Source organism: Tardiphaga sp. 841_E9_N1_2 (genome assembly GCF_051811065.1).
Classification (GTDB): domain Bacteria; phylum Pseudomonadota; class Alphaproteobacteria; order Rhizobiales; family Xanthobacteraceae; genus Tardiphaga; species Tardiphaga robiniae.
Genome location: NZ_JBPWQC010000001.1, coordinates 911,613 through 1,135,893, shown reverse-complemented (window position 1 = coordinate 1,135,893; position 224,281 = coordinate 911,613). Strand labels below are relative to the sequence as shown.

220 protein-coding genes, 4 tRNA genes, 3 pseudogenes and 1 riboswitch (2 of these 228 only partly in view) are annotated in these 224,281 nt (G+C 61.2%); of the genes and pseudogenes, 75 read left to right on the top strand and 152 right to left on the bottom strand.

Translation table 11 applies throughout. The features are described from left to right. Positions 1 to 297, bottom strand: partial view of an AAA family ATPase gene (locus AB8A50_RS05345; RefSeq protein ID WP_439077088.1) — the beginning only. It extends 528 nt beyond the left edge of the window; the window shows 297 of its 825 coding nt (coding positions 1-297); the start codon lies at positions 295 to 297; the stop codon falls past the left edge of the window. Positions 298 to 525: 228 nt separating this feature from the next. On the opposite strand from AB8A50_RS05345, the gene AB8A50_RS05340 reads away from it, so the two are divergent. After that, positions 526 to 1,323, top strand: a complete 798-nt coding sequence (locus AB8A50_RS05340; RefSeq protein WP_089264455.1) for a class I SAM-dependent methyltransferase — start codon at positions 526 to 528, stop codon at positions 1,321 to 1,323. A 375-nt stretch (positions 1,324 to 1,698) separates the two neighbouring features. Here the strand turns inward: AB8A50_RS05340 and AB8A50_RS05335 are convergent, their stop codons facing one another. Further along, the gene (locus AB8A50_RS05335; RefSeq protein ID WP_439077087.1) at positions 1,699 to 2,205 is read right to left on the bottom strand and encodes a single-stranded DNA-binding protein; all 507 of its coding nucleotides are present in this window, start codon (positions 2,203 to 2,205) and stop codon (positions 1,699 to 1,701) included. Between the two features lie 464 nt (positions 2,206 to 2,669). On the opposite strand from AB8A50_RS05335, the gene AB8A50_RS05330 reads away from it, so the two are divergent. The 4 genes from AB8A50_RS05330 to AB8A50_RS05315 all read left to right on the top strand — a co-directional run bounded on the left by AB8A50_RS05330 (position 2,670) and on the right by AB8A50_RS05315 (position 9,104). Next, the gene (locus tag AB8A50_RS05330; RefSeq protein ID WP_120289875.1) at positions 2,670 to 3,401 is read left to right on the top strand and encodes an outer membrane protein; all 732 of its coding nucleotides are present in this window, start codon (positions 2,670 to 2,672) and stop codon (positions 3,399 to 3,401) included. A 249-nt stretch (positions 3,402 to 3,650) separates the two neighbouring features. Continuing rightward, a complete protein-coding gene (locus AB8A50_RS05325; RefSeq protein ID WP_439063814.1) occupies positions 3,651 to 4,409 on the top strand; it encodes an outer membrane protein in 759 nt (252 codons plus the stop codon). Positions 4,410 to 4,739: 330 nt separating this feature from the next. Next, the gene (gene uvrA / locus AB8A50_RS05320; RefSeq protein WP_439077086.1) at positions 4,740 to 7,718 is read left to right on the top strand and encodes an excinuclease ABC subunit UvrA; all 2,979 of its coding nucleotides are present in this window, start codon (positions 4,740 to 4,742) and stop codon (positions 7,716 to 7,718) included. A gap of 6 nt (positions 7,719 to 7,724) precedes the next feature. After that, the gene (locus AB8A50_RS05315) at positions 7,725 to 9,104 is read left to right on the top strand and encodes an AlbA family DNA-binding domain-containing protein (RefSeq protein ID WP_439077085.1); all 1,380 of its coding nucleotides are present in this window, start codon (positions 7,725 to 7,727) and stop codon (positions 9,102 to 9,104) included. A 95-nt stretch (positions 9,105 to 9,199) separates the two neighbouring features. Here AB8A50_RS05315 and AB8A50_RS05310 read toward each other — a convergent pair whose 3' ends face one another. Then, positions 9,200 to 9,340: a hypothetical protein gene (locus tag AB8A50_RS05310; protein WP_165826921.1), complete on the bottom strand. Its 141-nt coding sequence runs from the start codon at positions 9,338 to 9,340 to the stop codon at positions 9,200 to 9,202. 228 nt (positions 9,341 to 9,568) lie between these two features. On the opposite strand from AB8A50_RS05310, the gene AB8A50_RS05305 reads away from it, so the two are divergent. Further along, a complete protein-coding gene (locus tag AB8A50_RS05305) occupies positions 9,569 to 10,204 on the top strand; it encodes an HAD-IA family hydrolase (protein ID WP_089264461.1) in 636 nt (211 codons plus the stop codon). 67 nt (positions 10,205 to 10,271) lie between these two features. Here the strand turns inward: AB8A50_RS05305 and AB8A50_RS05300 are convergent, their stop codons facing one another. Next, positions 10,272 to 10,676 (bottom strand): SPW repeat domain-containing protein, encoded by a 405-nt coding sequence (locus AB8A50_RS05300; protein WP_089264717.1) that lies wholly within the window; start codon positions 10,674 to 10,676, stop codon positions 10,272 to 10,274. Between the two features lie 283 nt (positions 10,677 to 10,959). Between AB8A50_RS05300 and AB8A50_RS05295 the strand changes: the two genes are divergently transcribed. Beyond that, positions 10,960 to 11,241: a GNAT family N-acetyltransferase gene (locus AB8A50_RS05295; RefSeq protein WP_439077084.1), complete on the top strand. Its 282-nt coding sequence runs from the start codon at positions 10,960 to 10,962 to the stop codon at positions 11,239 to 11,241. After that, positions 11,238 to 11,510 carry a GNAT family N-acetyltransferase gene (locus tag AB8A50_RS05290; protein WP_439077083.1) on the top strand — a complete coding sequence of 91 codons (273 nt, stop codon included), beginning with the start codon at positions 11,238 to 11,240 and terminating at the stop codon, positions 11,508 to 11,510. Before AB8A50_RS05295 ends, AB8A50_RS05290 begins: the two co-directional genes overlap by 4 nt. A 149-nt stretch (positions 11,511 to 11,659) precedes the next feature. Here AB8A50_RS05290 and AB8A50_RS05285 read toward each other — a convergent pair whose 3' ends face one another. Further along, positions 11,660 to 12,451 carry a fumarylacetoacetate hydrolase family protein gene (locus tag AB8A50_RS05285; RefSeq protein WP_439077082.1) on the bottom strand — a complete coding sequence of 264 codons (792 nt, stop codon included), beginning with the start codon at positions 12,449 to 12,451 and terminating at the stop codon, positions 11,660 to 11,662. A 118-nt stretch (positions 12,452 to 12,569) separates the two neighbouring features. Then, a complete protein-coding gene (locus tag AB8A50_RS05280) occupies positions 12,570 to 12,944 on the bottom strand; it encodes a DUF3597 domain-containing protein (RefSeq protein WP_089264465.1) in 375 nt (124 codons plus the stop codon). A 541-nt stretch (positions 12,945 to 13,485) separates the two neighbouring features. On the opposite strand from AB8A50_RS05280, the gene AB8A50_RS05275 reads away from it, so the two are divergent. Beyond that, entirely contained in the window at positions 13,486 to 14,298 is an 813-nt protein-coding gene (locus AB8A50_RS05275; RefSeq protein ID WP_184516344.1) for a lytic murein transglycosylase, read from the top strand. 61 nt (positions 14,299 to 14,359) lie between these two features. Here the strand turns inward: AB8A50_RS05275 and AB8A50_RS05270 are convergent, their stop codons facing one another. Further along, positions 14,360 to 14,620 carry a hypothetical protein gene (locus AB8A50_RS05270; protein WP_439077081.1) on the bottom strand — a complete coding sequence of 87 codons (261 nt, stop codon included), beginning with the start codon at positions 14,618 to 14,620 and terminating at the stop codon, positions 14,360 to 14,362. A gap of 745 nt (positions 14,621 to 15,365) precedes the next feature. On the opposite strand from AB8A50_RS05270, the gene AB8A50_RS05265 reads away from it, so the two are divergent. The 3 genes from AB8A50_RS05265 to AB8A50_RS05255 all read left to right on the top strand — a co-directional run bounded on the left by AB8A50_RS05265 (position 15,366) and on the right by AB8A50_RS05255 (position 18,286). After that, positions 15,366 to 15,518 (top strand): DUF1127 domain-containing protein, encoded by a 153-nt coding sequence (locus AB8A50_RS05265; protein ID WP_081421766.1) that lies wholly within the window; start codon positions 15,366 to 15,368, stop codon positions 15,516 to 15,518. A gap of 200 nt (positions 15,519 to 15,718) precedes the next feature. After that, complete coding sequence (gene trmFO, locus AB8A50_RS05260; RefSeq protein WP_439077080.1) at positions 15,719 to 17,152, top strand: methylenetetrahydrofolate--tRNA-(uracil(54)-C(5))-methyltransferase (FADH(2)-oxidizing) TrmFO; 1,434 nt, start codon at positions 15,719 to 15,721, stop codon at positions 17,150 to 17,152. A 30-nt stretch (positions 17,153 to 17,182) separates the two neighbouring features. Beyond that, the gene (locus tag AB8A50_RS05255; protein WP_439077079.1) at positions 17,183 to 18,286 is read left to right on the top strand and encodes a serine/threonine protein kinase; all 1,104 of its coding nucleotides are present in this window, start codon (positions 17,183 to 17,185) and stop codon (positions 18,284 to 18,286) included. Here AB8A50_RS05255 and AB8A50_RS05250 read toward each other — a convergent pair. Genes AB8A50_RS05250 through yajC form a run of 5 tightly spaced genes read right to left on the bottom strand, consistent with a single transcriptional unit; the run spans position 18,278 to position 22,552 of the window. Next, a complete protein-coding gene (locus AB8A50_RS05250) occupies positions 18,278 to 19,123 on the bottom strand; it encodes a phytoene/squalene synthase family protein (protein ID WP_439077078.1) in 846 nt (281 codons plus the stop codon). The two genes, AB8A50_RS05255 and AB8A50_RS05250, sit on opposite strands and share 9 nt — an antisense overlap. Further along, positions 19,120 to 19,503, bottom strand: coding sequence for an Mth938-like domain-containing protein (locus tag AB8A50_RS05245; RefSeq protein ID WP_089264470.1), 384 nt, complete (start codon positions 19,501 to 19,503; stop codon positions 19,120 to 19,122). The genes AB8A50_RS05250 and AB8A50_RS05245 overlap by 4 nt, the downstream gene beginning before the upstream one ends. Before the next feature lies 1 nt (position 19,504). Next, positions 19,505 to 20,506 (bottom strand): protein translocase subunit SecF, encoded by a 1,002-nt coding sequence (gene secF, locus AB8A50_RS05240; protein ID WP_170849718.1) that lies wholly within the window; start codon positions 20,504 to 20,506, stop codon positions 19,505 to 19,507. Positions 20,507 to 20,537: 31 nt separating this feature from the next. Then, entirely contained in the window at positions 20,538 to 22,136 is a 1,599-nt protein-coding gene (gene secD / locus AB8A50_RS05235) for a protein translocase subunit SecD (protein ID WP_093758696.1), read from the bottom strand. Between the two features lie 44 nt (positions 22,137 to 22,180). Further along, positions 22,181 to 22,552 carry a preprotein translocase subunit YajC gene (gene yajC, locus AB8A50_RS05230; RefSeq protein ID WP_093758697.1) on the bottom strand — a complete coding sequence of 124 codons (372 nt, stop codon included), beginning with the start codon at positions 22,550 to 22,552 and terminating at the stop codon, positions 22,181 to 22,183. Positions 22,553 to 22,746: 194 nt separating this feature from the next. Here yajC and AB8A50_RS05225 point away from each other — a divergent pair, with 194 nt between their 5' ends. Further along, a complete protein-coding gene (locus tag AB8A50_RS05225; RefSeq protein WP_439077077.1) occupies positions 22,747 to 23,730 on the top strand; it encodes an ATP-binding protein in 984 nt (327 codons plus the stop codon). Between the two features lie 47 nt (positions 23,731 to 23,777). On the opposite strand, the gene metE is transcribed toward AB8A50_RS05225, so the two are convergent. From metE to AB8A50_RS05210, 3 genes are all read right to left on the bottom strand, one after another. After that, positions 23,778 to 26,153 carry a 5-methyltetrahydropteroyltriglutamate--homocysteine S-methyltransferase gene (gene metE / locus AB8A50_RS05220; protein ID WP_439077076.1) on the bottom strand — a complete coding sequence of 792 codons (2,376 nt, stop codon included), beginning with the start codon at positions 26,151 to 26,153 and terminating at the stop codon, positions 23,778 to 23,780. A 104-nt stretch (positions 26,154 to 26,257) separates the two neighbouring features. Further along, positions 26,258 to 26,469, bottom strand: a riboswitch (cobalamin riboswitch). A 168-nt stretch (positions 26,470 to 26,637) separates the two neighbouring features. Next, on the bottom strand, positions 26,638 to 28,041 hold the full coding sequence (locus tag AB8A50_RS05215; RefSeq protein WP_439077075.1) for a peptidoglycan DD-metalloendopeptidase family protein: 1,404 nt from the start codon (positions 28,039 to 28,041) through the stop codon (positions 26,638 to 26,640). Positions 28,042 to 28,148: 107 nt separating this feature from the next. After that, a complete protein-coding gene (locus tag AB8A50_RS05210; RefSeq protein WP_439077074.1) occupies positions 28,149 to 28,799 on the bottom strand; it encodes a protein-L-isoaspartate(D-aspartate) O-methyltransferase in 651 nt (216 codons plus the stop codon). Positions 28,800 to 29,090: 291 nt separating this feature from the next. On the opposite strand from AB8A50_RS05210, the gene AB8A50_RS05205 reads away from it, so the two are divergent. Continuing rightward, a complete protein-coding gene (locus tag AB8A50_RS05205) occupies positions 29,091 to 29,468 on the top strand; it encodes a response regulator (protein WP_120289904.1) in 378 nt (125 codons plus the stop codon). A 27-nt stretch (positions 29,469 to 29,495) separates the two neighbouring features. Here AB8A50_RS05205 and surE read toward each other — a convergent pair whose 3' ends face one another. Then, entirely contained in the window at positions 29,496 to 30,263 is a 768-nt protein-coding gene (gene surE, locus AB8A50_RS05200; protein WP_089264478.1) for a 5'/3'-nucleotidase SurE, read from the bottom strand. Between the two features lie 255 nt (positions 30,264 to 30,518). Here surE and AB8A50_RS05195 point away from each other — a divergent pair, with 255 nt between their 5' ends. After that, positions 30,519 to 31,022: a hypothetical protein gene (locus tag AB8A50_RS05195; protein ID WP_439077073.1), complete on the top strand. Its 504-nt coding sequence runs from the start codon at positions 30,519 to 30,521 to the stop codon at positions 31,020 to 31,022. 21 nt (positions 31,023 to 31,043) lie between these two features. On the opposite strand, the gene serS is transcribed toward AB8A50_RS05195, so the two are convergent. The 11 genes from serS to AB8A50_RS05140 form a co-directional block, all read right to left on the bottom strand. Further along, a complete protein-coding gene (serS, locus tag AB8A50_RS05190) occupies positions 31,044 to 32,348 on the bottom strand; it encodes a serine--tRNA ligase (RefSeq protein WP_309943968.1) in 1,305 nt (434 codons plus the stop codon). Between the two features lie 78 nt (positions 32,349 to 32,426). Then, the gene (locus tag AB8A50_RS05185) at positions 32,427 to 32,717 is read right to left on the bottom strand and encodes a hypothetical protein (protein ID WP_089264720.1); all 291 of its coding nucleotides are present in this window, start codon (positions 32,715 to 32,717) and stop codon (positions 32,427 to 32,429) included. 76 nt (positions 32,718 to 32,793) lie between these two features. Continuing rightward, complete coding sequence (gene tatC / locus AB8A50_RS05180) at positions 32,794 to 33,606, bottom strand: twin-arginine translocase subunit TatC (RefSeq protein ID WP_315841923.1); 813 nt, start codon at positions 33,604 to 33,606, stop codon at positions 32,794 to 32,796. Then, positions 33,603 to 34,127: a Sec-independent protein translocase protein TatB gene (gene tatB / locus AB8A50_RS05175; protein ID WP_439077072.1), complete on the bottom strand. Its 525-nt coding sequence runs from the start codon at positions 34,125 to 34,127 to the stop codon at positions 33,603 to 33,605. Before tatB ends, tatC begins: the two co-directional genes overlap by 4 nt. Positions 34,128 to 34,212: 85 nt before the next feature. Further along, entirely contained in the window at positions 34,213 to 34,452 is a 240-nt protein-coding gene (locus tag AB8A50_RS05170; protein WP_068730798.1) for a twin-arginine translocase TatA/TatE family subunit, read from the bottom strand. A gap of 141 nt (positions 34,453 to 34,593) precedes the next feature. After that, a complete protein-coding gene (gene scpB, locus AB8A50_RS05165) occupies positions 34,594 to 35,700 on the bottom strand; it encodes an SMC-Scp complex subunit ScpB (protein ID WP_439077071.1) in 1,107 nt (368 codons plus the stop codon). A 21-nt stretch (positions 35,701 to 35,721) separates the two neighbouring features. Next, positions 35,722 to 36,549, bottom strand: coding sequence for a segregation and condensation protein A (locus AB8A50_RS05160; protein ID WP_093758709.1), 828 nt, complete (start codon positions 36,547 to 36,549; stop codon positions 35,722 to 35,724). Further along, positions 36,546 to 37,571 (bottom strand): beta-N-acetylhexosaminidase, encoded by a 1,026-nt coding sequence (gene nagZ, locus AB8A50_RS05155; RefSeq protein WP_439077070.1) that lies wholly within the window; start codon positions 37,569 to 37,571, stop codon positions 36,546 to 36,548. Before nagZ ends, AB8A50_RS05160 begins: the two co-directional genes overlap by 4 nt. 46 nt (positions 37,572 to 37,617) lie before the next feature. After that, positions 37,618 to 39,102: an SPOR domain-containing protein gene (locus tag AB8A50_RS05150; RefSeq protein WP_439077069.1), complete on the bottom strand. Its 1,485-nt coding sequence runs from the start codon at positions 39,100 to 39,102 to the stop codon at positions 37,618 to 37,620. Positions 39,103 to 39,208: 106 nt separating this feature from the next. Next, complete coding sequence (gene argS / locus AB8A50_RS05145) at positions 39,209 to 41,002, bottom strand: arginine--tRNA ligase (RefSeq protein WP_439077068.1); 1,794 nt, start codon at positions 41,000 to 41,002, stop codon at positions 39,209 to 39,211. A 158-nt stretch (positions 41,003 to 41,160) separates the two neighbouring features. Further along, positions 41,161 to 42,375, bottom strand: coding sequence for a deoxyguanosinetriphosphate triphosphohydrolase (locus tag AB8A50_RS05140; RefSeq protein ID WP_439077067.1), 1,215 nt, complete (start codon positions 42,373 to 42,375; stop codon positions 41,161 to 41,163). Positions 42,376 to 42,475: 100 nt separating this feature from the next. On the opposite strand from AB8A50_RS05140, the gene erpA reads away from it, so the two are divergent. Next, a complete protein-coding gene (erpA, locus tag AB8A50_RS05135) occupies positions 42,476 to 42,823 on the top strand; it encodes an iron-sulfur cluster insertion protein ErpA (RefSeq protein WP_093758714.1) in 348 nt (115 codons plus the stop codon). Positions 42,824 to 42,849: 26 nt separating this feature from the next. Here the strand turns inward: erpA and AB8A50_RS05130 are convergent, their stop codons facing one another. From AB8A50_RS05130 to AB8A50_RS05120, 3 genes are read right to left on the bottom strand one after another with little or no spacing between them, the layout of a single operon-like run. Further along, positions 42,850 to 43,692, bottom strand: a complete 843-nt coding sequence (locus AB8A50_RS05130) for an amidohydrolase family protein (RefSeq protein ID WP_439077066.1) — start codon at positions 43,690 to 43,692, stop codon at positions 42,850 to 42,852. Positions 43,693 to 43,702: 10 nt separating this feature from the next. Beyond that, positions 43,703 to 46,831 carry an efflux RND transporter permease subunit gene (locus AB8A50_RS05125; RefSeq protein ID WP_231080773.1) on the bottom strand — a complete coding sequence of 1,043 codons (3,129 nt, stop codon included), beginning with the start codon at positions 46,829 to 46,831 and terminating at the stop codon, positions 43,703 to 43,705. Positions 46,832 to 46,834: 3 nt separating this feature from the next. Next, positions 46,835 to 47,965 carry an efflux RND transporter periplasmic adaptor subunit gene (locus tag AB8A50_RS05120; protein WP_439077065.1) on the bottom strand — a complete coding sequence of 377 codons (1,131 nt, stop codon included), beginning with the start codon at positions 47,963 to 47,965 and terminating at the stop codon, positions 46,835 to 46,837. Between the two features lie 169 nt (positions 47,966 to 48,134). Here AB8A50_RS05120 and xth point away from each other — a divergent pair, with 169 nt between their 5' ends. Further along, a complete protein-coding gene (gene xth, locus AB8A50_RS05115; RefSeq protein ID WP_120289926.1) occupies positions 48,135 to 48,926 on the top strand; it encodes an exodeoxyribonuclease III in 792 nt (263 codons plus the stop codon). A gap of 221 nt (positions 48,927 to 49,147) precedes the next feature. Here xth and AB8A50_RS05110 read toward each other — a convergent pair whose 3' ends face one another. The 11 genes from AB8A50_RS05110 to AB8A50_RS05060 all read right to left on the bottom strand — a co-directional run bounded on the left by AB8A50_RS05110 (position 49,148) and on the right by AB8A50_RS05060 (position 58,596). Beyond that, positions 49,148 to 49,960: a tetratricopeptide repeat protein gene (locus AB8A50_RS05110; protein WP_093758718.1), complete on the bottom strand. Its 813-nt coding sequence runs from the start codon at positions 49,958 to 49,960 to the stop codon at positions 49,148 to 49,150. Next, the gene (locus AB8A50_RS05105; RefSeq protein WP_439071561.1) at positions 49,947 to 50,615 is read right to left on the bottom strand and encodes a hypothetical protein; all 669 of its coding nucleotides are present in this window, start codon (positions 50,613 to 50,615) and stop codon (positions 49,947 to 49,949) included. Before AB8A50_RS05105 ends, AB8A50_RS05110 begins: the two co-directional genes overlap by 14 nt. A gap of 289 nt (positions 50,616 to 50,904) precedes the next feature. Next, a complete protein-coding gene (locus tag AB8A50_RS05100) occupies positions 50,905 to 51,150 on the bottom strand; it encodes a hypothetical protein (RefSeq protein ID WP_231080775.1) in 246 nt (81 codons plus the stop codon). Between the two features lie 163 nt (positions 51,151 to 51,313). Next, complete coding sequence (lpdA, locus tag AB8A50_RS05095; protein WP_093758721.1) at positions 51,314 to 52,735, bottom strand: dihydrolipoyl dehydrogenase; 1,422 nt, start codon at positions 52,733 to 52,735, stop codon at positions 51,314 to 51,316. A 3-nt stretch (positions 52,736 to 52,738) separates the two neighbouring features. Next, on the bottom strand, positions 52,739 to 53,161 hold the full coding sequence (locus AB8A50_RS05090) for an endonuclease domain-containing protein (RefSeq protein ID WP_093758722.1): 423 nt from the start codon (positions 53,159 to 53,161) through the stop codon (positions 52,739 to 52,741). Positions 53,162 to 53,238: 77 nt separating this feature from the next. Continuing rightward, positions 53,239 to 54,606, bottom strand: a complete 1,368-nt coding sequence (locus tag AB8A50_RS05085) for a pyruvate dehydrogenase complex dihydrolipoamide acetyltransferase (protein WP_439077064.1) — start codon at positions 54,604 to 54,606, stop codon at positions 53,239 to 53,241. A gap of 2 nt (positions 54,607 to 54,608) precedes the next feature. Further along, positions 54,609 to 54,914 (bottom strand): DUF5076 domain-containing protein, encoded by a 306-nt coding sequence (locus AB8A50_RS05080; protein WP_068730814.1) that lies wholly within the window; start codon positions 54,912 to 54,914, stop codon positions 54,609 to 54,611. 3 nt (positions 54,915 to 54,917) lie between these two features. Beyond that, a complete protein-coding gene (locus tag AB8A50_RS05075; protein WP_231080777.1) occupies positions 54,918 to 56,318 on the bottom strand; it encodes a pyruvate dehydrogenase complex E1 component subunit beta in 1,401 nt (466 codons plus the stop codon). Between the two features lie 32 nt (positions 56,319 to 56,350). Then, positions 56,351 to 57,382: a pyruvate dehydrogenase (acetyl-transferring) E1 component subunit alpha gene (gene pdhA, locus AB8A50_RS05070; protein WP_068730816.1), complete on the bottom strand. Its 1,032-nt coding sequence runs from the start codon at positions 57,380 to 57,382 to the stop codon at positions 56,351 to 56,353. 274 nt (positions 57,383 to 57,656) lie between these two features. Continuing rightward, positions 57,657 to 57,974 carry an FtsB family cell division protein gene (locus AB8A50_RS05065; RefSeq protein ID WP_068730817.1) on the bottom strand — a complete coding sequence of 106 codons (318 nt, stop codon included), beginning with the start codon at positions 57,972 to 57,974 and terminating at the stop codon, positions 57,657 to 57,659. Between the two features lie 67 nt (positions 57,975 to 58,041). After that, entirely contained in the window at positions 58,042 to 58,596 is a 555-nt protein-coding gene (locus AB8A50_RS05060; protein WP_231080778.1) for an NADPH-dependent FMN reductase, read from the bottom strand. Positions 58,597 to 58,920: 324 nt separating this feature from the next. Here AB8A50_RS05060 and AB8A50_RS05055 point away from each other — a divergent pair, with 324 nt between their 5' ends. Both AB8A50_RS05055 and AB8A50_RS05050 read left to right on the top strand, forming a co-directional pair. Then, a complete protein-coding gene (locus AB8A50_RS05055) occupies positions 58,921 to 60,672 on the top strand; it encodes a caspase family protein (protein WP_439071559.1) in 1,752 nt (583 codons plus the stop codon). Between the two features lie 70 nt (positions 60,673 to 60,742). Continuing rightward, the gene (locus tag AB8A50_RS05050; RefSeq protein ID WP_439071558.1) at positions 60,743 to 61,354 is read left to right on the top strand and encodes a LysE family translocator; all 612 of its coding nucleotides are present in this window, start codon (positions 60,743 to 60,745) and stop codon (positions 61,352 to 61,354) included. Between the two features lie 5 nt (positions 61,355 to 61,359). Here the strand turns inward: AB8A50_RS05050 and AB8A50_RS05045 are convergent, their stop codons facing one another. The 4 genes from AB8A50_RS05045 to AB8A50_RS05030 are packed head-to-tail and all read right to left on the bottom strand — an operon-like array spanning position 61,360 to position 65,659. Then, positions 61,360 to 62,601, bottom strand: a complete 1,242-nt coding sequence (locus tag AB8A50_RS05045) for an MFS transporter (RefSeq protein WP_439077063.1) — start codon at positions 62,599 to 62,601, stop codon at positions 61,360 to 61,362. Continuing rightward, a complete protein-coding gene (locus tag AB8A50_RS05040; protein WP_439071556.1) occupies positions 62,598 to 63,734 on the bottom strand; it encodes a zinc-binding dehydrogenase in 1,137 nt (378 codons plus the stop codon). Before AB8A50_RS05040 ends, AB8A50_RS05045 begins: the two co-directional genes overlap by 4 nt. A 38-nt stretch (positions 63,735 to 63,772) precedes the next feature. Continuing rightward, positions 63,773 to 64,360 (bottom strand): protein-S-isoprenylcysteine O-methyltransferase, encoded by a 588-nt coding sequence (locus AB8A50_RS05035; protein WP_439071555.1) that lies wholly within the window; start codon positions 64,358 to 64,360, stop codon positions 63,773 to 63,775. A gap of 18 nt (positions 64,361 to 64,378) precedes the next feature. Then, positions 64,379 to 65,659, bottom strand: a complete 1,281-nt coding sequence (locus AB8A50_RS05030) for a hypothetical protein (protein ID WP_439077062.1) — start codon at positions 65,657 to 65,659, stop codon at positions 64,379 to 64,381. 215 nt (positions 65,660 to 65,874) lie between these two features. Here AB8A50_RS05030 and AB8A50_RS05025 point away from each other — a divergent pair, with 215 nt between their 5' ends. Further along, positions 65,875 to 66,555 carry a hypothetical protein gene (locus AB8A50_RS05025; RefSeq protein WP_089264505.1) on the top strand — a complete coding sequence of 227 codons (681 nt, stop codon included), beginning with the start codon at positions 65,875 to 65,877 and terminating at the stop codon, positions 66,553 to 66,555. A gap of 75 nt (positions 66,556 to 66,630) precedes the next feature. Here the strand turns inward: AB8A50_RS05025 and AB8A50_RS05020 are convergent, their stop codons facing one another. Beyond that, positions 66,631 to 68,646, bottom strand: coding sequence for a glycoside hydrolase family 113 (locus AB8A50_RS05020; RefSeq protein WP_439077061.1), 2,016 nt, complete (start codon positions 68,644 to 68,646; stop codon positions 66,631 to 66,633). A 212-nt stretch (positions 68,647 to 68,858) separates the two neighbouring features. Next, a complete protein-coding gene (gene eno, locus AB8A50_RS05015; protein ID WP_439063784.1) occupies positions 68,859 to 70,142 on the bottom strand; it encodes a phosphopyruvate hydratase in 1,284 nt (427 codons plus the stop codon). Positions 70,143 to 70,271: 129 nt separating this feature from the next. Between eno and queF the strand changes: the two genes are divergently transcribed. Then, a complete protein-coding gene (gene queF, locus AB8A50_RS05010; RefSeq protein WP_089264508.1) occupies positions 70,272 to 70,751 on the top strand; it encodes a preQ(1) synthase in 480 nt (159 codons plus the stop codon). Positions 70,752 to 70,789: 38 nt separating this feature from the next. Further along, complete coding sequence (locus tag AB8A50_RS05005) at positions 70,790 to 71,236, top strand: NUDIX hydrolase (RefSeq protein ID WP_439077060.1); 447 nt, start codon at positions 70,790 to 70,792, stop codon at positions 71,234 to 71,236. Positions 71,237 to 71,264: 28 nt separating this feature from the next. Here AB8A50_RS05005 and AB8A50_RS05000 read toward each other — a convergent pair whose 3' ends face one another. The 3 genes from AB8A50_RS05000 to AB8A50_RS04990 all read right to left on the bottom strand — a co-directional run bounded on the left by AB8A50_RS05000 (position 71,265) and on the right by AB8A50_RS04990 (position 73,833). Next, positions 71,265 to 72,446, bottom strand: a complete 1,182-nt coding sequence (locus AB8A50_RS05000; RefSeq protein WP_439077059.1) for an MFS transporter — start codon at positions 72,444 to 72,446, stop codon at positions 71,265 to 71,267. 37 nt (positions 72,447 to 72,483) lie between these two features. Then, a complete protein-coding gene (gene kdsA, locus AB8A50_RS04995; protein ID WP_439077058.1) occupies positions 72,484 to 73,341 on the bottom strand; it encodes a 3-deoxy-8-phosphooctulonate synthase in 858 nt (285 codons plus the stop codon). Between the two features lie 165 nt (positions 73,342 to 73,506). Continuing rightward, positions 73,507 to 73,833, bottom strand: a complete 327-nt coding sequence (locus AB8A50_RS04990; RefSeq protein WP_439077057.1) for an NIPSNAP family protein — start codon at positions 73,831 to 73,833, stop codon at positions 73,507 to 73,509. Between the two features lie 131 nt (positions 73,834 to 73,964). On the opposite strand from AB8A50_RS04990, the gene AB8A50_RS04985 reads away from it, so the two are divergent. Both AB8A50_RS04985 and AB8A50_RS04980 read left to right on the top strand, forming a co-directional pair. Continuing rightward, positions 73,965 to 74,279: a PAAR domain-containing protein gene (locus AB8A50_RS04985; RefSeq protein WP_439077056.1), complete on the top strand. Its 315-nt coding sequence runs from the start codon at positions 73,965 to 73,967 to the stop codon at positions 74,277 to 74,279. Positions 74,280 to 74,291: 12 nt separating this feature from the next. Beyond that, positions 74,292 to 76,994 (top strand): CHAT domain-containing protein, encoded by a 2,703-nt coding sequence (locus AB8A50_RS04980; RefSeq protein ID WP_439077055.1) that lies wholly within the window; start codon positions 74,292 to 74,294, stop codon positions 76,992 to 76,994. A 56-nt stretch (positions 76,995 to 77,050) separates the two neighbouring features. Here AB8A50_RS04980 and AB8A50_RS04975 read toward each other — a convergent pair whose 3' ends face one another. After that, entirely contained in the window at positions 77,051 to 78,097 is a 1,047-nt protein-coding gene (locus AB8A50_RS04975) for a histone deacetylase family protein (RefSeq protein WP_175367068.1), read from the bottom strand. On the opposite strand from AB8A50_RS04975, the gene AB8A50_RS04970 reads away from it, so the two are divergent. Continuing rightward, positions 78,096 to 78,251, top strand: a complete 156-nt coding sequence (locus AB8A50_RS04970; protein ID WP_439077054.1) for a hypothetical protein — start codon at positions 78,096 to 78,098, stop codon at positions 78,249 to 78,251. The genes AB8A50_RS04975 and AB8A50_RS04970 overlap by 2 nt on opposite strands. Positions 78,252 to 78,319: 68 nt before the next feature. On the opposite strand, the gene AB8A50_RS04965 is transcribed toward AB8A50_RS04970, so the two are convergent. From AB8A50_RS04965 to AB8A50_RS04945, 5 genes are all read right to left on the bottom strand, one after another. Continuing rightward, positions 78,320 to 79,951 (bottom strand): CTP synthase, encoded by a 1,632-nt coding sequence (locus AB8A50_RS04965; RefSeq protein WP_068730833.1) that lies wholly within the window; start codon positions 79,949 to 79,951, stop codon positions 78,320 to 78,322. A gap of 166 nt (positions 79,952 to 80,117) precedes the next feature. Next, a complete protein-coding gene (gene secG, locus AB8A50_RS04960; RefSeq protein ID WP_068730834.1) occupies positions 80,118 to 80,498 on the bottom strand; it encodes a preprotein translocase subunit SecG in 381 nt (126 codons plus the stop codon). Positions 80,499 to 80,649: 151 nt separating this feature from the next. Continuing rightward, positions 80,650 to 81,423, bottom strand: coding sequence for a triose-phosphate isomerase (gene tpiA, locus AB8A50_RS04955; protein WP_439077053.1), 774 nt, complete (start codon positions 81,421 to 81,423; stop codon positions 80,650 to 80,652). Positions 81,424 to 81,514: 91 nt separating this feature from the next. Further along, positions 81,515 to 82,102, bottom strand: a complete 588-nt coding sequence (locus tag AB8A50_RS04950; RefSeq protein ID WP_439071543.1) for a general stress protein — start codon at positions 82,100 to 82,102, stop codon at positions 81,515 to 81,517. Positions 82,103 to 82,118: 16 nt separating this feature from the next. Next, the gene (locus tag AB8A50_RS04945) at positions 82,119 to 82,448 is read right to left on the bottom strand and encodes a hypothetical protein (RefSeq protein ID WP_116663541.1); all 330 of its coding nucleotides are present in this window, start codon (positions 82,446 to 82,448) and stop codon (positions 82,119 to 82,121) included. A gap of 233 nt (positions 82,449 to 82,681) precedes the next feature. On the opposite strand from AB8A50_RS04945, the gene AB8A50_RS04940 reads away from it, so the two are divergent. From AB8A50_RS04940 to moaC, 4 genes are all read left to right on the top strand, one after another. After that, positions 82,682 to 84,595, top strand: coding sequence for a SurA N-terminal domain-containing protein (locus tag AB8A50_RS04940; RefSeq protein ID WP_439077052.1), 1,914 nt, complete (start codon positions 82,682 to 82,684; stop codon positions 84,593 to 84,595). A 118-nt stretch (positions 84,596 to 84,713) separates the two neighbouring features. Next, positions 84,714 to 85,733, top strand: a complete 1,020-nt coding sequence (gene trpD / locus AB8A50_RS04935) for an anthranilate phosphoribosyltransferase (RefSeq protein WP_089264520.1) — start codon at positions 84,714 to 84,716, stop codon at positions 85,731 to 85,733. A gap of 7 nt (positions 85,734 to 85,740) precedes the next feature. Continuing rightward, positions 85,741 to 86,547 carry an indole-3-glycerol phosphate synthase TrpC gene (gene trpC, locus AB8A50_RS04930; RefSeq protein ID WP_439077051.1) on the top strand — a complete coding sequence of 269 codons (807 nt, stop codon included), beginning with the start codon at positions 85,741 to 85,743 and terminating at the stop codon, positions 86,545 to 86,547. Between the two features lie 2 nt (positions 86,548 to 86,549). Next, positions 86,550 to 87,071 (top strand): cyclic pyranopterin monophosphate synthase MoaC, encoded by a 522-nt coding sequence (gene moaC / locus AB8A50_RS04925; RefSeq protein WP_439077050.1) that lies wholly within the window; start codon positions 86,550 to 86,552, stop codon positions 87,069 to 87,071. A gap of 21 nt (positions 87,072 to 87,092) precedes the next feature. On the opposite strand, the gene AB8A50_RS04920 is transcribed toward moaC, so the two are convergent. From AB8A50_RS04920 to AB8A50_RS04895, 6 genes are all read right to left on the bottom strand, one after another. Next, entirely contained in the window at positions 87,093 to 87,551 is a 459-nt protein-coding gene (locus AB8A50_RS04920) for a hypothetical protein (protein ID WP_439077049.1), read from the bottom strand. Between the two features lie 96 nt (positions 87,552 to 87,647). Continuing rightward, the gene (locus tag AB8A50_RS04915) at positions 87,648 to 87,875 is read right to left on the bottom strand and encodes a hypothetical protein (RefSeq protein WP_439077048.1); all 228 of its coding nucleotides are present in this window, start codon (positions 87,873 to 87,875) and stop codon (positions 87,648 to 87,650) included. A 201-nt stretch (positions 87,876 to 88,076) separates the two neighbouring features. Further along, positions 88,077 to 88,253, bottom strand: coding sequence for a hypothetical protein (locus AB8A50_RS04910; protein ID WP_439077047.1), 177 nt, complete (start codon positions 88,251 to 88,253; stop codon positions 88,077 to 88,079). Between the two features lie 184 nt (positions 88,254 to 88,437). After that, positions 88,438 to 89,652: an ABC transporter substrate-binding protein gene (locus AB8A50_RS04905; RefSeq protein ID WP_068730842.1), complete on the bottom strand. Its 1,215-nt coding sequence runs from the start codon at positions 89,650 to 89,652 to the stop codon at positions 88,438 to 88,440. A 67-nt stretch (positions 89,653 to 89,719) separates the two neighbouring features. Continuing rightward, positions 89,720 to 90,043, bottom strand: a complete 324-nt coding sequence (locus tag AB8A50_RS04900; protein WP_175367077.1) for a 2Fe-2S iron-sulfur cluster-binding protein — start codon at positions 90,041 to 90,043, stop codon at positions 89,720 to 89,722. Positions 90,044 to 90,050: 7 nt separating this feature from the next. Beyond that, on the bottom strand, positions 90,051 to 91,199 hold the full coding sequence (locus tag AB8A50_RS04895) for a cytochrome P450 (protein WP_439079919.1): 1,149 nt from the start codon (positions 91,197 to 91,199) through the stop codon (positions 90,051 to 90,053). A 233-nt stretch (positions 91,200 to 91,432) separates the two neighbouring features. Here AB8A50_RS04895 and AB8A50_RS04890 point away from each other — a divergent pair, with 233 nt between their 5' ends. Both AB8A50_RS04890 and AB8A50_RS04885 read left to right on the top strand, forming a co-directional pair. Further along, positions 91,433 to 91,981: a MarR family winged helix-turn-helix transcriptional regulator gene (locus AB8A50_RS04890; RefSeq protein ID WP_439063775.1), complete on the top strand. Its 549-nt coding sequence runs from the start codon at positions 91,433 to 91,435 to the stop codon at positions 91,979 to 91,981. Positions 91,982 to 92,225: 244 nt separating this feature from the next. Further along, positions 92,226 to 92,852, top strand: a complete 627-nt coding sequence (locus AB8A50_RS04885) for an HAD-IA family hydrolase (protein ID WP_439063774.1) — start codon at positions 92,226 to 92,228, stop codon at positions 92,850 to 92,852. On the opposite strand, the gene AB8A50_RS04880 is transcribed toward AB8A50_RS04885, so the two are convergent. The 3 genes from AB8A50_RS04880 to AB8A50_RS04870 are packed head-to-tail and all read right to left on the bottom strand — an operon-like array spanning position 92,849 to position 94,117. Then, entirely contained in the window at positions 92,849 to 93,574 is a 726-nt protein-coding gene (locus AB8A50_RS04880; protein WP_439077046.1) for a CbtA family protein, read from the bottom strand. The genes AB8A50_RS04885 and AB8A50_RS04880 overlap by 4 nt on opposite strands. A gap of 3 nt (positions 93,575 to 93,577) precedes the next feature. Beyond that, complete coding sequence (locus AB8A50_RS04875; RefSeq protein WP_089264725.1) at positions 93,578 to 93,760, bottom strand: CbtB domain-containing protein; 183 nt, start codon at positions 93,758 to 93,760, stop codon at positions 93,578 to 93,580. A 57-nt stretch (positions 93,761 to 93,817) separates the two neighbouring features. Further along, a complete protein-coding gene (locus tag AB8A50_RS04870) occupies positions 93,818 to 94,117 on the bottom strand; it encodes a hypothetical protein (RefSeq protein ID WP_439077045.1) in 300 nt (99 codons plus the stop codon). A gap of 99 nt (positions 94,118 to 94,216) precedes the next feature. Here AB8A50_RS04870 and AB8A50_RS04865 point away from each other — a divergent pair, with 99 nt between their 5' ends. The 4 genes from AB8A50_RS04865 to lexA all read left to right on the top strand — a co-directional run bounded on the left by AB8A50_RS04865 (position 94,217) and on the right by lexA (position 99,557). Further along, the gene (locus AB8A50_RS04865; RefSeq protein WP_439077044.1) at positions 94,217 to 95,425 is read left to right on the top strand and encodes a molybdopterin molybdotransferase MoeA; all 1,209 of its coding nucleotides are present in this window, start codon (positions 94,217 to 94,219) and stop codon (positions 95,423 to 95,425) included. A gap of 158 nt (positions 95,426 to 95,583) precedes the next feature. After that, a complete protein-coding gene (locus AB8A50_RS04860) occupies positions 95,584 to 97,941 on the top strand; it encodes an Orn/Lys/Arg decarboxylase N-terminal domain-containing protein (RefSeq protein WP_320444004.1) in 2,358 nt (785 codons plus the stop codon). Positions 97,942 to 97,962: 21 nt separating this feature from the next. Continuing rightward, positions 97,963 to 98,532, top strand: a complete 570-nt coding sequence (locus tag AB8A50_RS04855) for a GNAT family N-acetyltransferase (protein ID WP_256461303.1) — start codon at positions 97,963 to 97,965, stop codon at positions 98,530 to 98,532. A 302-nt stretch (positions 98,533 to 98,834) separates the two neighbouring features. Beyond that, the gene (gene lexA, locus AB8A50_RS04850) at positions 98,835 to 99,557 is read left to right on the top strand and encodes a transcriptional repressor LexA (protein ID WP_068730850.1); all 723 of its coding nucleotides are present in this window, start codon (positions 98,835 to 98,837) and stop codon (positions 99,555 to 99,557) included. 17 nt (positions 99,558 to 99,574) lie between these two features. Here lexA and AB8A50_RS04845 read toward each other — a convergent pair whose 3' ends face one another. Then, on the bottom strand, positions 99,575 to 101,857 hold the full coding sequence (locus AB8A50_RS04845; protein ID WP_439077043.1) for a ComEC/Rec2 family competence protein: 2,283 nt from the start codon (positions 101,855 to 101,857) through the stop codon (positions 99,575 to 99,577). Positions 101,858 to 101,959: 102 nt separating this feature from the next. Beyond that, on the bottom strand, positions 101,960 to 103,630 hold the full coding sequence (locus AB8A50_RS04840) for a glutamine--tRNA ligase/YqeY domain fusion protein (RefSeq protein WP_439077042.1): 1,671 nt from the start codon (positions 103,628 to 103,630) through the stop codon (positions 101,960 to 101,962). Between the two features lie 199 nt (positions 103,631 to 103,829). On the opposite strand from AB8A50_RS04840, the gene gltX reads away from it, so the two are divergent. Together gltX and gltA are read left to right on the top strand one after the other, a co-directional pair. Further along, entirely contained in the window at positions 103,830 to 105,254 is a 1,425-nt protein-coding gene (gene gltX, locus AB8A50_RS04835) for a glutamate--tRNA ligase (RefSeq protein WP_439077041.1), read from the top strand. 154 nt (positions 105,255 to 105,408) lie between these two features. Beyond that, a complete protein-coding gene (gene gltA / locus AB8A50_RS04830) occupies positions 105,409 to 106,713 on the top strand; it encodes a citrate synthase (RefSeq protein ID WP_089264726.1) in 1,305 nt (434 codons plus the stop codon). Between the two features lie 88 nt (positions 106,714 to 106,801). Here the strand turns inward: gltA and lpxB are convergent, their stop codons facing one another. From lpxB to dnaE, 15 genes are all read right to left on the bottom strand, one after another. Then, a complete protein-coding gene (lpxB, locus tag AB8A50_RS04825) occupies positions 106,802 to 107,956 on the bottom strand; it encodes a lipid-A-disaccharide synthase (RefSeq protein WP_439077040.1) in 1,155 nt (384 codons plus the stop codon). Next, positions 107,953 to 108,834, bottom strand: a complete 882-nt coding sequence (locus AB8A50_RS04820; RefSeq protein ID WP_439077039.1) for an LpxI family protein — start codon at positions 108,832 to 108,834, stop codon at positions 107,953 to 107,955. The genes lpxB and AB8A50_RS04820 overlap by 4 nt, the downstream gene beginning before the upstream one ends. Before the next feature lie 23 nt (positions 108,835 to 108,857). Next, positions 108,858 to 109,661 (bottom strand): acyl-ACP--UDP-N-acetylglucosamine O-acyltransferase, encoded by an 804-nt coding sequence (lpxA, locus tag AB8A50_RS04815; RefSeq protein ID WP_439077038.1) that lies wholly within the window; start codon positions 109,659 to 109,661, stop codon positions 108,858 to 108,860. A gap of 175 nt (positions 109,662 to 109,836) precedes the next feature. Then, on the bottom strand, positions 109,837 to 110,316 hold the full coding sequence (gene fabZ, locus AB8A50_RS04810; protein ID WP_439077037.1) for a 3-hydroxyacyl-ACP dehydratase FabZ: 480 nt from the start codon (positions 110,314 to 110,316) through the stop codon (positions 109,837 to 109,839). After that, a complete protein-coding gene (gene lpxD, locus AB8A50_RS04805) occupies positions 110,313 to 111,398 on the bottom strand; it encodes a UDP-3-O-(3-hydroxymyristoyl)glucosamine N-acyltransferase (protein WP_439077036.1) in 1,086 nt (361 codons plus the stop codon). Before lpxD ends, fabZ begins: the two co-directional genes overlap by 4 nt. 32 nt (positions 111,399 to 111,430) lie before the next feature. After that, complete coding sequence (bamA, locus tag AB8A50_RS04800; protein ID WP_439077035.1) at positions 111,431 to 113,965, bottom strand: outer membrane protein assembly factor BamA; 2,535 nt, start codon at positions 113,963 to 113,965, stop codon at positions 111,431 to 111,433. Between the two features lie 173 nt (positions 113,966 to 114,138). After that, a complete protein-coding gene (rseP, locus tag AB8A50_RS04795; protein ID WP_089264545.1) occupies positions 114,139 to 115,290 on the bottom strand; it encodes an RIP metalloprotease RseP in 1,152 nt (383 codons plus the stop codon). A 43-nt stretch (positions 115,291 to 115,333) separates the two neighbouring features. After that, positions 115,334 to 116,557, bottom strand: a complete 1,224-nt coding sequence (dxr, locus tag AB8A50_RS04790; RefSeq protein ID WP_093758765.1) for a 1-deoxy-D-xylulose-5-phosphate reductoisomerase — start codon at positions 116,555 to 116,557, stop codon at positions 115,334 to 115,336. A gap of 4 nt (positions 116,558 to 116,561) precedes the next feature. Next, the gene (locus AB8A50_RS04785) at positions 116,562 to 117,272 is read right to left on the bottom strand and encodes a phosphatidate cytidylyltransferase (protein ID WP_439079918.1); all 711 of its coding nucleotides are present in this window, start codon (positions 117,270 to 117,272) and stop codon (positions 116,562 to 116,564) included. A 5-nt stretch (positions 117,273 to 117,277) separates the two neighbouring features. After that, positions 117,278 to 118,033 carry an isoprenyl transferase gene (locus tag AB8A50_RS04780; RefSeq protein WP_068730865.1) on the bottom strand — a complete coding sequence of 252 codons (756 nt, stop codon included), beginning with the start codon at positions 118,031 to 118,033 and terminating at the stop codon, positions 117,278 to 117,280. Positions 118,034 to 118,123: 90 nt separating this feature from the next. Then, entirely contained in the window at positions 118,124 to 118,681 is a 558-nt protein-coding gene (gene frr / locus AB8A50_RS04775; RefSeq protein ID WP_374725665.1) for a ribosome recycling factor, read from the bottom strand. A 70-nt stretch (positions 118,682 to 118,751) separates the two neighbouring features. Next, complete coding sequence (gene pyrH, locus AB8A50_RS04770; protein WP_068730867.1) at positions 118,752 to 119,468, bottom strand: UMP kinase; 717 nt, start codon at positions 119,466 to 119,468, stop codon at positions 118,752 to 118,754. A gap of 67 nt (positions 119,469 to 119,535) precedes the next feature. Then, positions 119,536 to 120,459, bottom strand: a complete 924-nt coding sequence (gene tsf, locus AB8A50_RS04765; protein WP_089264547.1) for a translation elongation factor Ts — start codon at positions 120,457 to 120,459, stop codon at positions 119,536 to 119,538. Between the two features lie 199 nt (positions 120,460 to 120,658). After that, positions 120,659 to 121,651, bottom strand: a complete 993-nt coding sequence (locus AB8A50_RS04760) for a 30S ribosomal protein S2 (RefSeq protein ID WP_068730869.1) — start codon at positions 121,649 to 121,651, stop codon at positions 120,659 to 120,661. Positions 121,652 to 121,852: 201 nt separating this feature from the next. Next, the gene (gene dnaE / locus AB8A50_RS04755) at positions 121,853 to 125,335 is read right to left on the bottom strand and encodes a DNA polymerase III subunit alpha (protein ID WP_089264548.1); all 3,483 of its coding nucleotides are present in this window, start codon (positions 125,333 to 125,335) and stop codon (positions 121,853 to 121,855) included. A gap of 694 nt (positions 125,336 to 126,029) precedes the next feature. Here dnaE and AB8A50_RS04750 point away from each other — a divergent pair. Then, positions 126,030 to 126,329 carry a DUF3551 domain-containing protein gene (locus tag AB8A50_RS04750; protein WP_439077034.1) on the top strand — a complete coding sequence of 100 codons (300 nt, stop codon included), beginning with the start codon at positions 126,030 to 126,032 and terminating at the stop codon, positions 126,327 to 126,329. A gap of 61 nt (positions 126,330 to 126,390) precedes the next feature. Here AB8A50_RS04750 and AB8A50_RS04745 read toward each other — a convergent pair whose 3' ends face one another. The 26 genes from AB8A50_RS04745 to AB8A50_RS04620 form a co-directional block, all read right to left on the bottom strand. Continuing rightward, on the bottom strand, positions 126,391 to 127,089 hold the full coding sequence (locus AB8A50_RS04745; RefSeq protein ID WP_068730961.1) for an ABC transporter ATP-binding protein: 699 nt from the start codon (positions 127,087 to 127,089) through the stop codon (positions 126,391 to 126,393). Between the two features lie 9 nt (positions 127,090 to 127,098). Beyond that, a complete protein-coding gene (locus AB8A50_RS04740; protein WP_439077033.1) occupies positions 127,099 to 128,379 on the bottom strand; it encodes a lipoprotein-releasing ABC transporter permease subunit in 1,281 nt (426 codons plus the stop codon). 76 nt (positions 128,380 to 128,455) lie between these two features. Then, on the bottom strand, positions 128,456 to 129,775 hold the full coding sequence (gene proS / locus AB8A50_RS04735) for a proline--tRNA ligase (RefSeq protein WP_439077032.1): 1,320 nt from the start codon (positions 129,773 to 129,775) through the stop codon (positions 128,456 to 128,458). Between the two features lie 570 nt (positions 129,776 to 130,345). Then, positions 130,346 to 130,726 carry a hypothetical protein gene (locus tag AB8A50_RS04730; RefSeq protein ID WP_089264551.1) on the bottom strand — a complete coding sequence of 127 codons (381 nt, stop codon included), beginning with the start codon at positions 130,724 to 130,726 and terminating at the stop codon, positions 130,346 to 130,348. Between the two features lie 56 nt (positions 130,727 to 130,782). Beyond that, positions 130,783 to 131,058, bottom strand: a complete 276-nt coding sequence (locus AB8A50_RS04725; RefSeq protein ID WP_439077031.1) for a DUF1467 family protein — start codon at positions 131,056 to 131,058, stop codon at positions 130,783 to 130,785. Between the two features lie 7 nt (positions 131,059 to 131,065). Next, positions 131,066 to 131,488 carry a methylmalonyl-CoA epimerase gene (gene mce / locus AB8A50_RS04720; protein WP_068730877.1) on the bottom strand — a complete coding sequence of 141 codons (423 nt, stop codon included), beginning with the start codon at positions 131,486 to 131,488 and terminating at the stop codon, positions 131,066 to 131,068. 31 nt (positions 131,489 to 131,519) lie between these two features. Continuing rightward, positions 131,520 to 133,184 carry a ribonuclease J gene (locus AB8A50_RS04715; RefSeq protein WP_439077030.1) on the bottom strand — a complete coding sequence of 555 codons (1,665 nt, stop codon included), beginning with the start codon at positions 133,182 to 133,184 and terminating at the stop codon, positions 131,520 to 131,522. Further along, positions 133,181 to 133,999, bottom strand: coding sequence for a biotin--[acetyl-CoA-carboxylase] ligase (locus tag AB8A50_RS04710; RefSeq protein WP_439077029.1), 819 nt, complete (start codon positions 133,997 to 133,999; stop codon positions 133,181 to 133,183). The genes AB8A50_RS04715 and AB8A50_RS04710 overlap by 4 nt, the downstream gene beginning before the upstream one ends. Further along, entirely contained in the window at positions 134,000 to 135,436 is a 1,437-nt protein-coding gene (nuoN, locus tag AB8A50_RS04705; protein WP_439077028.1) for an NADH-quinone oxidoreductase subunit NuoN, read from the bottom strand. It abuts the gene before it with no gap. 25 nt (positions 135,437 to 135,461) lie between these two features. Then, positions 135,462 to 136,967, bottom strand: a complete 1,506-nt coding sequence (locus AB8A50_RS04700; RefSeq protein ID WP_439071513.1) for an NADH-quinone oxidoreductase subunit M — start codon at positions 136,965 to 136,967, stop codon at positions 135,462 to 135,464. A 14-nt stretch (positions 136,968 to 136,981) separates the two neighbouring features. Next, positions 136,982 to 139,066, bottom strand: a complete 2,085-nt coding sequence (gene nuoL / locus AB8A50_RS04695) for an NADH-quinone oxidoreductase subunit L (RefSeq protein ID WP_439077027.1) — start codon at positions 139,064 to 139,066, stop codon at positions 136,982 to 136,984. A 7-nt stretch (positions 139,067 to 139,073) separates the two neighbouring features. Beyond that, complete coding sequence (nuoK, locus tag AB8A50_RS04690; RefSeq protein WP_068730883.1) at positions 139,074 to 139,382, bottom strand: NADH-quinone oxidoreductase subunit NuoK; 309 nt, start codon at positions 139,380 to 139,382, stop codon at positions 139,074 to 139,076. Then, positions 139,379 to 140,017, bottom strand: coding sequence for an NADH-quinone oxidoreductase subunit J (locus tag AB8A50_RS04685; RefSeq protein ID WP_068730884.1), 639 nt, complete (start codon positions 140,015 to 140,017; stop codon positions 139,379 to 139,381). The genes nuoK and AB8A50_RS04685 overlap by 4 nt, the downstream gene beginning before the upstream one ends. Before the next feature lie 9 nt (positions 140,018 to 140,026). Next, entirely contained in the window at positions 140,027 to 140,515 is a 489-nt protein-coding gene (nuoI, locus tag AB8A50_RS04680) for an NADH-quinone oxidoreductase subunit NuoI (protein ID WP_089264557.1), read from the bottom strand. Between the two features lie 7 nt (positions 140,516 to 140,522). Next, the gene (nuoH, locus tag AB8A50_RS04675) at positions 140,523 to 141,548 is read right to left on the bottom strand and encodes an NADH-quinone oxidoreductase subunit NuoH (RefSeq protein WP_089264558.1); all 1,026 of its coding nucleotides are present in this window, start codon (positions 141,546 to 141,548) and stop codon (positions 140,523 to 140,525) included. A 4-nt stretch (positions 141,549 to 141,552) separates the two neighbouring features. Next, positions 141,553 to 143,622, bottom strand: a complete 2,070-nt coding sequence (gene nuoG / locus AB8A50_RS04670) for an NADH-quinone oxidoreductase subunit NuoG (protein WP_231081148.1) — start codon at positions 143,620 to 143,622, stop codon at positions 141,553 to 141,555. Positions 143,623 to 143,633: 11 nt separating this feature from the next. Beyond that, entirely contained in the window at positions 143,634 to 144,959 is a 1,326-nt protein-coding gene (gene nuoF, locus AB8A50_RS04665) for an NADH-quinone oxidoreductase subunit NuoF (protein WP_068730888.1), read from the bottom strand. Between the two features lie 11 nt (positions 144,960 to 144,970). Further along, on the bottom strand, positions 144,971 to 145,186 hold the full coding sequence (locus tag AB8A50_RS04660) for a hypothetical protein (RefSeq protein WP_439077026.1): 216 nt from the start codon (positions 145,184 to 145,186) through the stop codon (positions 144,971 to 144,973). Next, positions 145,183 to 145,989 (bottom strand): NADH-quinone oxidoreductase subunit NuoE, encoded by an 807-nt coding sequence (nuoE, locus tag AB8A50_RS04655; RefSeq protein ID WP_439077025.1) that lies wholly within the window; start codon positions 145,987 to 145,989, stop codon positions 145,183 to 145,185. The genes AB8A50_RS04660 and nuoE overlap by 4 nt, the downstream gene beginning before the upstream one ends. Positions 145,990 to 145,999: 10 nt before the next feature. Then, a complete protein-coding gene (locus tag AB8A50_RS04650; RefSeq protein ID WP_439077024.1) occupies positions 146,000 to 146,968 on the bottom strand; it encodes an FkbM family methyltransferase in 969 nt (322 codons plus the stop codon). Beyond that, the gene (locus AB8A50_RS04645) at positions 146,965 to 148,158 is read right to left on the bottom strand and encodes an NADH-quinone oxidoreductase subunit D (protein WP_089264562.1); all 1,194 of its coding nucleotides are present in this window, start codon (positions 148,156 to 148,158) and stop codon (positions 146,965 to 146,967) included. The genes AB8A50_RS04650 and AB8A50_RS04645 overlap by 4 nt, the downstream gene beginning before the upstream one ends. Next, a complete protein-coding gene (locus tag AB8A50_RS04640; protein WP_089264563.1) occupies positions 148,155 to 148,769 on the bottom strand; it encodes an NADH-quinone oxidoreductase subunit C in 615 nt (204 codons plus the stop codon). The genes AB8A50_RS04645 and AB8A50_RS04640 overlap by 4 nt, the downstream gene beginning before the upstream one ends. 26 nt (positions 148,770 to 148,795) lie before the next feature. Next, positions 148,796 to 149,383, bottom strand: coding sequence for a NuoB/complex I 20 kDa subunit family protein (locus AB8A50_RS04635; protein ID WP_089264564.1), 588 nt, complete (start codon positions 149,381 to 149,383; stop codon positions 148,796 to 148,798). After that, positions 149,374 to 149,739, bottom strand: coding sequence for an NADH-quinone oxidoreductase subunit A (locus AB8A50_RS04630; RefSeq protein ID WP_068730894.1), 366 nt, complete (start codon positions 149,737 to 149,739; stop codon positions 149,374 to 149,376). The genes AB8A50_RS04635 and AB8A50_RS04630 overlap by 10 nt, the downstream gene beginning before the upstream one ends. Before the next feature lie 231 nt (positions 149,740 to 149,970). Next, the gene (locus AB8A50_RS04625) at positions 149,971 to 150,180 is read right to left on the bottom strand and encodes a hypothetical protein (protein ID WP_089264565.1); all 210 of its coding nucleotides are present in this window, start codon (positions 150,178 to 150,180) and stop codon (positions 149,971 to 149,973) included. Beyond that, positions 150,168 to 150,359 carry a hypothetical protein gene (locus AB8A50_RS04620; protein WP_089264566.1) on the bottom strand — a complete coding sequence of 64 codons (192 nt, stop codon included), beginning with the start codon at positions 150,357 to 150,359 and terminating at the stop codon, positions 150,168 to 150,170. Before AB8A50_RS04620 ends, AB8A50_RS04625 begins: the two co-directional genes overlap by 13 nt. Before the next feature lie 74 nt (positions 150,360 to 150,433). On the opposite strand from AB8A50_RS04620, the gene AB8A50_RS04615 reads away from it, so the two are divergent. Continuing rightward, positions 150,434 to 150,709, top strand: coding sequence for a DUF3072 domain-containing protein (locus AB8A50_RS04615; protein WP_231080817.1), 276 nt, complete (start codon positions 150,434 to 150,436; stop codon positions 150,707 to 150,709). Positions 150,710 to 150,818: 109 nt separating this feature from the next. Here the strand turns inward: AB8A50_RS04615 and AB8A50_RS04610 are convergent. Further along, positions 150,819 to 150,895, bottom strand: a tRNA-Asp gene (locus AB8A50_RS04610). A 255-nt stretch (positions 150,896 to 151,150) separates the two neighbouring features. Between AB8A50_RS04610 and AB8A50_RS04605 the strand changes: the two genes are divergently transcribed. The 6 genes from AB8A50_RS04605 to AB8A50_RS04580 all read left to right on the top strand — a co-directional run bounded on the left by AB8A50_RS04605 (position 151,151) and on the right by AB8A50_RS04580 (position 154,823). Next, positions 151,151 to 151,471: an HU family DNA-binding protein gene (locus AB8A50_RS04605; protein WP_068730898.1), complete on the top strand. Its 321-nt coding sequence runs from the start codon at positions 151,151 to 151,153 to the stop codon at positions 151,469 to 151,471. A gap of 96 nt (positions 151,472 to 151,567) precedes the next feature. Then, positions 151,568 to 152,827: a peptidase T gene (pepT, locus tag AB8A50_RS04600; RefSeq protein ID WP_439058209.1), complete on the top strand. Its 1,260-nt coding sequence runs from the start codon at positions 151,568 to 151,570 to the stop codon at positions 152,825 to 152,827. Positions 152,828 to 153,031: 204 nt separating this feature from the next. Beyond that, complete coding sequence (locus AB8A50_RS04595; RefSeq protein ID WP_089264570.1) at positions 153,032 to 153,766, top strand: helix-turn-helix transcriptional regulator; 735 nt, start codon at positions 153,032 to 153,034, stop codon at positions 153,764 to 153,766. An 82-nt stretch (positions 153,767 to 153,848) separates the two neighbouring features. Then, on the top strand, positions 153,849 to 154,463 hold the full coding sequence (locus tag AB8A50_RS04590) for an acyl-homoserine-lactone synthase (protein ID WP_439077023.1): 615 nt from the start codon (positions 153,849 to 153,851) through the stop codon (positions 154,461 to 154,463). Further along, a complete protein-coding gene (locus AB8A50_RS04585) occupies positions 154,463 to 154,648 on the top strand; it encodes a hypothetical protein (protein ID WP_089264572.1) in 186 nt (61 codons plus the stop codon). Before AB8A50_RS04590 ends, AB8A50_RS04585 begins: the two co-directional genes overlap by 1 nt. 98 nt (positions 154,649 to 154,746) lie before the next feature. Next, positions 154,747 to 154,823, top strand: a tRNA-Val gene (locus AB8A50_RS04580). Positions 154,824 to 154,905: 82 nt separating this feature from the next. On the opposite strand, the pseudogene AB8A50_RS04575 reads toward AB8A50_RS04580, so the two are convergent. The 6 genes and pseudogenes from AB8A50_RS04575 to AB8A50_RS04550 form a co-directional block, all read right to left on the bottom strand. Beyond that, positions 154,906 to 155,037 (bottom strand): annotated as a pseudogene (locus tag AB8A50_RS04575) (GFA family protein); the annotation flags it as partial. Between the two features lie 95 nt (positions 155,038 to 155,132). Beyond that, positions 155,133 to 157,559: an endopeptidase La gene (lon, locus tag AB8A50_RS04570; RefSeq protein WP_093758782.1), complete on the bottom strand. Its 2,427-nt coding sequence runs from the start codon at positions 157,557 to 157,559 to the stop codon at positions 155,133 to 155,135. Between the two features lie 307 nt (positions 157,560 to 157,866). Beyond that, positions 157,867 to 159,141, bottom strand: a complete 1,275-nt coding sequence (gene clpX, locus AB8A50_RS04565; RefSeq protein ID WP_089264575.1) for an ATP-dependent Clp protease ATP-binding subunit ClpX — start codon at positions 159,139 to 159,141, stop codon at positions 157,867 to 157,869. A gap of 444 nt (positions 159,142 to 159,585) precedes the next feature. Then, positions 159,586 to 160,221 carry an ATP-dependent Clp protease proteolytic subunit gene (locus AB8A50_RS04560; protein WP_089264576.1) on the bottom strand — a complete coding sequence of 212 codons (636 nt, stop codon included), beginning with the start codon at positions 160,219 to 160,221 and terminating at the stop codon, positions 159,586 to 159,588. A gap of 310 nt (positions 160,222 to 160,531) precedes the next feature. Further along, on the bottom strand, positions 160,532 to 161,884 hold the full coding sequence (gene tig, locus AB8A50_RS04555; RefSeq protein ID WP_093758783.1) for a trigger factor: 1,353 nt from the start codon (positions 161,882 to 161,884) through the stop codon (positions 160,532 to 160,534). Positions 161,885 to 162,045: 161 nt separating this feature from the next. Beyond that, positions 162,046 to 162,130 (bottom strand) — tRNA-Leu (locus AB8A50_RS04550). Positions 162,131 to 162,280: 150 nt separating this feature from the next. Here AB8A50_RS04550 and AB8A50_RS04545 point away from each other — a divergent pair. Next, positions 162,281 to 163,597 carry a multicopper oxidase family protein gene (locus tag AB8A50_RS04545; RefSeq protein ID WP_439077022.1) on the top strand — a complete coding sequence of 439 codons (1,317 nt, stop codon included), beginning with the start codon at positions 162,281 to 162,283 and terminating at the stop codon, positions 163,595 to 163,597. Positions 163,598 to 163,604: 7 nt separating this feature from the next. On the opposite strand, the gene AB8A50_RS04540 is transcribed toward AB8A50_RS04545, so the two are convergent. After that, the gene (locus AB8A50_RS04540; protein ID WP_439077021.1) at positions 163,605 to 165,101 is read right to left on the bottom strand and encodes an NAD(P)H-hydrate dehydratase; all 1,497 of its coding nucleotides are present in this window, start codon (positions 165,099 to 165,101) and stop codon (positions 163,605 to 163,607) included. 442 nt (positions 165,102 to 165,543) lie between these two features. On the opposite strand from AB8A50_RS04540, the gene AB8A50_RS04535 reads away from it, so the two are divergent. Next, positions 165,544 to 165,882, top strand: a complete 339-nt coding sequence (locus AB8A50_RS04535) for a P-II family nitrogen regulator (protein ID WP_068730910.1) — start codon at positions 165,544 to 165,546, stop codon at positions 165,880 to 165,882. A gap of 230 nt (positions 165,883 to 166,112) precedes the next feature. Next, positions 166,113 to 167,522, top strand: a complete 1,410-nt coding sequence (gene glnA / locus AB8A50_RS04530) for a type I glutamate--ammonia ligase (protein WP_068730911.1) — start codon at positions 166,113 to 166,115, stop codon at positions 167,520 to 167,522. Positions 167,523 to 167,600: 78 nt separating this feature from the next. Here the strand turns inward: glnA and AB8A50_RS04525 are convergent, their stop codons facing one another. Next, positions 167,601 to 168,287, bottom strand: a complete 687-nt coding sequence (locus AB8A50_RS04525) for a hypothetical protein (RefSeq protein ID WP_439077020.1) — start codon at positions 168,285 to 168,287, stop codon at positions 167,601 to 167,603. Between the two features lie 122 nt (positions 168,288 to 168,409). Between AB8A50_RS04525 and AB8A50_RS04520 the strand changes: the two genes are divergently transcribed. Further along, positions 168,410 to 169,549: an AI-2E family transporter gene (locus AB8A50_RS04520; protein ID WP_439077019.1), complete on the top strand. Its 1,140-nt coding sequence runs from the start codon at positions 168,410 to 168,412 to the stop codon at positions 169,547 to 169,549. A gap of 140 nt (positions 169,550 to 169,689) precedes the next feature. Here AB8A50_RS04520 and AB8A50_RS04515 read toward each other — a convergent pair whose 3' ends face one another. The 6 genes and pseudogenes from AB8A50_RS04515 to AB8A50_RS04490 form a co-directional block, all read right to left on the bottom strand. Next, the gene (locus tag AB8A50_RS04515; RefSeq protein ID WP_092142187.1) at positions 169,690 to 169,986 is read right to left on the bottom strand and encodes an antibiotic biosynthesis monooxygenase family protein; all 297 of its coding nucleotides are present in this window, start codon (positions 169,984 to 169,986) and stop codon (positions 169,690 to 169,692) included. A 78-nt stretch (positions 169,987 to 170,064) separates the two neighbouring features. Then, a pseudogene (locus AB8A50_RS04510) lies at positions 170,065 to 170,302 on the bottom strand (hypothetical protein). Positions 170,303 to 170,338: 36 nt separating this feature from the next. Next, positions 170,339 to 171,583 (bottom strand): diguanylate cyclase, encoded by a 1,245-nt coding sequence (locus AB8A50_RS04505; protein WP_439077018.1) that lies wholly within the window; start codon positions 171,581 to 171,583, stop codon positions 170,339 to 170,341. Between the two features lie 244 nt (positions 171,584 to 171,827). Further along, entirely contained in the window at positions 171,828 to 172,304 is a 477-nt protein-coding gene (gene rpsI / locus AB8A50_RS04500) for a 30S ribosomal protein S9 (RefSeq protein WP_089264585.1), read from the bottom strand. Then, on the bottom strand, positions 172,304 to 172,768 hold the full coding sequence (gene rplM, locus AB8A50_RS04495) for a 50S ribosomal protein L13 (protein WP_089264586.1): 465 nt from the start codon (positions 172,766 to 172,768) through the stop codon (positions 172,304 to 172,306). Before rplM ends, rpsI begins: the two co-directional genes overlap by 1 nt. Positions 172,769 to 172,918: 150 nt before the next feature. Further along, the gene (locus AB8A50_RS04490; RefSeq protein ID WP_093758792.1) at positions 172,919 to 173,350 is read right to left on the bottom strand and encodes a PaaI family thioesterase; all 432 of its coding nucleotides are present in this window, start codon (positions 173,348 to 173,350) and stop codon (positions 172,919 to 172,921) included. Between the two features lie 76 nt (positions 173,351 to 173,426). Here AB8A50_RS04490 and AB8A50_RS04485 point away from each other — a divergent pair, with 76 nt between their 5' ends. The 3 genes from AB8A50_RS04485 to AB8A50_RS04475 all read left to right on the top strand — a co-directional run bounded on the left by AB8A50_RS04485 (position 173,427) and on the right by AB8A50_RS04475 (position 176,280). Further along, positions 173,427 to 174,248: an enoyl-CoA hydratase gene (locus tag AB8A50_RS04485; RefSeq protein WP_439077017.1), complete on the top strand. Its 822-nt coding sequence runs from the start codon at positions 173,427 to 173,429 to the stop codon at positions 174,246 to 174,248. A 5-nt stretch (positions 174,249 to 174,253) separates the two neighbouring features. Continuing rightward, complete coding sequence (locus AB8A50_RS04480; protein WP_439077016.1) at positions 174,254 to 174,850, top strand: CoA-binding protein; 597 nt, start codon at positions 174,254 to 174,256, stop codon at positions 174,848 to 174,850. Positions 174,851 to 174,999: 149 nt separating this feature from the next. After that, positions 175,000 to 176,280, top strand: a complete 1,281-nt coding sequence (locus tag AB8A50_RS04475) for an O-acetylhomoserine aminocarboxypropyltransferase (protein WP_092144492.1) — start codon at positions 175,000 to 175,002, stop codon at positions 176,278 to 176,280. Positions 176,281 to 176,299: 19 nt separating this feature from the next. On the opposite strand, the gene AB8A50_RS04470 is transcribed toward AB8A50_RS04475, so the two are convergent. After that, positions 176,300 to 177,109: an FTR1 family iron permease gene (locus AB8A50_RS04470; RefSeq protein ID WP_439077015.1), complete on the bottom strand. Its 810-nt coding sequence runs from the start codon at positions 177,107 to 177,109 to the stop codon at positions 176,300 to 176,302. 119 nt (positions 177,110 to 177,228) lie between these two features. Beyond that, positions 177,229 to 178,320 (bottom strand): COX15/CtaA family protein, encoded by a 1,092-nt coding sequence (locus AB8A50_RS04465; protein WP_439077014.1) that lies wholly within the window; start codon positions 178,318 to 178,320, stop codon positions 177,229 to 177,231. A gap of 166 nt (positions 178,321 to 178,486) precedes the next feature. On the opposite strand from AB8A50_RS04465, the gene AB8A50_RS04460 reads away from it, so the two are divergent. After that, entirely contained in the window at positions 178,487 to 178,711 is a 225-nt protein-coding gene (locus AB8A50_RS04460; RefSeq protein WP_089264591.1) for a DUF2842 domain-containing protein, read from the top strand. Here the strand turns inward: AB8A50_RS04460 and AB8A50_RS04455 are convergent. Continuing rightward, the gene (locus tag AB8A50_RS04455; RefSeq protein ID WP_439077013.1) at positions 178,708 to 179,745 is read right to left on the bottom strand and encodes a polysaccharide deacetylase family protein; all 1,038 of its coding nucleotides are present in this window, start codon (positions 179,743 to 179,745) and stop codon (positions 178,708 to 178,710) included. The genes AB8A50_RS04460 and AB8A50_RS04455 overlap by 4 nt on opposite strands. Positions 179,746 to 179,871: 126 nt before the next feature. On the opposite strand from AB8A50_RS04455, the gene AB8A50_RS04450 reads away from it, so the two are divergent. Beyond that, positions 179,872 to 181,053: a GNAT family N-acetyltransferase gene (locus AB8A50_RS04450; RefSeq protein WP_439077012.1), complete on the top strand. Its 1,182-nt coding sequence runs from the start codon at positions 179,872 to 179,874 to the stop codon at positions 181,051 to 181,053. A 133-nt stretch (positions 181,054 to 181,186) separates the two neighbouring features. Here AB8A50_RS04450 and AB8A50_RS04445 read toward each other — a convergent pair whose 3' ends face one another. Further along, positions 181,187 to 183,490, bottom strand: a complete 2,304-nt coding sequence (locus AB8A50_RS04445; protein ID WP_439077011.1) for a GumC family protein — start codon at positions 183,488 to 183,490, stop codon at positions 181,187 to 181,189. A gap of 233 nt (positions 183,491 to 183,723) precedes the next feature. On the opposite strand from AB8A50_RS04445, the gene AB8A50_RS04440 reads away from it, so the two are divergent. The 3 genes from AB8A50_RS04440 (at position 183,724) to AB8A50_RS04430 (ending at position 187,835) form a co-directional block, all read left to right on the top strand. Next, positions 183,724 to 184,857, top strand: coding sequence for a glycosyltransferase family 4 protein (locus AB8A50_RS04440; protein WP_439077010.1), 1,134 nt, complete (start codon positions 183,724 to 183,726; stop codon positions 184,855 to 184,857). A gap of 108 nt (positions 184,858 to 184,965) precedes the next feature. After that, complete coding sequence (locus AB8A50_RS04435) at positions 184,966 to 186,504, top strand: undecaprenyl-phosphate glucose phosphotransferase (RefSeq protein WP_439071491.1); 1,539 nt, start codon at positions 184,966 to 184,968, stop codon at positions 186,502 to 186,504. A 62-nt stretch (positions 186,505 to 186,566) separates the two neighbouring features. Continuing rightward, positions 186,567 to 187,835 carry an O-antigen ligase family protein gene (locus AB8A50_RS04430; protein ID WP_439077009.1) on the top strand — a complete coding sequence of 423 codons (1,269 nt, stop codon included), beginning with the start codon at positions 186,567 to 186,569 and terminating at the stop codon, positions 187,833 to 187,835. A 63-nt stretch (positions 187,836 to 187,898) separates the two neighbouring features. On the opposite strand, the gene AB8A50_RS04425 is transcribed toward AB8A50_RS04430, so the two are convergent. Continuing rightward, positions 187,899 to 188,144, bottom strand: coding sequence for a hypothetical protein (locus AB8A50_RS04425; protein ID WP_089264595.1), 246 nt, complete (start codon positions 188,142 to 188,144; stop codon positions 187,899 to 187,901). Positions 188,145 to 188,322: 178 nt separating this feature from the next. Here AB8A50_RS04425 and AB8A50_RS04420 point away from each other — a divergent pair, with 178 nt between their 5' ends. Together AB8A50_RS04420 and AB8A50_RS04415 are read left to right on the top strand one after the other, a co-directional pair. Continuing rightward, entirely contained in the window at positions 188,323 to 188,493 is a 171-nt protein-coding gene (locus AB8A50_RS04420) for a hypothetical protein (RefSeq protein ID WP_439077008.1), read from the top strand. Between the two features lie 359 nt (positions 188,494 to 188,852). Beyond that, positions 188,853 to 189,134 (top strand): hypothetical protein, encoded by a 282-nt coding sequence (locus AB8A50_RS04415; protein ID WP_439077007.1) that lies wholly within the window; start codon positions 188,853 to 188,855, stop codon positions 189,132 to 189,134. A 137-nt stretch (positions 189,135 to 189,271) separates the two neighbouring features. Here the strand turns inward: AB8A50_RS04415 and AB8A50_RS04410 are convergent, their stop codons facing one another. After that, positions 189,272 to 189,409: a hypothetical protein gene (locus AB8A50_RS04410; protein WP_158596804.1), complete on the bottom strand. Its 138-nt coding sequence runs from the start codon at positions 189,407 to 189,409 to the stop codon at positions 189,272 to 189,274. 641 nt (positions 189,410 to 190,050) lie between these two features. On the opposite strand from AB8A50_RS04410, the gene AB8A50_RS04405 reads away from it, so the two are divergent. Then, positions 190,051 to 191,490, top strand: a complete 1,440-nt coding sequence (locus AB8A50_RS04405) for a tyrosine-type recombinase/integrase (protein WP_439077006.1) — start codon at positions 190,051 to 190,053, stop codon at positions 191,488 to 191,490. Positions 191,491 to 191,665: 175 nt separating this feature from the next. Beyond that, positions 191,666 to 191,935: a hypothetical protein gene (locus tag AB8A50_RS04400; RefSeq protein WP_439077005.1), complete on the top strand. Its 270-nt coding sequence runs from the start codon at positions 191,666 to 191,668 to the stop codon at positions 191,933 to 191,935. A 3-nt stretch (positions 191,936 to 191,938) separates the two neighbouring features. On the opposite strand, the gene AB8A50_RS04395 is transcribed toward AB8A50_RS04400, so the two are convergent. Beyond that, on the bottom strand, positions 191,939 to 192,112 hold the full coding sequence (locus tag AB8A50_RS04395; RefSeq protein WP_158596809.1) for a hypothetical protein: 174 nt from the start codon (positions 192,110 to 192,112) through the stop codon (positions 191,939 to 191,941). 1,749 nt (positions 192,113 to 193,861) lie between these two features. Between AB8A50_RS04395 and AB8A50_RS04390 the strand changes: the two genes are divergently transcribed. Beyond that, positions 193,862 to 194,038 (top strand): hypothetical protein, encoded by a 177-nt coding sequence (locus tag AB8A50_RS04390; RefSeq protein ID WP_439077004.1) that lies wholly within the window; start codon positions 193,862 to 193,864, stop codon positions 194,036 to 194,038. Positions 194,039 to 194,228: 190 nt separating this feature from the next. Beyond that, positions 194,229 to 194,519: a hypothetical protein gene (locus AB8A50_RS04385; protein WP_439077003.1), complete on the top strand. Its 291-nt coding sequence runs from the start codon at positions 194,229 to 194,231 to the stop codon at positions 194,517 to 194,519. Between the two features lie 460 nt (positions 194,520 to 194,979). Here AB8A50_RS04385 and AB8A50_RS04380 read toward each other — a convergent pair whose 3' ends face one another. Beyond that, a complete protein-coding gene (locus tag AB8A50_RS04380) occupies positions 194,980 to 195,888 on the bottom strand; it encodes a hypothetical protein (RefSeq protein WP_439077002.1) in 909 nt (302 codons plus the stop codon). A gap of 56 nt (positions 195,889 to 195,944) precedes the next feature. Next, positions 195,945 to 196,313 (bottom strand): hypothetical protein, encoded by a 369-nt coding sequence (locus AB8A50_RS04375; protein ID WP_439077001.1) that lies wholly within the window; start codon positions 196,311 to 196,313, stop codon positions 195,945 to 195,947. A 59-nt stretch (positions 196,314 to 196,372) separates the two neighbouring features. On the opposite strand from AB8A50_RS04375, the gene AB8A50_RS04370 reads away from it, so the two are divergent. Beyond that, positions 196,373 to 196,810, top strand: a complete 438-nt coding sequence (locus AB8A50_RS04370; RefSeq protein ID WP_439077000.1) for a hypothetical protein — start codon at positions 196,373 to 196,375, stop codon at positions 196,808 to 196,810. 1,606 nt (positions 196,811 to 198,416) lie between these two features. Here the strand turns inward: AB8A50_RS04370 and AB8A50_RS04365 are convergent. Next, a complete protein-coding gene (locus tag AB8A50_RS04365) occupies positions 198,417 to 198,719 on the bottom strand; it encodes a ribbon-helix-helix domain-containing protein (protein WP_439076999.1) in 303 nt (100 codons plus the stop codon). Between the two features lie 223 nt (positions 198,720 to 198,942). Between AB8A50_RS04365 and AB8A50_RS04360 the strand changes: the two genes are divergently transcribed. The 7 genes from AB8A50_RS04360 (at position 198,943) to AB8A50_RS04330 (ending at position 202,589) form a co-directional block, all read left to right on the top strand. Further along, positions 198,943 to 199,158 carry a DUF6894 family protein gene (locus AB8A50_RS04360; RefSeq protein WP_439076998.1) on the top strand — a complete coding sequence of 72 codons (216 nt, stop codon included), beginning with the start codon at positions 198,943 to 198,945 and terminating at the stop codon, positions 199,156 to 199,158. A 376-nt stretch (positions 199,159 to 199,534) separates the two neighbouring features. After that, positions 199,535 to 199,912 (top strand): hypothetical protein, encoded by a 378-nt coding sequence (locus tag AB8A50_RS04355; RefSeq protein ID WP_439076997.1) that lies wholly within the window; start codon positions 199,535 to 199,537, stop codon positions 199,910 to 199,912. Positions 199,913 to 199,955: 43 nt separating this feature from the next. Further along, on the top strand, positions 199,956 to 200,405 hold the full coding sequence (locus AB8A50_RS04350) for a hypothetical protein (RefSeq protein ID WP_439076996.1): 450 nt from the start codon (positions 199,956 to 199,958) through the stop codon (positions 200,403 to 200,405). Beyond that, positions 200,402 to 200,851, top strand: a complete 450-nt coding sequence (locus AB8A50_RS04345) for a hypothetical protein (RefSeq protein ID WP_439076995.1) — start codon at positions 200,402 to 200,404, stop codon at positions 200,849 to 200,851. The genes AB8A50_RS04350 and AB8A50_RS04345 overlap by 4 nt, the downstream gene beginning before the upstream one ends. Before the next feature lie 15 nt (positions 200,852 to 200,866). Further along, positions 200,867 to 201,589 (top strand): SOS response-associated peptidase, encoded by a 723-nt coding sequence (locus AB8A50_RS04340; RefSeq protein WP_439076994.1) that lies wholly within the window; start codon positions 200,867 to 200,869, stop codon positions 201,587 to 201,589. After that, a complete protein-coding gene (locus tag AB8A50_RS04335; protein WP_439076993.1) occupies positions 201,586 to 201,888 on the top strand; it encodes a hypothetical protein in 303 nt (100 codons plus the stop codon). The genes AB8A50_RS04340 and AB8A50_RS04335 overlap by 4 nt, the downstream gene beginning before the upstream one ends. Positions 201,889 to 202,295: 407 nt before the next feature. After that, positions 202,296 to 202,589 (top strand): hypothetical protein, encoded by a 294-nt coding sequence (locus AB8A50_RS04330; RefSeq protein WP_439076992.1) that lies wholly within the window; start codon positions 202,296 to 202,298, stop codon positions 202,587 to 202,589. A gap of 1,483 nt (positions 202,590 to 204,072) precedes the next feature. Here the strand turns inward: AB8A50_RS04330 and AB8A50_RS04325 are convergent. Next, positions 204,073 to 204,313: pseudogene (locus tag AB8A50_RS04325) on the bottom strand (RlpA-like double-psi beta-barrel domain-containing protein); the annotation flags it as partial. Between the two features lie 171 nt (positions 204,314 to 204,484). On the opposite strand from AB8A50_RS04325, the gene AB8A50_RS04320 reads away from it, so the two are divergent. Together AB8A50_RS04320 and AB8A50_RS04315 are read left to right on the top strand one after the other, a co-directional pair. Further along, complete coding sequence (locus tag AB8A50_RS04320; RefSeq protein ID WP_439076991.1) at positions 204,485 to 205,444, top strand: hypothetical protein; 960 nt, start codon at positions 204,485 to 204,487, stop codon at positions 205,442 to 205,444. Next, entirely contained in the window at positions 205,441 to 207,135 is a 1,695-nt protein-coding gene (locus tag AB8A50_RS04315; RefSeq protein WP_439076990.1) for a caspase family protein, read from the top strand. Before AB8A50_RS04320 ends, AB8A50_RS04315 begins: the two co-directional genes overlap by 4 nt. Here the strand turns inward: AB8A50_RS04315 and AB8A50_RS04310 are convergent, their stop codons facing one another. The 18 genes from AB8A50_RS04310 to AB8A50_RS04225 form a co-directional block, all read right to left on the bottom strand. Then, positions 207,136 to 207,807 (bottom strand): DUF4956 domain-containing protein, encoded by a 672-nt coding sequence (locus tag AB8A50_RS04310; protein WP_439076989.1) that lies wholly within the window; start codon positions 207,805 to 207,807, stop codon positions 207,136 to 207,138. It abuts the gene before it with no gap. A gap of 669 nt (positions 207,808 to 208,476) precedes the next feature. Continuing rightward, complete coding sequence (locus AB8A50_RS04305; protein WP_439076988.1) at positions 208,477 to 208,953, bottom strand: hypothetical protein; 477 nt, start codon at positions 208,951 to 208,953, stop codon at positions 208,477 to 208,479. Between the two features lie 56 nt (positions 208,954 to 209,009). Then, positions 209,010 to 209,651 carry a hypothetical protein gene (locus tag AB8A50_RS04300; protein ID WP_439076987.1) on the bottom strand — a complete coding sequence of 214 codons (642 nt, stop codon included), beginning with the start codon at positions 209,649 to 209,651 and terminating at the stop codon, positions 209,010 to 209,012. 21 nt (positions 209,652 to 209,672) lie between these two features. Beyond that, positions 209,673 to 211,937 carry a phage tail length tape measure family protein gene (locus AB8A50_RS04295; RefSeq protein WP_439076986.1) on the bottom strand — a complete coding sequence of 755 codons (2,265 nt, stop codon included), beginning with the start codon at positions 211,935 to 211,937 and terminating at the stop codon, positions 209,673 to 209,675. Positions 211,938 to 211,949: 12 nt separating this feature from the next. Beyond that, on the bottom strand, positions 211,950 to 212,243 hold the full coding sequence (locus tag AB8A50_RS04290; protein WP_439076985.1) for a hypothetical protein: 294 nt from the start codon (positions 212,241 to 212,243) through the stop codon (positions 211,950 to 211,952). A gap of 11 nt (positions 212,244 to 212,254) precedes the next feature. Continuing rightward, positions 212,255 to 212,566 (bottom strand): hypothetical protein, encoded by a 312-nt coding sequence (locus AB8A50_RS04285; RefSeq protein WP_439076984.1) that lies wholly within the window; start codon positions 212,564 to 212,566, stop codon positions 212,255 to 212,257. 154 nt (positions 212,567 to 212,720) lie between these two features. Further along, entirely contained in the window at positions 212,721 to 213,158 is a 438-nt protein-coding gene (locus AB8A50_RS04280) for a hypothetical protein (protein ID WP_439076983.1), read from the bottom strand. 29 nt (positions 213,159 to 213,187) lie between these two features. Beyond that, positions 213,188 to 214,174 carry a hypothetical protein gene (locus AB8A50_RS04275; protein WP_439076982.1) on the bottom strand — a complete coding sequence of 329 codons (987 nt, stop codon included), beginning with the start codon at positions 214,172 to 214,174 and terminating at the stop codon, positions 213,188 to 213,190. Between the two features lie 85 nt (positions 214,175 to 214,259). After that, positions 214,260 to 214,484, bottom strand: coding sequence for a helix-turn-helix transcriptional regulator (locus AB8A50_RS04270; protein WP_439076981.1), 225 nt, complete (start codon positions 214,482 to 214,484; stop codon positions 214,260 to 214,262). 270 nt (positions 214,485 to 214,754) lie between these two features. After that, the gene (locus AB8A50_RS04265; protein ID WP_439076980.1) at positions 214,755 to 215,540 is read right to left on the bottom strand and encodes a hypothetical protein; all 786 of its coding nucleotides are present in this window, start codon (positions 215,538 to 215,540) and stop codon (positions 214,755 to 214,757) included. Positions 215,541 to 215,816: 276 nt separating this feature from the next. Continuing rightward, entirely contained in the window at positions 215,817 to 217,265 is a 1,449-nt protein-coding gene (locus AB8A50_RS04260; RefSeq protein WP_439076979.1) for an SEFIR domain-containing protein, read from the bottom strand. A 573-nt stretch (positions 217,266 to 217,838) separates the two neighbouring features. Then, positions 217,839 to 217,916, bottom strand: a tRNA-Pro gene (locus AB8A50_RS04255). 80 nt (positions 217,917 to 217,996) lie between these two features. After that, positions 217,997 to 218,812, bottom strand: coding sequence for a MerR family transcriptional regulator (locus AB8A50_RS04250; RefSeq protein WP_439076978.1), 816 nt, complete (start codon positions 218,810 to 218,812; stop codon positions 217,997 to 217,999). Between the two features lie 51 nt (positions 218,813 to 218,863). Next, a complete protein-coding gene (locus AB8A50_RS04245; RefSeq protein ID WP_120290178.1) occupies positions 218,864 to 219,199 on the bottom strand; it encodes an integration host factor subunit alpha in 336 nt (111 codons plus the stop codon). A gap of 134 nt (positions 219,200 to 219,333) precedes the next feature. After that, entirely contained in the window at positions 219,334 to 220,311 is a 978-nt protein-coding gene (locus tag AB8A50_RS04240) for a beta-ketoacyl-ACP synthase III (protein WP_068730934.1), read from the bottom strand. Beyond that, positions 220,308 to 221,369 (bottom strand): phosphate acyltransferase PlsX, encoded by a 1,062-nt coding sequence (plsX, locus tag AB8A50_RS04235; RefSeq protein WP_093759130.1) that lies wholly within the window; start codon positions 221,367 to 221,369, stop codon positions 220,308 to 220,310. Before plsX ends, AB8A50_RS04240 begins: the two co-directional genes overlap by 4 nt. 202 nt (positions 221,370 to 221,571) lie before the next feature. Next, the gene (locus AB8A50_RS04230) at positions 221,572 to 222,162 is read right to left on the bottom strand and encodes a YceD family protein (RefSeq protein WP_093758804.1); all 591 of its coding nucleotides are present in this window, start codon (positions 222,160 to 222,162) and stop codon (positions 221,572 to 221,574) included. Further along, on the bottom strand, positions 222,159 to 222,701 hold the full coding sequence (locus AB8A50_RS04225; RefSeq protein WP_439076977.1) for a ubiquinol-cytochrome C chaperone family protein: 543 nt from the start codon (positions 222,699 to 222,701) through the stop codon (positions 222,159 to 222,161). The genes AB8A50_RS04230 and AB8A50_RS04225 overlap by 4 nt, the downstream gene beginning before the upstream one ends. 140 nt (positions 222,702 to 222,841) lie before the next feature. Between AB8A50_RS04225 and AB8A50_RS04220 the strand changes: the two genes are divergently transcribed. Both AB8A50_RS04220 and AB8A50_RS04215 read left to right on the top strand, forming a co-directional pair. Then, a complete protein-coding gene (locus AB8A50_RS04220) occupies positions 222,842 to 223,312 on the top strand; it encodes an outer membrane protein assembly factor BamE (RefSeq protein WP_170849688.1) in 471 nt (156 codons plus the stop codon). 157 nt (positions 223,313 to 223,469) lie between these two features. Then, positions 223,470 to 224,281 carry the 5' portion of a Bug family tripartite tricarboxylate transporter substrate binding protein gene (locus tag AB8A50_RS04215; RefSeq protein WP_439076976.1) on the top strand. The gene runs 193 nt beyond the window's last position, so 812 of the gene's 1,005 nt are visible here — the first part of the coding sequence; its start codon is at positions 223,470 to 223,472; the stop codon falls past the right edge of the window.

Genomic DNA, 224,281 nt, shown 5'->3' with positions numbered 1-224,281 from the left:
CTTCATGCGCCATGACCATGTGCGGCTTCGTAGCGGGATTGATGCTAGAAGCCGCGCCGCGACACCGTCCTTCGGCAGGGTCGATAGCAAGACAGGACCGGAGGTGGCAATCTTTCTGCCAATACGCCCAATGCCATGGCGCGTCTCCGGGCCGTCATCCTGGGCCGACGCATATTCAATCAGGCGATAACCGTTCACTGTCTTCAGGTTGATGCCTTCTTGCGCCAGCCCCCGGCAGAGGCCGCGAAGAAGTGTGGTCTTGCCTGCACCAGGCGGCCCAAATAACTCGATGATCATGGTGGAATGCCCAGCGCCTCGGAACAAGCTGTCATTTACCTGCAGGTCAGAGCTTAGCCGGATTACAAACCACACCAACGTTCATTTGAATGACTGTTCGGATCCGCGGACTGCCGCCCGTCGACTAGTCGGATCACGCCTGCCGCTCCGTTCCGGCATCGTGCGAATGCATGAAGACGTCGTCCCGACATCGAGGTTAGCGTCGGCGGACTCGAGGGACATATCCTTATGCTCAACGGAGACACGTTCAGCTATCGCGCGAGCCACCAGTCGGTTGATGTCGTTGCCGACTACGTCAGCACCTTCGAGGTGGGCCATTGCGCGGCATTGTGGCGGGACGTCGAACAGCCCTTGCTCGAAAGCATTCTGCGCCGGCTCGGAGGGCCACAGCGAACAAGCCTCGACTTCGCCTGCGGAACCGGACGCATTGCGAAGGTCGCCGCTCGGTTGTTCGGCTCGGTTGTCGGGGTCGATGTGTCAGAAGCGATGCTTTCGGCAGCTTCGGTGCCAGACAACGTGACGCTGCTATGCGTCGACGTCACCAAGGTTCCTCTCGAACAGACATTTGACGTTGCCACCGCATTTCGGTTCTTCTTGAATGCAGAAGACACGCTTAGGCGCGACGCATTGCGGGCGATCTATCGGCATCTTCGCAACGACGGCGTATTGGTATGCAATATCCAGCTCAATGCAACGTCACCCATCGGGTCGTTCAGTCGTGTCCTGAACTGGGCATATCCGAGCAGACCTCGACACACCCTGACTTTGTATCAATTTTCAAGCCTGCTGTCGGATGAGGGATTTGAGGTCGTGGAGAGCACGTATTACGGCTATCTCCCGCGACCGGGCCGGTTGTTTCCACATCTCTGCGAGGCGCTGATCGAGCCATTCGAAAAGGCGTGCCGGAGGCTCAAGGTGCCGGGATTGTTGGCGGAGAGTTTTATTGTCGCGGCGCGAAAGCGGGAACGCCTGTTTCCTCAGGTGCAGGACCCTCGGCGAATCGTGCAGGCACCAACAACCTCTTGAGGTTCGGGAGCATGATCATCGAGTTCTTTGGCCCGGCAGCCGCAGGAAAGACCACCTTCGCCCACGCGCTGTGCAAGCGGCTCAACGAGCGCGGCCATCATGCGAATGTTGTGCTCAGCTAGCCCAAGGGTCCGGCAGCCCGCTCTCCCTATCCAAGAGAAGCCCAAACCTCTCGCTGCCCTCCATTACAACGGGCTTTACGCGAAATCGGCTGGCAATGCGTTGATTTATCAAACGAAAGCCCCCCTTGTTTACACAAGCGGGCCCCACAGAATCTGATTCGAGTCTCGTCGGCAATCCGGAAGCTGAAAAACGCTAAGTCATTGAAGAAGCGACGAAAGCGTTTTTTAGTTTACACACAGCTCCAACCAACAGTCAGAACGGGATGTCGTCATCCATGTCGTTGCCGCGGCCACCACCGCCGGCCGGTGCGGCCACGCGGCGCTGCGGCGGAGCGCTCGACTGGCCGCCGCCGAAGCTGTCGCCCATGTCATCGCCGCCGTAACCGCCGCCACCACCCGCGCCGCCGCCCTTGCCGTCGAGCATGGTCAGTGTCGAATTGAAGCCCTGCAGCACGATCTCGGTGGAGTATTTCTCGACACCCTGCGGATCGGTCCATTTGCGGGTCTGCAGCGCGCCTTCGATGTAAACCTTGGCGCCCTTCTTCAGATACTGCTCGGCGACCTTGGCGAGACCTTCGCTGAAGATCACGACGCGGTGCCACTCGGTCTTTTCCTTGCGCTCGCCGGTGCCCTTGTCGCGCCAGGTATCCGAAGTCGCGACGGTCAGGTTGACGACCGGATTGCCGTTCTGCATCCGGCGGACTTCTGGATCCTTGCCGAGATTGCCGACCAAAATCACCTTGTTGACGCTACCCGCCATGCCACTCTCCTACGCTCGAATCTGAATTGCTGATTGGGCGCCGGCGCAGGCCCTGGCCCGCGCGCAAACGCCGCTGATGATAGGACCCTATACGGTCCGCGCTCCCGCGCAGGCCCCCGCGACCGGGTTATCCACGATCTCTTATATGATCGTCCTCGCATATAGCATGTTCCATTTTTGTTCTCAAGGACACCCCTTGGCGAATTGTTGGGCGACGACGAAGTGCCGAGTCGTCGCTGTCGCGTCCGGGTCGAGCAATAGTGGAACCCGAAGGGAACCGCGCCCGGCCAAAATTCATATACCTTTCATTAACTTAGAAACGGCCAAACATCGAAGACGAGTGTGCTATTTGGGTGACGGACTTTTTGGCAGACTTGCGTATATTTCGATCACTGAATTGCATTTGGCGCTTGCGCCGGGACACGAGGCTTCGCCGACGCGAAGCAATTTTGGGGAGAATTCACATGAAGAAGTTTCTGTTGGGCACCGTTGCCCTGATCGCTCTGGGCGCTTCGGTTCCGGCAATGGCCGCTGACCTCGCCGCTCGTCCCTACACCAAGGCTCCGGCTTACGTTCCCGCCCCGATCTACAACTGGACCGGTTTCTATATCGGCGGTCACGTCGGCGGCGCGTTCAATGGTTCGAACGGCTTCGGCGGCACTTCCGACAATTCGGACGGCCGTTTCCTCGGCGGCGTGCAGATCGGTTACGACTACCAGTTCGCTCCGAACTGGGTGTTCGGCATCGAAGGTCAGTACAGCTGGGTTGGTTCGAACAACACCAACGTCGCTTTCGTTCCGGCTGGCGTCACCTACAACCTGAACCAGAAGGGCCTCGCCTCGGTCACCGGTCGCATCGGTTACACCTGGGGTCCGGCACTGCTCTACGTGAAGGGCGGCTACGCCTACTCCGACTACAGCGAATCGCTGGTCACGACCGTTGGCGCCGTTCCGGTGGCTTTCGCAGCTGGCACCAAGCATGACGGTTACACCGTCGGCGCCGGCCTCGAATACCTGTTCACCCAGAACTGGTCGGGCAAGGTTGAGTACCAGTACTACGACTTCGGCAAGACCACCTTCGCTGCTCCGTCGCCGGTTGGCATCGTCGGCCTGTCGTCCCGCAACGACGAGCACACCGTCAAGGCCGGCCTGAACTACCGCTTCAACTGGGGTGGCCCGGTTGTCGCCAAGTACTGAGCTTCGCGCCTGATTTCAGGCTCGTGACTACGGAAAGGCCGGCGGAAACGCCGGCCTTTTTGTTTGGCTGGAAGCCCGGATTCCGGAGAGATTAAGAGCTAACCCATCGCCTGCGGTCGAATACTACCCACGACTGTAGCGCAAGAATTTTCACGCAACTATTGCGTTTGTTTTCCTCCGTTGCAAGGAAGGCACAGCCCGATCGCCTGAATCGCGCTAGAGTTGAAACACTCACAAGGGGAGCATGCCATGAAGAAAATTCTGCTCGCATCCGCCGCCCTCGCTGTTCTCGGCTCGGCAACGTCCGCTTCTGCGGCCGATCTCGCAGCACGGCCCTACACCAAGGCGCCTCCGATGATCGCCGTCGTCTATGACTGGACCGGTTTCTATATCGGCGGCAACGGCGGTTGGGGAACGAGCCGCAAATGCTGGGACACGACCCAGGTTCTCGGTGCCGCACTGGCCTTCAGCGAGGGATGCCATGACGCAAGCGGCGGCACGGCTGGCGGTCAGATCGGCTATCGCTGGCAGAGCACTGCTTGGGTGTTCGGTCTGGAAGCACAGGGCAACTGGGCAGACTTCAAGGGCTCGAATGTCAGCCAGCTCGTACTCGGTACGACCGGTAACCGGTCCAAGATCGAAGCCTTCGGCCTGTTCACCGGCCAGATCGGTTACGCCTGGAACAACACCCTTCTTTACGTGAAGGGCGGCGCTGCCGTGACGAGCGACAAGTATCAGGGCTACACCGTGGGAACCAATGTCGTATTCGATAACGCCAAGGAAACCCGCTGGGGCGGTACGGTTGGCGTTGGCCTGGAATATGGCTTCACGCCAAACTGGTCCTTCGCGGTCGAATACGACCATCTGTTCATGGAGACCAGCAGCAACAGCTTCACCGCTGTGACACTTCCTGTGACCTCGCGTATCGATCGCATCAGCCAGGACGTCGACGTCGTCACCGCCCGCATCAACTACAAGTGGGGCGGCCCTGTCATCGCCAAGTATTGAGAACTGCGACCGCCTTCCCTCATTCCGACAAACTTGGCCCGGCCTCGCGCCGGGCTTTTTGCTGGCAGCTCGCTCAGCCCTGACGCGCTCCCGATTGGCCGTTCACTGGCATGAGCCCGATACCGGAAGACCTGTCCTGCGCAGGCCGTTCGATTTGCAGCCTTGCCTCGCAACCCCTCCGCCAACAAACCGTTGATCGTTGCTGCGGAGCACTGGAAATCCGTCCTCGTTCTTCCTATGTTCCGATGACAATCAATCGGCGTTGATCCCGGCCCGGCCGGCGGTGCGCGCCCGGATGAGCGCGCCTCGCGCGCTGGGGAATTGCCTGTTATGGACGAGATCATCAAGGCGAAGCGGCAGCAGGCCGCCACGAACATGCGCAGCATCACCATCCGCGGCGCCCGCGAGCACAATCTCAAGAATGTCGACCTGACGATCCCGCGCGACAAGCTGGTGGTGTTCACAGGCCTGTCCGGCTCCGGCAAATCGTCCCTCGCCTTCGACACGATCTATGCCGAAGGCCAGCGCCGCTACGTGGAGTCGCTGTCGGCTTACGCCCGGCAATTCCTCGAGATGATGCAGAAGCCGGATGTCGACCAGATCGACGGCCTGTCGCCGGCCATCTCCATCGAGCAGAAGACCACCTCGAAGAATCCGCGCTCGACCGTCGGCACCGTCACCGAGATCTACGATTATATGCGCCTGCTGTGGGCACGCGTCGGCATTCCCTATTCGCCGGCGACGGGTCTTCCGATCGAAAGCCAGACGGTGTCGATGATGGTCGACCGCGTGCTGGCGCTGCCGGAAGGCACGCGGCTGTATCTGCTGGCGCCGGTGGTGCGCGGTCGCAAGGGCGAGTATCGCAAGGAGCTGGCCGAATATCTCAAAAAGGGTTTTCAGCGCGTCAAGATCGACGGTACCTTCCATGAACTCGCTGAAGCGCCCGTACTCGACAAGAAGTTTCCGCATGACATCGACGTCGTCGTCGATCGCATCGTGGTGCGTCCTGATATCGGCCAGCGCCTCGCGGAAAGTTTCGAGACGGCACTGAAGCTCGCCGAAGGTCTTGCGGTCATTGAATATGCCGATGCGCCTGCCGCGCCCACGGACGACAAGAAGTCCGACAAGAAGGTCGCGAAGATTCACGACAAGACCGGCGCCGAACGCATCCTGTTTTCGGAGAAGTTTGCCTGTCCGGTGTCGGGCTTCACGATTCCGGAGATCGAGCCGCGCCTGTTCTCTTTCAACAATCCCTATGGCGCCTGTCCGAAATGCGGCGGCCTCGGCGTCGAGCAGACCATCGATGCCGACCTCGTCATTCCCGACAAGGAGCTGACACTGCGCAAGGGCGCCATCGCGCCCTGGGCGAAGTCGTCGTCGCCCTATTACGTGCAGACGCTGACCGCGCTGGGCAAGTTCTACAAGTTCACGCTCGACACCAAGTGGAAGGACCTGCCGAAAAAGACGCAGAACGCCATCCTGCACGGCTCCGGCGATGACGAGATCAAGTTCTCCTATGAGGACGGCGTCCGCTCCTATGACACCAAGAAGCCGTTCGAGGGCGTGGTCACCAATATCGACCGGCGCTTCCGCGAGACCGAAAGCGAATGGGCGCGCGAGGAACTCGGCAAGTACTTCTCCGACGTGCCATGCGATGCCTGCGAGGGTTATCGGCTGAAGCCCGAAGCGCTCAGCGTGAAGATCGGCGGCAAGCATATCGGCAACATCTCGGAAATGTCGGTGCGCAAGGCCGGCGACTGGTTCGAGACCGTGCCGGACCTGCTCAACAAGCAGCAGAACGAAATCGCCGTCCGCATTCTCAAGGAGATCCGCGAGCGGCTGTCGTTCCTGCTCGATGTCGGCCTCAACTATCTCACCCTCGCACGCTCTTCCGGCACGTTGTCCGGCGGCGAGAGCCAGCGTATTCGCCTGGCGTCTCAGATCGGCTCGGGCCTCACCGGCGTGCTCTATGTGCTCGACGAGCCATCCATCGGCCTGCATCAGCGCGACAACGCACGCCTGCTGGATACGCTGCGGCGGCTGCGCGATCTCGGCAATACCGTGATCGTGGTCGAGCATGACGAGGACGCGGTGATCGCGGCCGACTACGTGGTGGATGTCGGCCCCGGCGCCGGCACCCATGGCGGCAATATCGTCGCCCAGGGTACGCCCCAGGAGGTGATGAAGAATCCGAAGTCGCTGACCGGCAAATATCTCACCGGCGAAATGTCGGTGCCGGTGCCGGAGCGCCGGCCGCCGAACCATCGCCGGACCATCAAGGTCATCAATGCGCGTGGCAACAATCTCAAGAACGTCTCGGCGGAAGTGCCGCTCGGCCTGTTCACCGCGGTCACCGGTGTCTCCGGCGGCGGCAAGTCGACGCTGCTGATCGACACGCTCTATAAGGCGATCGCGCGCAAGCTCAACGGCGCCAGCGAAGGCGCCGCGCCGCATGACCGCATCGAGGGCCTGGAACATATCGACAAGATCATCGAGATCGACCAGTCGCCGATCGGCCGCACGCCGCGTTCCAATCCCGCGACCTATACTGGCGCCTTCACGCCGATCCGCGAATGGTTTGCCGGCCTGCCGGAATCCAAGGCGCGCGGCTATGAGGCCGGCCGGTTCTCGTTCAACGTCAAGGGCGGCCGCTGCGAGGCCTGCCAGGGCGACGGCGTCATCAAGATCGAGATGCACTTCCTGCCCGACGTCTATGTCACCTGCGACACCTGCAAGGGCAAACGCTACAACCGCGAGACGCTGGAAGTGCTGTTCAAGGGCAAGTCGATCGCCGACGTGCTCGACATGACCGTGGAAGAAGCCGCGGACTTCTTCAAGGCAGTGCCGCGCGTGCGTGAGACTTTTAAAACCTTGCATCGCGTTGGACTGGATTACATCCATGTCGGCCAGCAGGCGACGACGCTATCCGGCGGCGAAGCGCAGCGCGTGAAGCTCGCCAAGGAGCTGAGCAAGCGCGCGACCGGTCGCACACTTTACATTCTCGACGAGCCGACCACGGGACTCCACTTCCACGACGTCGCCAAGCTGCTCGAAGTGCTGCACGAGCTGGTGGCGCAGGGCAACACGGTGGTGGTGATCGAGCACAATCTCGAAGTCATCAAGACCGCCGACTGGGTCATCGACCTCGGCCCCGAAGGCGGCGACGGCGGCGGTGAAATCGTCGCCTGGGGTCCGCCGGAAGATATTGTCAAAGCACCGCGCAGCTATACGGGCAAGTTTTTGAAGCCGGTGCTGGAAAAGGCGGGGAAGCCCAAGAAGCGGAAGGCGACGAGCGAAGCGGCGGAGTGACGAGCCATGCCAGAAGTGCCGGAGTTACCGGATCTTGATCGGTTAGCCAGTCTGGTTGATCATCGGAACGAAGAGCCGGACATCGAATACAAAACTTGGATGGATTTATCGTCGCCCGAGTGCAAATCAAAAATTGCAAAGCATCTATGTGCTCTAACAAACTTCGGAGGCGGATGGATAATATTCGGCGTCTCCGATGACGGCGATCACGCAGAACCCCATCCCGGTGAGCTGACCGGTTACAGCCAAGACATCATCAATGGCATTGTTTCTCGGTACCTTCATCCCGCATTTCATTGCAATGTGTATTTCGTTAGTTCAGGTATCACCGAAAAGAAATACCCGGTTGTTAAGGTGCCGCCACATGGGGCGCAACCTGTATGTGCAAAAACTGATGGCCCGTTAGTCAACAAAACCAGAGTCGGAGTAACCCAAGGCACTCACTACATCCGAGTGTCGGGCCCTCGGTCTGTCCCTATTGATCGACCGGAACTTTGGAAAGACATATTACACCGATGTGTTCTTGCTGAACGCAATCAGCTGCTCTCTTCCATCGGAAGACTGTTCGATACGCCAACAACTATAATCAACGCACCACTTCTAGAGGACTTTCTAGATAGCGGCGTTTTGCGCTGGAACGAGCTCCAGAAAGACGGATGGCCCGTTGACCCAATCGAGAATAAGAGCGCGGTATCGTTTCAGTTAACGCAGGACGACGGAGCGCCGGTTGCGCCCATCACTCTGCCAAAGCTCTTAAGCGGTTTACGGGAGGCTTCAAATTGGGCCGACGCTGAATGCGAATTTGCCGTCGCCCCGTTCGATATGACATACGCGGGTATGAGCCCACCATCTGTGTTTCTTTTTAAGGACATCGAAGGTTATGAAAGTGATGCCATCCTGAAAGATGGCGAATATCTCTTCGCGCCTTCGCTTTCGCGAGTGCTCGTGAACGGTATAGGCACGGAGGTTAGGCCGTATCACGAGGATACTGATTGGGTGAAAAGCGCAGTCGAACAAAGAAGCTCACGCAAGTGGAATCAAGGGGACAACATATCGCCTCGCTTCCAAGCTGCTCGAATGTATGCCTTCATTCTGTTCGTCAGGCATTTTTCTCAATCTTACGTAGACGCGAGGAAATGCGCATTCGTTGTCGACTTTCAGGGGCTGAACAATCGCGTCCTTTCTGATACCAAAGGTTTCGATTTTAGAGGCAGGAAACAGTCCACGACTGCGAAGCGCCGTTTCCGACTGGAGACCAGTCTTGAAAAACTCTTGGGAGATGGAGCCTTAGAAACTACTGTCTCGTTGCTGAATCCTATGTTTCGTCTTTTTCACGGCACTGAAATTGATGCTGCATTCGTGCGAAATCAGACTCGAGATATCTAGCAGGCCGTACAACTTGGATGGAAGAAGCGACAGCCGGGGCCAGTCGCAGTAGCCATTTCCGCATCTCGCTTCTTTCATGAAGGCTACGGCTCCCCTCACCTCAGCCCCGTCCCGTGGCACCGCTGGCACTTCACCACTTTCTCGCCCTTCTTCAGCAGGCCCTTGCCTTCGCAATTCTTGCACTTCTGCTTCTTCTTGGTGTTAGGGCCTTTCTGGTTCGGTCTATCGTCTGCCATGAGGGCCTCCTGCGCGTGATATGAAACGGTAATGACGGGCTTAGCACGCTTGCGTGCGGCTCGTGCATCGTTTCGCCGCGCGGATGCGGGTTGAAAACCGGGTCTGATGGGATCATCCTTGCGACGGGTCGCATATCGGCCACGACTCAGACGAGAACCAGCCCGTGACCGCCACTGCCAAACATCCAGCCGAGACCGAGACCCCGGCCACCTCCCCGCCCGCCAGCCATGCCCTATAAGCTCGCCATCTTCGATTTCGACGGCACGCTGTCCGACAGCTTCTCGTGGTTCCTCAGCGTCATCAATTCCGTCGCCGACAAGCACAAGTTTCAGCGCGTCGAACGCGACCGCATCGACGAGTTGCGGAGCGTCGGCGCCGGTGAGCTGATCCGGCTGCTCGGTGTCGCCAAATGGCGGATCCCGTTGATTGCGCGCGACATGCGCAAGCGCAAGGCGCAGCAGATCGACCGCATTTCGCTGTTCCCGGGCGTCGACCGCATGTTCTGTGAATTGAAGGCGCGTGGCATGACGATTGCGATCGTCAGCTCCGATAGCGAGGACAATGTCCGACACGTGCTCGGCGATCTCGATCAGCACGTCGCCTATTTCGCCTGCGGCGCCGGCCTGTTCGGCAAGACGGCGAAATTCCAGCGCATCCTTGAACTCACCGGCATCTCTGTCGATGACACGATCAGCATCGGCGACGAGATCCGCGATATCGACGCTGCACGCGAGGCCGGAATCGATTTCGGCGCGGTGACGTGGGGCTATACCAGCGGAGCGGCCCTGAAAGCGCGCACGCCGAATTATGTGTTTTCCCGGATCGACGAAGTCATCGCGACGCTGGCTGTGCCAGGACGCTAACGGCCGGCCAAAGACAGACGAAACCCGCCGGCCTCACGACAAGACCGGCGGGCCTGATCGCTTGTTGTCACTGCCCGTGCTGGGCCATTTCCCCATCACTCAGATCCCAGTCCTGCCACAACTGCAGTGCTGCCAGCAGCACCACGAGACCGCCGAGGCAGGTATGGATGAATCTGAGCATGCCGTCGCCGGAATAACCAAAGAAAAGTGGCGAGGCGATCAGCCACAGACCGAGAATGATCGCGGCCACCTCCTCCCAGCGTTGCAGCGCGACATACTCAAGCTGCGCAAGGCCAAATACCAGGACGCCAACCGCCACCGTGTTAATGATTATGGCGCTGGGGGTCCCCCCGGTATATTGATGACCGTTCTGCGTAGGAAACCAGGGCGAGAGCGCAATCAGAACGCCAAGCGCCATGCCAAACCAGTCTTCCCACGTGCGATGCGTACCGAGAAACCGAGAGTCTGACATCGTGACCTCCTCCAAAAGAGGCATACGTCAGCGGCCGTTGGCATGACACTCCAACTGTCAAACGACCGATCCGGCCGCTTCGGGGCGTATGTCTACAATTGACGTAGGAACCTGCTTTGCCTTTGCAAGGCCACGCCAAAGCCATTTTTCACAGCGCGCAGAACGGCAAAGAGCCCCGCGCGACGACACGGATTTCCCCTGTCAGAGAAGCATGCGGTGGCTGCATTGCACCCGTTTAGAAATGACTGCTACCTTCTCCAGGATACCTGTGAATGGAATGAGAATGAGCACGGTTTATAACAATACTTCGCTTCACCGTTTCGAACTTGCCGTCGACGGCCATATCGCTTTTTCCGAATATACCCGGACGTCCGATACCATCACCTTCGTCCACACCGTCGTGCCAGAGGAATTGGGCGGCAGGGGTATCGGCTCACAGCTTGCCCGCGGCGCGCTCGATGCCGTGCGTGCACAGGGATTGAAGGTCGTGGCGCAGTGCCCCTTCATCGCGGCATATATCGCGAAACATGCGGACTATCAGGATTTGCTGAAAGACGCGGCATGACCGGCGTTCGCGACAACAAGGCGCTCAATCGCTTCGAGCTGGATGTCGGCGACTCCGTCGCCTTTGCGAATTATCGCCGTGCCGGCGATCGCGTCATCATCACGCATACCGAGACGCCGCCTGCCCTGCGCGGCCGCGGCATCGCGTCAGAACTGGTCAAGGGCGCGCTCGGATTGATCCGTGCGAATGGGCTGAAGGTCGTGGCGGGTTGTTCGTTTGTGGTGGATTATCTGCGCCAGCATGCGGACTATGCGGACCTGGTCGGCTAGCCACACACACGTCTTTCCGGGGCGCGCCACTTGGCGCGCTCCCGGAATCTCGAAGTGTTTTGAGTCTTCCTTACATCGGGATTCCGGGTCTGTGCTTAGTCGGCGTCGCCGACTTGCGCACATCCCGGAATGACGAATGGATTGCGAACTCAAACGACCTTGATCGACATGTCCGGCAAGCCCTGGATCTTGCAAAGCAGCACGTCGCCTTTCACGACCGGGCCGACATTCTCCGGTGTGCCGGAATAGATGATGTCGCCAGCCTTCAGCTCGAAGGCGTCCGAGAGTTTCGATATCTGCTCGGCGACGCTCCAGATCATCTTGTCGAGGTCGGAGGTCTGCTTCACGGTGCCATTCACGGCGAGCGAGATCGGACCCTTGGTCATGTGCCCGGTCTTGCTGACCGGATGGATCGGGCCGATGACTGCGGCGTGGTCAAAACTCTTGCCGATCTCCCATGGCTTCTTCTCGTCGCCCATGGCGCGTTGCAGATCGCGGCGCGTCATGTCGAGTCCGACAGCATAGCCATAGACATGGTCGAGCGCCTTATCCACGGGGATATTGGTGCCGCCGGATTTCAGCGCGGCGACGAGTTCGACCTCGTAATGATAGTTCTTGGTGAGCGACGGATACGGGTGATCGGCGACCTCGCCGATCTTGACGTTCTGGATCGCGTCGGTCGGCTTCTGGAAGAAGAACGGCGGCTCGCGCGTCGGGTCCGATCCCATCTCGCGGGAATGCGCTGCGTAGTTGCGGCCGATGCAATAGATGCGGCGCACCGGAAACACGTCGGTCTCGCCGACGATGGGAATCGTTACCGTCGCGACCGAGAATATGCCCTTGGGACCGGCCTGCGCCTGAGCGGCCTCGCCCGCCAATGCGGTGCCAGCCAGGGCAACGGCACCGGTGGTCAGAATCGTTCTGCGGTTGATGGGGTCCATGGCGTTTCTCCTCGTATGTTTTGTCTTGTTTTCTGGTCTTGTATTTATGCGTGCTGGTATACCACAGCAAAAAGGCCCGCGCGAGCGCGGGCCTTCCACTCCGTCCCAAACGGAAAGTTTAGTGCTTGATGTCGGCCGGCAGCTTGCCACCATTGGCGGCGAGCTTGGTCATCATCTGCTTGTGCAGCCAGATGTTCATGCTGGCGGAATCGCTGGTGTCGCCGGTGTAACCGAGCTCCTTGGCGAGATCCTTGCGAGCCGACAGGCTGGAGTCGATGTCGAGCGCCTTCATCAGGTCGACGATCGAGGTCTTCCATTCCAGCTTTTCGCCCTTGGCCGCCACGGCCTTGTCGAGGATCGCAGCAACGTCAACACTGTCCATCGGCGCGGCGCCGGCGGGAGCCGAACCGCCGGCGGCCGGCGCGGCATCAGGGGATGCTGCACTGGCGCTGGTGCCGAAAATCGCGCCCATGATCTTTCCGAAAATGCTCATATGTCGCTCCCAATAGCTTTCGTGACAGATTGAAGAATTCGTGCCGTGTTTGGTTCCGGCAGCACCAGCCGGTTCATACTTGTATCCGCCCACCGCTCGCTTGCCAATGCGACGCGATAGACTGCCGGGGAAGAGTCGTTCCAAGCCAACCTTCCAAACCAACCGTCCAAGCCAGTTGGCAAAGTCATCGACAGACCGTTTGACATCGGTAGCAAGGTCCGACTGAATTGAGGCGAAAGCCCGGCCGCTGCATTGCAGCGCTGTGAATGTCGGACGACATTTTCACCGAAGCGTGAGCCACGGCGCTAGGTGCTGTGCACGCCGCAAGGCTGGCAGTTCATCGTCTTCAATGGCGCAGCGACGAGTAACGTGGACCGCTGATCTCGCCCAATGACGGCCTCTCGCAGAATTGCGTGAGAGGCCGTCATGCTGTTCTGATATCACTGCGCAAGCCTTGTTTTGGCCGTGGTTCACCGGAAGGCTTATCGCGCACTATCGTTCGCGACACACGATTTCATCATCGAATGAGAGCCTTGAGACCATGCGCGCCCTGCTTTGTACGTTTCTGCTTGGTACAGTCCTGATCTCGCCGCTAGCGCCAGCCCTTGCTGCGCCTTCCTGCGGCACTGGCAGTTTCGATGGTTGGCTCGCCGCCTTCAAGACGGAAGCCGTCGGTAAGGGCATTTCTCAGAAGACCGTCGATGCAGCACTGACCGGCGTCACCCTCGACAACAGCGTATTATCGCGCGATCGCGGCCAGCAGGTCTTCAAACAAAGCTTCGAGGAATTCTCCGGACGCATGGTGCCGCCAAGGCTGCGTCGCGGCAGCGACATGCTGAAGCGTTACGGCTCGGTGCTCGGACGCATCGAACAGCAATATGGCGTGCCCGGTCCGGTGCTGGTGGCGATCTGGGGATTGGAGACCGACTATGGCGTGAACGTCGGCAAATTCCCTACCATCCGCGCCATCGCGTCGCTCGCATATGATTGTCGACGCGCCGAGATGTTTCGCGGTGAATTGCTCGATGCCCTGCGCATCGTCGACCGCGGCGACCTCGCGCCTGCCGAGATGCATGGCGCCTGGGCCGGCGAAATCGGCCAGACGCAATTCATGCCATCGTCCTACCTGAAATTCGCTGTCGACTTCGACGGCAATGGCCATCGCGACCTGCTGCGCAGCGCGCCCGACGTACTGGCCTCAACGGCAAACTACCTCGCCAGTTATGGCTGGAAGCGCGATCAGGATTTTGCGCCGGGGACTGCGAATTTCGCGGTCATTCAGCAGTGGAACAAGAGCGAGGTCTATTCGAAGACCATCGCCACTTTCGCCAGTCAGCTCGCCAAAGAACCATAGGCTCGCATGGGATGATGGAAGGGCCGTCCGCTCCTCAGCAAGCGGCCCCTCCCGTGATGTCCTACTTCGTCATGCCGACATGCATGGCCCTGGTCAGATGGACCGCACACGCGCGCATCTTGTTGTCGAGCAACGCGGTCTGCGCATCCGTCATTTCCTTGAACGCAACCCACTTCGCATCGCCGTCCGGCATCGCTTCGACGGCGGTTTCGGTTTTCAGCAGGTTGCTGCCGCTGCAGCCTTCCATACGCGCAGCCGAAGCCGGCACCGTAGCGAACACAACAGCAGCCATGGCGGCCGCTCCCAGTAATCTTGTGATCATCTTGTTTGTCCTTCGCAACAGAACCGACGCCATTGCCGGATTCTGTAGAAGGAATTGATACGTCCCGCTGCGATCCAGGAAATAACAGCCGCAGTGAATTGAATGTGAGCCGGTTGTGATCGCCACCAAGAACACTCAACTTTTTGGCGCTTCAGACATCACGAGCAACAAACTTACACAAATGTAATTCGCGCGATTTCACTGACGTCGCGGCATCGGCCTTTTGATGTGCTTCCGGAGGCCAGCAGCAACCGCGTTTCGCGCAGGACCTCGAGTTGCATATGTATTTGCCTTCACGCATGCAGTTTAGAGAAAAGTTGCCCCGCAAGCCTCACGTAAGGATGATTTATTGTTCACTCCTAATACTCGTATGCGAATCACGCATAGCGACGCCAGAGAGGAACTTACGAGGAACCGCCGAGTGCGCTGGCTGATTGAGGTCAGAAAGGCTTCATCGCGCCGGTTCAGCCGGCGGCATCCGGCTGAGCTTTGGAACACCTCCAAATGCATGATTTAACTGACTAATTAACAGCTAGAATCATCGCTAAAGGTGCCTCAATACGCACTGTGCCCGCAAAATCACCTCCCAGCGCCAAGAGGTTAATCATTCCTTGCGCGAGCTATGCAGTTCTTGATTAGCTGCATCGCAACATCTCGACTGCTGCACTGCGATATTGTCACCTATATTCACTTCAACAGCGAAGCACCTCGCAAGAGATGAATCGCTTAACGAAGGAGAACTCAAATGCTGCTTTCATTCATCCGCATGATCCAGGCGTTCCGCGACTATCAGCGCAACGTTGCCGAACTCTCCCAGCTCAGCGATCGCGAGCTTTCCGACATCGGTCTCGACCGTTCGGACATTCCGCGTGTTGCTTCTGGCGCCTATAACGGCTGATCCGTCAGGACGTTCTATCTGTCCTGCCTGACGTTTCACGGATTGCGCCCGCCTCGCGCGGGCGCAATCGTGGTTCCCTGAAGACACCGTCTTCGGAGCCAGACGCGTTCGAACCAAAGCGTCTTCAAAGCTTTGGCTAACCGGCCGAATTTCCGCGAAGCGAATTCCACTTCGCGCCGAAACGCGCTACATGCGGGGCCATGACAACAGCCCCAAACCCAGACGACTGCGTCCATGTGATCGGCGCGGGCCTCGCCGGCTCGGAAGCCGCCTGGCAAGTCGCCAATGCCGGCATTCCCGTAATCTTGCACGAGATGCGGCCGCACCAGATGACCGACGCCCATCGCACCGATGGCCTCGCCGAACTGGTCTGCTCCAATTCCTTCCGTTCTGACGACGCGCTCAACAACGCTGTCGGCCTGCTGCACGCCGAGATGCGCAAGCTGGGCTCGCTGATCATGCGCTGCGCCGATGCCAACCAGGTGCCCGCCGGCGGCGCACTGGCAGTGGATCGCGACGGCTTCTCCGATGCCGTGACCAAGGCGCTGAACGACCACCCGCTCATCACCATCGACCGCGCCGAAGTCGCCGGCCTGCCGCCAGCCGACTGGCGCAACGTCATTGTTGCGACAGGGCCATTGACCTCCGCAGCGCTCGCGGACGGCATCCGTGGACTGACCGACGAGAACGCGCTGGCCTTCTTCGATGCCATCGCACCGATTGTGCACAAAGACTCGATCGACATGGAGATCGCCTGGTTCCAGTCGCGCTACGACAAGGTCGGGCCCGGCGGCACCGGCGCCGACTACATCAACTGCCCGATGACCCATGAGCAATATGATGCCTTCATCGATGCGCTGCTGGCGGGCGAAAAGACCGACTTCAAGGAATGGGAAACCAACACGCCCTATTTCGACGGCTGCCTGCCCATCGAAGTGATGGCCGAGCGCGGCCGCGAAACGCTGCGTCACGGCCCGATGAAGCCGGTGGGCCTTACCAACCCCAGGGATCCCCTGGTGAAGCCCTACGCCATCGTGCAGCTGCGCCAGGACAACAAGCTCGGCACGCTCTACAACATCGTCGGTTTCCAGACGAAGCTGAAATACGGCCCGCAGCAGCAAGCATTGCGGATGATCCCCGGCCTGCAGAATGCCGAATTCGCACGGCTTGGCGGCCTGCATCGCAACACCTTCCTGAACTCGCCGAAGTTGCTCGACGACCAACTCCGCCTGAAGGCGCAGCCGCGGCTGCGTTTCGCCGGCCAGATGACCGGCTGCGAAGGTTATGTGGAGTCCGCCAGCGTCGGCTTGATCGTCGGTCTCTATGCAGCGGCCGATGCCAAGCACCAGTCGCTGGCTCCGCCACCCGTGACGACGGCGCTGGGTTCGTTGCTCGGCCATATCACCGGCGGCCACATCGAAACTGTTGATGCAGGCCCGCGCTCGTTCCAGCCGATGAACATCAATTTCGGCCTGTTCCCGCCGCTGGCCCAAGCGCCGACCAAAAGGCCCGACGGCTCGCGGCTGCGCGGCAACGAGAAGACCGTTGCCAAGAAGCAGGCGATGAGCGTGCGGGCGCTGGCTGACATGGATGACTGGATTGCCGCCAGCCTGCCCGTTGCAGCCGCGGCATGACGCCGGCGATTTGAATTTCAGGATTGTTCGATGAGTTTGCCGCCACAGGACGCCGCTGCGCTGTCCAAGACCTGGACCGAAGGCGTGTTGCTGAAACGCGACGTGTTCTCGACCGTCGAGCGCGGCCGCTATCGCACGTCATCGGGCGAAGTCGATGCGGTGCTGCGCCGGCTCGACCAGGTGCCGTGGTGGTCATATCTGCTGGCGCTGCATCTGTTCACGCGGGAACGCCGCGCACTGACGCTGGCGCGCGATCTGCGCGTCGGGCCTGAATTGCTCTGGGCCGGCGACCGCGCGCTGGTGCGCGGCTTCATCGACGGCGTCGCACTGCATCTCGCCAAGCCGCATCACGATGCGCGCTATTTCAAATCCGCGAAGCTGGCGCTGCGCAAGCTGCATCGCATGGGCGTGTGCCATAACGATCTCGCCAAGGAACAGAACTGGCTGCGCGGCAGCGACGGCCTCGCCTACGTCACCGACTTCCAGCTCGCGGTCTGTTTCAAGTCTCGCAGCCAGTTGTTTCGCATCGCCGCCTATGAAGATCTGCGTCACCTCCTGAAGCACAAGCGCACTTACGCGCCAGAACTGCTGACGCCGAAGGAAAAGGCGATCCTGTCGAAGAAGTCGCTGCCGGCGCGGATCTGGCTGATGACCGGCAAGAAGGTCTATCGCGCCATCACACGCGGCATCTTCAACTTCACCGACCGCGAGGGCGGCGGCAAGCGTCTGGTCAACGACGCCCCCCCTCTGCTCGAGATCATCAAACAGAACCCGGCGGTGCGCGACGCGTCGATCGTCGCCTTTGCCGACCGGCGCACCGGCGTCGGGCTCTATGCATTCGTGGAAGCCGATGACGTCGCGCTGGAAACGAAGCTGCAGGGTGAGTTAGCCGCCGCCAAGGGCGCAAAGCCGCCTGAGCATCTGCAGGTCGTCGCATCCCTGCCCCGCGACGCCTCCGGCCGCATTCGCACCGAAGTGCTGCAGCTCGTCGCCATGAACCAGGTCGATCTGCTGGAGCCGCTGATGACCAGCGACGCCGATCGCGCGTTCCTGAAGGGCATTCTGGAGTCGCGGAAGAACCTGCGCGACCGTTTCAATTTCGAGACGACAGACCAGAAGCTGACGTCACACTGAGCGCGAGGCGCGCCACAGCGTCCAGAGGGTCCGCAAGCGCGATCTGAGGTGGAGTTCGAACGGATCGTGATCTGCTCGGGCCATTTGCGCCAGATCGTGCATCACCAGCGCCATGGGCAGGAACGCTGTACGCGCAGCCGGCGACACATCGGCGAGCATTCCCTGCGCTGTCGCGAGTTGCTCCTGCGCGCCTGATATCAGCCGATCCAGCGTTGCACGGATGCCTGGCGTCATCTTGCCGGCAAACATCTGATCGGCGCTGCTGCCGTTCTGCAGCAGCATGTCCTGGGGAACGAACAATTGCCGCCGCATAGTGTCGTAGGGCAAACGCGCGATGATCCGCGCGACGCCTTGGGCCAGCCCGGCATGCTCGGCGACATGAGCGCTGGCCTCGGACCCGTCGCCGAGGATCTTTGCCGATGAGAACAGCAAAGTCCCGAGCGTATCGCGAAAGTGGCTCTCGAGCAGCGCGAGATCCGGCATCGGGTCGTTGTAGAGATCGAAGATGTGCACATCGATCAGCTTGGACAGCATGTCGATGGAAAGATCATGCGCGCGGATCGCTAGCAGTAATTCGGCAGCAACGGGGTTCTGTTCGACATCGCCATGACCTGCGCCGGCCAGCATATCGGTCCACCATTGCAACCGGATCTCGCCAGGCAATGGCTGTTTCACGAGCTCGCGGACGCGGGTAATTTCCGTATTGAACGCATAGAGCGCCAGCAGCGAACGGCGCTTGTCGGCAGGCACGAACAAGGTCGCCGCGTAGCGGTCAAAGTCATGGCTGCGCACCAACTCCGCGCAGAAAGCCGCGGAGCTCTGATCAGCACCACTCATGGCACCGCGATCAGCGCAGCGGCAACGCGGCGGCGCTCGCCCAACATGACATTATAGGTGCGGATCGCCGGGCCGGTTTGCATCGCGTCGATCACCACGTGAAGATTGCGCAAGGCGTTGCGAAGATCGTTCGGGACGATCCAGACCTCGTTGCCAGTGCCGATGATCAGCGTGTCGATGCCCGCTGCGCCTTCGAACACACGCCGCAGCGAATGGCGGTCGATGTCACTGGCCTTGGTCACCGACCACGCCCACACCGCATCGGGCAGGCAGAGCAGCGAGCCCTGATGCGACATGGTGTCGAAGTGGAAGCCGCCCTTGCCGTAGGCTTCGATGGCGGCCGAGCGCGGAAGGTGCGGCGCTTCGGGATCGACCGGCATCTCAGGGCTTCGGCTTCGCGGCCGGCTTGTCGGCGTCTTCGCGGTGTTCGCCGACGCCGAGATAGATCAGCAGCGGCGCAGCGATGAAGATCGAGGTGTAGGTGCCGACCAGCACGACGCCGAAGATCATGACGGCGGTGAAGGAGTGGATCGCCTGGCCGCCAAACGCGTAGAGCGCCAGCAGCGCCAGCGTCACGGTGACGTGGGTGATAATCGAACGCGACAGCGTCGAATTGATCGACTCGTTCAGCAGCTCCGGCATCGGCATCTTCTTGTAGCGACGCAGAATCTCGCGAATACGATCGTAGATGACCACGGTGTCATTCAGCGAATAACCGAGAATGGTCAGCAGCGCCGCAATACTGGTGAGATCGAAGTCGACCTGCGTGATCGACATGAAGCCGATCGTCAGCACGATATCGTGGACGTTGGCGATCATGGCGCCCAAGGCGAACTGCCATTCGAAGCGGAACCAGAGATAGATCAGGATGCCCATGATCGCGACGATCAGGCCGAGCATGCCGTAAGCCAGCAATTCGCCGGAGACGCGCGGACCCACCACTTCGACGCGGCGATATTCGACGCTGTCACCGAGGGCTGCACGAACCTTCTGAACGGCGGCCTGCTGCGCGGCATCGCCACCCGGCTGTTCGGCCAGACGGATCAGCACGTCGGCCGCGCCGCCGAACTGCTGCAGCTGCACGTCGCCGAGTTGCAGGGCGGCGAGCGTCGAGCGCATCGCGCTGATATCGGCCGTACCGGATTTGGCCTGGACTTCGAGCAGCGTGCCACCCTTGAAGTCGATGCCGAAATTCAGCCCGTGCGTGAAGAACAGCACGATGGCGAGGATCGACAGCAGCGCCGAAATCGGGAACGAGATGCGGCGGAAGCGCGTGAAATCGAACTTCGTATCGTCGGGCACGATGCGGAGCGACGGCAACAGATCGAAGATTGCCACGATCGACAGAATGACGATCAGCGCGCCCAGGCCTGCCAGAACCATTTGTGTCGTTGTCAAAGTCTGCTCCGTAAACTCAAATCGGCACGCTGGTCGGCCGCTTCCACCTGACCCAGCCGGCGACGATCAGACGGGTCACGGTGAAGGCCGTGAAAACCGTTGTGATGATGCCAATGCCAAAGGTCACGGCGAAGCCGCGGACCGGTCCGGTGCCGATGTAAAACAGCACCGCAGCGGCGATGAAGGTCGTGATGTTGGAATCCAGAATGGTCGCCAGCGCGCGCTTGAAGCCGGCATCGATCGCCGAAATGGCGGTGCGGCCGGCGCGCAATTCCTCGCGGATGCGCTCATAAATCAGCACGTTGGAGTCCACGGCGATGCCGACTGTCAGCACGATGCCGGCGATACCGGGCAGCGTCAGCGTGGCGTTGAGCAGCGACAGGATGCCGAAGATCATCAGCACGTTGATGGTCACCGCGATGTTGGCGAACAGGCCGAACAGGCGGTAGGTCAGCAGCATGAAGACGATGACGAGGATCGAGCCGACATAGGCCGCAAGCTCGCCCTTGGCGATCGAGTCGGCGCCGAGGCCGGGGCCAACGGTACGCTCCTCGATGATGCTGAGCGGCGCAGGCAGCGCGCCGGCACGCAGCAGGATCGCGAGATCATTGGCGCCCTGCACCGTGAAGCTACCGGAGATCTGGCCAGAGCCGCCGGTGATCGGCTCGCGAATGACCGGGGCGGAGACCACTTCGTTATCGAGCACAATGGCGAAGGGCAGATTGACGTTCTTCACCGTGGCATCGGCGAACTTGCGGGCGCCGGACGTGTTGAAGCGGAAGGAGACGATCGGCTCGTTGGTGCGCTGATCGAAGCCCGGCTGCGCATCGGTCAGGTCAGCGCCCGAGACCAGCACTTCCTTCTTCACGAGATACGGCGTCTTCGGAGACTGCGAGCTCATCAGGAGTTCGGAATCCGGCGGCACCCTGCCTTGCGCCTGCTCGGCCGGGAGCGAGGTGTCGACCATGCGGAAGTCGAGCTTCGCCGTCTTGCCCAGCAATTCCTTGAGGCGGGTCGGGTCCTGCAGGCCGGGCACCTGCACCAGGATGCGATCGAGGCCCTGACGCTGGATCAACGGCTCGACGGTGCCGAGTTCGTTGACGCGGCGCTCGACGATCTGGATCGACTGTTCGACCGACTGGCGAATGCGGTCATTGATCGCTGCCGGCGGCACCGAAAGACGGATCAGGCCGTTGCCTGCGTCCGAGACTTCCAGGCTGCGCTGGCCGCTCTGCCCCATCAAGCCGCCGAGCGGCTGTGACAGTTCACGCAGCTTGGTGAGCGCGGTCTGATACTCGGTGTCCTTGGTGATACGGACTTCGACATTGTCGCCGCGAACGCCAAGGCCGGTATAGACGATCTTGGCATCACGCAGTGTGCGGCGGACGTCGTCGCGCACCTGATCGAGCTTGTCCTTCTTGACCGAATTGGCATCGACCTCGAGCAGGATGTGCGAGCCACCCTGCAAGTCGAGGCCGAGCACCAGATGGCGCTGCGCCCATTTCGGCCAGGTTTTCACGGTGGCTTCGGGGAAGAAATTCGGAACCGCGCACAGGCAGACCACGAGCGCCGTCAGAATGACCGCCAGCGCCTTCCACCGCGTGAAATACAACATCGAGATGATCCGTCAGATTCTTGAAATGGCGACGCGCAAACGCATCAGCTCGCGGCCGCGTCGTCCTTGGCATCAGCCTTGTCCGCCTTCTCCTTGGCGGGCTCACCCTTGGTGCGCACGCCCGAGATCATCGTGCGGAGCTGACGTACGCGAACGCCTTCGGCGAGTTCGAACTCAACCTGCTCGTCATCGACCACCTTGGTGACCTTGCCGACCAAACCGCCCGAGGTGACGATGGTGTCGCCGCGGCGGATGTTCTTCACCATCTCGGCGTGGTCCTTCACCTTCTTCTGCTGCGGACGCAGGATCAGGAAATACATGATCACGAAGATCAGCGCGAAAGGCAGCAGCGACATCAGCATGCTGTTGGTGTCGCCGCCGGCTGCAGCCTGGGCAAACGCAGGGGTAATGAACATCGGGAAGTCCTCGTAAACGCTGGGGAATAAACCGGCGACGCGTCGGCGTTCGGCCGGTTTGGGTAAATTCGCGCGGACTATAGCGGCCGGCGTCCCAATTGCAACGCCGGTAAACCCTCTGATTTGTCTGCGATTTGTACCGCTTGCGGATGTGTTCCGGGCTCGATATGGGTGCGCGCCGAGGAAAGTCAAAAATGTCAAAAAAGCCCAATAAAACAAGCAGCCGCCCTGCTAAAAAGGCTCCCGCGACCCGCACGTCAAAGACCGTCCGCACGACCGCGGCAAAACGTCCGCGACCAGCCGCCGCCCCCCTGATCGACGAACGGATCGCACTCGCCCTTGAGGCCATTGCCGCCGGCATGGCCGCCGCAGCGCCGAAGCGCTCCAATGCCGATTCTCTGGCCCAGGCCGACGCCTTCATCTGGCATCCCGACGGCCGTCTGGCCCCAGTCCCCAAAGTCAGCCGGGTCGATATTGGCTTGCTGCAGGGCATCAATCAGCAGGTCGACACCCTGATCGAGAACACCCGGCGCTTCGCCAACGGCCTGCCGGCCAACAACGCGCTGCTCTGGGGGGCGCGCGGCATGGGCAAGTCGTCGCTGGTCAAGGCGGCGCATGCCTCGGTCAATGCCAGCAAGTCCGTCGCCGGCCGCCTCAAGCTGGTCGAGATCCATCGCGAGGATATTGAAAGTCTGCCCGCCCTGATGGAACAGATCCGCGCTTCGGATTTCTATTTCATCGTGTTCTGCGATGATCTTTCTTTCGACGGCAACGATGCGTCCTACAAATCGCTGAAAGCCGTATTGGAAGGCGGCATCGAAGGCCGGCCGGACAACGTGATCCTCTATGCGACCTCGAACCGCCGCCATCTTCTGGCGCGCGAGATGATCGAGAACGAACGCTCGACCGCGATCAATCCCGGCGAAGCCGTCGAAGAGAAGGTGTCGCTGTCGGATCGTTTCGGCCTCTGGCTCGGCTTCCACAAATGCAGCCAGGACGAATATCTCGACATGGTGCGCGGCTATTGCAGCCACTATGGCCTCAAGACCGACGCCGCCGAGCTGGAGCGAGACGCATTGGAATGGTCGACCACCCGTGGCTCGCGCTCAGGTCGCGTGGCCTGGCAGTTCGTGCAGGAGCTCGCTGGCCGTCTCGGCGTGAAGCTGGCCACAAAGTAAAGGCAAATGCCGCCCCGTCATGACAACGGAGCGGCAGTCGATTTGTCCTAGACGAGGCTTCGCAACTCGCGTGCTGCCGCGACCATGTTGACGAGCGCAGGCCGCACCTCATCCCATTTGCGGGTCTTCAGCCCGCAATCGGGATTGATCCAGAGCTGGGAGTCCGCCAGCCGCTGCCGTGCAAGCTTGAGCAGATCGACCATATCGCGCGTTTCAGGCACCCGCGGCGAGTGGATGTCATAGACCCCGGGACCTATCTCGTTCGGGTACTTGTAGGTCCTGAACGCATCGAGCAGTTCCATCTTCGAACGTGACGTTTCGATGGAGATCACATCGGCATCCATGGCACCGATCGCATCGATGATGTCGTTGAACTCCGAGTAGCACATATGCGTATGGATCTGCGTGTCATCCCGCACGCCTGACGAACAGATGCGGAAGCTCTCCACGGCCCAATCGAGATAGGACTTCCATTCCGATTTGCGCAGCGGAAGCCCTTCGCGGAGTGCCGCTTCGTCGATCTGGATCATACCGGCGCCAGCCTTTTCCAGATCGAGCACCTCATCGCTTATCGCGAGCGCGATCTGGCGACAGGCGACTTCGCGGGGAATGTCGTCACGCACGAATGACCAGTTCAGAATCGTGACGGGCCCTGTCAGCATCGCCTTCATCGGCCGCTCGGTGAGCGACTGCGAGTACTGCCACCATTCGACGGTCATGGGATGCGGCCGGGACACGTCGCCGAACAGCACAGGTGGCCGCACGCAGCGGGAACCGTAGGACTGCACCCAGCCATATTTGGTGAAGGCGAAGCCGGCGAGCTGTTCGCCAAAATACTGTACCATGTCGTTGCGCTCGAACTCGCCATGCACCAACACATCGAGACCGATGTTCTCCTGCCAGCGCACTGCCCTCGCCGTTTGGTTCTGCAGGAACGTCTTGTAGGCGGCATCGCTGAGCGTGCCCCTGACATGGGCCCCGCGAGCGTTTCTCACTTCCGCGGTCTGCGGAAACGAGCCGATGGTCGTGGTCGGAAATGCCGGCAGCTTGAAGCGCCGATGCTGCTCGCTCGCGCGCGTGGCAAAATCGCTGCTGCGACGACGCATAGTCGCATCAACAGAAGCGACGCGTTTGGTGACAGCAAGATCGTGGATCTTCGACGATGCGACCCGCGCGGCTGCCGCCGCATCCGACGCAGCGAGCTTTGCGGCGACATCCGCGCGACTACCAGCCAAGGCGGATCCGAGCGCCGCCAGTTCCTCCATTTTCTGGACTGAAAAGGCCAGCCAGCTTCTGACGTCCGGATCGAGCTCGGTCTCAAGGCCGAGATCAATCGGCACATGTAGCAGCGAACAGGACGGCGCCAGCTCGACGCGATCCCGCCCCAGCAGATCGACCATGGGTTCCAACCCATCGAGCAGACTGGACAGATCGGACCGCCATATATTACGTCCATCGATCACGCCGAGCGAGAGGACCATGTCTTTGGGCGCCTTCGCAGCGACTTCATCGAACTGATCCTGCGCGCGGACCAGATCGAGATGAAGCCCGGCGACAGGGAGCGACAGGGCCAGATCGAGGTTGTCGCCAAGTTCGCCAAAGTACGTGTTCAGCATGATCCTGAGCTGCGGGACCGCTTCCGCAAAAGCAGCGTAAGTCCGCTGCAGCGCCTGCCTTGCGGGCGCGTCGAGATCGAGCACCAGACACGGCTCATCCAGTTGCACCCACTCAGCGCCGCTGTCGGCTAATTCCCCGAGCACCTCGACATAGACGGGCAGCAATCGATCGAGCAGCGTCACCGGGTCGAATGACGCATCCATACTCTTGGCCAGTTTGAGATAGGTCACAGGCCCGACTAGCACAGGTCGTGTCTGATAACCCAGCGATCTCGCCTCCTCGTACTCCTTGATCGGCTTGCGCGATGCGAGACTGAAGGTCTGATCCTGCGCCAGTTCAGGCACCATGAAGTGGTAGTTGGTATCAAACCACTTGGTCATCTCCTGTGCTGGTACGCCTTGCGACGAGTCATGCGCATGAGGGCCGTGCGTACAGGCCTCGTCATGCGCGGCGCCTTGTGATCCACGTGCCATGGCAAAATAGGTCGCGAAGGAAACGTCTCCGCCCTTCCAGCCATAGACTTTGGGAATGGCGCCGACCATGACGCTGGTATCGAGCACCTGATCGTAGAATGAGAAGTCGTTCGACGGCATGACCGTGATCCCGAGCGACTTCTGACGTGCCCAGTTTGCGGCACGCAGCCCGACGCCGACGTCGATCAGCGCATTCTCGTCGATTGCACCGGACCAATAGCTTTCCAGCGCCATCTTGAGCTCACGCCGCGGACCGATCCGTGGCGTGCCCAATGTAGCAACAGGAAGTGAAGTAGCTGATTTTGAAGAAGTAGACTTTGACACAGTAGACATGGCTTAACCCCAATGATTGGGGGCAAAAGGCCAAAGTGACACGTCTGGATTCCACGACGGCAGTCGCGGAATCGCAACCGCACCACCGGGACACCCCGCCCGAGGACGTTTATGTTGTCGAGGCAGGTCTCCTGGCTCGCGGGTCAATGCTGCTGTCCGGCCTTCCCAAAACCTTTGCGGGTCTCAGTGACTTTAATGGACAGCGGCTCACCGCTTACAGTTGCGGGGGCAGCTCCGGCCTTGGCTTAACGCCTCACCGGCTTCCCTCTTAGCTTCGGGCAAACCTTCCCGAAGAACCACGACATGTCCACATATGGGCAACATCGCGCGGCAGTCAACCGAGCTTGCGTGCGCAAGCTGCCCACTCGCAGCAGCGCGTTGAAGATTCCGGAGCTGGAGTGGGCCGCAGCCCCGAGATCAAACGCATCAAGCCCAGCACGAGGCCGGGCTTGCTTAAATGCGAACTACACTTCGTGGATTGCGCTTACGCCCCGTTGAGGAACTGCAGCGGATCGACCGGTGACGAGCCCTTGCGGATCTCGAAGTGAAGCTGCGGCGAAGTAACCTCACCGGACTGGCCGGACTTGCCGATCACCTGACCGCGCTTGATGGTCTCGCCACGCTTCACCATCAGCTCACTCGCATGGGCATATGCGGTGACGTAGCCGTTGGAGTGACGAACGAGGACCAGATTGCCGTAACCCTTCAGCTCGTTGCCGGAATAGGCAACGACGCCATCTTCGGCAGCCTTGATCGGCGTGCCTTCCGGCACGGCGACGTTGATGCCGTCGTTGGACTTGCCATTGGTCTTGGCGCCGTAGCCTGTGACCACGCGGCCGCGCACCGGCCAACGGAACGTCGGCAAAGCGCCGGTTGCGTCAGCGGCTTTAGTCGGCGATTCCGGCGCGATTTCTTCAGGCGTCGTCGTGGCACTTGCCAGACGGGCCTTCTGTGCGGGCTCGGCAGAAGCAACACGGGCCACGGCAGCGGACGTGACCGCGCCAGCCGGAGCAGCCGTCACGGCTGCGACGGGCGCAGCGAGCGGCGCTGCTGCAGGAGCTGCATTGGCCGTACGCGCGCCGGGTACCGTGATCTTGGAGCCAAGCTTCAATTGGGCAGTCGGCGCCAGACCATTGGCGCGCGCGAGTTCGGCGACCGGCACGTTGTTCCGGCGCGAGATGCTCATCAGCGTATCGCCGCGATTGACGAAATGCGTGGTGGACGCGCCGACGGCAGGTTTGCTCGGAGCAGCAGCAACGGCCGGAGTTGCCGCGGCGCCCTGACGCGGAATGATCAGCGACTGACCGGGCGACAGCGCGCGCGGCCCCTTGTAGCCATTGGCCTGCAGGATCGCGGCCGACGAGACGTTGTAGCGCTTCGCCAGACCATCGAGCGTATCGCTGGTGCCGACGATGATCGAGGTGCCGCCATCACGGGCAAGGCCGTTGGTCGCTGCAACCGAGCGCGGCGCCGTGGAGCCGGTGGTTTCGATCGGCGTACGTGCGGGCGGCGGCGTATACATACCGTTGCCGCCCCCGCTGACGGGAGCAGCTGATGCAACCGGACGGGCTGTCGGATAGGACTGCGGCGCCGAGATCGGCGGCGGCAAAGGCTGGGATTGATACTGCGGCTGCGGATTATAGGCCGGACGCTGATATTGTGGCAGTTCCTGGCGCTCGACCGGCGCGCGCGGTGCGCGCTGCGGTACCGAGCCGGTGGTTTCACCTTGCCAGCCAAAGCCACGGGACTGACCTGAGTCAAAATTTGGATTCTGAGATAGCCGTGTCTGCATGTCGGCGCTGCAGCCGGCAAAACCGATAGACATCAGCGCCAGCACCGCGACCTGCGGAGCGCGGCGCGAGTAAAGCAACTCGACAACGCTGGACATTGGTTACTCACTCATACGCAACAAACAACTGAATTGAGTAAACACCGTCTCCGTTACCAAGCCTTTAACCTTGCGACCAACACGTGACAGCCGTTCACGAACTTTTTTCAGAGTTCGCGCGCGATGCCCGGAAGTGCTGGCACAAAACGCACGTCCACGAGGTCCTTTCGCTCCAATCCATCCCCGGTTTTGCGGATCCGGACCAGGGTCTGGACGCCATTGTGAGGACCAACCGGCGCAAGCAGAATACCCCCCTCCTCAAGCCGATCGGTCAGCGCCACTGGCACCTCCTCCACGGCGGCGGTCACGACGATCCGGTCAAACGATCCCAAATTGGCAGCCGGATTGAGGCCATCGCCGAGCATGACCTCGATATTGTGGAGGCCGAGTGCCTCCAACCGGGTCCGGGCGGCATCGGCCAGCGTGCGATAACGCTCAATGCTGAGCACGTCCCGGACGAGCTTCGACAGGATCGCGGCCTGGTAGCCCGATCCCGTGCCGACCTCGAGCACACGGTGACCAGCATTCAATTGCAGCTGTTCGGTCATATAGGCCACCACGAAGGGCTGGCTGATGGTCTGACCGCAGGCAATGGCCAAGGCCGTATCCCGCCAGGCGTGGGCGCGATCGTTCGGCTCGACGAAGCGATCACGCGGAATATCCTCCATTGCGCGCAGCACCAGCCGATCGCTGATCCCACGGCGCCGCAGACCAAGCTGAAACGTCATCTGTTCGGGCGGCTGTCCGACGGTAATCATGGAAATGCCTCACGCAGCACAGGTTAGAAACACTCTCGATCTAGCAAAGATAGATTGATGTATTTCTGCGATCGGAACCGAGATAGCCTAACGACAACTTTTATTGTTCCGCACGCGGAACCAGCAACATACCAGCCTGTTATGGGCGGGGCGCTGAAATCCTGATCTTGCTCTATCTGGTACCGAACACGCGACTGCGTCTTTGGGTCACGAAAATGGCAATGCGTCGAGATTGCGTTCAACCCGGGAATTTGCGATTTTGTTCAGAGGATTGGGGCAAGGAAACCGGCCATGACTGCAACGAACCCGCCGGGCGGCTCCGTCTTCCTGGTCGAAGACGAGGTCATGATCCGCATGATGGTCGCCGATATGCTCGAGGAACTCGGCTACAGCGTGGCCGCCGAAGCCGGTGACATCAACGAAGCGATCAAACTGGCTGGGTCTGCCAAGTTCGACATTGCGATCCTCGACGTCAACGTCAACGGCAAGGTGATTTCGCCGGTCGCGGAAGTGATCGCATCGCGCAACCGCCCGTTCATCTTCGCGACTGGCTACGGCGCGCAAGGCCTGCCGGAAGAATTTCGTGACCGCCCGACGCTGCAGAAGCCGTTCCAGATGGAAACGCTGGCGCAGGTGCTGTCAACGACGCTCAAGGGCGTCGCGGTCTAGGCGAGCCCACTCGCCTATTTCGAACTCTCAGCCAAGCGCCTTGGTCAGCGCTTCGGAGAATACATCATCCGTGCGATCGAGACGCAGCGGCGTGACCGAGACATAGCGCGCAGCAAGGGCTGCGAGATCGGTGCCCTCCAGCGGGGCTTCCGCGGCGACGATGCGCTCGAAACCGATCCAGAAATACGGATTGTTGCGGCCATCGCGCCGCTCATCGACGCGCAGAAAGCCCTGATTGCGCTTGCCCTGCCGGGTGACGACGACACCTTTCACCTCGTCGGCCGCGCAGGCCGGGAAGTTGACGTTGATGACGGTGTTCTTCGGCACGCTCGCTTTGATGACCTTGCGCAGCACGTCAGGTCCGAATTTCAGCGCGGTCTCCCATTGCGGATTGTGACGCGTTTCCATCGAGAATTCCTGGCTTAACGCCACCGACGGAATGCCGAGAATGGTGCCCTCGAGCGCGCCGGCGATAGTACCGGAATAGACCACGTCCTCGGCGACGTTGCGGCCCTTGTTGACGCCGGACAATACGAGATCCGGCTGCTTGTCCTTCAGGATATGACGCGCGCCCATGATGACACAGTCGGTCGGCGTGCCACGCACGGCATAGTGCCGGGGGCCGACTTCGCGCAGCCGCAACGGATCGTTCAGCGACAATGAATGCGACACACCGGACTGATCGAGTTCGGGCGCCACCACCCAGACGTCATCCGACAATTCCTTGGCGATCTGCTCGATGATCTTCAGGCCAGGGGCGTGAATGCCGTCGTCATTGGTGCAGAGAATGCGCATTCGTGAGGTGCCTTTTCGATCGGGAGGGCCGCTGGCCGGCATCGATTCTTGCCAGCATGTGCCCGCTTTTGCCACCCCCATTTTGGGCGCCGCTTGTGCGCTGCCGAGGCTGTCTCGAAGGCGATTTTTCCCGTGAGCCGGAACATTTCGGCGTCGTCGGGATTTTTAACTTAGGTAGGTGAGTGCCAGTTGCGTCTGAAGCATGCGCGCTCGACCCGGATGGCCTTGGTCGCAGCGCCCCACAGGGCGACGGAGATGGCGAAACAGCTCGAACGGGTGTTGATCATCGGATTGGTGGCGATCGTGGTTGTCGCCCTGACGGGGTGGCTGCTGCTTCCCAGATTGGCCGAGACCAAGCCCGATCTCACCCTCAATACGGCGGTGATGGCTACAATACCTGACGAGCTGAGTGAGGAGGACTTTGCCAAACCCACGTCTTCACAACTCGTCAGCGTCCCCGACGCCGCGGAGCTCAACCGTCTCAGCCTTTCCCGCCAATCGTTTCGCCGCGGCGGCCTCGGTTCCAGGGCGCTGATGACGTTTACCGTGCGCAACGCCAACGACTATCCGGTCAAGGACCTCGAAATCGCCTGTGCCTTCCGCAGCCGGGATGGACGCTATGTGACGGAGCGTCGCCGCGTCATCGCGGAGACCGTCAGCACGAAAAGCCGCAAGGCGTTTCCGATGACGCATATGGGCTTTGTCAACATAAAAGCCGAAAAAGCCAAATGCGCGCTGGTCACAGCCAGCCGCGCGTGAGCGGCTGGCGCGCGACGACGCCTAGCCGGCCTGGACGACTTTAAGCCCGCCCATATAAGGCTGCAGCACATCCGGCACGGCAATCGAGCCATCTTCCTGCTGATAGTTTTCCATCACGGCGATCAGCGCGCGACCGACGGCGGTGCCCGAACCATTCAGAGTGTGCACGAAGCGCGGTTTGCCATCCGGCCCGCGCGAGCGCGCATCCATGCGACGCGCCTGGAAATCGCCGCAGACCGAACAGGACGAAATCTCGCGGTAAGCACCGCCGTCGCCCTGGCCCGGCATCCAGACCTCGATGTCGTAGGTCTTCTGCGCAGCAAAACCCATGTCGCCAGTACACAGCGTCATCACGCGGTAATGCAGGCCAAGCCGGCGCAGCACTTCCTCGGCGCAGGACAGCATGCGCTCATGCTCGTTCTTGCTTTCCTCAGGCGTGGTGATCGAAACCAATTCGACCTTGGTGAACTGGTGCTGGCGGATCATGCCACGCGTATCGCGGCCGGCAGCACCAGCCTCGGCGCGGAAGCACGGCGTCAGCGCCGTCATACGCAGCGGCAGCTCTTTTTCTTCAAGGATGGATTCACGAACGAGATTCGTCAGCGGGACTTCGGCGGTCGGGATCAGCCAGTAACCCTGCCCTTCACTACCGATCGCACCGGCGGCGAATTGATCATCGCGAAACTTCGGAAGCTGCGCAGTGCCAAACATCGCATCGTCGCGAACCAAGAGCGGTGGGTTCACTTCCGTGTAGCCATGCTCATTCGTATGCAGATCGAGCATGAACTGCCCGATGGCACGCTCCAGCCGTGCAAGCCCTTTCTTAAGCACGACGAAGCGTGCGCCCGAGAGTTTGGCCGCGGCCTCGAAATCCATGAAGCCCAAGGCTTCGCCGATATCGTAATGAGCTTTCGGCGTGAACGCGTAGTTGCGCCTGGCGCCGAAGTGATGACGCTCGACATTGCCGTGTTCGTCGACACCCTCAGGCACGTCGTCGAGCGGCAGGTTCGGGATTTCGGCAAGCGCGACCTTGAGCTTATCCTCGGCGTTCTTCACCGCGGCTTCCATCGCCGGCATCGTTGTCTTGAGTTCGGTGACCTCGGCCATTAGCGCATTGGCGCGCACCTCGTCCTTGGTCTTCTTGGCTTCACCGATTTCCTTCGAGGCCGCATTGCGCCGGGCTTGCGCCTGCTCGGACGCAAGGATCGCGGTCCGGCGCGCTTCATCGATCGCCAGCAGCGATACCGACAGCGGCGCCAGTCCCCGCCGCTTCAGCGCAGCGTCGAAAGCTTCGGGATTGTCGCGGATCAATTTAATGTCGTGCATGACGGGATTCCTGAGCGAAAGCGGCTCTGAGTACCCCGAATAGCTGGCATTTGGAACATGAAATGGGCCAGCGGCCCGTTAATGCATGCGCTGGAGAGCCGCTAATATACCGATGCCAACCGCGACGATGCCGCCAAGACGTAACGTCATCTGCAGTGAAGATTTCTCGATAGCGGCCTGCAAATCATTCCGTGTGGCAAGCAATCTAGACTCCAGATCCAACTTCACTCCAAGCAAGTCAGATTTCGTCACTAGCTCGGTCATGATGAAATCCCGTGCCGCTTCAGCGTGTGCCTCGGCCTGCTTATCCGCGATCCCCGCTTCGCGGAGACGCTTCGAATAGCCGAGTGTATCAAATGCAAAGGCCACAATCACCTCCACAGCATAAGACCAAACACAACCAAAAGTAGATTGCCGAGGTTGTGATTGCAAGGAGGCGACGCCCCTACTCCGCCGGCGTCACGTCCGTACCAGTCTCCGCAGCCTTGGCCGCAGCCGCCTTTGCCGCATTCTTCTCGACCATGCTGACGGCGATGATCGAGCCTTCGTAGAGGATCAGCAGCGGGATCGCGAGGGAGGCCTGGCTGATGACGTCAGGCGGCGTCAACACGGCCGCGATGACGAAAGCGATGACGATGAAGTAACGACGCTTTTCGCGCAGCTGCTTGGAGGTGAGGATGCCGATGCGGCCGAGCAGCGTCAGGATGACGGGGAGCTGGAAGGCGATTCCGAAGGCGAAAATCAGCGACATCATCAGCGAGAGATATTCGCCGACCTTGGGCAGCAATGCGATCTGCGCGGTCTCGGCGCCGCCGGCCTGCTGCATGCCCAGCGAGAACCGGATCAGCATCGGCAGCACGAGGAAATAGACCAGCAGCGAGCCCAGCGCGAAAAAGATCGGCGTCGCGATCAGATACGGCAGGAATGCGCCCTTCTCGTGCTTGTAGAGGCCGGGCGCCACGAACATGTAGATTTGCGCGGCGATCACGGGGAACGAGATGAAGCCGGCGCCGAACATCGCGAGCTTCAACTGGGTCAGGAAGTATTCCAGCAGCGCGGTGTAGATAAACTTCGAGTTCTCCGGGCCGGCGACCCAGACGAACGGCCAGACCAGCACGTTATAGATCTGCTTGGCGAAGAAGAAGCAGAAGATGAAGGCCACGGCAAATGCGAGCAGCGCCTTGATCAGCCGCGACCGCAGCTCGATCAGGTGATCCATCAAGGGAGCCTTGGAGGCTTCGATATCTTCGGCACTCATGACGCTTTGGCGTCCTTCAGAACGTCGGGACTGGCCGCGTCGGGGGCTGTTGCGCCATCATTGTCGGCAGCGTGGGTTTCGACTGGCGACGGCTGAACTTCCCGGGTAATGGCCAGCGGCTCGTTTACCGCGGCAGTTTCCTGCGCATGCGTTTCGGCCTCAACGAAGGTCTCCGGTGTCGGCAACTCAGGCGTGGTGGGCACGGCCGGAGGCGTATCGAGATTGTCGGCCTTGTCGATGGCCATAGCGTCACTGACGTCCTTGGTCAGCGAGGTCATGATATTATTGGTGGTGAAGCCGGAGGCGGCGTCCTTCACGTCGTCGAAGGCCTTCTTGACGTCGGCCATTTCGGCTTCGCGCATCGCCTCGTTGAACTGGCCCTGGAATTCCGAGGCCATCTTGCGGGCCTTGCCCATCCACTGCCCGACCATGCGCAGCACGCCGGGTAGTTCTTTCGGGCCGATGGCGATCAGCGCGACGACGGCGATGACGACCAGTTCACTCCACCCGATGTCGAACATGTAAAAATCCGCTCACGCGAGGCTGGACAAGCCCGCGTCTCCTTCAATGGCCGCCGCGATCCCTCAGGACAATCCCTTCGGAACCTCAGACAACCTTGCTGCCGACGTCCGTACGGTTGGCGGTCGGCGCCGGCGGGGTCTGGTCGATAGTGCGGACCGGCTCGGTCGGCTTGTCTGCCGGCTTGTCGTCGTCCGCCATGCCCTTCTTGAAGGCCTTGATGCCCTGCGCAACGTCGCCCATCAGGTCGGAAATCTTGCCGCGCCCGAACAACAGCAGGACCACTCCGATCACGACGATCCAGTGCCAAATGCTGAGTGAACCCATCCTGCTAACCCTCCAAACACGCGGCCAGTCGCCCGGCCTGATCTGACCGGAACGTAGGCTGCGGGGGTGTCAAAAACAAGGACTTAACCCTCGTGGAATCGCGGATGTCGCGGCGCAATGCCGCGAGCGTTAATGCCGCGATCAGTGCTTGCGGTCGTCGTCCCGGTCGGTTGCGTCCGGCTCAGCGTCATCCGGCTCATCTTCGTCCTGATCGTCCTCGTCGAGCTCGTCGTCTTCCGCGTCGTCGGAATCGTCTTCATCGTCGTCGAGTTCGGCCGTTTCGGGCTCAGCGGTCTCGTCTTCATCCGACTCGGACTCTGCGACTTCAGCCGCTTCGGCCTCGCCTTGCTCGGGCTCGATCACGTCGAGATCACGCGCTTCAAGTTCCGCGACCTCGGCCGCTTCGCTCTCTGGCTCCACAACATCTGCCGTTTCAGTGAATTCGGCCTTGGCCTCGGCAAATGCCTGGGCCTCACCAGCGTATCCGACAGTCCCGGCTTCGGGCTCCTTGAGCTGCAGTTCGGGGAATTCCGGATCGGGTGCCGACAGCGCCAGTTCCAGTTCGCCGCCCTCCAGCGGATCCTCGTCCTCGCGGAGCGTCGGATCGTCGGACGGATTGGGCACGCTGAAGCCGGACGGCAGCCGCGAATCCAGCAGACCCGTGCCCTTTAGTTCCTCAAGACCCGGCAGATCGCCGAGTGCCTCAAGACTGAACTGCGACAGGAAGCTCTCGGTGGTACCGAAGGTCAGCGGACGGCCCGGCGTCTTGCGACGGCCGCGCGGCTTGATCCAGCCGGTTTCCAACAGCACGTCGAGCGTGCCCTTGGAGGTGATGACGCCGCGAATATCTTCGATTTCGGCGCGGGTCACCGGCTGGTGATAGGCAACGATGGCGAGCACTTCGATCGCCGCACGCGACAGCTTGCGGGTTTCGGTGGTCTCGCGGGTCATCAGCCAGGACAGGTCACCGGCGGTGCGGAACGTCCATTTGTTGGCGACACGGACCAGATTGACGCCGCGCATGGCGTAATCGGCCTGCAACTGCGCCAGTGCCGCCTTGATATCGACGCCATCCGGCATGCGCTTGGCCAGCGCGGATTGGTCGAGCGGCTCGGTGGATGCGAACAACAGCGCTTCGAGCAGGCGCAATTCTTCTGGGCGCGCCTCCGACTGGACCTCGGATTGTCCCTCGGACTGCACGATCTGATCCTCGACATCGTCGATGCGTTTCTCGGCGAGGCTTGCCATGTCTGGATCTCCTTCTTCCACTTACTCGGCCGGAACTTCCGGCTCCACCTGCACAGGCTGGGCGATGTGCTTGCGGAAATACAAAGGCGCGAATGCTTCTTTCTGGCTGAGGTCGAGCGTGCCCTCACGGACCAGTTCAAGCGCAGCTGCAAAACTCGAGGCCATCACCGTCGCGCGCTGCGCGGGGTCGGCGACATAGGCCAGCAGATATTCATCGAGACGGCTCCAGTCCTCTGCCATGCCGACCAACCGTTCCAGCGAGGCGCGCGCTTCGCTCAGCGACCAAACGGTGCGCTTGGCGAGATGGACGCGCGTCAGCACGCGAGCCTGGCGCTGGGTCGCATAAGCTGACAGCAGATCGTAAAGCGTCGCCGTGAAGCGCGGATGCTTCACTTCGGCGATCGACTCGGGAACGCCACGCGGGAAGATGTCGCGGTTGAGCTGCGGCCGGGTCATCAGCCTGTTCGAGGCTTCGCGGATGGCTTCGAGGCGGCGCAGCCGGTTGGCCAGCGCGGTCGCCATATCCTCGGCGCTCGGGCCTTCGCCCGGCACCGTCGTATCCGGCAGCAGCAGGCGCGACTTCAGGAATGCCAGCCACGCCGCCATCACCAGATAGTCGGCAGCCAGTTCCAGACGGATCTTCCGCGCGGCTTCGATGAACAGCAGATACTGGTCGGCCAGCGCGAGGATCGAAATCTTGTGCAGGTCGACCTTCTGTTGCCGCGCAAGCGCGAGCAATAGGTCGAGCGGGCCTTCGTAACCTTCGACGTCGACGACCAGCGACGGCTCGTCATCGGGAACGACCTCTGCCGGCAGGCCGGTTTCAAACGACAAAATCTCAGCGCTCATGCACTAGCTCCTGCTCGAGCGATCAAGGCGTCCAGTTCGGCGCGGCCGGCGGTACGGTCGAACGGCTGCGGCTGACGGCGAGCAGCAAGAGCCGCCTTGGCTCGCTCAAGCGCCTTCCCGGCCAGAACCGGGGTCTCGCTGACGACGTCACGCATCTCGTCCAGCTTGCCGTTGCAATGCAGGACCATGTCGCACCCGGCGCTGACGATCGCCCGCGTGCGTTCCGCGATCGATCCCGCCAGAGCATTCATGGACACGTCATCACTCATCAACAAACCTTGGAACCCGATACTGCCGCGAATCACCTGCTCGATAATTGTCGCAGAAGTCGTGGCCGGTTGGGTGGCGTCCAGAGCGCTAAACACAACATGTGCAGTCATCGCCATCGGCAGGTCGGCTAGCGGACGAAACGCTTCGAAATCAGAGGCTTCGAGCTCACTCTTCGCGTTATCTACGATCGGCAACTTGAAATGGGTGTCGGCCGTGGCCCGACCATGGCCGGGAATGTGTTTGAGCACTGGTAGAATGCCACCCTGCGACAGCCCTTCGGTCACCGCGCGGGCGATGGTCGCGACCTTGCCTGGCGTGGTGCCGTAGGCGCGATTGCCGATCACGGCATCAGCGCCCTCCACTGGGACGTCCGCCAACGGCAGGCAGTCCACGGTGATGCCGAGGTCCACAAGGTCACTCGCAATGAGCCGTGAACTGAGCCAGGCAGCCCTGAGGCCTGCTTCCGGGTCCGCGTCATAGAGCGTGCCGAACACAGCACCGGGCGGATAGACCGGCCAGTGCGGCGGTCCCAGACGCTGCACACGCCCGCCTTCTTGGTCGATCAGGACCGGCGCATCGAGATCACCGGTCGTGCCGCGTAAATCTTCTACAAGTCGAGCGACTTGGGCGGGATTATCAATATTACGCTTGAAGAGAATGAAGCCCCACGGCCGTTCTGCGCGCAAAAATGCGCGCTCTTCAGCGGTCAGCTCCAGCCCAGATACACCGGTGATGAATGCGCGTGTGCTCATGGGGCCGATTAGCCCCCATCAACGCCCAGGGTCAAGGAAACGGCCGTTAATTCCTTTGGACGACGCACTGTCCGCCGGCAGATTTCAGGTTCCCGCAGACCTGCGAGGCTTCTTCCTGCGAGCCGAACGGTCCGACCATGGCCCGATAATAGGTCCCCTTGTCGCCAAGGTCGGCCTTCTTGATCAACGGCGCACGCGATCCCAGCACCGAGGGGAACTTGGTCTGCAGGGCGCGGAACGACGCCTGCGCATCACCCTCCGACCGCTGGGACGATACCTGGACCACATAGCTGCCGCCGGAGGCGACCGGGGCCGCCTGCTGGGTCGGGTTGGTCGAGGCCATACGTGAGGGCGCCGGTGGAGCGGCTGCAGCCGGAGGCGCAGCCTGCGGCGACAGTGACATCGGGGCATTGGCTGATGCGTTGGCATTGGTCGCGCGCGGTGCCGCAGCGGGCGCGGCTGCAGGAACCGCTGCCGGAGCGGCGATGCGGGCCGGCGCCTGACGCGCGGCCGGTGTGGCTCCGGCGTCGGACTGGTCACCCTTGACGGCGAAAGTACGGATCTTGCGGGGCTCATCGCCCTGCATCGCGCCATTGCCGACCATCGGCTTGTTGGATGGCGACACGCTGGCGGTGGATGGCGGGTTGGCGTTCTGGTTCAGCGGCGGGAACACCACACGCGGACCAGCCTTGGTGGCATCCTGCACGTTGACGGGCTGCTCTTCGCGCGACACCAACCGCTCGGGGGCTGCGCCGCCGAGACGATCTTGAATCGGCTTGCCGTCGGCCGCGGCTGTCGCCGACGGCGGGACGATCTTGTTTGGACCGGGCTCGGCCTTGATCACCGGCGGTTCGCCAGTGCGCGCCGACCCCATAAATGTACGATAGGCGAAGGCAGCACCGGTACCGACTACGGCCAGCGCCAGCACGACGGCGACGGTCGCCATGCCACCGCGACGCTTCGGCGCCTCTTCCTGCTCGGCATAGCCGTCCTGATAGGCGTAAGGATCGTCCTGGTATTGATCGTCGTGCGGATGCTGGGCCTGTGCGCCATCGGCGTGGCCATACAGCGCATCGTCATAACGATTGGGATCATGCGGCGCGTGAGCCTGGTCGTACTGGCCCTGATAGTCCTGCGCCTGATGATCCGTATGCGCGGCAAATGCCGGCGCCTGATGATAATCGGCCTCCGGCTGCAGATGCTGCGGCTCCTGATGCTGAGCGCCGTAACGCTGCACTGGATGAAGATTTTCGAATTCCTGCTGCTGCGGCTCGTGGGCTGCTGCACGCTGCATCCATGGCGGCGGGCCGGGCTGCGCGGGTTCTTCCTCATATTCCGGCTCGTCCTGATAGGCCGGTTCAGCCTGGCGCGGCGCAGGCGCAGGGCGGCTGTTGCTCGCGAACGGGTCGGTTTGCCCGATCAGCCGCGCGAGTTCGGCGAGCGGATCGCCCTCGCCCTTCGTCCGCGATTGAGCGTCGCGGCCGTAATCGTCATCCGCTGGGAAAGGTCGGTTCTGGTATCGATTAGCCATTGTGATGTCGCATCCCCTTCGGGAAAGCCGCCAACCCGCTTTTCAAACGAAACAGCTGCTATCAAGAACCACCCACAGATCCCCATGTGAGCGGCCGTCCCCCTGTCTACCGCATCTCGTCCGGTGCGGTGACGCCGAGAACGGCGAGGCCCGAAGCCAAGACTGAGACGACGCTCTGGACGAGTGCCAATCGCGCTTTGGTAAGTTCTGCATCATTAGTGATAATGAAGCGTAAATGAGGCATATCCCGTCCGCGCGTCCAGAGCGCATGAAATTCGCTGGCGAGATCATACAGATAGAAAGCGATGCGGTGCGGCTCATGCGCCGTAGCCGCCGATTCTATCATCCGTGGGTACAATGCTAACTGCCGCATCAGGCCCAGCTCGGCGATATCGTCGAGCCGCTCCATCACCGCGTCTTTCAGATAGGCAATGCGCGCCTCGGTTTCCAGAGGCAGGTCGGCCAGCATCTCCCGCGCATTGCGGAAGATCGAATGGCCGCGGGCATGCCCGTACTGGACGTAGAAAACCGGATTGTCCTTGGACTGCTCGATCACCTTGGCGAGGTCGAAATCCAGCACCGCGTCGTTCTTGCGGAAGAGCATCATGAAGCGCACTGCGTCGGAGCCGACCTCGTCGACCACTTCGCGCAGGGTGACAAAATCGCCGGAGCGCTTCGACATCTTCACCGGCTCGCCGTTACGCAGCAGCTTCACAAGCTGCACGATCTTGACGTCGAGCTCGGCCTTCCCTGCCGTTACCGCCTTGATCGCCGCCTGCACACGCTTGATGTAGCCGCCGTGATCGGCGCCCCAGACGTCGACCATGTTGAGGAAGCCGCGGTCGAACTTGGTCTTGTGATAGGCGATATCGGACGCAAAATACGTGTAGCCGCCGTCCGACTTCAGAAGCGGGCGATCGACGTCGTCACCATAGGCGGTGGCGCGGAACAGGGTCTGCTCGCGGTCTTCGTAGTCGTCGATCGGCTTGCCCTTCGGCGGCGGCAAACGGCCCTCATAGACGTCGCCCTTGGCGCGCAGGAAATCGATGGTCGCGCCGACCATATCGGTACTACCTGCGATCAGCGAACGCTCGGAGAAGAACACTTCGTGGGAGATGTTCAGTGCGGCGAGATCGCCCTTGATCATCTCCATCATCATGGAAATGGCCTTGGCGCGCGTGATCGGCAGCCACTTGTCCTCGGGCATCTGGTTCAGCGCAGCGCCGTACTCAGCCACGAGCGCCTGCCCCACCGGCACCAGATAGTCGCCGGGATACAAGCCTTCCGGAATATCGCCGATGGCTTCGCCGAGCGCCTCGCGGTAACGCAAATGCGCGGAGCGCGCGAGTACGTCGACCTGCGCACCGGCGTCGTTGATGTAGTATTCGCGGGTAACGTCATAACCGGCGCAATCGAGCAGACTCGCCAGCGCATCGCCGAATACGGCGCCGCGGCAATGGCCAACATGCATCGGTCCCGTCGGATTGGCCGAGACGTATTCGACATTGACCTTCTCACCGGCTCCGACCGCGCTCCGGCCATACGAGGCACCGTCGCGCAACACCGCGCGCAGCGCATCGGCCCAGGCCGACGACTTCAGCGTGAGATTGATGAAGCCGGGTCCGGCGACATCCACCGACGTCACCAGATCGTCTTCGCGCAGCTTCGCAGCGATAGCGTCAGCCAGATCGCGCGGCTTGGCTTTCGCCTCTTTCGCCAGCACCATCGCGGCATTGCTCGCCATGTCGCCATGCGACACATCCTTGGTCGGCTCGACGACGACGCGCGACAGATCGATGCCGGCGGGCAACACGCCTTCACTGACGAGGGCGTTGCAGATCGCGTGAACGCGCGCGAGCACGTTGGCGAACAGATGCGGGGTCGGAACAGTCGAGGCCATGGCGATACGGGAACCAGCTTGCGCCGGAGGATTCCGGCAGGATTGCATCAGGATGGAATAGCGGTTTCGGGGGCGCTCCGCCAATTCTTTGACGGCCGATCCGCCAAGTGGGCAAGGACCGAAATCTGTAGCCCCGAAAGGCACTTAGAAGCCTTCGCCTAACGCAATTCGGGGGTCGAGTCAAAGAGCCGGATATGTTCGGTGATGGCAAAACGGTCGGTCATCCCGGCAATGAAATTGCCGATCCGGCGCGCCTGTTCGCCCTCCGATTCTGGCTCGGCGCCTTGAGGGGGCAGCCATTCAGGCGGCAGATCCTCGGGCGCGCGCTGATAGCGTGCGAACAGGTCGGTAACCAGACATTCGGCCTCGACCATCACCCGCATGACACGCTCATGGCGATACATGTGCTGCCAGAGGAAGGCCTTGATCCCAGCTTCGGCTTCTGCCGCGTCGGCACGAAACGCGACGAGCTTGCGCCCGCCGCGGCGAATGTCCTCCGCGGATTGCGGCAACAACGCGGCTAGTCGTTGTTCCGTCTCGCCGACGACCGCACCGATCAGATAGGAAATCAGCTCGCGCACCAGTTCGGCGCCGCGGCGGCTCTCATCGAGACCGGGATAGCGCGTGTCGATCTTGGCGATCATGTCTTGCGTGAGCGACATCGCCTTGAGGTCATCGACGGTGAACAGCCCGGCGCGCAATCCGTCATCGATGTCATGAGCGTTGTAAGCGATATCATCGGCAATCGCCGCAACCTGAGCTTCCAGCGAAGCGAAGCTCGACAGCTCCAGATCAAAGGTGCGGTCATATTCGGTGATCCCGAAGGGCACGCCATGGGTGGCATAACGTCCCACGGGAGCGCCTGACGCGTCCGTCAGCGGCCCGTTGTGCTTGACGATGCCTTCGAGGGTTTCCCAGGTCAGGTTGAGGCCATCGAATTCCGGATAGCGATGCTCAAGCGACGTGACGAGGCGCAGGGTCTGGGCGTTGTGATCGAAGCCGCCATGGGCCTCAAGACAGGCGTCCAGCGCCCGCTCGCCGGCATGGCCGAACGGCGGATGGCCGATATCATGGGCCAGTGCCAGGGTCTCGGTCAGATCCTCGTCGAGCCCCAGTTGCCGGGCCACGGCGCGGGCGATCTGCGCCACTTCCAACGTGTGGGTGAGACGGGTGCGGTAATGATCGCCCTCATGGAACACGAAGACCTGGGTCTTGTGCTTCAGCCGGCGAAACGCAGTCGAGTGGATGACCCGGTCGCAATCCCGGCGAAACGCGCTGCGGGTCCGGCTCGGAGCCTCGGAAAACAGCCGTCCGCGGCTGCGATCGGGGTCGCAGGCATAGGGTGCGCGGGAAGCAGCCATTCCGACCGACACGGCGTGTTTATCCTTGATCCAATTGATTCCTGAGCCTGCCGCACTTAACTATGGGGAGCGGCAGATTCAAATGGTTCGAATCCTGCCCGGAGAGCCAGATATGACCGACACTGCAGTCACCGAGGCCCCCCTCACCGTCAGCGCGCGTGCTGCGCGCCGGATCGGCGAGATCCTCAAGACCGAAGGCAACGGCGCCATGCTCCGCGTGTCGGTCGAAGGCGGCGGCTGCTCCGGCTTCCAGTACAAGTTCGATGTCGAGCGCGCCAAGGCGGACGACGACATCCTGATCGAACGTGACAGCGCCGTGGTGCTGGTCGACCCCTCCTCAGCACCGTTCCTGGCCGGCTCCGAACTCGACTTCGTCGATGACCTGATCGGCGCCTCGTTCCGCGTCGTCAATCCGAACGCGACGGCGTCCTGCGGTTGCGGGACCAGCTTCTCGATCTGACCTCTATTCGGCTCTTTTAGATCGGTCTATTTCTCGGCGAACAGCGCCCGCGCATTGCCGTGCGCGATCTGTTTAGCGACCGCCGGCGGCAGTTGCGCCAGCCATGCGCGATAGCCATCCATGATATCGCCATAGCTCGCCCAGCGTTCCGGCACCCAGGTGTCGGAGCCCAGCAGGAAGCGATCGGGGTAGCGCTCGAACAGCACGCGCCATTGCGGCGTCAGTTTGCCTGATCCGTCCACGATGCCGCTGCGGTAAGACAATTCACCCCACAGTTTCGGGTATTTTATCAGCATAGCTGCGACACGGTCCGGCGCGAGGCTGAAGCCGGTATGCGCCCAGATAATCTGCGCACGCGGATTGTGCCGCATCAGAATCTCAACCGCTTCGTCGTCGGCATGGGCGTGCAAATAGAGATTGTTGGCGACGGCAAAGTCGACGGTCTTCTTGACCATCTCGGTATCGGCCGCCTTGCCGGTCAGATGGAATTCGCCGACACCGCGATAGTAGCCGCGCTTGAACTCCTCCTGCACGAGATCGAAGATTACGGGATCGTTGAACCAGCTGCCGATATCGGCGCGCACGCGATACGGCCGGATGAACGGCACGACCTGCAGATCGCCTGCCTTGCCACTGGCCTTGCCGTCCATCAGCACATGGGTGCCGGTGTTCGGGCGGCTAGTGGCGAGAATGCCGGTGACGCGATTCTTCCTGAAAACCTCTAGCACTTCGTCGGGCTGATAATACGGCTTCGGCTCCCAGTTGTAATGCATATGGGCGTCGAAGATTTCGATCCGATCGTCGGCACGGACCGGCGCGACAACGAAAGCGGCCAGCAAAGCGGCCGCAGTGAGTGTTCTAACCGGCATCGAAGACACCCTATTCCGCAGCCACGACGCGCGGACGATCGTCGTGGTCTTCTTCCTCGAGCTGCGGCTGCAGCTTGCGCTTCAGCTTGCGGTCGATGCGGTCGAGATAGATGTAGATGACCGGCGTGATGAACAGCGTCAGCAATTGCGAGACACACAGACCGCCGACCACCGCTACGCCAAGTGGCTGACGCAATTCGGCGCCGGCACCGGCACCGAGCGCGATCGGCAGCGTGCCGAAGATGGCCGCGAAAGTGGTCATCATGATCGGGCGGAAACGCAGCAGCGCGGCTTCGCGGATCGCATGTTCGGCCGAGAGGCCGACGCGACGACGCTCGAGTGCGAAGTCGACCATCATGATGGCGTTCTTCTTGACGATGCCGACCAGCATGACGATGCCGATCATGGCGATGACCGACATCTCCATCTTGAACAGCATCAAGGTCAGGATCGCGCCGATGCCCGCCGACGGGAGGCCGGAGATGATCGTGATCGGATGGATGAAGCTCTCATAGAGGATGCCGAGGATCACGAAGGCCGCGAACACGGCGGCGAGGATCAGTACGCCCTGCCCGCGCAACGAATCCTGGAACACCTGCGCCGTGCCAGAGAAGCCCGTGGCGATGGTCACCGGCAGTTTGGAATCCGCCTCGATTTGCGTGATCTGGTCGACCGCATAACCCAGCGAATAGCCGGGCACCAGATTGAACGAGATCGTCACAGCCGGCTGCTGACCCTGATGGTTGATCTGCAGCGGCCCAACCGTCGGTACCAGACGCGCGACCGCACTCAGCGGAATGGTCTGGTTGTTCGATGTCTTCATATAGAGCTTGGAGAGATCGCTCGGATCGATCCGGAACTGCGGCTGTGCTTCCAGAATGATCTGATAGTCGTTGGTCGGCATATAGATGGTGCCGACCTGACGCGAGCCGAACGCATTATAGAGCTGGTTACGAACCTGATCGACGGTGACGCCGTAGACCGCCGCCTTTTCGCGGTCGATATCGACCGTCATTTGCGGGTTCTTGATGTATAGGTCGGTGGTCACGTCGAGCAGGCCCGGCACCTTGGCGATGCGGTCGCGCATCTCCGGCGATACGCGATACAGCGTGTCGGTGTCGCTGCCCTGAAGCACGTATTGATACTGGCTCTTCGACGGTCGGCCGCCGATGTTCAGATTCTGGATGCTCTGGAAGAAGGCCTGCAAGCCAGGAACGGCCAACGACTTCTGGCGCAGCCGCGTCATCACCACCTGCGCGGGATCACGATCCTGGCGCGGTTTCAGCGCAACGAACAGACGACCGTAATTCGCCGTCGCATTCGGACCGCCGGAGCCCACGGTGCTGTTGATGTATTCGACGGCAGGATCGGATTTCAGCAGATCAGCAAGCGCCTGCTGCCGCGCACTCATCGCTTCGAAGGACGTATCGGTTGCGGCTTCGGTCGTACCGGTCAGGAACCCGGTATCCTCCTGCGGGAAGAAGCCCTTTGGTACGATGTTGTAGAGATAGACGGTGCCGCCGAGGGTCGCGAGTGTCACCACCAGCATGATGCCCTTGTGTGCCAGTACGCGATCGAGCGCCCATTCGTAACCGCGCAGCCAGGCCGCAAATATGCGCTCGAAACCGCGCAGGATGAAATTTTCCTTGTGCTCGGGATTGTGCGCCTTGAGCACTCGCGCGCAGAGCATAGGCGTCAGCGTCAGCGACACGAAACCGGAGACGATGATCGCCACCGCGATCGTCACCGCGAATTCACGGAACACGCGGCCGACAATGCCGCCCATCAGCAGCACGGGAATGAACACCGCGATCAGCGAGAAGGTGATCGAGACGATGGTGAAACCGATTTCGCGCGCGCCCTTCAGGGCCGCATCGAACGGCTTCATGCCGAGTTCGATGTGCCGGACGATATTCTCCAGCATGACGATGGCGTCGTCGACAACGAAGCCGACGGACAGTGTCAACGCCAGCAGCGTCATGTTGTTGATGGAGTAGTCCAGCATGTACATCGCGGCGCATGTGCCGAAGATCGAGATCGGCACCGCCAGTGCGGGGATCAAGGTCGCGGAGGCTGAGCGCAGGAACAGGAAGATCACGAAGATCACCAGCACAACGGCGATCAGCAATGTCTCCTCGACGTCGGCGACGGCTTCGCGGACCGAGATCGAGCGGTCCATCATCATATTGACTTCGACCGATGGCGGCAATTGCGCGCGCAGCGACGGCAACTTGGCGCGGACGCCGTCGACCACAGCGACCGTGTTGGCGTCGGGTTGCTTCTGGATCGCCAGCACGATGGCGCGCTCACCATTCAACCATGTCGCGACCTTGTCGTTTTCGACGGCGTCATAGATCTTGGCGACTTCGTTCAGCTTGACCGGCGAGCCATTGCGCCAGGCGACAACGACCTGGCCATAGTCGGCGGCCTTGGACATCTGTCCGGATGCCTGCAACGAGATGTCCTGCTTCGGTCCGTTCAGAGTTCCGACCGGCGTCGAAGAGTTCGCGCGTGACACCGCCGTGCGGATATCTTCAAGCGACAATCCACGAGCCGCCGCAGCTTCGGGATCGGCCTGGACGCGAATGGCGAATTTCTGCGTACCATAGATCAGCACCTGCGCCACGCCGGGGATCTGCGACAGCGCCTGTCCGATGGTGATATCGCCGAATTCATTGACGGCCGAGAGCGGCAGCGTCGATGAACTCAGCGCAATGAACAGCACCGGAAAGTCGCCGGGATTCACCTTGCGGAAGCTCGGCGGGATCGTCATTTCGATCGGCAACCGGCGCTGTGCGATCGTCAGCGCGGTCTGCACGTCCAGCGCCGCCGCATCGATATTGCGGTTAAGATCGAACTGAATGATGATCTGGGTCGTTCCCTGCGACGAGCTCGACGACATCGAAGAGATACCAGCGATGGTCGAGAGCTGACGCTCAATGATGCCGGCGACCGAGGCCGCCATCGTGTCGGCGCTGGCGCCTGGCAGGGTCGCCGTCACCGCGATGGTCGGAAAGTCCACTTTCGGAAGCGCCGACACCGGCAGCAGCCGGAAACCGAAAATGCCAAACGCGATAATCGTCGCCGTGATGAGCGTGGTCATCACAGGGCGACGGATGCAGAGCTCCGAGAGGGTCATGTTTTATGCCCCGGCCTTGCGAGCCCGGGCTTCGACCCGTGTGCCTTGTGTCAGCAAGAGCTGGCCGTCGACGACGACGTCCTCATCCCCTTTTAAACCCGACGAGATCACCGAAATCCCCTGGAAGGTCCGATCGACTTCGACAGGCTGAACACGGGCGACGCCGTCCTTCACCATGAAGACGAAGTTCCCGGTCTGGCTGCGCTGCACGGCCACGGTGGGTACAACAACGCCGTCCTCGGTGCGCACGATCAATTTGGTCTGTACCAGAATGCCCGGCCACAGGGTTTCGTTCGGATTGCTCATGATGCCGCGCACAGTGACCATGCCGGTGGTGGAATCCACAGTGTTTTCCACCATCGCCACCTTGCCGGTTTCAGAACGGCCGCTGTTCGGGATGGTCGCAATGACCGAGGTCGATCCCGCCGCCATCGCTTCGCGCAGATCGCCAAGCACACGTTGCGGAATGGCGAAGGAGACATAGACCGGAGCCATCTGATTGATGGTGGCGAGCGGCGCCGTATCAGCCGGGCGCACGAAATTGCCGACCTTCACATTGGCTGCACTGATCCGGCCGGAGAACGGCGCGCGAATGATGGTGTAGCTCTTCTGGACCTTGAGATTATCGAGCGCCGACTGATCGGCCCGGATGGTTCCGGCCAGGATGTCGGATTGGGTCTTGGCATTATCGACGCTCACCTGGGTGGTCGCGCCCTTCCCGATCAGATCGGTAAAGCGCCGCACGTCGCGTTCCGCACCGGCCAGTTGGGCCTGATCGCGGGCCAGCGTGCCTTCGGCCTGCTCGATCTGGGCATCAATCTGCCGCGAATCGAGGGTGAACAGCAGATCGCCTTCCTTGACCTTGGCGCCGTCTTCAAAATGCACCGAGGTGATGGTGGTTTCCACCCGCGACTTGAGCGCGACACTCGAAATCGGCGTTACTGTACCGATCGAATCGACATCGACCGGAACCGGTTTGCGTTCCGCCTTGGCAATCTCGACCGCAACGATCCGCGCGCGCTGCGGGGCCTGTGTATTGGTGTTGCCACCGGTCCACGAGGAGCGCGTCGTGTAGGCCGCAACCGCGGCAGCGCCGACGAGAACGAGTAGAGCGATCGATGTGCGTTTCTTCATATGGTCCATGTCACCTGGTACAGAAGATCGGGTCGCCCCCGTTTCCCGCCCATGGCAGCTTTAAAGACAGCGTCTGTGCGCTTTAGGCTTAAAGCTTATCATGTTGGCAGGGATGATGGTATGCCACGTTGACGTATTTTTGCCATTGTTGTTACCGGAATCCCATCAGATGAGAATTGCCACCTGGAATGTGAATTCTGTCCGCCAGCGGCTGGACCATCTGGTGACATGGCTGCGTGACTGTTCCCCGGACATCGTCTGCCTGCAGGAGATCAAATGCCTCGATGAGGCGTTTCCGCGCGAGCCCATCGAGGCACTCGGTTACAATGTCGTCACCCACGGCCAGAAGACCTTCAACGGCGTCGCCCTGCTCTCGAAATATCCGCTGGAGGAAGCCACGCCTCGGCTGGCGGGCGATGACGAGGATCTTCATGCCCGCTTCATCGAAGGCGTAGTGTCGCTGAAATCCGGGGTGGTCAGAGTTGCCTGCCTGTATCTGCCGAACGGCAATCCGGTCGACACCGAGAAGTATCCCTACAAGCTGAAATGGATGTCCCGGCTACAGGAGTTCACCCGACTACGGCTGAAGACCGAGGAGCCGTTGATTCTCGCCGGCGACTTCAACGTCATCCCGGCGGCGGCCGACGCCTATAATCCGGCGGCCTGGATCAACGACGCGCTGTTCAAGCCGGAAACCCGTGCCAGCTTCCAGACCCTGCTCGGCTTGGGCATGACCGACGCCCTGCGCGCCGTCACCGATGAGCCCGGCCAGTACACATTCTGGGACTATCAGGCTGGCGCCTGGCAAAAGAACTGGGGCATCCGCATCGACCACCTGCTGTTGTCACCGCAGGCCAGCGACAAACTCATCGACGTCGGCATCGACAAGTATGTGCGCGCCTGGGAGAAGCCGAGCGATCACGTGCCGGTGTGGGTCGACCTGGATCTGGAGGCGGCGTAAAGGCGGTCGCCAAGCGCTCCCCAAACACAAATTGTCATCGCCCGGCTTGACCGGGCGATCCAGCAAACGCCCGGGGCAACGTTCCGAGACGGCGCCTGACGCGAGCACTCGTTGATAATAATGAAGGCTGGCGATTACTGGGTCACCCGGTCAAGCCGGGTGACGACAGTCGAGTGTGAGGTAATCGCGCTCGGAAACGGTCGCTTAGTCCGGGACAACCCTCAGTCCCGTTTGCCGGACACCCAGTGCTCAAGCATCTGCAGCGCCATGGCGCGGTCGTCTTCGGAGGCCTTGGCGATCGCCTTGTTGTAGCTATCGCGGATCCAGGTGTCGTCCGGGCCGGCATTGTCGCGGGCCAGCGTCAGCCACATCAGGCCGCGCGCCATCTGCCGTGGCAGCGATTCACCGTTGAACAGCATCTGGCCAAGCAACGCCTGCGCCTGGTGCTGGCCCTTCTGCGCAGCAAGGCCAAGCCAGCGGGCACCATATTTGGTGTCGCGCGGGGTACCGATGCCCTTCAGATACAGCCGGGCCAGATCGTATTGTGCGTCGGCATTGCCGAAATAGGACGCAGCGTAGGAGAACATCTCGCGCGCGCGTTCGGTGTCGGCCTTGATCTTCGAATTCGGAATGCCGTCGAGGTAATAGCGACCGAGCGCCACGAAGGCGTTGGCGACGATGGTGGCCTGCGGCGCGGACGGCGAGTCCTCGGCGTGGGCATTGGCGATACGGCTGAAATATTCGAAGGCGCGCAGGTCGTCCTGTGCCACACCGTTACCGTCGGCATACATCCGGCCGAGCTTCCACTGGGCGATCGGATGACCGCCTTCGGCGGCATATTGGAGCGCAGTCAGCGAGGTGTCAGGCTTGGCGGACTTCTTCAAGACCGGAGCAGCACCGGGGATGGTCGTTACAACTGGCAGGGCCGCGTCGCTGCTGCCAACGGGCGCACCGTCAAAGGCAAAGGCCGGCGCGGCCACTGACGCGGCACCCAAAGCAAACGCTACAAAAATGGTACGCTCAACTATCCGCATAACAGTATTTCTCGTGGGCCCGGCCGGTTTGGGTCACGGCGCAACCAATGGCCGATCCAACCTGCTGGGCATATGTCCACAGCGTCCCTGACATATGGTTAGTCGCGCGACGCTTCCGTTTGGTCGGGTGCGCGGCCAATTCTTTGTCGGTCAATTTTACGTTAAGGCAGCCCTCACCGGTTTCGCGCCCGATGGTGCTACCGCCCATCGATTCGAAGGTGTCAGGAGCCAGAGTCCCCTTCGATCCAACAAGGTCACCGATAACGGCGATCAGCTTGTCGGCAGAACGAATGACGTCCTGATGGGAATTCCGCGTCACGGGCTTCATTTTCTCCGCGATCATCTGCCCCGTCGCAGTAAGGCACGCTCCCTGCGACCGGCTGTGATCGAGCAATGTCGTCTTCAGCAACAGTATGTCGGCAACTTCCAATATGTCTTTGGCGACATAACGGCTCACCCGCTTCAAATCGGTGCCATATGGTGTCTTTTTGAAGATTTCGACGGTGCGAGATTCTTGCGCGCGCAGCACGGGGCCGGCGATGAACCGTTCGCGCCGGAGCGTCGCCCAGGGGAGCGCGCCACGCGACGCCTGCTCCCGGCCCTCCGTCATAAGACGGCTAGGCAAACGCGACTTGATGTTCGTCTTGGCGTCCATCGCGAACCTGGTTTCTCAGGCCGCTTCGGCGATCCGGGACAATCCCACTGACATCCCGCCGATCAACAAAGCGCTCCAGCCTTCTGGCTGGTGAGAAATGATTTCACGAAGGCGTGTGGCCAAATAGCGGCGGTTACAATACCCACAGCACGACAGGGTTAAATCTTGGGGGACTGTGGCAACCAAGCAACATTTGTGGCGCACCGGCAACCCTTTTGAGCGAGGCTAAAATCGCTGCCGCGTTACCGGAAAGTCGGCGCAAGGCCGACCTTTCCATTCGTTGCCGATCTCAACGTCCGGCGGGCGCGGAGGTGGCACCACCGTAGACCAGCCCGGGATAAACACCGCGGACGAGCACGGGATCACGGCCCCAGCCCGGGTAATAGGCGAAGGCATCGCGTGAGTCGCCATGGGTTGTGACGGCCTGCGGTTGAGCATGCCGGTGTGCAGAGCGCTGCTCTGACGCAGTGGCGACACCGGACATTATCAGAGCAATGAGGGCCGAAGCCGCGGCAGTGGTGATCGTTGTTTTCATGAAAAGCTCCCTGAATTTAGCGTTACTCGGAAATGACAGCACTTTGCGCCTTGGACGCATTCGCGTCTGACCTTGACGGCAGATAACGTCGGGAGACCGGAACGTAAGCCCGCCGCAACTTCACGATGCGGCGATCAAAATTATCGATCGGAAATGCTTCCGACTACGTATTCAGCACGCGCCCATAGGCGTCGAGCACGGCTTCCTTCATCGTCTCCGAGATGGTCGGATGCGGGAAGATGGTGTGGAAGAGTTCCTCTTCCGTGGTCTCCAGATTCATAGCGACCACAAAGCCCTGGATCATCTCGACGACCTCAGCGCCGACCATATGGGCGCCGAGCAGCTGGCCAGTCTTCTTGTCGAAGATCACCTTCACCATGCCCTGGTCCTCGCCCTGGGCGATCGCCTTGCCATTGGCGACGAAGGGGAAGCGGCCGACGCGGATGTCCTTGCCGGCTTCCTTGGCCTTGGCTTCGGTGAGACCGACCGAGGCCACCTGCGGGTGACAATAGGTACAGCCCGGGATCAGCGACTTGTCCATTGCATGCGGGTTCATCCCCTTGATCGCCTCGACGCAGATCACGCCCTCATGCTCGGCCTTGTGGGCCAGCATCGGCGGACCGGCGACGTCGCCGATGGCATAGATGCCGGGCACGTTGGTCTTGCCGTATTTGTCGATCACAATACAGCCGCGCTCGGTCTTCACGCCGAGCTTCTCAAGGCCAAAGCCTTCGATATTGCCAACCACACCGACCGCCGAGATGACGCGATCGACGGTGAGTTGCTGGGTAGCCCCCTTGCCATCTTCGATGGTCACGGTGACCGAATCCGACTTCTTGTCGAGCTTGGTCACCTTCGCGCCGGACATGATCTTGATGCCCTGCTTCTCGAACTGTTTGCGGGCGAAACCGGCGATCTCGGCGTCTTCGACTGGCAGGATCTGCGGCAGCACCTCGACTACGGTCACGTCGGCGCCCATGGTCTTGTAGAACGATGCGAATTCGATGCCGATGGCGCCGGAGCCGACCACCAGCAGCGACTTCGGCATCTTGTCGGGGTTCATGGCCTCGAAATAGGTCCAGACAAGCTTCTTGTCGGGCTCGAGACCCGGCAGCACGCGCGGCCGGGCGCCGGTGGCGACGATGATATGCTTGGCAGTATAGCTGCCTGCCCCGAGCGCGCCCTTGGGTGCTGCGGCTTCCGTCTTCTTGACAGTGAATTTGCCCGGCGCATCCAGGGTCGCGTCGCCCCAGATGATCGAGATCTTGTTCTTGTTCATCAGATATTCGACGCCGCCGCTGAGGCGCTTCACGACGCCGCGCGAGCGCGCGATCACGGCCTTGATGTCGAACGTCACGTTGTCCGCCGACAGGCCATAATCCTTGGCATGCTGCATGTAGTGATAGATTTCCGCCGAGCGCAGCAGCGCCTTGGTCGGGATACAGCCCCAGTTATTGCAGATGCCGCCGAGATAGGCCTTCTCGACGATCGCTGTCTTGAAGCCGAGCTGCGCGGCCCGAATGGCCGTCACATAGCCGCCGGGACCGGAGCCGATGACGACGACGTCGAAGGAATTATCAGCCATGAGTTACTCGCTCTTTCTTCCCTCTCCCCTTGTGGGAGAGGGTGGATGCGCGCCGTCAGGCGCGCAGACGGGTGAGGGGTAATGCTGGGCAGCGTCGAGAATGGCTTCAAGCACCATTTCCGAGCGCTGCAGAATGTCGTTGTTCCAGAAGCGCAGGGTGCGAAATCCGCGCTCCTTCAGATCTCGGTCTCGTTGTTGGTCTCTCGTACTCTCCGCATGCTGGCTGCCATCGGCTTCCACGATCAAACGACGTTCGAACGACACGAAATCCGCGATCCAAGGACCAATCGGCACCTGCCGGCGAAATTTTAGATTTGTCAGACGACGGGATCGCAGCAGGCGCCACAGCGTCTTTTCAGTCTCGGTCGCATTCGCTCGCAGCGATTTGGCGAACGCGCGCTTCTGATAGGACACCGGCTGGTGCATACCCCTCACCCGTCTCGACCGCTGCGCGGTCGATCCACCCTCTCCCACAAGGGGAGAGGGAAGAAAGAACTGCGTTACTACACCACCATCATCACCGGATTTTCGATCAACTTCTTGAATGCCGTGATCAGTTCGGCGCCGAGCGCGCCATCGATGGCGCGATGATCGCAGGAAAGTGTCACGCTCATGATGGTTGCAGCGACGATCTGGCCATTGCGCACCACGGCCCGTTCCTCGCCCGTGCCAACCGCAAGGATCGAGGACTGCGGCGGATTGATCACCGCCGTGAAGTCCTTGATGCCGAACATGCCGAGGTTGGACACGGATGACGCGCCGCCCTGGTATTCGTTGGGCTTGAGCTTCTTGGCCTTGGCGCGCGCGGCAAGTTCCTTCATCTCGTTGGAGATTGCCGAAATGGACTTGATCTCGGCCTGGCGGATGATCGGCGTGATCAGGCCGAACGGCAGCGCCACCGCTACCCCGATGTCGGAATGCTTATGACGGAGCATCGCTGCTTCCGTCCACGACACGTTCGCTTCCGGAATCTTCTGCAGCGCGATGGCCATCGCCTTGATGACGAAATCGTTGACCGAGAGCTTGTAGAGCGGCTTGCCGTCCTTGTCCTTGCCGGCCGCAGCGTTGATCTCCTCGCGCGCGGAGGAGAGCTTGCCGAGATCGCAATCGACCGTGAGATAGAAGGTCGGCATCGAGTTGGTCGCGGCGGTGAGACGCTGCGCAATCGTGCGGCGCATCGAGTCGTGCGGCACGCTCTCGTAAGCGCCCTGCTCGTACAGCCCGAGAATCTGCTGATCGGACATTGCAGGCGCACCGATCGCTCCAGTTGCACCTGCGGGAGCGCCAGCCGCCGCGGCAGGTGCCTTCAGGCCACCACCGGACTTCGCCTTCTCGACATCCGCAGCGACCACACGACCATGCGGACCCGAGCCGTTGATACGACCGAGTTCGATGCCGGCATCCTTGGCGAGACGACGCGCCAGCGGTGACGAAAATACGCGCGCGCCATTGCTCTGTGCGGCGGCCGGCTGCGGAGCTGGCGCAGCGGCCGGTGCCGGTGCTTTCGCTGCGGAAGCAGCAGCCGGCGCAGGTGCACCAGTTGCAGGCTTCGGCGCGGGAGCTTCGGCAGCAGGCGCGGGCTTCGGCTTATCAGCCCCTGCCCCCGAACTCGCAGCCTTCACGTCCTCACCGTCGGCGGCGAGCACCGCGATGACGGCGTTCACAGCAACATCCTGCGTACCTTCCGCCACCAGGATCTTGGCGATGGTGCCTTCGTCGACAGCTTCGACTTCCATCGTCGCCTTGTCGGTCTCGATCTCCGCGATCACGTCGCCAGACTTGACCTTGTCGCCCTCCTTCTTGAGCCACTTGGCAAGGTTGCCCTTTTCCATGGTGGGCGACAGCGCAGGCATCAGAATGTTGATTGGCATTGTCAGTGACCTTGTTGCGACCGCGGCGTGGTGTTGCCCATGTCAGTCGGACGCGCGATTTCAGCTTCGAACATTTCGACGATGCGGTTCAGCGCCTCGTCCTCGGAATAGTTGGCCTCACGCGCATAGGCGCGTGCGGCATGGCGCGCGATATCGACCAGCAGGAGCCCCCACATGTCGGGCTCCTCGAAGGCACGCATGAAGGCGATGGACAGCCCGCCATCCAGCACGAACGCGCGCAACACCTCGGTGGCGTCCTCGCGATCCATGACATCCGGCGGCAGTGGCTGTTCCTTCGGACCTGCCATGGTTCACCGATAGCAAACGGCTTTGGCCGCAGCCACGACGTCGGCCACCGACGGCAGCGCCAGCTTTTCAAGATTGGCGGCGTAAGGCATCGGCACGTCCTTGCCCGACACGCGCGCGACCGGCGCATCGAGATAGTCGAACGCGTGCTCCATGATGCGTGCGGCGATTTCGGCGCCCACACCCGACTGTTGCCAGCCTTCTTCCACCGTCACGGCGCGCGAGGTCTTCTTCACGGACTCGATGATGGTGTCGGTATCGAGCGGACGCAGCGTGCGCAGGTCGATAACCTCCGCCTCGATACCTTCCTTGGCGAGTTCTTCGGCAGCCTTCAGAGCATAGGTCATGCCGTTCGACCACGAGATCAGCGTCACATCCTTGCCGACACGTGCGACCTTGGCCTTGCCGATCGGCACGATGTAGTCGTCGAGCTTGGGCACCTCGCCGGAATGCCCGTAGAGCATTTCGTTTTCGAGGAAGATCACCGGGTTCGGATCGCGGATCGCGGATTTGAGCAGGCCCTTGTAGTCGGCGGCGCTATAGGGCGCGACAACCTTGAGGCCCGGGATCTGCGAGTACCAGGCCGAGTAGTCCTGGCTGTGCTGGGCGCCGACGCGCGCCGCGGCGCCGTTCGGGCCACGGAACACGATCTGACAGGTCATCTGGCCGCCGGACATGTACAGCGTCTTGGCTGCGGAGTTGATGATCTGGTCGATCGCCTGCATGGCGAAGTTGAAGGTCATGAATTCGACGATCGGCTTCAGGCCGGACATCGCCGCGCCGACGCCGACACCGGCGAAGCCGTGCTCGGTGATCGGCGTATCGATGACACGGCGTGCGCCGAATTCCTGCAGCAGGTTCTGGGTCACCTTGTAGGCGCCCTGATATTCGGCGACTTCCTCGCCCATGATGAAGACGTCTTCATCCCTGCGCATTTCCTCTGCCATCGCGTCGCGCAGCGCTTCGCGGATGGTCATGGTCACCATCTCGGTGCCTTCAGGAATTTCAGGATCGGGCTGGATCGAAGCCGTCGGAGCTGCTGGCGCTGTAGCCTCTTCCTTCGGAGCCGGAGCAGATTTCGCTTCCGCAGCAGGCGGCGCGGATTCTGCGGCCTTCTCCTGCTTCGCGGGGGCCGGTGAGCCCGCCGCGGCAGATGCGTCTTCGCCATCGGCGAGGATGGTCGCGATCGGCGTGTTGACCGCGACGTCGTTGGTCCCTTCCGGGATCAGGATCTTGCCGAGCGTCCCTTCATCGGTCGCTTCGACTTCCATCGTCGCCTTATCTGTCTCGATTTCGGCAATAACATCGCCGGACTTGATCGTGTCGCCTTCCTTCTTGAGCCATTTGGAGAGGTTGCCTTTCTCCATGGTCGGGGACAGCGCGGGCATCAGAACTTGAATGGCCATTATAACTCCAGATCGGTCTTTAAGCCGCGCGCTTAGCGGTACACATCGGTGTAAAGTTCGGATGCATCGGGCTCAGGGTCCTGCTGCGCGAAATCCGCCGATGCGTTGACGATGTCACGCACCTCGGCGTCGATCGCCTTGAGGTCCTGCTCGGTCACGTCAGCGGCCAGCAGACGGTTGCGCACCTGCTCGATCGGGTCTTGATCGTGGCGAACTTTGTCTACTTCCTCGCGGGTCCGGTACTTGGCCGGATCGGACATCGAGTGGCCGCGATAGCGATAGGTCTGCATTTCCAGAATGAACGGACCCTTGCCGGCGCGGCACCAGGCGACCGCACGGTCACCGGCGGCCTTCACGGCGCGGACGTCCATGCCGTCGACCTGCTCGCCCGGAATGTTGAAGGAGATGCCGCGCTTGGAGAAGTCGGTCTGAGCCGAGGAGCGCGTCACCGAGGTACCCATGGCGTAGCGGTTGTTCTCGATGATGTAGATCACCGGGAGCTTCCACAGCTCCGCCATGTTAAAGCTCTCATAGACTTGGCCCTGGTTCGACGCGCCGTCGCCGAAGTAAGCGAGGCTGACGAGATCATTGCCGCGATAACGGTTGGCAAAAGCGAGACCCGTTCCGAGCGACACCTGCGCACCGACGATGCCATGGCCGCCATAGAAATTCTTCTCGCGGCTGAACATGTGCATGGAGCCACCCTTGCCCTTGGAGTAGCCGCCCTTGCGCCCCGTGAGCTCGGCCATGACGCCCTTGGCGTCCATGCCACAGGCCAGCATGTGACCGTGGTCGCGATAGCCCGTGATGACCTGATCGCCATCCTTCAATGCCATCTGCATGCCGACGACGATGGCTTCCTGACCGATATAGAGATGGCAGAAACCGCCGATCGCGCCCATGCCATAGAGCTGGCCGGCCTTCTCCTCGAAACGCCGGATCAGCAGCATGTCGCGAAGCGCGTGCATCTCCTGATCGCGGGTGAAATCTGGCGGCGATGACGGGGTTGCGCCATTGCTCGTTGCCTGCCCTGCGGGAGCGACGCTTTTCTTCGGTGCGGCCATGAAAATTCCGGATGCGAGAGTGAATGGCCCTTCCTACTCCAAGTGCTTGCGGCTTGAAAGGGATTGCGTCGCGCGGAATGCCACACGGTTGTTTCGCACTGCAGCGAAGGCGTGAAACTTTCGAAATCGAATTGGATCGGTTTTGTAATTTGAGGAATGAAAGCGCGTGTCGTGGTCACGTTGCCGTCACGATGAGCAGGCGCGAGCGATCCATAGCTTTGATGCAAAGCTGTGTTGCTTCATGCGAGGACGACTCGCCGCCGAAGAGAGAATCTTAGTTTGGCTTGATGACCTTCACGAGGTCGCGCGGATGCGCGTAGTCGAGCTGGTAGCGCGCGCGCTCGTCGAGCATGTCGGGATCGAGTCCACCAGATCGCAGGAGCGCCACGCGCTGCTCGGCCTTGGTGCGTTCCTTCTTCAATTGCACCAGTTCGGAGGTCAGCGCGACGATCTCCTGGTCGAGCTCCTGACGTGCGTTGAGGCCGTATTTACCGGTATATGCATTGACCCCGAAATAGCTGATCATCATCGCCGCCAGTGCATAGAGCACGAGCCCGGTGAGGATCGATTTGAGGCGGGTATGCTTGACCATTCCCGAAAATGCGACGGCCCGGTTAAGGCGAACCTAACAACCGGGCCGCAACCTGAATTTGCGCCGGTTATTTCTTCAGCTTGTCGACCCAGACGGCGAAAGCGTCGATATAGGCCTGCAGCACCGGCCGGATGGATTCCTTGACGATCTCGCCCTGTTCACTGAACGCGTCACCGACGGCATTCAGATAGATTTCAGGCTGTTGCATGATGGGACCGACAATCCCCGGCAGGGTCTGGCGCAAGCTGAGGGCTGCACCCAGGCCACCGATCGGACCGGGCGAGCTAACCACGATGCCGGTGGGCTTGCCGAGGAACGAGCTCTTGCCATAGGGCCGCGAACCGACGTCGATGGCGTTTTTCAGGACACCCGAAACTGAGCGGTTATATTCCGGAGAGACAAACAGTACCGCATCCGAGGCCTGGATCGCTTCGCGGAACTTGACCCAGTCGGCCGGCGGCGCGGCTTCCAGGTCTTGATTGAAGAATGACAGCTCGTTCAGCGTGATGACGTTCAGCTTCAGCGACGGCGGCGCCAGCTGGGCGAGTGCATTCGCAACCTTGAGCGAGAATGACTGTTTGCGGAGGCTGCCGACAATGACGGCAACGCTGTAGGTGGCCATGAGATATCCCCTGAATAACTGCTTCCAAAAAGCGCGGAGCGCATCTGGAACCTGTCACCTATCCCGGCAAAAGATGCAAGTGCATGGATTGTATTTGACGGCCGTAATCGTACCGAACCGGCACGTCCGCCTCGCCCGCCCAAACACATCTTCGTTATGCTGATATCGCTCAAATGGATGACGCCCGGAGCGCCGCTGTGATCGAACCTTCGGAGAGTGCTGCGCGACAAACCACGTAAGACAAACCACGCACGCCAGTCCCGACTGATCTGCGACGTCTGGCCAGGCTGCTCGAATTCGACCGTCGCAATTGCGGGGCTTCCGATGCGCAACCTTGGTCTTGTGGCTTCCGTAGTCTTCGCCTTGAGCTTGCTCAGTCAGTCGGCCTTCGCCGACAAACGCGTCGCGCTGGTGATCGGCAACTCGGCCTACCAGAACGTCATTAAGCTCGCCAACCCGGCCAACGACGCCGCGGCGATGACCGAGACCTTGAAGACCGCGAATTTCGACATTGTCGAAGCCCGACGGGATCTGAAGGCGACTGAGATGCGCCGGGCCCTGCGCGATTTCGCGGACAAGGCGCGCGATGCGGACGTTGCTCTGGTCTATTTCGCCGGCCACGGCATCGAGGTCGATGGCACCAATTACCTGATTCCGGTCGACGCACTGCTGGAACGCGACACCGACGTCTATGACGAGGCGTTCTCGCTGGAGCGCATCCTCGTGACCATCGAGCCGGCCAGGAAGCTGCGGCTGGTGATCCTCGATGCCTGCCGCGACAACCCCTTCATCAAGAACATGAAGCGCACCACGGCATCCCGGGCGATCACCCGCGGCCTCGCCAAGGTGGAGCCGGCCAGCCCCAACACGCTGATCGCCTATTCGGCCAAGGCCGGCTCGACGGCGCTGGACGGCGACAGCAAGAACAGCCCCTTCACGGCCGCGCTGGTCCGCCACATCGCGACGCCTGGCCTCGACCTCCGCAAGGCCTTCGGCTTCATCCGCGACGACGTCATGAAGAACACCAGCAACCGCCAGGAACCGTATGTCTACGGTTCGCTCGGCGGCGACGACGTGCCGCTGGTCCCGGTGGCTGCCGTCGCCACGTCGCCCGCCGTCAGTGTCCAGGCCGAAACCCGCCGTGACTACGAGCTGGCTTTGCAGCTTGCGACCAGAGACGGCTGGAACGCGTTCCTGACCCAGCACCCCGACGGCTTCTATGCGTCGCTGGCCAAATCCCAACTAGCGAAGCTCGCAGCCGAGGACGCCCATACCGCTGCTGCGGAGAAAGCCCGCCTCGCCGTTGAAGAGAAAGCCCGTCTGGCTGCCGAAGGCGCCAGGAAGGCCGAACAGACCAAGGCAGCGGCCGATGCCAAGACCGCCGAGGATGCCCGGATCGCTGCCGAGAAACTCAAGACCGCCGAGCAGGAACGCGCCGCCGCCGGCGAGCGCGCCCGCGCGGCAGCGGAAGCCAGGGTCGATGCCGGCAAGCTGGACACGCCTGCCGCCGGACCGCAGTTGGCGACACTCCCTTCCCCCACAGCCGATGTGTCACGAACACCCGCACCGACCGATCTACCCCGTCAGATCCAGGTCGAGCTTCAGCGGGTGGGCTGCCTGCAGGGCTCAGTCGACAACACATGGACTGCGGCTTCCCGCAAGTCGCTCGAACGCTTCAATCGCTACGCGTCGACCAAATTCGATGCCAAGGCAGCCAGCACCGATGCGCTCGACGCGATCAAGACCAGGTCGTCCCGCGTCTGCCCGCTGGTCTGTGCACATGGTTCAGAGGCGGACGGCGACCGCTGCGTGAAGATCGTGTGCCGCGCCGGCACGTTCCTGAACGATGATAACGAATGCGAGAAGAAGCGCAGCCGCACCGAGGCCAAGCGCAACGTGCCGCGCCGGGAGCGCGATGAGCTTGATCGCCCGCAGATTCAGGCCCGCACGCCGCGCGCGCAGCCGTCCGGCCAGATCGTCTGCGACAATGCCGGCTGCCGTCCAGTGCGTCCCGGCTGCCGCTTGGTGTCGCGCGACATGCGCATCGGCCTCACCAATGTCGAGGTGTGCAACTGACGACGTGCTTGCCTGACAGGATCGCAAGCGACATTCTGACGATCCAAGTTTGCGAGCCGGAGCCATCATCGTGACCATCGAATTTCTCATCACCTCGCTGATCGTGGTGGCGTCGCCGGGCACTGGCGCCCTTTACACACTAGCAACCGGATTTTCGCGCGGAGGCCGCAGCAGCGTCGTCGCCGCGTTCGGTTGCACGCTCGGCATCGTTCCGCATATGGCCGCCGCGATCCTTGGTCTCGCAGCACTGCTGCACACCAGCGCCGTGGCGTTTCAGGTGTTCAAATATGTCGGCGTCGCCTACCTGCTCTATACGGCCTGGAAGACGCTGCAGGAGCATGGCGCGCTGAAGGTGGAAGCCGACAACAGCGCGCAGTCCACACTGCAGGTGATAACCACAGCGATCCTGATCAACATCCTCAATCCGAAACTGTCGATCTTCTTCCTCGCCTTCCTGCCCCAGTTCATCAGTGCTGACGAGGCGCATCCGCTGTCGCAGATGCTGCTGCTGAGCGCGGTATTCATGCTGATGACCTTCGTGGTATTCGCGCTCTACGGCCTGTTCGCCGCGTCGATCCGCAACCACGTCATCACACGGCCACGGGTGCTGACCTGGATGCGACGCACTTTTGCCGGCGCGTTTGCCGCGCTCGGTGCCAAGCTAGCCTTCGCCGAGCGCTGACGCGCCTATTCCAGCCGCTCCACATTGCGCAGCGTCGGAAACAGCCGCATCCACAGCAACGCGATGGCAACGGTCCCGAGGCCGCCGATCAGTGCGGCCGGGACGGTGCCGAACAATGCGGCGGTGACGCCGCTCTCGAACTGGCCGAGCTGGTTTGAGGTATTAATGAACAGGTAGTTCACCGCGCCGACCCGGCCACGCATGTCGTCTGGGGTTGCGAGCTGCACCAGCGAGAAACGGATCACCACGCTGACCGTATCGGCCGCGCCGAGTACCGCGAGCGCGGCGACCGACAACCACAGCCATTGCGACACCGCGAACACCGCTGTCGCGAGGCCGAAGATGATGACGGCCTGGAACATCCGCATGCCGACCCGGCGATTGATCGACCAGCGCGTCAGCACGATGGTGGTCAGCAACGCGCCGACCGCCGGCGCCGCGCGCATGAGGCCGAGGCCCCATGGACCGGTCTGCAGAATGTCGCGCGCATAGATCGGCAGCAGCGCGGTGGCACCGCCGAGCAGCACCGCGAACAAATCGAGCGAGATGGTGCCGAGGATCGCCGGATTGCTACGCACGAAGCCCACGCCGGCAAACAAAGTCCGCAGCGACGGCGGATCCTTCAACGCCACCTCGCGCGCCAGTTTGATGGCGCTGTTGAGCAGACCGCCGATCAGCCAGAATGCCGCCATCAGCACATAGGGCGTCGACGGCGATAGCGCATAGGCAAAGCCGCCAAGCGCGGGGCCGCAGATCATCGCCACCTGAAACACGCCGGTCGAGAGCGCGGTCGCCTTCTGCAAATGCCCTTCGGGTACGACGCCGGGCAGCAGCGCCGAGCCGGCCGGCGCCTCGAAGGCCGTCGCCGCGCCGATCACCACCAGCGCCACGAAAATCTGCGGCACCGTAATCCAGCCGGCATAAGTACCCCAGGCGAGCAGGATCGCCGTCAACCCCTGCAGCATCTGGCAGATCTGCACCACGCGGCGGCGATCATAGCGGTCGGCGATATGGCCGGCGACGAAGACCAGCGCCAGCATCGGCACGAATTGCGCGAGGCCGACCATGCCGAGCTGGAACGCGCTGCCGGTCAGATCATAGATCTGCCAGCCGACCGCAACCGCGGCGATCTGCGAGGCGAAGCGCGAGAAACTGCGCGATACCATGTAGTACAGATACGGCGGATGGCGCAGCAAAAGCCGCGCGCCATCCGTGACCACGCCGGCAGACTGATCGGCGAGTGTCATCCCGGCATGTTCGGATTGATCAGATACTTCTCGCCGGTGGCGCGCTTCGCATAGGCCCGGAGATTGTCGAGCTGCAAGACGCCTTCGAGCGAAATCACCTTGGTGTAGTGACTGGCGAAGGTGGTCTTGAGTTCGGCGACCACGCGGGCACGGAGCTTCGCGGCATCAGCCGCGCCGATCTTCTGCAGGAACGGAAACAGCAGCCAGCCACCCATGCCCCAGGCCATGCCGGCAGGGACGAATTCGATCGGGCGCAGATCCAACCGACCATAGACGTAGACCTGCTTGTGAGTCGTCGAACCATAGCGGCTGTAGACCTTCATCGCCTTGACGGCGGCAACTTCCATCGCCTGCAGGATCTGGCCCTGCAGCTTGCCGCCACCGGTAGCATCGAAGGCTAGCGTGGCATTGGTGGCAATCAACGCGGCTGTCAGATCTTCCATGAAACTCGGCGACGTCGAGTTGCAGACATATTTCGCGCCGATGCCGCGCAGAAGTTTCTCCTGCTCCTCGCTGCGGACGATGTTGACGAGATCGATGCCGTCCTTCTGGCAGATCTTGTTGAGCATCTGGCCGAGATTGGACGCGGCGGCCGTATGCACCAGCGCCGTGTGCCCTTCCCGCTTCATGGTCTCGACCATGCCGAGCGAGGTCAGCGGATTGACGAAGCAGGATGCGCCCTCGGTGGCCGTCGTGCCCTCGGGCAGCGGCAGGCATTCCTTGGCCTTGATGACGCGATACTGCGCATACATCGCGCCGCCGATCAGCGCGACGGTCTTGCCGAGCAGCGCCTGCGCGGCCTCGGACGATCCGGCCTTCACCACCGTGCCGGCGCCTTCATTGCCGACCGCCATCGACTCGTCGAGACGGCCGCCCATCGCTTTCATATTGGCCTGCGGGACGGTCGCGGTAACCACCGAGGACGCGCCAGAGCCTGAAATTTTCGCACTCGCCGGATCGGCCGCGCCGAGCAGGAGACCGAGATCCGACGGGTTGATCGGCGCAGCCTCGATGCGCACGACGACCTCGTCGGGACCCGGCGCCGGGATCGCCACCTGCTGCAGCGATATTTCCAGTTCTCCGCTGCTTTTGATGAGCGAGCGCAGTTCAAGTCCGGATGTGATGTCAGTCATGGTCGTTTCCCCTCAATCTGTCCGGCGTTCTTGCCGCGTCAGTAGATGCCCGGAATGATGCGCTTGGTTTCACGTATATAGGCCCGGTAGTCGTCGCCGAATGCCTCGATCAGCATCCGCTCTTCATAGTCGATGCGGGTGAAGAACAGGATCGCGATCGCGACCAGCCCGCCCAGCGCGGCCATGGCATTCGGCAGCAGGAATGCCTGCGCCAGTGCCCACAACCAGAACGAGGCATACATCGGATGGCGGATGCTGCGATAGACGCCGGCACGCACGATCTGGTGAGCCTCGCGGATTTCCAGACTGGCCGACCACTGCCGGCCGAGATCCTTGTGTGAGCGGCGAAACAGCCAGAGCGACAGCACATAGAGCGCGCCGCCAACCACGACCGCCACATAATTCAGCTGATAGTTCAGCGCGGCCGGCCAGCCGGTCACCAGCCAGATCAGCGGTACCACGAATAGGCCGATGGTGGCGATCGCCAGCAGGATGCGTTCACGGCTCCAGCCGACCGCACGCAGCGTCGCCGTGCGGCGGGCTTTGCGCGCATAGGGGTAGCGAATGATGAACCAGGCGATCAGACCGATCGCCCAGACATATGTTCCAAGAAGTGACGCGGTCATTGTCGTCCGATCAGGCCATCATGCGGCATTCACGGATGCCCCGGCTTGCGATTGAGAGGATGTGATCTTGGACAGTGGCATGTCTAGCAGCGCGCCATCCGCACCGAAGCGTTTGAGGCCGCCTTCGCCCGCGGTGATCTCGTCAAACGGCAGAGGACCGCAGATCACCATGCAATAGTCGTAGGGCGCGCGGCACTGGTTGCCCATCACCATCTGATAGTGAATGCGCATGAAGTTGAAGCGATAGCGCTTGAACTGTTCCATGCCCATCATGGCATGCATCTGGACGCGCCGGATGTTCGGCCTGCCCTCGTCGTGATCGCGACTGCGGCGTTTCAAGGTCACCGGATCGAAGCGGTAGAAACTGATGACGTCGTCGCGGGCGTGATATTCGGTCCAGCGGATCGCCGGCGTGTCGGCGACGAGACGCGTTGCTGCGCGTACGCTCTTGCCGGCGGGATGCAGCGAGAATTTCGGGATGGTCGCGCTCACCGTCATCACGCAGATGGTCGGGCCATGTTTTGTCAGATCCGGGTCGAGCGCGAGTGCGCGGGCCACCACCTCCATCACCAATGCCGCACCAAGGCAATGCCCGACGATGACGATCTCGTCGACATCGGCCTTCTGCGCGCGCGCCGCGATTACCCTGGCGAATTCATCGACGCGCGCCGTCATCTTCGGGCGCTGGCCATGGACATATTGCCGCGAGAAGATCCAGTCGTCGAACACATGATTGATCGGCTTGCGCCAGCCGTAATGGTGCAACAGCGCCGTGAAGACGGCAGCAGCGACAATTGCGCCAGCGATCCATGCGGCGGCACCATTCATGCCAAGCAGCCAGGTCAGCCCATAGCCCACCGCTGCGCCAGATGCAGCAAAGCCCGCGATCCACAGATAGGAGAACAGGAAGAAGCCGGCATATTTCCAGCTCGCATAGAAGAAGCGGAACAGGGTTCCCGTCACCAGCCAGTCGCCCAGCGTAACAAAGGCGGCGCCCAATCGCGACAGCATGCTTCGGGTGTGATCCTGCAGGATCAGGTCATCCCAGCGCAGCATTTCGTAGGTGGTTTCTGTCTTCCAGTTCGGCCCGGAGGTCTCGGCCCGCCAGGAAGCGCTCACATCCGTAGCGTCAAGCACGCCAGACGCCTTCGCGGACACGCTCCACGTCTTCTCGAAACTCGACAGCGAACGGCGGAACCGCTCGAGCTGCGTGTCCGGCAGAATCGGGTCGTAGCCGCCAATGTGAAAGACATGTCGCCGCGCGATCATCGTCCGTTCGCTCCCGAGTGCATCACGCACCGTTCTGATCCGGTGCATAGCAAATTCGCCTGCGCCGACAAACCTGCCCATGCCCAAAACGGAAGCGTCCGGCAGGATTTTGTCGCCCTCAGGTCACACAGCCGCTCTTTCGCAACCCCCTTCATCACAATTCCGGGAATCGAGGCAGGACTGTGATTGACGGCAGGGTCTTATGTCTGAACATGTCGCGGGTTTTTTCGAAGAAAGAAAGCACTATGTCGATTGCTCTCAAGGGCTTCAAACGGCCGTCGTGGACCTCTCCAGCGGCCGTTTTGCTGATTCTGTCGTCGCTCTTTGTGGCCTCACTCGCGAGTTCCGGGGATGCCGATGCGGCGCCCGGCCGTCGCCCCGGCCATGTCTATCTCTATCGTGGCCTCATGAACGTGTTCTCGCTCGGCATGGATCAGATCGCCTACAAGCTCGAAGCCGCCGGCGTCGCCTCCTCGGTCAGCAATCACACGCTGTGGAGCGGCCAGGCAGACGACATGATCGCCCGGTACAAGGCCGGTAACCGCGAACCGATCATCCTGATGGGCCACTCGGCCGGTGCCGACGTGACCATCTCGATTGCCCGCAAGCTCGCGCAGTACAACATCCCGGTGGCGCTGATCGTGAACTTCGATCCGGTGGCGCCCGATGCCGTCCCCAACAATGTGAAGCAGATCGTGAACTATTACGTACCTGCCGGCTGGGGGCGCGCGGTGTCTGCGGATCCCCGCTTCAAGGGCAAGCTTGCCAACGTCAACGAGAACGCCACCACCAACCACTTCTCGATCGACAAGGACGACAGCCTGCAGCGTCAGGCCATTGCCCGTGTCATGGCCGTGACCGGCGGCGGTATTCGCCGCAAGCCGGCGGCGCCGAAGCCTGCGCAGGTCTCGGCTGCTCCCCAATAATAAGCAGCAATATCGGAACGCATTCAGCCGAGGTGATCGTCACCTCGGCTGAATTGTTTTAGCCATCCGGAATCCTCAGACGATCAGTACGTCATGATGTGACGGAGGCGTCACCGGCGCGAGCGCGGCGTCATGAGTGCCAAGCGCGTCGTCCGGCGCGGGCGTGACGGGATGGCTGGACGCCGTCTGGACCTGAGCAAGAGCGACTTCCGCAGCGTCCTCCCCCTGCGCAGTATTCTGCACCTCCGTGTGCGCGGACGTCGTGTGGCCGGACATCGGACTGAAAGCAAAGTTCTCACTGGCAGTGCTGGTCGCGAGTGTTTGTCCAAGCGTATCAACGGCAATACTGGCATTCGCGAATTTCAGAAATTCCGTATTGGTCAGATAGTCGGTGCCGTCGCGGCCGGCGACGCTGTCAGTGACGATCGTCTGAACGCCACTGCGGCTGATGCTGTAGTCGGCCACATCGCCGGAGAATACCGCGGTGTCGGTGCCGTTGCCGCCATTGATGATGTCATTGCCGATCCCGCCAGCAATGTAGTCATCGCCATCTCCGCCACGGACGACATCGTTGTCGCTCGATGCGCCGAAGAACCAGTCCTGATGCTTGGCCGTGTCGAACTGGATGCTGCGGACATAGAGATCGAACGAGCCGGGTGAACTGGCATTGGTGCCGTCGGCCGGCACCAGATCGACGCCATTGATGGCAATGTCCTTGAAATGCAGCGCGCGCCCGGGCTCGGAATTTGCGAGATTGATCGCGACACTGGAGATGCTGGCGGGATTGTCGAAAGTGATCGTGTAGGTCTGGTAGCCCGACGGATCGCTCGCGGGCGTGAATTCAAGCACGCCCGAAACCGGCTGGCCATTGACCAGAACCTGCGCCTGCGCGCCGATGCCGTTCACCACCGAACCATAGCCCGTCAGGCTGATGGCGGTTGTTGCGAGCTTTCCCGCAGTATCGGGCCCGGCGACAATCGTGTCATTCCCGGCGCCGCCATAGATCTCGTCGTGTCCGAGCCCACCGAAGATGACGTCGTTGCCGCCTCCGAGATCAATCGTATCGCCGATCGACGAGCCCGTGACGGTGATGCCCGGCGTTGCTCCTGTCCCATGGAAATATTGCGCCACCACATCCTGCGCCGGCTTGTCCATGACCGAATAGCCGGTCTCCGAATAGAAGTTGTTGAGGTCCCACTGCCAGAACTCTACGCCTTTCAGCCAGCTGCCGCCATGCGCGCCCCAGACCTGGAAGAAAGCGTTATAGGCGTCTGCCTGCTCGGCGAGATCCGCGGGTGCCTTCGATGATCCGCCGCCCGGATTGATCGCGGTGCCGTCGATGCTGCGATAGCCGACCTCGGTCATCAGTACCGGCTTGCCGTAATCCATCGACAGCGAATGAAAGAAATCGACGGGCGATTGATAGCCGAACGCTTTCGCGTAATACGGATTATACGGCACCTCATTCCAAGCGTGCACGAGATCGTCCACCGTCGGCGTCGTGCTGGCCGTCAAGGGTGGATAGGCGTTGATCCCGATCGTATCGACCTGGTCCCAGAAGCTGACCTTGGATGCCTCGTCGGTCGCCGCCGCGTAGGTGACTTCGCCATGATAGACACCGCGCACCGCTCCGATGATATCGGTCCAATAGCTGCGATAGGCGTCGCCTGAGAGGCTGCTCATCTCGTTGCCGATGGCGAAACTGGCGACATTGCCCTGCTCTGCAATTTCGGCCAGGTGCACGATCTCGGCCTTGTACGACGCAAAGAACGCATCGACATCCGACGGCGCCAGACTGTGCGAGATCGTGCCATCGAGACCCGTGATGCCGGGCTTGAAGACAACATCCAGCCCCGCAGCATGGGCCTTCTGAAAGCCAGCCAGCAGGCTTGCGTCGCTTTCGGTCTTGGCCGGCACGGCGAGCACGTCATTGCCCGTACGGCTGTCGGTCCATATCCGCGTCGTCAGCGCGATCGAATTCGATCCGAGGGACGCCATGGCCTGAAACGCCTGATCGGCCGACGCACTGGAGAACTGTCCATTCCACTCCGACAGTGCACCGAAACCTTGGACCTTAAAGATGTTGGGCATTCGCGCTCTCCATCGGCATTGTCTGGAGAAGGCTGAACCCGCAACGTGATACCTTCGCGACCGCAATGGGGTATCATGGTGACGTCTACAAATTGAACCTCGTTGTCACCTTGCGCGGTCAGGGTCATTCAATGAAAAACGCCGCCCGCTATTTCAGCGAACGGCGTTCATCACGTAGTTTCTTGCTCGGCCCGGAAGGCCTCGCCTGCGCTTTACGCGAGTGCCTTCAGTGCAGCCTTGCCGGCATATTTCGCCTGGGTGCCGAGCTGCTGCTCGATGCGCAGCAACTGGTTGTACTTGGCGGTGCGATCGGCGCGTGCCAACGAACCGGTCTTGATCTGTCCGCAATTGGTAGCGACGGCGAGATCGGCGATCGTGGAATCTTCAGTCTCACCCGAACGGTGCGACATCACCGCGGTATAGCCCGCCTTGTAGGCCATCTCGACAGCGCTCAGCGTTTCCGTCAGCGAGCCGATCTGGTTGACCTTGATCAGGATCGAATTGGCGCGGCCGTTCTTGATGCCATCGGCAAGACGCGTGACGTTAGTAACGAACAGATCGTCGCCGACCAGCTGGCACTTCGAACCGATCAGGTCGGTGAGCTGCTTCCAGCCATCCATATCGTCTTCCGACATGCCGTCCTCGATGGAGACGATCGGATAGTTGGCGACGAGCTGGGCGAGATACTTGGCCTGCTCGGAGATGTTGCGGGTCTTGTTCTCGCCGCCATAGACGTAAGCGCCGTCCTTGAAGAATTCGGTGGCGGCGCAATCCATCGCCAGCATCACGTCCTTGCCGGCGGAGTAGCCGGCCTTGCCGATGGCGGCCATAACGAAATCGAGTGCTGCTTCGGCCGAGCCGATATTGGGCGCGAAACCGCCTTCGTCGCCGACATTGGTGTTGTGGCCGGCCTTCTTCAGCTCGCCCTTCAGCGTATGGAAGATCTCGGCGCCGCAGCGCAGGCCTTCGGCGAAGGAGGATGCGCCCACCGGCATGATCATGAATTCCTGGAAGTCGATCGGATTGTCGGCATGCATGCCGCCATTGATGATGTTCATCATCGGCACCGGCAGCGTGCGGGCCGACGTCCCGCCGACATAGCGATACAGCGGCATATCGAAGGATTCAGCAGCCGCCTTGGCGGCGGCCAGCGAAACGCCGAGGATCGCATTGGCGCCGAGGCGCGACTTGTTCGGGGTGCCGTCGAGCTCGATCATGATCTCGTCGAGCTGGACCTGGTTCTCCACGTCCATGCCGCCGATGGCGTCGAAGATCTCGCCATTGATGGCATCGACCGCCTTCTGCACGCCCTTGCCGAGATAGCGGGACTTGTCGCCGTCGCGCAGCTCGACCGCCTCATGGGCGCCAGTGGAGGCACCCGACGGAACCGCGGCGCGGCCCATCGACCCGTCTTCGAGGACGACGTCGACTTCAACCGTGGGATTGCCGCGGCTATCGAGAATTTCGCGGCCGATGATGTCGACGATGGCGGTCATGAATGCCCTCTTTGTGCTTGGGGGTGGGTCGTTGGCGCCGCTTCTACAGCAAGCCTCCCGGCGGGAAAACCCCGCCTGACGTGACGACTGGCCCGGGATTGGCTATGAACCGCCATAACGGAGATATTTATGTCAAAAACACCCCGCAAATCCCCGAAATTGCCAGATGACCTGCAGCTCGGCCGCGCTGTGGAATGGCCGACCTCCCCCGAACAGGCCAAGCTCGACCGTGTACCCAACCCGCAGAAGGACACCAATTACGTGGTGCGCTTCACGGCTCCGGAATTTACCTCGCTGTGCCCGATCACCGGCCAGCCGGATTTCGCCCATCTGATGATCGACTATGTGCCCGGCCAATGGCTGGTCGAGTCGAAGTCGCTCAAGTTGTACCTGGCCTCGTTCCGCAATCACGGCGCCTTCCATGAGGATTGCACCGTGGAGATCGGCAAGCGCGTCGCCTCCGCCATCAAGCCGAAATGGCTGCGTATCGGCGGCTACTGGTATCCGCGCGGCGGCATCCCCATCGACGTGTTCTGGCAGACCGGAACGCTGCCCAAGGGCGTCTGGGTCCCCGAGCAAGGCGTCGCTCCGTATCGCGGGCGGGGATGAAACCTCAGCCCGAAAGGGAAACAACGGAAGATCCAAGCATGCGCCAGCGCAAATCCGCGCGTCTGCTCGTCATCGACAACGACAGGCGCGTTTTGCTCTTCCGTTTTATTCACAAATCAGGTGCCCTCGCCGGCCAGGATTATTGGGCAACACCGGGCGGAGGTTTAGAGGAAGGTGAGACCTTCCATGACGCTGCCATTCGCGAACTCCGGGAAGAAACGGGCTTGATCCGCGATACAGTCGGTGAGCCTGTGGCGGACCGAGAGTTCAGTCTACAAATGCCCGATGGCGAATATGTTAGTTCGTTCGAGAAATATTATCTCGTGACATCGGACGGAGCCACTCCGTCCCGTCTTGAATGGACCCCGCAGGAAGCCGAAGTGATTGCCGATCACCGGTGGTGGTCGAGGGACGAACTCAGGCAGACAACGGATATCGTTTGGCCGGAAAACTTGCTGAACATGCTCGCAACCCCAACCAACTAGGCCGTAGAATGGGTTCAGCGTCTGCGCTCTATCGCACTACCGTCGCATCCGCAGGCTTGGTCGATTTCAGCAGCTTTGCCGCTGCAAATCCGAGCGCAAAGACAATCGCGGCGCTGATCAGCAGCGTCGGCATCTTGCCGGCGTGCGCCAGACCGAAACCATAGGCGATCGGGCCGACCGACTGGCCCATGAAGAAGCAGAAGGCGTGCAGCGACATGGCGCTGGCGCGGGCTTCCTGTGACAGCTCGGTGGAGAATATCTGCAGCGAGCCGTGCAGCATGTAGAAGCCCCAGCCCATCAGCAGCAGGCTCAGTGCCTGGATCTGCCAGTTCGGGCTGAAGGCGGTGGCGGCAAGCTGGATCGCGATCACGATGCCGCCATAGATCATCATGCCGTTGATGCCGAGCCGCGCCAGCATGCGCGACACGGTCGCCGTATAGAACAGGCCGCCGACGGCAAAGCAGGCGATCACGAGGCCGGCGATCGAGAGGCTTGTGACGCCGCGGTCGAACAGGAATGACGAGATATAGGGAAACAGGCCGAGGATACAGCAGCCCTCGACGAACACGGCACTGTAGACGATCAGCGTGTTCGGGTTGCGGAAGATCACCTTGTAGCCCTGGGCAAGCTTGCCGAAGTCGGCCTTCACGGTCGGCTTGATGATCGCGGCGCCCTTGAAGCCATATGCCACCGCGACCGATGCGACGATCGCGAGGCCGCCGAGGATGACCAGCACACCGCGCCAGCCGAAGAAATCGCCGATTACGCCGGATGCAGTCGAACCCAGCAGATTGCCGGTCATGGCGCCGGCCATCACGCGGCTCAGCGCCACCTGACGCAGCTTCGGCCCGACCAGATCGCTGGTCAGGCTGAGGGTCACCGGAAACACCCCGCCTGCCCCGATGCCAGCCAGAACGCGTGTCGCCAGCAGTAGCGGATAGTCGGTGGTGATCGCGCCGAGAATATTGGCGATGCCGAGCAGCACCAGACAGACGATCATCAAACGCGGCTTGCCAAACAGGTCGGCGGCGGCGCCGAGCGCCGGCTGCACGATGGCGAAGGTAAAGGCCAGTGCCGATGCCAGGCCGGCGGCAATTGCCACCGTGATGGACAGATCGTCCGCGACATGCGGCAGCACCGGGTCCAGCGCGCGCATCGATAGCGCGGCGGCGAAGGACGCCAGTGCGATGATATTGAGGACCGGAGGCATCAGCGCGCCACCAGCGCCGCGGCAGAGGGCTGCATGATCAGGCCTTGGCCGCCGTCGCTTTGGCCAGCGCGTCGAACGCCATCAGGTTCTTCACCAGCGCCTCGAAATCGCGGAGCGGCACCATGTTCGGCCCATCGGACGGCGCATTATCCGGATCGGGATGGGTCTCGATGAACACTCCGGCGACACCGACGGCCACGGCCGCACGCGCCAGCACCGGCACGAATTCGCGTTCGCCACCCGATGATGTCCCTTTGCCGCCCGGCTGCTGCACCGAATGGGTCGCGTCGAAGATCACAGGCGCGCCGGTGGTACGCGCGAGGATCGGCAGCGCCCGCATGTCCGAGACCAGCGTGTTGTAGCCGAAGGACGCACCGCGTTCGGTGACCAGCACCTTGTCATTGCCTGACGATGTCAGCTTGCTGACGACATTGGCCATGTCCCAGGGCGCCAGGAACTGGCCCTTCTTCACATTGACGACCTTGCCGGTCGCGGCCGCGGCCAGCAGCAAATCGGTCTGACGGCACAGGAAGGCCGGGATCTGCAGCACGTCCACCGCCTCGGCAGCGCGAGCACATTGATCGTTCTCGTGCACGTCTGTCAGTACCGGCAGGCCGAGCGTCTCGCGGATCTCGGCAAATATGGGCAGAGCATCGTCGAGGCCGATGCCGCGCGCCGCGGAGGCGCTGGTGCGGTTGGCCTTGTCGAACGAGGTCTTGAAGACGAGGCCGATCTTGAGCCGGGTCGCGATCTCCTTCAGTGCCTGCGCCACTTCGAGCGCATGGGCGCGGCTTTCCAGCTGGCACGGCCCGGCGATCACCGAGATCGGCAGAGCATTGCCGAAGCGGACGGTGCCGAGGGCGACGACGGGCGCGGCTATGGAGGATGCGGTCAAAATGGTCTCCTTATTCCGGCGACCATGACCGCAGTACCGGGCGGGATGCAAGCCGGATCAGGCCCGTCCCGCCACTCGGAATATCAGGGTTGCGGCGGGCGACACCTCCAATCTGACCGGGGCGGCTGTGCCGCGCCGGACCGATGGAGCCGTGCCCGGTTGGGCTTACTTGAGCACCGAGAACGCTGTCGGCGTCAGCAGCTGGCTGACGATATTGCCGACGATCTGGCCGTCCTCTTCGGACTTGGCGCGCGCCGACATCCATTCCGGGTCGGACATGAAGGCGGTCCACACCTTCTCGCGCTCGGCGAGCGATTCCCATTTGAGGATGTAGGTCAGTTCCTGATTGGATTCGCCGATCAGCGTGGTGAAGAAACCGGACTGCCGGATGCCGTGCTTCTCCCAGAGCTTCAATGTGACAGATTCAAATCGCTTGATCAGCGCCGGCAAACGTCCCGGCAAACAGCGATAGACGCGTAATTCATAGATCATCGGCTTTGGTTCCTTCCCTTTTTGTCAGCCTTGAAAGACTCTAACGCATGGCTTGTTGCGGCATCGTCCCTTGCCTGCGCAACGTCAGGCTTACATCATGCCGCCTGTGACGCAACCGACTTGGATCCACGATGCAAAAGCCCCTTTTGTCGCTAGTCGCCCTGATGACACTGACCGTGTCTGCCGCCGCTCAACAGCCCGGCAAGATCACGTCGGGCGCCACCGGCGTGATGGTCGATGGCAAGCCGGCGGCGCGCGTCGGTGACACCACCACCGATGGCAAGATCATCGAAGGCGCGAAAGGCGTCTACATTAACGGCAAGCCTGCAGCCGTCGTCGGCGGCAGCACCGAATGTGGCGGCAAGACAATCTCCGGCAGCACTGGCGTGTTCATCAACGGCAAGCCGATGGCCCGAGCCGGCGACAGCACGTCAGGCTGCAAGTAAGATCTGCCGGACATGTCTTTGTCATCCCGGGCGCAATGGGCCGCCGGCGTTGCCGCTCGGCTTGCTATCGCCATCGCCAGTGGCCTCATCCTATTGCCGGCTTTCACCCCCGTCGCCCAAGCGCAGAGCAGCCGCGCACCCAGCGAGCGTGAACTCACGGCAAAGATCCAGGATGCGTTCAACGCGCTGCGCACAGGCAACGACGGCAGCGGCCGCGACCGGCTGAAAAATGCGCTCCGCGAGGTCACGCAGAGCAACTATCACAGCCTCACAATCACGGCCTATCTCAATGCCGCTAGTTCGTTCGAGCGGCGGCGCGACAACGCGACCGCGTCGGATCTTTTTGCCGAAGCGGCCAAGACCCGTGCCGCGCGCGACGGCGGCCGCGATGCGGTTACATTCTGGTTCGAATATGCGCGCTTCCTCGAACGCAGCAATCAATACGATCTCGGCATCCCCGTGGCGACCGAAGCTCGCAAGCGTATGCGCGCGGAATACGGCCCGAACTCAGCGCAGGACATTGCCGGCAGCGACATCCTCGCGACGCTACTGACCAATAACGGCGCGGTCGCATCCGGCCTCAACCTGTCCGAAGAGACTTACCTCAATGCGCGAAAGGCACTCGGCGACCGCGAGCCGCTGACCTGGCGCACCGAGAATAATTATGCCGAAGCGCTGCGCATGGTCGGACATCCCGACGTCGCCGCGGGGATCGACGAACCACTGCTGCGCAAGCGCATCGCGCATTACGGCTATGGCAGCATTCAGGCGCTGGTGAGCGCCAGCAATCTCGCGCTCAACCATCTGGCCATGGGCAACGAAGCCGAAACACTACGCACGCTCGACTTGCAAAAGCGCTGCGCGACCGAACTCGCCGATCCCCGCTCTGAACATGTCCAGCAGGCCAATGTCTGGATCGCCTATACCAAAGCCTATTTCCATCCCGACCAGGAGATGAGCCGCCCTGATCTGGAAGCCATGGCCAAGGTCAAGGACTGGAACGGCGCACCGGATCTCCTGCGCATCAAGGCGGCACAACTCGCTGCCGATCAGTATGAGACACGTGGCGAGACCGACCGCGCGCTGGCGCTGCGGATCGACGCCTATCACCGTTCGCAGACGACCATTGCGCGTCAGCATCCGATCACGTTCGATGCCTTGCTCGGTGTCGCGATGACTCGAATGAAGCGCGGCGACAGGGACACGCTGGCGACCTTCAAGGATGTCGAGCAGCAGGCGTTCCGCTGGATGCTGCGTGAGGTCGGCACCGCCGGTAACCGCTACGTCGCCGAGACCATGCGCAAGCTGGCCGATGATATCCTGTATGAGTTCGGTCGCTACGCGCTGGTCGAACCAGCCGCGGCCATCGCCTATGCCGACGCAGTGTCGCGCTGGAAGACAATGGAAGATGGCGAACGCACATTGCTGCGCCTGACGGCCGACCGGCTGCCTGACGACGCCACCAAGGCACTGGCACAGACTGTACTGCGACTGTCCGGCCAGCAGCAGGAATTGCTGTCGTCAGGCAAGATCGATGACGACGCACGCGACGTGCTCAGGCAACTGCAGGACGCGCGGCAGGCACTTGCGGCGAAGATGGGTGACAAGGCACCAACCGATCTCAAGCTCCCATCCATAGAGGAAAGGCTCGAACGATCAGACGCGCTGGTCGACTTCTTCGTCAGCGGCCGCCGCAACCGCGTTAATCCGATCGCGCCAAAGCCGGAGATGCGGCTGCAGGCCGTGATCCGCCGCCACGACACCGCGCCAGCACTGGTCGATCTCGGCCCGCTCGACAGCTTCCTCGCAGTCGATGCCACGGCGCCAGATCACGCAAAGCTCTTCCGCCGCCTCCATGACACGCTGCTCGGACCGCTGAAGCCGCAGCTCACCGACGTAAAACGACTGTTTCTTGTCCCCGATGCCGAACTCTACAGCCTGCCCTTCGCGATGCTGCAGGATGCGGGCGGCCGCTATCTCGACGAGATTTACAACACCCGGATCATGACGCGCGCCGACGCGCTGTTCTTTGCGAACAACGACAACAGGCTTGCATCGGGCGACAAGGCGCTGTTGGTCGGCGGGCTCGACTATGCCGGCGCCGCCAATGAGCTACCCTCGACGAAGACCGAAGTCGATACGGTCAGCGCCGATCTGAAGAAGCGCAACCTTGTCGTTACCATCCTCTCGGGCAGCGACAGCGGCGAAGCGACGATCCGCGCCGACGCCAAAGGCGCGTCCCTGATCCATCTCGCCACCCACGGCTTCTACAAGACCGCCTCCAACCGCACCGACGCGCTCTGGCGCAGCGGCCTCGTTGCCTCGCGCCCCAATCTCAGCCGCCCGCCGCAGCGCGACGACAATGACGGCGTACTTTATGCGCACGAGCTGATGAACTGGGATTTGTCGTCGGCCAACCTTGTCGTGCTGTCCGCCTGCCAAACCGCGCTCGGCGATCCCAGCCGGATTGGCAGCGTGCGCGGCTTGCCCACCGCCCTTGCCATCGCCGGCGCCCGGCGTTCGCTGCTGACATTGTGGGAGGTCGCCGACGAAGGCACCGCCAACTTCATGGCGCGGTTCTATCAGGTGCTGGCCGACGAGAAACTCGATTACGCCAGCGCGCTCCGGAAGGTCCGCATCGAAGCGATCCAGGGCAAGATCACGGGCGCCAAAGACCCGTCGGTCTGGGCGGCGTTTGTATTCTTCGAGAGCTGAACCTGTGGCTGAGCCGTAGGGTGAAGCGTAATTCGCCCTACGCGATCCCATCCGAACTACGCTTGCCTGAAGCCAGTCAGGAAGGAATCGAGGCAGTCCTGGATTGCATCGATGCCGTATCCGCCCTCCTGAACGATGAGCGTCGGCAGACCCAGCGATTGCATCTTGGTGCCGACGCTCCCGAAGTCCTTTGCGTCAAGCTTCAGGATGCCGATCGGATCATCGCGATGGGCATCAAAGCCGAGCGCCACGACAAGGGCATCGGCGCCAAATGCGCGAACGCGTTCGATCGCCGTGTCGAGCGCTGCATTCATCTCAGCACCACCGGCACCGGGCGGTAAGGGTAGATTGAGATCGAAGCCCTCGCCGGCACCATGGCCGGTCTCGCTTGCATAGCCCGTATAGAACGGCACGAAATTCGTGGGGTCGCCGTGGATCGAGATCGTCAGCACATCTGGACGATTATAGAAAATCTGCTGCGTGCCATCGCCGTGATGAACATCGACATCGATGATCGCCACCTTTCCAAAGCGACTGCGCAATCGCTGCGCGGCAATCGCGCTGTTATTCAGGTAGCAGAATCCTGTGCCGCGATCGGCGCGCGCGTGATGGCCCGACGGCCGGCACAGCGCATAGGCAGCGCGGTCCCCGCCGACGATAGCGTCTGCGCCAGTGACCGCTGTTTCCGACGAGCGCAGGATGGAACGCCAGCTATCGGGGCCCATCGGCACCGACAGATCGCCGAGATACCAGCCCACCTGAGCGATAAATCCGGTTGCCGGGCAATCCCGCCGTGCAGCCTCTTCCGGGCGTCCGCTCCAATACGGGAAATATTGCGGCCACACTTCCGGTCCGTGGTCAGGCAGTTGCGCCCAATTATCCCACGCGGTTTCCAAGAAGCGTACGTAAGCCGGCGTATGCACCGTCAGCGCGGGCGCAGTGCCGTACTCCGCCGGCTTTTCAGGCGTGATCTCGTGCCGCGCCAAAGCGCCGATCAGTCGTTCGGTGCGAACCGGCGAATCCTTGATGGGCACGAAGCGGCCGTAACGCATGAATTGCTGCGGCGAATGAATTGCCTGATCCGGGTGATAGAAAGCGCGCATGGATCATCCCTCTGTCCGTTCGGCCGGTCAGAAGACCGACGCCTCAGGGATCATTCGCATGATTGGTTTCTGCCGATCAATCGGCAGTCTGCGCAGCCCTTATGAGCGCAGCGACATGGGCAACTCGGTCGTAGAGCGGATTGATGAAGCGTGATCCGCCATCCTTCCGTCCCACACACGCCGACGGCGGATTACAGCTTCGCCAAATCCGCCCCTCCGGTCTCACACCAGCCGGCTCTGCGCCGCCGCAGCCTTGATAAACGACGCAAACAGCGGATGCGGCTCGAACGGGCGCGATTTCAGCTCGGGATGATACTGCACACCGATGAACCACGGATGGTTCTCGTATTCGACGATTTCGGGCAGCACGCCATCCGGCGACAGGCCGGAGAACTTCAACCCATGCTTTTCAAGACGGTCTTTATAGGCCGTGTTGACCTCGTAGCGATGGCGATGGCGCTCGGAGATTTCGGTGGCGCCGCCATAGACGTCCGAGACCTTGCTGCCCTTGGTCAGCGTCGCCGGATAGGCGCCGAGTCGCATGGTGCCACCGAGATCGCCGGCATTGTGGCGCTTCTCGAGTTCGTTGCCGCGCAGCCATTCGGTCATCAGGCCGACGACCGGCTCCTTGGTCTCGCCGAACTCCGTGGAGTTGGCGTCCTTGATGCCGCCGAGGTTTCGCGCGGCTTCGATGACCGCCATTTGCATGCCGAAGCAAATTCCGAAGTAAGGCACGTTACGCTCGCGCGCGAACTGCGCCGCGCGGATCTTGCCTTCGGCGCCGCGCTGGCCGAAGCCGCCCGGGACGAGGATGCCGTTGACGTGTTCGAGGAACGGCGCCGGATCCTCGTTTTCGAACACCTCGCTCTCGATCCAGTCGAGATTGACCTTCACCTTGTTGGCAATGCCGCCATGGGACAGCGCTTCGGTCAGCGACTTATAGGCGTCCTTCATGCCGGTATATTTGCCGACAATCGCGATGGTCACCGCGCCTTCCGGATGGCGGATACGCTCGTTGATGGTGTTCCAGGTCTTCAGCTCGGGCAGCGCCTTCGGCGTCATGCCGAATGCGGCCAGCACTTCGTCGTCGAGCCCGGCGACGTGATAGGCCTCGGGCACCGCATAGATGTTGTCGACGTCGCGGGCCTCGATCACGGCGCTTTCGCGGACGTTACAGAACAGCCCCAATTTACGGCGCTCTTCCTTGGGAATATCTCGATCGCAGCGGCACAGCAGGATGTCGGGCTGGATACCGATCGAGCGCAGTTCCTTGACGGAGTGCTGGGTCGGCTTGGTCTTCAACTCGCCGGCGCTCGGAATGTAAGGCAGCAGCGTCAGGTGCACGAACACGGTGTCGCCGCGCGGCAGGTCATTGCGCAACTGGCGGATAGCTTCGAAGAACGGCAGGCCTTCGATGTCGCCGACGGTGCCGCCGATCTCGACCAGCACGAAGTCGTAGCCGTCATTGTCCGACAGAACGAAGTCCTTGATGGCGTTGGTGACGTGCGGGATCACCTGGATGGTGGCGCCGAGATAATCGCCGCGACGTTCCTTGGTGAGGATGTCCTGATAGATTCGTCCGGTGGTGATGTTGTCCTGCTTGGTGGCAGGCCGTCCGGTGAAACGCTCATAATGGCCGAGATCGAGATCGGTCTCGGCACCGTCATCGGTCACGAACACTTCGCCGTGCTGATACGGCGACATCGTTCCGGGATCGAGATTGAGATAGGGGTCAAGCTTGCGAAGCCGGACCTTGTAGCCACGCGCCTGCAACAGCGCGCCTAACGCCGCTGAAGCCAGACCTTTACCGAGCGAGGAAACCACGCCGCCGGTGATGAAAATGTACCGCGCCATGGGACTTAACCTTTAAGGCTCCGAAACCGATTCGCCAAAACGAATCGCAGCCGTCAGCCGAGAATCGGTGAGGCTGTGGGTGACTTGAAAAACGAAATGATTGCAGCCCCTTGATGGGATCTGCTGATGCAGGACGGTAGTCCCCGTCCTGCATGGCGCCTCTGCTTTATTGCGAGCGTGGCGGTGCCGGGGCTGCAGGAGCCTGCTGTTCGTCGGATTTCTTCAGCGTATCCAGCAGGCCGCCCGAGGTTGGCGGAGCCAGCGGCGAGCCCGGCTGCGAGACCGGCGCAGTGTTGCCCGGCAGGATCGAAGTCGGCTTGCGCTCATAGGTCGCGAGCCACGACAGGAACAGGCTGGTCAGGAAGAAGCCCACCGCAAGAACGCCGGTGGTGCGGGTCAGCAGGTTCGCCGTGCCGCGGCTCGACATGAAGCCGCCGCCGCCACCGCCGCCAACGCCTAGGCCGCCGCCTTCGGACTTCTGCAGCAGCACCGTCCCGATCAGGGCCGCGACGATCATGAGGTGGATAACGATAATGACGCTTTGCATCGTGTCCTTCCATCGCAAGCACGCAGCGCCGATCGCCGGCTGCAGTCATGGCTTGCGGGGTTTGAATCCAGCGGTGTCTACACGATCGACCGGGGGATTGTCACCCCCGTGCCGACCGGTCTGGACCGCAAATTCCAGCATTCCGTGGGAGTTAGGGACAGCCCGCCGCGATCGCAAGGAAATCGGCCGCCTTCAGGCTGGCGCCGCCCACCAGTGCACCGTTCACGTGAGGAACCGCCATCAACTCCTTGGCGTTCGATGGCTTGACCGAACCGCCATAGAGGATGCGGATCGAGGCACCCTCGTTCTTAAAGCGTTCAGTCAAACGATCCCGGATAAACTTATGAACTTGCTCGACATCTTGAGCTGTCGGCGTCAGTCCGGTGCCGATCGCCCAGACCGGTTCATAGGCCACGATCAGGTTGCCCGAGGTGGCATCATCCGGCAGCGAGCCTTTCAGCTGGGTGCCGCAGACGTCGAGGGTCTTGCCGGCATCACGTTCGGCCTGGGTCTCGCCGATACAGACGATCGCCGCGAGCCCGGCGCGCCAGACGGCCAGCGCCTTTTCGCGAACCACGGCATCGGTCTCGCCGTGATCGGCGCGGCGTTCGGAATGTCCAACGATAACAGCGGTCGCGCCGGCATCGGCCAACATTTCGGGCGCAATATCGCCGGTATGCGCGCCTGAGACGTTCTTGTGACAATCCTGCGCCCCGACAGAGACGACGTGGCGGCCCTCCTGCCCGAAGCTCGATGCCTTCGATGCGAAACTCGCCAACAGCGTGACCGGGGGACAGACCAGCAGATCGGCCTTGTCCAGCACATCCGGCGCGCCGCGCAGCATCGCTTCGAACTCGGTCATCGACGCCTTGAGGCCGTTCATTTTCCAGTTGCCGGCGATCAGCGGCCGAACGGCATCAGTCATGAGGATATCCTGTCATTTGAAAGAGGTTATCTGAGCTAACAGAGGCGATCCGCCAGCTCAAGCCGACCTGGAGTTCAGGCAGGTTTGGAGTTCAGGCCGGTTTGGTGACCCGCAACCCGCGCTCTTGCTTGATCTGGTCAGCCGTGAGGTCCGGGGCCGAGGGATCGAACTTGCTCCAGCCCGTTGCGGCCAGATCGGTGCGGCGCTGGGCGATATCGACCGATGATGGGTGCAGCAACGCCTCGAGGCGGTCCTTGTCGGCCACCTCGACCTTGGCGCTGACGAGGCTGCCGCCGCGGCGGATGCTCTCGGCATAGACCTCAGCATCGTTCACGGCGACGCCGGCTTCGGCCAGCATCCCGATCACGCCACCAGCTGCGCCCGCGGCTACGGCGCCGGCTGCGGCCGCTGCCAGCCATCCGGCAGCCACGACCGGTCCGAGCCCGGGAATCGCCAGCAGTCCGAGGCCAGCCAATAGTCCGCCGACCCCGCCAAAACCGGCGCCGATCGCGGCGCCCTTGCCGGCGCCCGCGGCATAATCGGGCGCGTACCATTTGTCGGCATTGTTGGCGATGATGCTGATGTCGTCTTCGGCCACGCCGGCTTCACGAAGGTTGATAACGGCCTTCTGCGCGTCGGCGTAGTCGTCGAACAGCCGGGAGATCGTCACCTTGCTCATCGCGCTATCCCCACGGTCATTCCGGCTTCGCCGAGACGTTACCCTTGTAGTCGACGCTGACATGGACCTTCTTGGATCCGCTCATCGCAGTGCCGCGCCAGATCCCCTGGCTGTCGTTCACCAGCGGCGACACGTCGACATAGCCTTGTGACTCCAACGACTTGCGAGCCTGACCTTCAGTAAAACTATTGGCGCCGGGAAGTGGCGGCGTTTCTGTTTTCGGCTGCGAATTCGTCGACTTCGTCACCGTGGGATTCTGCATCGCCGGATTTGGCTGCGCGCCTGCCGGCGCGAGCGCCATCCAGATGCCGCAGGCGGCAACTCCCGATCGCCAACCGATCCGCATGATGTCTCCCGGCAGGCCTGAACGCCCGCTCAACAAAGCGGCAGCGGGCCGGAAAGTTCCATGTGCCGCTAATGCCTCGCGGTAGCGCCGGAAACCGCTTCAATCCGCCCCGCCCCAGCCGGTTGCGACCCGGCTTTTGCCACTTTATGATGCGCCTCCTATTTGGCGACGCCCTCCGGCCCCATGGGCTGCTGGTGCGAGCCGATTCCCCTCCTGACAGATAAGAAGACCCTATGCTTCGAGGAATGCGCAAAGCCTCATCCAACTGGATTGGCAAGACGATTATGGCCGTCGTGATGGGCGTGCTGATTGTCAGCTTCGGCATCTGGGGCATCGCCGACGCGTTCAAGGGCTATGGACAGTCCAAGCTCGCCACCATCGGCTCGACCGAGATCACGACCGAGCAGTTCCGCCAGCTCTATAACGACAAGCTGCAGCAGATCGGCCGCCAGTTCGGCCGCCCGCTGACCTCGGATCAGGCCCGTGCTTTCGGCCTCGACCGCCAGGTCCTGCAGCAGGTCGTCGCCGAAGCGGCCCTGGATGAAGACGCGCGTCGCAAGGGTCTCGGTGTCGGCGACGCCGAGGTGATGCGGCAGATCATTGCGGACCCGAACTTCCAGAGCCCGACCGGCGGCTTCGATGCGCCGCGCTTCCAGCAGCTGATCCGCTCGCTTGGCTTCACCGAGCAGCGCTACATCGCCGAACAGCGCAAGGTCTCTCTGCGCCGCCAGATCGCCGGCACCGTCACGTCAGGCGTCGAACCGCCGAAGACGATGATCGAGGCGCTGAGCCGCTACCAGAACGAGACCCGCACCGTCGATTACGTGAAGCTCGATGCTGCGCAGGCCGGGACCATTGAGGCGCCCTCGCCCGAAGCCCTCGCCGCCTATTTCGACGAGCGCAAGACCCAGTTCCGCGCCCCCGAATATCGCAAGATCGCCTTCCTCGCCTTGACGCCTGATGAGATGGCGAAGTGGTCGACGGTGTCGGACGACGACGCCAGGAAAGTGTTCGAAGAGCGCAAGGACAAACTCTCCACGCCGGAACAGCGCCAGATCTCGCAGATCGTCTTCCCGAACGTGGCGGACGCTGAAGCCGGCCGCGCCAAGTTGAACGATACGTTCAAGTTCGAGGACCTCGCCAAGGAACGCGGCCTGTCCGCCTCCGACATCGATCTCGGCATGGTTGCCAAAGCGGGCATTATCGATCCCTCCGTCGCCAATGCTGCCTTCTCGCTGGCACCGGATGGCATCAGCCAGCCGATCACCGGACGGTTCGGCGTAACGCTGGTCAAGGTCGGCAAGGTTCAGGCCGGCACGACGCCGAGCTATGACAGTGTTGCCGCCAACCTGAAGCGCGATATCGCCATCGAGCGCGCCCGCGCCATCGTGTCCGACATGCACAACAAGATCGAGGACGAACGCGGTGGCGGCGCCAATGTCGTCGATACCGCCAAGAAGCTCGGCCTCACCGCCGTCACCATCGAGGCCGTCGATCGCTCCGGCCGTACGCCGGACGGCCAGCCCGTTGCCGGCCTGCCCACGGGTGTGGACGTCGTGACCCAGGCCTTCAACAGCGATGTCGGCGTCGACAACGACGCATTGCAGGCCGGCGGCGGTTACATCTGGTACGACGTGCTCGGCGTCACGCCGGCGCGCGACCGTACGCTCGACGAAGTGAAGCCGCAGGTCGAGGCACGCTGGCGCGAAGAGCAGATCACCACCCGCCTGCGCGACAAGGCTGTCGACATGGCGAAGAAGCTCGAAAGCGGCGCCAAGCTCGCCGACGAAGCCGCAACAGCCGGACTCAAGGTCGTGACCTCCGCGCCATTCAAGCGCGACGCGAGCGACCCTACCCTGTCGGCCGGCGTGATCCAGTCCGTATTCCGCGGCGTCAAGGATTCGGCCGGACAGGCCCAGGGTGCCACGCCGTCGGAATGGATCGTCTACCGGATCACCGATGTCACCGCGCCTGCGGTTGATATGGCCTCCGAAGACGCCAAGAAGCTCAAGGAGACGCTGCAGCGCGGGCTGACCGACGAACAGGTCGCGCAGTATGTCACCAGGCTCGAGACGCAGATCGGCACCAAGATCAACGCGGAAGCCGTTGCGATCGCCACTGGTGCCGCGAACAGCAACACCAATTAGGAAACCCACGTCGTCATTGCGGGCGCAGCGAAGCCATCCAGAAGCAACAAGCAAAGGCTGGATGGCTTCGTCGCAGATGTCGCCTGCAATGAGATGTGCATCACTCTGAAAGCATCCGATGGACAATCTCAGGGCAATCATTGCCAAGGTCGCGACCGGCGCCTCCCTCTCGCGTGAGGAAGCCTCGGCGGCCTTCGACAGCATGATGTCGGGCGAAGCCACGCCTTCGCAGATGGGCGGCCTGCTGATGGCGCTGCGCGTGCGCGGCGAGACCGTGGACGAGATCACCGGCGCGGTTGAGGTGATGCGCGCCAAGATGCTGCGGGTCGACGCACCGGCCGGCGCTGTCGACGTGGTCGGTACCGGCGGCGACGGCTCCGGCTCCGTGAATGTCTCGACCTGCGCCTCCTTCATCGTCGCCGGCTGCGGCGTACCGGTTGCCAAGCACGGCAATCGTGCGCTGTCGTCGCGCTCCGGCGCGGCGGACGTGCTGGCCGCCCTTGGCGTCAAGATCGACCTCACGCCCGACGACGTCAGCCGCTGCCTCAAGGAAACCGGCATCGGCTTCATGTTTGCGCCGGCGCATCATCCGGCGATGAAGAATGTCGGCCCGACCCGTGTCGAGCTCGCCACCCGCACGATTTTCAATCTGCTGGGACCGCTTTCCAATCCGGCGGGAGTCACCCGGCAGATGGTCGGCGTGTTCTCGCGGCAGTGGGTGCTGCCGCTGGCACAGGTGCTGAAGAATCTCGGCTCCGAATCCGCCTGGGTGGTGCACGGCTCCGACGGCCTCGATGAGATCACCCTCACCGGCCCGACCTTTGTGGCAGCACTGGAGAACGGCAATATCCGCAGCTTCGAGATTTCGCCCGAGGACGCGGGCCTGCCGCGCACCGGTCCGGATTCCCTGAAGGGCGGCGACGCCCAGGAGAACGCCGCCTCACTGCAGGCCGTGCTCGATGGCAAGCCGAGCGCCTTCCGTGACGTCGCGCTGCTCAATGCAGCCGCGGCCCTGATCGTGGCCGGCAAGGTCAAGGACGTGAAGGAAGGCGTGGCACTCGGTCAGAAGTCGCTCGACAGCGGCGCGGCGCTGGAGAAGCTGAAGCGACTGGTCGCCGTCTCCAACGCCAACCTGTGAGACGACGATGTCCGACATCCTGACCAAGATCGAAGCCTATAAGCGCGAGGAAATCGCGGCGGCGAAACGCGCCCATCCCATCGCTTCCATCGAAGCGCTGGCCAAGACTGCGCCGACGCCACGCGGCTTCATGACCGCGATCCACAAGAAGCTCGACAAGAACGAGTTTGCGCTGATTGCCGAAATCAAGAAGGCGTCGCCGTCCAAGGGGCTCATTCGCGAGGACTTCGACCCGCCGACGCTGGCCAAAGCCTATGAGGCCGGCGGCGCTGCGTGCCTCTCGGTCCTGACCGATACGCCGTCATTCCAGGGCCATCTCGACTTCATGGTCGCGGCGCGCGCCGCGACCAAACTGCCGGTGCTGCGCAAGGACTTCATGTTCGACACCTATCAGGTGGTCGAGGCCCGTGCCCATGGCGCCGATTGCATCCTGATCATCATGGCCGCACTCGACGATGCGCAGGCGCGTGACATCGAAGACGCCGCCATCGACCACGGCATGGACGTGCTGATCGAAATCCACGACCAGCCGGAGCTGGAACGCGCGCTGAACCTGCGCTCGCCGATGATCGGCATCAACAACCGCAATCTGCGCACCTTCGAGACCACGCTGACCGCCAGCGAAACGCTGGCGCCGATGATCCCCCGGGATCGTCTCAAGGTCGGCGAAAGCGGCATCTTCACGCCAGACGACCTCGCACGCCTCGAGCGCGTCGGCATCTCCACCTTCCTGGTCGGGGAAAGCCTGATGCGGCAGGCGGACGTAACTGCGGCAACGCAAACGCTGCTCAAGCGCGCGAACGGAACGCATTGATCATGGCCGGCAAGACGAAAAAATCGAAGCAGGCCCCTGCCCTCACCCACATCGATTCCTCGGGCGAAGCCCGCATGGTCGATGTGTCGGAGAAACCGGCGACCGAACGCATCGCGGTGGCCGAAGGTCTGGTGATCATGAGCAAGGCGACGCTCGACATGATCGTCTCCGGCAATGCCAAGAAGGGCGATGTGCTCGGCACGGCGCGTATCGCCGGCATCATGGCGGCAAAGCGCACATCGGATCTGATCCCGCTGTGCCATCCGCTGGCGCTATCCAAAGTCACGCTGGACATCTCGCCCGACAAGAAACTGCCAGGCTGCCGCGTACATGCGTCGGTTAAGGTCACGGGCCCCACTGGCGTCGAGATGGAAGCGCTGACGGCCGTCTCCGTCGCATGCCTGACGATCTACGACATGATCAAGGCCGTCGAGCGCGGTGTCCGCATCGAGGGCATCCACCTCGTCGAGAAAAAGGGCGGCAAGTCCGGGCACTATCTGGTGACGGACAACGCCGCGAATTGAATACTCCGCGGTCGCCTGGCGTCAGCCGCAGACATACACGCGCCGCCATCGCCAACCGTGATAAGTCCGCACCCGTATAACGTCATAGCAGTTGTCGTAATAGGGATAGCCCGCATAGGCGTAGGACGAACCGAATCCGATCACAAATGGGGCGAAATTCCGGAAGTGGCGATTGTGGTGACCAAAGTGATGGAAGCCTCGATTGGACATGCCGGCGAAGCGTGCTCCGCCGGGCATAGCGACGAAACGAGTTGCACCGAGCCCGCCGCCGCGCAGGCCGCCCATGGCCATACCGCCGCCGCGGAAGCCACCTCCGTGGAAGGCACCTCCGTGAAAACCGCCACCACCGTGGAAACCGCCCCCGTGCCCGCCACCACCGCAGTGGCCGCCCCCGCCGCCGCGGGCGGAAGCATCTATCGGCACGGACGTCATGCCGATGGCCGCAATTGTGGCAAGTCCGATCAACATTTTCCTGAGCATGGCACACTCCTGTCGCAGGTGTGGGCCCCCATCCTCAGAACACCGGTTGCCGCAAATTATTCCCGATGATCGCCAGCGACATCGAACAAGTGGCCGTCACTTGATCATCGGACAACCACCCTCGGCCATCGACCGCAATGCTGCGACAGCACGCTTCGACAAAATCGCGAACTGTTCGAGATCGCGCAGGCGCTTATCGAACTGCTGTCGCCGCGCAACCATCTTTGCGACCAGCACGACGCGCAATTTCTCATGAAGGTCCCAGAGCGCGTCATCACTGCGAAATCGCGATCCTGCGCCGTCATCGATCTTGTTTACGAACAATAACCGGGACCGCGCGCGACATGGGGGGTGTTTGGCGGCGGTCCCGGGCCAGATCAAGCGACCAACCGGACGGATGAGACATCCGGGCTGGTGCTCGTGGCGGGATCAGCACTACCAAGCAGGACGAGGCCAAGTGTGAATGCGCACTACTTAGTTACGCGCGCGTTGTAAGTTTTGCGGTAACCTGAATAGGGGCGGATTTCAGCGATCGCTGTCATCACGGTGCTCGCGCAGGAGACGCTGCCGGCTGCGCTGCGGCTTCATCTCGCTGACGATCCACGGCCCGATCTGCGCATCGAGATGACGCTCATATCGTTTGACCAGCAACCACGCTGCAGGCGGCAGCAGCAAGACCATCAATCCAACAACAATCGACATTCCAAATCCTTTAAATCAAAGGGTTTCGATGTCATTAGGTACGTGGAATAGCCTTTTAGGTTTGAAATAGCCCGCATGTATTTTCTGCGGAGCAGCAAGTTACCTACCGGTCCGCCAATTCCCGCAACTGGCCCCACATCGATACCGGGAACGACTGATGTTGCCGGTATCGATGCGCGACAGGCTACTTGATCATCGGACAACCACCCTCGGCCATCGGCCGGAACGCCTTTTCGGCAGGGATGGTCGAGAGCAGCTTGTAATAGTCATACGGCCCCTTCGACTCTGCCGGCTTCTTGATCTCGAACAGGTAGATCGGGTGGATGACGCGGCCATCGGCACGGATCGTGACCTCACCGAACAGCTTGTCCTTGCCCTTGAAGGTCTTCATCTGCGGTACGACGACACTGGCATCGTCGCTGCCCTTGGCGGCTACGGCATTGAGATAGGCCAGCGTGGAGGCATAGACGCCCGCCTGATTGGCGCTCGGCATCTTGCCGTTCATGCCCGGCCGCGCCGCAAAGCGTTTGCCAAAGGCGCGGGTGTCATCATCCATGTCCCAGTAGAAGGATTCCGTCAGCAACAGGCCCTGCGCGGTCTTCAGGCCCATGCCGTGAACGTCATTGATGAAGATCAGGAACGCGACCAGCTTCTGCGGGCCATCCTGCATGCCAAACTCACCAGCTTGCTTGACCGCATTGATGGCATCCGCGCCGGCATTAGCCAGACCGATCACCTTGGCCTTGGAGCTCTGCGCCTGCAGCAAGAGCGAGGCGAAATCGGAGGTGCCGAGCGGGTGCTTCGATGACCCCAGCACCTTGCCGCCGTTCTTCGTGATGTAATTGGTGGCTTCGGCCTCGATGCCCTGCCCCAGCGCGTAATTCACCGTGAGAAAGTACCAGTCGTCACCGCCCCGCTGCATCATCGCCGCTGCGGTGGTGTTGCCGGTGGCCCATGCGTCATTGACCCACTGGATGGTGTTCGGCGAACAGTCCTTGCCGGTCAGGTCCGAGGTCGCTGTCGACGAGGCCAGGAACGTCATCTTGGTGTTGCGGGCGATATTGTTGATGGCGAGACCCACCGATGAATTCGGCACGTCGACGATGGCATCGACCTTTTCGACATCGAGCCATTTGCGCGCGATGGCGGAGCCGACATCCGCCTTGTTCTGATGGTCGGCATAGACGATCTCGACCTTGATATTCTTGCCGCCGCCATTGAAATCCTCGGCGGCCATCCGCGCGGCTTCCACCGAGCCCATGCCGTTGGTGTCCTGGAACACGCCGGAAATATCGTTGAGCACACCGACCCGCACCACATCGTCGGACACCTGCGCCTGGACTGCCGTCGCCATCACGCAGGATGCCGCAGCAGCCAAAACTGTCTTCAAGCCCTTCATTGTCGTCTCTCCCCTCTACCTTGATTGCGCGGGTCCGGACGTTGCCGGTCGCGGTCTTGCTTGCGAGTTATACCTGTCGCTCCGGCAGCCGGAGCACGAGGCCATCGAGCGCCTCGGTGATCTTGATCTGGCACGACAGCCGGCTGTTCGGCAGCCGCTCGCTGGCGACACCTTCCAGCAACTCATCCTCGTCGGCACCGACTGCGCCAACTTTGCCCAGCCAGCTGTCGTCGACATAGACGTGGCAGGTGGCGCAGACCGCGCCGCCACCGCATTCGCCCGTGATGCCGTCGATGCCATGCAGCAGCGCCGTATACATGGCGCTATCGCCGTCATTGGCGCTGACTGTCTCGGCACGGTCGTCGTGATGAATGAACGTAATGCTCGGCATGGAATCCTCAGGCAGGCGTGAAGGTGACCGGCAGGCTTTCGAGCCCGCGCAGCGTGTTGTTGTAACGGCGCTTGACCTCGCCGGTGATCTCGATTGACGCGACCTTGCGCGCCAGTGCGGAGAGCATCACCTCACCCTCCAGACGCGCCACGAGCTGGCCGACGCACATATGGATGCCGGAGCCGAATCCGACATGGCCGGACGTCTTGCGGGTGATGTCGTAGCGTTCGGGATCGGCCCAGCGGCGCGGATCGCGGTTGGCGGCGGCCAGGAACATCAGCACCTTCTCGCCCTCACCGACATGGCAACCGCTGATCTCGACATCGCGGGTCGTGGTGCGGAAGAAGGTCTGCACCGGGCTTTCGTAACGCACGGCCTCCTCGAAAGCATTGCGCGCCAGCGACAGGTCGCTGCGCAGCCGCGCGAATTCTTGCGGGTAGCGCGCCAGGCAATAAACGGCAGCGCCGATACCGTTCACCGTCGTGTCCAGCCCTGCCGACAGCAATGAGCGCACCAGCAGCGGCGCCTCGTCGGCGGTGATGTCGCCGGTGTCGACCCGCGCATGGATGCAGGCGCCGAAACCGCCGGGCGCGAGATTGTCGCGCTGGCATTGCGCGGCGACATAGGCCTGATGCGGCGCCGAGCGTTCGATCGCGTCCTGGCGCAGCTGGTTCGGCGGACCGAAGGCATTGAAGACAAGACCGGCATAAGGCAGCAGGTTTTCGCGGCCCTCCTTCTGCAGTCCCATCGCATCGGGGAACACCGAGAGTGGGTAGGCTTCGGCAAGATCCGCGACCGCGTCGAAACTACGCCGCTCCAGCAGTTCGTCGACCTTGGCATCGGCCGCCGCAGCGAAGCCATCGCGCAGTTGCTTCATCACCGCGGGTGACAGGACCTTGTTGAGCACCGCGCGCGTGCGCGTATGCGCCGGCGGGTCGGCTTCGAGGATGAGGCTCTGCGGGCGCCACGGCTTCTCCCTGGCAAAGTCGCTGAGGCCCACGCCGCGGCTCGAGCAGAACGTCGCGGGATCGTTCAGGACTGCATGAACTTCGGCATAGCGCGCGACCGCGTAGACGTTCCATTTGTCGAGATACACCACGGGCCCGGCTTCACGCAGCACCTCGTGGGTGGGGTGAGGATCGGCAAAGAAGTCCATAGCGAAGGGATCGACGTCGAGGTGGACGACGGGCTGAGACGATAAGTCGTTCGGCAGGGCTCCGCCGAAGGACAGCACCGGCGGGGTGTGGGGCGATGCCGTCGTGACCGTGGCAACCATGTGAATCTCCCATATTTTCTTGTTGGCAATTGCGGCTGCGTGTCTCTATTCCTCAGGACCACGTGATCTCGCCGATTTCGACGACGTCACGCTGGCAGGCAGGATCGTGGTGCATGAGCAAGAATGGATCGGGAAAAACGGTTCGAAAGCCCGCCAAGGCGAAAGCGACAAAGGTCAATGTCAGGACTGTCGCCGCGAGAGCGCCAGCTTCCAAAGGCGGGCAGTTGCTCGATCTCGAGCGCTATGTGCCGGCCTTCATCACCTTCATTGCGAACAAGCTGTCGCGCAACGCGACCGCGCTCTATCAGAAGCGCTTTGGCGTGAATGTCACCGAGTGGCGCATCATGTCGCTGCTGGCCATCGAGCCCGGCATTCCCGCCTCGCGCATCTGCCACGTCATCGGCTTCGACAAGGGACCGGTCAGCCGCACGCTTGCCATGCTGGAAGAGCGCGGCCTGGTCGCCATCAACGCCGACCCGGACGACGCACGCACCCATTCGATTACGCTGACCACGAAGGGTCGCACGACCCATGACGCCGTCATCGTGACCGCGCTGGAACGCGAGCGAAAGCTGCTGTCCTGTCTGGATGAAAGCGAACGCGAAGTGCTGATCGACTTGCTGCGACGCATTCACGGCAATCTCGGCGCGGTAACCGGCTAGACCACCACGCGTTACTCGCGCGTCATCAATCGCCGTCCCGCACAAGCGGTCCACCATCGTTTCTCTCCCTGCAGGGCCCGGCAGTTGACTGCTCTAAGTAGCGCCCTCTTTGGAAAGGCTCTCACGAATTAGTTGCCTAGGCAACAGAAATATCGGGGCGGTTTGTCACGCGGAGGCAAGGATTTTCTGCCACCATCCGCTAACCTGCGCCGCACATGTTCAATCGTTGAGCCAAAAGATACAGATGACGATGTCGCTTACGCCAAATTCCGCAGACGCCCTGCTGTTTGATCTCGGCCGCGTCGTGCTGGATATCGATTTCACGCGCGTGCTGAAGGTCTGGTCGGACTACGCGCAGTGTACACCGGACGACATCGTGAGCCGGTTTGCGCGCGGCGACGTCTATATGCGACACGAGCGCGGCGAGATTTCCGACGACGCATTCTTTGCGCATCTGCACGACACGCTCGGTATCGATCTGACGCCGGCACAATTTCTCGAAGGCTGGAATGCGATCTTCGTCGGGGAGATGCCGGGCATCGCCGAACTCCTCGCGCATGCCTCGAAGCGCTGGCCGCTCTACGCGTTCTCAAACACCAATGTCGCGCATGTCACGCATTTCTCGGAACACCATGCCGATCTGCTCAGTCACTTCCGCACGGTGTTTCTGTCGTCCTCGATCGGGCTTCGCAAGCCCGATGCAAAATCCTATGAGCACGTCATCGCGGAAATCGGCATCCCCGCCGACCGCATCGTGTTCTTCGACGATCTTGCCGACAATATCGAGGCCGCCCGTGCTTGCGGATTGCAGGCCGTTCACGTCACCTCGCCGACATCGGTCGCCGAGGCGCTCAAGGCACTCGGGCTTTAGGTCCGCGAGATGCGCTGGAAGGCGATGCTGGTGAGGACGCCGAGCAGTGCCCAGAACAGCAGGCTGGTCAGGACCGCTGCAACGACGAAACTGTGCGACAGGGCTTCCGGGACATCCGTATGGCCAGCGGGCGCCAGCGGGGCTCCGATCAGATGCGGCAGGATGATCAGGCCAAGGCCGAGAATGGCGGCCCATGACGCCTTGCGGAACACCAGCAGGCCGAGCCCCGCCGCAGTGGCGCAGGCAGTGCCGATCCACCAGGTCTGGCGCAGGGTGAGGTCGGCGACAGGCATTCCCGGTAATTCCGGCGGCAGGCCGAGGCCGGGCGCCGCCGTAAAGACAACGAAACCGCCAAGGCCCCAGAACAGCCCTTCCCGCCAACCCACGGCCCGGCCGCGCAGCGCGAAGATGCCGGCCAGCAGCAACGCGAAGCCGATAGCCGTCAGGATATTGGCGCCGGTGGTGAAGGCATTGCGCTGCAAGCCCTCGGCGGGCTCCCATTCGGCCTCATGACTATGGGCGGCGGCGCCATGGTCGTGCGTATGGGCGGGCTGCGCGGCAGCCGTCGGCGCAACAGCAGCCGGCGCTTCCGCCTTGCGCTCATAAACTTCGCTTTTCTGGATCAGGGGAATGGTCCCGACCATCTGGGCGCCGGTGATGGCAGCGCCAGTGATCACGCCAGCCAGCGCTGCCGAGAAAACGATCGACCTGAAGATGGACATGTCTCAGTGGCAGGGGAATGCGTTGGCGTGGCGCGTGTCATGGGCCGCATTGTGGACGGCGCTGATATGCGAGAAGCCGACCACGCCGACGATGAACAGACCGAGCGCCATGGCCAGAACGGCCTGCACGACGACGTTGACGTCAGTGGTGACGGCGGAGATCTGGGCGGTCTGGGTCTGTTGCATCGGAATCCTCGCAAAATAGACGGTCAATTTAGCCGAGTTGCACCGGTGGCGCGACCGTTAATTTTGCATCGCGCGGGCGAGATCCCGGCTGGTCAGATGAAAGTTCGCATCTGCCGCCACCGGCGCACGCACCAGCTTGGCGCCGGCCGCCGCCTGGAACACTTCTCTGTGGTCGCGGAAATAGGCCGCGCAGTCCTCCGGCGACGGGTAACGCCGGAGCAGCGTCCGGAACGCATGACGGTGCACCATGCACAGCCCGCGATGGCCGGACGGCCGGAATGCCAGCGCATCGACATCCGCCCGCCAGACAGGCGCTTCATCGTCGGTTGCGGCGTGGTTGTCGGTCATGATCGCCAATGACTATCGTGTTTCCCTGCCCTGCCAAAGCGGCTGTGGTTTTGCGTCCGCTCCCGCTCTCCGCTATGACGGGCGCCCACACTGCCGGAGATCCCCGCGATGGCCCTGATGCCGGTTACCGATGCCATGGCCGCGATTCTCGCGGGCGCCGATGCGCTGCCTGAGGAGATGGTGCCGCTGGAAGACGCGTTCCACCGCGTGCTCGCCCGCGACATCGCTTCGCGGCGAACGCAACCACCGGAGCCCATGTCAGCGATGGACGGCTATGCCGTGCGCGCCGCCGATGCGACACTGGGCGCCAAGCTCCGCGTCATCGGCGAGATCGCCGCAGGCAAGCCGTTCGACCGCCCGCTGCAGACCGGCGAAGCCCTGCGAATCTTCACCGGCGGCGTGCTGCCCGCTGGCGCCGATGCCGTGGTGATCCAGGAAGACACAACGCGCGAAGGTGACGTCGTCGGGATCAACGAAGCTGCAATTTCCGGCAAACATATCCGCCCGGCTGGCGTCGATTTCAACGAAGGCGATGTGCTGCTGCGCGCCGGCACCCGCCTTACCGATCGCGACCTGGCGCTTGCTGCCGGGATGAACCATCCGTCACTGCCCGTGCGGCGACGGCCGGTCGTTGCGGTGCTCGCCACCGGCGACGAACTGGTCATGCCCGGCGCGGTCCCCGGCCCCGGCCAGATCGTGCTCTCCAATGGCTTCGCGCTGCGTGCACTGGCCCGTGCCGAAGGCGCCGAGGTGATCGATCTCGGCATCGCCGTCGACACGCTGGAGGCGACCACATCGGCCATTCAGCGCGCGATCGATCTGAAGGCGGACGTGCTGATCACCACCGGCGGCGCGTCGGTCGGCGACCACGACCTCGTGCAGCAATCCCTGATCAATGCCGGCGTCGAGATGGCGTTCTGGCGCATCGCCATGCGGCCGGGCAAGCCGATGATGCACGGACGCCGGCAGAGCATGCGGGTCATCGGCCTGCCCGGCAATCCCGTCTCGTCCTATGTCTGCGGCTTCCTGTTCATGGTGCCACTGCTGCGCGCGCTGTCCGGCCGAAACGAGGTCGCTCACACGCTCGAACCCGCGGTGCTCGGCCGCGACCTCGCCGCCAACGACCAGCGCGAGGACTATCTGCGCACGCGCCTCGAGACCCGGGCCGACGGCACCGTCGTGGCGACGCCGGTCATCAAGCAGGACTCGTCGCTACTGGGAAATCTGGCTGTCGCCGAAGGACTTCTGATCCGCAAGCCATTCGCTCCCGCCGCCGCCGCTGGTGATTCCTGCGCGATCATGCGACTGCCTGTTTAAAGGCCGAGATGCGCGATGGGATGCCGGGCCACCGGAACTTCCGCCGCGCGGCATGTTCTCTGAGCTTTTTTCTGGCTGAGATACCTTAACGCGGCTTCAGTCACTGAATTGTCACGTAACGCAGCGAGACATCGCTGCGAAACAAGATCGGTGCACAAATGGACTATTTCAAACGCTTCAATTTCCTGTTTGCGATGCCAACATTCGACGCCGACGATCTCGAGGGCATTCGCCTCAATCAGATCGTCGATGAGATCGAGCGTTCCGGCTTCGAGGTCGTCAAGGCGCGCAAGCTCGAAGACGCCACGATCGCGGTCCAGACCGACGCGGCGATCGGCTGCATGGTGGTCGACTGGGGCAAGAAGGGCCTCGAAGGCAAGACCGCGGCGCTGATCAACCTGATGCGCAAACGGGGCCTCGACTTCCCCATCATCCTACTGATCCGTCGCAAGCGGTTTGAAGACGTCCCGGTCGAGGTGCTCGATTTCATCGACGGCTATGTGTTCCTGTCCGAGGAAACCCCACCCTTCATCGCCAAGAACCTCATCAGCCGCCTCAAGCAATATGCGGAGACGCTGAAGACGCCGTTCTTCGGCGCTTTGGTCGACTATGCCGAGGAAGGCAACCAGCTCTGGACCTGCCCGGGCCACAATGGCGGCGTGTTCTACAGCCGCAGCCCGATCGGCCGCGTGTTCATGGAACATCTCGGCGAAGCCGTGTTTCGCGACGACCTCGACAATTCGGTGCTCGATCTCGGCGATCTGCTGACTCATGAGGGCCCTGCTTTGCAGGCGCAGAAGGAAGCCGCGCAGATTTTTGGCGCGGAGAAGACCTACTTCGTGCTCAACGGCACCTCGACCTCCAACAAGGTCGCGCTATCGGCTCTGGTCACCGATGGCGACCTGGTGCTGTTCGATCGCAACAACCACAAGGCGGCTTTGCACGGCGCATTGATGATTTCAGGCGGTGTGCCGATCTATGTGCCGACGACGCGCAATCCCTGGGGCCTGATCGGCCCGATGAACTGGGATGCGCTCGACGAGGACGCGCTGCGCGAGCGCATCCGTATCAATCCGCTGGTCACGGATCCCGAGGCCTGGAAGCGTCCACGCCCGTTCCGCGTCGCCGTGGTCGAACAGTGCACCTATGACGGCACCATCTACAGCGCCGAGATGATCATCGCGCGCATCGGCCATCTCTGCGATTATATCCTGTTCGACGAGGCCTGGGCGGGCTTCATGAAATTCCACCCGCTCTATGCCGGCCGCTTCGCCATGGGGCTCAAGGACCTCGGCCCGGATTCGCCGGGTATCATCGCGACGCAGTCGACCCACAAGCAGCTCGCGAGCTTCTCGCAGGCGTCGCAGATCCACATGAAGGATCGCCACATCCGCGGCCAGAAGCGCCGCGTCGAGCACCGGCGCTTCAACGAAAGCTTTATGCAGCACGCCTCGACCTCGCCGTTCTACCCGCTGTTCGCATCATTGGATGTCGGCGCGCAGATGATGAAAGGCCGCTCTGGCGAAGTGTTGTGGGACGACACGATCCGGCTGGGCATCGAACTGCGCAAGAAGATGCGCGCCGTCCGCCGCGAATTCGAGGAGAAGGAAACCCGCGCCGAGCGTCGCTGGTTCTTCGAACCCTTCGTGCCCGAGCGCGTCGCGATTCCCGACGCAGCCAGCGAAGGTGCTGTTCACAATGTGCCCTGGGAAAGCATCGGCACTGACCAGCTCGCCACCAATCCGGCTTATTGGCAGCTCGCGCCTGACGCCGCTTGGCATGGCTTCCCCGGCATGGAAGCCGGTTTCACCATGACCGATCCCAACAAGCTGACGGTGCTGACACCCGGCTTCGACCGCACCACCGGCGGCTATGCGGAACACGGCATCCCCGCGCCCGTGGTCGCGCAGTTCCTGCGCGAAAATCGCATCGTGCCGGAGAAGAACGATCTCAACTCGCTGCTCTTCCTGCTGACGCCCGGCGTGGAAGCCAGCAAGGCCGGCACGCTGATATCGGGCCTCGTCGCCTTCAAGAAGCTTCATGACGACAACGCCCTGCTCGAAGACGTCATCCCGGAATTCGCACGGCGCAGGCCCGCGCGTTACGCGGGCATACGCCTGAGGGATCTATGCGGCGACATGCACCGGTTCTTCCGCGAGGCCAATGTGAGCGAACTTCAGACCAGGCAATTCTCCGCTGACCATCTGCCGGAGATTGCCATGTCACCCCATGATGCCGCGCGCTGTCTGGTGCGCAACGACGTCGATTACCTCCCGATCGATGAGATCTTCGGGCGCGTCGCGACGACGCCGTTCGTGGTCTACCCGCCCGGCATCGCCACGATCGTCCCCGGAGAACGGCTCACCGAACGGTCAAAGCCGATGATCGATTATCTCAGGATGTTCGAGACCTGCTTCAACACCTTCCCGGGCTTCGACGTCGAAATCCAGGGCATCTACCGCAAGGTCGACGCCAATGGCCGGATCCGACTTTACACTTACGTGGTCTCCGAATAGGGAGCACGTAAGGAGCCTGATTTGCCAACGGAACTCGAACAGCCGGTCGTCATCCGACCATCACGCGACACCGACGTCGATGCCATGCTGGCGATCTATCGCCGGCACATCCGGCAAGGCGTCGAGGAAGGCGTCAGCGACGCCGACACGCCGCAGCCCGACGATCTCAGAGACCGGCGCAAGAACCTGCGCAGCAAACGGTTCCCGCATCTCGTCGCCACGCAAGGCGGCGAGGTCGTCGGCTACGCCTATGTGGTGCTGTTTCGGAAGCGACCGGCCTATCGCTACACGGTCAAGCATTCGATCTATATCCACCACGGACATGTCGGCCGGGGCATCGGCCGGCTGTTGATGCGCGAGTTGATCGATGTCTGCGCGGCGGCCGGCTTCCGGCAGATCATCGGCTATATCGATGCCGACAACACGGCCTCGCTCGGCTTACATGAGAGCTTCGGCTTTGCCCGCGTCGGCTTGCTGCCCGGCGTCGCCTATCGCTCCGGCCGCTGGGCCGACACGATCATGGTTCAGCGCTCGCTGGCGACCGGCTCCACGACTCCGCCGCCGCCCATTGGGCGCGTGACGTCCGCGTAGCCCAAGCGACCGCGGAAGCATTTTCCATGTCCGTCGAGGATCGACGACTGGTGAGGAACAGCCTCCTCAAACCTCACTCAACGTGCGTTCTGTTGACGGCAAATTAAGCATTGCAGAACACATATGGAACATATAGTGTTCGTTCATGATTTGTTTCGAGATTCTGTGGCTTTGAGTAGTTTGAGAGTGCCCGAACTCGCGCAACCGATCTTCGAACGATCGTCTCTGGATTGAGGCTCACCGTTCGAAGGCCCTTTTAAACGCACGCGGCGGCCGACACCGTCAACTGAGGATGGCTTCAGATGCTCACGCGCAAACAATACGAACTCCTGCGATTCATCGATCAACGGCTGAAGGAAGCCGGCGTCCCGCCCTCCTTCGACGAGATGAAGGATGCGCTCGACCTGCGCTCGAAGTCCGGCATCCATCGTCTGATCACGGCGCTGGAAGAACGCGGCTTCATACGCCGTCTGCCCAACCGCGCCCGTGCCATCGAAGTCATCAAGCTGCCAGAGCTCGGCGCGCCGGTCACCGGCGGCACCGGGCGCCGCGGCTTCACGCCCAGCGTCATCGAAGGCACGCTTGGCAAGGTGCGTTCGGCCGCCAGCATCGCCAGCAACAGCGGTGATGATGACAATGGCCGCACGGTTGCTATCCCGGTCATGGGCCGAATCGCGGCCGGTACGCCGATCGAGGCGCTGCAGACCCGCAGCCACACCATCAGCATGCCCGCGGACATGCTCGGCTCCGGCGAACATTACGCGCTCGAAGTGCGCGGCGATTCCATGCAGGACGCCGGCATTCTCGATGGCGATACCGTGCTGATCCAGCGCAACGAGAGCGCCGACACCGGCGACATCGTGGTGGCCCTGATCGACGACGAGGAAGCCACGTTGAAGCGCTTCCGCCGCCGCGGCGCGTCGATCGCGCTGGAGCCCGCCAACGACGCCTACGAGGTCCGCATCCTGCCGCCCAACCGGGTGCGCATTCAGGGCAAGCTGATCGGCCTGTATCGCCGCTACTGAGATTGCGCCTCGGCGGATTACTGATCTTCGGGTTGAAGATCGGTTTCCGCTGGCGTCGCATCCACCGGCCGGTTTTGTGGCGTGCGACTGTTCTGGATCAGATCGTGCTGGGGCTCATCGGGGATGGCGCGCGACCACGGGCGGTCCAGGCCACGCGGGCGCACGGCATCGATGGTAAAGCCGTTCGCGGTTCGCTGCAGGCTCACCGCACCATTTCGTTGCAAGCGATCCTGATCGATCACCAGCGCCCTGCAATCCCTCGGCGATTGTCTCGTTGTGATGATGAGTGCCGCTTTCTCGCAATCATCTGTGAATGCATCCGGCTGTAAAACCAGCGCCACCAAAGCGCCATCGGCCAGCGCCGCGATGCACCCGTCGCGGTCGCAGGACACACCGTGGCTGAGGGAGGCATCCGTTGGCAGCCGGGCGTCGGCATCACCGGCAAGCCACTCCTTCGCGAGAAACGCATCCTTGGCGCTGCGCATCATATGCAGGCGCCCCTCCCTGCCCCGTACCGCAACGCTGTGACCGTCACCCGAAATCAGGACATCCGGCTGCTTGACCAGCAACGCCCAGACAATCGAGAGCGCAAGCACACCAAGCCCTGCGAGGCGCAACGGCGTGCGCAGCAATCCCAGCACGATGATGCCGATACTGGCTGATATCAGCGGTCCCGTCCCGAAGGCCGGCATCCGGCCGATGGCGCCGGGCAAGGCTGCCACCCATTGCGTGACGACAATCATCCACTGGATGCCGACATCCATCAGCCGCCAGAACACACCGTCAAAGCCAAACGGCATGGCCACCAAACCGAGAATACCCGTCGGCATAACCAGTGCCGAGACCACCGGCATCGCCAGGAGATTGGCGACGACGCCATAAGGCGTGACGCGATGGAAATGAAATGCGGCATAGGGCGTGGTGGCAAGGCCCGCGACCAGCGAAGCCAGTACGAGCATCGCGATCTCGCGTCCGCCCCATAGCGCCACGCGCGCGGTCGCGGAATGATCGGGCGAGGCAAACAGCGCGGGCATGCCTATCTGCACCAATGCGACCAGCCCCAGCGTCGCCGCGAATGACATCTGAAAACTCGGATGCACCAGTGCTTCCGGCGCCACGATCAGCACAACCATTGCTGCCACCGCCAGCGTACGGAACGTCACCGCCCGGCGATCGACCATGACTGCCATCAACACAACGGCCGTCATGAAAAAGGATCTCTGTGTCGCGACTTCGGCACCTGACAGCAGCAAATAGAACAGTGCTGCGAATAACGCCGCAGCCGCTGCGACTTTCTTGATCGGGAATGTCACCGTCAGGACAGGGATCAGTGCCAGCAGTGCGCGTATCGCAAAGAACACCACGCCGGCGACAACGGCCATGTGATAGCCAGAGATCGACAACACATGACCGAGGCCGGAGATGAACATCGCATCATTGACGTCAGCCGAAATCGCATCGCGGCGGCCCGTGAGCAGCGCCGTGGCAATGGCGCGGCTATCGCCCGAGAGCACGGTGCGGATCCGCGCGTCGATGGCGTCGCGCAGACCCTGCATGGTCGCTGAATAGCGTAGCGCCACACCCGGCTGTATCGGCGGATCGACCGCCTTAATGCCGCCCATCACGAAGCCTGATGCGCCGATCCCCTGGAAATACAGATCGCGGCCAAAGTCGTAACTCCCTGGCCGGAGCGGCGACAGCGGCGGCTGCAGCCTTGCCTTCAATTCGACGAAGCTGCCGACGACAGGCGCCGTGCCCTTCTTCACCGACAGCCGCACACGGGCGAGCTTCGGTGCGGCGCGCGGGCTGTCCATCGTGGCAACGCGCAGCACGAAGCGATCCGTGCGCTCCCGTTCCTCGTGCGTTTCGACGAAGCCGGTAAGCGCGACGGAATAGAGCGGCTTCGCCAGAACCTCATGAGCCACGCGCGCGGTTTTCATGGCCCCCATCGCAAAGCCGGCCGCGATGGCCGCAATGAGCAAGATCAAGGGAAACCATCGTTGTCGCCGCAGCAAAAACGCAGCCACGCAAAGAAGGCCAGCCGTCGCAGCGGCAACCCAGGCCACCGGCTCATGCTCAGCGGCAAAATACAGCGCGATGCCGGTGCCGAAAGCGATCGGCACCCAGGGCAGCAAGCGACCGGGACCCGCTTCGGCCCGCACCCACGTCCAGAGCGTCTCGAAGCCCGACGTTGATGACGTCGGTGACGGGACAGCGACGCCTGCCGTGGCCGGCGGCGGCCATGTGGTCGCCGTGCCGGATCTGCCCCGCCGCTGTTGCTGATCCCCGCCCCGCGCCATCGAACGCCCGCACGCCAAGCTTGTCCTTCCGAATGCTATCGGAAGGGCAAGCGGCGACTAGCGGAACGGATGCAGAATACGAAAACTAATCTCTAGGGTTGCTCAAGCGAGCTTGGCGTAGCTGTCGCGCAGACCGACGGTGCGGTTGAAGATCAGCTTGCCCGGCGCTGAATCCTTGTCGCGACAGAAGTAACCCTGGCGCTCGAACTGCACGACATCGCTTGTGTTGTCGCTCGCCAGCGCCGGCTCCAGCATGGCGCCGGTCAGCGTCTCCAGCGAGTCCGGATTGAGCTGTGATGCGAACTCGGTCGCATTGGGCTGCGGATCGGCAAACAGCTGATTGTAGACGCGTACTTCCGCCTGCACGGCATCTGCGGCGCTCACCCAATGGATCGTCGCCTTGACCTTGCGGCCGTCCGGCGCATTGCCGCCCCGGGTTTCCGGATCATAGGTGCAGCGCAATTCGACCACTTCGCCGGCGGCATTCTTCACCACGTCCTTGCAGGTAATGAAATAGCCGTACCGCAAGCGCACCTCGCGGCCCGGCGCCATGCGGAAGAATTTCTTCGGCGGCTCTTCCATGAAGTCGTCATGCTCGATGTAGAGCTCGCGGCCGAATGAAATCTGCCGGTTGCCAAGCGACGCATCATCGGGATGGTTGATGGCTTCGAGCTGCTCGGTCTGTCCTTCCGGGTAGTTCTCGATCACCACCTTCAGCGGCTTCAGCACCGCCATGCGGCGCTGCGCCGTGCGATTCAGTGTCTCGCGCACGGCGAAATCGAACATCGATATATCGACGGTCGAGTTGGCCTTGGCGACGCCGATGCGCTTGACGAATTCGCGCAGTGCTTCGGCAGGAATGCCGCGGCGCTGCAGGCCGGCCAGCGTTGGCATCCGTGGATCGTCCCAGCCCGTGACATGGCCACCGCGGACAAGTTCGGTCAGCACGCGCTTCGACAGCAGCGTGTAGGTCATGTTGAGGCGCGCGAATTCATACTGATGCGGCCGCGATGGCACCGGCAGGTTTTCCAGGCACCAGTCGTAAAGCGGCCGGTGATCCTCGAATTCGAGCGTGCAGATCGAATGCGTCACGTGTTCGATCGCGTCCGACTGACCGTGCGCGAAGTCGTAGCTCGGATAAATGCTCCAGGCGGTGCCCGTGCGCGGATGATGCGCATGCAGGATGCGATAGATCACGGGATCGCGCAGGTTGATGTTGCCCGACGACATGTCGATCTTGGCGCGCAGCACGCGGGCGCCGTTCGGGAATTCGCCGGCGCGCATCCGCGCGAACAGATCCAGATTCTCATCAACCGAACGGTCGCGGAACGGGCTGTTCTGGCCGGGCTCCGTCAGGGTGCCACGCTTAAAGCGGATTTCTTCCTGCGACTGGTCATCGACATAGGCCTTGCCGGCGCGGATCAGGTGTACCGCCCAGTCATAGAGCTGCTCGAAATAGTCCGAGGCGTAGTGCAGATTGCCCTCGCCCCAGTCGAAGCCGAGCCAGCGGACGTCGCGCTGGATGGCGTCGATATATTCCTGCTCTTCCTTGGTCGGATTGGTGTCGTCGAAACGCAGGTTGCAGTGGCCGCCGAATTCCTCGGCAACGCCGAAATTCAGGCAGATCGACTTGGCATGGCCGAGATGCAGGTAGCCGTTGGGCTCCGGCGGAAAGCGCGTCACCACGCTCTTGTGCTTGCCGGATTGCAGGTCCGCCGCAACGATGTCGCGGATGAAGTCACGGCCTGCGTCGGATACCGATTCGTCTGTCATTTTCTGCCTTTCAAGCTGCGCCCTATGTGCCAAATCCGGAAGGCCGCGCCAAGGCCGGATCAGGGGCCGGGTCCCGCGAAAGGGCCTTTTCCGATGCGGTTCCGACCCCAAATCCGCATTTATTCGCCGTGAGACAGCGCCCTGTCGTTGTGATAAACGCCCGCCAACACTCACACCGAAATCGATCGAACCCGCTGATATGACCGCTCCCGTCGTTACCCGTTTCGCCCCCTCGCCGACCGGCTTCCTCCACATCGGCGGTGGACGCACCGCGCTGTTTAACTGGCTGTATGCCAAGAAGACCGGCGGCAAGATGCTGCTGCGGATCGAGGATACGGACCGCGAGCGTTCCACCGATGCTGCGATCGACGCCATTATCGACGGGTTGAAGTGGCTGGGCATCGAATGGGATGGCGACACCGTCTTCCAGTTCGCCCGTGCCGGCCGTCACCGCGAAGTCGCCGAACAGCTGCTCGCCGAGGGCAAGGCCTATTACTGCTACGCCTCGGCCGAGGAGCTGCAGCAGATGCGCGAGATCGCCCGCGCCGAGGGCAAGTCCAAGCTCTATAACGGGCTGTGGCGCGACCGTGATCCGTCGGATCCGCGCCCCGACGTCAAACCGACGATCCGCCTGAAGGCCCCGCTCACCGGCGAGACCGTGATCGAGGATCAGGTGCAGGGCCGTGTGGTCTGGCAGAACGAGAACCTCGACGACCTCGTGCTGCTGCGCGGCGACGGCAATCCGACCTATATGCTGGCGGTGGTCGTCGACGACCATGACATGGGCGTGACGCACGTGATCCGCGGCGACGACCACCTGATCAACGCCGCGCGCCAGAAGCAGATCTACGACGCGCTCGGCTGGACCGTACCGAGCATGTCGCATATTCCGCTGATCCACGGACCCGATGGCTCGAAACTCTCAAAGCGCCACGGCGCGCTCGGCGTCGAGGCCTATCGCGCGCTGGGCTATGTGCCGGCCGCTCTACGGAATTACTTGGTGCGGCTTGGCTGGAGCCATGGCGATCAGGAAATCTTCTCGACCCAGGAGATGATCGACGCCTTCGACCTGTCGGGGATCGGCCGTTCCGCCGCGCGCTTCGATTTCGCCAAGCTCGAAAATCTCAACGGTCACTACATCCGTCACACCGACGATCAATCCCTCGTGACCATGTTCGAGGACGTGCTGAATTACGTGCCCGGCGGCCCCGAACTGAAGGCGAAGCTCAACGACACCACGCGCGCCCAGCTGTTGCGCGCCATGCCCGGCCTGAAGGAACGTGCCAAGACGCTGATCGAACTGATCGACGGCGCCAATTTCATCTTTGCCGATCGCCCACTGGCGATGGAGCCCAAGGCGCAGGCCGCGCTGACGCCGGAAACCCGTGTGTTGATCGGCAAGTTGCGCACGGCACTGGAAGCCGTCACCGACTGGACCGCAGCAAATGCCGAAGCCGCTACCCGCGCCTTTGCCGAGGAAGCCGGCATCAAGCTTGGCGGAGTCGCGCAACCGCTTCGCGTGGCGTTGACCGGCAAGACCACATCGCCCGGCATTTTCGATGTTCTGGCGGTATTGGGACGGCAGGAATGCCTGGACCGGCTCGCCGATCAGGCATCTATTTAGCATAGCTGTAGGCTGCTTTTGCCCGCCTTGCAGCGCACACAGCAATACGCTACGCATTCTGGCGAATGCTCTGGAATTCCCGGCTAGCCTCCCCATTTCTCCTGAAATGTCGGTGGCTTGCCGGCCCCTCAACGATCTCATCGGGGACCACGCGATGGACGCAAAAACCAATACCAAATCCGCAACGCTGACAGTCGACGGCAAGAGCTTCGAACTGCCGATCCACAGCGGGACCGTCGGCCCTGATGTCATCGACATCGGCAAGCTCTACGCCCAGTCCGGGATGTTCACCTACGATCCCGGCTTCACGTCGACGGGCAGCTGCCAGTCCAAGATCACCTATATTGATGGCGATGCCGGTATCCTCGAATACCGCGGCTACCCCATCGAGCAGCTCGCCGAGAAGGGGGACTTCCTCGAGACCTGCTATCTGCTGCTGTACGGGGAACTCCCGACCAAGGCGCAGAAGGCAAAGTTCGACGCATTGGTCACGAACCACACCATGGTTCACGACCAGATGAGCCGCTTTTTCCAGGGCTTCCGCCGCGACGCGCATCCGATGGCCGTGATGGTCGCGTCGGTTGGCGCCCTCGCCGCGTTCTACCACGACTCAACTGATATCAACGATCCGAAGCAGCGCGACATCGCGTCGATCCGCATGATCGCCAAGATCCCGACGCTCGCGGCGATGGCCTACAAGTACACGATTGGTCAGCCCTTCGTGTATCCGACCAACTCGCTCGACTTCGCAGCGAACTTCATGAAGATGTGCTTCGCCGTGCCGTGCGAGGAATACAAGGTCAATCCGGTGCTCGCCAAGGCGCTGGACAAGATCTTCACGCTGCACGCTGACCACGAGCAGAACGCATCGACCTCAACGGTCCGCATCGCCGGCTCGTCGGGCGCCAATCCGTTCGCCTGCATCGCCGCCGGCATCGCCTGCCTGTGGGGTCCGGCGCATGGCGGCGCCAACGAAGCCGCATTGCAGATGCTCGCCGAGATCGGCACCGTCGACAAGATTCCGGAATTCATCGCCAAGGTGAAGGACAAGAATTCGAGCGTCCGCCTGATGGGCTTCGGTCATCGCGTCTACAAGAACTACGATCCGCGTGCCAAGCTGATGCAGCAGGCCTGCCACGAAGTTCTCAAGGAAACCGGTCACGGTGGCGACGAGATGCTCGCCGTTGCCATGGAGCTCGAGAAGATCGCGCTGTCGGATCAGTACTTCATCGACCGCAAGCTGTACCCGAACGTCGATTTCTATTCGGGCATCACGCTGAAGGCGATGGGCTTCCCGACCTCGATGTTCACCGTGCTGTTCGCGGTCGCCCGCACCGTCGGCTGGATCAGCCAGTGGAGCGAGATGATCGGCGATCCGCAGCAGAAGATCGGCCGTCCGCGCCAGCTCTATACGGGTGCTGCCCGCCGCGACTACGTGGATATCGCCAAGCGCGCCTAAGACATCGTTTCGCAGAGTGCGGAAATCAAAACGGCGGATCGCGAGATCCGCCGTTCTTGTTACGCTGCAATCTCTTGAACTGAGGTCTTCAACCCTTCCGCATGGTGGCCAGCACGACATTGGCCGCACCGACGCTCGGCGACGCCTCACCCGTCGCCATGATCCCGTCGAGCCGCGCCAGCGCTTCGACCTGACGCCGCCGCATGGGTGTGTCTGCCAGCACCTCTTGCAACGACGCCGCGAGCTTCTCCGGCGTGCAGTCTTCCTGGATGAATTCAGGGATCACGTTCTCGCCGATCACCAGATTGGCCAGGATGACCGACGATGAGGTGATGCGGCGGCGGATGATCCAGGCCTCGACGCTGCCGGCCTTGTAGGCTGTAACCATCGGCACGCCCGACAATGCAAGCTCCAGTGTCACCGTCCCCGATTTGGCGAAGGCCGCATGCGCGATGCGGAACGCCGCGCGCTTTTCTGTTTCACCCACAACGATCCGCGGCTGCACCGGCCACGCCTTGAGCGCTTCGGCGATGACCTCAACGAGATGTGGCATGGTTGGCAGGATCAGTTCGAATTGCGTGCCCTGCTTTTGCAGCAGATCGAGCGTCGCGCCGAACGTTGCCATGTGATGACGGATCTCGCTGCGACGGCTACCCGGCAACACCAGCAATACCGGCGGCTTCGTTTCGCGACGCGCCTGCTCGTCCGCATTGGGACGCAGCGCATCGATCTGCTCGATCAGGGGATGACCGACATAGGTACATGGCGGTCCGCCGAGCCGCTGATGGGCCTCCGGCTCGAACGGCAGCAGCGCCAGCACATGGTCGACATAAGCGCGCATCGCCTTCGCGCGCCCCGGCCGCCACGCCCACACCGTTGGCGACACATAGTTGACGACGGGAATGGAGGGATCGCGCTGGCGCACACGCTTGGCGACGCGATGGGTGAAGTCCGGGCTGTCGATGATGACCAGCACGTCGGGTCTGGCCCGCAAGACGTCCTCGGTCGCGCGCGTGATGAGCTTCAGGATCGACGGCAATTTCCGGACGACCGCGGCAAGGCCGATGATGGAAAGCTCTTCGATAGGAAACAGTGACTGCAGACCTTCTCGTGCCATCGACGAACCACCGACGCCTTCGAAGCGCACATCGTCGCCGAGCCGCTGGCGCAGTACCTTCATCAGCGCGGAACCGAGACGGTCGCCGGATTCTTCGGTGGCGATGAGATAGATCGTCTTCGTCACGTCGGCAGTCCCGTCACGAAAAGACCTGCGGCATCAGCGGCGACAATCATCTGCTGCGGTTCGGCGACGATCGTATTGCCTGCAACGATGGCGACGCCGGCGAGCTTCGCGGCTGCAGCCCGCTCGATGGTCCGCGGCCCCAATGTCGGCAGATCGAAACGCAGATCCTGACCGCTCTTCGGCGCCTTCACCAGCACACCTCGTCCTGCCTTGGCGCGAATACGTCCCTGTTCACGCAAGAGCGCCACGCGTGCCAGCAATCCATCGGTGCCTTCGATATCTTCGATTCCCACCACATGGCCGTCGATCACCACGGTCGCCTGGCCGATATCGAACGGGCTCAAGGCGCGCAGGACGTCGCGCCCACGCGCGATATCGGCTTCAGCATCTTGATCCGGTACGGCACGCGTCACGCTGCCTTCCGGCATCAGCACATCGGACGCGACGTCCTTGATCCCCAGCAGACGAAAACCTTCATGCTCGAACAGGCGGCTGATACTCGTCAGCAAGTGATCGTCACCACCGCGAAACGCGCGAAACACTTTCGGCATTACGCGAAGCGTTGCCCAGTCCAGCCTGATCTCGGAGATTGCCGGCCGCACAAGCGTGCCGATGAACGTGAGATCCCGGCAATTTTCGCTGCGCATCAGCTTCAGCAAACGGCCGAACTGACCGATGGGAATCCAGTAGTGCTGAAATCGCGCCACCAGCGCCGGATCGCAGAACCCCTTCAGCGCGAACACGACAGGCTTGATGCCACGCGCCTGCAGCGAGTCCGCGACGGCGAAGGGCAGTGAGCCGCCGCCGGCGATGATGCCGAACGGCGAGCCTATCGGCGGATGTGATTGCGGGTGCTGTATTTGAGCCTGGTCAGTCATGCTTCGCCCCGCGATACCCGAACTCAAGAGTTGTTCTTGCTATCCTCGGGCAGACACAGTGCGCGGTGCTTGGCGCCCGCGATGAATGTCAGGATTTCTGCAATCGCCGGATCGTCATTCGCCAAGGGCTGCACGCGCTCGAGCCGCTCGGCGAAGACGCCCGCGCCATGGAACAGCTTTTGATAGAACGAGCGCACGGCGGCAACGCGCTCCTTCGTGAATTTGCGGCGCTTCATGCCGATGATGTTGAGGCCTTCCAGCGCCGCATACTGGCCATTCACGAGCCCGAACGGGATGATGTCGCCCCGCACGCCGCAGATGCCGCCAACCATAACCTGCGAGCCGATGCGGGTGAACTGGTGTACGGCCGACAGCCCGCCCATGAAAACGAAATCGCCGATCTCGCAATGACCGCCCAACGTTGCCGAGGTTGCGAAGATCACGTCATTGCCGACGTGGCAATCATGGCCGACATGGGCGCAGTTCATGAAGTAACCGCGATCGCCCACCGACGTGATGCCACCGCCGGCGACAGTACCGGCATTCATGGTCACGGACTCGCGGATGGTACAGCCATTGCCGATGGTCAGTCTGGTCAGTTCGCCTTTGTAGCTGAGCGACTGCGGAGGCGTGCCTAACGAGGCGAACGGATAGATCGTGCAATTCTCGCCGATGGTCGTCTGCGCCGTCACGTTGATATGCGACAGCAGCTTCGTGCCTGCACCGATCGTGACATGCGGTCCGATGATGCAGAAGGGTCCGATTTCGGCGCCCTCGCCAATGACAGCACCATCCTCGATCCGCGCCGTCGGGTCGATCTTGCTCATCGAAACAGTCCAATCCCAGCCATCAAGTAGGTTTTTCCGTTGGTTAACGCGGGTTCCCGAGCCTGTCCAGTGACGTCTGATTGCGATCTGTTACGACACGTCTCGTACCATGACTTACAAACGCATGATGCCACCGAGGTCTTCGATGGCATCATCGCATACAGGTAGGTGCCAATCAGTCTGTCAGCATCGCGCCGACATCGGCCTCGGCAACGGTGACGCCATTTACCTTGGCGTCGCCGTGGAACCACCACATGGCTTTCTTCTTGCCGATCAGATGCAGATGATACTCGATGGTATCGCCTGGCATCACCGGCTTGCGGAATTTGCACTTGTCGATGGTCAGGAAATACACGGCGCGCGGCTTTTCCGTGCCTTCGACCGACGCAATGCCGATCACGCCGGCGGTCTGCGCCATGCCTTCGATCATCAGCACGCCAGGATAGACCGGGCGATCCGGGAAATGTCCCAGGAAAGCCGGCTCGTTGATCGTGACGTTCTTGATACCAATGCCGCTGAAGTCCTTGCGGATGTTGACAACACGATCGATCAGAAGAAACGGATAGCGATGCGGAAGGGTCTTGAGGATGGTGTTGATGTCGACCGTCTCGATGATGATCGGCGATGCGCCATCGCTTGGTAAATCCTGGCTCATTCCCGCCCCTCGTCTTTCGTATCCTGCGTCGTCGCATCCGTTCCCGGCATGCTCTCGCGGGCGAGTTTCTCAACCGCGAGGATCTCGCGGAACCATTGCTTGGTCGGCCGGGCAAAGATGCCACCCCACCGCGCGCGCGGCGGAATGCTGTCTTTCACTCCGGCCATTGCCGCGACCTGCGCGCCATCGCCAATCGTAATGTGATTGTTGAGGCCCACCATGGCGCCCAGCGCGACGTTGTCGCCGATGGTCAGGCTGCCCGCAAGGCCACATTTCGCAGCGATCACACAGTGCCGTCCAATTGTCACATTGTGGCCGATCTGGACCTGATTGTCGATTTTGGTTCCCTCGCCAATCACGGTATCGCGCAGGCTGCCGCGGTCGATGGTGGTGCCGGCGCCGATCTCGACGTCGTTCTGGATCAGGACACGGCCGGTCTGCGGCACCTTGATGTGCTTGTCCCGGCCGAACACGAAGCCGAAGCCGTCCTGGCCGAACTTGCAGCCGGGATGAACGAGTACGTTGTTGCCGATCAGTGTGAACTGTAGCGTGCTGCCAGCGCCGATATTGCAGTCGCGGCCAATCTTGACCCCGGCGGCGATCACCGCGCCAGAGCCGATGATGGTGCCGGAACCGATCTCCACATCCGGGCCGATCACGGCCAGCGGATCCACCGTAACATCATCCTCGAGCTGAGCAGAGGGATGGATGACGGCGGATGCGGCGATGCCAGTAATGTCAAAGCCGGAGACCGGACGCAGCGTGTCCGCGTGCAGTTCGCGCGCCAATTCCACGAAGGCCGCAAATGGCCGCTTGGCGCGCAGCACCGTTACGTGAGCCGGAATATCGCCCTTGAAGCTCTCGCTCACCAGGCAGGCACCGGCCTTGGTGTGGGTGAGCTGGTCGATGTAGCGAAGATTTTCGAAGAAGGTCAGGTGATGGGGGCCCGCCTCGTCGAGCGAGGATACGCCAGTCACGACCTGGTCGGCCCGCGTCGGATCGACCAGTCGTGCCTTCGTTGACGCGGCTATTTCAGCCAGCGTCAACGACGGCGATTGCTTGAAGAACGTCGGCAGAACCATTCCACCCGTCGCGGTCCGGCCGGAGATCAAACTCAGAACGAAGTTCCGCCGCCGAACTTGAACTGCTGCACGCGATCATAGGCGCCCTTGGTGATCGGCACTGCGTAATCGAAGCGCAGCGGACCAAACGGCGACTGCCAGATCAGGCCAACACCGACCGACGACCGGACAACATTGCCATCGTCATAGGTCATGCCGGCGCAGTTACCGACCGAAGTCCGGCTCGCAGGCACACAGCCGGCGGCATTGATTTCGCCAGTCTGAGCCCAACTGGTCGGTCCCTTATAATCCCAGAGACCGCCGGCATCGGCATAAACCGCGCCCTTGATGCCAACTTCCTTCGGCAGGAACCAGAATGGCATCTGCAATTCGGCCGAAGCGCCCCAATACTTGGTGCCGCCGAGCGCGTCACCGTAGGATCCCAGCGCAACGTAGCTGATGTCACGCGGACCGATACCGTTCTGCGCGAAACCACGCACCAGGTTCGGACCCATCTGGAAGTGATCCAGCATGCGGATGTCTTCGCCGACCTTGTTCAGCATACCACCCTGGACACGCAGCAAACCAACGATGTCGGCCACCAGCGGGGTGTAGTACTTCGCATCGATCGTGGTCTTGAGGTAGGTCACGTCGCCGCCGACGCCGGCGTAGTCCTGCTTGAACTCCAGGAACAGACCGTCGGTCGGGTTCTTGTTGTTGTCGAGGGTGTTGTAGTTCAGCGTGTAGCCGAGCGCCGAGGTCAGCGTCTTGCCGCTGGCCAGTTCGCGGCGAACTGGCAGAGACGACTCACCATCGGCGTAACAACCCCAAGTGTTGGCATTGGCTGGATCAACAGAACCCGGGAACAGTGAATTCAAATAACCGGGAGTGTTGGTCGCAGTTGGGCTGCCTGGCAGGTTGTTACAGTTGCTCAACGTCGCCGGGAGCGAAATCTGCTGCTGATAGACAGAGTAGCGCAGCTGCAGCGCGAGATCTTCACGCAGCTGGAAACCGAGACGCGGGCTGAAGCCGAGCGTCTTGGTGTTGTACGAGATGTAGCTGTTGGACAGCTGCTCGCGCTGATAAAAATCGAGGCCGAGCGCAACGCGGTAGTCGAGCAGGTAAGGCTCAACGAAGGACAGCGAGTAGCCACGCGCATACTGGCCGTACTGGACCGATGCCTTCGCAAACAGACCGCGACCGAGGAAGTTACGTTCCGAGACGCTGACTTCGCCGAGCGCACCGTCGGTGGTCGAGTAGCCGCCCGAGACAGAGAAGTCGCCGGTGGATTTTTCTTCCAGATCGACCACCAGGATCACGCGATCGCTGGACGAGCCGGGCTCAGTCGTCACCTTCACGCTCTTGAAGAAATCGAGGTTCTTCAGGCGGCGTTCGGCACGATCAACCAGCGCGCGGTTATAGGCGTCGCCTTCGGCGAGATCGAATTCGCGGCGGATGACATAGTCACGGGTACGCGTGTTGCCGCGCACATTGATGCGCTCGATATAGACGCGCGGGCCCTCTTCCACCGTGAAACCGATGGTGACGGTGTGAGACTCGAAATTGCGATCGCCACGCGGACGCACGACGGCAAAGGCGTAGCCGCGGCGGGACATTTCGATCTGCATTTCCTCGACCGACTTCTCCAGCGCTTCCGCGTTGTAGAGCGAGCCGACGCCAACGCGCGAGAAGCTGCGCAGCGAGTTCGGATCGAACTGCGGAATGGTGGACGAGAAGTCGACCGACGACACGCGGTACTGCTGACCTTCTTCGATCTTGAAGGTGACCAGGAAGCCCTTCTGGTTCGGGTCGTATTCGGTGAGCGCGGCGACGACCTGAACGTCGGCAAAGCCGTTCTTCAGGTAATAGCGGCGGATCAGGTCGCGATCGGCTTCGATGCGGTCCGGATCATAGATATCGCCCGAAGCCAGGAAGCTCAGGAGGTTCGATTCACGGGTCTTGATGACGTCCTTGAGGCGGTAGGACGAGTAATAGTTGTTGCCGATGAACTGGATCGACTTCACGCCGGTCTTCGCACCTTCGTTGATCGTGAAGATCAGGTCGACGCGGTTGTTCGGCTGCTCGATGAATTCCGGAACGACGCTGACGTCATAACGGCCAGAGCGACGATAGATTTCGGAGATGCGCTGCGCGTCTGCCTGCACCATCGGGCGCGACAGCGTCCCGCGCGGCTTCGACTGCACTTCGGCGTTCAGCTGGTCGTCCTTGACCTTCTTGTTACCTTCGAAGGCGACACGGCCAATGACCGGGTTTTCGACGACGCTGACGACCAGACGGCCACCGGCCTGATTGATCTTCACGTCCTGGAACAGGCCGGTCTCGATGAGCGACTTGAGGCCGTCATCGATGGTGCCCTGATCCAGCCGGCCACTCGGGCCGGGACGGAAATAGGAGCGGATGGTCTCCACATCCACGCGACGATTGCCTTCAACAACAATCGAAGCGGCGGTCTGAGCCACGGCAGTCGAAGAAACGAGCGTAGCAGTCGCTGTAACGGCGACCGGCATGGCGACCAAGATCGAAGCAGCAAGAAGGCCGCCCCGGAAACCCCGCAAACCAAAAATCATGCGCAAAGCGCCCTTATCATTCCATCGCCAGCCCGCACCCCTACGGTCTGACAGAATCCCTTTAGTGGCCCAGCTTGTAGCCAATTTTACCTGACTGGCAAACGACCTTTCGCGCTGCAATTCTAATTTCATTCCAAGACGTTGCCCATCGGCCACGTTACCCCCAGCCTCGATCATGACGAAGCCAGGTGAAGAATGTCGTTATAGGTCGCAAATACCATCAACATCAGCACTAAACCGAGGCCAATGCGGAAGCCCATCTCCTGCGCGCGCTCCGACAGCGGACGCCCACGAACGGCTTCGACGGCATAGAACAAAAGATGACCACCATCGAGAAGTGGCACCGGAAACAGGTTGAGAAGGCCGATCGAGATCGACAGAACCGCCGCCAGGTGAATCAGGGCGGTCAGGCCGATTGTCGCCACCTGCCCCGAGATCTGGGCGATTCGCATCGGACCGCCGATCTGGTCGGCCGCCTCGCGTCCGGTGAATACACCGCCGATATAGGCGATGGTGCGGTCCACGACGAACCAGGTTTCCTTGACGCCCAGCACGAAAGCGGTCGCCGGATTGACCCGCTCGGTGGTCGCTTCGCCAACCGCTGTCGCGCGGGTAATGCCGAGGACGCCGAGACGATGGACGTTACCGAAGCTGTCTTTGACTTCGCGAAGTTCTGGCGTGCCCTTCAGCTCAACCGTGGCTTCGCCGCGCTTGACGCTGAAGGCCAGCTGCTCGCCAGCCTTGGTGCCGACGATGCGCTGCATGTCGGAGAAGCTGCCAATGACCTTGCCATCGATGGCCTTGATGATGTCGCCCGACTGGAACCCGGCCTTCTCGGCCGCGCTGCCCGCCTGAATGCTGTCGACCTTGGCGGTCGTGCTCGGCTTGCCAAAGAACGTGAACAGGCAGGTGAAAATGACGATCGCGAGGATGAAGTTGGCGATCGGACCCGCAGCCACGATGGCGGCACGCTGGCCAACCCGCTTGTGATGGAAGCTGCCCTTGCGCTCATCCGCGGTCATGCCTTCCAGCGCGGCGCTTGAGGGGGTCGAGGCTTCGCTCTCGTCGCCGAAGAACTTCACGTAGCCGCCAAGCGGAATCGCGGAAATCTTCCAGCGCGTGCCATGGCGATCGTTGAAGCCGGCGAGTTCAGGACCGAAGCCGAGCGAGAACGTCAGGACCTTAACGCCGTTCCAGCGGGCGACCAGGAAGTGGCCGAGTTCGTGGAAGAACACCACGATCGTCAGGACAAACAGAAAGGGGATGATATAGCCGATAAAGCCGTGGCTTAACGTATTGAAACTATGTTGGAAAAACTCAAGCATCCCGATCCCCTAACGCGAGGCCAAAGGCCTCGTCCCCAATGCTCTAGGATGCCTTTGCGGCAATTTGAGGCAAGAGGGTGGCAGCCATTTTTCTCGCTTTATGGTCAACAGCGATGGCGTCATCCGCCGACGACAACGGCGCCAAATTCCCTGCCCGCACCCATTCATTCATGGTGGCTTCGACCAGCCGTGCAATGGCGCCAAAGCGGATCTTCTGGGCGGTGAAGGCAGCCACGGCGATCTCGTTGGCCGCGTTGTAGACGGTGGTCGCACCGCTGCCGGTGCGCAGCGCGTCATAGGCCAGCTTCAGGCCAGGGAAGCGCGCGTAATCCGGTGCCTCGAAGGTCAGCGAGCCGATCTTGGCAAGGTCGAGCGGCGCCGCCCGGCCCGGGATGCGGTCCGGCCAACCCAGGCAATGCGCGATCGGCGTGCGCATGTCGGGCGAACCGAGCTGCGCCATGACAGAATAATCGCGGAACTCGACCATGCCGTGGATGATCGACTGCGGGTGCACCAGCACGTCGATTTCGTCCGGCGCCAGCGCGAACAGATAGGACGCCTCGATCACTTCGAGACCCTTGTTCATCATCGATGCGGAGTCGATGGTAATCTTCTGCCCCATCGACCAGTTCGGATGTTTCAGCGCCTGCGCCAGCGTTGCCTGCTCGATATCGGCGGCAGCCCAGGTACGGAACGGTCCGCCCGAGGCGGTGATGATCACGCGGGTCAGTTCCTCGCGGCTGCCGGAGGCCAGCGCCTGGAACAGCGCATTGTGCTCGCTGTCCGCCGGCAGGATGCAGGCGCCAGCTTTGGCGGCGCGATCCATGAAGAAATCGCCGGCGCAAACGAGGCATTCCTTGTTGGCCAGTGCAACGGTGGCGCCGCGGTCGACGGCGGCGAGTGCAGGCTTCAAGCCGGCGGCGCCTGATACGGCGGCCATCAGCCAGTCGGCCGGACGCTCTGCAGCCTCGACGATGGCGCTATCCCCTGCCCCGCTGGCGATGCCGGTGCCGGCGAGTGCCGCGCGGAGTTCGTCCAGCTTGGATTCATCAGCGACGGCCACAAAGCGCGCGTTGAATTCCTTGGCCAGCTTGACTACGCCCTCAACGTTCCCGTTGGCCGTGAGTGCCTCCACCTGGTACCGCTCGGGCGAGGCTCGCAGCAGATCCATGGTGCTGTCGCCGATCGAACCGGTCGCACCGAGGACAGTGATGCTGCGCAGACTAGACGCGGCGGGCTTGTTATTTCGCAGGGGAACAGCGCTCATCAAATCACCAAACCATAAGACCGCGGCCGACGCCATCTGCACCGCCGCGTAAAAGACCGATCACCGCGGCAGCAACCACCGCGAATACATAGCCGTCGAGGCGATCCAGCAGACCGCCATGGCCAGGAATGATCTGGCCAGAATCCTTGACGCCGAATTTGCGCTTCACTGCGGACTCGAAGAGATCACCAAGTTGCGACAGCACCGTCAGCACGGTTGCGATCATGAGCAGCGGCAGCAGGCTGCCCAAACCATTCATGGCAAAACCGGCAGCCACAGCAAGGCTGAGAACAAAACCGCCGATAGCGCCGGCCCATGTCTTCTTCGGACTGACGCGTGGCCACAGTTTCGGGCCGCCGATGCCGCGCCCGGCGAAATAGCCGCCGATATCGGTCATCCAGACCACCAACAGAATGAACATCAGGGCCGAGAAGCCCCAGACGGGATCGAGGCGCACGACAATGGACGCCGCAAACGCAGCCAAGGCGTAGACGAAGCCAAGCCCGATCCAGCCGACATGATTGCCGACAATGGCCCGCCATTCCAGGAAGAGACCCACCGACACCAGCGTCACGAGGCCGAACCACAGCCAGCCACCGGCATAGGCGGCGAAAATCGCAACGGGGATCAGCACCAGCGCGGCCAGGATGCGCATCAAGAGATTGCGCAGCCCCCGGTCATCCGCCTGCTTCGGCGTACTGTCGTCCTGGGTCACGCCGCTCACGAACCGGTTTTCGCGGCGAGACCGCCGAAACGCCGCTCGCGGCGGGCATATTCGGCAATGGCGCTTTCCAGCGCGGCCTTGTCGAAATCCGGCCAGTGGATCGGCACGAATACGAACTCGCTATAGGCAGCCTGCCACATCAGGAAGTTCGAAAGCCGCTGTTCACCCGACGTGCGGATGATCAGGTCCGGGTCCGGAATATCAGGCGCGTCGAGATACTGGCCGAGCGTATCGACATTGATGCTTTCGGGCGTCCGCTTGCCCTCGGCAACCTCGCGCGCAAGGCGCTGCGCTGCCGTGGCGATCTCGTGCCGCGAGCCGTAGTTGAAGGCGACCACGAGATTGAGCTGGGTGTTGCCCCGCGTCAGGTCCTCGGCCTCTTTCAGCAATGACGCGATATCGGAATCGAGGCCCTGGCGCTCTCCAATCACACGGACCCGCACGCCGTCGCGATGCAGGGTGGCAAGGTCGTTGCGGATGAAGCGACGCAGCAGGCCGAACAGATCGCTGATCTCGGATGCCGGCCGCGACCAGTTCTCGGAGCTGAACGAGAAGATCGTCAGATACTGGATGCCGAGTTCGTTGGATGCCCGCACCACACGGCGAAGTGCCTCGACGCCGCGGCGATGGCCCTCGGCGCGCGGAAGCCCCCGCGCTGCAGCCCAGCGCCCATTGCCGTCCATGATGATCGCGACATGCAAAGGCGTGGATCGGTCCGATCCATCATTTGCGGGCGCGGCGGCATTCGACATCGATTAAAATCCCCAGCCTATGGTCCGGCACATATGTGACCAATTTGCGGACCATACGCTTTTCAACAGCTTAAAAGCGGCTTCTAACGCTTAAACCGTCATGATTTCCTTTTCCTTAGCCGCCAGCAACTGATCGATTTCAGCGATTATGCTGTCCGTGACCTTCTGCACTTCGGTATCGTGGCGCTTCTGGTCGTCCTCGGAAATCTCGTGAGCCTTCTCGAGCTTCTTGATGATGTCGAGACCGTCGCGGCGGACGTGGCGCACGGCGACCTTGGCTGCCTCGGCATATTTATGCGCGACCTTCACGAGTTCCTTGCGGCGCTCGGTGTTCAATTCGGGAATGCGTAGCCGCAGAATCTGGCCTTCGGTTGCCGGGCTAAGGCCGAGATTGGAATCGACGATCGCCTTTTCCACCGCCTTGACCATCGACTTGTCCCAAACCTGCACCGACAGCAGGCGCGGCTCGGGAACGCTGACGGTCGCAACCTGGTTCAGCGGCATGTGGCTGCCATAGGCTTCCACCTGGACCGGCTCCAGCATCGAGGCTGCCGCACGTCCGGTGCGCAAGCCGCCAAGCTCATGCTTCAGCGACTGGGTCGAGCCCTGCATACGGCGCTTGAGGTCGTTGATGTCGAATGGGGCCATGGTGGCCATGCAGCTCTCCCTTGTATCCTGCTGGTGCGAAGCGGGTATGGCGCTCCGAACCCGTCTAAAATCAGCCCGCGACGATGGTGCCGCGGCCAGTACCAGTCAAAATGGCGCCGATCGAACCCGGTTCGGCGATCGAGAACACGATGATAGGCAGCGAGGTCTCGCGGGCAAGCGCGAAAGCCGTCGCATCCATGACTTTGTAGTTCCCCTCCACGGCCTGCGAATGGCTGAGACGCTCGAAGCGCGTCGCGTTCGGATCCTTCTTTGGATCGGCGCTGTAGACGCCGTCCACATTGGTCGCCTTCAGCACGGCCGATGCGCCGATCTCGGCAGCGCGCAACACTGCGGTCGTGTCGGTGGTGAAGAACGGATTGCCGGTACCGCCGGCCAGCAGCACGATGCGGCCCTCGGACAGGTATTTGTGTGCGGCAGCACGTGTGAAGAGTTCGCAGACCTGCGGCATCACCATCGCCGACAGCGTGCGGGCCGGCACGGCGTGGCGCTCGATCGCAGCTTCCAGTGCCAGGCAGTTCATAACGGTAGCGAGCATGCCCATGCTATCGCCGGTCGGGCGCGACACACCACGCGAGGAGACTTCGACGCCGCGAAAGATATTGCCGCCGCCGACGACGACCGCGACTTCGACACCAAGTTTCTGGGCTGCAATGAGATCGACGGCAATGCGGTCGATGGTCGGCTGATCGATACCGAATGACTGGCCTCCGGCGAAAGACTCACCCGAGACCTTGATCACGACGCGACGATAGAGCGGCTCACCCATGATGCGATCGCTTCCTTTCGAGGCGGCAGCTCCCGGCGTAGATCGCCGGGAGGTCTTCCAATTCGTCTTACTTCTGGCCGCTGGCGGCGGCAACTTCGGCAGCGAAGTCCGAAGTCTGCTTCTCGATGCCTTCGCCGAGCGCGTAGCGCACGAAGCCAGCGAGCTTGATCGGCGCGCCAACCTTGCCTTCGGCTTCCTTGACGGCCTGCGCCACCGACTTACCGGTGTCGTGGATGAAGGCCTGATCCAGCAGGCAGACTTCCTTGTAATAGGTCTTCAGGCCGTTCTCGACGATCTTCTCGATCATCGCATCCGGCTTGCCCTGCTGGCGATACTTATCCGCCATCACTTCCTTCTCGCGAGCAACGACGGCCGGATCGAGGCCGGCCGAGTCCAGCGCCTGCGGGTTGGCAGCAGCGACATGCATCGCGATCTGTTTCCCAAGGGTCGCGAGCTCGTCAGCCTTGCCGGTGGATTCCAGCGCGACGATGATGCCCATCTTGCCGAGACCTTCGATCACGGCGTTATGCACGTAGCTCGACACGACGCCGGCCGAGACTTCCAGCGTCGCGGCGCGGCGCAGGGTCATGTTTTCGCCGATGGTGGCGATGGCTTCGGTGATCGCGGTCTCGACGGTAGCTTCGCCAATCTTGTGAGCCTTGATGGCTTCGACGTCGGAGCCGACCTTGAGCGCCACCTGGGCGATCATCTTGACCAGACCCTGGAACTGATCGTTGCGCGCGACAAAGTCGGTCTCGGAATTGACTTCGACCACGACGCCCTTGTTGCCGGCGGTGAGAACGCCGATCAGGCCTTCGGCCGCAACGCGGTCAGCCTTCTTGGCGGCCTTGGACAGGCCCTTCGCGCGCAGCCAGTCGATTGACGCCTGCATGTCGCCGTCATTGGCAGCCAGTGCGTTCTTGCAATCCATCATGCCGACGCCGGTGGTTTCGCGGAGGTCCTTGACCATCGCTGCAGTAATCGTTGCCATCGTTGAACCCTTTGCCTGTCAGGGCGCCTGCGAGCCAGCCGGTGCTGGTCAATCGCGTTACGCCGCAGGAACTATCATCGAGAGAAGTGTAGAGATGGAAAGTGCGGCCGGGATGACGGCCGCACAATAGTTTCTTGGCTGTCGCTCGGCATGATTTTGTCCGGAACCGGGACACCGGTTCCGGGATCACGCCTGCGCGTTACTCGGCTTCCGCCGTCAGACCCTTGGCCTGGGCGACCCAGCCGTCGGCACGGGCCGGAAGACCAACTTCTTCGCCAATCTTGTGTGCGGTGTCGTGATCGAGTTCGGCCAACTGCCAGTAGTGGAAGATGCCGAGGTCGTTGAACTTCTTCTCGATCGCACCGGACACGCCGGTGAGCTTCTTGAGATCGTCGGCGGTGCCGCGCGGACCGGCCAGCCCCTGGAAGCCTGCTTCCGGAGCCGGGATGGCCTCAGCCACCGGGGCAGCCGATGCACCGATATCGAAGCCCGAGTCGCCCTGGGCGCGCGAGATGCCGTCGATGACAGCGCGTGCGATCAGGTCGCAATACAGCGACAGCGCACGACCGGCGTCGTCGTTGCCCGGGACCACATAGGTGATGCCCTTCGGATCCGAGTTGGTGTCGACGATCGCCGCGACAGGGATACCCAGACGCTGAGCTTCCTGGATCGCGATGTCTTCCTTGTTGGTGTCGATCACAAAGATCAGGTCGGGCAGACCGCCCATGTCCTTGATGCCGCCCAGCGAGCGATCGAGCTTGTCGCGCTCGCGCTGCAGCGTCAGACGCTCCTTCTTGGTGTAGGCCGACGCGTCGCCAGAGTTCAGCACTTCGTCGAGGTGGCGCAGACGCTTGATCGAACCGGAGATGGTCTTCCAGTTGGTCAGCGTGCCGCCGAGCCAGCGCGAATTGACGAAGTACATCGCCGAACGCTTCGCAGCTTCGGCAACGACGTCCTGCGCCTGGCGCTTGGTGCCGACGAACAGGATGCGGCCGCCCTTGGCGACGGTGTCGCTCACAGCCTTCAGCGCGGTGTGCAGCAACGGCACGGTCTGCGCGAGATCGATGATGTGGATGTTGTTGCGTGCGCCGAAGATGTAATTCGCCATCTTCGGATTCCAGCGGTGCGACTGGTGGCCAAAGTGGACGCCAGCTTCGAGCAGTTGACGCATAGAAAATTCGGGTAGTGCCATAGTATCAATTCTCCGGTTGTTTCCTCCGGAAGCGTGTGAGCAAACGAGCGTTCGGGCAGAGGATTCTGCCGTGCAGCCCGGATGCCACCGGACGGCGATTAAGCCATGCTTCCGTGTGAGATGCGCCGGCTTATAGCCGGATTCCCGGGATAAGCAAGGAAATCCGGCGGCTTCGGCCGGTTTACCGCGCGGGTTGCCAGCTCAAAGCGTTTCGACCATTTCCACCCCGGAAACCGCCTTGATGGCGCCGGCGATCTGCGGGGACACCTGGAACCGGCCTTCGAGCTTGAATTCGACCTCAGTTTGCAGGTCGAGGCGCAGGATCAGCGAGACGTCGCCTCCGCCGGCGGCATTGCTCGGCTGCGGTTGGAGGCGTTTTACCAGCGAATCCAGTGCCTTGGTGTCCTTCATGGTCACCCTGAGCCCCTTCTGGGTCTTGGCAGCGGCGGCATCCAGAGGTTCCGCGTGGAGAACCCGGGCCCGAACGTCCTCGCCCTGGAGTTCGGCACCGAGTTGCAGCAGCACCGCGGTACCGGGTTCCAGCACGTCGCGGTATTGGGCAAGCCCTTCGGAGAACAGCACCGCCTCGAAATGCCCGGTCGGATCCGACAGGCCCATGATGCCCATCTTGTTGCCGGTCTTGGTCCGCCGCTCCATGCGGGATACGACGGTAGCCGCCACCCTGCCCGCCGTAGCACCGGTTTTGACCGCGCGGCAGAACTCGGCCCAACTCTGCACCCGCAGTCGCTTCAGGGCGGTCGCATAGTCATCGAGCGGATGGCCGGACAGGAAGAAGCCAATAGCGTCGTATTCCTTGCGCAGCTTCTCCGCCGCCAGCCAGTTGTCGATCTGCGGCAGCATGATGGTCGGCGCATCGGCCGCGCCGCCAAACATGTTTCCCTGACCGATTGTCGTATCCACGTGGGCGCTCTGGCAGGCGGCCAAAATAGCATCCGCGCCGCCATGCACGCGGGCACGATGTGGATCGAGCGTATCGAAGGCGCCGGCCGCAGCGAGTGTTTCGATGATGCGCTTGTTGACGGCGCGTGGGCTCACGCGCGACGCAAAGTCGGCAAGCGACGTGAACAAACCATTCTTGTTGCGCTCGGCGACGATCAGCTCGACGGCGCCAGCGCCGACGCCTTTCAACGCGGCCAGCGCATAATAGATCGTGTTGTCGCTGACCTCGAAGGTTACGCCCGAACGATTGATGTTCGGCGCCTCGACCTTGATACCGAGCCGCTGCGCCTCGGCGCGAAATTCCGACAGCTTGTCGGTATTGCCCATGTCGAGCGTCATCGACGCCGCAATGAACTCCACCGGATAATGCGCCTTCATATAAGCGGTGTGATACGACACGAGCGCATAGGCCGCCGCGTGGCTCTTGTTGAAGCCATAGTCGGCGAATTTTGCCAGCAGATCGAAGATCGTATCGGCCTGCCCCTTCGGCACGCCGTTCTTGACAGAGCCTGCAACGAAGATCTCGCGCTGCTTTTCCATTTCGGCGCGGATCTTCTTGCCCATCGCGCGGCGCAGCAGGTCGGCGTCGCCGAGCGAATAGCCGGCCATGACCTGTGCGATCTGCATCACCTGTTCCTGATAGATGATGACGCCGAAAGTTTCCTTCAGGATCGGCTCGATGATCGGATGCAGATATTCCGGCTCTTCATCGCCATGCTTGCGCGCGCAATAGGTCGGGATGTTCGCCATCGGGCCCGGACGATACAACGCGACCAGCGCGATGATGTCCTCGAAACGGTCGGGCCGCATGTCCACAAGCGCGCGCCGCATACCCTGGCTTTCCACCTGGAATACGCCGACCACTTCACCGCGCGCCAGCATTTCGTAGCTCTTGGCGTCGGTAATCGGCGTGGTCGCAAGATTGACGTCAATATTGCGCTGCTTGAGTAGCTTCACGGCGACATCGAGCACCGTCAGCGTCTTCAGGCCGAGGAAGTCGAACTTCACGAGACCTGCTGGCTCAACCCATTTCATGTTGAACTGGGTGACCGGCATGTCCGATTTCGGATCGCGATACATCGGCACGAGCTGCGACAGCGGCCGGTCGCCAATCACGATGCCTGCGGCGTGGGTCGAAGCGTGGCGCGTCAGGCCCTCGAGACGCTGCGCGATATCGAAGGCTTTGGCGACGATTGGATCCTCGTCGCGGAGCGCCTGCAGCTTCGGCTCGCCTTCGATCGCCGCAGCCAAGGTCACAGGGGCCGCAGGATTTTGCGGCACCAGCTTGGTCAGCTTGTCGACCTGGCCATAGGGCATCTGCAGCACACGGCCGACGTCGCGCAACACGCCGCGCGCCTGCAGCGTACCGAAGGTGATGATCTGCGCGACCTGATCGCGGCCGTAGCGCTGCTGCACATAGGAGATCACCTCGCCGCGACGATCCTGGCAGAAGTCGATGTCGAAGTCCGGCATCGAGACGCGTTCCGGATTGAGGAAGCGTTCGAACAGAAGATTGAACTGCAAGGGATCGAGATCGGTGATGGTCAACACCCAGGCGACCAGCGAGCCCGCGCCCGAACCGCGGCCCGGTCCCACCGGAATGCCCTGTGCCTTCGCCCATTTGATGAAGTCGGACACGATCAGGAAGTAACCCGCATAGTTCATGCGGGAGATCACGTTGAGTTCGAAGTCGAGCCGCGCGTGGTATTCCTCCTCGCTCTTGCCCTGCGACACGCCGTGGATCTCGAGACGTTTGCGCAGGCCTTCCTCGGCCTGACGACGCAACTCGTCGGATTCCTCCTGGGCCGCACCTTCAGCGTTACTGCCGGCGCCCACCGTGAAGCGCGGCAGGATCGGCTTGCGCGTCTTTGGCCGGAACGAGCAGCGCTCGGCGATTTCGACGGTTGACGCCAATGCCTCGGGAATATCGGCAAACAGAACCGCCATTTCGGCGCGAGTCTTGAAGCGATGATCGGTAGTGAGCTGCTCGCGGTCCGTTTCGGCAATGATCCTGCCACCGGCGATACATAGCAGCGCATCATGGGCCTCATAGTCATCCGCGGCGGCAAAATACGGCTCGTTCGTTGCCACCAGCGGCAGGCCCTTGGCGTAAGCCAGGTCTATCAAACCCGCTTCGGCGCGGCGCTCCTTCTCTGCGCCATGACGCTGCAGTTCGATGTAGAGCCGATCGCCGAATAGCGATGCGAGTCGGTCGCAACGCGCAGCGGCAAGCGCGGATTGATCGGCGAGCAGCGCCTGATTGATCGGACCGTCAGGACCGCCGCTCAACGCGATCAGGTCTTCTGTTTCCTCCAGCAGCCATTCCAGCTTGATGTGGGGCGCATGATTGACCGGGGTTTCCAGAAACGCGCGCGAGTTGAGTTTCATCAGGCTCTGATAGCCACGCTCCTTGGCAGCCAGCAGCACGATGCGCGGCATCACGGCGTTCAGCGCATTACGGGCGTTGGGATCCTGGTCGCCGAAATCGATCGCGACCTCGCAGCCGGTGATCGGCTGGATGCCGTAGCCCACCAGCTTCTCGGAGAATTCCAGCGCGCCAAACATGTTGTCGCTATCGGTCAGCGCCAGCGCCGGCTGATGGTCGGCCTTCGCCAGTTCCGCCAGTTTTTGGATCTTGATCGAGCCCTTCAGCAGCGAATAGGCCGAATGCACGTGCAGATGGACAAATCCGGCATTCGACGCGGCGGCGGGCTTCTGACTCATGGCGTGGGGCGTTCCGGACTTTGCAGCGCCCGATCTGGGCAGTCATCGACACTGGGGATCGCGGCAGCCTGTTCAGACCGACTCGCTGCCCCATGGTGATGCCTGCCCCCGGCCAAGTCCATGTGAAACCCGCTCGGGCCCGGAAGCGTCCCCGCATTCCCTAGGGAATGCTTGTCATTCCCCGGGAGCGTTCCCGTATCCACCGGAGAGTGCTTCCCCGGTGTTCCGGCGCCAGCTTCGCAGCCAGCGTCCGGGAGCAGGATCACAGCTGGGGGATCAGTTGCGCCCAAACCGCAATCATGCCGACGAACAGAACGATCGATGCCAGCGCAGCGGCTTCTTCAACAAAGGTCTTCAACATGGTGGCCTCCGTGATCTCTGGAACATATGAAGAACATTGTTCTCATTCTGTTCCTGAGTCAAGCAGCCGATCCGGCTCGTCGCGCCTCATATTCGGGATGGTTAAAATGGCAGGCCGGCACGCTTTACGCCCAGCCAGCCAAGGCCATCCCTCGCCGGCGATCACCTACGCCGTATTGCGTCGCCTGTGCCGAACAAGCCCTGTTACGGCATGTTTCCGGCGCCAGATGCGGAGCGGAATCCGGCTTTGTGAGTTGACGAATACCTCTCGGACCGGCTTTGTGCCGGTCAGAGATCACATGCAGCCGGCCATCTGAGTCGGCAGGAGAATTCGATGCGCGCAGCCCTGCTTGCTCTGGTCGCCCTCGGCGCCCTCTCGGCCCTCACCATCACGCCCGCCGCAGCACAGCGCACCGATCCCGGCCCGTTCTCGTTCAACACGCCGAGCGGTTATCCGTTCTGCATGCGCTCGCTCTATGACGACGACGACTGCAGCTACCGCACATACGCGCAGTGCGCCGCGACGGCATCGGGCATCGGCCTGACCTGCTTTGCCAATCCGGCGCTGGCCTATGCGCAGACCTACGCGCCGCAGCAGCCGCGCGTGAAGCGCAAGCGTAAGAGCAGCTACTGAGCGACGGCGCCGTCCGCGGCGCGCCTCGCTTTTTCTCTCTCAACTGAAACGAGTGGCGGGGTCAGTCGAGTTCGACGACCTTGCCGTTTTCCAGCGACACTCGCCGATCCATACGGCCAGCCAGTTCCATGTTGTGGGTCGCGATCAACATCGCCACCTTGGTCGCCTTCACCAGCTGCATCAGCGCCTTGAAGACATGATCCGCGGTGTGCGGATCGAGATTACCCGTCGGCTCATCCGCAAATAGCACGCGCGGCGCATTGGCTACCGCGCGGGCAATAGCAACGCGCTGCTGCTCGCCGCCCGACAACTCCGCCGGGCGATGGGTGATGCGTTCGGCCAGACCCAGATAGGCCAAGATTTCCTTGGCGCGGGCAACCGTCTCGGAGCGCTTCAGGCCGCGGATCATCTGCGGCAGCATGACGTTCTCCAGCGCGGTGAATTCCGGCAGCAGCCGATGTGACTGGTAGACAAAGCCGATATCGGTGCGGCGGATCTGGGTGCGCTCGGTGTCCGACAGGCCCGAGGTCGCGGTGCCGCCGACATAGACCTCGCCGTCATCCGGGCTCTCGAGCAGGCCGGCAATATGCAGCAGCGTCGACTTGCCCGAGCCGGACGGCGCCACCAGCGCGACAGACTGCCCCGCCCACAATGCCAGCTTGGCATTGTCGAGAATGGTCAGAACGCTTTCGCCCTGGGTGTATTGCCGCTTGATGTCGTGGAGATAGACCACCGGTACATCATCTGCCCCTTGCGCCATATCAGTCACTCACTCGTATCTTAGCGCATCGACGGGATCGAGGCGCGCGGCGCGCCACGACGGGTAGAGGGTCGCCAGGAACGACAGCGTCAGCGCCATGATCACGACCGCGCTGGTCTCGCCGACGTCGACCTCGGCCGGCAGCTTGGACAGGAAATACAGTTCCGGCGAGAACAGCTCCGTGGATGTCATCCACGAGATGAATTGCCGGATCGTCTCGATGTTGAAGCAGACCAGTAGTCCAACAAAGAAGCCGACCAGCGTGCCGACCACGCCGATCGCAGCACCCGTGATCAGGAACACTCGCATGATCGAGCCTTGAGAGGCGCCCATGGTGCGCAGGATCGCGATATCGCTGCCCTTGTCCTTCACCAGCATGATCAGGCCGGAGACGATGTTCAGCGCCGCCACCAGCACGATCAGCGTCAGGATCAGGAACATGACGTTGCGCTCGACCTGCAGCGCATTGAAGAAGGTCGAGTTGCGCTGCCGCCAATCGACGATGAAGATCGGTCGCCCGGCCGCCTCGGTCACGAGCTTGCGATACTCGTCGATCCTGTCGGGATTGTTGGTGTAGACCTCGATCGAGGTCACGTCAGAGGGGCGATTGAAGTAAGTCTGCGCCTCGGCCAGCGGCATGAACACGAAGGTCGAGTCATATTCCGACATGCCGATCTCGAAGACGGCAACAACCTTGTAGGGCTTGATCCGCGGCGTCGTGCCCATCGGGGTCACCGCCCCCTTCGGCGAGATCAACGTGATCATGTCGCCGGCATGGATCGAGAGCTGATCTGCCAGCCGCCGACCGATCGCCACACCCTGCCCGTCATCGAAGCCTTCGAGCGTGCCCTGCTTGATGTTCTTGGCGATCGACGTGAGGTTATTGAGATCGCCAGAGCGAATACCGCGGATAAAGATGCCGGCAGCACCGAACGCGGATGATCCCAATCCCTGGCCATCCACGACCGGCGCCGCGAGACGAATGCCATTCACGCCGCTGATGCGGTCGGCGACATCCTTCCAGTCGGTCAGAGGACTTTCCAGCGGCTGCACCAGCAGATGCCCGTTGAGACCCAGGATCTTGTCGAGCAGCTCCTTGCGGAAGCCGTTCATCACGGCCATCACGATGATCAGCGTGGCAACGCCGAGCATGATGCCGAGGAACGAGAAGCCGGCAATGACGGAGATGAATCCCTCTTTACGGCGCGCGCGGAGATAGCGTCCGGACAGCAGCCATTCGAAGGCGGCGAAGGGTGGGGTTCGAACTGGCTCGCTCATGGCATCATCCATCGCCCGACTCCCATACGAATCGGGCTTATTCTAGCCGCATCGTGAGTGATGCGGCGACCACACAGTGGATAAGTCGTCAGGACGTCAGCTTTGCGACGACCTCAGCGGCACTGATATTCTCACGCGAACCGTCATCGCGCCGCTTCAGCTCGACCTTGCCTTCGGCCAGCCCCTTCGGGCCAACGAGGATCTGCCAAGGCACACCGATCAGGTCAGCGGTGGCAAACTTGCCGCCGGCGCGCTGGTCGGTGTCGTCATAGAGCACATCGACGCCCTTGGCCGAGAGCTCCTTGTAGAGCGCCTCGCAGGCCGCATCCGTATCGGGCGCGCCCTGCTTCAGGTTGAGGATCGCAGCACGGAACGGCGCCACTTCCTCGGGCCACTTGATGCCGTTCTCGTCGTGGCAGGCCTCGATGATCGCGCCCAGCAGCCGCGACACGCCGACGCCATAGGAGCCGCCATGGATCGGCGTCTCCGCGCCATCGGCGCCCGCAACGGTTGCCTTCATCGCGTCGGAATATTTGGTGCCGAAATAGAAGATCTGGCCGACTTCGATACCGCGGGTGTTGAGCCGCCGCTCGGCCGGCACTTCGCTCTCGAACCGCGCGGCGTCGTGGACGTCTTCGGTTGCCGCATAGATCGAGGTCCACTGATTGATGATGCCCGTGAGATCACCGCTATAGTCGACATCGGCCGGCGGGATCGGCAGATCGAGCACGTTCTTGTCGCAGAATACGCCGGACTCGCCGGTTTCGGCGAGCACGATGAATTCGTGGGAGTGATCGCCGCCGATCGGTCCGGTCTCGGCGCGCATCGGGATCGCTTTGAGGCCCATGCGCGCGAAGGTGCGCAGATAGGCGACGAACATCTGATTGTAGGAATGTTTCGCCGCGGCTTCGTCGATGTCGAACGAATAGCCATCCTTCATCAAGAATTCGCGGCCGCGCATCACGCCGAAACGCGGACGCTGCTCGTCGCGGAATTTCCACTGGATGTGGTACAGGTTCAGCGGCAGGCTCTTGTAGGACTTCACATAGCTGCGGAAGATCTCGGTGATCATTTCCTCGTTGGTCGGCCCGTAGAGAAGCTCCCGCTTGTGGCGGTCCACGATGCGCAGCATCTCCGGCCCATAGGCGTCGTAGCGCCCACTTTCGCGCCAGAGATCGGCGAGCTGCAATGTCGGCATCAGGAGCTCGATGGCACCCGCCCGGTTCTGCTCCTCGCGGACGATCGCCTCGATCTTCTTCAGCACCCGCAGGCCCAGCGGCAACCAGGCATAGATGCCGGCGGCCTCCTGACGGATCATGCCCGCGCGCAGCATCAGCCGGTGCGAGACGATCTCGGCTTCCTTCGGCGTTTCCTTGAGAATGGGCAGAAAATAGCGCGACAATCGCATGGTTAGGCCTGGGAATCGGAGGGACACGGGAGAACGCGAGTGAAACCGGATCGGCCGCCAAAATACAAGGGCGACGGGTCGGACGCCGGGCAGTCTAGGACATGGAGCCGGCAATCGGGGCTTAATTCCGTTCGCCTGGCGAATTGCTCCCCAGGCTGTCAAATATCTCCATTTCCGATGCCGGCCAGACGACCCCAGCGTGACCGGAAATCGCGTAAAAGGTCGCGATTCTATCCTTGGCCTAAATTTTGAACACACATTGCCGAAATTGGTGACAAACAAAAAAAGTTAAGCTACGACTCACAGCTCAGGCGGTTCGTAAGGACAGAGTCTGGTGGTCCAAGTCTCGGGAGGAGCCCTGACGCGCTCAAGCAGCGTCAACCCGCTAAGCAAGGATAAAATCCAAAGTTTGGGGTAATAGGGTCGACACAATTTTCCGAGCAGGGCTGCGGCCCTGCTCTTTTTTTTTCGGCAGATTCCCGACAACGACAGTGACGCTTCACATGGTCCGAGACGAAAAAAGGCCGGCATCCATGCCGGCCTTTTTTCGGAGATGCAAAGCGCCGCGTACTACAGCGCACCACCCTTCGGCTTGATGCCCGACAGCCACGAACAGACCAGGCCCTGTACCGCGCCGACGATCCCGAATGTAAGAATCTGACGCAGCGGGATCGACACCGACGTCCAGATCAACATCATCCCGATACTCACGACATAGCCAGTAAGCGCCGAGGTCAGCACCTTCGGCCACAGTTGCATCTTGTCTTCCAGGAACCAGTCCTCGAGCCACATCACCAGCGACGGGATCAGCCCGAACCAGTAGGCAAAGGGCAATCCCATGATGAAGCCGGGAAAGCCGCCGATGATCCTGCCGCTGGCAATTTCGCGCAGTTCAAAGACCGCGAAGCCGACGGCCGGCCCAAGCAACAGAAAAAGCAGAAAGCGCTTCATGCGTCAGCTCCGTATCGACACCTGAAAGGACAGACTCCGCAGGTTAAAGATCGCTCTCAGATCGGCACGCCCATCAGCTTCGAGAGCCGCTCGATGTTGAAGTAGTCCATGCGATACGCATACATGCCGCCCGCGAACAGCACCGCGGAAATCAGTGTGGTCCAGATCAGCTTGCGCCCCATCCGCGCCAGCACAGGCGCACCGGGATCGGTGCCGTCGGTGCCCTCGCCATCCTCATGCTGGCTGCGCACGCCGAATGGCAGCGTCAGGAACAGCGTGATCCACCAGATGACGAAATAGACCGCGAGCGACGTCGAGATCGTATAGGCCATCGCGTCCTCAGGACTGTTCGATTTCGGAAGCTTGTTCGATCTCTACCAGCGCGCCCGAGAAATCCTTGGGATGCAGGAACAGCACAGGCTTGCCGTGGGCGCCGATCTTCGGCTGGCCGTCGCCAAGCACGCGCGCGCCTTCCTTGATCAGGTTGTCGCGTGCCGCGATGATATCCGGCACTTCGTAACAGATGTGATGAATGCCGCCGTCAGGATTGCGCTCGACGAATTTGGCGATCGGCGAGTCCGCGCCGAGCGGCTGGATGAATTCGATCTTGGTATTCGGCAGCGTCGCGAACACCGTGATTACGCCATGCTCCGGCAGCGGCACGGTCGCGGAAATCTCGGCACCGAAGGCGGTGCCGTAGATCTTCGCAGCTTTCTCCGCATCGGCGACGGCAATCGCCACATGATTGAGCCGGCCCAGCATGGTGTCCTCCGTAGTCTTTGTTTCTTTGCTTTTAGTCTTCGACCTGCAGGATGTGAACGTAACACATCGTCTTCTTGCCCCATTGATCGGCGAGTGACGAGCGGACGGCGCGTCGCACCGACTCCGCCATCGCATCGGAATCGCGCTTGCGCGCCTTGGGCAGGTTCTCGACGATGTTGACGACGATATCGAACACGACATCCTCCATCACCTCGCCCTTGAGGTTCTTTTCGGGAATGCCGATCAGGTCGACCGCAGGGTCATCGACCAGTTCGCCCTTCATGGTCACGGCCAGTGCCACGAAAGCACAGCCGGCAAAGGACAGCCGGCGCCGCTCGCTTACGGCACGAGACTTGGAATCCTCGAGAATGAGGCCGTCCTTGAACATGCGGCCCGACGGCAGTTCGTCGATGACGGCAGCATCGCCCGGCGCCAGGCGCACGAGGTCGCCGTTCTTGACGATCATGGTGCGCGGCACGCCGCAGGCGCGCGCGAGCTTGGCATGCTCGTGCAGATGCAGCGCCTCGCCATGGACGGGGATAAGCAGCTGCGGCCGCACCCAGGAGATCATGTCGCGCAATTCGTCGCGGCGCGGATGGCCGGACACATGCACCAGCGCATCGCGATCGGTGATCACCTCGATGCCCTGCGTGACAAGACCGTTGATGATGGTGCCGACCGCCTTCTCGTTGCCCGGAATGGTCCGCGACGAGAAGATCACCGTGTCGCCCTTGTTGAGTGTGACCATCGGATGATCGTCGCTGGCGATACGCGCCAGCGCCGCGCGCGCTTCACCCTGGCTGCCCGTGCACAGCGCCACCACCTTGTCCGGCGGGAAATGGCCGTAATAGTCGGCGTTGCGGAACGCCGGCAGTCCATCGAGATAGCCGCATTCGCGGGCCACCTGCACGACGCGCTCCATGGCGCGGCCGACCAGCACCACTTCGCGGCCCGCGGCCTGCGCCGCTTCGGCAACGGCCCGCAACCGCGCCACGTTCGATGCAAAAGTCGTGACCGCGACGCGGCCCTTGGCAGCCTTCACCAGTTTGGTGAGCGTGGCGGCAACCTCCGTTTCGGACGGTGAGCGGCCATCGCGCACCGCATTCGTGGAGTCGCCGATGATGGCCAGTACGCCGGCATCACCGAGTTCGCGCAGCCGCTTTTCGTCGGTTGGCAGGCCGATGATCGGCGTCGGATCGATCTTCCAGTCACCGGTATGCAGCACGGTGCCGAGCGGCGTGTGCAGCGCGATCGCATGGGATTCCGGAATCGAATGCGCAACCGGAATGAACTCGATATCGAACGGGCCGAGATTGATGCGGCCGCCCGATGGCACCACGGTGACGGGGATCTTCGGCGGATTGCGCTCGCTGGCGCATTTGGCTTCAAACAATGCGGCGCTGAACTGCGTCGCATAGATCGGGCATTTCAGCTTGGGCCACAGGTCGATGATGGCGCCGAAATGGTCCTCATGGGCATGGGTGAGCACGAGACCGACGAGATTCTTCTTTTCCTTTTCCAGGAAGCGCACGTCGGGCATCACCAGATCGATGCCGGGCAGATGTTCCTCGTCGCCGAAATAGACGCCGAGGTCGATCGCCAGCCACTTCCCGGCCAGGCCATAGATCGACAGGTTCATGCCAATCTGGCCGACGCCTCCCAGCGGTGCGAAGGTCAATTCGTTGGGTCGCGTCATTTGCGTGCTGTCCTTGTCGACGCGGCCGATCCGAAATGAACGTCGCCGGCGGTAATAGGGATTCGCCGGCGATCCGCTGTCGCGACAATCATACAACCGGCCTCATCAATGGTGTCGAAAATTCCCGAAATCGTCTGTACCCCGTTGTCCACGGACACCGGCTGACCGATCCCTGCTGCGCGTTCCAGCCACTGTCGCCGGATCTCGGCAAACCCGCGGCCGGAATCCCAGATGCCGCGCATCTCCTGCCAAGTGTCCGAAAGCGCCGCAAACAGGTCTTCGGCGCTGGCGCTGACGCCCATCGCATGCAGGCAAGCAACCGGATAAGGCATATTGTCGGGGGCCGCCACCACATTGGTGCCGATGCCGACGACAACAGCAAGCTGGCCGTTCGGCGCTGCCTCCGCCTCCAGATTCATTCCGACCAGCTTGTGCCCGCCTGCCAGAACGTCGTTCGGCCATTTCAGCCGATAATCATTCGCGGCCGACTGCGGCGCCCGCATCGCGGCTTCGACGCTGATCTGTCGGAGCGCCTTCTCAACGGCAACGCCGGCCGCAAAGCCCAGCGTCGCCGCAACTGAGGGCGTCACATCAAGAACTTCCAGCACCGAACTGGCGAGGTTCCCGCGGGGAGCGACCCACGGCCGATGCCGCCGCCCACGTCCCGCAGTCTGTTCCGTTGTGACAAACCACATCGGACCGCGCTCGCCTGCGCGCGCGCGGTCCATGGCTTCCGTATTGGTCGAACCGGTTGTGTCGAATGCGGCGAGCTTCGTGCCCGCCGCGAGGGCTCGGGGACCGAGCGAAAATACCATCTAGAACAGCGACTTCGCTGCGAATGCCGCCGCGCTGACCAGAGGCGCCGGATAGACGAAGAACAACACGTTGAAGAGACCCGCCACTGCCAGCACCGTGCGCAGTTCAACGCGCATCGGATCGAGCTTCCCGACCGGCTCGTCGAAATACATCAGCTTCACGATGGACAGGTAGTAGAACGCACCCACCACGCTGGCCAACACACCGACCACGGCCAGTACGAACAGGCCCGACTTGATGGCCGCCATGAAGACGTAGAACTTGCCGAAGAAGCCGGCCAGCGGCGGCACGCCTGCCAGCGAGAACAGGAACATCGCGAAGAAGAAGGCGATGATCGGATTGGTGCGCGACAGGCCGGCGAAATCCTTGATCGTCTCAACGGGCTGGCCATTGCGCTTCATGGTCAGGATGATGGCGAAGGTGCCGAGGGTCATCGCGACATAGATCGCGATATAGACCAGCACACCCTGCGCACCCTCCTGCGTGCCGGCGGCAAGGCCGACCAGCGCGAAGCCCATATGGCCGATCGACGAATAGGCCATCAGGCGCTTGATGTTGGTCTGGCCGATGGCGGCGAACGAGCCCAGCACCATCGAGGCCAGCGACACGAACACCACGACCTGCTGCCATTGCACCACGATGCCCGGGAACGCCGTCAGCGTGACGCGGGTGAACACAGCGAGTGCTGCAACCTTCGGGGCCGAGGCGAAGAAGGCGGTGACGGGCGTCGGTGCGCCTTCGTAGACATCGGGCGTCCACATGTGGAACGGCACGGCCGAAACCTTGAAGCAGAGGCCGGCAAGCAGAAACACTAGGCCGAACACCAGGCCGATATTGCCGGTCTTGGCTTCGGCGGCGATGCCGGCGAAGGACACCGTGCCGGTAAAGCCGTAGATCATAGAAGCGCCGTAGAGCAGCATGCCGGACGACAGCGCGCCCAGCACGAAATACTTCAGGCCGGCTTCGGTCGACTTCGCATTGTCGCGGTTGGACGCTGCGACGACATAGAGCGCAAGGCTCATCAGTTCGAGGCCGAGATACAGCATAATCAGGTCGCCAGCCGAGATCAGCACCATCATGCCGAGCGTCGAGAGCAGCACCAGAATGGCGTATTCGAAAATACGACGGGACTGGTCCGCGAGGAATTCACGCGACAGGATCAGCGTCACGGCCGACGCGATAATCGCCAGCACCTTCAGGAAGCGCGCATAATCGTCGACGATGAAGCTGTCGCCGAAGGTGACATGCTTGCCCGCAGGCAGCATGATTTCAGCCGCGCCGACCACCACCAGCAGACAGACGGCGAGCGTGGTGACCAAGCCCGTGACCTTCGGTCCGTTGAAGGCACCGATCATCAGCAGCACCATGGCGCCAACCGCGAGCATCAGCTCCGGCAGTACGGGCAGCAGGGAATATCCGGCGGTCGTAATCGTCATTGCGCGTTATCCTGATCTGCTGCGGTCATTGCAGCAGCGCGGCTGCCTTCACGGCAGACGTTGCAGCAGCGTAATTGTTAACGAGGAGCTGGATCGAAGCCGCCGACATGTCGAGCACCGGCTTCGGATAGACTCCGAACAGAATGGTGAGAATGACCAGCGGCACCAGCACCAGGCCTTCCCGGAACGTGATGTCCTTGATGCCCTGCAGCGCAGGCTTGGTCAGTTCACCGAACACGACCTTGCGGTACAGCCACAGTGCATAGGCCGCCGACAGGATCACGCCGATGCTGGCGAATGTCGCCGTCGGGATCGAGACCTTGAAGGTGCCGATCAGCGTCAGGAATTCACCGACGAAGCCGGAGGTGCCGGGCAGACCGACATTGGCCATCGTGAAGACCATGAACAGCGCCGCATAGATCGGCATCCGATTGACGAGGCCGCCATAGGCCGCGATCTCACGGGTATGCAGGCGGTCGTAGACGACGCCGACGCAGAGGAAAAGCGCGCCCGACACGATGCCGTGCGACACCATCTGGAACACCGCGCCGGAGACGCCCTGTGTCGTGCCGGCGAAGATGCCCATGGTCACATAGCCCATATGCGCGACCGACGAGTAAGCGATCAGCTTCTTGATGTCTTCCTGCATCAGCGCGACCAGCGACGTGTAGACGATCGCAATCACGGAGAGCGTCCAGACCATCGGCGCGAAATAGAGAGAGGCATCCGGGAACATCGGCAGCGAGAAGCGCAGGAAGCCGTAACCGCCCATCTTCAGCATGATCGCGGCCAGCACGACTGAACCTGCCGTCGGCGCTTCCACGTGTGCGTCAGGCAGCCAGGTGTGCACCGGCCACATCGGCATCTTGACCGCGAAGGACGCGAAGAATGCCAACCACGCCCATGTCTGCAGGTTGCGCGGCACGGCGGTGTGCATCAGCGTCGGGATATCGGTCGTCCCGGCGTTCCAGTACAGCGCCATGATGGCCAGCAGCATCAGCACCGAGCCGAGGAACGTGTAGAGGAAGAACTTGAACGAGGCGTAGACGCGGCGCGGGCCGCCCCAGATGCCGATGATCAGGAACATCGGGATCAGGCCGCCTTCGAAGAACAGATAGAACAGCACCAGATCCAGCGCCGAGAAGGTGCCGATCATCAGCGTTTCCAGGAACAGGAAGGCGATCATGTATTCGCGAACGCGCTTGGTGACCGACTTCCAGCTGCACAGGATGCAAAACGGCATCAGCGCCGTGGTCAGGATCACGAAGGGCAGCGAAATGCCGTCCACGCCCATATGGTAGTTGATGGTCGCGGCCAGCCACGGCGCCTTTTCGACGAACTGGAAGTCGCCGTTCGACGGATCGAAGCGCATCACCAGGATCAGCGAGACCGCAAAGGTGATCAGCGTGGTCCAGAGTGCGATCCAGCGGGCATTGCCCTGCGCAGCCTCATCGTCGCCGCGGCTGAGATAAATCAGGATCGCGCCGACGATCGGCAGGAAGGTGACGACCGAAAGAACCGGCCATGTCATGACGGACGCCATTGTTACTGGCCCCCCAGGCCGAAGATAAACCAGGTGATCAACCCGGCGACGCCGATCAGCATCGCGAAGGCATAGTGATAGAGGTAGCCGGTCTGCAGCTTGACCACGCCGCGCGTGATATTGAGCACGCGGGCCGAAACACCATCAGGCCCGAGGCCGTCGATGATCATGCCGTCGCCCTTCTTCCACAGGAAGTGGCCGATCCACTTGGCCGGACGAACGAAGATAATCTCGTAGAGCTCGTCGAAGTACCACTTGTTGAGCAGGAACTTGTAGAGCAGCGGATGCTGGTTCGCGAGTTCGACAGGCAAATACGGCTTGCGAACATAGAACAGATACGAAATCAGGAAACCGAGCACCATCATCACGGTCGGCACATAGGGCACCCAGCCCGGGATGTGATGCATCTCTTCGATGATGTGCGGGTTCATCTTCAGCGATTCCCGGAAGAACTCGCCGACGTGATGACCAGCAAAGAGCTCCTTGAACGGGAAGCCTGCGGCGAACGATCCGATGCCCAGCACGGCCAGCGGGACCAGCATCCACAGCGGCGCTTCATGTGCTGCATCGTAATGCTTCTTGTCGTGCGGCTCGCCATGGAACGTCTTGAACACCAGACGCCATGAATAGAACGAGGTCAGCAGCGCCGCGACCACGGTCATCAGGAAGCCGTAGAAGGCGAACTGGGTGTGCGAGGCGTAAGCCGCTTCGATGATCGCGTCCTTCGAGAAGTAGCCGGCCGTGAACGGAAATCCGGTCAGCGCCAGCGTACCGATGGTCATCATCGCATAGGTGAACGGGATCTTGTTCCACAGGCCACCCATCTTGCGGATGTCCTGCTCGTGATGCATCGCGTAGATCACCGAGCCCGAGCCCAGGAACAGCAGCGCCTTGAAGAAGGCGTGCGTGAACAGGTGGAACATGGCGACCGAGTAAGCCCCCGTCCCCAGCGCCACGAACATGTAACCGAGCTGCGAACAGGTCGAGTAAGCGACGATGCGCTTGATGTCGTTCTGCACCAGACCGATGGTCGCGGCGAAGAATGCAGTGGTCGCGCCAACCAGCATCACGACGGCCTGTGCATTCGGTGCGAGTTCGAACAGCGGCGACATGCGCGCCACCATGAACACACCCGCGGTGACCATGGTCGCCGCATGGATCAGCGCCGACACAGGCGTCGGGCCTTCCATCGCGTCCGGCAACCAGGTGTGCAGCAGAAACTGGGCTGACTTGCCCATCGCGCCGACGAACAGCAGCAGACAGGTCAGTGTCAGCGCATCGGCGTGCCAGCCGAAGAAGTTGATCGTCTTGCCGGTCAGTCCGGGCGCGCTGGCGAAGATGGTGTCGAGATCGGTCGAGCCGACCAGCATGAACAGCGCGAAGATGCCGAGCAGGAAGCCGAAGTCGCCGACGCGGTTGACCACGAAGGCCTTGATCGCCGCCGCATTGGCCGAGGGCTTCTTGAACCAGAAACCGATCAGCAGGTAGCTGGCCAGACCCACGCCTTCCCAGCCGAAGAACAGCTGCAGCAGGTTATCCGCGGTCACCAGCATCAGCATCATGAAAGTGAACAGCGACAGATACGCCATGAAGCGTGGCCGGTTCGGATCGTCTTCCATATAGCCGAGCGAATAGATGTGCACGAGCGACGACACCGTGGTGACGACGACGAGCATCACGGCGGTCAGCGTGTCGACGCGCAGCGTCCAGGACAGCTGCAGATCGCCTGAATTGATCCAGTTCAGCAGCACGACGCGGGCATCGTGATGCATGAAGGCGACGTCCACGAAGGTCATCCAGGACAGCACCGCCGACACCACCAGAAGACCGGCGGTGATCAGCTCGGCCGCACGCGAGCCGAGTGCGGCCGGCTCGGCAACGTGGTGATGGTCGTCGTGATCATCGTGACCATGATCGTCATGCCCATGCGCAGCATGTGCATGCGCGCTGGCATCGCCGTGACCGTGGTCGTCATGCGCATGGTCCATCTCGTCGCCGCTCGGGTTACGCCCATGCGCACCCAGAATGGCGATGAAGCCTGCGATCAGCGCGCCGATCAGCGGCAGGAATACAAGAGCCTGGATCATAACTGGCTCAGCCCTTCATCAGATTGACGTCTTCAACCGCGATCGAGCCGCGGTTGCGGAAATAGACCACCAGCACGGCGAGACCGATCGCTGCTTCCGCAGCGGCCACGGTCAGCACAAGCAGCGCGAACACCTGCCCGACGATGTCGCCGAGGAAGGTCGAGAACGCCACCATGTTGATGTTGACGGCGAGCAGGATCAGCTCGATCGACATCAGGATGACGATGATGTTCTTGCGGTTCAGGAAGATGCCGAGAATGCCCAGCGTGAACAGGATCGCTGCGACCGCCAGATAGTGTCCGAGACCGATCGTCATTTGACCCAGCTCCCCGCGTCGGCGTCCTGCAGGCCCTGCCCGGTCGCGACCTTGCGCACTTCCATCGCCAGTTCCGGATTGCGCGCGTTCTGAACATTGATGTCCTGGCGCCGGACTTTGACCTTGTGACGCAGCGTCAGCACGATCGCGCCGATCATCGCCACCAGCAGCACCATGCCGGCCAGCTGGAAGTAATGGATGTACTTCGTATAGAGCACGAGGCCGAGCGCCTCGGTATTGCTCACATTCGTCGGGATGGCCGCCGTGATCGACTTGGTGACGTTCGGGTTCATCACCCAGCCACCTGCGACCAGCAGCAATTCGGCGAGGAAGATCGCGCCGATCACGAGACCAAACGGCAGATACTGAATGAAGCCTTCGCGCAGCTGCGTGAAGTCCACGTCGAGCATCATGATGACGAACAGGAACAGCACCGCGACGGCGCCGACATAGACGACGATCAGCAGCATCGCCAGGAATTCGGCGCCCATCAGCACGAACAGGCCCGAGGCGTTGACGAAGGCCAGGATCAGGAACAGCACGGAATGCACAGGATTGCGCGAGGCAATCACCATGACCGCGGAAGCCACGCAGATGCTGGCGAACAGATAGAAGAACAGTGCGGGAAGGATCATCTGGTCACCTTACCGGTACGGCGCGTCGAGTTCGATTGACTTCGCAATCTCGCGCTCCCAGCGGTCGCCGTTGGCGAGCAATTTCGCCTTGTCATAATAGAGTTCCTCACGCGTCTCGGTGGCGAACTCGAAGTTCGGTCCCTCGACGATCGCATCCACCGGACAGGCCTCCTGGCACAGTCCGCAATAGATGCATTTCACCATGTCGATGTCGTAGCGCACGGTACGGCGCGTCCCATCGTTGCGGCGCGGGCCGGCTTCGATGGTGATGGCCTGTGCCGGACACACCGCTTCGCAGAGCTTGCAGGCGATGCAGCGTTCTTCACCGTTCGGATAGCGGCGCAGCGCATGCTCTCCGCGGAAACGCGGCGAGATCGGCCCCTTCTCGAACGGATAATTCAGCGTCGGCTTCGGCTTGAAGAAATACCGCATGGCGAGGACGAACGCCGAAACGAACTCCGCCAGCAGAAGCGAATGAGCTGTTGCCCTGATATTCATAGTGACCTCATTTCGGAGCAAGGCCCCCGAATTGCAGCACGGCAGCGACGATGATGACGTACGCCAACGACAGCGGCAGAAACACCTTCCAGCCCAGACGCATCAGCTGGTCGTAGCGGTAGCGCGGCACGATCGCCTTCGCCATCGCAATCAGGAAGAACATGAACATCACCTTGATGGCGAACCAGATGATGCCTGGCACCCAGGTGAATGGCGCGAACGGGATCGGCGACAGCCAGCCACCCAAAAAGAGGATCGTGGCCAGCGCGCACATGGTAACGATGGCAACGTATTCGCCAAGCATGAACAGCAGATACGGGGTCGAGCCGTATTCGGTCATGAAGCCCGCGACCAGTTCCGATTCCGCTTCGACGAGGTCGAAGGGCGGACGGTTGGTTTCAGCCAGCGCCGAGACGTAGAAGATCACGAACATCGGGAACAGCGGTATCCAGTACCAGCCGAGGATGCCCCACTTCGAGTCCTGCGCGGCGACGATGGCCGTCAGGTTCAGCGAACCAACGCAGAGCAGGACCGTGATGATGACAAAGCCGATCGAGACTTCGTAGGACACCATCTGCGCAGCCGCGCGCAGCGCCGACAGGAACGGATACTTCGAGTTCGACGACCAGCCGGCCATGATGATGCCGTAGACCGACAGCGACGAGATCGCGAAGATATAGAGAACGCCGACATTGATGTCGGAGATCACCCAGCCGAGATCCATCGGGATCACCGCCCAGGCCGCCAGCGCCAGCACGCAGGACACCAGCGGCGCCAGCAGGAACACGCCCTTGTTGGAGCTGGAAGGAACCACCGGCTCCTTCAGCACGAATTTCAACAAGTCCGCGAAGGATTGCAGCAGGCCGAATGGCCCAACCACGTTGGGGCCACGGCGGATCTGTACCGCCGCCCAGATCTTGCGATCAGCCAGCAGGATGTAGGCAATCGCAATCAAGAGCACCACGAGCACAAGGAGGCTCTGCGCGACCATGATGATCAGCGGCCACAGGGTGCTTGTCCAGAATTCAGCCATCGGTTTACTCCGCCGCCGTCAGCATCTGGCCGGAGGCCAGGCGGGAGCATTCCGCCATGATGGCTGACGCACGCGCGATCGGGTTGGTCAGGTAGAAGTCCTCAACGGAGGCCTTGAACGGTGTCTTGTCGACGGTGCCGCCCTTGCCCGCAAGGGTCTTGATCGCACCGGCATCGCCAGCCTCGATCTGATCGATGCGCATCAGGTGCGGGGCAGCCTTGAAGATCGCTTGCCGCAAGGCAGCCAGCGAGTCGTAAGGCAGCTTGTGGCCGAGCACGTCGGACAATGCGCGGATCACCGCCCAGTCCTCGCGGGCATCGCCCGGCGGGAAACCGGCGCGTTCCGCCATCTGCACGCGGCCTTCGGTGTTGACGAAGATGCCGGACTTTTCGGTATAGGCCGCACCCGGCAGGATCACGTCGGCGCGATGCGCACCGCGGTCACCATGGGTGCCGATATAGACGACGAAGGTACCGTCAGCGACTTTCACGTCGTCAGCGCCGAGCGAGAACAGCACGTCGAGCGAACCGGCCGACGTCATCTGCGCGAGGCTCAGGCTGCCCGAGGTCGGCGCGAAGCCGATATCGAGCGCGCCGACCGTCGAGGCTGCCGTCTGCAGCACCGCAAAACCGTTCCAGCCGTCCTTGATCACGCCGAAGTCCGAAGCGAGCTTGGCAGCCGCCGCGAGCACCGCAGCGCCATCGGCACGTGCGGCCACGCCGGCGCCAACCAGCACGATCGGGTGCTTGGCGTTCTTCAGCACATCGGCGAAGGCGTTCTTGCCGGCGGCGAGTTCGGCCAGCGAGTCCGTGCCAGCGCCAAGATAGTCGTAGCGATAGGTCAGATCGGCCTTCTCGCCGATCACGCCGACCTTCAATGCACCGGTGCGCCATGCCTTGCGGATGCGCGCGTTGAGAACGGCGGCTTCCTTGCGCGGATTGGCGCCCACGATCAGCAGCGCGTCGGCCTGCTCGATGCCGGCGATGGTCGGGTTGAAAATGTAGGACGCGCGGCCAGTGGCCGTATCGAAAGCGCCCGCGCTCTGGGTCGCCAGATTGGCCGAACCCATGCTCGCGAGCAGTTGCTTCAGCGCGAACATTTCCTCGACGGCGGCGAGATCGCCAGCGATGGCGCCGATCTTCTTGCTGCCGGCAACCTTCGCAGCGATGGCACTGAACGCTTCAGCCCAGGTCGCAGCGCGCAGCTTGCCGTTGTCGCGGATATAGGGACGATCCAGGCGCTGCGTGCGCAGACCATCGACGATGTGGCGGGTCTTGTCGGAGATCCATTCCTCGTTCACCGCCTCGTTGACGCGCGGCAGGATGCGCATCACTTCGCGGCCACGGGTATCGACGCGGATCGCCGAGCCGACGGCGTCCATGACATCGATGGACTGGGTCTTGCCGAGCTCCCACGGACGCGCGGCGAAAGCGTAAGGCTTCGAGGTCAGCGCACCGACCGGGCAGATATCGACCAGGTTGCCCTGCAGCTCCGAGGTCAGCGCCGTTTCCAGGAACGAGGTGATTTCCATGTCCTCGCCGCGACCGGTCGCGCCCATTTCCGGCACGCCGCAGATTTCGGCGGCGAAGCGGACGCAGCGCGTGCACTGGATGCAGCGATTCATCGAGGTCTTCACCAGCGCACCGAGATACTTGTCCTCGACGGCGCGCTTGTTTTCGGCAAAGCGCGACGTGTCGACGCCATAGCCCATTGCCTGGTCCTGCAGATCGCACTCGCCGCCCTGATCGCAGATCGGGCAATCCAGCGGGTGGTTGATCAGCAGGAATTCCATCACGCCTTCGCGTGCCTTCTTGACCATCGGCGAACGGGTCGAGATTTCCGGCGGTTCTCCCTTGGGACCAGGCCGGCAATCACGCACGCCCCAGGCGCAGCTCGCAACCGGCTTCGGTCCGCCCTTCACTTCGACCAAACACATGCGGCAGTTGCCGGCGATCGAAAGGCGCTCGTGGTAGCAGAAGCGCGGGATTTCGGCGCCGGCGGCTTCACACGCCTGCAGCAGCGTGTATTCCGCGGGGACCTCGATCTCTTTGCCGTCGATGATCAGTTTCGTCATAGCCATGCGCCCTACTCCGCCGCGACCAGATGCGCGGGATCGAGGATGCCCTGATCGTCGAGCGTGGCCTTGCGGCTGAACTCTTCGATGCGGCGTTCGATCTCCGGGCGGAAGGCGCGGATCAGGCCCTGCACCGGCCACGCGGCGGCATCGCCGAGTGCGCAGATGGTGTGGCCTTCAACCTGCTTGGTGACTTCGAGCAGCATGTCGATCTCGCGCTTGTGAGCGCGGCCTTCGACCATGCGGCTCAGCACGCGCCACATCCAGCCGGTGCCTTCACGGCACGGCGTGCACTGGCCGCAACTCTCATGCTTGAAGAAGTAGCTGATGCGGGCAATCGCTGCGACGACATCGGTGGACTTGTCCATGACGATGACGCCGGCGGTGCCGAATGACGACTTCACCGCGCGTGTGCCGTCGAAATCCATGATGAGTTCTTCGCAATCCGCAGCCGGGATCAACGGGCACGATGCGCCGCCCGGGATGATCGCGAGCAGATTGTCCCAACCGCCGCGAATGCCACCGCCGTGTTTCTCGATCAGTTCACGGAACGGAATGCTCATGGCGTCTTCAACGACGCAGGGCGTGTTGACGTGGCCGGAGATGCCGTAAAGCTTGGTGCCGACATTGTTCGGACGGCCGATCGAGGCGAACCATGCCGCGCCGCGGCGCAGGATGTCCGGCGCAACAGCGATCGACTCCACATTGTTCACCGTGGTCGGACAGCCGTAGAGACCGACATTGGCCGGGAATGGCGGCTTCAGGCGCGGCTGGCCCTTCTTGCCTTCAAGGCTTTCGAGCAGTGCAGTCTCTTCGCCGCAGATATAGGCGCCGGCGCCGTGCGCGACATAGAGGTCGAACGGGAAGCCGTGAATGTTGTTCTTGCCGATCAGATTGGCCTCATAGGCCTGATCGATCGCCGCCTGCAGATGCTCGCGCTCCCGAATGAATTCGCCGCGGACATAGATGTAACCGACATGGGCGCCCATGGCGCAGCCGGCGATCAGGCAGCCTTCGACCAGCGTATGCGGATCGTGCCGCATGATCTCGCGGTCCTTGCAGGTGCCGGGCTCGGACTCGTCAGCATTGACGACGAGATAGCTCGGGCGGCCGTCGGCATTGTCCTTGGGCATGAAGGACCACTTCATGCCGGTCGGGAAACCTGCACCGCCGCGGCCACGCAGGCCCGACGCCTTCATCTCGTTGACGATCCAGTCGCGGCCCTTGTCGATGATGGCCTTGGTGCCATCCCAGCCGCCGCGACGGCGTGCGCCTGCGAGGCCCCAGTCGTCGAGGCCGTAGAGATTGCGGAAGATGCGGTCGTTGTCGTCGAGCATGGCTTCCTCGATCAGCGATTGGATTGCTTGTAGGCGAGCATCGCGGCGCAACCGCCGAACACAACGGCCCACAACAGACTGGATTCAAGCGTGGCGTTCAAAAAGAAACGCTGCAGCGAGAAAATGAACGCAGCTGCGACCATCGTATGCAGTGCGATGTAGAGCCACTTGTTCATTGCCGCGTCCCCCGACTGCGTTGCAAATTTCATCGACAGCACGCGCGTCATTTCTTTGGCTCCTTGGGAGTCTTCGGCTCCTTGGGAGCACCACCCTTCGGCGGATTAGCCTTGGTCGCGTCGGCCGCCGGCGGCTTCGGCGCCGGGCGCTCCTGCACATTGGCCGACTCGGTCTGCTTCTTCGGCTCGGCATCGGCGAGCGCGGGTTCCTTCGGCATATCCAGAACCTTTGTGTATGTGGCGGCGCCACCGCTCGTCATCACGCGCGCGCCGCCTTCGGGCGCTGCGAACTGACGGCCGATCTGCGAACCCGGCTTCGGCGGCGTGCCGGCGGCGAAACCGTCGATCAGCTTGTTCATGCTCTCTTTGGTGAGATCTTCGTAGGTGTCGCTCCAGATCATCGCCATCGGGGCGTTGACGCAGGCGCCAAGGCACTCGACCTCTTCCCAGCTGAAGTCGCCATCTGCAGACAGATGGAAAGGGTCGTGATGGATGCGATGCTGACAGACGTCGATCAGATCGCCGGCGCCGCGCAGCATGCAAGGCGTGGTACCGCAGACCTGAATATGCGCCTTCTTGCCGACCGGCTGCAGCTGGAACTGAGTGTAGAAGGTCGCGACTTCGAGCACGCGGATATAGGGCATTTCCAGCATGTCGGCGACGACGCGGATCGCGGCTTCCGACACCCAGCCAGCCTGTTGTTCCTGCGCACGCCACAGGATCGCGATCACGGCCGATGCCTGACGGCCAGGCGGATAATGCGTGATCTGCTCTTTCGCCCACGCCAGATTCTCGGGCGTGAATTCAAACGAAGCGGGCTGAACTTCTTTCGGAGCCAAACGGCGGACGGACATGTCTAGTCTCTCAATGAGTGCGGCGCGCCGCGCTCGCATTCAGGCTGTTGATGCGGTCGAGCCAGAACGCACTCGATGTCCCAAACACGTTGTAGCCAACATGTGTGGACACCTTGATGCGATCGAGGATCGACAACTCGGTCACGGTTTCGAAACGGTTGGTGGCGGGATCATGCACGATCAGCTTGAGCGGCGTTTGATCCAGGATAAAGCGTGAGACGGTGTGATGCGGATCATTGCCGTGCTCTTCGCACATGATGACCGAGTCGCCCTGCAGCAATCGTGCGCCGCCCTTGATGGCCTCGATCTCGACGCCTTCGACGTCGAGCTTGATCAGATATTTGCCCGACATCGACACCTTGCCGTCGTCGAGCAGATTGTCGAGCGCGATCACCGGCACTTCCTCGCCGCCGGCATTGGGATCGCCGGCGATGCTGAAAGCTTCGTGCTTGGTGCCCGACAGATGTGCCGTGCCACGCTGCGAGCCGATCGCGCATTTGATGACGTCGAACCGGTCGCCATTGATCCTGGCGTTAGTGGCGAGCTTGGCGAAATTGTCGAACGACGGCTCGATGGCGATCGCCTTGTGTGAGCCGAACGGTCCGCTCGACACCAGCACCGACCAGTATCCGTAATTCGCGCCGCAATCGAGCAGCGTGTAATCGACATCGATCGAGTTCCGGAACAACACCTCAAGCTCGTCTTCATAGGAGAAGGTGCGGTTGAGCAACTTGCTCCAGTAGCCATCGCCGAACGGGAACGCGAACAGCGCATCCGCATTCAGCTTCACCACGAGATCGCGCGCCGGCAGCACCGTCCTGCGCATCAGATTGGCGCACATGTTGTAGCCGCGATGCGAGAACGACGACGAGATCTTCGAGCCAACCACCAGCGCACAGGCCATCGCACGTTCCCAGAGATTCACGCTCTGGAGAACGCCGGACGCCCGGTCAAACTGTATGGGAGGCGTCAGCGTCACCGATCGACCTCTCCGAACACGATGTCGAGCGAACCGAGGATGGCCGAGACGTCGGCGAGCAGATGGCCGCGGCACATGAAGTCCATGGCCTGCAGATGCGCAAAGCCCGGCGCGCGGATCTTGCACTTGTAGGGCTTGTTGCTGCCGTCGGAGACGAGATAGACGCCGAATTCGCCCTTCGGCGCTTCGACGGCGGCGTAGACTTCGCCTTCCGGAACGCGAAAACCTTCGGTGTAGAGCTTGAAGTGATGGATCAGCGATTCCATCGAACGCTTCATCTCGCCGCGACGCGGCGGGAAAATCTTGTTGTCTTCGACCGCAACGGCGCCCTGCCCGTCCGGCGCGCGCATCTTGGCGATGCACTGCTTCATGATCTTGGTCGACTGTCGCATCTCTTCGACACGAATACAGTAACGATCGTAGCAGTCGCCGTTCTTGCCGATCGGAACGTCGAAATCCATTTCGGCGTAGCATTCATAAGGCTGCGACTTGCGCAGATCCCATGCAGCGCCCGAGCCGCGCACCATCACGCCGGAGAAGCCCCACTTCCAGGCGTCTTCCAGCGAGACCACGCCGATATCGACGTTACGTTGTTTGAAAATACGATTGCCGGTGAGCAGCGTTTCGAGATCGTCGAGCACCTGCGGGAAGGCATCGCACCAGGCATCGATATCGTTGATCAGCTTGGGCGGCAGGTCCTGATGCACGCCGCCGATACGGAAGAACGCGGCATGCATGCGCGAGCCCGAGGCACGCTCATAGAACACCATCAGTTTTTCGCGCTCTTCGAAGCCCCACAGCGGCGGGGTGAGCGCGCCGACGTCCATCGCCTGCGTGGTGATGTTGAGAAGATGCGACAGGATGCGGCCGATTTCGGAATACAGCACGCGGATCAACTGGCCGCGGCGCGGCACGGTGACGCCGAGCAGCTTTTCGGCGGCCAGACAGAATGCGTGTTCCTGGTTCATCGGCGCGACGTAATCGAGCCGGTCGAAATACGGGATCGCCTGCAGATAGGTCTTCTGCTCGATCAGCTTCTCGGTGCCGCGGTGAAGCAGGCCGATATGCGGATCGACGCGCTCGACGACTTCACCGTCGAGTTCCAGCACAAGGCGGAGCACGCCGTGCGCGGCCGGATGCTGCGGTCCGAAATTGATCGTGAAATTGCGAACGTTGGGTTGTTCGGTCATGGCTTGACCTCTGCCTTCTCGTCACCAGGCAGCACGGGATAATCCGCGCCTTCCCAGGGCGAGAGGAAATCGAACTTACGGAATTCCTGATTGAGCCGGACCGGCTCATACACCACCCGCTTCTCCTGGTCGTCGTAGCGAACCTCGACGAAACCGGTGAGCGGGAAGTCCTTGCGCAGCGGATGGCCGTCGAAACCATAATCGGTCAGCAGACGGCGCATGTCGGGATGGCCGACAAAGATCACGCCATAGAGGTCATAGGCTTCGCGCTCGAACCAGTCAGCGCCGGGAAACACCGAAATGATCGACGGCACCTGAGTTGTTTCGGATGCCAGACCTTTCAGACGGATGCGGGTGTTCAGCGTCGGCGACATCAAGTGATAGACGACGTCGAAGCGCTTTTCGCGGCCGGGGTAATCGACCGCCGTCGCATCGGTGAAATTGACGAAGCGGCAGCGCGGATCGTCACGCAGGAACTGCGCGACCTCGACGATCTTCGATGTTTCCACCGCAATCGTCAGCTGGCCGAACGCCACCTCATGCGCGAGTGCGGCACCCGGCAGGGCGCCGACAATCGTCTGACCCAGTGTGTCGAGCCTCACATCGTCCATGACAAAGCCTTAAGCGTTCGCGAGTCTTAGCGTTCAATCGTGCCGGTGCGGCGGATCTTCTTCTGCAGCAGCAGCACGCCGTAGAGAAGCGCTTCTGCGGTGGGCGGGCAGCCCGGGACATAAATGTCGATCGGCACGATACGGTCGCAGCCCCGAACCACCGAATACGAGTAGTGATAGTAGCCGCCGCCATTGGCGCAGGAGCCCATCGAGATGACGTAACGCGGCTCCGGCATCTGGTCATAGACCTTGCGCAGTGCCGGGGCCATCTTGTTGGTCAGCGTGCCGGCGACGATCATCACGTCGGACTGACGCGGCGACGCGCGCGGCGCGAAGCCGAAGCGCTCGACGTCGTAACGCGGCATCGACACCTGCATCATCTCGACCGCGCAGCAGGCGAGACCGAAGGTCATCCACATCAGCGAGCCGGTGCGCGCCCAGGTGATCAGGTCGTCGGTCGCGGCGACGAAGAAGCCCTTGTCGGACAGCTCGGCATTGACCTCGAGAAAATACGGATCGTTCGCGCCGACCGGCTTGCCGGTGGACGGATCGATGATGCCTTTCGGCGCCTGCGCGATCGCGGGAGCCGAGGCTATGACTGGGCTCAATCCCATTCGAGCGCGCCTTTCTTCCATTCGTAGGCGAAACCGATGGTGAGCACGCCGAGAAACACGATCATCGACCAGAAGCCGGTTGCGCCAAGCTTGCCGAAAGCCACTGCCCACGGAAACAGAAAGGCGACTTCCAGATCGAAGATGATGAAGAGAATCGCCACCAGATAGAACCGCACATCGAACTTCATGCGCGCATCGTCAAAAGCGTTGAATCCGCATTCATAGGCGGACAGCTTTTCCGGATCTGGCTGCTGGTAGGCGACGAGAAATGGCGCGATCAGCAAGGCCAGACCGATGACGGATGCGATGCCGATAAAGACCACAAGTGGGAGATAATTATGCAAGATGCCGTTCATCGGCGAGCCTTACTCCTGCGGCCCTGACTTTGCCACAGATTCGAACATTGGAATGGTTCTGAGGCTTAGCGCAGCGCAACAAGCCATGCAAGACAAGGGATGTTGACAGTTTCATGCTCTGCCATGCGCGGCGCGACGATTGAAACGCAACCTTGCCGATGCATCGCCGGCTGCGACAAACCTTCCGCAGATTCTCAAAAATCCGGCATGACTTCTCAACCGCCGGGACCGTCAAACCTCGCCCGTCGGCGGGTCGGACCTGACGTTCCTTCCCTGCCACAACATGCCATCCAGTTCGGCGCGTTTCCGTACCAACAGCAACTCCGCGGCGGCGTTGTCCATGCCCGCCTGTCGCAACAGGCGGATCGCCGCGCCGAGCTCGGCGATCTGCGCCCGCAATGTGATGATCCTGAGTTGCGGCGGTTCGCTCACGCCAGACATGCCAGCGCCTCACGCTCCGCAATGAGCGCCAGCAGGTCGGCCTGCATCCGCCGCAGGCGCATGGAGGCATTGGCACAGTCCAGCCCGGCATTGGTCAGCAGCCGGATATCCGACTGCACCCCTTTCATCTGGTAGCGCAGCCGGGCGATTCTGAAATTCAGGTTGGCGAGCTTGGTCATTTGCGATATAGAACAAAAAGAGAACAAATTGACAAGCCATTGTTTCGACCCAGATCGGATTTTTGGAGGTTCCCATGACCCTTGCTTTGAAGGCCCTGGCTTTGAAGACCCCGGCTTTGAACACCCGCGGTGAGATCGTCGTCCCCGCGATTGCCGCATCGGTATCGTCGTATGAGAGCCTGCCGGATCGCCTCTCCGGGCCGATGACCCGCGGGCAGGCGCTGACGCTGAAATCGCTGGCGATCGAGGCCTATCAGCCCAAACAATTCGAAAAGGACCTGACGCGCGCTGAAGCCGCGCGGCGAATCGAGGCGCTGAAGCAGGAAATTGCGCTCGCAGATTCGTTCTGAGCGCTGGCACGTCAAATGCCGCGCGTGACGTCTGCAACTCTATAGTTCTCTTGAGGAAACTTGTGGGGACGACCGCGGATGGACCTGAATCCCGCCATTCCCGATGGAATGGCGCGAGAGACGGGACTCGAACCCGCGACCTCTGCCGTGACAGGGCAGCGCTCTAACCAACTGAGCTACTCCCGCGTGGATCGTCTGCAATCCCGCAGTGGGGCTGGACATAAAGGGACGTCCTTTTGAAGTCAAGGACGTTGCAGAACCATTCCGGGGGACATCACAAGAAGGCGTCGTTGCAGGCTTTGCGAGAAGGCCATTTTAAGGCCGGAAATGCAAATAAGCCCCTGTTTGCAGGCAAAACAGCGGGGCGGCATCGCTCCGAATCGTTTAAGCCCTGCTGCGTCACAGGTTTAAGACAGACCACCAACGAGAAGGGCCAGATTCATGGCAAAAGCTGCAACCACCACCGCCGCGAAAGCGGCCACTCCTCCCACCATCACGCTGAAGCATCTCGCCGCGGCCCTGGCTGAAGATCACGAGCTGTCGAAGAAGAAGGCCGAAGAAATCCTCGGTGACATGGTGGAGCGCATCACCAACCACCTCAAGAATGGCGAGCGTATCCGTATCGTCGGCCTTGGCATCCTTCAGGTCCGCAAGCGCGCCGCCCGCATGGGTCGCAACCCGGCGACCGGCGAGCAGATCGAGATCGCGGCCAGCAAGAAGGTCGCGTTCCGGCCGGCCAAGGAACTCAAGGAAGCCGTCTGATCGACCGCTTGAACTTCTCATTCCGGGCCGCGTCCTCGTGACGGCCCGGAATGAAACTTCTAAGCTGTGAGGACTTCTGCAATCAGATGGTGCCCTTTGACAGCAACTCCCCCCTTCGATTTCGCCCATGATGTGACTGCGTGCTTCCTGCGCTATGTGGTGATCGACACCCAGTCCGACCCCGCCTCCCCCACCTGCCCATCGACCGAAAAGCAGAAGGATCTCGGCCGCGTACTCGCGCAGGAGCTGCGGGACCTGGGGCTCAGGGACGCGCATCTCGACGAGCATGGCTATGTCTATGCGACGATCCCCGCGACATCGGACAAGAAAGTGCCGGTGATATGCTTCTGCTCGCATATGGACACTTCGCCCGACTGCAGTGGCAAGGACGTCAAACCGCAGATCGTCAAGAACTATCGGGGCGGCGATATCGTGCTGCCGGTCGACACAACGCAGGTCATCCGCGTCGCCGACAATCCGGCGCTGAAGGACCAGATCGGCCATGACATCATCACCACCGACGGCACCACTTTGCTGGGCGCCGACAACAAGGCCGGCCTTGCCGAGATCATGGACGCGGCACGTTTCCTGGTTGCCAATCCACAGATCAGGCACGGCACCATCAAGATCCTCTTCACACCCGATGAAGAGATCGGCCGCGGCGTCGACAAGGTCGACCTGACAAAGCTGGGCGCCGACTTCGCCTACACCATGGATGGCGAGACCGCCGGCTATGTCGAAGACGAGACTTTCTCGGCCGACGGTGCCGTCATCACCATCGAAGGCGTCAGCGCGCATCCCGGCTTTGCCAAGGGCAAGATGGAGCACGCCATCAAGATCGCCGCCGCAATCGTCGAGCGACTGCCGAAAGACACCTGTTCGCCTGAGACCACCGACGGCAAGCAAGGCTTCCTGCATCCGATCGGCATTTCTGGCGCGCTTGAAAAAGCGACGCTCAGTCTGATCGTGCGCGACTTCACAGATGACGGCCTTGCCGAGAAGGAAGCGCTGCTGCAATCCATCGTCGACGACGTGATGACGGCCTATCCGCATTCGACGGCGACACTCGAGATCAAGCAGCAATACCGCAACATGAAGCAGGTGATCGACCGCTATCCGCAGATGGTCGAATACGCCGTGGAAGCGATCCAGCGCGCCGGGCTCAAACCCGTCCGCAGCAGCATCCGCGGCGGCACCGACGGATCGCGGTTGTCCTTCATGGGCCTGCCCTGCCCCAACATCTTCGCCGGCGAACACGCCTTCCATGGCCGTACCGAATGGGTCAGCGTTCAGGACATGGAAAAAGCCGTGCAGACCATCGTGCATCTCGCGATGATCTGGGAAGAAAGGGCGTAGTGGTAACAAAGAACCATTCGCGGCACAAAGCAGCGAGGGACGGGCGTTCCGGCAGTGACGGAACGGTGTATAGTTGTAGTGTCAATCGAATGGCGAATTGCGCGCCGTGACGGCGACGATATCCTCCCCAGTACATATTATAAATTATAACAAGAATAATTTCCCAAAAACATAGCTCCATTTCAGCTGATATGCAGGCGCGCCATGGGGTCATTCAAAGGCAAGCATTTTCAGACCGCGTTGTCGGCCATCGAAAGCATTGCCAATGCCGCCTCCATGTCTGCGGTTGGCGATGTCGTGGCCGCTACGGCCAAATCGTTCGGCTACAACCACATCTGCTTTCTGGCCTCGACCGGCGTCAACCAACCGTTCGAAGATCGCGTGCTGCTGAAAGTATGGCCCAAGCCATGGGCCGAACAATATAGCGCGTCCAATTTCTATGCCTCGGATCCCGTTGCGCCGCGGATCCGCCGGCAACCCGAGCTGTTCACCTGGTCCGACATCCGGCTCGATGAGGTCAGCCCGATATCACGGACCATCATGGAAATCGCGTCTGTCGATTACGGATTGAAGTTCGGCCTCTGCGCACCGGTGCACGGCATGAACGGCTATCAGGCCGGCCTCTCGCTGGCAGGCTACGAAGTCGAAAATACCGAGGACGCGCACGGCGCCATCGAGCTCGTCACGATGTATGCGTTCAACCGCTTTGCAACGCTTCGCTCTCATCAGCGTGCGAAGTTGATCGCCCTCACCTTGCGGGAGCGCGAGGTCGTCAGCTGGGTCGCTGCCGGAAAGACCGCCTGGGATACGAGCGTCATTCTCGGTATCTCCGAGGATACGGTGAACAAGACTGTCACCGCTGCCATGCACAAGTTGAATGCGCATACGCGCGCGCAGGCGGTGGCCGAAGCGATCACACAAGGACTGATCGCTTTCTGAATTGTCAATCCCCTGCCCACGGAATATCGCGACCAAACTCATCATGAGAACCCTCCACGCAGACGAGCGTGGAGAGCTTTTTATGATCGAGGTCATTCACAGCGGTAATGCTGGGCAGTTCGGCGATCTCCTGGACAAGCAATTTCGGTTACGGCACGAGGTCTTTGTCGGAGAGCGCGGCTGGACCGCCTTCGATGTCGATGGCGAGCACGAGAAAGACCAGTATGACGATGATGCCGCCGTCTATCTGGTCGCGGCCGACGACGCAGGCACTGTCGCAGGCGGCTTCCGGCTCTATCCAACCGTCTTGCCTCACATGCTCAGCGAGAATTTTGCGCAGCTTGTCGATGGCGCGCTGATCCAGCGCCGCGATGTGTTCGAGCTGACACGCTTTGCCATGCGCAAATCCGAACGCCGCAGCCATCACTATTTCGAACTGCTGCTCGCGATTCAGGAATATGGCCTGACGGAAGGCCTGTCCGGTTTCACCTCGGTCATCAATCCCTTGCGCATCCCGATTCTTCAGGGCTTCGGACTGGAGATCGAGCCGCTGGGATTGCCAGCCATGATCGATGGCGAGGCCACCATCGCCGTGCTGTTTCATGTCAGCGAAAAGTGTCTCGCCCGCGTCAGCAAGAGTGTCGCCATCAAAGACAGCGTCTTTGCACTGCCTCAGACATCCCGGCGGATCGCCTGATGCCGATGTCCCCCAATCAGTTCCAGGTCATTCAGGGCGGCAAGGACAGCGACGAGCTGATCGTCACAATGCTGCAAGCTTTGCGGCTGGCGAACGCATGCGGGTCCGAGACGACCTATGATCTGCTGCGCATGGCGCTGTTGAACGAAGGCGTTCAACTCGCCAAGGTGCTGGCGGCGCGCTAGGCGAAACACCTGAGGGCGAGATCGGAATATCCGCGCGGGAACGCCTTGCCGCGACGGAGTGCTGGCGTTAAAGAGAGGCCGTGAGGGTGATTGCCCGAGGGCGGCTAGCTCAGCTGGTTAGAGCATCTCGTTTACACCGAGAGGGTCGGGAGTTCGAATCTCTCGCCGCCTACCACACCTCCCTGGGCCGCTATGGATCGTTCGATCCCTTCGGCCGCGCTGGTAGTTCCGCAAGATCATGAATCCAGGACGCGGCTGACCACCGTGACGCGATAGGCCGAGCCGGTCATGGTCTGGCAATCCGTGCAATGGCAGATCGACACCCGCTGCGGATCGATTGTCGCGCGATAGCTGACGAAGCCGCAGTGGCATTGGCCGTCGATCTGCATCGTCCCGTCTCCCGAACATCTCAAGCAACTGCGATCGTGCCATAAAAAAACGGCGCCCCGAAGGGCGCCGCTGATTGCTATCGAGGATGTCGGCCTTAGTGGGCCGTCAGGCCGCTGCCGGCCTCTTCCGCGCCGTCGGCCTTCACCGGCAGCTTGGTGTCCTCTTCCCAGACGATCGCCTTCGGTGCCCGCACCAGGGCGTTGGCGATCACCTCGTCCATCCGGGCGACCGGGATGATATTCAGCCCGCCCTTGATGGCGTCGGAGATCTCGGTGAGGTCCTTGGCATTGTCCTCGGGGATCAGCACCGTCTTGATGCCGCCGCGGGCCGCTGCCAACAACTTCTCCTTCAGACCGCCGATCGGCAGGATCCTGCCGCGCAACGTGATCTCGCCGGTCATGGCGACATCGTGCCGGATCGGAATGCCCGTGAGCACGGACACGATCGTCGTCGCCATCGCCACGCCTGCGGACGGACCGTCCTTCGGCGTTGCACCCTCGGGCACGTGGACGTGGATGTCGCGCCGCTCGAACAGCGGCGGCTCGATCCCGAAGTTGATCGCGCGCGAGCGGACGTAAGATGCCGCCGCCGAGATCGATTCCTTCATCACGTCACGCAGGTTGCCGGTGACGGTCATGCGGCCCTTGCCGGGCATCATGACGCCTTCAATGGTAAGCAATTCACCACCGACATCCGTCCATGCCAGACCGGTGACGACACCGACCTGATCGTCGCTCTCGATCTCGCCGTAGCGATACTTGGGCACACCCAGGAACTCTTCGAGATTCTTCTCGGTGACCTTCACCACCTTCTTCTTCGAGAGCATCAGCTCCTTCACGGCCTTGCGGGCCAGTGTGGAAAGCTCGCGCTCCAGATTACGCACGCCCGCTTCGCGGGTGTAGCGGCGGATCATCAAGAGCAAGGCGTCGTCGTCGATCGACCATTCCTTGGCATCCAGACCGTGCTTGGAGAGCGCGATCGGAATGAGATGCTTGCGAGCGATCTCGACCTTCTCGTTCTCCGTGTAGCCGGCGATCCGGATGATCTCCATGCGATCCATCAGCGGGCCCGGAATATTCAGGGTGTTCGCCGTGGTGATGAACATCACGTTCGACAGATCGTAGTCGACCTCCAGATAGTGATCGGCAAAGGTGCCGTTCTGCTCGGGGTCGAGGACCTCAAGCAGAGCCGACGACGGATCGCCGCGGAAATCGGCGCCCATCTTGTCGATCTCGTCCAGCAGGAAGAGCGGATTCGTCGTCTTGGCCTTGCGCATCGACTGGATGATCTTGCCGGGCATCGAACCGATATAGGTCCGGCGATGTCCGCGGATCTCCGCCTCGTCACGCACGCCGCCGAGCGACACGCGCACGAACTCACGTCCGGTCGCCTTGGCGATCGACTTGCCGAGCGAGGTCTTGCCGACGCCGGGAGGTCCGACGAGGCACAGGATCGGCCCGCTCAGCTTGTTGGCGCGCGTCTGCACCGCGAGATACTCGACGATGCGGTCCTTGACCTTCTCAAGCCCGTAGTGATCGTCGTCCAGCACGGCCTGCGCCGCGGCGAGGTCCTTCTTGACCTTGGACTTCTTGCCCCACGGAATCGACAGCAGCCAGTCGAGATAGTTGCGCACGACGGTCGCTTCCGCGGACATCGGCGACATCTGGCGCAGCTTCTTCAGCTCATGCTGCGCCTTCTCGCGGGCTTCCTTCGACAGCTTGGTCTTGGCGATTTTCTCTTCGATGTCGGCCAGCTCGTCACGACCTTCGTCGTCGCCGAGCTCCTTCTGGATCGCCTTCATCTGCTCGTTGAGATAGTACTCGCGCTGGGTCTTCTCCATCTGGCGCTTGACGCGCGAGCGGATGCGCTTCTCGACCTGCAACACCGAGATCTCGCTCTCCATCAGGCCGAGCACCTTCTCCAGGCGCGCGGTGACGGACAGCGTTTCCAGGATGCCCTGGCGATCCGCGATCTTGACGGCGAGATGCGACGCGACAGTATCGCCGAGCTTGGCGAAGTCGGTGATCGCCTGCACGACGCCGACGACTTCGGCGGAGATCTTCTTGTTGAGCTTTACATAGCTCTCGAAGTCCGAGACCACCGAACGCGACAGAGCTTCCGCCTCGACGCTCTTCGCATCGGTATCGGCCAGCGCGACTGCCGTCGCTTCGTAATATTCAGTGCGATCGGAATACTTCTCGACCTTGGCGCGCTCGAGCCCTTCCACCAGCACCTTCACGGTGCCGTCGGGAAGCTTCAAAAGCTGCAGCACGCTGGCGAGCGTACCGATCTCGTAAATCGAATCCGGCGATGGATCATCGTCCGACGCATTCTTCTGCGTGGCGAGCATGATGAGCGCATCATTCTTCATCACCTCTTCGAGCGCGCGGATCGATTTCTCGCGGCCAACGAAGAGAGGCACGATCATGTGCGGGAAGACGACAATGTCGCGCAGCGGCAACACCGGATAGGAGTGGCTTTCGCCGTGAACAATGGTTGGCCGGGGTTTGGAGGCAGTCATGGCCCATTCCTTTTGCTGTGCCCCCTTGCAAGCAGTCCGCCCGATGGCGCAACCGCACAAGGTGCCGATTTTCCGTCTTTGCTCGGCCGTCTCAGGCTCTACGTGTCCGGATCGTTATGGCGAATCTTGAGGGAGATTTTGTGTTCGCCGAGAGCATTAGGTGGCTATGGGCCGGGGGGGTGTCAAGTCGCGGAAATACCCATGAACAAGGGCGGTTTACAGAGCGTAGCAGCAATAAAACAGGCGGCTGCCGATCACCGGCAGCCGCCTATTGAACTTAAGTCGATGGGCCCGAAAGCCGCGTGGATCAGGCGCTTGCGCTGCTCTCCGCGGTCCGGTCCGAACGGTCGGCGTAGATGTAGAGCGGGCGAGCCGTCCCATCCACAACCTCCTTGGAGATGACGACTTCCTCGACACCTTCCAGACCGGGCAGATCGAACATGGTTTCGAGCAGAATGCTCTCCAGGATCGACCGCAGACCACGTGCACCGGTCTTGCGTTCGATAGCCCGGCGGGCCACCGCACCCAGCGCCTCGTCGGCGAAGGTCAGCTCGATGTTCTCCATCTCGAACAGGCGCTGGTACTGCTTGACCAGCGCGTTCTTCGGCTCGATCAGAATCTTCTTCAGCGAGGTCTCGTCGAGATCCTCGAGCGTCGCGACCACAGGCAGACGGCCGACGAATTCGGGGATCAGGCCGTACTTCAGCAGATCTTCCGGCTCGACGTGGCGGAAGATTTCACCGGTGCGGCGATCTTCGGGTGCCAGAACCTGCGCTGCGAAGCCGATCGAGGTGGTCCGTCCACGCGACGAGATGATCTTCTCGAGGCCCGAGAACGCACCGCCGCAAATGAACAGGATGTTCGTCGTATCCACCTGCAGGAATTCCTGCTGCGGATGCTTGCGGCCGCCCTGCGGAGGCACGGAGGCAACGGTGCCTTCCATGATCTTCAGCAGAGCCTGCTGCACGCCCTCACCCGACACGTCACGGGTGATCGACGGATTGTCCGACTTGCGCGAGATCTTGTCGATTTCGTCGATATAGACGATGCCGCGCTGCGCACGCTCGACATTGTAGTCGGCAGCCTGCAGCAGCTTGAGGATGATGTTCTCAACGTCCTCACCCACATAACCGGCTTCGGTCAGCGTCGTCGCATCGGCCATCGTGAACGGCACATCCAGAATGCGGGCGAGCGTCTGCGCAAGCAGCGTCTTGCCCGAACCGGTCGGACCGATCAGCAGGATGTTCGACTTCGCGAGTTCGACGTCGTTGTGCTTGGTCTGGTGGTTGAGGCGCTTGTAGTGGTTATGCACCGCGACCGAGAGAACCTTCTTCGCATGGAACTGACCGATGACGTAATCATCGAGCACCTTGCAGATTTCCTTCGGCGTCGGTATGCCGTCGCGCGACTTGACCAGCGAAGACTTGTTCTCCTCGCGGATGATGTCCATGCAGAGTTCAACGCATTCGTCGCAGATGAAGACGGTAGGACCCGCGATCAGTTTGCGAACTTCGTGCTGGCTCTTGCCGCAGAACGAACAATACAGCGTGTTCTTGGAGTCGCTGGTACCGACCTTACTCATTCCTATCTCCGTCCGCCGTTCGATCTTTGTCTGCCGGTCGCCCAGTTACGGGACATATCCCGTAGATAGAGCAAAATCCGTACCAAAAAAGACCTCGTTCCAGAATGCCGCTCGAATCACGGCTCACTCGAATCCCCGCGATACTAACCGATCCGCATCAGCGAACCATGCTGACAGCCGATGATCAAGAATTCGCTAATCGGCTCCACCGCCTGGAGCGTGACAATAGCGTGATTTGCGGCATTTGCGCGGGAGAACCCCGAAAATTGGGGAACGTTGCGTGAATGACACCACCCGACCAGCACGAAAGCGGAACTCTCGCGTCTGCTGGCGTCGGCACATAGTACCAATTCGGGAATAACTTGATCGATATGGCTGGCTTGGGACAGGCGGCGCGCGGGCGCCGTCTGTCTCGGTCTCGATATGTTCGCCGAAACGGCGTCGTTACGCCGGCTTCGCCGGGGTCGATTCTTCAGCGCGCTTGTCGATGACCTTGTCGATCAGCCCGAAATCCTTCGCCTGATCCGCCGTCATGAAGTTATCGCGCTCGAGTGCGTTGTGAATGTCCTCGTAAGCACGTCCCGTGTGCTTCACATAGATCTCGTTGAGCCGGCGCTTCAGGCTCTCGACTTCCTTGGCATGAATCAGGATGTCGGTGGCCTGGCCCTGGAAGCCGCCTGACGGCTGATGAACCATGATGCGGGCGTTCGGCAGCGCAAAGCGCATGTCCTTTGCGCCAGCCGTCAGCAACAGCGAACCCATCGACGCAGCCTGACCGACGCACAGCGTCGACACCGGCGGACGGATGAACTGCATCGTGTCGTAGATCGCCAGACCCGACGTCACCACGCCACCGGGCGAGTTGATGTACATCGAGATTTCCTTCTTCGGATTCTCGGCTTCGAGAAACAGAAGCTGGGCAACGGTCAGCGTCGACATGCCATCCTCGACCGGACCGGTCACGAAGATGATGCGCTCCTTCAGAAGGCGCGAAAAGATATCGTAAGCCCGTTCGCCGCGGTTGGTCTGTTCGACCACCATCGGGACGAGGTTCATGTAGGTTTCTACCGGATCGCGCATTGATCACCCGAAAGGTTGGAGGAGACACACGTCCATCGGCAAGACTGGAACCGGTTACGGTTTGCCGGAAGAGGACGAACGTCCCGTGATGCAGGAACAACAAACAGAGCCCACAGATATGGACCAATCGAGCGGCAACAAGACCACCGGTCCACATGCCGCCCTGAACCTCAGTTCAAGCCGATTCGGACGGCCACCGCAAAGCACTGGAGCCCTTTTGGAACCTGTTTCGAGCGGTATCCTTAACGTCAAAACGCCGGCTGGAGGACCCGGCCGGCGCTTCTTTTAACGTCTTCTAAGAAGAAGCGGCTCAGGCCGCGGTCTTCTCGTCTTCGTCCTTGTAAAGGTCGTCCTTGGACACCTTCTTCTCGGTCACATTGGCCAGTTCGAGGATGAAGTCGACGACCTTGTCCTCGTAGATCGGTGCACGAAGCTGGGCCAGCGCGTTGGGATTGCTGCGGTAAAAGTCCCACACTTCCTTCTCGCGGCCCGGCATCGAACGGGCCCGCTCGATCACGGCGCGGCTGACCTCGTCATCGCTGACGGTGATCTTGTTCTTCTCGCCGATCTCCGAGAGTACGAGACCGAGGCGCACGCGGCGATCGGCGATCTTGCGGTACTCTTCCTGAGCGGCTTCTTCGGTGGTGTCCTCGTCGGCGAAGGTCTTGCCCGACGATGCCATCTCCTGCTGGATCGAATTCCACATCAGCTTGAACTCTTCGTCGACCAGCGACGGAGGCGCATCGAACTTGTGGGTCTCGTCGAGACGGTCGAGCAGCAGGCGCTTGACGCGCTGGCGGGTCGCACCGGCGAATTCGGCAACCAGACGCTCGCGTGCAGCTTCCTTCAGCTTGTCGAGGGACTCGAGGCCGAGGGTCTTGGCGAACTCGTCGTCGATCACGGTGTCGACCGGCGATTCCACCTTGGCCGCGGTGGTCTCGAACTCAGCGGCCTTACCGGCCAGCGTCTCGCTCGCATAGTTGACCGGGAACGACACCTTGAGGGTGCGGGTCTCGCCGGCGGCGATGCCGATCAGCTGGTCCTCGAAGCCCGGGATGAAGGTGTTGGAGCCGATCGCAACCGGGATCTCCTCGCCGGTACCGCCCTCGAAGGCGACGCCGTCGATGGTGCCCTTGAAGTTGACCGTAACGCGGTCGCCTGACTCGGCCTTGCCAGTCTTCTCGGTGAACGAACGGTTCTGATCGGCGACGCGCTTGATGGCTTCATCGACGTCCGCATCGGTCACTTCGGCCACCGGCTTCTCGACGGTGAAGCTCTTGAAATCGGCGAGCGCGATCGGCGGCACGACTTCGATAGCGACGGTGTAATTGAGGTCCGACTTGCCCGACAGGATGTCTTCGACTTCCTTCTGCTCGGTCGGCATGGTGATCTTCGGCTCGGAAGCGAGCTTGAAGCCACGCTCGGTGAAGATCTGCGTGTTGGTGTCGCGGATCAATTCATCGACGGTCTCGGCGGCAACCGAGCGACCATAGAGACGCTTCAGGTGACCGACGGGAACCTTGCCCGGGCGGAAGCCGTTGAGCTTGACCTTGCCCTTCATGTCATCGAGGCGCGCATCGACCTTGGCTTCGATGTCGGCAGCCGGCACGTTGACCGAGAACTCGCGCTTCAATCCCTCGGAGAGGGTTTCATTCACCTGCATGGCGTCAATCTTCTTCCCGCTTGGTCCGGCCCAATGGCCCGGACATTGTAAATCTGTGCGGCATCAGGCCAGAGCCTGCGCCGGTGGTGCGAACTGTCTCTGCAAGGCCAACCTTGCGGAAACACGTCCGAAAATCGTCATGGTCAAACGCTATGTGCGCTTGGTGCGGGCGGAGGGACTCGAACCCCCACAACTTTCGTCACTGGAACCTAAATCCAGCGCGTCTACCAATTCCGCCACGCCCGCGAAAAACATCATGTCCGGCCGCGATGTCGCGAGCGGCGGGCTTATAACATGGGGACCGTGGTTCGCAGCAAAAAAATGGTCACATAGCGGCTTACTTGCCGCAGCCCCGGCAACTGGACTTTGGCGCGGCAAAATGGTCGGGATTTGGGCATGACGAACCGCTTTCTCCCCCTTACGCGCCGGACCCTGCTTGCAGGCGCCGGGAGCGCGTTGATCGCCCCGATTCTGTCCCGGGTCAGCCTCGCGCAAGCCGTCGCCGCGCTGGAGCTACAGGCCAAGGCTGATCCCTTCCCGGTGAAGCCCGGCGCCTCCGCTGAGGCCTGGACCCTCCATTCGCCCCAGAAGGGTCCGCTGCGCTTCAACCGCGGCGACGAGATTACAGTTCAACTCGCCAATCAGCTGCCGATCCCTATCGCCTTGAACTGCCGAGGCATTAACGGCTCGTCCGGGATCGGGCCGCTGCTCGACCGCAAGCCGGTCGCGGCCGGGGCCAAGGACGCGTTCAAGCTGCAGATGCGCAGCGCCGGAACGTCGTATCTGGACATGCGCCTGCTCGGCGACGGTCAGGCGCTGCCGTCCCAGGTTCGCAGCCTGGTCGTCCAGGAGAGCGATCCGGTCGAGGTGGACCGCGACGAGGTGCTGCTGATCGAGGACTTCCGCCTCAGGCCGGACGGCAGTCTGCTCGCCCCCGCCAGTGATCCGAAAGACGCCGCCGCGCTGTTCCTGATCAACCGGAAATCCACGCTGGAGCTGTCGGCCCGGGTCAACGAACGGCTCAGACTCCGCCTTATTAATGGCTGCCAACGCAATGTGGTTGCTCTGAAATTTGACGATGACGAGGTCCGCGTGATGGCTATCGACGGTCAGCCCTCGGAGCCATTCCCTGCCCGTAACAATCAGGTGGTGCTGGCGCCCGGAACCCGGGTCGACGTCTTCCTCGACGCCGTCAGGCCGGCGGGATCGACCTCGGCGATCCTGCTCCATGACGGCAAGACAGCCCGGCCGATTGGCCAGATCCAAATGTCCAACGATCCGCCGCTACGGGCCACGCCCCTGCCGGCCGCCGCGCCGCTGCCCCCCAACGGTTTGCCGGCTCAGCTCGATCTCAAGGGCGCGCTGCGCGTCGATATGGCCCTGAGCGCCGTCAGTCCCGAATGGGTGAAGCCGGTCGATCTGTCCGCCAGCACGCCGCCGGCATTCCGCACCAAGCCCGGCCGCACCATAGTGCTTGCGCTGACCAACCGGGCCACCAGCCCGATGGTGTTCCAGATCCACGGCCATCACGTCCGCCTGCTCGACAGGCTCGATGATGGCTGGAAGCCGTTCTGGCTCGACACCCTGGCGCTGGACGCCGGTCAGACCCAGCGCATCGCCTTTGCCGCCAACAATGTCGGGCGCTGGTTGATGGAGGCCTTCGTCGCCGACTGGGTCGCCCCGCGGCAGGTCCGCTGGTACAGCGTCGACTGAGAGGTAGTCAGTACTGGATACCGAGCTGGTCGTAGAGCCGACGGAACACCGCCGGCAGCACCTCCGTCAGATCCTCGGCGATCAGCCCCGGCCCAGCCTCGCTGCCCGCCTCGCCATGCATCCAGACGCCGATACAGGCGGCCTCATAGGCCGGAACGCCTTGCGCCAGCAGCGCGCCGATGATGCCGGCCAGCACATCGCCGGAACCGGCAGTCGCCAGCCATGGCGGCGCGTTGGCAGCGATGGCGGCTCGGCCATCCGGCGATGCCACGACCGTATCTGGCCCCTTCAACAGCACGATAGCGCCCGACTCTTGCGCCGCCAGACGAACGCGCTCCAGTTTAGATACTGCTGGATGTTCCACATCCACCTGGCTGAAGATACGTGAAAATTCACCTTCGTGAGGCGTCAACACGACACCGGACTCCGGGCTGGTCTTGATCAGACCGAACAGCTGTTCGGGCGCCCCCGCGAAGCTGGTCAGCGCATCGGCGTCGAGCACCGCATGTCGCTTCGTGGCCAGGATGGCCTCCACGAACATGCGCGTCCGTTCGCCAACACCGGCCCCCGGCCCGATCACGCAGGCTGACACCTTGCCGCCGATCAGCACGGCGAACTCTGCCGACGTATCCACCGGCCGCACCATCACCGCCGTCAGCGCGGCGGCATTGACCGCCAGCGCATCGCGCGGCGACGCCACAGTCACCAGCCCCGCCCCGCCGCGCAGCGCTGCGCGGGCGGACAGCCGGGCAGCGCCCGTGGCGGCGATGTCGCCGGAGACCACCACGGCATGGCCGCGCGAGAATTTGTGGCTGTTGATCTTCGGCACCGGCAACGCGTCGGCCCACAGGTCCGGATTGTTCTCGAAGGTCTGCGGGCGGATTTCCGCCAGCACATCCTCGTCGATGCCGATGTCGATCACCCGCAGCCGGCCACAATGCACCCGGCCCGGCACCAGCAGATGGCCCGACTTGGGCCTGAAGAACGTCACTGTCTCGGTCGCCCTGATAGCGCCGCCCATCACGGCCCCTGAATCGCCGTTGATACCGCTCGGCAGGTCAACAGCCAGTACGGGCACGCCGGCCGCATTGATGGCGTCGATCATGATCAGCGGATCGCCCTTGACCGGACGATTGAGCCCGGCGCCGAATAGCGCATCGATGATCAAAGCCGGCTGCCCGATCAGCGAGGGATCGCAAGGCAACACTTCGCCCTTCCATCCCTTGGCAGCCAGCGCCGCATCGCCCTTCAGCGTTGCCCGGTCGCAGAGCAGGATCACCGAAACGTCACGCCCCTGCGCCGCGAGCTCGGCCGCCGCGACGAAGCCATCGCCGCCATTGTTGCCACGACCGGCAACGACCAGGATCGCCCCCTCCTCGGCCAGCTCGCCCGCCACATCCGCCACCGCCCGTCCAGCGGCGCGCATGAGTTTGAAGCCTGGCGTACCCGCCGCAATCGTGAGTTGATCTGCGCGCGCCATCTCGTCGGTCGTTAGAATATCCATCTCGCTTCTCACTACGCCTTTTTGGAAGGCACTCGCGTCACACGCGAACGCAGCAGAGTAAAACTGCACACCACACGATCACTTTGATCACTATGTAGGCAAAAGTAATCGAATACTCTTGATGCGAACCTCGTCAGGTGCGATGTAATAACCTGATAATGCTTCAAAAATAGCCGAGGAGCGAACTTGGCACGGACCCTGCTTTTAGGGAAGCCAGCTTCGGGTCCGTCGCGCTCACCGGCAAATGTTGAAAGACACCTGTTTAAGAGACAGGGGTGGCCGACCGTCTACCGCATCGGGCGAGATTTCGTCTGTGCGGCGTGGCGGCAGCGTAATAACGCCCGAAATTGGGTATCGAACAGTGTGCGCACAACGCGCAATGGTCAAAGCTACTTGAGGCAAATAACTTGCGGCCTGATTGGAAGTGCCGGGGAGACGTTCAGTGAAAAAGATCGAAGCCATCATCAAGCCCTTCAAGCTGGACGAGGTGAAAGAGGCTCTTCAGGAAGTCGGGTTGCAAGGCATTACCGTCACGGAAGCCAAGGGCTTCGGCCGTCAGAAGGGCCACGCCGAACTTTATCGCGGCGCTGAATACATCGTCGACTTTCTACCCAAGGTGAAGATCGAGATCGTGATTGGCGACGACCTTGTCGAAAAGGCGATCGATGCCATCCGTCGCGCCGCACAAACCGGCCGCATTGGTGACGGCAAGATCTTTGTGTCGAACATCGAGGAAGCCGTGCGCATCCGTACCGGCGAGTCCGGACTCGACGCGATCTGACGGCAAGGATCTGCGACGCAGGACCTGCAATGCAGGACCTGACGGACTGGACGCTCTCCAAGCCGGGTGCTATCCGACATTCAACGCTTCAAGGCGTCACCAAAAAGGCTGCTTCGGCAGCCTTCTGTTGTTGACGGTTTGTCTTGTTGAAAACATGCCGTTGTGACCTGATCGTCACGACAGATTGTTACGTCCCGGAAATCGGCCCGCAAATAAAGGTAGGGAGCCCCATGACGACCGCCAAAGAAGTCCTGCAGTCCATCAAGGACAATGACGTCAAATACGTCGACCTGCGTTTCACCGATCCCCGCGGCAAGTGGCAGCACGTGACCTTCGACGTCTCGATGGTCGATGAAGAAATGTTTGCCGAAGGCACCATGTTCGACGGCTCCTCGATCGCCGGCTGGAAGGCGATCAACGAGTCCGACATGATGCTGATGCTGGATCCGGCAACGGCGACGATCGATCCGTTCTTCGCAGAGACCACCATGGTCATCACCTGCGACATTCTCGAGCCCTCCACCGGCGAGCCCTATAACCGCGACCCGCGCGGCATCGCCAAGAAGGCCGAAGCCATGGTCAAGTCCATGGGCATCGGCGACACCGTGTTCGTCGGTCCGGAAGCTGAATTCTTCGTGTTCGACGACGTCCGCTTTTCGAGCGACCCCTACAACACCGGCTTCAAGCTCGACTCGTCCGAATTGCCGACCAACTCCGGCACCGAATATGAAGGCGGCAATCTCGGCCACCGCATCCGCACCAAGGGCGGTTACTTCCCCGTCCCGCCGCAGGACTCGGTGCAGGACATGCGCTCGGAAATGCTCGGCGCCATGGCGCGCATGGGCGTCAAGGTCGAGAAGCATCACCACGAAGTGGCGTCCGCCCAGCACGAACTCGGTATGAAGTTCGACACGCTGACCTACATGGCCGACCAGATGCAGATCTATAAGTATTGCATCCATCAGGTCGCGCACATCTACGGCAAGACCGCCACCTTCATGCCGAAGCCCGTCTTCGGCGACAACGGCTCGGGCATGCATGTGCACCAGTCGATCTGGAAGGACGGCAAGCCGACCTTCGCCGGCAACAAATATGCCGACCTCTCCGAGACCTGCCTCCACTACATCGGCGGCATCATCAAGCACGCCAAGGCGATCAACGCCTTCACCAATCCGTCGACCAACTCCTACAAGCGTCTGGTCCCCGGCTACGAAGCCCCGGTGCTACTCGCCTACTCCGCGCGCAACCGCTCGGCCTCCTGCCGCATCCCCTACACCACCAACCCGAAGGCCAAGCGCGTCGAAGTCCGCTTCCCGGATCCGATGGCCAATCCGTATCTCGCTTTCGCCGCGATGCTGATGGCCGGTCTCGACGGCATCAAGAACAAGATCGATCCGGGTCCGGCCATGGACAAGGACCTCTACGATCTGCCCAAGGAAGAGCTGAAGTCGATCCCGACGGTGTGCGGTTCGCTCCGCGAAGCCCTCGAGAACCTCGACAAGGATCGCGGCTTCCTCAAGAACGGCGGCGTATTCGATGACGACTTCATCGACAGCTATATCGAACTGAAGATGACCGAAGTGATGCGTTACGAAATGACGCCGCACCCGGTCGAATTCGACATGTACTACTCGCTGTAATTCCCTTTCGGGATTACATCGAAACGATCGAGGCGCTCCGGCAACGGGGCGCCTTTTTCGTTGCGCTTCTCCTGGCGGCTATTTGCGGGCCAGCGCCATAGCCGGTTCAGGCGCGTTCGGGAAGCCTATCGCCGCAAGCGCCCTGGCTGCTTCGCCTTCGCTGGCGGCCCACGGCAGCATCGTGGTGACACCGCGCGTGACGGGTTCGCCGAGACTCCCGCCGAAATCGATCGGCCACAGACCATTCGGCACCGCCTCGACCGTGATGCCGCGCAGCCGCGTGCCAGCGCCGAGAGGCGACAGATCATCCGGCTGCAGCCGCCGCGCCGTCGATGCATCCCGGGGGTCTGTGAAACTAGCCAGCACCGGCATCAATTCGCCGGTCACCGGAACGGCGCCGGTCTGGCTGCTGACATCGCGAAAGGCGATCTTGCGCCCCGCCGCCTGATAGGCGCGCATCGCCACGAAATTGGCGCCGTCGAAATCCGCGCTGCCCTTGTCGTCGTGCAGCATCAGCGCGGCGAGATTCCTGCCGCCGCCGAGATCGACGACCACGGCATCGCCCCGTGACGTCACCTTGCCGGCAGGTTGGTAGCCCCGATAGGGATGCACGGAGACGACATTCGAGGCCGACTTCACGCCGTCCGGCGTCTCGACCTCCATGGTCAGCCGATATTTGTGCGCGGGCCGGTTGATCCTGATCTGATCGCCGATCACCAGGGCAGCGAGCAGTCCGAGCGGACCGACCCATTTCAGCATGTTCATTATTATTGGCCTCCCCCATCGGCCATGCACGATCGCGACGGAGACGTCAAAGCGGCGATATGTCTTGATCCCCGATGCAATTGACGGAACAGTGAAAGTCCAATCAATGCGAAGGATCCACCGTGCCCGCAGAAGCCAATGTCCAGACGCGTAGTGACCTTGCCTGGGCAATCACGGCGGGCGGCATCGCCACGGTGTCCTTTGCGATCCTCATAGGCTTCGCCTGGTACTTCTCGGGAACGCTATTCCTGATCTTCGCAGGCATCCTGCTCGGCGTAGCACTCAATGCGCTGACTGAATTATTCGGGCGCTTCATGGGCGGCCCGCATCCCATGCGGCTCGTCATGATCTGCATCGTGCTCGCCGCGATGCTGGTGGGCGTGATGTATCTCGGCGGATCAACCATCGCCAATCAGGCCAAGACGCTGTCCGGCACCCTCAAGTCACAGGTCGTCAACGTAAAGACCTATCTCGAGCAGCACGGCGTCGACACCAGCTATTTCGATTTCAACAGCATCACGTCGGATCCGCCAGCCGAGCCCGGCACATCGCCCGCCACCTCAACGCCGAAGTCGAGCAGCGGCCTGCCGAGCGCCGGCACCATCGCATCATCAGGTGGCGCCATTGTCAGCCAGACACTGAAAATCCTGCTCGGTACCGTCGGCGCGGTCGGCAACTTCTTCATCGTGCTGTTCTTGGGATTGTCGTTTGCCGCACAGCCCAGCGTCTACCGCAAAGGGCTCTTGCACCTGACGCCGCGAAAACATCGCGGGCCGATGACGGTCATCGTCGATCGCATCAGCGACACGCTGCAGCGCTGGCTGATCGCGCAGATGCTCACCATGGTGGTGGTCGGCGCCATTACCTGGATCGGGCTGAAGCTGATCGGGATTCCCAGCGCCTTCATTCTCGGCGTTCAGGCCGGCCTGCTCGCCTTCATTCCCACCGTCGGCGCCCTGCTCGGCGGGTTGATCGTCGTGCTCGCCAGCCTCGCCTCGGGCTGGGTCGCCGCCGCGTCAGCCTTTGCGCTGTTCATGGGCGTGCATGCGCTGGAGAGCTACATCCTGACGCCGATCCTGCAGCGGCAGGCACTGGACATTCCGCCTGCCACGCTGTTCGCGTTCCAGATCCTGCTCGGCGTGGTGTTCGGCGTCTGGGGCCTCGCACTGGCGCTGCCGGTGCTGGCGATCGTGAAAGTCGTCATCGACTTCATGCGCGAAGAGGACGAAGCCTCCGCGCAGGATAAGGCGATGGCGGCTTAACCTGATCCCTCATCCTGAGGAGCGCGCCGAAGGCGCGCGTCTCGAAGGATGGCCACAGGCTTCGAGCCAAGTCAGCTCATGGTTCGAGACGGCGCTGAAGAAGCGCCTCCTCACCATGAGGGACTGAGTTTGGGTTATCCCTACGTCGTCAGCACAGTCTCGGTGTGCTCGACATAAGGCGGCGTTTCGAAATACGGGCCCACCAGCGCGCGCCATTCGGCGAAATCGGGCGAGCCGCGGAAATCGACGGTGTGGTTTTCGAGGGTTTCCCACTTGGCGACGAGACGGTAGCGCGACGGCATTTCCACCGACTTATGCAGCTCGAAGCCCTTGCCGCCCTTGGCGCGGAGGAACAGCGGCTTCGCCTTGGCGACGGCCGCCTCGAAATCCTTCTCGGTGCCCGGCTTGACGTCGATCTGTGCGATTTCAGTGATCATGGTTTCCCGACCCTTTGTTTTACGGTCGGTGTCTTTACCGCAAAGTCGGGGTTCGGTGAAGGAGCCGCCGAAAAGTGATCAGACGAACAGCAGAACCGTGCCGACGACCATGACGCAGCAGCCGATGAAAAGCGATGACCGGCAGCTTGCTGTGCTGCGCGCCGTAGCGCCCCTGCGCACGACGTTCGGTGATCAGCGCGGTCTCGTATTCGTCGGAGCTCGAAAACATGCAGGCAAAGCCCGCACGGGCCGAAGCGGCAGCCGCTTCGAGCGACATCAAAGCAGTATTGGAAGTCGAGTCAGGCGAGGTCATCATGCGATGACCATAGGGATCGAATGGTAAACGGATCCTTTATCGCGCGCCGCTTGCCGTCATCGTGACCGCAGCCCGCACGACGCTTGGCTTTGCCGCTTGCCCGATTGCCGCAGCGCGGCGCCCGTGCTCCAGCGACAGCGGTTCTTCTTCCGCGGCCTGCACGCGGTTACGTCCGCTGCGCTTGGCCTGGTAGAGCGCGGTGTCCGCGGCAGCCAGCAGGACGTCGAGTTCAGTGCCGGCCGGTCCGCCGGCCACGCCGATACTCACGGTGGTCGCGACCGGTGCCTCGTCGACCTGGATGCCGCAGGTCGCAAACGCCTCGCGCACGCGCTCGGCCGCCTGCATCGCCTCGTCCAGGCTGCAGGGCAACATCGCCGCAAACTCCTCGCCGCCGATGCGGCCCGAAAGGTCGGTGATCCGCAGCGTATGCGTGATGACCGTGGCGAACAGTTTCAGCACCTCGTCGCCTGCGGGATGCCCGAAGCGATCGTTGATCGACTTGAAGTGATCGATGTCGAAGATCATGACTGTGACCGGGCGCCCGGCCTTCGCCTCGCGCTCGATCATCCGCGCCGTAGCCTCGGAGAAGCCGCGGCGGTTGAACAGGCCGGTGAGCGGATCGCAGGATGCCGCGACCTTGTGCGCCGTGACCGCGCGCTCGGACACCAGCATGAAGATGAGGAACACCGTGCCGACCGCATAGAGCACGAGCTCGATGGCAAAGGCCGTGACCCAGATGCTGTTGCCGAAATTGCTGTGATCGCCATGTAGCAGATCGCCGAGCAGGATCGGCAGCATCAGGACGAAACCATGCAGCATCGGCACCAGGATGGTCGGCCAGCGCCGCTGCACCGCCTTGCGACGCTCGTTCCACAATTCATGCGCCGTCAACATCGCATAAAGCGCGACGATGCCGGCGCCGATGGTCATGCGCAGCGACGCGGCCTCAGCCGGCAGGGTGAAGATGACCGCGATCCAGGCGATGGCGCCGAGAAACAGACCGGCCCAGCTCGGGCTGCGGCCATGGAACACGCGCGCAGCGTTCCACACCATGCCGCAGGCCACGAAGCCCACGGCATTGAATGCCAAAAACAGCACGTCACCCAGGAGCGACGCGGCAAGTGTCCACAATGCGACCGATACGGCGCCGAGCAGGTAAGCCAGCCCCCACCAGTTGAGGGCCGCGATCTTTTCCTGTCGTCCGAAGAACAGCAGCATCCCGCCCAACATCGCCGCAACCAGGGTTGCCACCAAATAGAGCGTGGAAGAATCGAGCGACATATTCGAGCACCGGCAATTGTTGCGAGATTTCCGGACCATCATGATTCGGACTGGCCTCTTCGCCATCATCGAACATACGAGTGTACCGATTGGAAATCCGTTTGCGCGCCTGCACAAGTTTTCACGAAAAACTGCATCAATCTGTCGATATCCGGAATGTCCCGGAACGCAAAAAGGGCGCCCGAAGGCGCCCTTTTCAAAATTGTATTCACCGCATTTGCAGCAAATTTTATCGAAGCAGAAATTAGCGCTTCGAGAACTGGAAGGACTTGCGGGCCTTCGCCTTGCCGTACTTCTTGCGCTCGACGACACGCGAGTCGCGGGTCAGGAAGCCGCCCTTCTTGAGGACACCGCGCAGATCCGGCTCGAAGCAGGTGAGAGCCTTGGAGATACCGTGGCGCACGGCACCGGCCTGGCCCGACAGACCGCCACCGGCAACGGTGCAGATCACGTCGTACTGGCCAGCGCGGGCTGCAGCGACCAGCGGCTGCTGGATGAGCATGCGCAGCACCGGACGAGCGAAGTACACTTCGACTTCACGGGTGTTGACGACAACCTTGCCGGCGCCCGGCTTGATCCAGACACGAGCGACAGCGTCCTTACGCTTGCCGGTCGCATAGGCGCGGCCCTGCTTGTCGACCTTCTTGACGTACTTCGGGGCATCCGGAGCGGACACCTTCAGCGACGCCAGCTGATCGAGAGACTGCATGGTATCCGACATTATGCGGCCCTCTTGTTCTTGCGGTTCAAAGCGCCGACATCGAATGCTTCCGGCTGCTGGGCCTCGTGCGGGTGCTCTGCACCGGCATAAACACGCAGATTGCCGAACTGAACGCGACCGAGCGGACCGCGCGGGATCATGCGCTCAACAGCCTTCTCGACAACGCGCTCCGGGAAACGACCTTCGAGGATCGACTTCGCAGTACGTTCCTTGATGCCGCCGATGAAGCCGGTGTGGTGATAGTAGACCTTGTCGTCACGCTTGCGGCCGGTGAAAACCACCTTGTCCGCGTTGACGATGATGACATGGTCGCCGCAATCAACATGCGGGGTGTAGGTCGGGAGGTGCTTGCCGCGCAGCCGCATTGCGACCAGCGTGGCCAGCCGGCCCACCACGAGACCAGTGGCGTCGATGACGATCCACTTCTTCGTGATCTCGGCGGGCTTTGCCGAAAACGTCTTCATTGTGAATATCCATGAAAAGGGGATATCGGCGGTAATCCGCCGAACTGAGGCGTTTCTAGATAGACAACCGGATTCCGTCAATGCCAAATATGGCAGAATTCGCCTATTAAATCATGGCGTTATAATTATGGTTCTATAATACCCTTCAAATTACCCAACGTTCGGAATGGAATAGGTCGACGTCACATGGGCGATCGGATCGGCGGAAGTGCCTGATAACAGGGTCACTTCCCCCACCGCGAGGCGTTTTCCGAGCTTCAGCAGCTTGGCGGCTGCCAGCACATCCTGCCCCGGCAGGCCCTTGCGCAGGAAATTGATGTTCAGGCTGGTGGTCACTGCGAGGCCCACAGGGCCGATCGCCGACAACAGCACGACGTACATGGCAAAATCGGCCAGGGCCATCAGTGTCGGACCCGATACCGTGCCGCCCGGCCGCAGCATGCGTTCGCCATAGGTCTGGCGCAGCAGGCAAGTGGTACCATCAGCGCTTTCAATCGCGATATCGCCGGCGCCAAAGGCCTGCGGGAACTCGCGCTTCAGAAACGCCTCGAGTTCAGCCACGCTCATTTTCGCAGTCGTCATGTCTCCACCCTGCTCTCGCTTGTGCCGTCCTGTTACAATATGGTGACGGTCCTGCCCAGCGATGGAATCTCAAGTCATGGTTCAACCAGCACGCGCGGAAACAGCGCGGCCATCCATTCTTCTGCGTGAAACGGTCGGCAGCATCGGCGTGTTGACGCTGAATCGTCCGGCCGCCCGCAACAGCCTCTCCGAAGGACTGATCGGCGAGCTGCACGCCGCCCTCGATGACATGGCCGGCGACAAGACTGTGCGCGCCGTGGTGATCGCCGCCAGCGGCTCGGTCTTCTCCGCCGGACACGACCTGAAAGAACTCACCGCGCGCCGCACTGATGCCGATCGCGGCCGCGCCTATTTCGCGCATATGATGACGATCTGCAGCGCCATGATGCAGGCCATCGTGCGGCTGCCGAAGCCGGTGATCGCCGCCGTGCAAGGCGTTGCTACTGCTGCAGGCTGCCAACTCGTGGCGAGCTGCGATCTTGCTTTCGCCTCCGAACACGCAAAATTCGCGACGCCCGGCGTCGATATCGGCCTGTTCTGTTCGACGCCCATGGTGGCGCTGTCGCGCAACGTACCGCGCAAGCAGGCGATGGAAATGCTGCTCACCGGCGAGCTGATCTCCGCCGAACGTGCCCGCGAGATCGGGCTGATCAACCGCGTAGTGCCCGCCGACACCGAACGCGATGCAGCGATCGCGCTGGCAGAACAAGTTGCGCGTAGGTCGGCGCATACGGTGAAGCTCGGCAAGGAAGCCTTCTACCGCCAAGCCGAGATGAGCCTCGCGGATGCCTATCGCTTCGCCGCCGAAGTGATGACCGAGAACATGATGGCCCGCGATGCCGAGGAAGGCATCGGCGCGTTCATCGCAAAGCGCGAGCCGAAGTGGGAAGACCGGTAATTGAAATGAACCACGACAGCTATAACGACGCCTATATCCGCGAGATCCTCAACACCGTCAAAACCGTCGCGATGGTCGGCGCTTCCCCGCAAAACGTGCGGCCGAGCTATTTCGTGTTCAAGTATCTCGCCGAACGCGGCTACGACATGATCCCGATCAATCCCGGCCAGGTCGGCAAGAGCCTGCTGGGCAAGCCGTTCGTCGCCTCGCTGCAGGAGATCGGTCGCCCCATCGACATGATCGACATCTTCCGGAGCGCCGAGCATGTCATGCCGATCGTCGACATCATACTAACGCTCAATCCGCTGCCCAAGGTGGTCTGGATGCAGCTCGGCGTGCGCCACGATGAGGCCGCCGCCAAGCTTGAAGCGGCGAGCATCAAGGTGGTGATGAACCGCTGCCCGAAGATCGAATATGGCCGGCTGTCGTCGGAGATCCAGTGGATGGGTGTCAATTCGCGCACGCTCAGCTCCAAGCGCGCACCGATCCCGACCCAGGGCATGCGGCTATCGCTGAATCGCAGCAGCGTCGGCGGCGGCAGCACCGCTGCGGCCGATCGCGTCGCGCAACTCAATAACAAGGACAAGAACGACACCGCCTGACCGCACGTTTCGCGATTTTATTTCCTTTGAATTGACACAGCGCAGCACGACTGTTGCGAAGTCACGGCAAAATGTCGCCTCGCCTTGACGGCAGCGCCGCGCCCGATCAGGTTGGCGCCAACAAACCGACTATTCCAAAGGGAGTGATGATGAACGATCGTATTCCAGGCTTCGGCACCCTCGCCGTCCATGCCGGCGCGCAGCCCGACCCGACCACCGGTGCCCGCGCGACGCCGATCTATCAGACCACCTCGTTCGTCTTCAACGACGCGGATCACGCCGCCTCACTGTTCGGCCTGCAATCCTTCGGCAATATCTATACGCGCATCACCAACCCGACCACGGCCGTCCTCGAGGAGCGCGTCGCAGCGCTGGAAGGCGGCACGGCCGCCCTCGCCGTCGCGTCCGGCCATGCCGCGCAGCTCGTGGTGTTTCAGCAGCTGCTGCAGCCCGGTGACGAATTCATCGCCTCGCGCAAACTCTATGGCGGTTCGATCAACCAGTTCAGCCACGCCTTCAAGAGCTTCGGCTGGAACGTGGTGTGGGCCGATCCCGATGACATCCCGTCGTTCGAGCGCGCGGTGACGGCCAAGACCAAGGCAATCTTCATCGAGTCCATCGCCAATCCTGCGGGCTCGATCACCGACATCGAGGCAGTCGCGGCCGTGGCCCGCAAGGCCGGCGTGCCGTTGATCGTCGACAACACGCTGGCGACGCCCTACCTGATCAAGCCGATCGACCACGGCGCCGACATCGTGGTGCATTCGCTGACCAAGTTTCTCGGCGGCCACGGCAATTCGCTCGGCGGCATCATCGTGGACGCGGGCACCTTCGACTGGTCGAAGGATAACAAGTATCCGGTGCTGTCGGAGCCGCGCCCGGAATATCACGGCATCAAGCTGCAGGAGACGTTCGGCAACTTCGCTTTCGCCATCGCCTGCCGCGTGCTCGGCCTGCGCGATCTCGGCCCCGCGTTGTCGCCGTTCAACGCCTTCCTGATCCAGACTGGCATCGAGACGCTGCCGCTGCGCATGCAGAAGCACAGCGACAATGCCAAGGCGATCGCCGAATGGCTGTCGGCCCATCCGAAAGTCGCCGCGGTGAATTATTCCGGCTTGTCGGATAATCGCTATCACACCCTCGCCCGCAAATATGCGCCGAAGGGCGCCGGCGCCGTGTTCACCTTCAGCCTGAAGGGCGGCTACGACGCCGGCGTCAGCCTGGTGTCGAACCTGAAACTGTTCTCGCACCTCGCCAATGTCGGCGACACCCGCTCGCTGGTGATCCACCCGGCCTCGACCACCCACAGCCAGCTCGACGACGACGCCAAGACGCGCTCCGGCGCCGGGCCCGACGTTGTCAGGCTGTCTGTCGGCATCGAGGACAAGGAAGACCTGATTGCGGATCTCGAACAGGCGCTGAACGCGTAAGCCGTACTGCGATGCGCGCTCACGCTTTGGCGCGCATCGCTTTCGCTTCGCGGATCAAGCGCGCATTACGCTGGAACACCGAATAGGTCGCCAGCGCGAACAGCACCACCAGCAACTGGATCGACAGCGCCTCCAGCGTCGGATTGAATCCGATTGCCGTGAGCAATGCGCTGCCCGGCGCGTCGGTGACCGGGATGATCGTCTGTTCCTGTAATTCCTGAATCGCCTCGCCGATGAACTTGATGCCCATCACGAACAGGAAGGCCGAGGTGATGATGAACAGCGGCCGCAGCGGGATGCGCTGGGCAATCATGTTGATGAAGTAGAACAGCACGACCAGACCGGCGGTCGCCGCCGCCAGACCACCGAACAGTCCGACGCTCCAGCCGCCTTCGGTGGTCGCGAGCGTGTTGATGAACAGCACCGTCTCGGCGCCCTCACGAAACACCGCGATAAATGCCAGCATCGCGACGGCGAGACCCGTATCCTGCGCGAGCGCCTGATCCGCCTTCGCCGCCAGATAATCCTGCCAGCCGCGCGGATCCTGCTTCACCATCAGCCAGCCGCTGACATAGAGCATCAGGCCTGCCGCAAACAGGATGACGATGGCCTCGAAGACATCGCTGTGATCGCCGGAATTGAACACCGCAAAAGCCCAGGCCGCGATCAGGCTGGCGAGGATCGCCGCCAGCGCGCCCAGATAGAGCGCGGTCACGCGATCGCCGCCGCCGGATTTCCTGAGATAGCCCGCCAGCGCCGCGATCACGAGCATGGCCTCGAGACCCTCGCGCAGTAGAATGACGGCAGCCTGAATGAATGCGGAGGACATGACCCGATCCCGTGTGGTGGTGCGTCGTATCTATTGCGCACTGCGCATGAGCGAAAGCCGCACAGCCACACGACTGCGTCAACTCCGTTACAATTGTTCTAGTCGGTAACGCGCAACAGCTAGGCGGCCTTGCCGACCACAAGGTCGAGCTGACGGTCCGTCAACGCCGCCCCGCGCGGCTTCATCCGCTCCACCTGCAGGATCGCCAGCGAGAAAACCACGATCGCGACCGCCTGATGGGTCAGCGCCAGATCGATCGGCACCTGATGCAGCAGCGTGAGAATGCCAAGCGCAGCCTGCACCGCGATCGATGCCGCCAGCCACAGCGCGCCATTGACAACCGGTGCCCCTGCCCGCGCGCGGATCGCATCGATCACATGCCAGATCGCGAGTGCGAACAACACATAGGCGGTCATGCGATGCTGGAACTGAACTGTCAGCGTGTTGTCGAACATGTTGCGCCACCACGGGTCCTCGAAGAACAGCCGCGACGCAGACGGGATCAGCGCGCCGTCGATCTCCGGCCAGGTGTTGAAGACGCGACCGGCGCGCAGACCCGCGACCAGCGCACCGAAATAGATCTGCAGGAAGGTCAGCCCCAACAACACCCAGCTCGTCACGCGCAAGCGACTTGCCGCCAGCACCGGCGCACGGTCGCTCAGGCGACGCAGCGTCCAGACGATGGCGGCGAAGATGATCAGTGCCAGCATCAGATGCGCCGCGAGACGATATTGCGAGACTTCCACGCGCTTGGTCAGGCCCGAGGCCACCATCCACCAGCCCACCGCGCCCTGCAGGCCGCCGAGGCCGAAGATCACCCACAGCCGCTTCTTCAGTTCCGAGGTCAGGATACCGCGCCACAGGAACCAGAGGAACGGCAACAGGAACACCATGCCGATGACGCGGCCGAGCAGACGATGGCTCCACTCCCACCAGAAGATGGTCTTGAACTCATGGAGCGTCATGCCGGCATTGAGTTCGCGATATTGCGGGATCTGTTTGTAGGCCTCGAAGGCCGCGATCCAGTGCGATTCATCGAGCGGCGGAATGGCGCCGGTCACCGGCTTCCATTCGACAATCGACAGGCCGGACTCGGTGAGCCGCGTCGCGCCGCCGACCAGCACCATCGCCACGATCATCGCGGCCACGGCAATCAGCCACCAGCGCACCGGGCGTAATTCCTTGTGGCGGGTTTGGGACGAAGCGGTCATCGCAGGGGTCTCGGGAACAGCGCAAAATCAGCGACAAAATCAGCGCCAAACCCAGCGCCTTGAATGAAATTTCGAGCCCCTTATAGTCCGCCCGCGAAGGCCTGCAAAGTTGGGCACTTTGCCTACCCCGATCTCAGGCCGACTTTGGACCGCGCACATTTCCGTCATGACCATCCGCACCCGCAAATTCTTCGGAACCATCTTTCTGCTAATCCTCGTGGTGGTGTGGTCGCTGCTCGGCATGACCATCGCGCAGACCCCCTGGCTGGCCAATAACGGCTGGCTGCAGGCAGCCTTCTATGTCATCGCCGGCCTCGGCTGGGTGCTGCCGGCGATGCCGATCATCAGCTGGATGGGCAAAGCCGATCCCGTGGATCCCGAGGCCGGCTAGCGCTGCGCGCCCGCACCAAGCATCACGCCGGATACCATCACCCGCAAGGCACGCAACGATTGTCGGCGGCCGTCCCAGGCCAGCCGCGGCAGCGCATGTAGATCCGATCCACCATTGGCCTCGATGACACCGGGCAGCGAGGTCACGGCGCTGGCAAACCCTGCCTGCGCCACCATCGCGACGTGCCGCTTGTCGAACGAGGCTTTATCGCCGAATGGATAGGCGAAATATCGTGGCTCATAGGGCAGCGCAGCCTGCGCCACGGCCCGTCCCATGGCGATCTCGCGCGACGCCGCGCTATCGCCGAGATTGGCGAGCGCCGGATAGTTGACCGTGCTGCTGCCGATGGTCGCCCGCGGATTGCCCGCAAACGTGGCCACATCGTCCCAATGCATCGCAGCATGATGTGACAAGGTCGCACTATCAACGGAATAACGTTTGCAGAGATCGTCCGTCGCAATGGCCAGTTCGTGCGGCGGCAGCGTCCGCATCCAGCTATCGAGATAATAGTAGGCGCGATATTTGTCGGCGGTCGTGGCGGTTTCGAAATGCCGCTGCCGGTGATCGATGATCAGGCTGATGCGGTCATGCGTTGCAATCGCCTGCTCCAGCGCCAGCCACCACATGGCACCGAGCCCGTCGGCAAAGGCGCTCGGCAGATAGAGCGTGAACGACACCTCATGCGCCTGAAGCAGCGGATAGGCGAAATCGACGAAGTCGCGGGTGCCGCCATCGAAGGTCAACGCCACGAAGCGCCGTCCCGCACGCGGCGCGCTGGCGCGGCGACACGCCTCATCCATGCCGACGATATCGACGGGCCAGCGCTTCAGCGCGCGGATCGCGCGATCGAGAAACCACGGTGTGATCTCGTGGGCTTTCAGCGGCTGGAATGCATCCTGCCGGGGCGGTCGCACGCGTTCGAATTTGAGGATGATACCGGCACCGCCCCGGCTGCGTTCCAGCAGACGGTGCATGCCGCTGAGATAAGTCAGCTCGAAGCCCAGCGCCGACAGCCAACCGGTCTTGTATGACACCGCAGATTCCCCCAAGCGGCGTCATGCCTCTCGCCAGTCGGCTATTGTCATTACTGTTTGTTGACATTTCTTTGCAAAGGTCGCCCCAAACCTGAAAATCTAAACAAAATCTGAAACAGGCTCGCGATGACCATGGCTGCTGTGATGGAAACACCTGTGGCGATGGCAACTGCGAGCCGCATGGCGCGCGTCGATGTGATCAGCGATTTCAGCACCGCCGAAGCCGTCTGGCGCAGTCTTGAGACGTCCGAACAGCTTTCCACGCCCTATCAGCGCTTCGACTTCCAGTCGGCCTGGCAGACCCATATCGGCATCCAGGAAGGCTTGAAGCCCTTCATCATCATCGCCTATGACGCCGCGCATCAGCCGCTGATGCTGTTGCCGCTCGCCGTCAGCCGCGAAAACGGCATGCGCGTCGCCGGCTATCTCGGCGGCAAGCACGTCACCTTCAACATGCCGCTGTTCCGGCGCGACTTCGCGGCGCAAGCGACAAAGGCAGATATCGACGCGCTGCTGCGGGGGATTCAAAAGCACACCGAGACGGTCGACGTCCTCGCGCTGGTCCGTCAGCCCAAAAGCTGGATCGGCATTGACAATCCGCTCGCGCTTTTGCCAAGCCAGGCCTCGACCAATGATTGCCCGGTGCTGAAGATGGTGCCCGGCGAAGCCGCGACAGATCGCATCAGCAATTCATTCCGCAAGCGTCTCAAGACCAAGGAAGGCAAGTACCGAAATCTTGCCGGCTATCGCTACATGCACGCGAAGACGGAGGCCGAGGTGAAGCGTGTGCTCGACGCCTTCTTCGCCATCAAGCCGCTGCGCATGGCCGAACAGAACCTCCCCAACGTCTTCGCCGAGCCCGGTGTCGAGGCCTTCATCCGCCAGGCCTGCACGACGCCGCGAGCGAACGGCTACACCATCGATATCCACGCGCTCGCATGCGACGAGGAAGTGATCGCGATGTTCGCCGGTGTCGCCGACGACAGCCGCTTCTCGATGATGTTCAACACCTACACCATGTCGGAGAATGCCAAATACAGCCCCGGCCTGATCCTGATGCGCACCATCATCGATGCCTATGCCGAGCGCGGCGTGACCTCGCTGGATCTCGGCATCGGCGGCGACGACTACAAGCGGATGTTCTGCAAGGATGACGAGCCAATCTTCGACAGTTTCGTGCCGCTCACCACGCGCGGCAGGCTCGGCGCCATGGGCCTGTCATCCTTCGCCCATGCCAAGCGGATCGTGAAGCAGACACCTGCCCTGCTGCAGATGGCACAGATGCTGCGCCACGCGTTTCAGCGCTGACCTTCAAGAACGCAGTTCGCAATGAAAACTCCGTCATGCCCGGGCTTGACCCGGGCATCCACGTCTTAGTCGTTGCGTTGAGGCGAAGGCGTGGATGGCCGGGTCAAGCCCGGCCATGACGAGGGTTCGTCGACTACGCCGCAAACACGCGGCCGCCCGGTCCGACCGGGTCGTTGGCCGGCGGCGCTGAGCGCAACATTTTCACATCGGCGAAGCCCACGGCCTTGAGCTGTTCGGCCATCAGCTGGCGCGCATCCATGCTCATGGTCACTTCCGGCACCACCACGGCGCGGGCCTGATCGGTCAGAAGTCCCGCCGGCAGATCGGCGGCGGTGCCGGCGTCCAGCAGCACGTGGTCGTAGACGCGCAGCAGCGCATCGAGCGCCATGGTCAGGCGCGGCGACTGCAACAGCGAGCGATCGGCACCGGCGCGGCCGGCCGCCACCATATGCAGGCCCGACATCCGGTCCTTGGTGATGACCTGGCCGAACGACGCCTCGCCCAGCATCAGCTCCGCCAGTCCGGGCGCGCGCGGATCGTTCGATACGGCTTCCAGCGTCGGCGACGACGAGGCCAGATCCACCAGTACCACCTTCGCGTCACGCGACAGGATGCGCGACAGCGTCAGCGCGGTGAGCGCGATGTTGTCGTTGTGGCCGGTGCCGAGGATCGTGATCTTGCGCGCCGATTTGCCAGCCGCGCGAAACTCCTGCGCAAGCTGTTCGATTTCGCTGACGCCAGCGGCCAGTTCGGGATGGGTATCGCGCACCACCGGCTGCGGCGCGGCAACGGGAGCCGGCTCGGGCACGATGCCCGGCGCAACGACAGTTTCCGGCTCACGCACGGCAACAGGCACCTGATCCACGAACGGCTTGAACGCCGGCTCGGTGACGCGGGCCTGCGCGACCGGCACCATCGGCGGAGCGCCGCGCGGCGCGGTCATGCGCAGCAGCTCGCTGGTCACGATGCCACCGGCGGTCAGCATCAGCGTCGCCAGTGTCGCGATCAGCACGATCGGGAGTTTCTTCGGATAGGCCGGCGTGTTGGAGACGATGGCGCGGGAGATGATGCGACCATCGGTCGGTGCCGCCTCGATATTCTCACGCGTGGACGCCTCGCGGTATTTCGCCAGATAGGATTCGAGCAGATCGCGCTGCGCCCGCGCCTCGCGCTCCAGCGCCCGCAACTGCACGTCCTGGCCGTTGCTGGATGTCGCCTGACGCTTCAGCTGTTCGAGATTGTTGGTGAGGCCGTCGACGCGGCCGCTGGCGATGCGCGCATCGTTTTCGAAGATGCGCGACAGTTTGGCGGCTTCGTCGCGCAATTGCTTGTCGAGATCGCCGAGCTGGGCCCGCAGCTCCTTGATGCGCGGATGGGCGTCGAGCAGCGTCGAAGACTGTTCGGCGAGCTGCGCACGCAGCGTCACGCGCTGCTCGGACAGCCGGCGGATCAGGTCGGAATTCAGCACTTCCGAGAATTCGATCGGCTTGCCGGTCTGCAGCATGTCCTTGATGAGCCGCGCCTTCGATTCGGCGTCGGACTTCAGCGAGCGCGCATTGTTGAGCTGGCTGTTGATCTCGCCGAGCTGCTGGTTCGAGAGCGACGTATTGTTGGTGCCGATGAACAGGCTGGACTTGGAGCGGAATTCCTCCGCGCGCGCTTCCGCCTCGACGACCTTCTTGCGCAGGTCATCGATCTCGCCGGACAGCCATTGCCCGGCCGATCGTGCCTGGTTCTGCCGCGCGTTCTGCTGCATCACCAGATAACCGTCGGCGATGGAATTGGCGACGCGCGCGGCGAGTTCGGGATCGCGCGACTGGAATTCGACAACCATGACGCGCGACTTGTCGACCGCATAAGCCGTCAACCGCTCGTAATAGGCATCGAGCACGCGCTCTTCGGGCGTCATCGAGAACGGATCGCGGCCAATGCCCATCAGGCCGAGCAGCGACCGCCATGGCTGCGCACCCTGCAACACCGGATCGAATTCCGGACGCTCCGCAAGCTTGTTTTTCTTGATGATCTCCCGGGCGAGATCGCGCGACAGCAACAGCTGCACCTGGCTGGTCACGGCTTCCGCATCGAGAGAAGTACGCTCTTCGTTGCGCTCGCCGCTTGGCCGCAGGAAAACGTTTTCACGCCCGTCGATCAGAATGCGCGCTTCCGACTTGAAGCGCGGCGTGATCATGTTGACGATGACGAGCGAGCCGACAAGTGCCAGCAGCGTCGGAACGAGGATCCACATCTTGCGGCGGACGAGCGCCTGCCACAGCGCGCGCAGATCGAGGTCGCCGAGGTCAGGCGTCGGCGCAGCGTTCACGCGCTCTGCTTTCTTCTCCGGATTTTTGCGAGAAACCGGGTTTGGCATGGTTGGCGCCTTGATGGTCCGTTCGACCGACGCATCGCCCTTGCCTGCACGCCAGAATGCCAAACGCATCGCCTACCCCACCCAAACGCCACTGCGTCTACTCAACGGAATCGATTAAAGACGATTAAGGTTGCCGCGCGGTTAATTGGCAGGCTGATACCGGGACGTTGCAGCGGAAGCCTGAATCCACACGGTTTTTTAACGACGAAGGCTCTTATTGGATTCAATTGCTTCAGGGATTTTCCGATGTGCGTTCCAGCTCCCGGCGACGCCCTCCTCGTCAGCGAATGCCGATTCTGATCATGAGCGCACCTTCGGACACGCCGCTTCGCATCCTGCACGCTGTCCGCGCGCCGGTCGGCGGCATCTTTCGCCACATCATCGATGTCGCCAACGGCCAGGCCGATCGCGGCCATGAAGTCGGCATCGTCGCCGACAGTCTGACCGGCGCCGACCGCGCCCGCGATGCACTGGCCGAGATCGCCCCGCGCCTGAAACTGGGCACCTATCGCCTGCCGATCCACCGCGAGCCACATCCGGGCGACGTGCTGGTCTGGATGCAGTTCATGCGCCTCGTCAGCCGGCTGAAGCCAGACGTGCTGCATGGCCACGGCGCCAAGGCCGGCGCCTTCGTGCGCCTGAAGGCAAAGTCGAACAGCGTCATCCGCATCTACACGCCGCATGGCGGTTCGCTGCATTATCCGCAAAATACGGCGAAAGGCGCCTTCTACAGCCGCCTTGAACGCGCCCTGATGAACCGCACCGAACTGTTCCTGTTCGAGAGCGCTTTCGCCCGCGACACCTATCAGCGCATGATCGGCACGCCGTCAGGCCTCGTGAAATGCGTGTTCAACGGCGTGACATCGGGCGAATTCGATCCCATCGAGCCCGCCGATGACGCCACCGATATCTGCTATGTCGGCGAGTTCCGCCGTATCAAGGGCGCGGATCTGTTGGTCGATGCCGTCGCGCGCCTGCGTGCCGACGGCCAGCCCGTCACCCTGACGCTGGGCGGCGACGGCGAAGAGACCAACGCATTGAAGGCTCAGATAACGCGCCTCGGTCTCACCGACGCCGTACGCTTCATCGGCCATGTCAAACCGCGTTACGGGTTTTCGAAAGGACGCCTGCTGGTGGTTCCATCGCGCGGCGACTCGATGCCCTATGTCGTGATCGAGGCCGCCGCCGCGGGCATTCCGATGATCGCCGCCAATGTGGGCGGCATTCCGGAAATCTTCGGATCGCACACCTCCGCCTTGTTCCAGTCGAACAATGTCGACGCCATGGCCGCGGCGATCAAAACTGCTCTCGATGACATCGCCGCTGCGCGCGCCCGTGCACAATTGCTCCGTGAGCGCATCGCGGAACATTTCTCGCAGGATGCGATGGTCGAGGGCGTCATCGAAGGCTATCGCAGCGCATTTGCGCAACGTTAACTCTCCTTAACCTGTAACCAAATCTTCCGATTTGTCCGGTAATTCTCACGAAAAGCGGTAGGCTTGACGTGCGACATCGCATGCCAGCGCAACAACGGACATTTCACCTTGGACCCGATCAACGCACGCTCAATGATCGACGCGGCCGCGACGGACGCGCCCGGCGAACGCCGGTTCGAACGTCGTCGCAGACTGACGCCCGCGGCCCTCGCCGTCGCCGATCAGAAGGTGCGCGCCGCCTACTCGCCCGTCGTAATCACCGGCGTCGTCCGCGTGGTCGATTTCCTGATGCTCAGCATCATCGGCATTGCGCTCAACCTGCTCTATGTCGCGCCAGAAGCTGGCTTCAGATGGGAATACTTCGCTGCGATCGTCGCGATGGCGGCGGCTGCCGTGGTGTGTTTCCAATCTGCCGATATCTATCAGGTGCAGGTCTTCCGCGGCCACATCAAGCAGCTCACGCGCATGATGTCGGCATGGGCCTTCGTGTTCCTGCTGTTCATCGGCGTCTCGTTCTTCGCCAAGGTCGGCGGCGCGGTGTCGCGTGTCTGGCTGTCCTCGTTCTTCTTCGTCGGTCTCGTCGCCCTGATCGCCGAACGCGCGGTTGTGCGTGCGCTGATCAAACGCTGGGCGCATCAGGGGCGGCTCGACCGCCGCACCATCATTGTCGGCGCCGATTCCAATGGCGAGGCGCTGATCAGGGATCTCAATGCCCAGGAAGATTCCGACATCCAGATCCTCGGCGTGTTCGACGACCGTAACGACAAGCGCTCGATGGACACGATCTCCGGCGCGCCGAAGCTCGGCAAGGTCGATGACATCATCGAATTCGCGCGGCGCACCCGCGTCGATCTCGTGCTGTTCGCGCTGCCGATTTCGGCCGAGACGCGCATTCTGGAAATGCTGAAGAAGCTGTGGGTCCTGCCGGTGGATATCCGCCTCTCGGCGCATACCAACAAGCTGCGCTTCCGCCCGCGCTCCTACTCCTATCTCGGCAAGGTGCCGACCCTCGACGTGTTCGAGGCGCCGATCACCGACTGGGATCTGGTGATGAAGTGGCTGTTCGACCATATCGTCGGCGGCCTGATCCTGATCGCCGCACTGCCCTTCATGGCGCTGGTGGCCATCGCCATCAAGCTCGACAGCCCCGGCCCGGTGCTGTTCCGGCAGAAGCGCTTCGGCTTCAACAACGAGCGCATCGACGTGTTCAAGTTCCGCTCGCTGTATCACGACCAGGCTGACCCGCTGGCCAAGACCGTCGTGACCAAGGGCGACAAGCGCGTCACCCGCGTTGGCCGGTTCATTCGCAAATCCTCGATCGACGAATTGCCGCAGCTCTTCAACGTGGTGTTCAAGAACAACCTGTCGCTGGTCGGCCCCCGCCCCCACGCCGTTCAGCAGAGGGTGCAGAGCCAGCTGCTGGACGAGGCCGTCGACGGCTATTTCGCTCGCCACCGCGTCAAGCCCGGAATCACCGGCTGGGCGCAGGTCAATGGCTGGCGCGGCGAAGTCGACAGCGAGGAGAAACTGCAGAAGCGCGTCGAGTTCGATCTCTACTACATCGAGAACTGGTCAGTGCTGTTCGACGTCTACATCATGCTGAAAACGCCGGTTTCAATGCTGACGAAGAACGAGAACGCGTATTGAGGCAGGCCTCAGCCTCTGCCCTACACCTCTCGTCAACCCTGCCTGCGTAGAGTGATGTCGCCATGAGCACTCACGCGACTGCCGATGACTACATCGCCTCGCCCGCGGCACCTCCCGCCGTGGTGACGCTGCAGCGCGCGCTGCTGTGGGCGATGGGTTTTGGCGGCGCCATCGTGTTCATTGAGCCCAGCCCCTTCGAGATCGCCACCCTCACGGCGATGGTGGTGTTCTTCGCGTCGGGCCTGCGCATGCGGCTGGTGTTCATGCCCCTGCTGCTCATGCTGTTCCTGGTCAATCTCGGCTACACGATCTGCGCCGCCTATCTGCTCGACAAGGCGCCGATCGTGAACTGGATCCTGACCTCCTGGTACATGGCCATCATGGCGATCTTCGTCGCACTGGTGATGTCCGAGGACACGCTGGCGCGCATCGACCTCTTGCGCCGTGGCCTGATCGTCGGCGCACTGGTGGCGTCGCTGGCCGGCATCCTGGGCTATCTGCACCTGATCCCCGGCGCGGAGATGTTCACGCTCTACGGCCGCGCCGCCGGCACCTTCAAGGATCCCAACGTGCTGGGCGCGTTTCTGGTCCTGCCGGCGCTGTTCTGTCTGCAGAGCGTCGTCAGCGACGGTTTCGGTCGCTCGCTCCGCAGTGCCATTGCGCTCGGCATCATTGCGCTCGCCGTCCTGCTCGCCTTCTCCCGCGCCGCCTGGGGCCTGTTGGCGATCACCTCGGCCTTCATGCTGATGCTGATGGTGCTGACCAGCCAGTCCAACAAACAGCGCTCGCGCATCATCATCATGGCGCTGGCGGCCGTCGCCGTCGTGGCGCTGGTGATCGTGATCCTGCTGCAGTTCGACTTCATCGCCGACATGTTCAAGCAGCGCGCCTCGTTCGATCAGAAATATGACGAAGGCCGTTTCGGCCGTTTCGGCCGTCATGTGCTCGGCGCGCAGATGGCGCTCGATCTGCCCTTCGGAATCGGCCCGCTGCAATTCACGCGCTTCTTTCCGGAAGACACCCACAACTCCTATCTCAACGCCTTCATGTCCGGCGGCTGGATCTCCGGCGTGTGCTATCCCGCGCTGGTGTTCATCACCGCCTTGCTCGGCTTCCGCTACATCTTCGTGCGCGTGCCATGGCAGCGCGCTTATCTCGCGGTGTTCGCAGCCTATCTCGGCACGGTCGGCGAGGCCTTCATCATCGACACCGACCACTGGCGCCACTTCTGGATGATGCTCGGCATCATGTGGGGCATGTTCGTCGCCACGCAGCAATATATGGCCACGGCGCAATTGCGTGCGGCGTCCGGACAGCCAGGCAGCGTCTGACAAGGTCACAAACGAAAACAGCCCCGCTTGCGCGAGGCTGCTTTGTCAAACCATAGACGTCCGTTAGCGAACGATCACAGTCTTGGTGCGCGAACCGCGGCGATCCCAGCCATGATGGCGGTGACCGTAGTCGCGGCGCACATAGGCGCGGCTCTGGCGATAGCCATGGCCGCGATGATAGCCACGATCCTGATGGTGATAACCACCGCCGCCGATCTGCACATTGATGCCCTGCGCAGACGCGGGGCCCGCAGGTGCTGCGACATAGAGAACGGCCGCAGCCGCCAGCAAAGCCAGTTTCTTGATCATGACAATTTATTCCTTCCTTTAAAAGTATCGCGGGACAAGCCATTACCGCCCGGAAGGTTCCGCACGAAATGAAGCACATCGACAAAGAACCCGCGCATGTTCGAGCCGTGCCCGATTCTCTTGTGATTTGCGATGATCATCAAAGGGAACACGCGAGGAACTGAGCCGTTCTCTTCGCATGACACAGCAAGCAAAGAACCGCGCCTTCGACAAACAGCCGAAGCCCGATCAGAAAATTCCGCCGGCCGGCCCGCACGACAAGCCGGAACTGACCGACGAGACCAAGACGCCCGGCAGCGGCGTCTTGCCTGACAAGGATCACAAGGAAGTCGAAGGCCCGACGGGATGAGCGCGATCGGTCATCATGTCGTCACGCATCACCGTTAGACATTTATTAACCTTCTCGACTCACTGTGGAGTCAAGGAAGCGCAGACCGGATGTACGTCTGCGTTTGATGGCTCGGAGTTCGCTCCGGGCCATTATCTTTTCTGGACCGTGATCTTTTCTGGATCATGAGCTGCGAGATGATCGACGCTGCACGCGCATCTCGCTTTCGGTTGCGCCGCGTAAAGCGGAACGCCGCTCGCTGATCACGCGATATTATTCGTTCCCCCATCGCGGCAAAATTTGTGGCCGATATGCCATGAATTGGAACTGAACCTTCAAAACACCGACACGTTGACTTCTCGATACGAAGGAGAAGCAGCATGAAGAAGACAGCACTTATTCTTGCCACCGTCGCTGCCGTCGGCGCGGCGTCGATCGCATCGAAACCCGCAGAGGCCCGTGGCGGCCGCGGCGCGGTGATCGGACTCGGCATTGCAGCAGGCGCATTGGCGGCAGGTGCCTATGGCGCTTACGGTCCCGGTTACGGATATGGTTATGGCCCGCGCCATTACGGCCCGCGTTATGCCTATGGTCCGCGCTACGGTTACGGCAACGGCTACTATGGCGGTCCCCGCTATTATCGCAGCTACGGCTACTACTAAACGCGGCTGATTGAATTGACGAAGGCCCGGAGCATATGCTCCGGGCCTTTTTCGTCACCATCATCCAGCATTCGCGCGCATCGCTGCTGCGTTGCCGCAAGGACTTCAGTTACCAAGGACTTCAGTTACGCAGTGGGCTAGATACCAAACAGCCAAACAGCCGTGATGGTCGCAACCACCGCTAACCCGCTGATGGTCCAGCCACCGTAGTAGCCGATATCATCGTCATGCCGGACCTCCGACGGACCATCTGCGGTATGCCAATGACTTGCCATGCGAGCCTCCTGTTTTCAGGATAATCGGTTCGATGGCGAAGGGTTCCATTGGCGCAAAAACGACACATCCGGCGCCGCTCCCTGCCGCTATTCCAAACGCGACACCGGCATCTGTGGCCAAAGGGTCACGACGGCAAGGATTCATTAAGGAGTGCGGCCGGGGCAATTGACGGAACCCGGAGCCGGGAGAAGTCTAATGTTTTCAGCGTAGAGTAGATATTATGTTAGAGATTATTGTCCTCGGCTTCCTTGTCTGTGCAGCGGCTTATGTCGGGCTTCTCTGGTTCGCCGGACGGAAAGACGATGTGATTCACGGTGATTTCGTCGAACCGAAATCGTAAGGCCGGCGTCGCGCGCGCTTGATCGAGGCCACCCTATCCAGGCGGCACCGCTCGGGTGCGAGACTACTAATATCTTGAAATGATTTGTAAAAATGGTCGGAGCGAGAGGATTCGAACCTCCGACCCCTAGTCTCCCAGACTGTATCAATACCGTAACGAAACCTAACAACACTATACATCCAAATCGATATTAACCATTGGCGTTGTTGCTTTTATTGCAATTCTGATGTATCGTTAGTAACTCCGGGTAACAGACCCTAACGGTGACTAATCGTTACCCCGTTCCATATCGGGGTAAACATGCCAGGATTGACCGGTAAGGCGATCGAACAAGCGAAACCAAAGGCGACTCGGTACGAAAAGCCCGACTCGGTCGCTGGGCTCTATCTGGTCGTGCAGCCTAGTGGCGCCAAATCATGGGCACTCCGATTCCGGTCACCGGTCGAGCGTGGCAAGGACGGTCAGCGCAAGGCAAAGAAATTGACGCTCGGTACCCTGGCGATCGGATCGTCGAACGGCGAGCCGTTGATCGGTCAGCCGCTCACGCTTACCCAAGCGCGCATGCTAGCGACCAGCGCCTTGGAATCGATCCGCCGAGGCATCGACCCGACCGTTGCCCGCCGCATTGAGGTGGCAAAGACCAAGGAGACTTCCCTTCCCGACAGCACAGTCGATACTGCGATGGTCGAGTTCTTGAAGCGATATCGGGGGAAGAAGAAACAGGGTCTTCGCAATTCAACGCGCAAGCTGACGGCCACATACTTCGGTCTGAAACCCGATCCCGAGAATGAGGGCGCATGGATCAAGAACGGTGGCGGCGTGCTCAAAGGCTGGTCCGGCAGGCCTCTCTCGGCGATCACCAAACGGGATGCCGTTCTACTCTTGGACGAATTGGTTGATGCGGGTCACGGCGTCACAGCGAACCGTACACTGACCAACCTCAAGACCTTCTTCGGGTGGTGTGTCAGTGATCGGGACATCCTCGCGACGTCTCCTGTTGCCACGCTCAGCAGCGTCGCAAGCGAAGCGAGCAAAGAGCGAATTCTTTCCGATCTGGAAATTATTGCGTTTTGGCGCGCCGCCGATGTCGAAGCATATCCGTTCGGTAAGCTTATGCAGCTCCTGCTACTCACCGGTGGACGCCGCAACGAGTGCAGAGAGGCACCATGGTCCGAGTTCGAAACTCAGTCTGCTTCGGTCACTCTACCAAATGGCCAGAAGTGGCAAGGACCGCTTTGGACGCTTCCGCCGGAGCGCACTAAGAACAACTCTGAGCATCTTGTACCACTTAGCTCTTTGGCAGTGGCTTTGCTCAAGGACTTACCGTCGATTGGACCCAATCGGTTTCCTGCGTCGGCTGGCGCGGTGAGACTGGTGTTTACGCTCACAGGCGATACGCCTGTCAGTGGTCTGTCCAAAGCGAAGAAACGCCTTGATGCGACAATGAAAGAAGAGCTTCAAAAACTGGATCCTGATTTCGTTTTCCAAGCGTGGACGTCCCACGATCTACGCCGCACGTTCTACAGCGGTCTCCAGGGTCTCGGCTTTTCGATCGAAGTGGCGGAAGCCTGCGTCAATCACAAATCAGGCACTCTGCGCGGGGTCGCTAAAGTCTATGCGCGCTATAGATACCTTTCCGAGAAAACCGAGGCGTTCGAAGCGTGGTCACGGCATATCGATAGTTTGGTGAATGGGACGCTTGCTGCGGGAGTAGCTTCTCTGCAAGGAGTCGAGGCATGAGCATAGATATCTCCGATAACCCCATCCTCCTTTTGCTTTTCGTGATCGCTGCTCCACCGCTCCTTATGCTTGGTCTTGGCTTCCTTAAAGCCGCCAGAGCGCTTTACCGAAAACGACCGAGTCAGTGAGAACAGAATGCAGGGACGAGTGCGCTCCTGGAATAGGATGGAAAACAATGCGCACATCGGCGGTCATCGCTGCTATCTCCGGGCTCGCGACGCTATGGTCTGGCTATTGCTTCTTCGTCACTTCGACCGGCCTCGACAAGGCTGCTCGCATACGTGCAAATCCTAACGGAGATGTGGTTTGGCTCGAACGTTGGGAGGCTAACCGCGAAGCGAGCCTCATCTGCGGAATTGTCTTCTTCCTGATCTTCGTTTGGGCCTTTGCCGTGCTTTACAAGGCGCAGCGCGACGAGATCCACCCCTCCCGCACTCCCGAATAACGATCAGTTAGGAGCGCGCTCGACAACTTCGACAATCGCGTGAGGAAGGACCTGAGGCGTGGCCTTTGTCCAACGGATGGCCTCTGCGGGGTTTGCTGTCATCAGATCGAAGTGCCAAACCAGTGGCTCCTTGCCCGATGGCATTGGTGTGGTGACGCGAACCGTGGTCGTCTGCATTCCAGTCTCCGAATCTGTTGATACGCAGACTTTAGCGTTGCATTTGCGAATCAGGAATACGTGCAGGGCCCATGACGCCACGTTGACCAATCCCCGTGACGCCCTCCCCGCCATCGGGTAAAAAATGGCGGAATACCGGAACGTTACGATCTGCAAGCCGTTCGTCCACCCATGGCGGCAAGGTGCGGCCACAAGGATGTGTCCGATGCCAGCCGATCAAGAAACAGCCGTCGCCCCTCACGAAACTCCACAGACCGATCACACGCCTGTCCCAGCCAAAATACTGACCATCGGGCTGGTCGTTTGGCTGCTTGTGGGCGGGTTAGCCGTGCTCGGCGCATATGCCTTTCTCCTTCGCGGTTGACCCCTGGTCTCGTGACGCCATTACCAAGGCTGAAGCGTACATCACTAGCCACCTGATGCTCGGGGAGCGCCGGATACCTTTCAGGTATTCTTTTCTCGCAACCGCCGCTTAAGTTTTACGCGGCATTGTTCACTACGGTGATCGCTCGTGCCCGATAAAGGCAGACTCTGCTAGGGAGGCGAACTTGACGTCAGCCCAAATCATTGTTGCCGCACCTGAAGGCTGGCCGTCTTTCGACTTGGCGTCGCTAGGCGCGAGCGTGCTAACGTTCGGAATTGCGGTGGGGCTTGTGATCTGGTTGCTTGAAATCCGATCGCATGAGCGCACGGAAAAACCCGCCGAGGACGAATTCGGCGGGTCTTAGTCGCGGTGCGAATACGAAGGCCGCTTGGAGCTAGCCTCTACGTCAAAGCTTAATGAACTGATCTCCTTGCCGCTGATTAGACGCATCACCCGCTTGGGTTACACGCCGCTAGGCACGACAATACTCCCGCAGCTTTCGCCCCCTCGCTAAAACCAACGCGGCGACCTGCTCTGAGGCTCACAGGGATTCGAGTAGTAACCGTAGGCTCACCGTAGCGACCGCTGCGAGCTGGACGGCCAGCGCGGCGGCGAGTTCCGCCTCTTGCCTCTGATCGTGTGTGTCTGTCCACCATTGACCGATTCTGCTCTGCATACCTGATCCTGACATACGCTCTTGATGACCGGGTGCGTATCCGCTTCGTTACGGCATGCGCGGGCTCTCAATGACGATGGCGGCGATGACAGCTGTGGCGCTTATTGCGACCGCATTTTTGCTATCAGTGGCCTGGCTCTAAGCATCACAAGAGCAATAAGGGCAAGCCCAACACCAGCAGGAAAATGACGAGGACGCCAAGTCCTAGATTATCGTCGCCATTTACTTCTCTTGAGGCCGTCGGTTCGAGCGTCGACATTTTTCGGCCTGACAGTAAGCCAGCCACTTTGCGACGAGCCATCCAATGCCCGTCTGCTGGCGCCTGAGATACTTTTGATTTCCGCCCATCACCGTGGTCATCGCCCCTCTACGAGGCCGCTTGAAGTGTGCGCGCTTCGAGAGCTTCCATGTATTGAGCAATGGCTCTGTTCGAGAGCAGCAGGCGGCTCCTTACTCCCTGCCGAATCATGGTTTCAACCGAGTGGAGTAGAGTGTGCGAACAAAACTCTGCGTCCTCGATCTCGCCTGCCCGTTCCAGATAATCCCATGCAATTTGGATCGCCTCTTCCATGAGGACAGCGAGGTGAACCAGTTGGCCAGGATTGTTTCTCATGCCTATTCAAACGGCACGATCTGGATTCGTTCCGCGCCAACGGGGAACACACGATTAAACCCGAGGTTTACGAACATATAAATGAAAGGACAGACTATGAGCGTCGAGAAAACAAACCCGCCAAGCGATGACGACCGCGATAAGCAGGACTGGGGTAAGCAATCACAGAGCAACGAGCCCTGGAAGCAGAATGCTCAGAACACCACCGACCCGAGCCTGCCGGATACGCCAAAGCCGGACTTGGAGAAGTGGAAAGACACCAACACCCACTGACCAACAAAAAGCCAGCCGCACCGGAGGACTCCAATGCGGCGGGCCTTTTCGAAGCCGCGTTGGGGCACAGCCTCACTGATTGCTACGCGGGGCCTCGGGTAAAGTTTCAAAAAGATAAGTCCCCGGCTGTCGGAACGTAGCGTGCATCAGCTCATTACTGCAGTACGAAAACAACCACGAGGATACTCAAATGAAGAAATTTGTCATCGCTGCCGCGATTGTTGGACTCTCTGCCACTGCGTCCTTCGCTCAATCCGGCGCTAACCCGAGTGCTCCGCAGCCCGGCTCAACCGGCGCAGGCGTCAATCAACCCGGTACTACTTCAACCGGGACGGCTGTTGATCGTGCTGACACTATGAAGAAGGATGGGATGTCAGGTACGAGCGGTATGACTAGCACTGGCACGAACAACAATATGCAGCAGGGCGGCGCGACCAAGGATGGTATGGGCCAGCAGAACAAGGGCGGCATGTCCAAGTAAGGGCAGAGCCGTCCGGACATGGTACCGGGCGGCCCTTCCATGCTGCTGGCCGCCATCGCCGGTGCCGCCGAACCCGCCTTGCCAAGCAGCGGCAAACGCGGAAAAGAAGACCGATGACGACGTTAAGCGGTGACGCCAGCGATGCGCCCGGTCTAGGGAAAATTCAACTTAAGCGAACTGGTATCAAGCGGTCTGCTGGCAATATTGGCACGCGCCAGCCGAACTATCTCTGACGAATTGTCTCGGAAAATTATCTCGGCTTGATCTCGAGTGGGAGATGCGACCGTTACCGCACAAGATAAGCGGCCTCTTCCGTCTGACATTTGAAAATAGAACGTGTAACCGGCTTTCGGCTCATGTTCTTGCATGGCGCTTCCCCAACCTGTGACGCCCCCACGCCACGCCGCGAAGGTGTTCGCGCTTTACGGCCAGACTATGGCCCAAGGTCCCGCGACGTCGCTCACTCATAGCGGAACCTCGCAGCAGTTGATCGAACCAGCAACGAAGCTGTAAGCTGCCCTTCATGACCAAAGAACATCTCACTGCCGACGAGCTCGTCTGGATGTTTCACGAGAAGCTCGCAGGGTCGAACCTCCGCAACGCTCGCATAGCAATCATCCCGAACGGCCGCAGCGATTGGAACGCGCTGACAGATGCCAGTCAGCGTCGGCAATTTCCGAAGCTTGCTAGTATGGTGACGGGGATAGAAAAGCAGCTGCGGCATCGCTACAGCCTGAAATAACACTGAGTTCACTTCGGGCACCGCTAATACCGCCGGCTGCGGTCGTTTGCTGCTAGGGTTACTGCCAGAAGGCAGGGACCGATGGCAAAGAAGCCGATTTCCAAAGCCGACCTGGCGCAGCTTTTTCGCGAGCGCATGAACGAGCACCCGGAATGTCCGCCGGCAGTATCCGTCGAGGTTCGAGAGGTGAAGACCTCCGAAGGTCCTGGATGGAGCGCTGTGACGAGCACAGCCGATAGCTTGGCCCACTTTAAGTGCGCTCGTATCGTTGGAGCTCTCACCCTTGAGCTTCGGCAGAAGTACAAGCTCTCCGACGACTGACACGGGGTAATGAATGGCTTCATTTGAATGAACGACCGCGAGAGCCTGATAAAGGCCCATTACTGCAAATCGATTCTGAACGTCGCCTGGATCAGCACCAATCAGGAAGCGCGAGGACTGATGGAAGGTGTGACGAACGAGCAATCCACTCTGAACACGTCTGGTCCCATGGCCGAAGCCGAACGAGCCGCTTTGACCGCAATCCGGGGCCTTGCCGGACATCAGCATGATCGAGCCCTGCCCCAGAGCTCCAACGAGTGGATGCGGGCCATGCAAGCCGTAGAACTTTGGCTGAACGTTCATCATAGATAGATTGCCCGTCGCGGGTCGTGCGCGCGTCATGCGGGGAAATGCGGGCTGGCTCACGCAATCCACTGATCGCCGTCCTTGTCTGTGATGCCGTCCCAATGCTTGTGGAGCATGAAACTGCGCCAAGGTCCGTCCTCCTTGTTTGCGACCAGCTCGACGACCTCTTTCATCTGGGCGATTGTCCTGCTGTTGGCGAGGATCTTCCCAATGTTGCGAAGTCCGGCGCGCAGCGATTGTCCGATTGGATCGCGTACCCAATCGTCCCCTCGTTCGATGCCGTCGATGAGGTCGTCCAATTTCATAGGCGTTGACTTGTCTACGATTGCCGACAGAGGGTCTTCTGCCCGGAGCCTTTCGTTCTCCATGATGGCGTCCAGGATTCGACCAAGTGCTTCGCCTAGCTCCTTCGTGTGCTCGTCCATCGTCCGCTCCACTTTAATTGGTGTTGGCCCGATCCTGATCTCACCCGTCGGAACTGAATATGCTGCAGGCGGTCAATCACGTCCTGCAGGTGCGATCCGGAAATGCAGATCCGGTTCGCTATCGGGTGTTCTACGACATGTATCGCGCGATCGCGGATGCTGCAGGCGTGCCCAAAGAGGCCTGGAACGCCCGGGCCCGTCACGGCGGCGGTACCGAAGCGCGCGCGTCAGGCGCCTCGATCGAGGATACCACCGACCACATGCAGAAGTCTGACATGGAAGGCACCAGGCGCGACTACATAGCCGGGAATGTCGAGACTACGCGGCGCGTGGCAAGGAGTCGGATGGCGGTGAGGAAGAAGACGGAAGGCTATCGCCGGGCGGCCTGTCGCCTGGTTCGCTCGATCCCGTCGTTGATCTCGCCATGGCAGGCTTCAACGGCCAATTCGCGCGAGCGAAACTTGACCGGCCCCTGTACTGCGCGATTGCCCAGATAGATGGTCCAGCACCAAAGCCCCGGCTGGATCTCCTGAACGTCGTACTGAACTGTTCGATGTAGCACTCGGCACACCCCATTCCCCGGCGGAAGCATATCACAATTGGAATGGCCTAAATTGAAATTGCGAGGGGCCCTATTTCGGCCAGCACCAACTGAGGCGGGCCGCTTAAATACTACCTACTGCCCAATAAAACAGTAGGAGGACCAAAACCACGAATGTTGTAATCAGCCCGGCTATGCCGAACGAGAAAAGGACTCGGTAGAGCCTGTCTTCCATTTTGCTGCAACGCCAATTCTCGCCTGTTGTTCCGCCTGCCCATCCCGACGCTCATCGAAATCGTCGCCGCGCATCTTATTCGCCTGCCAGTGTGCAGTAAATCGCGCGCTTGCGATATGGTGGTGAATGCAGATGTCGGCGCGACGCAGGCGGGCGAAAATTTCTTCCGATGGGTTCTTGCTAGATCCGTAGAGGCTCTACATTCCTACTGGATCAGCGTTGCCATCGTGTCGGACAGGGCCGCGAGCTGGACTGCAATACCGGAGCGAGATATCGGGTGATGAGTCCAGATCTCGAGAGGCGTTTCGCGCAAGTGCAGGAACGGCTTTGCGCGATCTACCAACTAGAAAGCGATTAGGTCGCAGCTATCGCATATCAGCTTTGACGACATCCTGGATGCCTCGAGCGCGAATCTGAATTACTCGATCTTTAAATCCACGTTGCTAAGCTGGGCGGTTCCCACGCTGGAGCCTTCCATGTCTGGCGTCTCGCGCCGCGCGCAACTGATTCTGCTAAAAAACGATTTGCACGTTTTGCGCGGTCGAGCCGAACGGCTGGACTTGCCCGAACTGGTCTCGCTCTTATCGGAAGCGGTAGCGCTTCTTTCCAGTCAACCAGAATTAGAGAAGTCTGAGCGACCGCCCGCTTGACCTTCTCGCCATGGCTCGGCACCTGACCCTAGCGGCCACCAACCTAAGGCGCCGCAGCCGTCGTGCTCCCATGATGAAGCGAGGTCTTGTCTTTCGTCATTTGCTCGATCAGCCCGGTGATTGCGTCTCTTGCAAGCCGGTCAGTGACGACCACTGACATCCGCCGATAGTTTGCAATCTTAAAATCAAGCTCGGTACATTTTTCGCACATGGCTCACCGCGAGATCAGGCGGGAGCGTAGAGTACTCTCAGTCACCGATGATTGCCGAGGAACGGGCGATGATGGGAGACTTTACACCTGTCGCCCGGTTCCAGATATAGGAACGCATGGACGACTCTTATTTCCGCACAGACACTATTTGGGTGGCTGCAATTCGCCCTTTAACCAGCCTACCGCTTGATCTGTTTTAAGCGGATCGGGTCGATCGCAGTCGAAACACTGGAACGTGCGCGGCCCTTTGCCGCCCGGCGGCAATGCCAAGATCAGATGAGCCCCACAGTGGGGACAGGATGGTCTTTCGGCTTGACCCATAGCGGCTAAATTCTGCCGCTGGTCGCGGATTTCGTCAATTTCAAACTAAGGCCAATTGTCTGGTGCATCGCCGTGTCGAAGACGGCGGGGATCCGAAACGACATCGCCCGGCTCCGATCATCCTGAAAAGTAATTGGGGCAACTATCAAGAACGCACGCCCTCCTCGGGGCGGGCTTTTCGCTGCCTATCCGCATTGGCGTCAGTTGCCGATCGGTACTTCGCAATAAAGTGCTCTAGGACGAAAAGACGAATAGTCGATGTAAGATTGCCTCGAACCCGGTCCCGATCAATTCGTCTGGTGAGGTCTGTCGGCGAGATACGTTTTTCGCTCGCGATCTCTTTCAACGCCTCCCAAAAGGCTTCCTCAAGGCTGATACTCGTCGACGTCCCGTCGGGTCTGGTAAAGGACTGCTTTCGTGGTTTTGTGGGCCTATTCAGCTCGGGCATGTTGAAGTTCCTTCGCGCAAGCAGCAAAAAGCCGCCCGGGCATGACACCAAGCGGCTCTTGCGCCTGCCGGTCCCCATAGTCGTCCGGTGCCACCGCACTCTTATAGGCTGATCCAGCATGGTTAACGAAAGGTTTACGATGCCGATCTGGGCCTATTGTAACCAACTTGGAACTAGCTGAAAGCATGCGCATTTCCCGCATTTCCTCTGCCGGAGGACGCGTATGCCCAAATATTACTTCCCCATTGTCGACGGTACGAAGCTTGTAGATCCGGTGGGACTGGAGCTCCAAAATGAAGAGCAGGCAAAGCGGCAGGCCGAGCTAATAGCCAAGTACGTGGCGCTGACCGGCGCTAAGCCCCGCCACATCGTGGTGGAAGACGACGAAGGGACAGAAATTCACAAAGAGCCGGTGAAGCCGGAAAGCCCCATTCGATGACCCCCGTTGCATCTCCAAATCCCTTCGCTGTGGTCTATGTTAAAAACAGCGTCTGTGGTCACGGCAAGGTGCTGAGAGTGGTGGTAGGCTCCCTAAAAGGCCTCCCGCGCAAACGGACCCGCTTTCTATGAGCTCCGCCCATGCAGAATTCTAATTCCCGCTCAAGGATCCCGCCAATCGCTGTGCTGGCCGCTTGGATCGTCGCCGTCGCGGCTGCTGGTATTTTTCTGGTGCGCTTATAGCCTCGCGCTTCTCGGCTACCCCGAACCGACCATCGGCGCCGCCGCTCCATCCGAGATTCAACCTCCGCGGACTCGACTTTTGTTCTTCTTATGTTCTAATTGAGGGCATGAACGATAGACCCGCAAGCTGGCGCATGCCGACGCCAAAACAGATGGAAAAGCTGGCTTCCAAGCCGAGCCGCCCGGCTGAGCCGCCTATTCCGACGCCCGGCCCTGCAGACGATCTGCCGGAGGCGTATTGGGATTCCATCGTTCGGGATCCTCGCGGCCAGATCCGCACCGGCGTGCCCATCCAGCAGCGCCGCCTCTCGGAAATTCCCCGGAACGTCTTGCGAGTGTCCTGCCGTCGCTGTGATCGGATCGTTGAGATTCAGACCGTGGATGCGCTGCGCATCTACGGGGCCCATGCGGTCTGGAAAGATGTCGGGATGAAGTTGCTCGACGACGGCTGCCGGGAACGCACGGGACGCCTCGAGGAGGACGGCTGCTGGCCGTCATTCGAGACGACGTAGCATTTTTGCTTTTGTATTTTGACCGCCACGCTTGGACGCCCATATGGCTCCGAAATATCACCCCACGCCCCTATCAGGCGGCGACCGCAAGGCTCTGAACAAAGAGCTGGCGAAGGCGCGCGGCGTTACGCTGATGCTTGCCCGCCAGTCGGACGAGTTGCGTGCGAAGGGTGAAGCGCTAATCCGGGAAGCCGACAAGCTGTCCTGCGAAAGCTGGAACGAACGCATGTGGGCGGATGGTGAGCCGATCGACCCGTCACCGACAGTCGACCAAGCGTTGAACGGCGGCTTTCCGCGGCTCGAGATTGAATGTTCAAGATGCCGGGCCAAGCGCGACGTCAATCTGGCGGAGCTGCCGCATGTCGACACTACATGCATCCACGACCTCGCGACCCGGTTGCGCTGCCAGCGATGCGCGAAAGGCGGCAAGCGGCCCCTCGCGACGTTGCTGCAGTTGGCGCCCAGCCCACGGCATGGTGTGGAGACGCCATGATGCAGGAACTGACACGGCGGCGCACCGATGATCATTTTGAGACATGGGAAATCTGGTACGGCGACGTGCAGGTCGGTACCATCGCTCAGCAAGATTGCGATCCAAATCCGGAGAGGTCGGGTATCTGGCAATGGTCTTGCGGCTTTTACCCGCTCCATCGAGATCAATGTTTCAGAGGCGTCGCATGGGACTTCGAAACGGCGCGAGCCGCCTTCGATGCCGCTTGGAACGTGTTCCTGCCGAAGCGCACCGAAGCCGAGTTCGAGGCCTCGCGCCGCGAGAAACAGTGGCCTGCCAATAAATACGCGCTATGGGATGCCGGCTATACTCAGCAAATCCGGCGCGGCGAGATCCACTGCCCGTGCGGCGAGACATTCAACCCACGATCCCACGAACAGACCATGGCGCATATAACGCACATCGCGGGGCGGAAGCCGGGGACGTAATCCACAGGACGCTGCATGTGCAACCTCTATTCGATGACGAAGAACCAGGCCGCGATCCGCAACCTGTTCAAGTTCGATCGCGACGTCACCGGCAACCTGCCGTCGATGCCCGGCATCTTCCCCGATTACCCGGCGCCCATCGTTCGTAACAAGGATGGCGCCACAGAACTGATGTTGGCGCGATGGGGAATGCCTTCGTCGCAATTCGCTCAGATGCAGGCAGCGAAGAAGCGGGCCGCGAAGCTCGAGGAGAAAGGCAAGCCGGTCGACTTTAAGGACCTGCTGCGGATGGAACCGGACAGCGGCACGACGAATATCCGTAATCTCGACAGCCAGCACTGGAAACGATGGCTAGGCGCTGAGGCACGCTGCCTGGTGCCGTTCACATCCTTCAGCGAGTTCAATAAAGCTGAGGGCGGCGACATCTGGTTCGCCTTTGATGAGACCCGACCTCTGGCATTCTTCGCGGGAATCTGGACGAACTGGACGTCCGTCCGAAAGGTCAGAGAAGGTGAAACCACCAACGACATCTTCGCCTTCCTAACCACTGAACCAAACGCCGAAGTCGGCGCAATCCACCCGAAAGCAATGCCTGTTATCCTGACGACACCTGAAGAACTGCAAGCCTGGATGACGGCCCCCGCCGACGAGGCGATGAAGCTTCAGCGCCCCCTACCGGATGGCGCGCTGAAAATCGTCGGTCGCGGCAAGAAGAGAGACGAAGCGCCTACCCTATGAGCCAGCCGTTTGAGAAGCACGTCAAAGACCGCCCCTACGCCAAGCCTGAAGCTGCCGCTGCAAGACTGCTCGAGATCGCCAAAACGCTCCGGATCGATGACGGCCTTATGCCGATCGGGGAATGGAACTCGACCTTCATATGGAAGGACAAGGCGAGCGTCGCGGAATACACGCTTGGCCGCGACAAGCTCATTGCCGACGGCATTATCCAGATTCATGAGTGCGGCGGGTTCATTATGTGGAAGGCGGAAACCTCTTGCGTGGAAAGCCCACCGGAAATGGCCCAGCTTGCCGAGTAAGAGCTACCCTTGGATAGGGCGTCGCCCAGTTTCTCTCTACCCCGTCCGGATCTAAGCGCCTCAGAGATAAGTGCATCTCGTGCGCCCTTATCATGACCGCTGCCCGCGTCCGCCCGATCGCTTTAGCGATGTCTTCGGGCGGCAGCGTCCCGGCTAACGCACGGAGCGAGGCTTTTTCGTCGTCAGTCCAGCGGCGGTGGATCATCGCCATCTTTACCTCTTTGTGTTGGCCCCACCCGCTCTAGTCATGCAAGTGCCAGACCAATGACACGCCGTCGGATGTACAGACGCGCAATGGCACTCGCTTCCTTGTAGCGGTCGATGTCATCCCCGCCTCTGGAACTAACAGTGTTTGCCGAAATTGAGTCGCCGTTCGATTGCGTCAGTCGAGTTTGCGGAGTTGCGTTGTGTCCTGGTCAACTCGATTTCCAGATCCAATCATCCTGCCTGCTGGCGGTAAGCTCGCCACCCTGCAGGATGCCGGCGAATATATCACCCGCCTACCAAAGCAGACGCACGATGCTCCACCGTGGCAGAACGCGATGCACGTCTTGATCCAAGCTGCCGAGTATGACGGCCCTATAGAGTTCGCCCGCCTCGGCATGCTGCAGGCGCTCTTCCCGAAGGGAACGCCGGTCTACCACTCGGTCGACAAAGATCCGAAGTGGCGTAATCGGTACAAGCATGTGAGGGATCGGTGAGAGATGAAATCGGCCCGTTTCAAGCTTGGAGATTTTTGCTCGCTTTTGCAGTGACGGCCGCTGTCATTGGCGCAGCCTATATCACCATCGCTTTCATGATCGGATTCATGAAATGAGGTACCGCGCACCCGCTCGATTGAATTACTCTCACTGTGTGAGAAAGCATTGTGTTCCGTGCGTTGGAACACAAACGGCCCTTATTAGGTCGAGATAGATGTGTTTTTCTCGTGCACCGGAGGAGGGACGATTTTTTGGTATCAGTCAATTTTGAGTAGTTCCGGTAGCCGCCGCGCGAGAATGCCGCGATTTTTTCTTGGCAGATAATGCTTGCGTTCACCGAACTAAACTACGCAAACTCAAATTTTCGCTTACCCAATAGTCTTTTATGAAGATCATCATTGTTAGCGTACTCACTCTTGTAATTATTTCGGCCTCGACCTCGGCAGCAACGCTGGAAGAGCGTATCGCACCGCGCAAATAACCACGAGATGGTAGATCGGTTAGTCGCGCTGTGCCGAGGACGTCGATGGCGGTGACGAAGAGCCAACGAGAAGCGATCGTAGCGGCTGCGCGACTGAGAGCGATATCTCGAAGGTGCCAAGAGTTTGCGAGATTCGTCGGGTATCGGTCAGTGTCTGATCGGCTAAATGCATTGGCGATGAAATACCAAGAACGAGCTCGGCGGGGCGAGGAACGCGCCGGAGTGCAATTAAATGGAGGCGCTCCTGACGAACGGCCTTCGTTCAGTTCGCGGAGAGGGCGCCGCCCTCGTCCTGAAAAATGAAGAAAACCGACCACCATGGCCGGCGCCGGGCCAGTTTACGTGGGGCTACTCGACGGTGACGCGCGAGATACCGCCCATGCCGATTTGGCTGCCGCGCTGGCCTAGGTGCCCACGGCATGAGCCTTGGTTTCAAAGCTTCAGCTTTAATACCAAGGCTGCTGCATCCAGCCTTCCCCGCGAGTTTCCGAGCTCGCGGATAAGTTGGCTCGCCTGTTCTAGCGGGAGACCATGTTTGAAGGTCAGTTAGTCGACGGAGTATCCGGAGTCAGAGACCGTCTCCGCAATCTCGGCGCGGGCAACGGCTGCGGGTTTGGAGCGCAACCGACTGACAAACTGGGGTGCGGCCGTCTGCCGCTCAAAAGATCCCGCCAGTAATTTAGCCTTACCTGTCGGCCCACGGGCTTCGATGGCAAACAGATCATCAGCCAGTCGGCGAATTGAGTATTCAGGATGCTCAACGCCCCCTCCCCAGTTCACCGTAGAGAACTATGCACTTTTAGTGCCACGTCGTCCGACCGGGAGCCTACTTGCAGATAGCTAATTTCGGCTCGAATACCGCAAAGGAAAACCTGCTACCGGTTCTGTGACACACGTCACAACAGGACGTTGGGCCGCGCTCGGAACCGTCTTCCAGCCGCCATTGGCATGTTACGGGCCGTAGCCCGAATTACTTTACGTGCTGGCGATCGGCCCATTTGATCATCGCCCAGACTGAGGCACCGGCCGCAGCCGCGCACAGCGGGGTGTCATTGGATCGTGACGCGTGCCGTGGGCGCCCATGCCGATCGCGTTGACGGCTGCTCGAGACAGGTCGATGCAGCGCCCCCCTTGATGAACGATCCGTTATGCGGACCCTCACCGATCTGCCGTTTCTCTTGTTCGTGACCGTGACGTGGCTGCCGAAGCGCCGGGTCTTGTGCGCGGCCGTCAGGGCACGCGCAAATGCGTCCTTGTTCACGTTATCATGCAGCCTGACCCGCTCATCAGCGAGACCCGATCCTAACGGACTGCAGACAGCCGCCATCAAAGCTTGCAAAAGGAAGCTGCGCTCAACAATCTGTTGATGTTTTCCTGCGCCTTGATAACCTCAGGTTTTATGCAGGAGATTTACATGCGATCGATCGTCCACGTAGCCATTTTCCTTGCCCTGTCCACGGTGAGTTCTCGCGCTGACGATGGGGATTTCAACAAGTACGTACTACAGAGCGCTAAATTTCTCGCTGAGAATTACTCCAACGGCGGATACTCGCTCAATAACGCTTTGACGCACGACTTAGAATACAATGGCAGTACTATACCAAGTACACAAAGAACCACCGCGGTTCCGCGGGAATCAATGTGCGTTGCGGGTATGCTCGAAGTCATGGTCCACGCTTTGGACTTTTGGAGCAAAGAAAACGGGAACAACAAAAAGCCATTCTCGGATATTCCGGTCGAGAGCTGGCGAAGATTAAGGCCAACGGACCTCAGAGCGCATTTGTGGGTGGATTCCAGACTGGGAAGCTATGGCACCGGTGACGCGATGCGGAATTTTGGGATTGGCGAGAACGTTTCCTTTGCGCAGCTTCGACCTGGGGACTTTGCAAATATCAATCGACCTAAACTTGCCGGTAGGCGATCTTCACCCTCCGGTCATGCGGTCGTGTTTCTCGACTATATCGATGAGCAGGGAACGCCAACCGCCGCGTTGAAGGCAAAGGGCATCAAATATTTTTCTCACCAATCATCGACAAACGGATTCGGAGAGAAGTATGGATTTTTTCTAAAGTCTGGGGAGTGGTTTTGCCCATCACTACCAGGAAAGTCAGTTGATTGTGGCATCATGTTTAGCAACGACCAACGTTTTTTGACTCTTGGTAGAATGTGGTCGCCGACGCGCTGGGACAGCGTCAAGAGAGAGAGTTATCTGACTCAGCTCATGGAGAGATTGAGACAACAAACGAATGTCAGGGGCGAGGGCTTTCTCAATATCACCCCAAATCTAACGCAAGATCAGTTCAACATCGAGATTGAGCGCGGTCCGGACGTGATGACGTTGAACCCCTTGTTCGCAAACGGAGCGAACGAATGATGCTGTGCCGGTTGGCCATTGCGGCGTTACTCGCCTTCGCCGCGGTCAATCAGGCCGCTGCTGCTGACCCAATTCCGAAGGTTGTCAAAGAGTATGCATCAACTGCACCACTCGCCCTTATGGCAAACAACCCACTGACCAAGCTTGAACAGGAATTGTATAGCAAGAGTTTCGCCATTCTTATTGGCGAAAGCGCATATCAACCACCATTTGAACCGCTACTCAACTCCCCGAAGGAATTGGCTAGCTTGGCCCAAGCTCTCAAAGATCACAATTTCAATGTGAAGGTATATCAAGATTTGAGTGCCTCTCAAATACGGCTGGCGATGGACCAGTTTGTTGCAGATGTTGGCCTAGAGGCAGACGCAAGAATTGTCATTTACTTTGCCGGACATGGAAAGACACGGGACGATCACGTAAACACAGATCCAATGGCTGCAGATAGGGAGACACGAAAAGTCGGGTACTTCATTCCATTCGATACACCGACTGTCGCAAGTGAAGATAGTAAGTTTGTTGCTTCGGTCGTAAGATTCTCTGAAATCGAGGAATGGGCTGAAGCGTTGGCGGCTAAGCATGTGCTGACTATTTTAGATAGCTGCTTCTCCGGCGCTCTTTTAGAGGGACAACGCTCTGCGCCAGAGACTAAGATCGTCTACCCAAAGCATGCAGTCTTTCAAAAGCCGGTGCAATCGCGAGTACGTCATTACGTTACCTCGGGGACTGCAGGCGAAACCGTCCCGGCCGTGAGTTCGCTCAACGCCACATTTGTGAAAGCGTTGCGGGGAGAGCTTGGCAGTGAACAAGCAGATTTCAACAACGACGGCTTTGTCACTGGTCGTGAACTTTTTAACGTGATTCAGATAAGGGCTTTAGCTGAAGCTAACACTACGCCGAGACAAGGTTGGTCAAGAACCCAGGGTATGCGAGACGGTGACATCATATTCAAAATTGCTAGTGAAGTAAGTGAGCCAACTCAAACGCCGAACCAAGATGTAGGCCAGTCTACGACGAAATTTACGGCTGAATGCCCGCCAAGCTGTTCTGAGCTAGACGTGCCCGAGACAAAGATATCTTTGGAGATCCCGAAAAATCGTTATCCCTCGGAAGCTCGTCTTGAATGCATGGGGGCAGACGGGTTGACACTGCTTATAAGAGCGCAACCAAAAGTTACGGTGGATGGAAAAGCAGTCTCTGCCGCCTTTAAGGCATGGAAAGGATCCGGAACCTGCAATTTGCGAACGGCATGGGTATTATCGCCAAATGCTGATAAGAGCATTGCGGGTGGTCCGAATGGCGAAGTAGCAAAACCGCCTGTGATAGCAGGCTCGCCCCGACTGAACGTCGGCACGTTCCAGATTGAAGGGCTCGGACTTCGCGGGGATCAAGTATTTGACATTAGAAGTAGGCTCGAAACGTCGGTAACCGCGCAGCGTCGCTCAGCGAGGGACGAACTGGCGCTGATTCTTGCCCAGCTCAAACCTTCCGACATCACCAGTCTCGTTGTCGCCCTGCCCAACAGCAGCTATCGCGTTGCGCTTGGCGTGATGACTGCACTATCGAAGCAGAAAAGTTGGACGACTTCTGATAATAATCGCGCACTCCAATCGCTCAAGGTAGTTCGTATAATCATGAACAATGATGCGAGCATAAATAATACGGCGGACGCAGCACTTGCAAAGCTAATTTGACTAGTCTCCCTTTCGCGACCGCTGCAAACGTTCAAGATAGACATAAGTTGTTCCCTGGACGTCCAGTATCCGCGAAGTTATGAGCTGCACGTCGCTCGGATAAACAGAGATGAATTCGAAAGTGAACTCTGCGTGCTGGTCAGCTTGTGCTTCAACTGCGATGAAATCCAGACGAACGGCCAATTCAGCTAGTCTACCATGATAATCGGCGAAGCTTTCCCGATTGCCAACGATGTGCACCGTAAAAGACGGAGCCCCTGGCGCGCCGAAATTATACCTCTCAAGCGTCAACAAGATAAATAGCACGACGACGACCAAGATGATTGTCGCGGCAAGGAGCCCGCTACCAATCCCTACACCTGCTGAGATCGACACCAAAACAAACGTGAACTCTCTCGTGTCTCGCAAAACTGTGCGAAAGCGAATTAAGCTGAGAACTCCAACAAGAGCGAATGCGACGGCTTGGCCGCTTTGCGCCGAATCATTCATCGACAGCACTCGAACGGCGCCTACGCAACATGCGACAAGTGGGACTAGCGCGACAAGGCTGTGGACGAATGAAGTCGTTAGCAAAAGGCCGCGATAGCCCTTTGAATACGTCAGACCTATCAAAAGCCCCATCGAGATCGATGATGACGCCATGATTGCGAAATCGAGATAATTCTGATGCACGTCATCCCTTCCGATCGCGAGTTTGCTTCATTGAGCGATAAGCGATAATTGACGAGACGCCTCTTTCCGAGCGTAACACCTCGACGACCGACAGTCGATTTTTCTTCTCTAGCGTCATGCAAGCGCTTGTCGCTCGTTTTCGCGATCATCTTGCCCGACAGCCCCTCCCCCCCCGCGTGCGTCATGGGGGACCGACATCGGATCGCGGATTCTGACAATTGAGCCATAGGGTCAACCATGGCTCCCGCAGTTCACCTGCACATATCGGCGGATCAAAATCGATCGAATGCCCGTCCAATGGATGCGAATATCCTGTACAACAATCGTAGGCCAAGCCGGCGATCATGCCCGGCGCAGCCGGATCGACGATCCGCATAAGGATGCCTTCAATCCGCCGCCCCGCGCTCCGCGGCAACTGCCGCCGCATCACGTCAATCTGCGACCGCCACCTGCTACCAGCCATCTGATCTGTCCAGGATGATGCGCCGGCTTCGGCCCGTGGCCATCATCTCGGCGTAAGCGGCAGAAACCAAAGCCTCTCGGGCTTCTGTGCGAGGCTCCATGATTGGCGGCAAGCCGTCCGATCGGGGATAGACAATCGTGCGCACAATCAAGACGAGAAGCCGCTTCGCTGGAAGGCGATTACGCAAGACCTCCAGGTCCGCCCGGCTAACGCTTCGACGCACCAGCTTCTTCCAATCTACGCTTGATCTCGGCGACCTCCGCGGCTGTATCGATGATGTCTACGGCCGTCACGTACGCTGTGAGAAGCCCGCTGATGGGCGCCGCCTCGTCCGCGCTTAGCAGACCGGCTGCGACCGCGGCGACCAAAGCCGCATGAGCCTTGGGAACATCAGCCACTGTCTCCAGCTTCGGAAACTCGGGGATCTCGACTGCGGACCCGCGACGAACCGGAGCGATACGATCTAGACACAGCCGAAGTGCTGCCGCGTCCCCGCGCAGAGCTTGCGCGATTGCGGTCTTGGTTAGCGCGTCCCATTGGCCTTCCATCAAAGCTTCAATCGCGATGGTCGTACGATGGCGTGTACCCGGCTGTTTCCCGGGATTGCCGGGAGCAAAGCGGCCGCGTTTGTCCCTGCCGTCCGCGGGCAGCGGCTGCTCCGCTGGCAACGGTTTCTGAAACAACAGCGGCGGTTCTAGCGGCGGTGGAATTGGTCCGCCCGGAGGAGGAGGAACGATCATTAGTCAGGCAGCTTCCGGTAGGCAGCGAGGCCGTGCTTATCGACCCACGCCGAACGGTCCTTCTCTGAGCCAAAATCAGACTTGCGCTCAATCGCCGATTTGTGGGCGGCCGTTGGGAGCGCGTTATATGCTGCCAACCCATGTCTTGAGACGTACGCAGCTCGCTCCTTCTCCGATTTGAAGTCCGATTTCGCGGCAGGCTTGCTCCCCTCGACATTGGGCGCAGGCGTCTCGCCTTTTGCAAACATCGAGGGGAATTTAGCGGTGAGTTCAGAAATGAGGTCATCGAGGGTGGCCACCCCGCCCGGCCCCGTTCCAGCCATTGGCGTCACGCCATCGGCCGACAGTATACGAACAATCCTCGCACCATCTTTGCTGTCCAATACGATGCGTTTCTCAATGCGAGACGTAAGAAGATCGTCACCTTCTGCAATAACGCCGGCCCGACGAAGCGCTTCGCCAATCCGAACGTTCCTTTCGTTCACATGCGCAATGTCCAAATCCGTTTTCAACTGTGCATCAACGTGCTTCTCAAGGTCCGATACATCCAACATAAACGTTCCATCGGGATTCTTCGCGTACAACGAGCGATACTCAACTGCGACATGGTTCAACGTGGTTTCAACGAGTTTTAAAGACATGATCTGTTTCCTTGTTGCTGGTCATCCAACGCGACGCCCGATCGCCTTCCGATTGGCGGCGCCGACGTTGTTGACGAAATCTTTGCTGCCGACATATCCGGTAATGCCCGCCGCAGTTGCCTGCTGCGCGACCTTTTCGACGAACGCCTGCAAATTCCCGTTCTCGTCGATCCGAACCACGACGTTGACGTCTCGAACTCCGCTCGCCTGGTCGACCGGCGCCAACTGGCCCATCTGACCAGGGGTCAGCACTGACTCGTCATTGCGGATGATGGCCGCGCGCTCGCCAGAGCCGATACCGGTGTGGAAGCGAGGTGCCCGGTCGAACATAATCGACGGCACTATCCGCGTTGGACCAGGGCTGTCGCCGGGGCCGTAGCCGGTGTGGTTGAGCGTGGGACCAATGAACGATGATGTCCCGAAATTGGGTAATTCGCTGGTCGATCCGCCGCCGCCGAATAGGCTACCGAGGCTGAATGACGAGCCACCAAACGCCGACTGCCACAGCTTTTGCGAAGCCATGTCCATCAGCCTGGAAGACACCGCGTCGAGAGCGCTGACACCGGCCTTCTTGAGCGCGTCGAAACCAGATGCGCCATCCATAATAGATGACCGAAACGTCTGGAGCGGACCGCGAACGAGCCCTTCATAGCCGAAGCGCAGTGTCTCCGTTCTCTCAGCCGCCTGCCCTAGCGCCGACGCCTCGGACTTCAATGCCGCAATCTGCAGCGGGGACAGTTCGTTGCCTTTGCGGCGTTCGTCGTTGATCCGCGTCTGCAGCGCGTAGTATTCCGTTGCCGCGCCGACGCTCATGCCGATCGTGGACGCTTCCACACGATATGCATCGGCTTGCGAGCGTATTGCCAAGGTGCCCAACGTGCTCGCTTCGGCATACTTGCGGATGCGCGCAACGTCGGCGTCGGTGATCTTGTTGCCGGGCTGCATGCGAGCAGCGGCAATCTGCAGCTCCGTCGCGCGCACCTGTTCGTTGACGGTCGCAACCTGTCCCAGAAGTCCGAGACGCTGCTGCTGTAAAGCTATATCCCGAGCGAGCGCGTTCGGGTCAACGGTCGTCTTGTTGTTGATCCGGTCGGCGGCACCACGCAGACCGTCCGCCAGTGCCGAACTACCCGCTGCCGGGTTCTTGCTGTCACCGGCGAACCGCTGCTGAAACGGCGACAACGTTTCAATGCCCATACCTTTAGCGACATCGGCATGATTGGACGGCAGGAAGCGGTCCCAAATTGAGGAGTTGCCGGCCTGCTGCGCCAACCGCTCCATGCGGTCGAGGAAGCCGCCACCGGTCTCCATCGCCTTCTGAAAAGCGGAACGGGCATTCAGACCGAAATTTGTCCAGCCCCGGTTCCACGCTTCGTCAAAGCGGCGCGCGCTGGCGACCAGGTTGTCGTTCGCGGCGAACTCCGCCGCTGCGTCCTGCGCCTTCTTGAGACCATCCGCACCGCCGGACAGCAGGCGCACCCACTGCATCGTTGCGGGCAGACCCATCTGCTGCAACAGAACGAGACGCTGTTGATCGTTGCGCGCGTTCTTGATCAGATCCGCAGCGCGTCCGAGTGAGGTGGTGAAGTCACCAGCGCGGACGTTGTTCGCCTGGAACACCTCCGCCAGCCCGCCCATGTTGTTCTTGGCGTCATAAACGCTTTGCGCGAAGCTGGTAATGCCCTTGGTAAAATCGTCGGCGGAGATGCCCTTGAACGAACTCGCAGCCTGCAGCTTGGAAAGCTGACCGGTGGTCACGCCGATCGATCGGGCCGTGTCGTCCAATTGCAGCGTGGCGGTGTGCCAGCTCGAATAGAATGCGTAGCCGGCGGCACCTGCGGCCGCAACGCCGAGAGATAGCGCACGAACGGGTGTCAAGAAATTGGCGATACCGGAGCCGACCTGCTTCAGTGCACCGCCCACCGTTCCCGTCTTTGACGATCCGAAGATGTCGGCGACTTGCGCGCCTTGCTGTGCCAGCACCATGAACGGTGACTGTCCGCTGACCAGTGACACGCCGACGTCCTGAATCTGACGTGACAGGTTGATCAGTTCGTGGCGGGCGAGAGCGCCGGACTTGGCGACATTGGTGAGTGCGTCGTTCGCCGGCTTTAACTTCGTGCCAAGCGTTCCGCTGGCTTTGCCGGCGTCGCTCACTGCCTTTTCCAACGCCGCTGCACCCGCTGCTGCCGGCTTCGACGATCGCGCAAAGTCGTCAAGTGCCTTCGTGCCCTGGACGACGGGTCGAGAATCTAACGCTAAACCCAGAACAGCGATGTCACCCAATGCGATGCTTCCTTATGCGTACCCTGCGGCACTGCGTTTTTCGGCGCCGCCGAACAGTAACTCCAGGTATTCGACGACGCGCGGTCGCAAGGCTAGAAGGTCAGTTCCGAAGACCGTGCTTTCAGAAATGCCCTGCCCCGACGCGACGCAGATCAGCCGGCTATAGACAGCGATGTCGCACGCGTTGACCCGCTCGAATATCCCAACAACGCCGCCAAACTCACTCGGGAGCGTCTTGAAGGCGTCCAGCGTGAAGCGAAGCGGTAGGTCGCCGACGTTACTCAGTGAGATAGTAAAATCGGTCATCGGTGCGCTACTTATGCTGCGGCAGCTGCTAGCTCTGGATCCTTGCCGCCTGACACGAGGCGATTCAGAAAGCGGAGAAGATCGGGCTGAAGCGTTTCCATGCCAGTGGCGAACACGTCCGCCTCGATCTCTTCCGCTGCGTCGGGCATGACGCGCTCAGTGCCGATCGCCACGACCTTTACGAAAGCGTCGAGGTCGAATTCCGTGATCGCTCGATGCGCCGGGAGAAATCCACCGAATTCCTTCGCAATGTTCTTGCTCACTGGGAGCTTCCACTTCAACGTGGCCGGCTTGCCGTTCAATGTGATGTCGAGGTCTGCCATTTGATGATCCTTCATTGGTGAAAGTGGAGCGAGCGAATTGTAGTTGGGACTATACAAATCGCTCGCTTATCTGCCGCGCCCGTACATCCGGGGCGACTGAATTGGTTAGCTGTCGCAGGGGCGTGATGTGCCGCTAGGGTCGTCACCGATGGCACTAAGCGTCTAGGACCCTTCCTGACATGCACCAGCCGTATATCCAGCTGTCATCGGGGCCAGGATTTGGCCCCGTCGAAAGCCGCAAGCCGAGCATCTTTCCCGCTGGAATATAGTAGTCGCACTCCCAGTTATGGGATGCGATGAGATGTTCGATTGTTGTCGAAGTGGCCTTCGTGCCGCCCGCGGAATACGTCTTCAGGCATAGGTCCGATGGCGTCACTTCATGCTGGCTTGCGCTTTCTCCGATGAAGGGGATCATCGCAGCGCCCCAGAGAGGTTCAATGCCGAGACGCTGCAGATGCAGAACTTTCCCCGCGGGCACCACATATGGAAGAGTTACCTCGCCCAGGAGGTCGTTGCTGTGAGTGATCGGATTTAATTTGACCGAGTTCGCAGCCATCTTCGTTTGTGCATAGGCGATCCATGGAGCGGACATTCATTGATCCTCCGAAATAGAACTGGAACTCATGCGCGGCAATATTCAATGATCAGCACGTAACCATTGGCGCCCGCGCCACCGGATCGGCTATTGCTCGTCACAACCGACGCGCCAGCGGAGCCGCCACCACCGTAGCCCGCGGCTGCTTCGCCGTTGCTGTCGGACGTCTTCGCAGCACCGCCCCCTGTTCCGCCGCCGGCGCCGCCGACAAGAGACACAGATGTAATCGAGGCAATGCCGCCCGGCTGACCGGGTGAGCCGGCTTGGGTCAAATCGCCGGTGCCCGACACCCCACCTGCGCCGGCAGCACCGGCTGTCACACCTACCTGCGAATACGTGCCGCCATGTCCGCCCTTCGCGATGCACAGCGACCCCACAGACACGTCACCGCCATCGGTGCCGTTGTTGGCACCCGCGGCGCCGCCGTTCCCCGGCGCGGCAATGGAAACGGATTTGCTGGCACCGATGTCAGCAGCGGTCGCGATCTTGATTGACTTGCCGCCGCTTCCGCCGCCCCCTCCGACAGCAATGCCTGTGGCCGAGGTGTGAACAGCGCCCGCGCCGCCACCGCCGGGCGCTTGGCACTCGATGCTTGCGTACAACAGGTTGGGATCCGGCGTATAAGTTAGAGATCCTCCGGTGTACGAAAAGAGCGTGCGGCGGATCGCTTTCACGCTATCGCTTAACACCGCAGACTGGACGTAGATGCGCCAGATTTTGTCGCGCTCGTGCCGAGCAATGATCCTGTCGCCCGCAGTGGCGACATAGTTTACGGCACCCGGACAGATTAGCTTCTTGGAGTGAATAAAGGTGGGTGTGCCTTTGATCAAAAAGCTGACCGTGCTTCCCGCATCCATCATGGGGAGTTCGCGAACCAACGCGTTCCCTACAAGTTCGTAGTCGTCGGCGGCAAAGCTGACTGGCAGTTCCGCCCCTGCATCGATGATGCCTCCGTACCGATGCAGCGGGCCGCTGTCGCTACGGGGTGGAATTGAAGACACTTTATTGGTCATGACTTCTCCTGTGCAGGCGAGCGTCTCCGCTGTGCCGCTGCGATCCTCGCCGGGTTGTGGAATAGTTTGTGTCGGGTGCCGCCGATTACGCGGCCTCCTCCTCAGCAAATCGCAGCGCCGCACCAACGCGCGCATGCTCCCAGACGACCAGATCGGCAACTCGCCAGAAACGCCTATTCGTGATATAAACCGGCTTCGGGAAAGTTGGGTCGTCCTTAAGGCGACGCTCAATCCACATGTGGCTGACGCCGCCGAAACGCGTGCGGAGTCGTGCTGTCGGAATCAGGGTAACGTCGTCAGTTGCCGACATGTGTAACTCCTGCGTTTAGTATGTTCGCAGTAAATCACACAAGGTGCCGTTCGCTGAGGAATAGCGGACAACTACAATTAAGTGTTTACCGGATTTGTCCGCAAAGGATTGACGACCGATTTGCGCCGATAGTGCTTTCGACCGCGGTCGGCAAGCTATTCGTCTGATTGTGTCTCAACGCACATAGGCTTCCGATCAGGGAACGACCCTGAACATTAACGGCTGGATCGGAGTACCCGGCAGGCGAACATGGCCGCAGCGAGTACGGCCCTACTTAGCCTTGTCCAAATCCTCGATGACGAAATTGAGCTGAGCCAGCAGGTCAGGCTCAGAAGAACCCGGTAATTTTGCGTTCGTTGCTACCATTGTAACCTTGAAACTACGAGCCGTCGATCCACTCGGGATATTCCATGTGACTGTAACGTCAAAACTAAATGGTGACGTCGACGCGCCGTAATCTTCGGGTAGTGTAGCGAGAATAAAAATCGAGGCGTAATCCCAAACAGGTTGAGGGATGAAAGCGTCCGCTTGTTTTGTAATATAGTTGACCGGAACCGTGAAAGTAGTTGTGCCGTAGCCGATATGAATCGGAATTAGCCCAGCACCGTGGAAGAATGCTTTATTGTCCTTGAACTGCATATTTATTGCAGCGAAGCGCGGAGATTTTTGGAGGAGATCTTCTACGTTGAATGGAGCTATCTGCCAACGGACGGACGCATCGAGAGCATTCGTTTGACTGGTATTAGATATCTTTAACGTAGGAAAGAGACCCAATCCGAAGTCCGGCGGTCTGTCCTCGAGGCGGGTATACGGGGCGTATTTCAGCTTCTCCCATTTTAGCACAAACCTCTCAGGCGGTGGCTGCAGATTCACTTTTGGCTGAGCGGCATCTTTGTTGATGTCGTTTTGTAAGTAGAGCGCAATCGCGACAAGTACAACAATGCAGCCCGCAAAACCGACCCAAAGCCCGGTCGTCCTGTTCCACGTCGCGAATACGCCACCGACCCCGAGTAAGACGGGACCAAGCAGGGCGGCCGTCCAAATTACGAACTCCATCGACCGCCTCGCGCCACCCATAGCCGCTCCTCATTGCGGTTATGGAACCGCAAGTGAAAGAGCAGTTCAACCCAGGACTTCACGCTATACACGCTTATCGTTTTAGCGCTCCGATGAGACTACGACGCTGAATTGTATGTGCGGCTTTACGAGTGACTTCGACCGCAACCGTGCCGGCTATTCGCCGGATCGAGTGGACGCAATTGTGTGGGCATTGACCGAGTTAAGCGAGCCGATCCACACGACGTGGATTCAGGAGTTGCGAATCTAAGCTGCTCACGGGCGCGTTTCGAGTTTCGAAAGATTTGCCAAAGCCGAGATGTCCAACGTCTCGAAATCCCAGCGAGGCAAGTATCGACCGCCGAGCCCATTGGTCGAGTAAGTACTAACAAGCTCTTCCAGCCCCGCTTTACTCGACCAACCAAGAGCGCGCGAGAATTTTGCAAAGTACGCTTTGGATTCACTGCGGGCAAAGACTTCGAACGGCCCTCGGAAGCGAAACGTTGCGTAGAGAAGGCTCTCTGGATACCAACCTCTTTCCGATGTGAAGGATGCAGAGCGCAGGAAGAGCATAAAATCGGCCTGCATCACCTGAGCAAATTTTATCCCACTTGAATGACTGCGTTGCTCGAGCAAGTCGGCTCGCAGCGAAATGCGCCTTTGTTCTTGGCCCTTCTGGTGCAACGACGAAGTGTGTCGATGGAGAACCGTAAAAGGCTTCATGACCTCCGTTCGATTTTCGTCCGGAATATAGAAGTGCAGTGACAAAAATTCTTGCAAAAGCGAAAATCGCTCATATCGCAAAAGGATCGCTACAGAATACAGAAAAAGCTCGTGAACGATGAAAACAAAATTGTCCCAGTCCCATTGTCGGTATACGGACAACGACTCGGGTCGATCCATGAACGGGATAGCACGCTCAAAGAACCTCTGCAGAATCATCGGCAATTCTGCATTTGGCGTAGCCGCTGATGCGGTCATGAACTCAATGAATTCATTTCTGAGCGGGAGGAAGGCTTCAATATTGTCTACAACAGCCTGCGGAAAGTTTGGTGTTTCGTGAGGGATCCTGAATTCTTCCAGAGCATCAATTAATGAGCCAAGATAGTTTTCGACAACTGCTGTAGCAGTCGCCGGGGACGTCTCAATGGCGTCTATTGCTCGACGAGCTTTCGAACGGGTTTTGGTCGTTGATGGGGCGCGGCTGTCGCTCAGAAATTCGGGAATTTTTCCGAGCGGTGGCTTCACATAGGCAGGCTTACCGTGCAGCCACCGCAGTAGCTGATCAAAATTGGTCGCATACCGAGATTCCGTCATATCGATGTAAATTCGAGACACGAGAAACTTCGGTAAGTACGGCTCACCCTCATCATCAAGCTCTGAGACAATCGCGACGAATTTTGTCTGGTCGGCCTTCCTATAGATTTCAGGAGACATGATCTGGGACTCTGTGCCCACGCCTCCTTTACGATTGTCGGCTTTTTCAGCGTAATTCTTGTCGGAAACAATGATGACCTTGGTCACGCTAGTATCAGTTACCATCGACTCCATGAACTGGATCGCGTCGTGACCTTCCCGAAGATTCCACTTATCTAGGATTACATCTACGCCATTTTCGACTAGCTCATTAGCGAGTTCAATTACCCATTGCTCATGCTTGGGACTGGTCCAACTGTAGGAAATGAAGGCTTTTGGCGCGGCCTTCGAAAGCGGTTCTGTAGCCATAAGGCAGCCCTCTGCGAATCTTCTCCGTCAGAGTACACCTCGTGGTGGCACCCAACTCAACTAGTCTAATTGAGATTGATTTAAGCGTTGCGGTTGTGCTCTGTTCAACGGGCTTGCACGTCAGACGGTGAAGGAGACGAGGACCTGCGCGGCGGCGCGCATATAATCGGCCGTACGACGGGATCGGCTAGGGCGGCAACCCGAATCGAAATCTCATCCCGGCAGGCAGAAAGGAGGGTCTATGACTCTCGCTGAAACAGTTATTATCTGTCTGATGCTCGTTCAGATCTGTATCGATCTAAACTTGAAGAAGGCTAAATAATAGCGGGGCGACCAGCACCTGCCGTCCGGGTGGCTGCGCCTTTAAAAATGGAAAAAGCCCCAAGGGCGGCAACCCTTGAAGCTTTTAAATCCCAGATCGAAGGATCTTCGACCCGCTGAAACAGGAGTTTTATAACGCAGCGTTGTTCGTTTGTCACTAACTTATAGCTGCGGGCAACGTTCCAGTTTACCCGATCCGTTACCCTGAGAATTTTTGAGATCGTCGACTTCCGGCTAAGTCGTTGAATATATTGGTCGGAGCGAGAGGATTCGAACCTCCGACCCCTAGTCTCCCAGACTAGTGCGCTAACCGGGCTGCGCTACGCTCCGATGGGGCATCGTGTAGCTTCGATCCGTCCGAGGCGCAAGAAGGCTGAGCGGATTGAAACGGATTGGTTGTGGGGCGGTGGCTAGCCGTCCTTCATCGCCGTATCGAGCGCCCGGCGCGCCGCCAGCAGCTCCTCAAGCACGGCTTCGAGCCGTTCGCGCTCCAGCCGGCGCTGCGGGTTTGGCCTCGGGCTCGGGACCGCAGCCGGTCTTGCGCTCTGCGTCGGAGCCGACATTGCCGGTTCGGGCCGCGCCGCAACAGGATTTGCCAATACGGGGTTTGCCCGCGACGGCGGCCGCTGCAGCTGTGGATCCACGCGCGGCGACGTCGATGTCATCGGAGGTTCGCGGCGGGCGGCGACGGGAGCGGCAGCAGCTTCCTCCTCGTCTTCTTCCTCAGCCTCGTCGTCCTCGCCATCTTCGCCGTCGTCTTCGTCGCCCTCTTCTTCTTCCTCGTCCTCGGCGCCTTCGGCGTCAGCTTCGTCTTCGGCTTCTTCCTCGATCTCCTCGTCGCGTTCAGCCTCGTCCTCGGCCTCTTCTTCCTCGTGATCTTCTTCGATCACGGGACGCTTCGCCTGGACGCGCGGCGCAATGGCGGCAGAGGTCGGCGCGAAGCTCGGCGCCGCGTGGCCGTCGACCAGCCCCTGCACCGACTTGATGCCGTTCTCTTTCAGGATTCGTTGCACGCCGCGGATGGTATAACCTTCGCCGTAGAGCAACCGGCGGATGCCGCGCAGCAGATCGACATCGTCCGGACGATAGTATCGCCGGCCGCCCGATCGCTTCATCGGTTTGATTTGAGTGAACCGCGTTTCCCAGAACCGCAGAACATGCTGCGGTATATCGAGATCGTCAGCGACCTCGCTTATGGTTCGAAACGCATCCGGCGCTTTGTCCAAGTGCAGGATCCCTGTGGTTCGCCAAGTCTTTATTTAAGCGTGGTTCTCTAGCTACTCGTCGTGATCTTTACCGTTACCAACTGCGGTACTGTCGCCATTGATCCGCTGTTTCAGGATCGCCGACGGCTTGAATACCATCACTCGCCGCGGCGAGATCGGTACTTCTGTGCCCGTCTTCGGATTGCGGCCGATGCGCTCGCCTTTTTTGCGCACCATGAAGGAGCCGAACGACGACAGCTTCACTGTCTCGCCCTTCTCCAGACAATCCGTAATTTCTTTCAAAACCAGTTCAACAAACGCGGACGACTCCGTGCGCGAGAGACCTACCTTTTGGTAGACCGCTTCGCACAGATCAACGCGTGTGACTGTTTTTCCCGTGCCCGTCATCGCCTGCCCCAACTACTCTCGGCGAACCAAATTCGCGTCAGAAATTAGGAGGTTAACGCGCTCCGGTCAACAGTCACCATCGATGCAAAGGCATGGAAAATCATGACAATTTGAGATGTTGTCGATCTGCATCATCACCAGCGAATGAGTGCAGAGCCCCAGGTGAAGCCGCCGCCCATCGCTTCGAGCAGCACAAGGTCGCCCTTCTTGATGCGGCCGTCATTGACCGCCACCGACAATGCGAGCGGAATCGACGCCGCCGATGTGTTGCCGTGAAGGTCCACGGTCAGCACCACCTTTTGCGGTGCAATATGCAGTTTATGCGCCGACGCATCGATAATGCGCTTGTTGGCCTGATGCGGCACGAACCAGTCGATGGTCTCGGCGCTGGCGCCGGTGGCTTTGAACGCGTCGACGATCACGTCGGTGATCATGCCCACCGCATGTTTGAAGACCTCGCGGCCTTCCATGCGCAGGTAACCTACCGTCTGCGTCGAGGACGGACCGCCATCGACGAACAGCTTTTCCTTGTGCCGGCCGTCCGAGCGCAGATGCGTTGTCAGCACGCCGCGATCGCTGGCTTCGCCGGGCTGGGTCTGTGCTTCCAGCACCACCGCACCGGCGCCATCGCCGAACAGCACGCAGGTTCCGCGATCGGTCCAGTCGAGAATCCGCGAGAAGGTTTCCGCGCCGATCACCAGCGCGCGCTTGCCGGCGCCGGTGCGCAGCAGGCTGTCGGCAGTGGTCAGCCCAAAGATGAAGCCGGAACACACCGCCTGCAGATCGAACGCTGCGCCATGGGTGATGCCCAGCGCGTTCTGCACCGCAACGGCCGTCGCCGGGAACGTATTGTCCGGGGTCGAGGTCGCCAGCACGATCAGGTCGATCGACTGCGCGTCGACGCCGGCATTGGCCAGCGCCGCCTGCGCGGCCTTGATCGCCAGATGCGAGGTGAACTCGCCGTCGGCAGCGATGTGGCGCTGCTTGATACCGGTGCGCTGGACGATCCACTCGTCCGACGTGTCGACCTTGGATGCCAGTTCGGCATTGGTCAGGATCCGCTCCGGCAGGTAAGAGCCGCAGCCGAGCACGACCGAACGTATCGCAGTCACGAGACAGCCTCCTGCGCAGCCGGGCTCGCAGGGAGCGCTTGGCCGTCGCGGTTGAGCATTTGATTGATCTTGGTGAGAAGGTCGTAGCGGACCATGTCGTAACCGACATCCACCGCATAGGCGAAACCGTCGGCATTGGTGCCACCGTGGCTCTTCACCACGATGCCGCGCAGGCCGAGAAACACCGCGCCGTTGGACTTGTTGGGATCGACCTTGTCGCGCACCGCCTTGAAGGCGTTCTTGGCGAACAGGTAGCCGATGCGCGAGCGCCAGGTGCGGGCCATGGCATTGCGCAGATATTCGGCGAACTGGCGCGCCGTGCCTTCGGCCGCCTTGAGCGCAATATTGCCGCTGAATCCTTCGGTGACGATCACATCGGCATCACCTCGGCCGATGCCGTCGCCCTCGACGAAACCGATGAATTCGAGCTGCGGCAGATTGGCGGTGCGCAGCAATTCGGCGGCATCGCGGATTTCGTCGCCGCCCTTGATTTCCTCGACGCCGATATTGAGCAGACCGACCGTCGGCCGGGCCAGATCGAACAGCGCACTGGCCATGGCGCTGCCCATGACAGCGAGAGTCTTCAGGTGGTTGGCGTCGCCGCCGATGGTGGCGCCGAGATCGAGCACGACGGAATCGCCGCGCGTGGTCGGCCAGATCGCGGCCAAGCCGGGACGCTCGATACCGTCGAGCATGCGCAGGCAAAAGCGCGCCATCGCCATCAGCGCGCCGGTATTGCCGGCGGAGATCGCGACATCGGCCTCGCCCTTCTTCACCGCCTCGATCGCCAGCCACATCGACGAGACCTTGCGGCCACGGCGCAGCGCCTGGCTTGGCTTGTCATGCATGCTGACGGCAACGTCGGTATGGATCACCTTCGATACGGCCTTCAGTGCCGGATGATTGGCGAGTTCTTTCTCGATCAGCGCGCTGTCACCGAACAGCAGGAACTCGCTGTCGGGATGCCGGGTCAACGAAATCGCGGCGCCGGGAATGACCACCGATGCGCCGATGTCGCCACCCATGGCGTCTAGCGCGATGCGAACCTTTTTCGGCATGGACGTTCCGGAAACCTGTCTCTTGCGGCCTGTGACGCTCGTGGCCGCGGACGAAGTCTGCCGCATTTGGCAGCAGACGGCGAAGTTATGGCATTAACCCGATTTCGGCCGGGGACAATAGCGTTTCCGTGACCCGATACAACATCTTGACCGGGCGCTTTTGTCCCGCCAGCCGCACCGGGCGTGGAATCGGACCCCGGTCTCAGCCCTTCCCGGGCTTTTTGGATTTGGGCGTCTCAGGGGCGGTTTTCAGCGCTTTCAGGGCCGCAAACGGGTGCTCTTCCGGGTCCGGAACCTCGACCACCGGCTCGAACACGGCATCCGGCTTACGGGGGTACGGGTCCAGCCCCAGAAACAGCGCGTCGGTCGCCAATTTGCCGAGGTCGATGAAGCCGTTTTCGATCGGCTCCGGCGGATCCGGGGTCTCCTCGTCACTCTCGACGTCCTCGTCCACCGATTCGGCGAGTTCGCGAATCTGCGATGGCGGCGCGAAAATCACGTCGATCTCTTCCTCGAAATCGGCAGCCAACGGGTCCAGCGTCACCACGCAGGTCTGCTCGACCTTGCCCCAGATGCGACCTGTCACATGCACCGTACCGCCCTTCACGGGGCTCAGCAGGAGTTCGCCTTTCACGGCGCCCACGCTGACGAGGCCGCCGAGTTCGGCGATCCGCTTGCGCTCCTCGGGCGTGGCCTCGATGTCGCGCGCCAGCCCCGTTTCCGGGATCTGGATCACGGCGATGGGCACGCTCCAGGGCGGCGTGAGATCCACGGTGCGGTCGGGTTTGTTCATGTCGTTACCAAGGTCTCCGCAGGCGACGGGAAATGCCACGCGCCTGATATCAGTGTCGTTGTATCCAGCGTGCCCAGATGAGCATTCGCCGCTTCGACATAAACAGCGAGACGCCGGGCGTTCTCGATGTCCATGCCATAATAGATATTCTTCGACAGCGCCGCCGCCAGAGGCTCCCTGCCTGCGCCAAGCGCTGCGTCATAGGCGCCTGTCCGGCCGTAAAACGCGTCGCCGAATTCCCGCATTTTCTTCGGCACCTTCATGTCGCTGGTGCCGAGTTCGCGCAGGTTATCGTCCATATCACCGCAGAACCTGTCGAAAAGTCCCTGCGACAACTCATCCTTCGGACTCATCCGGCGCAGCACCAGCCACAGGTGCAGCAGCAACATATCGAAACGCCCGTTTACCGTATCCGGGGCTCCCAAGTCCCGATAAAACAAGGGTTCTCGCGCCTGCGCCACGATCATGCCATAGATGGCTTCAATGGTGCCGCGCAACGGCGCCGGGGGCTTTCTGAAGTGACTGAACGGCCAGACCATCTTGGGTTCCTCAGGCGGGCCCCTCGGGCACGCGCATGTTGCATTCAGAGGTTCTGCCCGGTACGTCAACGCCTTCCGGGATGCAAGTCTTTCGGAAGCAAGGCCTTCCCGAGAATCAAGAGGATGGGACCCCCTCCGCTATGACAATTTCGACCTCCATCAGCGCGAAGGCGCGGCTGACACGTGGCTGGCGCGGCATGCGCGCCGTACTCGCGGTCGCGGCCCTCTGCGTCACGCTGGGCGCCTGCGCCGAGCAATTCCAGAAGGGCTACATCCTGCCCCCCGGCGCGCTGGAGCAAATCCCGATCGGCGCCAGCCAGGATCAGGTCTTGATCGTGATGGGCACGCCCTCCACCGTCGCCACGCTATCGGGCGAAGTGTTCTATTACATCTCGCAGCGCGCCGAACGCGCCGTCGCGTTCATGCCGCAGAAGGTCACCGACCAGCGCGTCATCGCGATCTATTTCGACAAGAACCGCAAGGTAATCCGGCTCGCCAATTACGGCCTGCAGGACGGCAAGATCTTCGACTTCATCAGCCGCACCACGCCGACCTCCGGTCAGGAAATGAGCTACCTCACGCCGCTGTTCAAGCTGATCAGCTTCCGCTAGGCGGAACTATCAAATCGCTGAATTGCAAAAGCCCCGCAGCACACGCTGCGGGGCTTTTCTTTACGCTGTGGCCAAGGTCGGCTTGCCCGCCACCATCTGCCTCACTACGATTTCAGCAAGATCAAAAACCAAAACGACACCATCGAGGGAAGAAGCTATGACCAATCTGGTTACCCGTCGCCATGTACTCGCCGGCGCCGCCGCGATCACCAGCGCCGCGATCCTGCCGCGCGCGAGTCTCGGCGCCGGCGAATGGAAGCCCACCGAAACCGTCCGCGTCATCGTGCCCGCCGCAGCCGGCGGCTCGACCGACGTGATGGGCCGCATGCTGGCCGCGCATCTGCAGCCGGTCTGGGGCCAGTCGGTTGTGGTGGAGAATCGCTCGGGCGGCGGCGGCACCATCGGCACCGCCGAAGTCGCGCGTCTCAAGGGCGATGGCCACACCATCCTGGTCGGCAATCCCGGCCCCAACGCCATCGCCTACAGCATCTTCAAGAACCTGACCTACAAGAGCGATCAGTTGCAGGCGGTCTCCAACATGATCAAGATTCCGAACATCGTCTGCGCGCATCCGAGCGTGCCGATCAAGACGATCCCGGAGCTGATCGCCTATATCAAGGCCAATCCGGACAAGCTGAACTATGGTTCGTCGGGCGTCGGCCAGAGCCCGCATCTCACCGGCGCGTGGTGGCTGCAGCTCACCGGCTTGAAGATGCAGCACGTGCCGTTCCGCGGTGCAGGTCCCGCGCTGCAGGCGGCCCTCGCCGGCGACATCCAGATCCTGTTCGACAATCTCTATCCGTCGCTGCCGCAGGTGCTCGACGGCAAGCTCACCGGCCTTGCCGTCACCACGCAGCAGCGCAATGCGCAGGCGCCGAACGTGCCGGCGATGCGCGAGACCGCGCCCGAGCTGGAGAAGTTCGACGTCGCGTCCTGGTTCGGCGTGTTCTATCCGAAGAGCACACCGAC

Excerpts from the sequence above, each read along its gene's own strand:
- AB8A50_RS05340 (WP_089264455.1), top strand. The coding sequence starts at position 526 with ATGCTCAACGGAGACACGTTCAGCTATCGCGCGAGCCACCAGTCGGTT.
- AB8A50_RS05335 (WP_439077087.1), bottom strand. The coding sequence starts at position 2,205 with ATGGCGGGTAGCGTCAACAAGGTGATTTTGGTCGGCAATCTCGGCAAG.
- AB8A50_RS05330 (WP_120289875.1), top strand. The coding sequence starts at position 2,670 with ATGAAGAAGTTTCTGTTGGGCACCGTTGCCCTGATCGCTCTGGGCGCT.
- AB8A50_RS05325 (WP_439063814.1), top strand. The coding sequence starts at position 3,651 with ATGAAGAAAATTCTGCTCGCATCCGCCGCCCTCGCTGTTCTCGGCTCG.
- uvrA (WP_439077086.1), top strand. The coding sequence starts at position 4,740 with ATGGACGAGATCATCAAGGCGAAGCGGCAGCAGGCCGCCACGAACATG.
- AB8A50_RS05315 (WP_439077085.1), top strand. The coding sequence starts at position 7,725 with ATGCCAGAAGTGCCGGAGTTACCGGATCTTGATCGGTTAGCCAGTCTG.
- AB8A50_RS05310 (WP_165826921.1), bottom strand. The coding sequence starts at position 9,340 with ATGGCAGACGATAGACCGAACCAGAAAGGCCCTAACACCAAGAAGAAG.
- AB8A50_RS05305 (WP_089264461.1), top strand. The coding sequence starts at position 9,569 with ATGCCCTATAAGCTCGCCATCTTCGATTTCGACGGCACGCTGTCCGAC.
- AB8A50_RS05300 (WP_089264717.1), bottom strand. The coding sequence starts at position 10,676 with ATGTCAGACTCTCGGTTTCTCGGTACGCATCGCACGTGGGAAGACTGG.
- AB8A50_RS05295 (WP_439077084.1), top strand. The coding sequence starts at position 10,960 with ATGAGCACGGTTTATAACAATACTTCGCTTCACCGTTTCGAACTTGCC.
- AB8A50_RS05290 (WP_439077083.1), top strand. The coding sequence starts at position 11,238 with ATGACCGGCGTTCGCGACAACAAGGCGCTCAATCGCTTCGAGCTGGAT.
- AB8A50_RS05285 (WP_439077082.1), bottom strand. The coding sequence starts at position 12,451 with ATGGACCCCATCAACCGCAGAACGATTCTGACCACCGGTGCCGTTGCC.
- AB8A50_RS05280 (WP_089264465.1), bottom strand. The coding sequence starts at position 12,944 with ATGAGCATTTTCGGAAAGATCATGGGCGCGATTTTCGGCACCAGCGCC.
- AB8A50_RS05275 (WP_184516344.1), top strand. The coding sequence starts at position 13,486 with ATGCGCGCCCTGCTTTGTACGTTTCTGCTTGGTACAGTCCTGATCTCG.
- AB8A50_RS05270 (WP_439077081.1), bottom strand. The coding sequence starts at position 14,620 with ATGATCACAAGATTACTGGGAGCGGCCGCCATGGCTGCTGTTGTGTTC.
- AB8A50_RS05265 (WP_081421766.1), top strand. The coding sequence starts at position 15,366 with ATGCTGCTTTCATTCATCCGCATGATCCAGGCGTTCCGCGACTATCAG.
- trmFO (WP_439077080.1), top strand. The coding sequence starts at position 15,719 with ATGACAACAGCCCCAAACCCAGACGACTGCGTCCATGTGATCGGCGCG.
- AB8A50_RS05255 (WP_439077079.1), top strand. The coding sequence starts at position 17,183 with ATGAGTTTGCCGCCACAGGACGCCGCTGCGCTGTCCAAGACCTGGACC.
- AB8A50_RS05250 (WP_439077078.1), bottom strand. The coding sequence starts at position 19,123 with ATGAGTGGTGCTGATCAGAGCTCCGCGGCTTTCTGCGCGGAGTTGGTG.
- AB8A50_RS05245 (WP_089264470.1), bottom strand. The coding sequence starts at position 19,503 with ATGCCGGTCGATCCCGAAGCGCCGCACCTTCCGCGCTCGGCCGCCATC.
- secF (WP_170849718.1), bottom strand. The coding sequence starts at position 20,506 with ATGGTTCTGGCAGGCCTGGGCGCGCTGATCGTCATTCTGTCGATCGTG.
- secD (WP_093758696.1), bottom strand. The coding sequence starts at position 22,136 with ATGTTGTATTTCACGCGGTGGAAGGCGCTGGCGGTCATTCTGACGGCG.
- yajC (WP_093758697.1), bottom strand. The coding sequence starts at position 22,552 with ATGTTCATTACCCCTGCGTTTGCCCAGGCTGCAGCCGGCGGCGACACC.
- AB8A50_RS05225 (WP_439077077.1), top strand. The coding sequence starts at position 22,747 with ATGTCAAAAAAGCCCAATAAAACAAGCAGCCGCCCTGCTAAAAAGGCT.
- metE (WP_439077076.1), bottom strand. The coding sequence starts at position 26,153 with ATGTCTACTGTGTCAAAGTCTACTTCTTCAAAATCAGCTACTTCACTT.
- AB8A50_RS05215 (WP_439077075.1), bottom strand. The coding sequence starts at position 28,041 with ATGTCCAGCGTTGTCGAGTTGCTTTACTCGCGCCGCGCTCCGCAGGTC.
- AB8A50_RS05210 (WP_439077074.1), bottom strand. The coding sequence starts at position 28,799 with ATGATTACCGTCGGACAGCCGCCCGAACAGATGACGTTTCAGCTTGGT.
- AB8A50_RS05205 (WP_120289904.1), top strand. The coding sequence starts at position 29,091 with ATGACTGCAACGAACCCGCCGGGCGGCTCCGTCTTCCTGGTCGAAGAC.
- surE (WP_089264478.1), bottom strand. The coding sequence starts at position 30,263 with ATGCGCATTCTCTGCACCAATGACGACGGCATTCACGCCCCTGGCCTG.
- AB8A50_RS05195 (WP_439077073.1), top strand. The coding sequence starts at position 30,519 with ATGGCGAAACAGCTCGAACGGGTGTTGATCATCGGATTGGTGGCGATC.
- serS (WP_309943968.1), bottom strand. The coding sequence starts at position 32,348 with ATGCACGACATTAAATTGATCCGCGACAATCCCGAAGCTTTCGACGCT.
- tatC (WP_315841923.1), bottom strand. The coding sequence starts at position 33,606 with ATGAGTGCCGAAGATATCGAAGCCTCCAAGGCTCCCTTGATGGATCAC.
- tatB (WP_439077072.1), bottom strand. The coding sequence starts at position 34,127 with ATGTTCGACATCGGGTGGAGTGAACTGGTCGTCATCGCCGTCGTCGCG.
- AB8A50_RS05170 (WP_068730798.1), bottom strand. The coding sequence starts at position 34,452 with ATGGGTTCACTCAGCATTTGGCACTGGATCGTCGTGATCGGAGTGGTC.
- scpB (WP_439077071.1), bottom strand. The coding sequence starts at position 35,700 with ATGGCAAGCCTCGCCGAGAAACGCATCGACGATGTCGAGGATCAGATC.
- AB8A50_RS05160 (WP_093758709.1), bottom strand. The coding sequence starts at position 36,549 with ATGAGCGCTGAGATTTTGTCGTTTGAAACCGGCCTGCCGGCAGAGGTC.
- nagZ (WP_439077070.1), bottom strand. The coding sequence starts at position 37,571 with ATGAGCACACGCGCATTCATCACCGGTGTATCTGGGCTGGAGCTGACC.
- AB8A50_RS05150 (WP_439077069.1), bottom strand. The coding sequence starts at position 39,102 with ATGGCTAATCGATACCAGAACCGACCTTTCCCAGCGGATGACGATTAC.
- argS (WP_439077068.1), bottom strand. The coding sequence starts at position 41,002 with ATGGCCTCGACTGTTCCGACCCCGCATCTGTTCGCCAACGTGCTCGCG.
- erpA (WP_093758714.1), top strand. The coding sequence starts at position 42,476 with ATGACCGACACTGCAGTCACCGAGGCCCCCCTCACCGTCAGCGCGCGT.
- AB8A50_RS05130 (WP_439077066.1), bottom strand. The coding sequence starts at position 43,692 with ATGCCGGTTAGAACACTCACTGCGGCCGCTTTGCTGGCCGCTTTCGTT.
- AB8A50_RS05125 (WP_231080773.1), bottom strand. The coding sequence starts at position 46,831 with ATGACCCTCTCGGAGCTCTGCATCCGTCGCCCTGTGATGACCACGCTC.
- AB8A50_RS05120 (WP_439077065.1), bottom strand. The coding sequence starts at position 47,965 with ATGAAGAAACGCACATCGATCGCTCTACTCGTTCTCGTCGGCGCTGCC.
- xth (WP_120289926.1), top strand. The coding sequence starts at position 48,135 with ATGAGAATTGCCACCTGGAATGTGAATTCTGTCCGCCAGCGGCTGGAC.
- AB8A50_RS05110 (WP_093758718.1), bottom strand. The coding sequence starts at position 49,960 with ATGCGGATAGTTGAGCGTACCATTTTTGTAGCGTTTGCTTTGGGTGCC.
- AB8A50_RS05105 (WP_439071561.1), bottom strand. The coding sequence starts at position 50,615 with ATGGACGCCAAGACGAACATCAAGTCGCGTTTGCCTAGCCGTCTTATG.
- AB8A50_RS05100 (WP_231080775.1), bottom strand. The coding sequence starts at position 51,150 with ATGAAAACAACGATCACCACTGCCGCGGCTTCGGCCCTCATTGCTCTG.
- lpdA (WP_093758721.1), bottom strand. The coding sequence starts at position 52,735 with ATGGCTGATAATTCCTTCGACGTCGTCGTCATCGGCTCCGGTCCCGGC.
- AB8A50_RS05090 (WP_093758722.1), bottom strand. The coding sequence starts at position 53,161 with ATGCACCAGCCGGTGTCCTATCAGAAGCGCGCGTTCGCCAAATCGCTG.
- AB8A50_RS05085 (WP_439077064.1), bottom strand. The coding sequence starts at position 54,606 with ATGCCAATCAACATTCTGATGCCTGCGCTGTCGCCCACCATGGAAAAG.
- AB8A50_RS05080 (WP_068730814.1), bottom strand. The coding sequence starts at position 54,914 with ATGGCAGGTCCGAAGGAACAGCCACTGCCGCCGGATGTCATGGATCGC.
- AB8A50_RS05075 (WP_231080777.1), bottom strand. The coding sequence starts at position 56,318 with ATGGCCATTCAAGTTCTGATGCCCGCGCTGTCCCCGACCATGGAGAAA.
- pdhA (WP_068730816.1), bottom strand. The coding sequence starts at position 57,382 with ATGGCCGCACCGAAGAAAAGCGTCGCTCCCGCAGGGCAGGCAACGAGC.
- AB8A50_RS05065 (WP_068730817.1), bottom strand. The coding sequence starts at position 57,974 with ATGGTCAAGCATACCCGCCTCAAATCGATCCTCACCGGGCTCGTGCTC.
- AB8A50_RS05060 (WP_231080778.1), bottom strand. The coding sequence starts at position 58,596 with ATGGCCACCTACAGCGTTGCCGTCATTGTCGGCAGCCTCCGCAAACAG.
- AB8A50_RS05055 (WP_439071559.1), top strand. The coding sequence starts at position 58,921 with ATGCGCAACCTTGGTCTTGTGGCTTCCGTAGTCTTCGCCTTGAGCTTG.
- AB8A50_RS05045 (WP_439077063.1), bottom strand. The coding sequence starts at position 62,601 with ATGACACTCGCCGATCAGTCTGCCGGCGTGGTCACGGATGGCGCGCGG.
- AB8A50_RS05040 (WP_439071556.1), bottom strand. The coding sequence starts at position 63,734 with ATGACTGACATCACATCCGGACTTGAACTGCGCTCGCTCATCAAAAGC.
- AB8A50_RS05035 (WP_439071555.1), bottom strand. The coding sequence starts at position 64,360 with ATGACCGCGTCACTTCTTGGAACATATGTCTGGGCGATCGGTCTGATC.
- AB8A50_RS05025 (WP_089264505.1), top strand. The coding sequence starts at position 65,875 with ATGTCGATTGCTCTCAAGGGCTTCAAACGGCCGTCGTGGACCTCTCCA.
- AB8A50_RS05020 (WP_439077061.1), bottom strand. The coding sequence starts at position 68,646 with ATGCCCAACATCTTTAAGGTCCAAGGTTTCGGTGCACTGTCGGAGTGG.
- eno (WP_439063784.1), bottom strand. The coding sequence starts at position 70,142 with ATGACCGCCATCGTCGACATCATCGGCCGCGAAATTCTCGATAGCCGC.
- queF (WP_089264508.1), top strand. The coding sequence starts at position 70,272 with ATGTCAAAAACACCCCGCAAATCCCCGAAATTGCCAGATGACCTGCAG.
- AB8A50_RS05005 (WP_439077060.1), top strand. The coding sequence starts at position 70,790 with ATGCGCCAGCGCAAATCCGCGCGTCTGCTCGTCATCGACAACGACAGG.
- AB8A50_RS05000 (WP_439077059.1), bottom strand. The coding sequence starts at position 72,446 with ATGCCTCCGGTCCTCAATATCATCGCACTGGCGTCCTTCGCCGCCGCG.
- AB8A50_RS04990 (WP_439077057.1), bottom strand. The coding sequence starts at position 73,833 with ATGATCTATGAATTACGCGTCTATCGCTGTTTGCCGGGACGTTTGCCG.
- AB8A50_RS04985 (WP_439077056.1), top strand. The coding sequence starts at position 73,965 with ATGCAAAAGCCCCTTTTGTCGCTAGTCGCCCTGATGACACTGACCGTG.
- AB8A50_RS04980 (WP_439077055.1), top strand. The coding sequence starts at position 74,292 with ATGTCTTTGTCATCCCGGGCGCAATGGGCCGCCGGCGTTGCCGCTCGG.
- AB8A50_RS04970 (WP_439077054.1), top strand. The coding sequence starts at position 78,096 with ATGGATCATCCCTCTGTCCGTTCGGCCGGTCAGAAGACCGACGCCTCA.
- AB8A50_RS04975 (WP_175367068.1), bottom strand. The coding sequence starts at position 78,097 with ATGCGCGCTTTCTATCACCCGGATCAGGCAATTCATTCGCCGCAGCAA.
- AB8A50_RS04965 (WP_068730833.1), bottom strand. The coding sequence starts at position 79,951 with ATGGCGCGGTACATTTTCATCACCGGCGGCGTGGTTTCCTCGCTCGGT.
- secG (WP_068730834.1), bottom strand. The coding sequence starts at position 80,498 with ATGCAAAGCGTCATTATCGTTATCCACCTCATGATCGTCGCGGCCCTG.
- tpiA (WP_439077053.1), bottom strand. The coding sequence starts at position 81,423 with ATGACTGATGCCGTTCGGCCGCTGATCGCCGGCAACTGGAAAATGAAC.
- AB8A50_RS04950 (WP_439071543.1), bottom strand. The coding sequence starts at position 82,102 with ATGAGCAAGGTGACGATCTCCCGGCTGTTCGACGACTACGCCGACGCG.
- AB8A50_RS04945 (WP_116663541.1), bottom strand. The coding sequence starts at position 82,448 with ATGCGGATCGGTTGGCGATCGGGAGTTGCCGCCTGCGGCATCTGGATG.
- AB8A50_RS04940 (WP_439077052.1), top strand. The coding sequence starts at position 82,682 with ATGCTTCGAGGAATGCGCAAAGCCTCATCCAACTGGATTGGCAAGACG.
- trpD (WP_089264520.1), top strand. The coding sequence starts at position 84,714 with ATGGACAATCTCAGGGCAATCATTGCCAAGGTCGCGACCGGCGCCTCC.
- trpC (WP_439077051.1), top strand. The coding sequence starts at position 85,741 with ATGTCCGACATCCTGACCAAGATCGAAGCCTATAAGCGCGAGGAAATC.
- moaC (WP_439077050.1), top strand. The coding sequence starts at position 86,550 with ATGGCCGGCAAGACGAAAAAATCGAAGCAGGCCCCTGCCCTCACCCAC.
- AB8A50_RS04920 (WP_439077049.1), bottom strand. The coding sequence starts at position 87,551 with ATGCTCAGGAAAATGTTGATCGGACTTGCCACAATTGCGGCCATCGGC.
- AB8A50_RS04910 (WP_439077047.1), bottom strand. The coding sequence starts at position 88,253 with ATGTCGATTGTTGTTGGATTGATGGTCTTGCTGCTGCCGCCTGCAGCG.
- AB8A50_RS04905 (WP_068730842.1), bottom strand. The coding sequence starts at position 89,652 with ATGAAGGGCTTGAAGACAGTTTTGGCTGCTGCGGCATCCTGCGTGATG.
- AB8A50_RS04900 (WP_175367077.1), bottom strand. The coding sequence starts at position 90,043 with ATGCCGAGCATTACGTTCATTCATCACGACGACCGTGCCGAGACAGTC.
- AB8A50_RS04895 (WP_439079919.1), bottom strand. The coding sequence starts at position 91,199 with ATGGACTTCTTTGCCGATCCTCACCCCACCCACGAGGTGCTGCGTGAA.
- AB8A50_RS04890 (WP_439063775.1), top strand. The coding sequence starts at position 91,433 with ATGAGCAAGAATGGATCGGGAAAAACGGTTCGAAAGCCCGCCAAGGCG.
- AB8A50_RS04885 (WP_439063774.1), top strand. The coding sequence starts at position 92,226 with ATGACGATGTCGCTTACGCCAAATTCCGCAGACGCCCTGCTGTTTGAT.
- AB8A50_RS04880 (WP_439077046.1), bottom strand. The coding sequence starts at position 93,574 with ATGTCCATCTTCAGGTCGATCGTTTTCTCGGCAGCGCTGGCTGGCGTG.
- AB8A50_RS04875 (WP_089264725.1), bottom strand. The coding sequence starts at position 93,760 with ATGCAACAGACCCAGACCGCCCAGATCTCCGCCGTCACCACTGACGTC.
- AB8A50_RS04865 (WP_439077044.1), top strand. The coding sequence starts at position 94,217 with ATGGCCCTGATGCCGGTTACCGATGCCATGGCCGCGATTCTCGCGGGC.
- AB8A50_RS04860 (WP_320444004.1), top strand. The coding sequence starts at position 95,584 with ATGGACTATTTCAAACGCTTCAATTTCCTGTTTGCGATGCCAACATTC.
- lexA (WP_068730850.1), top strand. The coding sequence starts at position 98,835 with ATGCTCACGCGCAAACAATACGAACTCCTGCGATTCATCGATCAACGG.
- AB8A50_RS04845 (WP_439077043.1), bottom strand. The coding sequence starts at position 101,857 with ATGGCGCGGGGCGGGGATCAGCAACAGCGGCGGGGCAGATCCGGCACG.
- AB8A50_RS04840 (WP_439077042.1), bottom strand. The coding sequence starts at position 103,630 with ATGACAGACGAATCGGTATCCGACGCAGGCCGTGACTTCATCCGCGAC.
- gltX (WP_439077041.1), top strand. The coding sequence starts at position 103,830 with ATGACCGCTCCCGTCGTTACCCGTTTCGCCCCCTCGCCGACCGGCTTC.
- gltA (WP_089264726.1), top strand. The coding sequence starts at position 105,409 with ATGGACGCAAAAACCAATACCAAATCCGCAACGCTGACAGTCGACGGC.
- AB8A50_RS04820 (WP_439077039.1), bottom strand. The coding sequence starts at position 108,834 with ATGACTGACCAGGCTCAAATACAGCACCCGCAATCACATCCGCCGATA.
- lpxA (WP_439077038.1), bottom strand. The coding sequence starts at position 109,661 with ATGAGCAAGATCGACCCGACGGCGCGGATCGAGGATGGTGCTGTCATT.
- fabZ (WP_439077037.1), bottom strand. The coding sequence starts at position 110,316 with ATGAGCCAGGATTTACCAAGCGATGGCGCATCGCCGATCATCATCGAG.
- lpxD (WP_439077036.1), bottom strand. The coding sequence starts at position 111,398 with ATGGTTCTGCCGACGTTCTTCAAGCAATCGCCGTCGTTGACGCTGGCT.
- bamA (WP_439077035.1), bottom strand. The coding sequence starts at position 113,965 with ATGATTTTTGGTTTGCGGGGTTTCCGGGGCGGCCTTCTTGCTGCTTCG.
- rseP (WP_089264545.1), bottom strand. The coding sequence starts at position 115,290 with ATGCTTGAGTTTTTCCAACATAGTTTCAATACGTTAAGCCACGGCTTT.
- dxr (WP_093758765.1), bottom strand. The coding sequence starts at position 116,557 with ATGAGCGCTGTTCCCCTGCGAAATAACAAGCCCGCCGCGTCTAGTCTG.
- AB8A50_RS04780 (WP_068730865.1), bottom strand. The coding sequence starts at position 118,033 with ATGTCGAATGCCGCCGCGCCCGCAAATGATGGATCGGACCGATCCACG.
- frr (WP_374725665.1), bottom strand. The coding sequence starts at position 118,681 with ATGGCCCCATTCGACATCAACGACCTCAAGCGCCGTATGCAGGGCTCG.
- pyrH (WP_068730867.1), bottom strand. The coding sequence starts at position 119,468 with ATGGGTGAGCCGCTCTATCGTCGCGTCGTGATCAAGGTCTCGGGTGAG.
- tsf (WP_089264547.1), bottom strand. The coding sequence starts at position 120,459 with ATGGCAACGATTACTGCAGCGATGGTCAAGGACCTCCGCGAAACCACC.
- AB8A50_RS04760 (WP_068730869.1), bottom strand. The coding sequence starts at position 121,651 with ATGGCACTACCCGAATTTTCTATGCGTCAACTGCTCGAAGCTGGCGTC.
- dnaE (WP_089264548.1), bottom strand. The coding sequence starts at position 125,335 with ATGAGTCAGAAGCCCGCCGCCGCGTCGAATGCCGGATTTGTCCATCTG.
- AB8A50_RS04750 (WP_439077034.1), top strand. The coding sequence starts at position 126,030 with ATGCGCGCAGCCCTGCTTGCTCTGGTCGCCCTCGGCGCCCTCTCGGCC.
- AB8A50_RS04745 (WP_068730961.1), bottom strand. The coding sequence starts at position 127,089 with ATGGCGCAAGGGGCAGATGATGTACCGGTGGTCTATCTCCACGACATC.
- AB8A50_RS04740 (WP_439077033.1), bottom strand. The coding sequence starts at position 128,379 with ATGGATGATGCCATGAGCGAGCCAGTTCGAACCCCACCCTTCGCCGCC.
- proS (WP_439077032.1), bottom strand. The coding sequence starts at position 129,775 with ATGCGATTGTCGCGCTATTTTCTGCCCATTCTCAAGGAAACGCCGAAG.
- AB8A50_RS04730 (WP_089264551.1), bottom strand. The coding sequence starts at position 130,726 with ATGAAGCGCTTTCTGCTTTTTCTGTTGCTTGGGCCGGCCGTCGGCTTC.
- AB8A50_RS04725 (WP_439077031.1), bottom strand. The coding sequence starts at position 131,058 with ATGGCCTATACGATCTCGACGTCGCTCGCGGTCTATTTCGTCATCTGG.
- mce (WP_068730877.1), bottom strand. The coding sequence starts at position 131,488 with ATGCTGGGCCGGCTCAATCATGTGGCGATTGCCGTCGCCGATGCGGAG.
- AB8A50_RS04715 (WP_439077030.1), bottom strand. The coding sequence starts at position 133,184 with ATGACGCGACCCAACGAATTGACCTTCGCACCGCTGGGAGGCGTCGGC.
- AB8A50_RS04710 (WP_439077029.1), bottom strand. The coding sequence starts at position 133,999 with ATGGTATTTTCGCTCGGTCCCCGAGCCCTCGCGGCGGGCACGAAGCTC.
- nuoN (WP_439077028.1), bottom strand. The coding sequence starts at position 135,436 with ATGACGATTACGACCGCCGGATATTCCCTGCTGCCCGTACTGCCGGAG.
- AB8A50_RS04700 (WP_439071513.1), bottom strand. The coding sequence starts at position 136,967 with ATGACATGGCCGGTTCTTTCGGTCGTCACCTTCCTGCCGATCGTCGGC.
- nuoL (WP_439077027.1), bottom strand. The coding sequence starts at position 139,066 with ATGATCCAGGCTCTTGTATTCCTGCCGCTGATCGGCGCGCTGATCGCA.
- nuoK (WP_068730883.1), bottom strand. The coding sequence starts at position 139,382 with ATGACGATCGGTCTCGGACACTATCTGGCGGTCGCAGCGATCCTGTTC.
- AB8A50_RS04685 (WP_068730884.1), bottom strand. The coding sequence starts at position 140,017 with ATGATCCTTCCCGCACTGTTCTTCTATCTGTTCGCCAGCATCTGCGTG.
- nuoI (WP_089264557.1), bottom strand. The coding sequence starts at position 140,515 with ATGAATATCAGGGCAACAGCTCATTCGCTTCTGCTGGCGGAGTTCGTT.
- nuoH (WP_089264558.1), bottom strand. The coding sequence starts at position 141,548 with ATGGCTGAATTCTGGACAAGCACCCTGTGGCCGCTGATCATCATGGTC.
- nuoG (WP_231081148.1), bottom strand. The coding sequence starts at position 143,622 with ATGACGAAACTGATCATCGACGGCAAAGAGATCGAGGTCCCCGCGGAA.
- nuoF (WP_068730888.1), bottom strand. The coding sequence starts at position 144,959 with ATGCTCGACGACAACGACCGCATCTTCCGCAATCTCTACGGCCTCGAC.
- AB8A50_RS04660 (WP_439077026.1), bottom strand. The coding sequence starts at position 145,186 with ATGACGCGCGTGCTGTCGATGAAATTTGCAACGCAGTCGGGGGACGCG.
- nuoE (WP_439077025.1), bottom strand. The coding sequence starts at position 145,989 with ATGTCCGTCCGCCGTTTGGCTCCGAAAGAAGTTCAGCCCGCTTCGTTT.
- AB8A50_RS04645 (WP_089264562.1), bottom strand. The coding sequence starts at position 148,158 with ATGACCGAACAACCCAACGTTCGCAATTTCACGATCAATTTCGGACCG.
- AB8A50_RS04640 (WP_089264563.1), bottom strand. The coding sequence starts at position 148,769 with ATGGACGATGTGAGGCTCGACACACTGGGTCAGACGATTGTCGGCGCC.
- AB8A50_RS04635 (WP_089264564.1), bottom strand. The coding sequence starts at position 149,383 with ATGGGATTGAGCCCAGTCATAGCCTCGGCTCCCGCGATCGCGCAGGCG.
- AB8A50_RS04630 (WP_068730894.1), bottom strand. The coding sequence starts at position 149,739 with ATGAACGGCATCTTGCATAATTATCTCCCACTTGTGGTCTTTATCGGC.
- AB8A50_RS04625 (WP_089264565.1), bottom strand. The coding sequence starts at position 150,180 with ATGTCTGGCGTGAGCGAACCGCCGCAACTCAGGATCATCACATTGCGG.
- AB8A50_RS04620 (WP_089264566.1), bottom strand. The coding sequence starts at position 150,359 with ATGACCAAGCTCGCCAACCTGAATTTCAGAATCGCCCGGCTGCGCTAC.
- AB8A50_RS04615 (WP_231080817.1), top strand. The coding sequence starts at position 150,434 with ATGACCCTTGCTTTGAAGGCCCTGGCTTTGAAGACCCCGGCTTTGAAC.
- AB8A50_RS04605 (WP_068730898.1), top strand. The coding sequence starts at position 151,151 with ATGGCAAAAGCTGCAACCACCACCGCCGCGAAAGCGGCCACTCCTCCC.
- AB8A50_RS04595 (WP_089264570.1), top strand. The coding sequence starts at position 153,032 with ATGGGGTCATTCAAAGGCAAGCATTTTCAGACCGCGTTGTCGGCCATC.
- AB8A50_RS04590 (WP_439077023.1), top strand. The coding sequence starts at position 153,849 with ATGATCGAGGTCATTCACAGCGGTAATGCTGGGCAGTTCGGCGATCTC.
- AB8A50_RS04585 (WP_089264572.1), top strand. The coding sequence starts at position 154,463 with ATGCCGATGTCCCCCAATCAGTTCCAGGTCATTCAGGGCGGCAAGGAC.
- lon (WP_093758782.1), bottom strand. The coding sequence starts at position 157,559 with ATGACTGCCTCCAAACCCCGGCCAACCATTGTTCACGGCGAAAGCCAC.
- clpX (WP_089264575.1), bottom strand. The coding sequence starts at position 159,141 with ATGAGTAAGGTCGGTACCAGCGACTCCAAGAACACGCTGTATTGTTCG.
- AB8A50_RS04560 (WP_089264576.1), bottom strand. The coding sequence starts at position 160,221 with ATGCGCGATCCGGTAGAAACCTACATGAACCTCGTCCCGATGGTGGTC.
- tig (WP_093758783.1), bottom strand. The coding sequence starts at position 161,884 with ATGCAGGTGAATGAAACCCTCTCCGAGGGATTGAAGCGCGAGTTCTCG.
- AB8A50_RS04545 (WP_439077022.1), top strand. The coding sequence starts at position 162,281 with ATGACGAACCGCTTTCTCCCCCTTACGCGCCGGACCCTGCTTGCAGGC.
- AB8A50_RS04540 (WP_439077021.1), bottom strand. The coding sequence starts at position 165,101 with ATGGATATTCTAACGACCGACGAGATGGCGCGCGCAGATCAACTCACG.
- glnA (WP_068730911.1), top strand. The coding sequence starts at position 166,113 with ATGACGACCGCCAAAGAAGTCCTGCAGTCCATCAAGGACAATGACGTC.
- AB8A50_RS04525 (WP_439077020.1), bottom strand. The coding sequence starts at position 168,287 with ATGAACATGCTGAAATGGGTCGGTCCGCTCGGACTGCTCGCTGCCCTG.
- AB8A50_RS04515 (WP_092142187.1), bottom strand. The coding sequence starts at position 169,986 with ATGATCACTGAAATCGCACAGATCGACGTCAAGCCGGGCACCGAGAAG.
- AB8A50_RS04505 (WP_439077018.1), bottom strand. The coding sequence starts at position 171,583 with ATGTCGCTCGATTCTTCCACGCTCTATTTGGTGGCAACCCTGGTTGCG.
- rpsI (WP_089264585.1), bottom strand. The coding sequence starts at position 172,304 with ATGTCGGATACCATGCAGTCTCTCGATCAGCTGGCGTCGCTGAAGGTG.
- rplM (WP_089264586.1), bottom strand. The coding sequence starts at position 172,768 with ATGAAGACGTTTTCGGCAAAGCCCGCCGAGATCACGAAGAAGTGGATC.
- AB8A50_RS04490 (WP_093758792.1), bottom strand. The coding sequence starts at position 173,350 with ATGACGACTGCGAAAATGAGCGTGGCTGAACTCGAGGCGTTTCTGAAG.
- AB8A50_RS04485 (WP_439077017.1), top strand. The coding sequence starts at position 173,427 with ATGGTTCAACCAGCACGCGCGGAAACAGCGCGGCCATCCATTCTTCTG.
- AB8A50_RS04480 (WP_439077016.1), top strand. The coding sequence starts at position 174,254 with ATGAACCACGACAGCTATAACGACGCCTATATCCGCGAGATCCTCAAC.
- AB8A50_RS04475 (WP_092144492.1), top strand. The coding sequence starts at position 175,000 with ATGAACGATCGTATTCCAGGCTTCGGCACCCTCGCCGTCCATGCCGGC.
- AB8A50_RS04470 (WP_439077015.1), bottom strand. The coding sequence starts at position 177,109 with ATGTCCTCCGCATTCATTCAGGCTGCCGTCATTCTACTGCGCGAGGGT.
- AB8A50_RS04465 (WP_439077014.1), bottom strand. The coding sequence starts at position 178,320 with ATGACCGCTTCGTCCCAAACCCGCCACAAGGAATTACGCCCGGTGCGC.
- AB8A50_RS04460 (WP_089264591.1), top strand. The coding sequence starts at position 178,487 with ATGACCATCCGCACCCGCAAATTCTTCGGAACCATCTTTCTGCTAATC.
- AB8A50_RS04450 (WP_439077012.1), top strand. The coding sequence starts at position 179,872 with ATGACCATGGCTGCTGTGATGGAAACACCTGTGGCGATGGCAACTGCG.
- AB8A50_RS04445 (WP_439077011.1), bottom strand. The coding sequence starts at position 183,490 with ATGCGTTTGGCATTCTGGCGTGCAGGCAAGGGCGATGCGTCGGTCGAA.
- AB8A50_RS04440 (WP_439077010.1), top strand. The coding sequence starts at position 183,724 with ATGAGCGCACCTTCGGACACGCCGCTTCGCATCCTGCACGCTGTCCGC.
- AB8A50_RS04430 (WP_439077009.1), top strand. The coding sequence starts at position 186,567 with ATGAGCACTCACGCGACTGCCGATGACTACATCGCCTCGCCCGCGGCA.
- AB8A50_RS04425 (WP_089264595.1), bottom strand. The coding sequence starts at position 188,144 with ATGATCAAGAAACTGGCTTTGCTGGCGGCTGCGGCCGTTCTCTATGTC.
- AB8A50_RS04420 (WP_439077008.1), top strand. The coding sequence starts at position 188,323 with ATGACACAGCAAGCAAAGAACCGCGCCTTCGACAAACAGCCGAAGCCC.
- AB8A50_RS04415 (WP_439077007.1), top strand. The coding sequence starts at position 188,853 with ATGAAGAAGACAGCACTTATTCTTGCCACCGTCGCTGCCGTCGGCGCG.
- AB8A50_RS04410 (WP_158596804.1), bottom strand. The coding sequence starts at position 189,409 with ATGGCAAGTCATTGGCATACCGCAGATGGTCCGTCGGAGGTCCGGCAT.
- AB8A50_RS04405 (WP_439077006.1), top strand. The coding sequence starts at position 190,051 with ATGCCAGGATTGACCGGTAAGGCGATCGAACAAGCGAAACCAAAGGCG.
- AB8A50_RS04400 (WP_439077005.1), top strand. The coding sequence starts at position 191,666 with ATGCGCACATCGGCGGTCATCGCTGCTATCTCCGGGCTCGCGACGCTA.
- AB8A50_RS04395 (WP_158596809.1), bottom strand. The coding sequence starts at position 192,112 with ATGCAGACGACCACGGTTCGCGTCACCACACCAATGCCATCGGGCAAG.
- AB8A50_RS04390 (WP_439077004.1), top strand. The coding sequence starts at position 193,862 with ATGAGCGTCGAGAAAACAAACCCGCCAAGCGATGACGACCGCGATAAG.
- AB8A50_RS04385 (WP_439077003.1), top strand. The coding sequence starts at position 194,229 with ATGAAGAAATTTGTCATCGCTGCCGCGATTGTTGGACTCTCTGCCACT.
- AB8A50_RS04380 (WP_439077002.1), bottom strand. The coding sequence starts at position 195,888 with ATGATGAACGTTCAGCCAAAGTTCTACGGCTTGCATGGCCCGCATCCA.
- AB8A50_RS04375 (WP_439077001.1), bottom strand. The coding sequence starts at position 196,313 with ATGGACGAGCACACGAAGGAGCTAGGCGAAGCACTTGGTCGAATCCTG.
- AB8A50_RS04370 (WP_439077000.1), top strand. The coding sequence starts at position 196,373 with ATGCTGCAGGCGGTCAATCACGTCCTGCAGGTGCGATCCGGAAATGCA.
- AB8A50_RS04365 (WP_439076999.1), bottom strand. The coding sequence starts at position 198,719 with ATGCCCGAGCTGAATAGGCCCACAAAACCACGAAAGCAGTCCTTTACC.
- AB8A50_RS04360 (WP_439076998.1), top strand. The coding sequence starts at position 198,943 with ATGCCCAAATATTACTTCCCCATTGTCGACGGTACGAAGCTTGTAGAT.
- AB8A50_RS04355 (WP_439076997.1), top strand. The coding sequence starts at position 199,535 with ATGCCGACGCCAAAACAGATGGAAAAGCTGGCTTCCAAGCCGAGCCGC.
- AB8A50_RS04350 (WP_439076996.1), top strand. The coding sequence starts at position 199,956 with ATGGCTCCGAAATATCACCCCACGCCCCTATCAGGCGGCGACCGCAAG.
- AB8A50_RS04345 (WP_439076995.1), top strand. The coding sequence starts at position 200,402 with ATGATGCAGGAACTGACACGGCGGCGCACCGATGATCATTTTGAGACA.
- AB8A50_RS04340 (WP_439076994.1), top strand. The coding sequence starts at position 200,867 with ATGTGCAACCTCTATTCGATGACGAAGAACCAGGCCGCGATCCGCAAC.
- AB8A50_RS04335 (WP_439076993.1), top strand. The coding sequence starts at position 201,586 with ATGAGCCAGCCGTTTGAGAAGCACGTCAAAGACCGCCCCTACGCCAAG.
- AB8A50_RS04320 (WP_439076991.1), top strand. The coding sequence starts at position 204,485 with ATGCGATCGATCGTCCACGTAGCCATTTTCCTTGCCCTGTCCACGGTG.
- AB8A50_RS04315 (WP_439076990.1), top strand. The coding sequence starts at position 205,441 with ATGATGCTGTGCCGGTTGGCCATTGCGGCGTTACTCGCCTTCGCCGCG.
- AB8A50_RS04300 (WP_439076987.1), bottom strand. The coding sequence starts at position 209,651 with ATGTCTTTAAAACTCGTTGAAACCACGTTGAACCATGTCGCAGTTGAG.
- AB8A50_RS04290 (WP_439076985.1), bottom strand. The coding sequence starts at position 212,243 with ATGACCGATTTTACTATCTCACTGAGTAACGTCGGCGACCTACCGCTT.
- AB8A50_RS04285 (WP_439076984.1), bottom strand. The coding sequence starts at position 212,566 with ATGGCAGACCTCGACATCACATTGAACGGCAAGCCGGCCACGTTGAAG.
- AB8A50_RS04280 (WP_439076983.1), bottom strand. The coding sequence starts at position 213,158 with ATGTCCGCTCCATGGATCGCCTATGCACAAACGAAGATGGCTGCGAAC.
- AB8A50_RS04275 (WP_439076982.1), bottom strand. The coding sequence starts at position 214,174 with ATGACCAATAAAGTGTCTTCAATTCCACCCCGTAGCGACAGCGGCCCG.
- AB8A50_RS04270 (WP_439076981.1), bottom strand. The coding sequence starts at position 214,484 with ATGTCGGCAACTGACGACGTTACCCTGATTCCGACAGCACGACTCCGC.
- AB8A50_RS04265 (WP_439076980.1), bottom strand. The coding sequence starts at position 215,540 with ATGGAGTTCGTAATTTGGACGGCCGCCCTGCTTGGTCCCGTCTTACTC.
- AB8A50_RS04260 (WP_439076979.1), bottom strand. The coding sequence starts at position 217,265 with ATGGCTACAGAACCGCTTTCGAAGGCCGCGCCAAAAGCCTTCATTTCC.
- AB8A50_RS04245 (WP_120290178.1), bottom strand. The coding sequence starts at position 219,199 with ATGACGGGCACGGGAAAAACAGTCACACGCGTTGATCTGTGCGAAGCG.
- plsX (WP_093759130.1), bottom strand. The coding sequence starts at position 221,369 with ATGCCGAAAAAGGTTCGCATCGCGCTAGACGCCATGGGTGGCGACATC.
- AB8A50_RS04230 (WP_093758804.1), bottom strand. The coding sequence starts at position 222,162 with ATGAACAAACCCGACCGCACCGTGGATCTCACGCCGCCCTGGAGCGTG.
- AB8A50_RS04225 (WP_439076977.1), bottom strand. The coding sequence starts at position 222,701 with ATGGTCTGGCCGTTCAGTCACTTCAGAAAGCCCCCGGCGCCGTTGCGC.
- AB8A50_RS04220 (WP_170849688.1), top strand. The coding sequence starts at position 222,842 with ATGACAATTTCGACCTCCATCAGCGCGAAGGCGCGGCTGACACGTGGC.